A 224245-nucleotide genomic window follows, 5' to 3' on the forward strand; every position below is an offset into this window, starting at 1 on the left:
CCGCCCGGTCACGGAGCTGGCCAGGCCGTGGCCGTCGGCACCGAAGGCCCGGGCAGCGCGTCCCCCGGCGGCAGCGGACGCGGCCTCGCGGGTCTCCGCGAACGCGTCGGCCTCCTGGGCGGCGACTTCAGCGCCGACCACCACGGCACCGGGTTCCTCGTGCACGCCCGGATCCCCACCGGGAACCGGGCGTGACCGCGCGGATCCGGGTCCTCGTCTGCGACGACCAGATGCTGATCCGCACCGGCCTCGTGACGATCATCGGCGCGCAGGCGGACTTCGAGGTGGCGGGCGAGTGCGGGGACGGGAAGGCCGCGGTCGAGCTCGCCGGGCGGGTGCACCCCGACGTCGTCGTGATGGACGTGCGCATGCCGGTGCTCGACGGCATCGAAGCCACCCGCCTGCTGGCCGGGCCCGGCGTCGCGCACCCGGTCAAAGTGCTCGTGCTGACGACGTTCAACCTCGACGAATACGTCTACGAAGCACTGCGCGCGGGTGCGAGCGGGTTCCTGCTCAAGGACGCACCGCCCGAGCACCTGCTGCACGGGATCCGGACCGTCGCCGCCGGTTCGGCGCTGCTCGACCCCGAAGTCACGCGGCGGCTCGTGGGCCGGCACGCCGCCCGGATCCGGCCCACCGGCACCGCGCCCGAGCACCCGCTGACCCCGCGCGAACTCGAGGTGCTCCGGTTGATCGCGGACGGCATGTCGAACGCCGAAATCGCCGCGAAGCTCTTCATCAGCCCGGAAACCGTGAAGACCTTCGTCTCGCGCATCCTGACCAAGCTCGACCTGCGAGACCGCGTCCAGGCGGTCGTCTACGCCTACCGCCACGGCTTGGTCACCTGACGCGCCGAAGCGGGCCCCCCGAAGGCCCGCTTCGGCGCGAAAGGGTCTTACATGTGGACGGCGCCGGGAGCGGCTTCGCCCTTCGGGACGCCCGGGCGCAGCAGCAGCCCGCTGAGCACCGCGCCGACCGCGAAGATCACGGCCGCCCAGGTGAACGCCGTCGTGTAGCTCTCGATCGACGCCTCGGCCGCGAGCTGCGGGGTCGGGACCTTGCCCGCGAGGTAGGCCGTCGCCGCGTTGCCGGCCAGCGTCGACAGCAGCGCCGTGCCGATCGAACCGCCGACCTGCTGCATCGTGTTGACCGCGGCCGACGCGACACCCGCGTCGTGCGCCTCGACGCCGAAGGTCGCGACGCTCATCGCCGGCGCCATCGCCAGGCCGATGCCGAAGCCCATCACCAGCAGCGGGCCCAGCACGCCGGAGGTGTACGTGCTGTCGAGGCCGATGCCGCTCAGCCAGAACAGGCCGACGGCGGCGATCGCCATGCCGGTCGGGACCAGCGGACGCGGGCCGAAGCGGGGCAGCAGCACGGCCGTCGCCGTCGTCGCGGACAGCATCAGCGTGGCGACCATCGGCAGGAAGCCGACACCGCTCTCGATCGGCGTGAACTGCAGGTTCTGCTGCACGTAGAACGTCAGGAACAGGAAGATCGCGAACATGCCGATGGCGAGCAGGAACATCGCCAGGTACGAGCCGCCGCGGTTGCGGTCGAGCAGCACGCGCAGCGGGAGCAGCGGGTGCGAGACGCGCTGCTGCAGCCACACGAACACGCCCAGCAGCACGACACCGGCGGCGAGGAAGCCCCACACCGACACGGCGGACCACGAGTCCGACTCGGCGTTCGCGAAGCCGTAGACGAGGGCGAACAGACCGGCCGACGCCGTGACCGTGCCGGGCAGGTCGAGCTTCGGGCGCGGGCCTTCGGTCTCCTGACTGCGCAGCAGGATCGAGCCGCCGACGAAGGCGACGACGGCGAAGATGATGTTGACGAACATGCACCAGCGCCAGTCGAGGTACTCGGTCAGCACGCCGCCGAGCAGCAGGCCGATCGCGGCACCGCCACCGCCGATGGCCCCGAAGACGCCGAACGCGCGGCCGCGCTCCTTCGGGTCGGTGAACGTCGTGGTCAGCAGCGAAAGCGCGGCGGGCGCGAGCAGCGCGCCGAACACACCCTGCGCGGCGCGCGCGATCAGCAGCATCTCGATGTTGGCGGCCGCGCCCCCGAGCGCGGACACCGCGGCGAAGCCGGCGAGGCCGACCAGGAACGCGTTCTTGCGGCCGAAGACGTCGGCGAGCCGGCCGCCGAGCAGCAGCAGGCTGCCGAACGCGAGCGCGTACGCGGTGACGACCCACTGGCGGGCGTCGTTGGAGAAGCCCAGGTCGACCTGGGCCGACGGCAGGGCGATGTTCACGACGGTCGCGTCGAGCACGACCATCAGCTGCGCGATGCCGATCATCACCAGGATCAGCCACCGCCGGCTGTGGTGGGGGTTCTCGGCGGCGCGCGCGTCCCCCGGCGGCGCGACGGCGAGAGTGGATTCGGACATGGGTGTCCCCTCACTGGGAGTGATCAGGAAGCTATGTGGAGTAGGTATCTCCCCTTACGCGACCCAAGGTACACACAAACCGGAGATGGTGCCTCTACTTTGTGAGCTAGACTGAGGGAATGACACGGGACGCAGGTCCCGCCGCACCGGCGCGGCCGCTGCGGCGCGACGCCGAACTCAACCGCCGCCGCATCCTGGCGTCGGCCCGCGTGGTGTTCGGCCAACGCGGGCTCGAAGCCACGCTGGACGACATCGCCCACCACGCCGGCCTCGGCGTCGGCACGGTCTACCGCCGGTTCCCCAGCAAGGAACACCTGGTCGAGGCGATGTTCGCCGAGCGCATGGAGGAAATCGGCGATCTCGCCGAGGAAGCGCTGAAGGCCGAAGACGCGTGGCAGGCGTTCGTCGACTTCACCTGGAAGTCGATCGAGCTCCACTCGGGCGACCGCGGGCTGCGCGAGATCATGCTGTCCAACAAGTTCGGCCACGAGCACGTCGCCGAGGAGAAGGCCCGCATGGTGCCGTTGATCACACGGCTCGTCGAACGGGCCCAGGAGGCGGGCGGCCTGCGCGCCGACTTCTCCCCGACGGACATCCCGCTGCTGCACATGATGATCGGCTCGGCGATCGAGTTCACGTCGGCGGTGGAGCCGGATCTGTGGCGCCGCTGCCTCGCGATGCTGCTCGACGGGCTGCGCGCCGAGCCGGGCAAGCCGTCGAAGCTGCCGCGGCCGCCGCTCGGGGTGGACGAGGTCGACGAAGCCATGTCCTGCTGGCGCCCCTGAGGGTCAGCAGTTCGGCGCCCGGGCCCCAGTCGCCGTCACTCGGACGGGATGACCGCCCACATGATCAGGTAGGCCACGAACTGCGGCCCGGGCAGCAGGCAGGACAGCACGGCCAGCAACCGGACCGTGCCGGGCTTCATGCCGAACCGCCGCGCCAGGGCCGCGCAGACGCCGCCGATCATGCGGCCGTTGCGGGGGCGGGACAGTCGCTGGGTGACCGGTGCGCTCATCGTCGTTTCCTTTTCCTCGAAGTTCCGATGACTCCACTTCACCACCGGAGTACCCGCTTCCGCATCGCTCGCGGGAAGGATCGCTCCCTTAGGGGACGGCAAAGCCGAAAAACATTCGTGAGTCCGGCGAAATCACTGCCGCCCGGCCCGGATCGGCCTGAACTGCGGGTTTGCCGGTGGACACTCCGAAAATACTGAGAGATGTCCCCGTCAGGGCTGGTTTTCCGGCCCGATGTGGTGATACTTGCTCCCCGTGTACCCGCTTGCGAAAAGCTTGGCCGTCGCGGTGTTCTGCGCCCTGCTCATGGCGGGGTGCGCGACGACTCAGGCCACCCCCGAACCCGACCACTCCGGCCCGTCGCCGCTCACGGCGTCCGCCGCGCTCGGCGACTTCGGCAGCGTCGACTACTGCAGCCTGCTGAACGTGGCCGAGGTCGCGCCGGGCGCGGTCGCCGTGCCGACGTTCGAAACCTGCCAGGCGACCCGCGGCGCGCAGACCATCCAGCTCGGGCCGCTGGCGTTCGACTCCGACCCGAACATCAAGCCCTACGCCTACGCCGGCCCGGTGCCCGACGGCGTGGCGATCCAGCAGTCGGCGTTCAACGACCGCAGCGCGTGCACCCGCGCGATCACCTTCGCCGACGGCAACCGGCTCGACCTGTCGGTCACCGACCCCGGCAGCGACCAGGCCGCGCGCTGCGGCGTCGCGGACGCCGCCGTCGGTTCGGCGCTGGCCGCCGTCACCGCGAACAAGGTCGGCAGGCTGACGTTCCCGGACCGCTCGTGGGGCCGGGTGGCGCCGTGCGTGCTGCTCGACAACCACGACCTCGACGCCGCCGCCGGCCCCGGCAGCAAGCCGACGACCGGGCTGTCCGGGCACAGCTGCATCCGCGGCAAGGTCAGCCTGAAGCTGACGATCGAGACGGCGGAATCCCCCGCGCCGCCGGAAACCCTGGGCGGCCGCCCGGCCCGGGTCCGGATCGCGGGCGCGTTCTGCCTGGTCGACACCACCCAGCCGGCCCCGGGCCCGCCGGGCCGCCGCGAGCTGGCGGAGATCAGCGTGGTGGAGACGGCCGGCACGGCGAACGACGCCACCTGCGCCATGGCCCGCACGGCGGCGACGTCGATCCTCCCGCGCCTGCCGACCGCCTGAACGCCGTGAAGGCCGCCCCGGAACCCCGGGGCGGCCTTCACGGTTTCGTAGCGGCTCAGTCCTCGTACGTCAGGTTCTTGCCGTTCGAGGGGTCGAACAGCTTGATCTTGTCCGCGTCGTACCAGACCTCGAGGTCCGCGTTCTCCGCCGCGGACGACTCGGCCGACAGGCGGGCCACGATCTGGGACTCCGAGCCCGGGACGTCGGACGAACCGCTGTCCGCGGCCAGTTCCGCCAGTTCCTCGGACGTCGCCACGTCGCCCTCCAGCGTGAAGTGGGCGAACTTCTCCGAGCCCATCGACTCGAGCACGTCGATGTGCGCGGTGAACGTGCCGCCGCCCGACTTCTGGCCGGCTTCGACCAGCGCCGCGTCCTCGAAGTGCTCCGGCCGGATGCCGACCAGGACCTCCCGCGGCGCGTTCGCCTTCTCCACCAGCTGCCGGATCCGGTCCGTCAGCGGGGTGGTGCCCAGCGCGCTGCGCAGCTCGTTGTTCTCCAGCGTCGCCGGGACGAAGTTCATCGACGGCGAGCCGATGAACCCGGCCACGAACAGGTTCGCCGGGTTGTCGTAGAGGAACTGCGGAGCGCCGATCTGCTGCACGTACCCACCGCGCAGCACCACGACCCGGTCGCCCAGGGTCATGGCTTCGGTCTGGTCGTGCGTCACGTACAGCGTGGTGGTGCCGAGCTGCTTCTGGATCTTCGACACCGACGTCCGCATCTGGCCGCGCAGCTTGGCGTCCAGGTTGGACAGTGGCTCGTCCATCAGGAACGCCTTGGGGCTGCGGACGATCGCCCGGCCCATCGCGACGCGCTGGCGCTGGCCACCGGAGAGGTTGGCCGGCTTGCGGTCCAGGTGCGCGGTCAGGTCGAGGATCGTCGCCGCCTCTTCGACCTTCGCCCGCACCGTCTTGTCGTCCACCTTGGCCAGCCGCAGCGGGAAGGCCATGTTCTCCCGGACGCTCATGTGCGGGTAGAGCGCGTAGGACTGGAACACCATCGCGATGTCCCGGTCCTTCGGGGCCTTCTCGTTGACGCGCTTGCCGTCGATGCGCAGCTCGCCCGAGGAGATGTCCTCCAGGCCCGCCACCATGTTCAGCGTCGTCGACTTCCCGCAGCCGGACGGGCCGACCAGGATGATGAACTCGCCGTCGGCGATGGTGATGTCCACTTCGGACACGGCGAGGGCGCCGTCGGGGTACTTCTTCGACACCTTGTCGAGCACGATCTCTGCCATAGCGCTACCCCTTCACCGCACCGGACGTCAGCCCCGCCACGATGCGACGCTGGAAGAACAACACGAACACAATGATCGGGATGGTGATCACGACCGCGGCCGCGCTCACCTGGCCCGTCGGGTCCTCGAACTGCGAGGACCCGGTGAAGAACGACAGCGCGGCCGGCACCGTGCGCGACGCCGTGGTCGACGTCAGCGAGATGGCGAACAGGAAGTCGTTCCAGCAGAAGATGAACACCAGGATCGCGGTGGTGAACACGCCCGGCGCGGCCAGCGGCGCGATCACCTTCCGGAAGGCCTGGGCCGGCGTCGCGCCGTCCATCTTGGCCGCTTTTTCCAGCTCCCACGGGATTTCCCGGAAGAACGCCGACAGCGTGTAGATCGACAGCGGCAGCGCGAACGTGATGTAGGGCAGGATCAGCCCCGGCCACGTGTCGAACAGCGCCAGGTTCCGCTCGATGTTGAACAGCGGCGTCACCAGCGACACCTGCGGGAACATCGCGATCAGCAGCGAAAGCCCGACCAGCAGCTGCTTGCCGGGGAACTCCAGCCGCGCGATCGCGTACGCGGCCATCGTACCCAGCACCACCGCGATCACCGTCGAGATGATCGCGATGCCGATGGAGTTGACCAGCGCCAGCAGGAACTCCGACGTCTGGAAGATGTCCGCGTAGTTCTGCCAGGTCCACGACTGCGGGATGAACGACCCGTCGGTCAGCGTGTCCTTGGTCTTGAACGACAGCGAAACCACCCAGAGCACCGGCACCAGCGCGAACACCAGCACGAGGATGTCGACCAGGCCCCACCTGAGCTTGCGGCCCGTCGTGACGGTTCCCATCACCATCAGCGCTTACCCCCGTCGTCCGAACCCGGTGCGGCCGTGCCGAACACCTTGATGAAGATGAAGGCGATGATCGCCACGGTGATGAAGATCAGCACCGCCATCGTCGACCCGATCCCGAGGTTGAGCCCCTTGACCAGGTTGTTGTAGGTCTGCATGGAGACCGACCCGGTGTCCTGCGCGCCCGAGGTGAGCACGTAGATGTTGTCGAAGATGCGGAACGCGTCGAGCGTGCGGAACAGCAGCGCCACCAGGATCGCCGGCTTCATCACCGGCAGCATCACCTTCGTGAAGCGCTGCCACGCGCTCGCGCCGTCCATCGACGCGGCCTTGAGCAGGTCGTCCGGCACCAGGGCCAGGCCCGCCATCAGCAGCAGCGCCATGAACGGCGTGGTCTTCCACACCTCGGCGCCGATGATGATGAACAGCGACGGCCACTGCTCGGTGAGCGGTGCCGCGTCGGCGGCCAGCCAGTTCGCCAGGTAGCCCGTCTTCGGCGTCCACGCGTAGTACCACGAGAACGCCGCGACGACCGTGACGATGCCGTACGGGATCAGCGCGACCGTGCGCACGAGCCCGCGGCCGACGAGCGTCCGGTGCATCACCAGCGCCAGCGCCATGCCGAGGACGAACTCGATCGCCACCGACACGACGGTGAGGAACATCGTGGTGCCGAACGCCGTCCACCAGTACGAATTGGACAGCACGGCCCCGTAGTTGTCGAAGCCGACGAACTCCTGCTGCGCGGGGAACCTGAGGTCGTACCGCTGCAGCGACAGCCAGATCGAGTAGAGGATCGGGTAGCCGGTGACCGCGATCATCACGAAGAACGCGGGCGCGCACAGCCAGAGCCCGAGCCGCCGCTCGGCCCGCTTCCCCTCGGACAGGGCGGGTTTGCCCTTCTTGTGGGACACGGGTTCCTGGGCGGCGGTGGCCCCCGCCGTGGTCGGGTCCTGGACGGTCACGGGATCACTCCCTTCGACTGGAGCGCGTCGTTGAGCTGTTCGCGGAGCTTGTCCGCGGTGACCTTCGGGTCGATTTCCGCGGGCGGGGAAAGGACCTTCGACATCACCGTGGACAGGTTCTGGTAGGCCGGGGTCAGCGGCCGCACCGCGGAGTCCTTGATGGCGGCGATGATCGAGTCGCGCATCGGGTACTTGAGCGCCATGTTCGGGTTGTCGGCGCTCGCCGGCTTCGACGGGTCGAGCGGCGTGTCGTTGCGGTACACCGATTCGATGGTCGGCGGGACGCCGTCGTTGATCGCCGAGAACTTCTGGTTCTCCGCGTTGCGCAGGCACAGCGCCGCTTCGAACGCCTCGGGCTTGTGCGCCGACAGCGAGCTGACGCCGAGGTCGTAGCCACCGATCGTGGTCTTGGCCGGCGTGCCGGCCTTCGCCTCGGGGTAGACGGCCCACTTCATGTGCGAGACGTCCTGCGGCTTGTCCTTGGCGTAGGAGGCGTAGACGAACGGCCAGTTGAGCTCGAACGCGGCGTCACCGCGCTGGAACGCCTGCCGGACGTCGTCCTCCTTCGAGTTGGTCAGCGACGGGTCGGTGATGCCCGACGACGTGACCTCCTTGAGCAGGGCCAGCGCCTGCACGGCGCCGTCGTCCATGACGACGGACTTGCCGTCGTCGGAGATGATGTGCCCGCCCATCGAGTTGACCAGCGTGTTGTAGAAGACGACGAGGCCTTCGTACTGCGCGCCGGTGAAGACGATGCTGTACGGCTTGCCCTGCGCCTTCAGCTCCTTCGACTTCGCGATCATCTCCTGCCACGTCTTCGGCGGCGTCGGCGTGATCCGGTCGTCGTACCAGAGCAGCTGGACGTTGGTGTTCTTCGTGGCCGCGTAGAGCTTCCCGTCGTAGGTCGCTGTTTCCAGCGGCCCCTGCAAAACGCCCTGCGTCGCCTCGGCCTTGTTCCGGCCCGTCCACTCCTCGACCCAGCCGGCTTCGGCGAACTCCGAAACCCAGGTCACGTCGAGGCCGAGGACGTCCATCGCGGTGTCGCCCGCGGCGAGCCGCCGGGCCATCTGCAGGCGCTGGTCGTCGGCGCCCCGCTGCAGTTTGTTGTAGACGATCTCGTAGCGCCCGCCCGCCGCCTGGTTGCAGTTGTCGACGACTTTCTGGAAGCTGTCTTCGGGCGCGTAGTAGACGTTGATCTTCAGCCCACCGCCCGATCCGCAACCGGCCAGCAGACCGGTCACCAATGCCCCTGCCCCCAGCAGGACCGCGGCACGGCCGGGCGAGCGTCCCCGTTCGCCCGCGCCGATCCTCTTCCCCATAAGGCCTCCTCACCCGCGTGCACGCCGGTTACCGCGGTACCCGGTGGGCACCGCGACGCGATGAGGCGAACCGCGCCAGCACCCCGACGTGCTAGTGCTCGGGCCGCCGCGCTGGTTGGGCGAGGCCGCCCGACTGGTGTCGGACAACTTATGCCGGGCGATCACACCCCGCAAGCAGTATCGGTAACGATTCAGCCCACCGCGCGTCGAATCGTGATTTTTCCCTGGTAGGGGCGGAGTTTTTAGGGGTTCGGGTTCAGGGGTTCGGCTTGAGCGCGAGCTTGGCGAGCAGTTCGCGCGCCTGTTCGGCGGACCGCGGCTGGCACAGGACGTCGTACCGGCCGGCGACGAGCTGGCTCGCCGAGGAGAAGTCCCGCCGCCCGCGCGACATGCTGTACCCGATGGCGGCGAACATCAGCCCGGACAGCACGCCGAGCACGAGCCCGGTGAGCACCTGCAACGCGAAGCCCTGGTTGACGAACAACCCGAGCAGCAGCCCGGCGAAGATGCCGAACCAGGCCCCGGACACCCCGCCGGCGGCGAGCACGCGCCCCCAGGTCAGCCGCCCGATGACGCGCTCGACGAGCATCAGGTCGACCCCGACGATGGTGACGTCGGAGACGGCGAACTCGCTCTCCGCGAGGAAGTCGACGGCCTGCTTGGCTTCGCCGTAGGTCGCGTACGACCCGATCGGCCAGCCGGTCGGCGGGGTCGGCAGCCGTGGCAGGTTGCCGGGCGACCGGCTCCCGCCGAAGGGACTACTCACCATCATCACCTGCGCACTCGTGGTCTCGGGCGTCCATCTTGTCAAGAACGCCCGGACCGTGCGAGCCGCTTACCCCGAAAGGCCGGACACTGCCCCATGTCGACAAGTCGCTTCGCACTTTCCCTATGAAAGTGGCGCCGGAGGGCGCCTCCCGCGCAGCTTTCGTAGGGAAAGTGGCGGCCTCAGGAGCGGGACTTGTACTCCCGCAGCAAGCCGCGGCTGATGATGGTCTTCTGGATCTCGCTCGTCCCCTCGCCGATCAGCAGGAACGGGGCCTCGCGCATCAGGCGCTCGATCTCGTACTCCTTCGAGTACCCGTAGCCGCCGTGGATGCGGAACGCGTCCTGCGTGACCTCCGCGCAGTACTCCGAAGCGATCAGCTTCGCCATCCCGGCCTCGACGTCGTTGCGCTCGCCCGAATCCTTGAGCCGCGCCGCGTTCACCATCATCAGGTGGGCCGCTTCGACCTTCGTCGCCATCTCGGCCAGCTTGAACGCGATCGCCTGGTGCTCGGCGATCGCCTTGCCGAACGTCTTGCGCTGCTGGGCGTACTCCACCGCGAGCTCGAACGCGCGGATCGCGATGCCGCACGCCCGCGCCGCGACGTTCACGCGGCCGACCTCGACACCGTCCATCATGTACGCGAACCCGCGCCCCGGCGCCTCGCCGAGCACCATGTCCGCGCCGATCCGGTAGCCGTCGAAGACCGCTTCGGTCGTGTCGACGCCCTTGTAGCCCATCTTGTCGATCTTGCCGGGGATGGTGAGCCCGGGCGCCACCTCGCCGAAGCCTTCCGGCTTCTCCACGAGGAACGTCGTCAGGTTCTGGTGCGCCTTCTCCGCGCCTTCGTCGGTCTTGACCAGCAGCGCGATCAGGTTCGACGAACCGCCGTTGGTCAGCCACATCTTCGAGCCGTCGATGACGTAGCTATCGTCGGTCTTCCTCGCCTTGGTCTTGATCGCGGCGACGTCCGAGCCGAGGTCCGGCTCCGACATCGAGAACGAGCCGCGCACCTCGCCGGTCGCCATCCGCGGGAGGAAGTGCTGCTTCTGCGCTTCCGTGCCGTGGCGGGAGATCATGTGCGCCACGATGAAGTGGGTGTTGATCACACCGGAGACGCTCATCCAGCCCCGCGCGATCTCCTCGACGACCAGCGCGTAGGTCAGCAGCGACTCGCCGAGCCCGCCGTACTCCTCCGGGATGGTGATCCCGAACAGGCCCATCTCCTTCATGCCCTCGACGATGTCCGCCGGGTAGGTGTCGGAGTGTTCGAGCTCCTGGGCGTGCGGGATGACTTCCTTGTCCACGAACTGGCGGATGGTCGCGAGGATCTCCGACTGCACGTCGGTCAGGCCGGCGGTCTGGGCGAGACGGGCCATCACGGCTCCCTTTCCGGAATACGACGCCGCTCCCGGCGCTGGGTTACCGGTGAGTATGACCCGAAACCCGCGACCCTGCTATGAGGGCGCTCACGATTCCCGCCGTAGAGTGCGGCGCGGAGGGGAGCACCATGACTTATCCGCAGGACCCGAACAACCCGTACGGTCAGCAGTACGGCTACCAGCAGCCCGGTTACCCGCAGTACCCCGGCTACCCGGGCGGCTACCAGCCCCCGGTGGAGGGCTCGGGCCTCGCCGTCGGGTCGCTGGTCTGCTCGATCCTCGGGCTCGTCCTGTGCTTCGTCGTCGGCATCGCGGGCATCATCATGGGCCACATCGCCTACGGCAAGGCCAAGCGCGGCGTGGCCGACGGCCAAGGCCTCGCGCTGGCGGGGATCATCATCGGCTACATCTCCATCGCGCTGAACATCGGCCTGCTCGCCCTGTTCATCGGTATCGGCGTGTTCAGCAGCTGGCGCTAACCTTGGCTTCGCGCACGCACCGAGGGGATCCGTCATGACCGACCCGTCCGGGGACAAGGACCGCCCGGCCACCGATCCGACCGTGGCCTACGACCCGCCGCCGGCCACCGAATCGACGTCGTACGAGCCGGAGCGGTACGACCCGCCGGCCGGCGACGCCACGATCGCGGACACCACGATCGCGGACACCACCGCGACCGCCGAGCCGGCCGCTGCCCCGGAGCAGCCCGGCCCGCTGCCGCCCGGCTCGTTCGAGACGCCGGCCGCGCACATCCCCGGCACGCCGTACGCCGCTCCCGGTCAGCCGGTGTACTCGCCGCCGCCCGGGTACCCGCCGCAGCCGTACCCGCAGTCGTACGTCACCCCGCCGCAGTACGGCTCGCCGTATGCGCCTTCGGCCCGCGGGCAGGACAACGCGCTGGCGATCGGCGCCCTGGTCTGCTCGATCCTCGGCTTCTGCTCCGGCATCACGGCGATCGCCGGGGTGGTCATGGCCCACATCGCGCTGAGCAAGACGAACCGCGGCGAAGCGGGCGGCCGCGGCTTGGCCACGGCCGCCCTGATCGTCGGCTACGTCGCCATCGCGCTCTGGGTCGGCTTCTTCACCACCCTGATCGTCCTGAGCGCGAACGGGCAGCTGACCTAGTCCGGCAGCACCGCGTCGCCGGGGCTGCGCGGCGCCGGTGTCGCGTGGCCGTTCACCTCCGGCTTCGTCTCGGCCGGCGGTTCCGGCGGCGGCGCCGCCTTCGGCGTCTGCGCGTCCAGGAACCGCAGCAGTTCCACCGGGAACGGCAGCACCAGCGTCGAGTTCTTCTCCGACGACACCTGCACGACGGTCTCCAGCAGCCGCAGCTGCAGCGCCGCCGGGGTGTCGGCCATCTGCGCGGCCGCCTGCGAGAGCTTGTACGACGCCTGCAGTTCACCGTCGGCGGAGATGACGCGCGCGCGCCGTTCCCGCTCCGCCTCGGCCTGCCGCGACATCGAGCGCTTCATCGCCTCCGGCAGCGCGACGTCCTTGATCTCGACGCGGTCGATGTGGATGCCCCAGTCCAGCGCGGGGCTGTCGATCATCAGCTCCAGGCCCTCGTTGAGGCGCTCGCGGTTGGAGAGCAGGTCGTCGAGCTCGCTCTTGCCGATGATCGAGCGCAGCGACGTCTGCGCGACCTGGCCGACCGCCGACCGGTAGTCCTGGACGTTGACCGCCGCGACGATCGGGTCGATGACCTTGAAGTAGACGACCGCGTCGACCCGGACGGTCACGTTGTCGCGGGTGATGCCGTCCTGGGCGGGGACCGGCATGGTGACGATCTGCATGTTGACCTTCTGGATCCGGTCCGCGAACGGCACGAGCACCGCCAGCCCCGGTTCGCGGACCTTCGCCCGCACCCGGCCGAACCGGAAGACGAGGCCGCGTTCGTACTGCTTCACGACGCGCACACTGGCCGCGAGCCAGGCTCCACCCGCGACGACGACAGCGCTGAGGATCTCCACCACCATGGCTGCTCCCGGGGTTGCGTTTTCCCCTGAAAACCCAGCGTACGCCGGTCGCGGCCCCGACGAAACGCGCTGGACGCGGCCACCAGACTGGGGTGGTGACCGATCTTCGCGTTCCCCCGCTGTTCGCCGCCCGGAGCCCGAAGGTGCTCGGCCCCGGGGCGGTCCCCTGGCTGGCGGAGCTGCCCCGGCTCGCCGCCCGCTACGCGCGTGAGTGGGACTTGACGTTCGAGGGCGAGGCGATGCACGGCTACGTCGGCGTCGTGCAGCCCGCGCGTCTGGCCGACGGCACGCCGGTGGTGCTGAAGCTCGGCTGGCGCGACGAAGAATCGGCCGACGAGCCGCTCGCACTGTCCACATGGGCCGGTCGGGGTGCGGTGCGGCTGCTGGACTCCGCACCGGAGGACGGCGTCCTGCTCCTCGAACGGCTCGACGCCGGCCGCACCCTGGACGACCTCCCGCTGCGCGAAGCGATCCCGCTCATCGGCGGCCTCGCGCGCCGGCTCGCCGTGCCCGCACCGCCGTCGCTGCGGCGGCACCTGCGCACCGAAGCCGGGAGCCTCGCCGAGGAGCTCCCCCGCCGGTGGGCCGAGCTCGGCGAGCCGTTCGAGCGGCGGCTGGTCGACGACGCCGTCGCGATCTGCCGCGAGCTCGGGCCGGGCGCGGGTGACCGGCTGGTGAACGAGGACCTGCACTTCGAGAACGTCCTCGCCGGTACGCGCGAGCCGTGGCTGGTCATCGACCCGAAGCCGCTCGCCGGCGACCTCGAGTGGGGTGTCATCCCGTTGTTCTGGAACCGCTTCACCGAGTCCACACTGGACGAACGGTTCGCGCTGATCGTCGCTTCACTCGAACTGGACGCCGCGAAAGCGCGGGCTTGGACGCTCGTGCGGGCCGTGCAGAACTGGATCTGGATGATCGAGGAGCTCGCCGAGACCGGCGAGGAGAGCGACGACCCGGCCTTCGTCACAGTGCCGGAAATCGCTGTCTGGGCAGCCAGCCGATAGTGTCAGCGCCATGGCCGCGGTCAACAGGGTTTTCGCTGCTCAGCTGTCCGGCTTGTCCGTGTTCGGCCCGGACGGCGAGTCGATCGGCCGGGTCCGCGACCTGGTGGCCGGGCTGCGGCTCGACGCGCAGCCGCCGCGGATCCTCGGGCTGGTCGTCGAGCTGAGCACGCGGCGGCGCGTCTTCGTGCCGATGCTGCGGGTCACCGGGATCGAACCGACCGCCGTGACGCTCGCCACCGGCTCGGTCAACATGCGCCAGTTCGTCCAGCGGCCCAACGAGGTCCTGGTGCTCGGCCAGCTGCTCGACGCGCACGCCGCGCTGACCGCGTCCGGCACGCGGATCACCGTCGTCGACGCCGGGATGGAGCCGACCCGCACCCGCGACTGGGTGCTGGCCAAGCTGGCCATCCGGGAGCGGCGGAGCGGGCTGGGCCGCCGCCGCGCGGCGATGCAGGTGCTGCCGTGGTCGGAGGTCTCCGGGCTGGGCCTGGCCGACCTCGGCGCGCAGCCCCAGGGCGCCGGCCAGCTGCTCATGCTGTTCGACACCATGCGCCCGGCCGACATCGCCGCGACCGTGCGCGACCTGCCGCTCAAGCGGCGCCACGAGGTCGCCGACGCGATGGACGACGAGCGCCTCGCCGACGTCATCGAAGAGCTGCCGGACGACGACCAGAAGGAACTGCTGGCGTACCTGGCCGAGGAGCGCGCCGCCGACGTCCTGGAGGCGATGAACCCCGACGACGCGGCCGACCTGCTGGCCGAGCTCGCCCCGGCCGACCAGAGCCGGCTGCTGGAACTGATGGAGCCGGAGGAGTCCGCGCCGGTCAAGCGGCTGCTGGAGTACTCGTCCGACACCGCGGGCGGCCTGATGACGCCGGAACCGGTGGTGCTCACGCCGGACACGACGATCGCGGAGGCGCTGGCCCACATCCGCAACCCCGAGCTGCCGCCGGCGCTGGCCAGCATGGTGTTCGTCTGCCGGCCGCCGACCGCGACGCCGACCGGGCGCTACGTCGGCGTCGTCCACTTCCAGCGGCTCCTGCGCGAGCCGCCGGCGGAGCTCGTGGCCAGCGCGGTCGACACCGGCCTGCCGCCGCTGAAACCGGGTGCCTCGCTGGCCGAGGTCACGCGGTACTTCGCGGCCTACAACCTGACCTGCGGGCCGGTCATCGACACCGAGGACCACCTGATCGGCGCGGTGACCGTCGACGACGTCCTCGACCACCTGCTGCCCGAGGACTGGCGCGAGACCGGGCTGCACGACACCATGGAGGAACACCGTGCCTGAGCTGACTCCGGGACGGCGGCTCGACCAGCCCCGCGGCCAGAACCGGTTCAGGCTGAACATCGACCCGGACACCTTCGGCCGGCTGTCCGAACGGCTGGCGCGGTTCCTCGGCACCGGCAAGTACCTGTTCTGGCAGACGCTCATCGTGATCATCTGGATCGTGCTGAACCTGGCCGCGGTGTCGTTCCGCTGGGACCCGTACCCGTTCATCCTGCTCAACCTGGCTTTTTCGACACAGGCTGCGTACGCGGCACCGTTGATCCTGCTCGCGCAGAACCGCCAGGACGACCGCGACCGCGTCTCCCTGGAGGAGGACCGGAACCGGGCCCTGCAGACGAAAGCCGACACGGAATACCTGGCCAGGGAGCTGGCGGCGCTGCGGCTGGCGGTCGGCGAGGTGGCGACGCGGGACTACCTGCGCAGCGAGCTGGACCGGCTCCGGGAGGACCTCGCCGTCCAGCCCAGGAAGGCCAAGCCGAGCCGCACTCCTACCGGCTCGTAACATGGACGGGGTGACCAGTACTCAGCAGCTCCCCAGCGTCGACGACGTCCGCAGCGCGCTGAAGAGCGTGCAAGACCCGGAGATCCGGAAACCCATCACGGACCTGGGGATGGTCAAGGACGTGGTCGTCGGCGACGACGGCGTCGTGACGGTCGGGATCTACCTGACGGTCGCGGGCTGCCCGCTGAAGGCGACGCTGACCAACGACACGAAGGAAGCCGTCGCGAAGCTCCCCGGCGTCGTCGACGTGCGCGTCGAGCTGGACGTCATGAGCGACGAGCAGCGCTCCGAGCTGCGGAAGTCGCTGCGCGGCGACGCGGCCGAGCCGGTGATCCCGTTCGCGCAGCCGGGCTCGATGACCCGCGTGTACTGCGTGGCGTCGGGCAAGGGCGGCGTCGGCAAGTCGTCGGTCACGGTGAACCTGGCCGCGTCGATGGCCGCGCGCGGCCTTTCGGTCGGGGTCGTGGACGCCGACATCTACGGCCACTCGATCCCCCGCATGCTCGGCGCGCGCGAGAAGCCGACCAAGGTCGACACGATGATCATGCCGCCGCAGTCCCACGGCGTGAAGGTGATCTCGATCGGCATGTTCACCCCGGGCAACACGCCGGTGGTGTGGCGCGGCCCGATGCTGCACCGCGCGCTGCAGCAGTTCCTGGCCGACGTGTTCTGGGGCGACCTCGACATCCTGCTGCTGGACCTGCCGCCGGGCACCGGCGACATCGCGATCTCGGTGGCTCAGCTGATCCCGAACGCGGAGATCCTGGTGGTCACGACCCCGCAGCAGGCGGCGGCCGAGGTGGCCGAGCGCGCGGGCGCGATCGCGCTGCAGACGCGTCAGCGCGTGGCGGGCGTCATCGAGAACATGTCGTGGCTGGAGCAGCCCGACGGCTCCCGCCTGGAGATCTTCGGCTCCGGCGGCGGCCGGACGGTGGCCGATTCGCTGACGAAGTCGATCGGCTCCGACGTCCCGCTGCTCGGCCAGGTCCCGATGGACCCGCGAGTGGTCGCCCAGGGCGACGCGGGCACGCCGATCGTGCTGTCCGAGCCGGAAGCGCCGGCGTCGGTGGTGCTGAACGACGTGGCGAAGAAGCTCTCGGTCCGCGCCCGCGGCCTGGCCGGGATGATGCTGAACGTGACCCCCGCGGGCCGCTGATTTTCCTGCCGGACGCCACCTGACGCACCGAAGGCCACCCCGCGGGGTGGCCTTCGGTGCGTCAGGTGGCGTCCGGGTCGATCGGGGGGCGTTCCCCCGGCTTCAGCGGCTCCGGCTGGGACTGGGTCTGCCCGACCGTTGTGCCGTTCGAGCCGTTGGTCCCGTTGCTGCCGTTCGTGATGCCCTTCAGGCCCAGCGGGTCCGCGTCGCCGTCGAACAGGTGCTGCGTCACCACGCGTTTGGGGTCGAAGTTGCGCAGCCCGCGGAGGTCTTCGAGGGGCTTGCGGAGCTGGTCGAACTCCGGGCCCATCTCCTCGCGCAGCTGTTCACGGGCACCGGTCGCGAAGTCGCGGACCTTCTTCACGCTCTTCGCCAGCCAGGACGCCGCCTCGGGGAGGCGTTCCGGGCCGAGGATGAAGAGACCGGCGATGATGAGGACGAGGATTTCGCCCCACCCGACGCTGTCGAACACCAGTCAACCTCCGCAGCTGAACCTACCCGCCCAGGGTACCCGCAGCCGGCCGTGCGCCGGCAGGCCGAACGCGGGAACTCAGTCGGAAGCCAGGGTTACGTCCACGACGAAGCTCGCGCCGTCGCGCGCCAGTGACACCGGGACCACTTCGCCGACGTCGTGCGCGCGGACCGCGACCGTCAGTTCCGCGGAGTCGCGGACCAGCCGGCTGCCGATCTTCGTGATCACGTCGCCCTCCTTGATGCCCGCGTTCGCGGCCGGCCCGCCGGGGGCGACGTTCTTGACCTGGGCGCCCATGGTGGACGACCCGGCGACCGTCGATGACGCGTTGATGCCGATGTCCGCGTGCTGGACCTTGCCGTCCTTGATCAGCGCCTTCGCGATCTTGATCGCGTAGTCGCTCGGGATGGCGAAGCCGATGCCGATGCTGCCGCCGTCCGCGCTGGACGAGCGGATCGACGAGTTGATGCCGACCAGCGCACCGGTGGCGTCGACGAGCGCGCCGCCCGAGTTGCCGTGGTTGATCGCGGCGTCGGTCTGGATGGCTTCGTAGGTGACCGGCGGGGCGCCGCTGTCGCCGCCCGCGGTGATCGGGCGGTTCAGCGCGCTGACGATGCCCGCGGTGACGGAGTTCTGCAGCGCCAGCGGCGAGCCGATCGCCATCACGGTGTCGCCGACCTGAAGGTCCGCGGACTTGCCGATCTGCAGCACGGTCGGGTTGGTGACGTTCACCTTCACGACGGCGAGGTCGGTCTTCTGGTCGGCGCCGACGAGCTTGGCCTCGGTGCGGGTGCCGTCGACGAAGATCGCGGTGACCTTGACACCCGGGTCCGCGGCGGCGGAGGCGATGACGTGCTCGTTGGTGAGGATGTAGCCCTGCGGGTCGATCATCACGCCGGAGCCCTGCTCGCCGGACTCGGCGCCGGGCTTGAAGACCTCGAGCGAGACGACGGCGGGCGCGACGCGCTTGGCGATCTCGGCGACCGAACCGGCCGGACGTTCCTTGGCGGCCTCGGCTTCGGAGATCGTGGCGGAGCCGGTGAGCTCGGTGCCGGTGTCGGCGACCCACCAGCCGACGAGGCCGCCGACCGCGCCGACGAGCAGCGCGACGACCCCGAGCAGGGCCAGCGCCTTGGGTTTGACCCGCCGTCCGAAGAGCACCTCGGGCAGGCTGAGCAGCGCTCCCGGCGGGCGCTGGGCGGGCTTTTCCTCGTCCTCGGCCGGCATCGCGGGCCCGGCGAGCACCGCACCGGCGCCCGGATCGCGCCACGGGTCGCTGGTGCTGTTCCACAGCGGCGGATCGGCTTCCTTCGGGTCACCGGTGGCTTCGCGCGGCCGTTCGAGCAGGACGCCTTCGGCCCCAGGCGGCCGCCGGAAGGCTTCGGCGAGCGACTCGGGCGCGGGCGGCGCGAGGTTGACGCCGTTGGCCTTCTGCGGGGAGTAGAGCTTGTCGAACGCCCCATCGACACCCTGCGGCCTGCCGAACACGGCGGCCTGGGCGGGATCGACGGCGGGCCGCGCGAGCGGCCGCGGACCCAGCCGGTCGGCATCACGCGCGCCGGACTGCTCGGGATTCACGTTCGGCTCGGTCATCATTCCCCGGTGCAGAAGAAGATCAGGTGGCTGGGCGTGACGATACCCAAGCCCAGTGCTCCGAGTCTGCCGGTCGGCCGGTGAAGTGGCTGTTTCTTGGCACGGGCGGCTGAGGGGCTGGGTGAGAACGCGGGGTGTGACGTGTTCGGCGACGGGCCGGCGGCAGGCTCTACGGCTCGCGGCGGTCTCAGCACCCCAGCACGTGGGCTGCGGCCGAGCGCCTCGGCAAGCACCGGCGCATCCGCCACCGATATCGGCCCGGCGACGGCCTTGATGGCCGCTGGTAGGCGCACAGCCGCGGCTCGGCACCCCAGCCCGTGAGCTGCGGCCGAGCACCCCGGCAAGCACCGGAGCGTTCGCCGCCGGCAGGCCCGAGGCGGGCGGCAGCAGGCGATGTCCTCGACAAGCCGCTACTCGGCGCCCGGCTGCCGGGCCGAGCGACACGCTCAGTGCCGTTGCGGGCTCAGCGCCGCCCGACCCATCCCGCACACGGCAAAGGCCGCCACGAGGGCTTCCTCGCAGCGGCCTCGATCAAGCCGTTCAGCGGATGCCGACGGGCACCGCGGCAGGCGAAGTGCTCACCGGAATCGACTTCGGTGCGGGCTGTGGCGGCACCGCCAGCTGGGCCGGGAGCAGGTTCGCCGGCTGCGGCGCACCGCCGCCCTGCTCAGGGCCGCCGTCGCCGTCCGCGGACGTCCCGACCAAGGCCAGCGCGCTCAGCACCAGCCCGGACACGACGACCCCCGCGCCCTGCGCGGCGCGGCGCTTGAAGCGGCCGCCGCCGAGGACGTTCGGCGACTGGCCCAGCGGAGCCGACGATCCCAGCGGCGCGACACCGCCCAGCACACCCGCGTCACGCAGGCCGGCGACCCGGTCGGGACGCTGGACCGCGACGAGCTGTCCGTCGGCCGTGATGGCCAGGTTGTCCGGGGTGCCCGGCAGCTCCGTGTGCTGCGGGATCGACTGGAGGCTCGCCAGGAACCCCGCCGACATCGAGGGGGCACCGGCGTGCCGGATCGTGTCGACCGTCTGCCGCTGGGCGCGGACCTCGGCCGCGCACGCCGGGCAGCGGGTGATGTGCGACGCCGCTCGATCGCGCGCGCCGTGCGAAAGTTCGCCGTCGACGAACGCCACCACGGCGTCCGGCAGCAGGTGCGACTCGGGGAGTCCCCAGCCTCGCGGTGCGGTCATACCGACACCTTCGCAGACTCCGGTGCGTGAGCGCGCCGACGCTCGAGCGAAGCGCGCAACGCCTGGCGGCCGCGGTGGATCCGGCTGCGGACGGTGCCGAGCTTGACACCCAGCGTCGCGCCGATCTCTTCGTACGACAGCCCTTCGACGTCGCACAGCACGACCGCGGCGCGGAACTCCGGGGGCAGCTCGTCGAGCGCCGCCTGCAGGTCCGGGTCCAGGTGGGTGTCGGAGTAGACCTGCTCGGGGCTCGGGTCGTCGCCCACGATGCGGTCGGTGTCCTCGGGCAGGCCTTCCATCCGCACGCGCGAGCGGCGGCGGGCCATGTCCAGGAAGAGGTTGGTGGTGATGCGGTGCAGCCAGCCCTCGAACGTCCCCGGCTTGTACGACGCCAGCGAGCGGAAGACCCGGATGAAGGTCTCCTGCGTGAGGTCCTCGGCGTCGTGGGTGTTGCCGGTCAGGCGGTAGGCGAGCCGGTAGACCCGGTCGCCGTGTTCGCGCACGACCTCGTCCCAGGACGGCGGCGTCCAAGCTGCCTCGTCCAGGGTCACCGGCTGAGCCCCGGCGTCGGCAACGGCGTTCTGCATAGCGGGAGCAGGCACCTCCATCTGCGTTTCTCCTGTCTGCTCCACCCAACGCGGGCTGTGGCCACGGTGTTCCCGTGTGTCTGGTTTTCAGTCTGTCGAGGTTCCTTATGGTTCTAGTGAGACTGGACTGAGAGCAGGCTGAGAAGTTCTTCCCGGGTGCTTACCAGGGAGCCTGCGAGGATTTATCGACAACCAACGCTAACCTCCGTGCGTGAACACGCCCACCCCTGCGGCCGCACCGGCCGATTCCGGGTTCGTCGACGGGTACCTGCCCGACGACGAGGTGCTGTCTTCGGCGCGGGCACGGGCCGAAGACCTGGGCTGCGTCCCGCTCAGCGCGGGCGCGGGCGCGACGCTGCGCTTCCTGGCCGCGACCCTGCGCGCGAAGGCGGTGGTCGAGGTCGGCACGGGCGCCGGCGTCAGCGGGCTGAGCCTGCTGCGCGGCATGGCCCCGGACGGCATCCTGACCTCGATCGACGTCGAGCCGGAGTACCAGCGGGCGGCGCGCGCGACGTTCCGCGAGGCCGGCTACGCACCGGGCCGCACCCGGCTGATCATCGGCCGCGCCCTGGACGTTCTGCAGCGGCTCACGCCGGGCGGGTACGACCTGGTGTTCGTCGATTCCGCGCACATCGAGTACCCGGGGTGCTACGAGCTGGGCGTGTCGTTGCTGCGGCGGGGCGGGATCATCGCGTTCCACAACGTGCTGGCCGGCGGCCGGGTGATCGACCCTTCGCACCGGGACCCGGAGACGCTGGCGCTGCGCGAGGTGGCACGGGCGTTCCGCGAGGACGACCGGCTGGTGCCGGCGCTCCTGCCGGTGGGCGGCGGGTTGCTGGTCGCGGCGGCGATCTGAGTCAGCTCGCCACGAGCTCCCGGCGCTCCAGCCGCACCCGCGTCCCGGCACCGACCGCCGCCACCGCCAGCAGGAGCCACACCACCACCAGCGCGATCAGCCACGACCAGCCCTCGTGGCCGTAGACCCACGCGCCCGCCGCACCCCCGACACTGCTGCCCAGGTAGTACGTCGCCGTGTACGTGCCGCCGACCTGGCCGCGGGCGTTCTCCGGGGCGTCGGCCGCCGCCCAGCCGTTCGCGACCGCGTGCGCGGCGAAGAACGCGCAGGTCAGCACCAGGAACCCGGCGATGACCATCGGGAGTGAGTCGGGCAGGGTCAGCGTCGCGCCGGCCGCCGTCAGCAGCAGGGCGCCGATCAGCGCGCGGCGGCGGCCGACCCGGGCGACCAGGCGGCCGGCCGCGGCGGACGACACCGAGCCGCTCGCGTAGGCGAGGAACACCAGCGACGCGATCGCCGGCGAGAGGCCGAGCGGGTCGCCGGTCAGGCGGAAGCCGGCGGCGTTGTACAGCGCGACGAACGAGCCCATCGCGAGCAGCGCGACCGCGTACTGCGCGAGCAGCACCGGCTTGCTCACCGCCGTGACCAGCCCTTGCGCGACCGCGCGGAGCTGGGCGTTCCCGCGCGGGCGCGTCCCCGGCGGCAGCGTCACGACGGTGATCGCCGAGCACACCGCGCCCACCCCCGCGACGACGTACAGCGCGCCGCGCCAGCCGAGCGGGCCCGCGGTGAACCCGCTGGCCAGCCTGCCGAGCATGCCGCCGATGGTGTTGCCGGCGATCATCGCGCCGACCGCGGCCGCGACGCCCGCGCGGCCGAGCCGTTCGGCCAGGTACGCGGCCGCGACGCCGGGGAAGCCGGCGATCGCGATCCCCTGCAGCGCCCGCAGGACGAGCAGCGCCGGGTACGTCGGCATCAGCGGCAGCAGCAGCCCGAACACGACCGACGCGATGACCGACGTGAGGATCACCGGCCGCCGTCCGACCACTTCGGACAGCGCGGCGATCGGCAGGACGGCGATGGCGAGCGCGCCGGTCGCGACGCTGACGGCGAGGGCCGCGCCGCCGGGGTCGAGGTGGTACTGCGCGGCGAGCTGCGGCAGCACCGGCTGCGGCGCGTAGAGCAGGGCGAAGGAGGAGATCCCGGCGGCGGCGACGGCGGTCTTGACTCGGCGCGTGGAAGTCACCATCTGAAAGTAAGCAGAGCTAACCAATACGTCCAATGCGTTCAGCTGGCATGATTCATGCGGTGACGTATGACTCGCTGTCGGCGCAGGTCGCGCCGCACCTGCCGCTGCTGGCCGCCTTGCGGAAGACGAGGAACGTCACACGCGCGGCCGAGCTGCTGGGCATCCCGCAACCGACGGTGAGCCGCCGGCTCGCGGCGCTGGCGAACGCGCTGGGCGCGCCGCTGACGGTGCCGGACGGCCGCGGCATCCGCCTCACCCGCGCGGCCGACCTGCTGGCGGAAGCGGCGGAGCGCGGCCTGGCGGCGCTCGACACCGGGGTCCGGCTGGCGCGGGAAGAGGTGTCCCCGGAGTCGGGACACGTGGTGCTGGGATTCCTGCACCTGCTCGGCCGCTCGCTGGTGCCGTCGCTGCTGCGCGGCCACCGGGCGCGGTACCCGGGGGTGCGGTTCACGCTCGTGCAGGGCTCGCGGCAGGAGATGATCGACCGGCTGGTGGCCGGCGAGCTGGACCTGGCGCTGCTGGCGCCGCTGCCGTCCGTTCCCGGCCTGGCTTCCGCGGGCCTGGTGGACGAGGAGATCCTGCTGTCGGTCCCGGCCGGCCACCCGTTGGCCGGGCGGCGATCGGTGCGGGTTTCGGAGCTGGCGGACGAGGAGTTCGTGCTGCTGGAGCAGGGTTACGGCGTCCGGACGTTGACGGACGAGCTCTGCACGGCGGCGGGGTTCACGCCGCGGATCGCGTTCGAGGGCCAGGAGTCGGACACGGTGCGCGGCCTGGTGGCGGCGGGCCTGGGGGTGGCGCTGCTGCCGCGGTTCGGGCCGGGCAGCCCGGCGGGGGTCGCGGAGGTGCCGCTTTCGCCGCGGCCGTACCGGACCATCGGGTTGGCCTGGCGGGCGGAGGAGCCGATGACCCCGGCGGTGAACGGCTTCCGAGACCACGTGCTGGCCGGGGTTTGAGCCGGCCCACCTACCGCCGCCGTGCCCCCGCCCAACGGCGGTTTCTGGCGGTCGTTGCACCACCACTGCTCGGTCGTGGTGCCGAGCAATCCTGTTCTGCGTTCGGCCGGACTGTCCCAACCCGGCGTCATACGTGGTCGGTCGTTGAGCTCAGCTACGGCACGATCGAGCTCGTCGGCGGTGTGCACCGGCAGATCGGTTGTTCGTGGGTCACGTGCCACTCCGACCGGTCGGGGTGGTCCCGGCGCAGCCGAGCACTGATCTGCTGGGGGGCTGCGCCGCTGATCCAGCCCATCCGGAACGACCGCCCGCAACCCCGGATCTGCGGCCGGCTTGCTCGTTTCCGGTCGCGGTCGGCGGCCACCTCGTGCGCCTGGTGAGGCCGGTAGCTGCCCTCCGGTTGCCGGTCACGCTCCAGCTCCCGGCTGATCGTCGAGACCGGACGCCCCAGCTCGGCGCGGTGGCAGCCTTCGCCGCGGCCCGCCAGTACTTCGCCGTCCGGTAGTCGACCCCGACCCGCCGCGCCGCTTCCCGGCTGCCCCCACCCTGACCCGCCAGCGCGAAGGATGACGAGGTTCGGGGCTTGCCACGCATAGACCGATCCCGGCTCATACGGTTCCTGGAAACCGCCGAAGGGCGGGGCGTCCCACGTCCGGTCTATCGGCACCGCCGGACAAACCCGCCCACGAACAGCAGGTTGTCCACAGCCCCCACGACTTGTGGGCAAACCTCAGCCCAGCGAAGCAGCCAGCTCCACCAGGGTCCGCGCCGCGAAGCCGGTCGCTCCCGGGACCACCTCGTCGTAGTTCTTCTCCGACCGGGCCGGTCCGGCGATGTCCAGGTGCGCCCACGGCAACCCGGACGTGAACTCGCGCAAGAACAACGCCGCCGTGATGCTGCCCGGGCCGCCGGGCGTCTGCCGGACGTCGCCGAACTCGCCGCGGACGTTCTCCGCGTAGTCCTCCACCAGCGGCATGCGCCACCACGCCTCGCCCACCCGGGCGCCCGCCGCGACGACCGCCTCGGCCAGTGCGGAATCCGAGGCGAACAGGCCGCCCGTGCGCAGGCCGAGCGAGACCTTCATCGCGCCCGTCAGCGTCGCCGCGTCGACCACGTAGTCCGGGTCGAACTTGCGGATCCCGTACGCCAGCGCGTCGGCCAGGACCATCCGGCCCTCCGCGTCCGTGTTGGACACCTCGGTCGTCTTGCCGCCGTAGTGGCGGACGATGTCGCCAGGCCGGTACGCCGAGCCCGACACGTGGTTCTCCGCCGCGGGCACCAGGGCCGTCACGCGGATCGGGAGGCCCAGGGCCGCGATCGCGCGGGTGGCCGCGATCACCGCGGCGCCGCCCGCCATGTCCGTGCGCATCAGGTGCATGCCGTCGGCCGGCTTGATGGACAGGCCGCCCGTGTCGAACGTGATGCCCTTGCCGACCAGCAGCAGGTGCCGCGAAGCGCCCGCGGGCTGGTACGCCATCTCGATCAGCCGCGGCGGGCGCGCCGAGCCGCCGCCGACCGCCACGACGCCGCCGAAGCCCTGTGTCGTCAGCCACTTCTCGTCCCGGATCGTCACCTCGACGTCCGGGCCGGCCACCTTCGACGCCGTGTCCGCCAGCCACGCCGGGGTCTTCACGTTCGACGGCGTGTTCGCCAGGTCGCGGGTCAGCGCCGTCGCCGCGGCCAGCGCCGAAGCGCGGGCGACCAGCTCGCCGGCGGCCGGGTCCGCGGTCACCAGCCGCACTGTCCGGACCGATGGCTTGGGGTCTTCGCCCGTCACCTTGAAGCGGTAGCCACCCAGCAGCAGCCCGAGCGCCAGCTCGGTCACGTGCTCGCCGGACGCCTCCTCCGGCAGCGCCACCTGCACCGCGCGGAACGCCTTGGCGCCACTCCCGACGTCGTCCGCCAGCGCCGCGTTCACCGCGCGGACCAGCGCCGCGCCGGTCTTGCGGTACTGCTTCGGTTCGCCGTCGCCGAGGCCCGCGACCCAGCGGGGCCCGTCGCCGGGGACCGTCTGCACGTCGCCCGCCTTGCCGGTGATCCGGACGCCGCCGACCTCGAGCGGCTCGGACTCGACGTCGTCCGCCGGCGCGGTCACGAACCGGGCCGTCGGGGTGCCGCGGCGGAGCTCCGCCGCTACCTCGATGTCGAGCAGGCTGGTCGGAACGGGGGGTAGCGGATTACGCACAGTGAGCAACCTTCGGGCGCAGAGGAACCGCGACCCCGGCCTCCGAAGGGAGACCGGGGTGCGACGGAAGGACGGTTCGAGGGAGGCTTTTTAGCCGGTGACCTCCGCCAGTGCGGCGCCGAGGTCCTTCGCTTCTTCCGCGGAAAGTTCGACGACGAGTCGCCCACCGCCCTCGAGCGGTACGCGCATCACGAGGCCCCGCCCCTCCTTAGTCACTTCGAGGGGACCATCTCCGGTCCGGGGCTTCATGGCCGCCATAGCGTGCTCCCTCCGTCTCAACCGGCGCGCCCGGGTCGCGCTCGCGTGAAAGCCAGCCGGGTCTGGTGTCCATTGTCCCTCATCAGCGGCCGGGCGCATCAGCGGACCGATCTTTTGCCGCCGTATCGGTGCTGGTATGCGGCCCGCGAGGGGTGTGAGACTGTCGGACGACCGATGTTTCCGCGCAAGGAGAAGACGTGACCACATCCGACGTCCTGCTGATCGCCGACGCCGACGGGGTGCGCACCCTCACCCTCAACCGGCCGCAGGCGTACAACTCGCTGACCGTCGAGCTGAAGGAAGCACTGCTCGCGGCGTTGCGCGAGGCGGCGGACGACGAAGCCGTCCGCGCGGTGGTGCTGACCGGCTCGGGCAAGGCGTTCTGCGCCGGCCAGGACCTCAAGGAGCACGTGGGGCTGCTGCAAGCGGGTGACCCCGCCCCGCTACACACCGTGAAAGAGCACTACAACCCGATCGTCAACGCGATCGTCTCGATGGAGAAGCCGGTGATCGCCGCGATCAACGGCACCGCCGCCGGTGCCGGGGCCGCGTTCGCCTACGCCTCCGACCTGCGGATCGCCGCCGAGTCGTCGTCGTTCCTGATGGCCTTCGCCAACGTCGGGCTCGGCCCGGACTCGGGTGCTTCGTGGACGCTGCAGCGGCTGGTCGGCTACGGCCGCGCCGCCGAGCTGATGCTGCTGGCCCGGACCGTCGACGCCGCGGAGGCGCTGCGCCTCGGCCTGGTCGGCGAGGTCGTGCCGGACGAGGAGCTGCCCGCCCGCGCCCAGAAGGTCGCGGCGAAGCTCGCGGCCGGGCCGACGGTGGCCTACGCGAAGATCAAGAGCGTGCTCAACCTGGCCGCGCAGTCGACGTTCGAGGAGGCCCTCGCCGCCGAGGACGCCGCCCAGACCGCACTCGGCGCGACCGCCGACCACACCGAAGCCGTCGAGGCCTTCGTCGGCAAGCGCAAGCCGGCCTTCCAGGGCAAGTGACCTCGTGAGTGTTCGGGGCGGTCAGAACCGCCCTGAACACTCACGAGCCCGCGCGGAAGCAGCCCTGGACGTGGTCGTCGACCATGCCGGTGGCCTGCATCAGCGCGTAGCACGTGGTCGGGCCGAGGAAGACGAAGCCGCGCTTCTTCAGCTCCTTCGCCATCGCCTTCGACTCGTCGGTGATGGCCGGCACGTCGGCCATCGTCTTCGGGCGCCGGTGCGAAGCAGGCGCGAACGACCACAGCAGGTCGTCGAGCGGGGTGTCCAACGCGGCGATCGCCTGCGCGTTCTTGATCGCGGCGAGGATCTTCGCCCGGTTCCGCACGATCGACGCGTCCTGCATCAGCCGCTCGACGTCGGCGTCGCCGAACTTCGCCACCTTCGCCGGCTTGAACCGCTTGAACGCCTTCCGGAAGTTCTCGCGCTTGCGCAGGATCGTGATCCACGAGAGCCCGGACTGGAACGACTCGAGGCACAGCCGCTCGTACAGCTCGTCCTGCCCGTGGAGCGGCACGCCCCACTCTTCGTCGTGGTAGGCCACGTAGTCCGGGGCCGAATTGCCCCAGCTGCACCTCGCGACGCCGTCGGCGCCGGCCAGCTCACTCATCCCCACCCACCGAGTAGTCCTCCGCGAACCGCGCGAACCGCCGCAGCGACTGGCGCACGCCCAGTGCGAACGCCGGGCGCACCACCGGCCAGCCGAGCCGGCCCAGCGGCCCGAACGGCAGCCGCAGGTGCTCGGCCCAGACGAACGTCGAGCGCTGCGCGCCCTTCGGCACCACCTGGAAGACGCCGGTGCCCTGCACGACGCGGCCGAGGTGCCGGACGGCGCACCGCACCGGCGGCTCCCAGCTCGTGATCTCCATCTTGTCCGTGAACCCGATGCCGGCCACGCCGGTGAACGCCGAGAGCCGCGACCCGACGCTGCGGCCGTTGCCCTCGACGACCTCGACCTCGGTGCCGAGCATCCACTCGCCCTGGCGCGTCCAGTCGGTGAGCGCGAGCCAGGTCGTCCCGGCCGGCGCGCGCACGTCGACCGACAGGATCAGATCCGTCACTGGGCGCCTTCGGGCGAACTCTCGCGCTCGCGCTCACGCTGCTCCAGCTCGGCCACGCGCTCGCGCAGCTCGTCGATCTCGACGCCGAGGCGCCGCAGCACCCAGTCCACTTCGGACATCTTGTAGCCGCGCAGCACCAGCTGGAAGCGGACCTCGGTCAGGTCCTCGCCGGTGATGTCCTCGGCGGGCAGCCGCGTCGGCGAGCTGCCCGGCGGCAGCGGGGCGAGCTCCTCACCCCGGCCGAAGACCACGGCGGCCAGCAGGAACACCACGGCGGCCACCAGCAGCATGACTACGAGGTAGATCAGCGCGGTCGTCACGCGACGATCGTGGCATATCCACCCCAGGATCGTCGCGCGAGCACGACGAGCCGCAGCGAAAGCAGCACCCAGACGACCATCAGCACCGCGCACGGGACGCTCAGGACCAGCCTCGACGCGTCGACGAACCCGGTCGTGCCGATCAGCAGCCCGACCGAAGCCAGGTTGACACCGACCGCGAGCGCGATGAGGGTGCCGCAGAACCGCGCGAGCCCGGCGCCGTCCAGGTGCCGGCTCAGCCAGCGGATGCCGAGCAGGGCGAGCACGCCGATCACCGGGACGACGAACACGGCGCCGTGGGTGACGTGCGTGACGACCTTGTACCACTCCGGGGTCGGCGTCGAGATCTTCGTCCACTCGCCGAAGGTGAGGATCCGGGCGTAGTCCCACGAAACCTGCATCACCGGGACGCCGATGACGAGCTTCCACAGCGTCCGGACGCCGCTGAGCATGCCGAGCTCGGCCTGGTAGTCGCGGGCGACGACGGCCGCCGGGCCGAAGTCGGCGACCGCGCGCCGCTCGGCGTCCTCGTCGCTCCAGCCGCCCGCGCGGTAGGCCTCGGCGGCGTCGTGCAGGCCGTCGCGGGCCTCGCCGAGCAGGTCGGCCTTGAACCGGCCGCAGCCGTGCAGCCTGCGGTCCAGGTCCCCCAGGTACTCCTCGATCATGCGCCCAGCACTCCCCCGATGACCGTCGTGAACTCCCGCCACTCGGCACGTTCGGCGGCCAGGGCCTGCTGGCCGGAGCGGGTGAGCCGGTAGGTGCGCCGTTTGCGGCCGGAGACGACGTCCCACTCGCTGGCCAGCCAGCCGGCCCGTTCGAGCCGGCGCAGCGCCGGGTAGACCGTGCCGGTCGGCAGGTCGAGCGCGCCGTCGCTGCGCAGCTGGAGCGCCTCGATGATCGCGTAGCCGTGCAGCTTCCGGCCGTCGAGGACCGCCAGCAGCAACGCGTCGAGGTGCCCGCGCAAGGTGTCCGCCTTCATAGGTACGCAGTCTACGCATCCCACCCCGGAGAGGCTATTGCCCCGGCCACGGGGACGCACCCGGGGATATCCCGGAGATGACCCGGATCTCATGGATTTGACGGCTACATGTAGCCAGCCTACGTATATAGTCGGGCGCCATGGACGCACTCCCGGTCGCGAGACTCCAGTTCGCGACGACGACTTCGATCCACTTCCTGTTCGTGCTGTTCACGCTGGGGTTGGTCACGATGGTGGCCGTGATGCAGACGCGCGCGGCGGTCGGCGGCAAGCCCGAACTGCTGCGGATGACCCGCTACTGGGGCCGCTTGTACGTCATCAACTACGCGCTGGGGATCGTCACCGGAATCGTGATGGAATTCCAGTTCGGGCTGACCTGGACCGGGCTTTCCACATTCGCCGGCGACGTCTTCGGCGCACCGCTGGCCATTGAGACGCTGGTCGCGTTCTTCCTCGAGTCGACCTTCCTCGGCCTGTGGATCTTCGGCTTCGGGCGGATGGGCAGGTGGCTGCACCTGACGCTGATCTGGCTGGTCACGCTGACCGCGTACGCGTCGGCGCTGTTCATCATGCTGGCCAACTCGTTCCTGCAGAACCCGGTCGGCAGCCGGCTCGAGGGCGGCACGCTGCACCTCGACGACTTCGGCGCGCTGTTCTCGAACCCGGCGCTGGCCGCGTCGCTGCCGCACGTCGTCAGCGCCGCGCTGGTGACCGGCGGGTTCTTCGTGGTCGGCGTCAGCGCGTACCACTTCCTCAAGCGCACGACGGAGGTCGAGTTCTTCCGCCGCTCGATGCGGATCGGCGTGGTCGCCGCCCTGATCGGCTCGATCTTCGTGGTCAACCAGGGCTTCGCGCAGTTCGGCCGGCTGAAGGTGTACCAGCCCGACAAGCTTCGCGAAGCCGCGGTGGGCGCGCCCCTCGGCGCGATGATCACCCTCGGGTTCGCCATGTTCCTCTGCGCGCTCCTCGGCACGCTGCTGCTGTTCCGGAACTGGCTCACCCGAGCCCGGTTCCTGCACTACCTGATGGTCGCGGCGATCCCGTTGCCGTTCCTCGCGTCGATCATGGGCTGGCTGGTGCGCGAACTCGGCCGTCAGCCCTGGCTGATCTGGGGGAAGCTGCGCACCGCCGACGCGGTCGCGGACGTCCCGGCCGGTCAGATCCTGTTCTCCTTCATCGCCTTCACACTGCTGTTCGCCGCGCTCGCGGTCGCCGACTGGGTGCTCATGGCGCGGGTCGCCAAGCGCGGCCCGGAGCCGGTCGAGGAGCCCGCCGAACTGCCCGTCCTGAGCGGAGTCTGACCGATGGTGACGATCTGGTGGTGCGTGCTCGGCCTGCTGACCTGCGGGTACTTCGCGCTCGCGGGCTACGACTACGGCGTCGGGATGCTCCTGCCCGCCTTCGAGACCGGCGAACGACGGCGGCGGCAGACGCTCGGCGCGCTCGGCCCGTTCTTCCTGGCCAACGAGGTGTGGCTGGTCGCGGCGGTCGGGCTGCTGTTCGGCGCGTTCCCGCACCTGGAGGGCAAGGTGTTCGCCGGGGCGTACGTCCTGGTCGTGACGCTGCTGCTCGGCCTGGTCACGTTCACGGCGTCGATGCAGCTGCGCAGCCGCCGCCCAGACGCGCGGCGCGGCGCCTGGACCGCGGGCATCGTCGGCGGCGCGGTGGTGACGGCGTTGTCGTGGGGGCTGTTCCTCGGCAACCTCGTGGTCGGGCTGCCACTGACCGCCGACGGCTCGCCGTCCGGGGACGTCCTCGCGCTCTTCAGCCCGTACGCCGTGCTGTGGGGGCTCGGGTTCGTGGCCCTGTTCGCCCTGCAGGGCGCGGCTTTCCTCGCCGTGCGCGCCCCGGCCGAGCTGACCGGGCGGGCGGTGCGGCTGGCCCGCGCGTTCACCGCGCCGGTGCTCGCGTTCCTCGTGATCGCGACGGGGTGGGGGTGCTTCACGCTCGACGGCGTGACCGCGCTCGGCGTGGGTGTGGTCGTGCTGGCCTTCGCCGCCCTCGCCGTCACCTGGCTCGGTCTCTTCGCGAAGCGGTACCGGGTCGCGCTGCTCGGCTCGATGGTCCTGGCCGCGTGCCCGGCCCTGCTCGCCGGCACGCTGCGGTTCCCCGCCGTGCTGGTTTCGCCCGGGTACGCGCTCACGGTCGAGCAGGCGGCGACGGCGCCGGGGACGTTCGCGGTGCTGGCCTGGTTCGCGCCGCCGTCGCTGCTGGTGCTGCTGGTGGTGCAGTGGCTGACCTGGCGCGCCCACCGCCATCCCGTCGACCAGCGCTCGCTGCTGCACTTCTAGGGGGAACGCCGTGCCCGCTCTACCCGGACTCCGGCGCTACCTGGCCGTGCTGGCCGCGCTCGGGGTGCTCACCGCCGCCGCGGTGCTGCTCCAGGCCGAAGGTCTCGCCACGCTGCTCACCGGCGGCGGTGTGTCACCGGTGCTGGTCGTCGCGATCGGCGCGAGAGCAATGCTTTCGTGGGGTCACGGCGTCCTCAGTGGACGGTTCGCGGCTTCGGTGCGCGGCGGCCTGCGCCGCCGGTTGCTCGATTCGCGCGCCGACCGCGCGGGTGTCGTGGCGACGCAGGTGACGCGCGGGGCCGACGCCACGGACAGCTACCTGACCGGGTACCTGCCGTCGCTGGTCGTGTCGGTGGTGGTGCCGGTCGCGGTGATCGTGCGGCTGTTCACGACGGACCTGGTGTCGGCGCTCATCGTCGCGGCGACGCTGCCGCTGATCCCGGTGTTCGCGATCCTGGTCGGCAAGCACACGGCGATGCGCACCGAGCGGCAGTGGTCGCTGCTGACCAAGCTGGGCGGCCACTTCCTCGACGTGGTGCGGGGATTGGGGACGCTCCGGCTGTTCGGCCGGGCGGCGGCGCAGGCGTCGACGGTCCGGTCGATGGCCGCCGCGCACGCCGACGCGACGATGAAGACGTTGCGGATCGCGTTCCTTTCGGCGCTGGTGCTGGAACTCGTGGCGACGATGTCGGTGGCACTGGTCGCGGTGCCGATCGGGTTCCGCCTCCTGGACGGCGGCCTCGACGCGCGGACGGCTCTCCTCGTCCTGCTCCTCGCCCCGGAGGCGTACCTGCCGCTGCGCGCGGCGGGCGCGAAGTTCCACGCGGCGGCGGAGGGGCTGACGGCGTTGCGAGAAGCCCTTGCGGTACCGGTGGTTGCTCGTCGTTCCGCGGCTTCGACTCGGCGGCGGGGTGCGCCTTCGCTGGCGCTGGAGCGGGTTTCGGTGTCTTACGACGGCGTCCCGGCGCTGTCCGAAGTGGACTTGACGGTGCCGGCCGGGTCACGGATCGCGTTGGTGGGGCCGAGCGGGTCCGGGAAGAGCACGGTGCTGGCGGTGCTGCTGGGGTTCGTCACGCCGACGTCGGGGCGGGTGCTCGTCGACGGGGTGGACCTGCGGACGCTGTCCCCGGCGGAGTGGCTCGACGAGGTGGCTTGGGTGCCGCAGCGGCCGACGCTGTTCCGGGGGTCGCTGGCGGAGAACATCGCGCTGGGACTGCCGTCCGCGGACGTGCCGGCCGCCGCCCGGGCCGCGGCGTTGGACTCGGTGGCGGCGGGCTTGCCCGCGGGGTACGCGACGCAGGTGGGCGAGCTGGGCGAGGGCTTGTCGGCGGGCCAGCGGCAGCGGGTGGGACTGGCACGGGCACTCGCGCGGACGTCGTCGGGGCTGGTGCTGCTCGACGAACCGACGACCCGGCTGGATTCGAGGACGGAGGAAACGGTCCTCTCGGCGACCCGGCGGCTGCTGCCGGACCGGACCGCGGTGCTGGTGGCGCACCGGCCGGCGCTGGTGGCGCTGGCGGACCGGGTGGTCGAACTCCGCGACGGCCGGATCCGCACGGAGGTGGCGGCGTGAGGCGCACAGCCCAAGCGCCCCAATGTGGCGTCCGGTGCGTTGGACGCAACCAACGCCACATTGGGGCGCTCTGGGCCGTGTCCACAAGGGACACCCTCCGCCTCGTCCGAGCCGCACTGCTCGGGGCCGGGGCCGAACTCGCCGCCCTCGCGCTCATGGCCACCGCCGCCTGGCTGCTCCTGCGTGCCGCCGAACGGCCGCCGCTCGGGGCGCTCACCGTCGCCATCGTCGGCGTCCGGACCCTCGCCCTGCTGCGCGGTGGCCTTCGCTACGCCGAGCGGCTCGCCGGGCACGAAGTCGTCCTGCGGTGGCTGGGGGCGCTGCGCACCCGCGTCTACCAGGCCCTCGTGTCCAGCTCACGGTTCTCCGGCGGAGACCTCCTCACCCGGCTCGTGTCCGATGTGGACGCTCTGCAGGACGCCGTCCTGCGGTGGCTGCTGCCCGCCGGGGTCGCCGCGCTCGTGGGGTCCACCGCGGTCGTCGTCGTGGCCACCGCTTCCGCCGGTGCCGCCGCCGTGCTCGCCGCCGGGTTGCTCGTCGCGGGTGTACTGCTCCCCTGGCTGGTCATCCGCACCACCGCCCGTGCCGCCCGCGAGAACGCCCCGAAACGCGCCGAACTGGCCGAGCGCGCGGTCGAACTCGTCACCGGGCACCGGGAGCTCGTCGCCGCCGGCGCGCTGGCCGAACACCGCGCACGGGCGACCAGTGTCGTCGACGGGATCGCCGTGAGCGAGCGGGCCACCTCGGGTACGGCCGCGCTGCTCGGCGCCGCCGGGGTGCTCGTCCAGCTGGGCACCGCCGTCGCCGTCGCGCTGCTGGCCGGTGCCTCCGTGCCCTGGACCGCCGCGCTCACGCTGGCCGCCATGACGAGCTTCGAGGTCGTCCTCCCGCTGGTCGGGGCCGCCCGGCGGGTGCCGGAGATCCGCGCGTCGGCCGCCCTCGTGCGGGCCGTCCTGGCCCAGCCGCCCGCTCCCGAAGGCGCCCGGACGCCGGAAAAGGGGCACTTCCGGCTCGAAAGCGCCGGCGTCCGCCACCCGGGCCGGGCCCCCTCGCTCCAGCGGATCGACCTGGACCTGCCGCCCGGCAAGCGCGTCGGGATCCTCGGCCCCAGCGGCGCCGGCAAGACGACGTTGCTCCGCCTCCTCCTGGGCAGCCAGGCACCCACCGAAGGCCGGGTGCTCCTCGACGGCCACCCGCTCGGCGAGTACGCCGACCTGTCGGGAACCATCTCGGGCGCCGAAGCCGACGCGCACGTCTTCCACGCGACCGTCCGCGAGAACCTCCTGCTCGCGAAGCCGGCCGCCACCGACGACGAGCTGCGGGAAGCCTGCGCGGTCGCCGGGTTCGACCTGGACCTCGACCGCGGCACCGGGCCGGACGGCGACGCGCTCTCCGGCGGTCAGCGGCAGCGGCTCGTCCTGGCCCGCGCGGTCCTCGCGGCCCCGCCGGTGCTGGTGCTCGACGAGCCCGTCGAAGGCCTCGACCCCGCGCACGGCGACGCCGTCCTGAAGAACGTCCTCGCGCACGCGAAGGGCACGGTCGTCCTGGTCACCCACCGCCCCGAGCACCTCGACGGCTTCGACGAGGTGCTCACCCTCGAGGACGGGCGAGCACTTCCCGCATCGGCGGCCGGTCGGCGACCCGGACGTCCGTGACGTCCGGCAGCCACTCCTCGTCGACCTGGACGAACTGCGTGAACGGCGCGTCGGCGGCCGGCACGTCGCAGCGCGCCAGCGCCGTGCCCAGGATCTGGCGGGACATCACGCCCAGCTGCGGCAGCGACCGGTTCCGGTGCTTGCGGACACCGAGGTTGACCTGGGCGAGCCCGTCGAGGCCGTAGCGCGCTTCGGCGTCGAGGAGCAGCCCGATCTCGACGCCGTACCCGGCGGCGAACGGCACCGATTCGAGGAACTCGCGGGTGCCCGCGTACTCGCCGCCGAGGGGCTGGACCAGCCCGCCGAGCGCCGGGCGCAGCGCCGAGAGCACCGGCCGGGCCAGCAGCTCGGTGACGCGGCCGCCGCCGCCGCTCTCCAGCCGCAGCGGACGGCGGTAGAACCCCTTGACCAGGTGCACGCCGGGCTCGGTGACCAGCGGCCCGAGCAGCGACGGCACGAACGCCGGGTCCGGGTCGACCAGGTCCGAGTCGAGGAAGACGACGAGGTCACCGCTGGTCGCGGCCAGCGAACGCCACAGCACCTCGCCCTTGCCGGGGACCGGCGGCAGGTCCGGCAGCACGTCCTCGCGGCGGACGACCCGCGCACCCGCGGCTTCGGCGGTTTCGACCGTGGCGTCCGTGGAACCCGAGTCCACGACGACGAGCTCGTCGACGACCGAACCGACCAGGGGGCGGACGGACGCGACGACGGCACCGACCGTCCGCTCTTCGTCGAGGGCCGGTAGCACGACGGAAATCGTCCGGTCACCCTTCGCGGTCACGATGTCCGCGGGCGTCCAACCGGGTTCCTGCCACGTACGCCGCTCGAACCAACTCACGAGTAACGATCGTGCCATGCTGGTGTCACCGCCACCGAGGAGGAGGACCACTTGATCGCGCAGCTTGTCCGCTTCGTGCTGGGGCCGCTGGCCAGGGCGCTGTACCGGCCCGAGGTGCACGGCGTGGAGAACGTGCCCACCACGGGCCCGGTGCTGCTCGCGGCCAACCACCGGGCGGCGCTCGACACCGGCGTGATCACGTTCGCGACCCCGCGGCAGGTGAAGTTCCTCGGCAAGGCGGAGTACTTCACCGGCAAGGGCCTCAAGGGCAAGCTGATGGCCGGCTTCGTCGGCGGCCTCGGCTACATCCCGGTCGAGCGCGGCAACGCCCAGGCCGGGCTCGCCGCGCTGGAAGCGGCCCGCAAGGTCCTCGACGCGGGCGGCGTCTTCGCGATCTACCCCGAGGGCACCCGCTCCCTGGACGGCCGGCTGCACCGCGGCCACACCGGCGTCGCGGCCCTGGCGCTGGCGACCGGCGCGAAGGTGGTGCCGGTCGCGCTGACCGGCACCGAGCACCTCCAGCCGAAGGGCGCGAAGATCCCCCGGCCCGCGAAGATCTCCATCACGTTCGGCAAGCCGCTGGACTTCTCGCGCTACGAGGGCCAGGACTACGCCCCGGCGATCCGCCGGTCGGTCACCGACGAGGTGATGTACGCGATCCTGGAGATCTCGGGCCAGGAGTACGTGGACACCTACCACAAGCGGCCGAGCGAAGGCGTCGCCTGAGCCGTCACTACGGCCTGCCCGCCAGCGAAAATGCGAGCAGTGCCGTGGAGGTGAAGTCGATGGCCGGCTCGTTGCTGGGCCATGAACTCAAGTCGTCGGCGTAGCGGCTTCCCTGCCCGTCGAAGGATTCATACGGACGGGTGCATTCCTTCGCGCCCGCGGGGAACGGCAGGTCGGCGAAGTTGTCGGCGCCGTTGGGGCCGTTGACGACCGCGCCGTAGAGCACCTTCGCCGGGCCGGCGAGGTTCGCGGCCTGGTGGTGCGGGCACCGCGGCGACGTCGTGCCGACGCCGACCACGAGGGAGACGCCCCAGGCGTTGGCCCCGAGGGTGAAGTCCCGTTGTTGCGCGCCGAAGGCGGCGTAGCGGGAGTCGCCAGTGACGCGCTGGTAGAGCCGCGCGGTGGCGGCGAAGCCGAAGCTCTTGCTGGCCGCGTCGAAGTCGGTGACGGCGACCGCCGTCCGGAATGGACTCCGCTTCGCCGCCTCGACGCCGGAGTCGAGCTGGCGCCGCAGGTCCGCGGCGAGGTCGCGCACGCCGAGCGCGGCGCCGGGGACGCCGGTGCGCAGCAGCCCGGCGAGGTCGGCGTGGGCGAGCGCGCTGGTGTCGTAGAGGTTCAACGTGCTCGTGTCGCCGCTGCCGATGTAGGCCTTCGCCCACTTCGCCGCGTCGCGGGCCCAGCCGTTCGCGCGCGGGTCCTTCAACGCCCGCGCCGCCAGCGCGAGCTGCGTCGCGCCCAGCTCCAAGTCGTCCGCCCAGGACGATTCCGGGTAATACGCGTGCGGGAACGCGGTGACGAGCTCGCCGACGTTCGCCGTCTGGGCCTGGGCGAACACCGCCGCGGCCTCGGTCAGGTAGTGACGAGCCAGCCGCGGGTCGCGGTGCGCGTGGACCTGCGCGCCGAGCGCGAACGCGGCGGCGACGCGGCCGGCGAGGTTGGGCGAGAGCGGCGCGCCCGCCGGGGCGGCCGGGAACACCGGGCGGTGCTTGACGAAGTAGGCCGGCTCACCGGGCTTGACGTCGAGGGCGTCGTCGTCCTGCGGGTTGCGCCAGACGTCGTGGTCGCCGAGGAAGCCGAACTCCTCGCTGCCGGTGCCGATGCCGACCTGCGCGTAGAGCGTCTTGGTCCGGCCGTCCCAGACCTTGTCGAGCCAATCGAGACCGAACCGGACCTCCTTCGCCAGCACCGGGTCCGGGTCCTCGCGCAGCACGAAACCCAGCTCCGCCAGCGAATACGCGGTGTTGGACGTGAACTTCACGAAGTCGCCGGCGTCGACCCAGCCGCCTTCGACGTCGACCGGGCCGCCCTGGGGCTTCAGCGGTTCGACGATTTCGTCGCCGCCCTCGCCGGCGAACTCCGGTTCCGCGTAGACGGTCGCGGCCCGGTCGGTCAGGTGCGAAGGCTTGCGGTCGAGCCGGCCGGGCACGACGTCGTGGCCGTCGCGCTGGGCCTGGAAGAACTCGGTGGTGGCGCGCACGTGCGGGCGGAACAGCCGGCGCGCGGTGTCGATCCGGAACGGCGGCGACGTCGCGCCCGCGGCCTTGACCCGGTAGGTGCCCGGACGGTCCAGAGTGGACAGATCGAGGTCGAACACCGCCGGGTAGCGGGCGTTCCAGGCTCCGAGGCTCGCGCCGGTGCGGCCCGTGCGGACGGGGTGCCCGCGCTCGTCGACGACGGTGAACGTCCCCGGCGCGCTCCCGAGCAGGTACGCGTGCTTCGCCTCCCCCAGCGCGTAACCGACTTGGTCCACGCGCACCTCGGCCGGGGTTGCGGCTTCGGCCGGGGCGGCGGCGAGGGGCACGGCGAGGGCGGCGGCCGTGGCGAGGGGAAGCAGGCGCATGATCGGCCTCCGCTTTGTTAGGAAAGTTTCCTATTTAACGCTAGCCTGACGGCGTCCGGGGCGTCAATATGTCCGTTTCCGCGACTTCACGGGCGATGACCTACCGTGGGGAGATGACCGAACCGCTCGGCGCGCGGATCCGGCGGTTGCGCACCGACCGCGGGTGGACCCAGCGCGAGCTCGCCGAGCCCGGCTACGACCGCGGGTTCCTGGCGAAGGTCGAGACCGGCAGCCGTCCCCCCTCGGACGAGATGCTGGCCTACCTGGCCGAACGCTTCGGGCTGACCGTCGACGAGCTGCGGTTCGGCCGTCCCCCGGGCGTCGCGGACGAGTTGCACACGGCGCTCGACGAGGGCTACCGCGACCTGGAGCAGGGCCGCGTCGCCGACGCGGAGACGCGGTTCGCGGCCGTGGCGAAGCAGGCCGCCGGCTACCACCTCGACGACGTCGAGTGCTACGCGCGGTTCTGCCGGGCCGAGGTGAAGTGGCAGCTCTTCGACGTCGAAGGTGCGCAGCAGGAGCTGGAGCACGCGGAGGAACTGGCGGCGGCCGCGCCGCCGTGGCTGCGGGCGATGATCGTGCACCGCTGGTCCGGCTGCCGGTACCTGAGCGGCGACGCGGGCACGGCGATCGCGCGCGTCGAGGCCGAGCTGGCCACCCGGCCGGCCGACCCGGACGCCGAGCTGTGCCTGCTCAGCGCGTTGATCCACCCGCTGATGGAGATGGGCGGCCTGCACCGCGCCCGCCGCGCGGCCGAGGACGGCCGTCGCCTGGCCCGGGCGGCCACCCGGCCGGACTTCGTGGCGCGCTTCCACCGGCAGGCATCGCAGGTGTGGCAGGCGATCGGGCGTGCGGACCAGGCGTTGCAGGACCTGACGGAAGCGTGCCGGCTGTTCACGTCGGTGGGCTTCGACCGCGACGCGGCGCGGTGCCGCTGGGCGCGCGGCTACCTGCTGCGGCGGGTGGGCCGCCTCGACGAGGCCCGCGCGGAGCTCACGGCGGCCCGCGACCAGCTGGCGGCGATCGGGTCCGAGGAGGGTCTCGCCGGCGCGACGGTCGAGCTGGCCGAGGTCCGCCTCCGCCAAGGCGCCCCGGACGAGGCGGCCGCGCTGGTCTCCGAGGTCTGGCCGCTGCTGACCCGGGACGTGGAGGCGCTCGGCGAGGCGACCGGGCTGCGGGGGCAGATCGCGGCGGCCCAGGGCGACCCGGAGACGGCGATCCGCCTCCTGCGCGAGGCGGCGGAGATCCAGCGGGGAGCGTCGCTGCACGGGGCCGCGGTTTCGACGTCGTTGCGGCTCGGCGACGCGCTCCGACAACGTGGTCATCTGACCGAAGCCATCGAGGCCTACCGCCGCGGCCTGGACTCGGCGGCGGGCACCGAAGGCTGATTCGCCGGACCACTGGGCTCAGTGGTCCGGACCAAAACCAAATTTCCTACCAAAGTTGGTGAATTGGTTCAGACCAGTCGCCAACCGGGCCGCTTCCTGCGGTTTCGCCCCGGACACCGTGATCTTGGCGGCACCTCGCTGGGCCATTCGGCCCATTGACCCGCGCACCACCGGAACCTTTACTCGGATGCGTCCGGCGCAATAACAGCAGTTATTCCGGCGGACACACTCCCCACGGTCCCCGGAAAGGTTCCCCCATGAGATCCCCACGAGGGCTGGCGGCGATCGCCGGCCTGGCCCTGAGTTTCGCGGTGCCGGTGATCCCGGCCGCCGCTGCCGCACCTCCCGCCGCCACCCCACCCGAGGCGCTCGCCGCGCGAGCCGCCGACCAGGCCGCCCTCAACGGCGCCGACCGGCTCGCCAAGGGCGCCGGGGAGGCCTTCGTCCGCACCGGGGTCACCCCGGGTGGCGGCGGGCTCTACTTCGCCTCCTACCAGCGCACCTACCACGGCCTGCCGGTCGTCGGCGGGGACGCGGTCGTCGTCGCCGACGGGGCCGGGCGCGTCCGCGGCACCGAAGCAGCGAAAACCGCTCCGATCACCGTCGGCACCCAGGCCACGCTGAACGCCGCGCAGGCGAGCAGGATCGCCGCGGCCAAGGTGTCCACAGTGGACAAGGCCGAGGCGCCGAAGCTGGTCGTGCTGGCCGGGGACGCCCCCAAGCTCGCCTACGAGGTCGTCGTCAGCGGCCGCACCGGCGGCCACCCGACCAAGCTGCACGTCTTCGTCGACAGCGCGACCGGCGCGGTCCTCGACACCCGGGACGACGTCCGCGAAGCGGGCACCGGCAACTCCTACTACGCCGGGACCGTCTCGATCGACACGTCCGGCTCCGGCAGCTCCTACTCGATGACCGACCCGGCCCGCCGCGGCATCGCCTGCGGCCGCGAGGGCGGCTCGATCTTCACCAAGAGCAGCAACACCTGGGGCAACGGCTCCGGCACCGACCTCGAAACCGGCTGCGTCGACACGCTCTACAGCGTCCAGACCGAGTGGAAGATGCTCGGCGACTGGCTCGGCCGCAACGGCATCGACGGCGCCGGCGGCGGCTTCCGCGCGAGCGTCGGCCTCAACGACGTCAACGCCTACTGGGACGGCTCGTCGACGCACTTCGGGCACTCGCAGGACAACCAGCGCCAGGCGACGCCGATGGACGTCGTCGGGCACGAGTTCGGGCACGCCATCTTCCAGACGACTCCGGGCGGCGCCGGTTCGGGCAACGAAAACGGCGGGCTCAACGAGTCCACCGGCGACATCTTCGGCGCGCTGACCGAGTACTACGCCAACAACCCGAAGGACACCCCGGACTTCACCGTCGGCGAGGGCGTCAACCTCGTCGGCCAGGGCCCGATCCGCTACATGTACAACCCGGGCCAAATCGGCGACCCGAACTGCTACTCGTCGTCGATCCCGAGCACCGAGGTGCACGCCGCCGCGGGCCCGCAGAACCACTGGTTCTACCTGCTTTCCCAGGGCAGCAACGGATCCGGCGGGCCGACCAGCCCGACGTGCAACAACTCGAGCGTCACCGGCGTCGGCATCCAGAAGGCGGGCAAGATCTTCTACAACGGCCTGCTGAAGAAGACCTCGTCGTGGAACCACAAGGCCGCCCGCAAGGCCACGCTCGAAGCCGCGATCGCGCTCTTCCCCGGCAGCTGCACGGAATTCAACTCCACCAAGGCCGCCTGGGACGCGGTGAGCGTCGCCGCCGTCAGCGGTGAGCCGACGTGCAGCGGCCAGCCGCCGGCCGGCAACGACTACTCGCTGACGCTGTCGCCGACGTCGGCGTCCGTCCAGCCCGGACAGACGGCGACCACGACCATCACCACCCGGGTCACGTCGGGTAACGCCCAGACCGTCCAGCTGCTGGCCTCCGGCCTGCCCGAGGGCGCGAAGGCGACGATCAGCCCGGCGAGCGTCCAGTCCGGTGGCACCGCCACGCTGACCATCACCACCTCGGCGAGCACGCCGCAGGGCACCAGCCAGGTGACGGTCAGCGGTGACGGCCCCGATGCCGACCACAGCGCGCAGTTCTCGCTGACCGTCGGCACCGGCACCCCGCCGACCGGCTGCGGCGGCCTCACCGAGTGGGACGTGGCGAAGGCGTACGTGCCCAACGACGTCGTCGGCCACAACGGTCACAAGTGGACGTCCCTGTGGTACTCGACCGGTGCCGAGCCCGGCGCGCCCACCTCGTGGGCCGTGTGGAGCGACGGCGGCGCCTGCTGATCCCGGCCGCGCGGTGGCGGGCGACTCCCCCGCCACCGCGCGGCCTACCCTGGAACGTCCACGGCGGAAAGGCACCCGAGTGAGCGAGAGCGTCGGCGAACGCCTGCGTGAGCTGCGTACCGAACGCGGGCTCACGCAACGCCAGCTCGCCGGGCCGCAGTACTCCGCGGCCTACGTGTCGTCGGTCGAAACCGGCGCGCGGACGCCGTCGGGCGACGCGCTGCGGTTCTTCGCCCGGCAGCTCGCCATCGACCCCGACGAGCTGCTCGGCGGCCGCTCCCCGCGCGAGCTGCTCGAACTGGACCTCGACCTGATCGAGACGGCGGAACGGTTCCTGGCCGGCGACGTCCGCCGCGCGGCACCCCGCATGCAGCGGCTCCGCCGGCACGCCGAACGCCTGGACCGGCCGCGGCAGGCCGGGATCGCGCTGCTGTGGCTGGCCGGGTACTCGACGGGCGACGTCCGCACGAAGTACGTCGCCGAAGCCGAAACGGCGTTGTCGGGCGAGCCGCCGCCGGTGCGCGCGATGGTCGTGCCGCTGCGCGCGGCCGTGCTCAGCGGCTGGGGCGAGGCGCAGTATTCCCTGCACCTGCTGGAAACCTGCCACGCGGAGCTGCTGCGCGACGGCTACCCGCAGCCGTCGATGCTGCTGACGCTGCGGGCCTGCCTGGCCGAGCGGCACCTGCGCCAGGGCGATCTGGAGCGGGCTTCGGAGTACGCGGATTCGGCGCTGCGGCTCACCCGGGGCGGCCCCGCGGTGCTGGCCGAGCTGACCCGCAGCCACGTCGAGGTGTGCCGCAGCCACCTCGCGGCGGACCGGTTCGCCGACGCGGCCGCGTCGGTCGCCGCGGCCTACGATCTCATGCAGGAACGGGCCCTGCACCCGGCGATGGCGCACTGCCTGCTGGCCAGGGCCCGGGTCCGCGGCCGCGCGGGTGACGTCGGGGGCGCGCTGGCCGACCTCGGCGCGGCGCGGGAGACGGCGGGGCCGGCCGACGTCCCGGCGATCACCGTCGAGCTCGCCGCCGAATACCTGGCGGCGGGCCGGCTGGAAACGGCGGCCGCGCTGCTCGACCAGGTCCGCCCCTCGGTCGGGTCGGGCACGGCGCTGGCCGCGGAACTGCGGCTGCAGCTGGGTTCGCTGGCCAGGGCCCGCGGCGACGCCCGGCGCGCGGCCGAAGACCTGCGTGCCGCCGTCGAGCTGGCCACCGGCCTGGGCGCACGCGGGGTGCTGGTCCGCGCGCTGCGGCCGTTGAGCGAGCTGCTCGGCGAGACCGGCAGGCGGGCGGAGGCGGCGGACGTGCTGCGCGACGGGCTCATCGCGCTGGGCGCGGAAGCCGACTGAGCAGGCACGACAACGTTTTCCTTTGCAGCACTAACGATTCCCGATGATCGAGATCGTCCGGCGATCGGATGGTGTCGGGGACAATCCCTACGAAAGTCGTTCCGGCACGGAACACGTCGTGAATCCCCTGCTGCGGCGGGCTTTGTACGAATTGATCCGAGAATCCGGAACGCGGCGTTGGTCCGTTCGGCGCATTGACGCCCAGATCCGCTGATCCTTTACTCGGATGCGTCCGGACGCATACCTGCTGTTAGCCCACCGGACACGTCTCCCCTCTTTCCCTTACCGGACCTCGATTCTGCCTTCGTGAAAGGTTGACCTCGATGACCCATCGTGGGTTCAGGACGGGCTTGGCGGCCGCCGCCGGGTTCGCCATGACGCTCGCGCTACCGGTGACCCCGGCGAGCGCGACTCCCCAAGCACAGCCCGCAGCTCCGGACGTGGCCGCGGCCCGCGCGGCCGACCAGGCCGCCGCGACCGGCCTCGACGCGCTCAAGCGCGGCCCGGCCGAGGCGTTCCAGCGCGTCGGCCTGACCGCCGGTGGCGGCGGTCTGTTCTACGGCGCCTACCAGCGGACCTACCAGGGCCTGCGGGTCGTGGGCGGGGACGCGGTCGTCGTCGCCGACGGGGCCGGGCGGGTGCGCGGCACCAGCGCCGCCGAGACCGCTCCGATCGCCGTCGGGACGCAGGCACTCGTCGACGCCGCGAAGGCCGCGGCCACCGCGCGCGCCCAACTGGCCACTGTGGACAGTGTGAGCACGCCGGAGAAGGTCGTGCTGGCCGGGGCGAGCCCGAAGCTCGCGTACGAGGTCGTCGTCGCCGGGCGCACCGCCACGGCACCGAGCAACCTGCACGTGTTCGTCGACGCCGCGACCGGCGCGGTGCTCGACAAGCGGGACGACGTCAAGACGTTCTCCCCGGGCGCCCGGACGCAGGCCCAGCCCGGCACGGTGAACGTCGCCGGCACCGGGAACAGCTACTACGTCGGCAACGTCTCCATCGACACGACGCAGTCCGGCAGCACGTACACCATGCGCGACCCGGGCCGCACCGGCATCAGCTGCGGCCGCGAGGGCGGTTCCGTCTACAGCGGCCCGGACAACGCGTGGGGCAACGGCACCGGCACGGACCTCGAGACCGGCTGCGTCGACGTGCTCTACAGCGTCCAGACCGAGTGGAAGATGCTCGCCGACTGGCTGGGCCGCAACGGCATCAACGGCAGCGGCACCGGCTACCCGGCTTCGGTCGGCCTGGCCGACGTCAACGCCTACTGGAACGGTTCTTCGACCCACTTCGGGCACTCGCAGGACAACCAGCGCCAGGCCACCTCGATGGACGTCGTCGGCCACGAGTTCGGCCACGGCATCTTCCAGTTCACCCCGGGCGGTGCCGGTTCCGGCAACGAGAACGGCGGCATGAACGAGTCGACCGGTGACATCTTCGGCGCGCTGACCGAGGCGTACGCGAACAACGCCAAGGACACCCCTGACTACGAGGTCGGCGAGGGCGTCAACCTGGTCGGCCAGGGCCCGATCCGCTACATGTACCAGCCGTCCAAGGTCGGCGACCCGAACTGCTACTCGTCGTCGATCCCGAGCACCGAGGTGCACGCGGCCGCCGGCCCGCAGAACCACTGGTTCTACCTGCTGGCCGAGGGCTCGAACCCGGGTGGCGGCAAGCCCACCAGCCCGACGTGCAACAGCTCCAGCGTCACCGGTGTCGGCATCCAGAAGGCCGGCAAGATCTTCTACAACGGCCTCCTGAAGAAGACCTCGTCGTGGAACCACAAGGCCGCCCGCAAGGCGACCCTCGAAGCCGCGATCGCGCTCTTCCCGGGCAGCTGCACCGAGTACAACGCCACCAAGGCCGCGTGGGACGCCGTCTCCGTCACCGCCGCGGCCGGTGAGCCGACCTCGTGCAGCGGCGGCGGCGCGGACTACTCGGTCGCGCTGAACCCGGCTTCGGGTTCGGTGCAGCCGGGCGCCTCGGCGACCACCACGCTCAGCACCGCGATCACCTCCGGCGCGGCGCAGTCGATCACGCTGTCGGCGTCGGGTCTCCCGGCCGGCGCGACCGCGTCGTTCAGCCCGGCGACGATCCAGTCCGGCGGCAGCTCGACGCTGACCATCGCGACGACCGCGTCGACCCCGACCGGCAGCTACCCGATCACCGTCACCACCGACGGGGCCACCACCGACCACACGGCGCAGTACACGCTGACCGTCGGGACGACGTCCTCGTGCGCCCCGGTGACCAACTCGACGCGTCTCGACATCCCGGACTACCCGGCGAGCGCGGTCAACAGCTCCAGCACCGTCAGCGGCTGCGCGCGCAACGCGTCCAACGCCACCAAGGTCGAGGTGCACATCACCCACACCTACCGCGGTGACCTGGTCATCGACCTCGTCGCCCCGGACGGCACCGCCTACCGGCTGAAGAACTCCAGCAGCGACTCGACCCCGAACCTCGACACCACCTACACCGTCAACGCTTCTTCGGAAGCCGCGAACGGCGCGTGGCAGCTCCGCATCCGAGACGTCGGCCCCGCCGACACCGGTTACCTGTCCTCCTGGACGTTGACCGTGTAGCAATCCCCACCCCGTGAAGGCCGCACCAGCCCGGTGCGGCCTTCACGGCCGTTCTCCCCAACCCCCATCGAAGGAACTCACCGCCATGAAGTGGAAGAGCAAACTCGGCGCCGGGGTCACCGCCCTGGCCGCCGTGCTGGGTGTCGTGACGGCTCCGGCGGCCACCGCCGCACCGGTCACCGCGCTCGCCGCGCCGGACATCTCGCTGGCCAACATCAAGACCCACCTCAACCAGCTGCAGACCATCGCCAACAACAACGGCGGCACGCGCTCGCCGCGTGGCGCGGGCTACGCGGCCTCGGTGTCCTATGTGGAGAACCTGCTCAAGAACGCGGGCTTCACCACCACGCGCCAGACCTGCACCAGCTGCATCGGCCAGTCGCAGAACCTGATCGCCGAATGGCCGCAGGGCGACGCGAGCCAGGTCATCATGCTCGGCGCGCACCTCGACTCCGTCAGCGCCGGCCCCGGCATCAACGACAACGGCTCCGGCAGCGCGTCGATCCTCGAAACCGCGCTGACGCTGGCCCGCACCAACCCGGCGATGGCCAAGCGCGTCCGCTTCGCCTGGTGGGCCGACGAAGAGTCCGGCCTGGTCGGCTCGAAGTACTACGTCAACAACCTGCCCAGCAGCGAGCGCACGAAGATCAAGACCTACCTCAACTTCGACATGATCGGCTCGAAGAACTGGGGCTACTTCGTCTACGACGACGTCGCTTCGGTCAAGGCGATCTTCGACGAGTACTTCTCCTCCATCGGCATCCAGACCGAGGGCGACAGCGAAGGCGACGGCCGCTCCGACCACGCGTCCTTCAAGAGCGCGGGCATCCCGGTCGGCGGCCTGGCCACCGGTGCCGGCGACATCAAGAGCTCGGCGCAGGCGCAGAAGTGGGGTGGCACCGCGGGTGCGGCGTTCGACAACTGCTACCACCGCGCCTGCGACACGACGTCGAACATCCCGGACGCCCCGCTGGAGAAGAACTCCGACGCGATCGGGTACGCGCTGTGGAAGCTGGCCGTGGCCACCACGCAGGGCAACGACTTCTCCGTCAGCCTGAACCCGACCGCCGGCACCGTCCAACCCGGACAGTCGCTGCAGGTCGCCGTGGGCACCGCGACGACGTCCGGCTCGGCCCAGTCGATCTCGCTGTCCGCCTCCGGCCTGCCCGCGGGCGCGACGGCGTCGTTCAGCCCGGCCACCATCTCCTCGGGCGGCTCGTCGACGCTGACCATCTCGACGTCCTCGACCACCCCGACCGGCACCTTCCCGGTCACGGTGACGGCCGACGGCGCGAACGCCGACCACACGGCGACGTTCTCGCTGGGCGTCGGGACGTCGTCGTGCGCGCCGGTGACCAACGGCTCGCAGCTGACCATCCCGGACTACCCGGGTGCCGCGGTGAGCAGCACGGCGAACGTCGGCGGCTGCGCGCGCAACGCGTCCAACGCCACCAAGGTCGAGGTGCACATCACCCACACCTACCGCGGTGACCTGGTCATCGACCTCGTCGCCCCGGACGGCACGGCGTACCGGCTGAAGAACTCGAGCAGCGACTCGACGCCGAACCTCGACACCACCTACACCGTCAACGCTTCCTCGGAAGCCGCGAACGGCACGTGGAAGCTGCAGATCAAGGACGTCGGCCCGGCCGACACCGGCTACCTGTCCTCCTGGACGCTGACCGTCTGACCCACCCCGGGGGCGGCACTTTCACGTGAAAGTGCCGCCCCCAGGTCCGCACTTTCACGTGAAAGTGCGAGTTGTCTAGACCACCCGTTCGTAGGTAGTCACCGGTTCCCCGTGGCGCTTATCTTGATCGGACACGCCGCGTTCGCCCTCAACGACGATGGGAATCGGTATGTCCGGTCGCAGAACCCGCCTGTTCGGAACCCTTCTGGCAGCGGCGCTGGCCGTCCCGCTGCTCGTGTCGGCCCCCGCGCAGGGGGCGGTGCAGGCCGACACGTGCGCGGTGAAACCGCGGCCCGCGGGCAAGGTCCTCCAAGGCTACTGGGAGAACTGGGACGGCGCCGCGAACGGCGTCCACCCCGGCATGGGCTGGGTCCCGATCACCGACGCCCGCATGGCCCAGCACGGCTACAACGTCATCAACGCCGCGTTCCCGGTGATCCGGTCCGACGGGACCGTGTTGTGGGAGAACGGGATGGACGCCGGCGTCAAGGTGTCGACGCCGACCGAGATGTGCGCGGCCAAGGCCGCGGGCGCGACGCTTCTGATGTCGATCGGCGGCGCGGCCGCTGGTATAGACCTCTCGTCGTCGACGGTGGCCGACAAGTTCGTCGCCACGGTCGTGCCGATCCTGAAGCAGTACAACTTCGACGGGATCGACATCGACATCGAAACGGGGCTGACCGGCAGCGGGAACATCAAGACGCTGTCGGCGTCGCAGTCGAACCTGATCCGCATCATCGACGGCGTGCTCGCGCAGATGCCGGCGGGCTTCGGGCTGACGATGGCGCCCGAGACCGCGTACGTGACCGGCGGCAGCATCACCTACGGCTCGATCTGGGGCGCGTACCTGCCGATCATCAAGAAGTACGCGGACAACGGCCGGCTGTGGTGGCTGAACATGCAGTACTACAACGGATCCATGTACGGCTGCTCCGGGGATTCGTACCAGGCTGGGACCGTGCAGGGCTTCACCGTGCAGACGCAGTGCCTCGACAAGGGCCTCGTGGTGCAGGGCACGACGATCCGCGTCCCGTACGACAAGCAGGTGCCGGGGTTGCCGGCGCAGCCCGGCGCGGGTGGCGGGTACATGTCGCCGAGCCTGGTTTCCCAGGCGTGGCGGTCGGTTCCGGGCCTCAAGGGCCTGATGGACTGGTCGATCAACTGGGACGGCTCGAAGGGCTGGACCTTCGGCGACAACGTCAAGTCCCTGCAGGGCCGGTAAGACCTCGTGAGTGTTCGGGCGGGTTGGAACCCGCCTGAACACTCAGGAGTCGCCGGCGGGAATGGGGTCGTCGTACTCGCCCGGCGGGCCGGCGTACTCGCGGGCGCCGTCCGGGAAGGGCCAGGGGTTCGGGACGCAGCCGTGCAGCCCGAGCGTCTGCTGCTCCATCACCGGCGCCGCCTTGCCGGGGCCGGGGCACAGCTCGTGGCCCTGCCCGAGCCGGTGCCCGGTCTCGTGCGTGACCATGTACTGGCGGTAGACGTCCAGCGGGGCCCCGTAGTTCGGCACGGCGTTGGCCCAGCGGGCGACGTTGAGCACGACGTTGCTGCCGTTGCGGCAGGACGTGTAGCTGTCCGCGGTCCCGCCGCACAGCCTGTCGCGGCTGGCGGGAGTGGCCAGGTAGATCGTGAAGTCGGCGCTGTCGGCCGGCCCGACCTGCTGCAGCCGCCACTGCCCGCCGGCGGTCCAGCCGCGCGGGTCGCCGAGGATGCCGCGGATCTTCTTCGCGAAGTCGGCGGGCCCGACGCCGTCGATGTCGGTCTCGAGCGCGATCCGGTACCGCATCAGCCGGCCCTGGGTGCCGGCGACCTCGTCGCTGCCGGGGGTGAACATCCACTGCCCGGACCCGGTCCGCGGGAAGGTGATGGCGACTTCGACGGGCGCGGCCTGCGTCACGGGCACCGCAGGCTCATCGGGCGGCGGCGGCAACGCGGTGGCCTCCCCGATGGCCATGACCACGGGCCCGGCCGCGGGCGCGGCCACGGGCTGCTGCTCACAGGCGGTGAGCACCCCGGCCACCGCCAAAGCGAGCACAGCGGTAACCGCGGCCCGTCCGGCGGTTTTGGGCATGGATCCTCCCCAGGTGCGGCTTTCACCAGGGAGTACGGGCGGGAAGCCGGAAAAGTTGCGGTGACCTGTGGCGACGGAGCGTCACCGCAGCTCAGCACCCATGGGTGTGACGACAGCCACAAAATCCACGAGAACACGAAAAGCGACAGTTGATCACTTTGAGTAACGCTCACTCGGCCCCTCGCGACTACCCCGTAGTCAAACCGCCCGAGCGAGGAGAGCTTCGACGTGTCAAGTCCGGACTGGTGGGTCACGATCGTGGCCGCGGGCGTACCCGCGGTGGCGGCCGTCAACGCGGCGATCATCGCGAGCCGAGCTTCGAAAGCCGTTCGCCGCACCGAGATCAAGGCGCAGCAGGTACGCGACCTCGAGGAGCGCGTCCACAGCAAGAAGCACGAAATCTACGAGCCCATGCTGACGACGTTCCAAAAGCTCCTGACGGAGTCGCCGCCGGTGGGCGCCGAGGCGGAAGAGGCACTCAAGCGCATCCGCGACTTCTCGACCTGGGTGCTCATCTACGGCTCCGACGAAGCGATCGCCGCTTTCCGCAGGTTCAAGCAGGGTCCCCACAACCCCGGGACCGACATGTGGCAGCTGTACGCGGACTTCATCCTCGCCGCCCGCAAGGACCTGGGGTACCCGGAAACCGGCGTCAGCCACGAACACGTCGTCGGCCTCTACAAAGCCGACGCCTGAAGCTCAGCCCAGGAACTTGCGGAGCACTTCCGTCACCTGGCGGATCTCCGCCGTCCGGACGTTCTCCTGCTTCGTGTGCGCCAGCGTCGGGTTGCCCGGGCCGAAGTTCACCGCCGGCATGCCCAGCGCCGCGAACCGCGCCACGTCCGTCCAGCCCAGCTTCGCCGCCGCGCGGCCGCCCGCTGCCTTCACCAGTTCCGCGGCCGCCGGGGCGGACAAGCCGGGGAGGGCGCCCGGGGAAAGGTCCACAACGGACAGTTCGTAGCCGTCGAAGACCTCGCGCAGGTGGCGTTCCGCGGCTTCCGGCGAACGGTCCGGGGCGAAGCGGTGGTTCACCGTCAGGACCGCCGAATCCGGGACTACGTTGCCCGCCACGCCGCCGGTGATCGCCGTCGCCTGGAGGCCCTCGCGATACGTCAAGCCGTCGATGTCGACGATCCGCGGCTCGTACTCCGCCAGCCGGCGCAGGGGCCCGGCCAGCGCGTGGATCGCGTTCTCCCCCATCCACGCCCGCGCCGTGTGCGCGCGCTTGCCGGAAAACCGCAGTTCGACGCGCATCGTGCCCTGGCAGCCGGCCTCGATGACGCCGTTCGACGGCTCGCCGACGATCGCCAGGTCGCCCGCCAGCCATTCCGGCAGCTCGCGCTCGATCCGGCCCAGGCCGTTCTTGGCCGCCTCGACCTCTTCGTTGTCGTAGAACACGAAGGTGACGTCGTGCCGAGGCGACGGCAGCGTCGCGGCCAAGTGCAGGAAGACGGCGTCGCCGCCTTTCATGTCGACCGTGCCGAGGCCGTGCAGCACCTCGTCGTCGCCGGTGCCTTCGCGCCGCGAAGGGAAGTTGCCGTTCTCCGGCACCGTGTCCAGGTGCCCGGCGAGCACGACCCGCGAACCGCGGCCGAGGTTGGTGCGGGCGAGGACGGCGTCGCCGTTGCGGACGACCTCCAGGTGCGGTGCCTGCTCCCGGAGCGCTTCCTGCACCAGCGTCGCCAGTTCGGCCTCGGACCCGGACACGCTGAAGACGTCCACGAGGGCCGCGGTCAGGTCGACAGGGTCGGCGTGCAGGTCGAGGCTCATGGCCCGCACGCTACCGTGGGGGTGTGCGTAGGTTCGCGGTCGCGGTCGGCGGCTCTCTGCTGGTCCTCGTCCTGTCCGGCTGCGGCAGCGAAGCCGGCCCGACCCCCAAGCAGGGCGGCGAGCCGGGCCCGGACGCGCTCCCGACGAAGCTGACCGCGCTGACCGCCGACCAGTGCTTTGCCAGCCCGCGCACCCAGCTGCCCAAGGGCTGTGAGAAGTACGTCACGGAGGTCGCGAACGTCCCCGGTTCGGCTCGCAAGCGCGCCGACGACCGCGACCCGCAGCTGGTCGCCGAGGCGGACAAGCTCCAGCAGGCGGTCGGCGAGTTCCGCGGCGCCGGCTGCACCACCGTCGCCGACCCGGGCGGCGCGTGCACGCAGGCGCTGGTCGACGTCGCCGCCGCGCTTTCGGGTCTGAAGAAGCAGGTAGACGCCCGGCCCACGAGTGGTTGATCCGCGTCACTCCACTACGGTGGTGGCCGTGAGCGAGCAGAGCCCGAACCCCGAAACGACCGGCGCCAGCGGCGTCGGGCTGGCCACCGTCGCGACCGACGGGACGGTCCTCGACACCTGGTACCCGCAGCCCAAGCTCGTCGAAGGCGGCAGCAGCAAAGGCACCGAGCGCCTGAGCGCGGAGAAGGCCGCCGAACTGCTCGGCGAGGCCGCCGCGGCGCTGCTCGGCCCGGACACCGACCGCGGGGTCGAGGTCGTCGCCGTCCGGACCACGATCGGCAAGCTCGCCGACACCCCGGCCGACACGCACGACCTGTACCTGCGGCTGCACCTGCTCTCGCACCGCCTGGTCCGCCCGCACGGCCAGAACCTCGACGGCATGTTCGGCCTGCTGGCCAACGTCGTGTGGACCAACCACGGCCCGTGCCCGGTCGAAGGCTTCGAGTCGACGCGGCTGCGGCTGCGGGCGCGCGGCCCGGTGACCGTCTACAGCGTGGACAAGTTCCCGCGGATGGTCGACTACGTCCTGCCGTCCGGCGTCCGGATCGGCGACGCGGACCGCGTCCGGCTCGGCGCGCACCTGGCCGCCGGCACCACGGTCATGCACGAGGGCTTCGTCAACTTCAACGCCGGCACGCTCGGCGCGTCCATGGTCGAGGGCCGGATCTCGGCCGGCGTGGTCGTCGGCGACGGCTCGGACGTCGGCGGCGGCGCGTCGATCATGGGCACGCTCTCCGGCGGCGGCAAGGAGACGATCTCGCTGGGCGAGCGCTGCCTGATCGGCGCCAACGGCGGCATCGGCATCTCCCTCGGCGACGACTCGGTCGTCGAGGCCGGCCTGTACGTGACCGCGGGGACGAAGGTCGTCGTCGACGGCAAGGTCGTGAAGGCCCTCGAGCTCAACGGCATTTCCGGCGCGGTGTTCCGCCGCAACTCGAGCACCGGCGCGGTCGAGGTCGTGCCGCGAGCCGGCACCGGCGTCGAGCTGAACGCGATGCTGCACGCCAACGACTGACGCTGCGAATTCACCTACCATTCATGGGGTGACCACCGAATCGTTGCCTCGCACCCCGGCCGAGCTGGGCCTGCCGGACGCACCGGTGGAAGCCGGGCCCGCCGATCCGGCCGCGCACCACGTGCGGGCCAAGCTCGACCGGGAGATCCGCCTCCTGCTCGCGTACGAGGCCGGGACGCGCTCCGGTGCCGATCCCGAGGACCTGCACCAGATGCGCGTCGCGCTGCGGCGGATGCGCAGCGTGCTCAAGCTGTCCGGCGGGCTGGTCGGCGACGGCGCCGAGCCGGTGCGCGCGGAGCTGGGCTGGCTCGGGCAGTCGCTCGGCGAGGTGCGTGACTTCGACGTCCTGATCGGGCACCTGCGCGAGGTCATCGCCGACTTCGAGGTCCGCGACCAGGCCGCCGGGCACCGCCTGGTCGCCCGGTTCGTCACCGAGCGCGCGACCGCGAAGCGGCGGCTGACCAAGGCGCTGACCAGCACCCGCTACTCGACGCTGCTGCGTGAGGTCAGCCTGCTGACCCGCGACCGCGAAGCACCGGCCGCGGCGGCGGCCGAGACGCACGACCTGGTCGCGGGGCTGGCGAAGCCGCACCGCAAGCTCGCCAAGGCCGTCCGCGCGCTGCCCGCCGACCCGCCGGACGACGACCTGCACGCGTTGCGCATCCACGGCAAGAAGCTGCGCTACGCGGCCGAGCTGGCCCAGACGTCGGCGAAGAAGAAGCGGGCGAAGCGGATCAAGGCCCTGATCAAGGCGACGCGCGACTTCCAGACCGTGCTCGGCGACCACCAGGACGCGGTGATCGCGGCCGAGCGGATGCGCTCGGTGCTGGCCTCGGCCGACGGCGAGGTCGGCTTCGTCGCCGGCCGGATCGCCGAGCGCGAGCTGGCCCGCCGCGCCGAGGCCCGCGCGGCCTGGCATGCCTCCTGGACCGCCGTCGACACCGCCGCCCGCGCCCTGCACGCCTGACCGGACGTCATGAACGACCCGTTCATGACATCCGGCGCGGTGAACGACTCGTTCATGACGTTCCGCCAGGCCGGACCGACTGAACGGCTTGCGAAACGCCGCCGGACCGGCGAGCCCGCACACGAGTAAGCGCGAATCCCCAGCCGCGCACGACTACCGAGATGCCATGAACGACCCGTTCATGACATCCGGCGCGGTGAACGACCCGTTCATGACGTTCCACCAGGCCGGACCGACTGAACGGCTTGCGAAACGCCGCCGGACCGGCGAGCCCGCACACGAGTAAGCGCGAATCCCCAGCCGCGCACGACTACCGAGATGCCATGAACGACCCGTTCATGACATCCGGCGCGGTGAACGACTCGTTCATGACGTTCCGCCAGGCCGGACCGACTGAACGGCTTGCGAAACGCCGCCGGACCGGCGAGCCCGCACACGAGTAAGCGCGAATCCCCAGCCGCGCACGACTACCGAGATGCCATGAACGACCCGTTCATGACATCCGGCGCGGTGAACGACTCGTTCATGACGTTCCGCCAGGCCGGACCGACTGAACGGCTTGCGAAACGCCGCCGGACCGGCGAGCCCGCACACGAGTAAGCGCGAATCCCCAGCCGCGCACGACTACCGAGATGCCATGAACGACCCGTTCATGACATCCGGCGCGGTGAACGACCCGTTCATGACGTTCCACCAGGCCGGACCGGCCAGTGAGCAGCACCGCCAGGCCTCCCGAACGGCCTGCCGGACGTCACCGGACCGGCGGGTCCCCATTCGAGTAAGCGCGAATCCCCAGCCGCGCACAGCTACCGAGACGTCATGAACGACCCGTTCATGACGTCCGACGCGGTGAACGACCCGTTCATGGCATTTCGACCGCCCCCGGGACCGGCACCGCAGCCCTAGGCTAGGGCGATGGAGACCGCGCTGACCCTGGCCATCGGCGGCGTCGTCCTGCTCGTCCTGAGCATCCTCACGGCCGGCGTCCTGGCCGGCCGCCGGGTGCGGCGCGGGCGGAAGCGCGGCCGCTACCCCTACCGTGCGAAGCCGAACGGCACCTACGACAACTCCACGCACACCGGGATGTCGTGATCAGGCGATCGACCAGACGTACCCGTCCGGCCGGATGAGCACCCTCCGCCCGGCTGAAGCCTCGTAAGCCGCGTACGCGTGGCCGCCCTCGTCGATCAGCGCGTCCGGGGTGGGGGCGCTGCCCGCCGGCAGGATCCGGTACGCCGGTTCGGCCGACGCCGGCCCGTCCCCGAACACCAGCTCCGTCGCGTGCGGGCCGCGGAACAGCTCGAACAGCCGCACGCGCTTGCCGTTCGCGTCGGACAGCGGTGCGTCCGGGGCGCGGTCGCCCGGGCGCAGCGTGCCGGTCCCCGCCGGGGACAGCGGGCCGCCGCGGTAGTTGACGTCCAGCTGCTGCGTCTCCTCGCCGCGCCGGTGGGCGTCCTCGTCGCCGTCGACGTACTTCCGCATCAGCTCCGACGAGATGCCCAGCACGCGGGCCGCGTTCGCGCGCCGCTCGGGCTCGTAGCTGTCGAGCAGCTCCGGTGATCCGTCGGCGAGCTTCCAGCCCAGGTTGTAGCCGTCCCCGATGCCGGTGTTGAGGCCCTGGCCGCCGGTCGGCGGGTGGACGTGCGCCGCGTCGCCGGCCAGGAAGACGCGGCCGTCGCGGAACCGCGCGGCCAGCCGGACGTTCGGCCGCCACACCGTGGACCAGGCCAGGTCGGACAGCCGGACCGTGCCGCCGCTCAGCGCGTCGAGCCGCGCCTGGACCGCGGGCAGCGCCGTCTCGACGTCGGTCTCGCCGTCGCCGAGCGGGGCGCCGAACTGGAAGTGCGGCGTCCCCGGCAGCGGGCTGAACATCATGCCGCTCATCGGGTCTTCCGGCGTCGCGAACCAGTGGCCGTAGGCCCGGTCGAGGCCCTCGGCGCGGACGTCGCCGAGCAGCATCCGGATCGACTCGTCCGTGCTGCCCTCGAACGCGATCCCCAGCGCCTTGCGCACGAAGCTCTTGCCGCCGTCCGCGCCGACCAGGTAGGCCGCGCGGACGGTCTCGCCCGTGCTCAGCGTGGCCGTGACGCCGTCAGCGTCCTGCTCGAACCCGGTCAGCCCGGTGTTCAGCTCGACGCGCACGCCGAACTCGGCCAGCCGGTCGCGCAGGATGCCCTCGGTCTGCGACTGGCCGAGGAACCAGCCGGTCGGGTACGGCTTCGACGGCGTCGGCTCGACCGGGTCGAACATCATCCGCTCGCCGACCACCTCGCCGCCGAGGTGGATCTTCATCGGCACCGGCGCCGCGCCGGCGGCCAGCACCGTGTCGAGCACGCCGAGGTCCTCGAAGACCTCCAGCGTGCGCGGCTGCATGCCGTCGCCGCGCGAGCCGACGAAGTACGTCTCGGCCTTGTCGACGATCCGCACGGCGACGTCGCGCCGCGCCAGTTCGATGGCCAGGGTCAGCCCGGTCGGTCCGGCTCCCGCGATCAGCACCCGTGTGTCCATGTCATCCTCTCAGTGAATTGCGATTCAGTGAATCTAGATTCAGAATGGCGCTGCTAGCGTCCCGTGTCAAGGGAGGTGCCGATGACGGCGACGAGCCGCAAGGAGAAGGCCGCGGAGACGGAGGGCGCGCTCAAGGCCGCGGCCAAGCGCGTCTTCGCGCGCAAGGGCTACCTGAACACCAAGATCACCGACATCACCACCGAGGCGGGCCGGTCCGCGGGGTCGTTCTACAACCACTTCGCGGGCAAGGAAGAGCTGCTCGAAGCGCTCATGGCCGACATCGCGGCGTCCGGGGACGAGAGCGCCGAGCGCGAAGACCACCTGACCGACTTCAGCGACCCCACGGCGGTGCGCTGGCACGTCAAGCAGTACTGGGAGTTCTACCGGGACAACGCCGCGACCATGCTGGCCCTGCGGCAGGCGGCGATGGTCAGCGAGACGTTCGCGAGCACGCTCGCGCGGTTCGGCGCGTCCCAGGCCGCCGACCTCGACGACCACCTCGCGCACATCACCCGCGCCGGGCTGAAGCTGCCCACGACGCCGGACCGCTGCGGGATGCTGATGTACAACCTCGTCGACGCCTTCGCGGCGACGTGGCTGCACGGCTCACCGCCGGGCTGGACCCCGCCGTCCGACGAAGAGGCCGTCGAGCTGCTGACCCGGTTCGTCTACCGCGGCCTGACCGGCCGGGACTACTGAGTGAGCCGCTCCACGGCGGCGTCGACGCGCTCGTCGGTCGCGGTCAGCGCGACGCGGACGTGCTTGCCGCCCTTCGGGCCGTAGAACGTGCCGGGCGCGACCAGGATGCCGCGTTCGGCCAGCCAGGCCACCGTGACGTCGGCGTCCTCGTCGCGGGTCGACCAGAGGTACAGGCCGGCCTCGGAGTGGTCGACGCGGAACCCGTTGTCCTCCAGCGCCTTCCGCAGGACGAGCCGGCGACGCGCGTAGCGCCCGCGCTGGGCTTCGAGGGCCTCGTCGTCGGTCAGCGCGGCGACCATCGCCTCCTGGACCGGGCGCGGCACGATCATGCCCGCGTGCTTGCGGATGTCGAGCAGCCGCTTGACCAGGCGGGGGTCACCGGTCAGGAACCCGGCGCGGTAGCTGGCCAGGTTCGCCGACTTCGACAGCGAGTGCACCGCGAGCAGCCCGTCGGTCCGGCCACCGGAGACGTCCGGGTGCAGGATCGACAGCGGCTCGGCTTCCCAGCCGAGGGCCAGGTAGCACTCGTCGGAGACCACGACGACGTCCCGCTCGCGCGCCCACTCGACGACCTTGCGCAGGTGCTCCACCGGGAGCACCTGGCCGGTCGGGTTGGACGGCGAGTTCAGCCAGATCATCGCCGGCTTCTGCGGGCCGAGCGCGACCGTGCTGTCGGCGCGCAGGATCGACGCGCCCGCCAGCAGCGCCCCGACCTCGTACGTCGGGTACGCCAGCTCCGGGATGACGACCAGGTCGCCCTCGCCGAAGCCGAGCAGGCGCGGCAGCCAGGCCACGGCCTCCTTGGACCCGATCGTCGGGAGCACGGCGTCCGGCTCGATGCCGGTGACCCCGTGGCGTCGCCCGAGCGCCGCGATGGCGGCCGCGCGCAACGCCGGGATGCCGTGCGTCGTCGGGTACCCGGGGATCTCCGAGACCGACGCCAGCGCGTCGCGGATGCCGGCCGGAACCGGGTCGACCGGGGTGCCGATGGAGAGGTCGACGACCCCGCCGGGATGCGCCTGCGCCGTGGCCTTGACCTCGGCGAGCGAATCCCAGGGGAAGTCGGGTAGCGCGACCGGGCTCATTCGCCCTGCGGGGGCAGGGCCTTGATGAACCCCGGGTCGTGCGCGGTCTTGCCCACCTTGGAGGCGCCACCGGGCGAGCCCAGCTCGTCGAAGAAGTCGACGTTGGCCTTGGTGTAGTCCGACCAGTTGTCCGGGACGTCGTCCTCGTAGTAGATCGCCTCGACCGGGCAGACCGGCTCGCAGGCGCCGCAGTCGACGCACTCGTCGGGGTGGATGTACAGCATCCGCTCGCCCTCGTAGATGCAGTCCACGGGGCACTCGTCGATACACGCCTTGTCGAGCACGTCGACGCAGGGCTCGGCGATCACGTAGGTCACTGCGCACTCCTGCTTTTCTCTGCAAACAGCCAGACCGTGCCGACATTACGCGGCAGCGGCACCCGTTCGGTTGGTGAGGCAAGCCTTAGCCATACCCCGGGTATGGAGCTCACCGCTCGCGGCGGCGCGGGGGCGGGGTCGCCCGGGCGTCGCCGGTGATGACGAAGCGGGGCTTGGGGGCCTCCTCGTCGGCCTTCTTCTCCCCGACGGCTCGGTTGAACCCCTCGGAGATCTCGTCGACGAGCTTCTCGTTGTGCCGCTCGTCCTTGCGCTGGATGCCCACGGCCACCTCCTCAAGAAATCCGCTCCGCGACTTTCACCGCCTCGGTCCACAATCTAGCGGTGAACGCACCCGAGACGCTCGAAATCGCCTGCAGCAGAGCATGGCCGCCGGTGGTCGAGGAGTTCGCCGGCGAGTGGCGCCTGCGCTGGGCGGACGGCTTCACCGGGCGCGCCAACAGCGTCCTCGCCGTCGGCGAGCCCGATCGGCCGGTGCCGGAGGCGCTGCGGACGGCGTGTGACTTCGCCCACGATCGGGGGATCCCGCCGATGGTGCAGGTGATCCGCGACAGCCCGAACGAGCATGCGATCGCCGCGGCGGGCTGGGTCCCGGCCACCGCCCACGGCGCCGGCCACGAGGTCGTCGTCCTGACCGCCCCGCTCGAGAAGCCGCACTTTCACGTGAAAGTGCGGCCCCCAGGTGGGCACTTTCACGTGAAAGTGCGGGATGAGCCCTCGGCGGGCTGGTGGGAGCTGGCGCTGGGGTCGGACGCCGACACCGCGGCCGCGCGCGCCGTCCTGACCGGTGGGAAGGTCGGCTACGGCGTCGCGACCGACGGCGAAGTCACGACGGCCGCGGTCCGGGGGGCGCTGGTGGACGGCTGGCTGCACGTCGGACGGCTCGCCGTGCGCCCGGAGCACCGGCGGCGAGGGCTGGCGTCGGCGCTGATGGCGGCACTGGGAACCTGGGGTGTGGAACAGGGAGCGGACCGCGCGGTGTTGCAGGTGGCGGAGGGGAACACGGGCGCGCTCGCGCTCTACGCGGGGCTCGGCTGCGCCCCGCACCACAGATACCGGTACTGGGTGCCCGCACCCGGCTCGTGCGAGGATTCGACGTCGTGAAGATCGTGGTAGTGGTCGGCGGAGTGGGCGGGGCCCGTTTCCTGCTGGGTGTCAAGGCGGCGCTGGGTATGCCGGCGGAAGGTTCCGGGGACTCGGAGCACGAGGTGACGGCGCTGGTCAACACCGGCGACGACGTCTGGATGCACGGGCTGCGGATCTGTCCCGACCTGGACACCTGCATGTACACCCTGGGCGGCGGGATCGACAAGGAACGCGGCTGGGGGCACTCGGGCGAGACCTGGGTGGTCAAGGAGGAGCTGGCGGCCTACGGCGCCGACCCGGACTGGTTCGGGCTCGGCGACAAGGACATCGCCACCCACCTCATCCGGTCGCGGATGCTGCGGGCGGGCTACCCGCTCTCGGCGGTGACCGAGGCGCTGTGCGACCGCTGGCAGCCCGGCGTCCGGCTGCTGCCGATGTCGGACGACCGCGTCGAGACGCACGTCGTGATCGACGACCCGGAGCAGGACGGCCAGCAGAAGGCCATCCACTTCCAGGAGTGGTGGGTCCGGTACCGCGCCGAGCCGAAGGCGCACTCGATCGTCGCGGTCGGCGCCGACGAGGCCAAGCCCGCGCCCGGCGTGCTGGAAGCCATCAAGGACGCGGACGCGGTGCTGTTCGCGCCGTCGAACCCGGTCGTGTCGGTGGGCACCGTGCTGGGCGTGCCGGGGGTCCGGGACGCGCTGCGCGGCGGCAAGTCCCAGGTCGTCGGGGTGTCGCCGATCATCGGCGGCAAGGCGCTGCGCGGGATGGCCGACGCGTGCCTGACCGCGATCGGCGTCGAGACCTCCGCCGAAGCGGTGGGCCGGCACTACGGCTCGCGCAAGGACGGCGGCGTGCTCGACGGCTGGCTGATCGCCGAGGGCGAGACCGCCGACGTGCCGGGCGTGACCGTCCGCGACGTCCCGCTGCTGATGTCCGATGTGGACGCGACCGCGGCGATGGCCCGCGCGGCGCTCGAACTCGCCGGAGCCCCTGTTGAGTGACCACGCTTCCGCCAAGCTGGAGATCCTGCCCGTTCCCGGGCTCCCGGAGTTCCGGCCCGGCGACGACCTGACCGGCGCGATCGTGGCGGCGGCACCCTGGCTGCGCTCCGGCGACGTCCTGGTCGTGACCAGCAAGATCGTCTCCAAGGTCGAGGGCAGGCTCGTCCGCGTGCCGACCGACCCCGAAGCCCGTGACACCGAGCGCCGGAAGCTCGTCGAGCAGGAAGCCGTCCGGGTGGTCGCGCGGATCGCGCGCACGGTGATCACCGAGAACCCGCTGGGCATCGTGCAGGCCGCGTCCGGGATCGACGCGTCCAACGTCGCCGGCGACGAGGTCGCGCTGCTGCCCGCCGACCCGGACGCCTCCGCGCTGGCCCTGCGCAACGGGCTGCGCGAACGGCTCGGCGTCGAGGTCGCCGTGGTCGTCACCGACACGATGGGCCGCGCCTGGCGCGTCGGGCAGACCGACAACGCGATCGGCGCGTCCGGCCTGCGCGTGCTGCACGCCTACCGCGGGCAGATCGACGGGCAGGGCAACGAGCTGGCCGTCACCGAGGTCGCCGTCGCCGACGAGCTCGCCGCGGCCGCCGACCTGGTCAAGGGCAAGCTCGGCGGGACGCCGGTCGCGGTCGTGCGCGGGCTCGCGATCGAGGACGACGGCTCGACCGCGCGGTCGCTCATCCGGCCCCTGGAAGAGGACCTCTTCCGGCTGGGCACCAACGAAGCCATCGCGCAGGGCCGCCGGGAAGCCGTGCCGGCCCGGCGGTCGGTGCGGCAGTTCGCGGACGAGCCGGTCGACCCTGACGCGCTGCGGCGGGCCGTGGGGTCCGCGCTGACCGCGCCCGCGCCGCACCACACGCACCCGGTGCGGTTCGTCTGGCTGCGCGACGGCGGAACCCGCGAGAAGCTGCTCGACGCGATGCGCGAATCGTGGCGGGCCGACCTCTCCGGCGACGAATTCACCGAGGAACAGATCGCGAAGCGGCTCAGCCGCGGCGACATCCTGTACCGGGCGCCGGAAGTCGTCATCCCGTTCCTGGTGCCGGACGGCGCGCACACCTACCGCGACGAACGCCGCAACGCCTGCGAGAAGACGATGTTCACGGTCGCGGGCGGCGCCGCGGTGCAGGGCCTGCTGGTCGCGCTGGCGGCCGAAGGGCTCGGCTCGTGCTGGATCGGGTCGACGATCTTCGCCGCCGACCTCGTCCGGGACGTCCTGGGCCTCGACGAACGCTGGCAGCCGCTCGGCTCGGTCGCGATCGGCGTCCCGCTGGATTCGCCGCCCCCGCGTGGCGAAGTTTCGCCGGGCGAAGGGTTGCTGGAGCTGTGACGTTGCACGCGGACGCCGTCACGACGCTGGATTCGTGGCGGCCGGCCGATCCTTCGCAGGAGTCGCTGCGGCAGGCGTTCCTCGGCTTCCTGGCCGCGCGGGAGGACAGCTGCCGGCGCTCGTGCGCGGCCGGGCACCTCACGGCGTCGGCGGTGCTGCTGGACCACACCGGCACGAAGGTGCTGCTGACGCTGCACCCGCGCGTCGGCCGCTGGCTGCAGCTCGGCGGGCACTGCGAGCCGTCGGACACGTCGCTGGCCGGGGCCGCGCTGCGGGAGGCCACCGAGGAGTCCGGGATGCCGGGGCTGCGGATCTCCGCGGAACCGGTGCACCTGGACGTCCACCCGATCACCTGCTCGCTCGGCGTCCCGACGCGCCACTTCGACGTCCGGTTCGCGGTGCACGCCCCGCCGGGCGCTTCGCCGGTGCGCAGCAGCGAGTCCGACGACCTGCGGTGGTGGCCCGCGGACGCGCTTCCCGAGGGGTCGGAAGATCTCGCCGATCTGGTGAAAGCGGCCGTTCCTGTCGGTGCCGGGCACTAGCCTGGATCGCGGACAGGGAGGGGACCACATGGCCACGCAGTTCCCCGAGCGGGTGCACTACCACTCCGGCAGCGGTGGGGACACCGGGGTGTTCGGGTACATCGTGCTCGGCTTGATCATCCTGGGCGTCATCGTGTTCATCGTCGCGGTGATCGTCCGGGTGTCGAAGATGCGCCGCGAAGAGGCGATGAAGAACAGCGGGCAGTTCCCGAACTTTCCGCCGCAGCAGGGGTTCGCGCCGCCACCGCAGGGTGCTTCGCCGCCGTCGCAAGGGTTCGCGGCGCCGCAGCCGGGGTTCGCGGCACCGCAGCCCGGGTTCGCGCCCGCGCAGCCGGGGTTCGGTTCGGTGCCGCAGCCGGGGTTCGCACCGGTGGGTGCCGCGCCGCAGCCAGGGTTCGCACCGGGGCAGGCGGGTTCCCCGCCGCCGCAAGGGTTCGCGCCGCCGTCGCAGGGTTTCCCGCAGCAGCCCGGCTACCCGCCTTCGCCGCAGCAAGGGTTCCCGCAGCAGCCGGGGTACCCGCCCGCGCCGCAGCAGTACGCGCCGCCGGGGCCGTCCTTCCCGCCGCAGCAGCAGCTGCCGGGTCCGGGCGCGGGACCGCAGAGCTGGTGATCGTCCCCTTCGACAGCAGCTCGCCGGTGCCGCCGTTCGAGCAGGTCCGGTCCGGCTTCGCGGCGCGGATCAACGACCGGAGCCTGGCCGTCGGCACGAAACTGCCGACGGTCCGGCAGCTCGCGGCCGACCTCGGCATCGCCCCGAACACGGTCGCGCGCGCCTACCGCGAGCTGGAAGAAGCGGGGCTGATCGAAACCCGCGGCCGCGCGGGCAGCTTCGTCGCGGCGTCCGGTGACCAGAGCCGCCGCCGTGCCCAGGAGGCCGCTGCGGAGTACGCGAAGATCGCTCGTAAGCTGGGCCTGGATTCCGGCGAGGCACTGTCGATCGTCCGCGCCGCACTCGACGAGGGGACCGCTTGACGTGAGTGTGCTGATGCTGCTGATCCTCCTGGTGGTGCTGGGGGGCATCGTCGGGGTGGTGCTGCTCGTCGTCAACGCGAGCAAGCCCAAGCAGCCGCCGTACCCGCCGCAGTACCCGGGCTACCAGCAGCCGGGATACCCGCCGCAGCAAGGCTTCCCGGGCCAGCAACCCCCGGGCTACCCGCCCCAGCCGCCCTACCCGCCCCAGCAACCGCCGTACCCGGGCCAGCAACCCCCGTACCCGCCCCCGCCCGGCGGCTACCCGCCGCCGCCCCCGCAGTAGCCGGCGCTCACATGGCGCGGTAGTCGCGCAGCTCGATGCGGGGCCCGAAGCGCGGCCGCGTGTGCCCGGCCGCCGCCAGGTACCGCACCGCCCGCTGGCGGTGCGGGGCGTACGGCGCCAGCAGCTCCGCCATCCCGGCGTCGTCGGTCTTCGTGCCCGCCAGCGCGTGCCCGACCATCGACGGGACGTTGTAGTCGCCGAAGCTCACCGCGTCCGGGTCGCCCCAGGCGCGCTGGGCGATCTCCGCGGCCGTCCAGACGCCGATGCCCGGCACCTGGCGCAGCCAATGCCGTCCCTCGAGCCCGCGCAGCTCCACGGCCCGCTCCAGGTGGGGCGCGACGCGGGCGGCGTTGAGCAGCGCCGTCCGGCGCTTGATGTCGACGCCCGCGCGGTGCCAGTGCCAGTCCGGCAACGAGCGCAGCGCCACCGGCGTCGGCGGCACGCGCAGGCGGTCCGGGCCCGGTCCGGGCGCCGGCGCGCCGAAGCGGCGGCACAGCTCGGCCCACGACCGGATCGCCTCCTTGCCGGCGACCTTCTGCTCCAGCACGGCGAGCACCAGCCAGTCCCACACGACACCCGTGGCGCCGAGCCGCAGGCCGGGGTTCGCCCGCCGGGCCCGCGCGACGACGTCGTGGTGCGCGACGAAGCCGGAATCGTCGTCGTCGGCCCCCAGCAGCGCCGGGACGCCGCTGAGCAGCCGGTCCTTGCCGTCGCCCCAGGCCGCGGCCTCGACGCGCCCGTCCGCGTGCCGGCGCAGCGCGAGCGTGCCGGGGCCGTCGGGGGTGTTCATCGCGAGCCAGGTGATCCCGCGCTCGTCGGTGAGGATGTTCTGCGACCCGCGGCCGCGCTTCAGCGGACTCAGGACCTTGCCCAAGTCGACTTCGAACGCGGGACGCCAGAACATCGGCTACGCGTCGCTCGAGAAGCGGATGGCGCCGTCGGGCAGCACGGTGTCAGGCCAGACGCGGGCGCCGTCGAGCAGCTCGCAGCCGGCGCCGACGGACGCGCCGTCGCCCAGGACCACGCCCCGCAGGACCGCGCCGGCGCCGACGCGCGCGCCGTGCCCGAGCACCGAACGCTCGACGATGGCGCCCTCGGAGACGGCCGCGCCGTCGAACAGGACCGAGCCGTCGATCTTCGCGCCCGGGCCGACCACGGCGGCGACGCCGATGGTCGAACCACCGGAGAGCTGGGCGTCCTCGGCCACCGAAGCGCCGTCGAGGACCAGGAAGTCGCCGGGGCGGCCGGGCAGCGCGGACGTCGGCGCGACGCCCCGCACCAGGTCCGCCGAGCCGCGGACGAACGCTTCCGGCGTGCCGACGTCCAGCCAGTAGGAGGCGTCGATGAAGCCGTGGATGTGCGCGCCCTGCTCCAGCAGCTGCGGGAACGTCTCGCGCTCGACCGACACGCGGCGCCCGGTCGGGATGGCCTCGATCACCGGGCGGCGGAAGACGTAGCAGCCGGCGTTGATCTGGTCGGTCGGCGGGTTCGGCGTCTTCTCGAGGAACGCCTGCACCCGGCCGGTTTCGTCGGTGGGCACCGAGCCGAACCGGCTCGGGTCCGGCACGCGCTGCAGGTGCAGGGTGACGTCGGCCCCGGACTCGCGGTGCACGCGCAGCTGCTCGCCGAGGTCCGAGCCGGAGATGATGTCGCCGTTGAAGACGATCACGTGGTCGGCGCGCAGCTTGTCGTAGACGTTGCGGATGGCGCCGGCGGTGTCGAGCGGTTCCTCCTCGACGACGTACTCGAGGTCCAGACCGATCGACTTGCCGTCGCCGAAGTACTCCTCGAACACCTCCGCCCGGTAGCTCGTCCCCAGCACGACGTGCCGGATGCCGGCCTCGCGGATGCGCGAGAACAGGTGGCTCAGGTAGGGCGTCCCGGCGGTCGGGAGCATCGGCTTCGGCGCCGACAGGGTCAGTGGCCTCAGCCGGGTGCCCTTGCCCCCGACCAGGACGACGGCGTCGACAGCGTCGGTTCGGACCTCGGACGTCACGGAAATCTCCTCCTGTATCACGCACCGCTGAGCGACAAGCCGCGGGAAACCCTGACGGAGGTCGCCCGGAGGGCCTACCCTAGACAGGAAACAGGCGGGCCCCTCCCCAGAGGGCCCCCGGGTCAGTCGGGAGGCCGAGGGGATGGACCCCCGCGATCGGGCGGACGCCCTGCTCGCACGAGCCCAAGCGCGTGGTGTGTTCGTCGTGACACCCGACAGCGCGACGTCACCGATGGACTCGTCGAACACCCAGCAGATCCCGCGCGCGGCGATCGACGGCCTCGACCGGAGCCGGGACCCCGACACGACGACGCAGCTGCCGGCGTCGCTGATCGAGGAGAACGACCACCCGCTGGCCGGCTCGTCCCCGACGCGCCGCCTGGAGGTCCAGGGCGGCCGCCGCCCGCAGCCGACGACGCCGTTGAGCACACCGACGCCGACCACGCCGATGCCCACGCCGCTGTCCCGCCGTCCGCAGGCCGAGCCGATCACGAGCCCGCTGAAGGAGCCCGACCCGGAGGACACCGGACTGGTGCCGACGGTCACGCAGACCAACGGCAAGTCCGACCTGTCCCGCCGGCTCGACGGGATCTAGCGGGTTTCGAGCTTCAGCCGCAGCGCGAGCCCGAGCTTCGTCGCGGCCAGCACGGGCTTCCAGAGCAGCCCCGGGTGCCGGTCGGCGAGGTACTGGTAAGCGCTCGCGTGGTGCGCGGCGAGCATCTTCTTGGACGCCTGCGAGGTCGAGTGCCCGCCGAGGTGCATGACGCCGGCCGAGGGCACGTAGACGTTGAGCCAGCCGGCCTTGCCGAGCCGGTCCCCGAGGTCGACGTCCTCGAAGTACATGAAGTACCGCGAGTCGAAGCCCCCGACGGACTCGAAGGCCTCCCGGCGCAGCAGCAGGCACGACCCGGACAGCCACTCGGCGACGCGCTCGACGGGCGTCCCGGTCTCCTGCCGGTACTGCTTGGTCCAGGGGTTGCCCGGCCAGATCTTCCCGAGCGCGGCGTGCCCGATCCCGCGGCCGAACGAGGGCAGCAGGCGGGCGGAGGGGTAGGTCGTCCCGTCGAGCTCGTGGATCAGCGGCCCGAAGGACCCGCCGCGCGGCCACCGCTTCGCGGCTTCGAGCAGCGTGTCGAGCGACCCGGGCTCCCATTCGAGGTCGGGGTTGGAGATGACGACCCACCCGTACCGGTCGTCCAGCTCGGCGACCCCGCGGTTGCACCCGGTCCCGTACCCGACGTTCTCCCCGATGCTGAGCAGGTGCACGTTCGCCCGCTTCGCGGCCTTCTCGGGAGCCCCGTCGGTGGAGACGGTATCGGCGACGACGACCTGCACGTCGCGATCGGTGGCCTTTTCGAGGGTGTCGAGGAACCGCTCGAGGGTTTCGCCGGAGAAGTACGTCACGGTGACGACGCCGATCTGGTCGCCGTAGCGGGTCTGCTCAGTCACCGGGCCATTGTCCCTTCGTCACGCAGCGCTTCCCCAGCACCCCGGCTCAGGGGCACGCTGAGAGAAATCAGCGGCTGCGCAAGTGCCGTGACCAGGCCTTCCCGTACGCCTCCCGGTGACGCTCCGCCGTCGTGGCCCAGGAAAACTCCTTCGCCCGCTGCTGCGCCGCCGTCGCCAGCTCCGCCCGTCGCCCCGGGTCGGCCAGCAGCTCGCTGATCGCCGACGCCACGTCCCCGGCGCCGACGCCGCAGTACGCCACCGCGTCCCCGCCGACCTCCGGCAACGACAGCCGCCGCGTGGTCAGCACACAGGCGCCGCAAGCCATCGCCTCGAGGACCGGGAGCCCGAACCCCTCCCCCAGCGACGGGTACGCCACCAGCTCGGAACCCCCCAGGAACCCCGCCAGCGTCCCGAACGGCAGGTACCCCGCCCGGATGACCCGCAGCCGGTGCGGCACGGCGTCCAAAGCCCGCTCGACCTGGGTGTCCCACCCCGGCTGCCCGGCCAGCACCAACGCCGGCGCGTCCGGACGCCCCGCCACCGCCCGCGCGAACCCCCGGATCAACGCCGGCACGTTCTTCCGCGGCTCCAACGCCCCCAGAAACGCCACGTACGGCGTCCGCCCCAGCCCGACGGCCGCCCGTGCCGCGGCGATCTCCGCCGGGGACGGTGGGTGGAAGCGTTCCGTGTCGACCCCGTGGTGAATGACTTCCAAAGACGCGTGCCGCACCGGGCCGACGCGGGCCAGCTCCGTCGCCGTCGCCGCCGACGGGACCACGCACAGCGTCGCGCGGCGCAGGGCCGTCGCCGTCCACGCGCGGAAGAAGCGGGCCTTCACCGACGAGTGCAGGACCGCGTCCGTGAAGAACGTCGCGTCGTGCAGCGTGACCACCGAAGCCGCCGACGTCGCGAGCGGCATCGTGTAGTGCGGGGAGTGGACGACGTCCGCGCCGAGGCGGCGGGCCAGCCGCGGGAGGGTCGCCTGTTCCCAGGTCAGGCGCGCCGTGCGGGTGGTCGTCGACGGCGAGGCCGGGACGACGCGTGAGCGCGGTGCCAGCCGATCGTAAAGCTGCAGGTCGCGGGGCTGGCAGACGACCGTGAGCCGCGCGCCGTCCGCGTCCAGGGCGGCGACCAGCGAATCCACGTACCGGCCCACCCCGCCGCGGTCCGCGGGCACCGCGGTCGCGTCGATCAGCACCCGGGGGTCATCGCTCACCCCTGCAGGGTACGGCGGCGACCCTCCGTGCTGGTGGGGAACTGGCAAACCGGGCTAGTCGTGGGCCCGCCGGTGGATCGCCCAGACGGCTTCCGCGGCGCGGCGCCAGGTGAACGCCTTCGCCCGGTCCCGGCCCGCGCGCACCAGCTCCGCCGCGCGCGACGGCGAGCCGAGCACCTCGCGCAGCGCCGCCGCCAACGCCGTGGCGTCGCCGCGCGGCACCGTCACGCCCGCGCCGCCGGCCACCTCGACCAGGGCCGGGACGTCGGTGTGCACCACCGGGACCCCGGCCGCCATCGCCTCCAGCAGCCCCAGCCCGAAGCCCTCGGCGAGGCTCGGGACCGCCAGCACGCTCGCGTGCCGCAACGCGGTCGCCAGCTCCGCGTCCGACACCTTCCCGAGCATCCGCAGCCGCTCCGCCGGGAGGCCGCGCTCGGCGGCCACCGCGACCGGGTCGACGCCGCCCCAGCCCGGCTGCCCGGCGACCACGAGCATCACGCCGTCCAGCGCCGCGACCGCGTCGATCAGCACGTCGATGCCCTTGCGCGGCTCGATCGTGCCGACCGCCAGCACGTACTCGGCGGGCAGCTCCAGGTCCGCTTCCCCGGTGGGCACCCGCACGCCGTGCGGGACCACGCGCACCGGGACGTCGAGGTCGATCAGCACCGCCAGCTCGTCGGCGACCGCCCGCGTCGGCACGACCAGCCCGGACGCCCGCCGCGCCGCGCGGGCGATCATCGACCGGTGCCAGCTGACGCCGCGCGCGGTCAGCGTCTCGGGGTGGGTCCACGGCACGGTGTCGTGCACGGTCACGCTCAGCGTCTTCCCGGCCGGGGCGCGCGGCGGCGCGAACGGCGTCGGCGCGTGCACGGCGTCGCCGCCCGGCCACCAGCGCAGGCCCAGCTGCCACGCGGCGACCAGCCCGCGCGGCGGGATCCGCAGCACCCGCGGGCCCTCGACGCCTTCGAGCTCGGCCGCGGTGACGTCGGCGTGCCGCGCGACGACGCTGGAGACCGACCAGCCCGGCGGCGCGGTCTTCGCGAGCGCGGGCAGCAGCTCGGCCGTGTACCGCCCGGTGCCACCGGGCACGGGCGCGAGGAGCTGCTCGGCGAGCACGACCAGTCTGGGCACGCGGCTATTGTGCGGGACGTGACCGCGAATCCCGCCACCACGGTGGTCGTCGTGACCTGGCGGGGTGCCGGGCACGTCACCGCCTGCCTCGACGCGCTCGCCGCGCAGACGCGTCCACATCGGACGCTCGTGGTGGACAACGCCTCCGACGACGGCACCGCCGCCCTGCTCGAAGCCCATCCTTCGCGTCCGCAAGTAATCCGCCTCCCCCGCAACACGGGGTACGCGGGCGCCCTCGCCGTCGCGCTGAAAAAGGTCGGAACGCCGCTGATCGCGTGGCTGAACGACGACGCCGAACCGGCCCCGGACTGGCTCGCGTCGCTGGAGGACACCCTCGAAAAGGCGCCGCTGGCCGCCGCGGCGACGTCGCTGCTCGTGCGGCCCGACGGCACCACCCAGTCCGCCGGGGTACGGCTGACCGCCGACGGGCACGGCGCCGACCTCACCGAGCCCGCCGGCGAGGTGTTCGCCTTCTGCGGCGGCGCGGCCCTGCTGCGCACGGACGTGCTGAGGAGCGTGCACGGCGTCCCGGCGGCCTTCTTCTGCTACTACGAAGACACCGACACGGCGTGGCGGCTCCGGCTGGCCGGGTGGGACGTCGTCGCGGTGCCCGGCGCCCGCGTCCGGCACGCCCACGGCGTCAGCAGCAAGCCCGGTTCGCCGCTGTTCCACCGCTGGAACGAGCGCAACCGGCTGCTCATGCTGCTGCGCTGCGCGCCCCGCGGCGTCGCGGTGAACCAGCTGCTCAGGTTCGCCGTGGTGACAGCGGTACTGCCGCTGCGGCCCGGGCGGCCGGCCGCGGCGAACTTCCGGTTCGGCCTGCGCTGCCGGGTGCTGGCCGAGGTGGCCGCGCGGCTACCAGCGACGTTGCTCGCGCGGCGCGAGATCGGCCGCGGCGCGGCGCTCGGCCGAGGCGCGGTCTGGGAGGCTTGGGCGGGCCTTTAAGCTGACGCCCATCCGACGAAGGAGCTGCTTTGGCGCAGGGGGAACCGCAACCGCTCGTCTCGGTGATCGTGGTGAACTACCACGGCGCCGACGACACGATCACCTGCCTGCGCGCGCTGGCCGACCACGACTACCCCGAGCTCGAGCTCATCTGCGTCGACAACTCGGACGAAGCCGCGCGCATCCGCGAGGCCGTGCCCCGGGCCCAGGTGATCGAGGCCGGCCGCAACACCGGCTTCGCGGGCGGCTGCAACCTCGGTGCGAAGCACGCGAAGGGCACCGTCCTCGGCTTCCTCAACAACGACGCCCGCCCGGCCCCCGGCTGGGTCTCCGCCGCGGTCGCCGAGCTGCGCGCCCAGCCCCGCGTCGCCGCCGTGGCCAGCAAGGTCCTCGACTGGGACGGCACCGGCACCGACTTCGTCGACGGCGGCCTGACCTGGTTCGGCATGGGCTACAAGCGCCACGCGGGTTCGCCGCTCGCCGACGTCCCGGCCGCGGAGCACGAAGTCGCGAAGGACGTCCTGTTCGGCACCGGCTCGGCGCTGTTCGTCCGCGCTTCGGTGTTCGCCGAGCTCGGCGGCTTCGACGAGCGCTTCTTCATGTTCTACGAGGACGTCGACCTCGGCTGGCGGCTCAACCTGCGCGGCTGGCGCGTCCGGTACGTCCCGGAATCGCAGGCGTTCCACCGCCACCACGGCACGATGGCGGCCGTGGACGCGCCGGAGACCGGCCGCGAGACCTTCCTCCTCGAGCGCAACGCCCTCGCGGCGCTCTACAAGAACCTCTCCGACGAGACCCTGGCCCGCGCGCTGCCCGCGGCGCTCGCCCTGGCCGTCCGCCGGGCCACCGCGCGCGGCGAGCTGGACGCGACCCAGCTCGACCTCGAACAAGGCGTCGGCCCGATCGAATCCGGCGACGTCGCCGTCCCGCGGACCACGCTGGCCGGGCTGCTCGCGATCGACCAGTTCGTCGAGCAGCTGCCCTCCTTGGCGGCGTCCCGCGCGGTCGAGCAGGCCGCCCGCGTCCGCACCGACGCCGACCTGCTTCCGTTGCTGCGCAAGGCGTTGGAGCCCGCCTACCCGCTGCCGCGCTACCTCGCCGCGCACGACATCCTCGTCGAGGCGTTCGGCATCGAAAAGGCGTTCGGGCAGCGGCGCAAGATCCTCGTGCTCACCGGCGACGCGCTCACCGAGCGGATGGCAGGCCCGGCGATCCGCGCCTGGAACATCGCGCTGGCGCTGGCCGCCGAGCACGACGTCCACCTGGTCACCACCAACCCGCTCGCCACGCCGCCGCCGGCGCCGTTCCGCGTCAGCGCCGGCAAGCACCGCGAGCTGGACGCGCCGATCGCCTGGGCCGACGTCGTCGTGCTGCAGGGTCACGTGCTCGAACTGGCGCCGTCGCTGAAGAAGCAGCACAGCGGCAAGATCGTCGTCGCCGACCTCTACGACCCGATGCACCTCGAACTGCTGGAGCAGGGCAAGGGCGTCGCCGACGACCAGCGCACGGCCGACCTCGCGGGCGTCACGAAGGTGCTGGACGCGCAGCTCGAGCGCGGCGACTTCTTCCTCTGCGCGTCCGAGCGGCAGCGGCACTTCTGGCTCGGGCACCTGGCCGCGCTGGGCCGCCTTTCGCCGCGGCTCTACGACGCCGACCCGACGACGCAGTCGCTGCTCGCGGTCGTCCCCTTCGGACTGTCGCCGGAGCCGCCCACGCGGACCGGGCCGGGCCTGCGCTCGTCGCTGGGCATCGGCGGCACCGACCACGTCGTGCTCTGGGCGGGCGGGGTCTACAGCTGGTTCGACCCGCTGACCCTGGTCCGCGCGATCGACGAGCTGCGCCGTCGCCGCGGCGACGTCCGGCTGGTGTTCCTCGGGATGAAGCACCCGAACCCCGAGGTCGCCGAGATGGACATCGGCGCGCGCACGATCCGGCTCGCGGATTCGCTGGGGCTGACCGGGAAGCACGTCTACTTCAACGAGCAGTGGGTGCCCTACCACGAGCGCCAGAACTGGCTGCTCGACGCGAACTGCGGCGTGACGACGCACTACGAGCACGTCGAGACGACGTTCGCGTTCCGCACCCGCGTCCTCGACTACCTGTGGGCCGGGCTGCCGATCGTCACCACCGACGGCGACGCGTTCGCCGACCTGGTGCGGGCGGAGAAGCTCGGTGTCGTCGTGCCGGCCGAGGACGCGTCGGCGCTGGCCGACGCACTGGAGAAGTCGTTGTACGACGAGGATTTCGCGGCCGGCTGCGTGGAGCGGATCGCCGTCGTCGCGCAGCGGTTCGCCTGGCCCGAAGCGCTCAAGCCGCTGGTGGAGTTCTGCCGCGACCCGCGCCCGGCGGCGGACCGGCTGCCCGGCTCGGCCGACCTGGTGACGACGCCGGCGGTGCGCGGGCGAGCGATGCTGCGCCGCGACGCCGACCTGGTGCGGGAGTACCTGGCCGCGGGCGGGGCGGGCGAACTGGCCCGGCGCGTCGGCGGGCGTGCGGTGAAGGTCGCGAAGCAGCGGTTGCGCCGTGGGTAGGTCCCTCAGCGTCCTCCTCGACGGCACCCCGCTCCTCGGCTCGCGGACCGGGATCGGCCGGTACACGTCCGCGCTGATCGAAGAGCTCGTGTCGATCCCCGAAGTGGACACGCGCGCGGTGGCGTTCACGCTGCGCGGCTGGCGCCGGCTGCGGCACGTGCTCCCGTACGGCGCGCGGGCCCGCGGGATGCCGGTGGCGGCGCGGCTGCTGCGGATGGCGTGGGTGCGCTCGGAATTCCCGCCGGTGGAACTGTTCGCCGGCCCGACGGACGTCGTCCACGGCACGAACTTCGTGCTGCCGGCCCGCTTCCGCGCGGCGGGAGTGCTGACGATCCACGATCTGGCCTTTTTGGACAACCCGGCCGAGCTCGCACCGAGCGACCGCGACCTGCCGGAACTGGTCCGCCGCGGCGCCCGCCGGGCCAACGTGATCTGCACTCCCACGGCGGCGGTCGCCGACGCGGTGGCGGAGCGCCTCGACGTCTCCCGCGACAAGATCGTGGTGACCCCGCTGGGCGTCAACCCGGCGTGGTTCACCGCGCGCCCCCCGGACGACGAGCGCCGCGCCCGCCTGGGCCTGCCCGCACGCTACCTGCTGTTCGCGGGCGCGGCGGGCCCGCGCAAGGGCCTGGACTGGCTGACCCGGGCGCACGACGCGGCCCCGGACCTCCCGGACCTGGTGTTCGCCGGCCCGGGCCCGTTCCCCCACGGCCCCCGGCGGTCCCAGACGGGCTATCTGTCCGATGTGGACCTGCGCACGGTGGTCGCGGGCGCGTCCGCGGTGGTGCTGCCCTCTCGTGACGAGGGTTTCGGCCTGCCGGTCCTGGAAGCGATGGCGTCGGACGTCCCGGTGGTCTGCACGGACATCCCGGCCCTGCGCGAAGTGGCGGGCGACTGCGCGAGCCTGGTCCCGTACGGCGACGTCGACGCCCTGGCTTCGGCCCTGCGCACAGCGGTGACCGACCCGCACGCGGTGGCGACGTCGGCGGCGCGCCGCACGCACGCGGCGGGCTTCACGTGGCGCACGTGCGCGGAACTGACGGTGGGCGCGTACCGCCTGGCTTCCGGCCGTCACTGACCTTTGTAGACAGCGAGGACTTCGCCGAGCGGGCCGCTCGCGCGGATCCGGCCTTCGTCCATCCACAACGCGGTCGTGCACAGCTCGTTGAGCAGCTCGTCGGAGTGCGAGGCGAAAACGAGGACCCCGGAGCGGCGGGCGAGGTCGACCAGTCGTTCGCGAGCCTTGGCGAGGAAGGCGGCGTCGATCGCGCCGAGACCTTCGTCGAGGATGAGGATCTCGGGGTCGATGGTGGTGACGACGCCGAGCGCGAGCCGGACGCGCATGCCCGCGGAGTAGGTGCGCAGCGGCAGGTGCAGGTAGTCGCCGAGTTCGGTGAACTCCGCGATGTCGTCGACCCGCTTTTCCATCTGCGCGCGGTTCATGCCGAGGAACAGGCCCCGGATCAGGATGTTCTCGCGCCCGGAGACCTCGGGGTCGAGGCCGACGCCGAGGTCGAACACCGGCGCGATCCGCCCGGCGACGCGGGTGTGGCCCCGGGTCGGCTCGTAGATGCCGGCCAGCAGGCGCAGGAGGGTGGACTTGCCGGCGCCGTTGTGCCCGACCAGCCCGACGCGGTCGCCGTCCTCGAGCGACAGCGTGATGTCCTGCAAAGCCTCGATGACCGGCGTCTTCGCGCCGGTGCCGATCTTCCCGCCGACCTTGCCCAGCACGCGTTTCTTCAGCGACCGGGTCTTGGCGTCGAAGATCGGGAAGTCCACGTAGGCGTTCCGCACCTCGATGCTCACCATGCTGCCACCCCTCCACGGCTCGGATGCGAATGCAAGTTATCATTCGCATTCACGCCATTCCTGGGAGGTATCCGTGCAGCAGGGCTTTCACCCGCCCCAGCAGGCCCGTAGCCGGGCATCGCTGGAGAAAGTGCTGGCCGCGGCCGAACACGTGCTGGCGCACCAGGGGCACGAAGAGTTCACGATCGGTGCGGTCGCCGAGCGCGCCGGGCTGTCGGTCGGCGCGATCTACCGCCGGTTCGACGGCAAGGACCAGCTCTTGTACGCCGTGAAGGACCAGCTGCTCACCCGGCTCGAAACGAACGTCGCCGAAGCACTCGCCGAGTCAGGACCGCACGACGTCGTCGCCGCCTTCACGCGAGCGCTGGCGGAGACGTTCGCCGCCCACGACCGGATCTTCCCCGAGCTGCTCGACGGCCAGCGCGCCGACGGCCGCGACCGCGGACTCCAAGCCCTGGCGGCGATCCAGCGGACCTTCGTCGAGACCGCGGGCGACAGCCCGGCGACGAGAACCGCCGCCCGGACCGTCATCGGCGCCTGCGTGCACCGCGCCGCGACCTGCCGCTACTGGCCGGACGGCCTGGACTGGACCACGTGGGCCGCCGAGACGACCAAGATGACGCTCGCCTACTTGGCGGCCGCGAAGTAGGCGTCCAACGCCTCTTCCCACGGACGCATCGGCGTCAGCCACGCCTCTTTCCACGACGACGGCGACAGCACCGAGTACGCCGGACGCGCTGCCGGGCGCGGGAACTCCGCCGTCGTGCAAGGGTGCACCCGCGCGGGGTCCGCGCCCAGCCGCGTGAAGACCGCGCGGGCGAAGCCGCACCAGCTCACCGAACCGGCGTTCGTGCAGTGCAGGATCCGGGCCTCCGGGCCGTCCCCGCCCGCCACGCGGGACGCCAGCTCCAGCAGCCCCGCGGCCAGGTCGGCCGTCCACGTGGGACCGCCCACCTGATCGTCCACAACGGACAGCGTGTCCCGCGAAGCCTCCAGCGAGGCCATCGTCTTCACGAAGTTCGACCCGGACTTCCCGTACAGCCACCCGGTCCGCACCACCCACGACGACGCCCCGGAACCGAGGACCGCGTCCTCGCCCGCCGCCTTCGTGCGGCCGTACGCCGACCGCGGCCCCAGCTCGTCGGAAGGCTCGTAGGGCACCGAACCGTCGCCCGCGAAGACGTAGTCCGTGGACACGTGGATCAGCGGCACCCGCCGCGCCGCACACGCGGCGGCCAGGACCCGCGGGCCGTCGGCGTTCACCGCGAACGCGCGCTCCTCGTCCTTCTCGGCCGCGTCGACCGCCGTGTACGCCGCCGCGTTGACCACCACCGGCGCCGAACCCGTCTCCCGCGCGCGGTCGGCCAGCGCGCCGACCGCCGCCAGGACCTGGCCCGTGGCCGTCACGTCCAGCTCCGCGGAACCCGGCGCCACCACGTCCACCGAAGAGGACGCCAGCGCGGCGAGATCCCGGCCGAGTTGTCCGGAACCACCGGGCACGAGCACCGTCAGCCGCACAGGAAAGTCCCTTACTTCTTCAGCGCGGCCCGCTCCGCCAGGGGCTCCCACCACGCGCGATTGTCCGTGTACCAGGCCACTGTCGCGGCCAGACCGTCCTCGAAGGACACGCGCGGAGCGTACCCCAGCTCCGCGTTGATCTTCGTGATGTCCACCGAATACCGGCGGTCGTGGCCCTTGCGGTCCTCGACCGGTTCGACGCTGTCCCAGCCGGCCCCGACCGCGGCCAGCAGCTTTTCGGTCAGGGACCGGTTGGTCAGCTCGGTGCCGCCGCCGATGTTGTAGATCTCGCCCGGCCGGCCACCCTCGGCGACCAGCTGGATGCCCTGGCAGTGGTCGTCCACGTGCAGCCAGTCACGGACGTTCAGCCCGTCGCCGTAGAGCGGCACCTTCCGCCCGTCCAGCAGGTTCGTGACGAACAGCGGGATGACCTTCTCCGGGAACTGGTACGGACCGTAGTTGTTGGAACACCGCGTGACGCAGACCGGCAGCCCGTGCGTGCGGAAGAACGACCGCGCCACCAGGTCCGACGACGCCTTCGACGCCGAGTACGGCGAGTTCGGCTCCAGCACGTGGTCTTCGGTCCACGAACCTTCCGCGATCGAGCCGTACACCTCGTCGGTGGACACGTGCACGAACTTGCCGACACCGGCTTCCACGGCCGCCTGCAGCAGGTTCTGGGTGCCGAGCACGTTCGTCAGCACGAAGTCCGCGGAGCCGAGGATCGAGCGGTCCACATGGGACTCGGCGGCGAAGTGCACGACCAGGTCCACGCCCCGCATGACGTCGGTGACCAGCGCGGTGTCGCAGATGTCGCCGCGGACGAAGCGCAGCCGCGGGTCGGCGGCGACCGGGGCCAGGTTGGCCTCGTTGCCGGCGTAGGTGAGCTTGTCCAGCACCACCACTTCGGCGTCACGCAGCGCCGGGTAGGCGCCGGTGAGCACCTGCCGGACGTAGTGCGACCCGATGAAGCCCGCACCACCGGTGACCAGGACCCGCATAACCCCGCCTTTCTCCGCGCCCCGGACGGGGCAATCCGCCCCCAGCCTACGGAGGTCCTACAACACCCTCAGTAGAGTCTCACTGGAGGCACACTGGTGCCCTGGGGGAAGCACGGGGTTCACAGGGGAGGAAGCGCGTGACCGAATGGCCTGCGCCGCCCGTCCCGGCGCGCCGCGGCACCGGTGCCGCGATCTTCGCGCGACGCGGTGGCAAGGTCGTCGTGTCCCTGCTCTCCGTCGCGATCCTGGCCCTGACCTGGTACGGCTGGCACTTCATCGGTGACCCGAACACCGGCCTGACCACGACGAACGTCTTCGCCGACACCGAGGCGCACGCGAAGCCGCTCGACGGCGCGATCGACATCCTCCTGGTCGGCCAGGACAGCCGCACCGACGCGCAGGGCAACCCGCTGCCCCGCGAAGTGCTGGACATGCTGCACGCCGGCGTCTCCGACGGCGAACTGAACACCGACACGATGATCCTCGTGCACATTCCCCAGAACGGGAAGCACGCGATCGCGATCTCGTTCCCCCGCGACTCCTGGGTGGAGCTCGCCGGCGGCTACGGCAAGCACAAGCTCAACAGCGCGTTCGTCTACGCGTACACGGACACTTACAAAACGTTGCAGCGCCAGGGCATGACCGACCTGAAGCAGGCCGACGCGGAGGCGAAGGTCGCCGGGCGCAAGAACCTGATCGCCACGATCGAGAAGTTCATCGGCAAGCCGGGCATGATCGACCGCTACGCCGAGGTCAACCTGGCGAGCTTCTACGAGATCACCAAGTCGATCGGCGGCGTCGAGGTCTGCCTCAACGGGCCGGTCAAGGAAGTGAAGTCCGGCGTGGACCTGCCGGGCGGGCGTCAGACCATCGAAGGCGTGCAGGCACTGGCCTTCGTCCGCCAGCGCTACGGCCTGCCCAACTACGACCTCGACCGGATCGCCCGCCAGCAGGCGTTCCTGTCCGGGCTGGCCCGCAAGGTCATCTCCTCCGACGTGCTGACGAGCCCGGGGAAGATCGCCGATCTGGTTTCGGCGGTGAAGAAGTCGGTCGTGCTCTCGCTGGGCTGGGACCTGACCGAGTTCGCCGAGCAGATGCGCGGCCTGACCGGTGGCAACATCGAGTTCCACACCATCCCGACCCTGGGCAACGCGGTGATCGGCGGCGCGGACGTGCTCCGCGTCGACCAGCCGTCGGTGGCGGCGGAGGTCGCGCGGCTGACGTCGGACGGCGACACCCCGGCGGCCCCGGCGTCGCCCCAGCTGCCGGGCGCGAAGGCCGTCACGGTGGAGCTGTTCGACGGCACGGGTTCCCCGGCGCTGACCGCGCAGACGCACGCGACGCTGCAGGGCAAGGGCTTCACCCTCACCGCGGACCAGAAGCTGAGCACCCGCACCACGACGATCGTCCGGTACAACCCGGCCGACGACGCCGCGCTGGCCCTCGTCAAGCAGGCGCTGGGCGCGGGCCTGCAGGCCGAACCGGACCGGGACGTCACCGCCGGCCACGTGCGCGTGCTGCTCGGCAAGGACTTCCGGAACTCCGCCGCCGCCCCGGGCGGCGCGCCGACGTCCACGGCCGCGAAGCCGCCGGCGTCCAGTGCGACGCCCACCACCCCCGCCGCGCCGCCGATCACGGCGGGCGACGTCCCCTGCGTCAACTAGACTGCGTACGCAGGGTGGTCGGGGGAGGTAGGCCAGGGTGGATGACGAGCAGGAAAAGCCGGACGCGACCGCCGAGCCGGTGACGCAGAGCGACGAGTGGAAGCCGTCGCCGTTTCCGCGGACGGCGCCCGCTCCGGTGCCATCGCGCGCGCGACGGGCCGGCCGGGTGACCCGCCGCGTCGCGCTCGGCCTGGTGTCGCTGCTCGCGCTCGGCGCCAGCGGCTACGCGTACGTGACGAAGGACCAGCTGCAGAGCACGGTCCCGACGACCGACGCGCTGACCCCGCGCGCGGGCGAGCCGGCGCCACCCCCGGCGGACGACGGCGCCGACGACATCCTCCTGGTGGGCAGCGACGCGCGCACGGACGCCCAGGGCAACCCGCTCCCGGCGCGGCTCCTGCGCCAGCTGCGCACGGAAGCCAACAACGGCGCGGTGAACACGGACACGGTGATCGTCCTGCGGGTGCCGAAGAACGGCGGCAAGCCGTCGGCGGTCTCGATCCCGCGTGACACGTGGACCGACGTCCCTGGCCGCGGCAAGGCGAAGATCAACTCGGCGTACGGCATCGCGAAGGCGCACTTCGCGCAGGAGCTGCGCGGTCAGGGCGAGCGCGACCAGGCGAAGATCGAGCGCGATTCGGACACCGAGGGCCGCCGCGTCCTCGTGCAGGCGGTGCAGGACCTGACGCAGGTGCGGATCGACCACTACGCCGAGGTCAACCTGCTGGGCTTCTACCTGCTGACCGAGGCGCTCGGCGGCGTGAAGGTCTGCCTGAACCACGCGACCGAGGACAAGGACTCGGGCGCGAACTTCCGCCGCGGCGAGCAGACGGTGTCCGGCGGCGAGGCGCTGTCGTTCGTCCGCCAGCGCAAGAACCTCCCGCGCGGCGACCTCGACCGGATCGTGCGCCAGCAGGCGTTCCTGTCCTCGGCCCTGCACCAGGTGCTGTCGGCGGGCACGCTCACGAGCCCGGGCACGCTGAACGGCCTGATGGACGCGGTCCACCGCGCGCTGACGATCGACCCGGGACTCGACCTGCTGCAGTTCGCGCAGCAGGCGAAGGGGATCGCGTCGGGCGACCTGGCGTTCGCGACGATCCCGGTGATCACGGCGAACGGGCGGAGCGAAGACGGGCAGAGCATCGTGGAGATCGACCCGAAGGCGGTCCGCGAGTACGTAGCGGGCTTGGCGGGCCGAACGGCGGCCCCGGCCCCATCAGGCGGCGGCTCGGGCAGCGGCACCGCCCCCACCGCGGCACCGCTGCTCCAACCCTCCCCCAGCGTCCCCTGCGTCAACTGACCCGAGCGCACTTTCACGTGAAAGTGCCGCCACCTCACACGGACTTCACGCCACTTTCCCTACGAAAGTGCCGCTACCTCACACCGACTTCACGCCACTTTCCCTACGAAAGTGACGTCATCTCACACCGAACCAACGCCGGGTGGTCGGGTGAAGTCGGCGCGGTGGTCCTCTGCCCACTGCCGGAACGTTCGCGGCGGGCGGCCCGTCACCTCGCGCACCACGTCCGTCACCAGTGACGGCTCCCGCACCGTGCGCGCCCAGGCCCGCAGGATCTCCGGCGGGACCTCGGGCGGCCAGCCCAGCGCCGTCATCCGCCCGGCCGCCTCCTCCGCCGTCAGCTCCTCGACCGGCAGCGGCCGTCCCAGGACGTCCGCGAGGGTCGCCGCCTGCTCGCGGAACGAGATCGGCTCCGGGCCCGTCAACGCGAGCGCTTCCCCGACGTGCGAACCGTCGATCAGGATCCGGGCCGCGACCGCCGCGATGTCGCGCTCGTGGATGGCGCCGATGCGCGAGTCCGGGTACGCCGTGCGGACCACGCCCTCCGCGATGTCCGCACGCCAGCCCAGGGTGTTCGTCGCGAACGCGCCGGGGTTGAGCACCGTCGAGGCGAACGGCGCCGCCGCCAGTGCCTGCTCGACGGCGTGGTGCAGCTGCGCGATCCGGCTCTGCGCGGACTCGGGTTCGAGCGTCGCCGCCGACGACAGCAGCACGACGTGCCCGACGCCGGCCGCGTGCGCCGCCTTCACGAACCCCTCGATCCCCTGCGGCCGCGTGTACAGGAAGACCGCCGACACGCCCGCCACCGCGGCGTCCAGCGTCGAGGGGTCTTCGAGGTCCGCGCTCACCTTCGCGACGCCGTCCGGCACCTCGAGCGCGGTCGCGTCCCGGCTCGCCGCGCGCACGTCCTGACCTGCGGCAACGAGCTCGTCCAGCACCGCTCGCCCGACGTTCCCCCGGGCTCCGGTGACGAGGATGGTCATGGTTGTTCCCCAGTTCCGAAATAGATTTGCTTGCAAAGCAAAGCTACTCAGCTCGGCGATCCGGTGTCAACCGGCGAGGCCCCTGGTCCGCGCTTTAGCCTTGTCCCCATGAGCCTGACCGACGAGCTGCTGCGCCCGCTGCTGGCCTCGCCCGCCCGACCGTTGATCACCCACTACGACGACCAGCTCGGCAGCCGCGTCGAACTCTCCGTGGCGACCACCACCAACTGGGCGGCGAAAACGGCCAACTGGCTGACCGAGGAGTTCGACGTCGAACCGGGCGACGCGGTGGCCGTGCAGCTCCCGGCGCACTGGCAGACCGTGGGGGTGCTGCTCGGGGCGTGGTGGTGCGGGGCGCGCGTGGTGGCCGAGGGCGCCGGCGCGCGGGTGGCGTTCGTCGGGCCGGACGACCCGGAGCCGACCGGCGCGACCGCGACCGCCGTCGTCACGCTCGACCCGATGGGCCGCGGCCTCTCGGAACCGCCCGGCGGCGGCGCGTTCGACTACCTGACGGAGTCCCGGCTGGCGGGCGACCAGTACCGCCCGCTCTTCCCGATCCCGGGCCACACGGCGGCACTCGAAGGCTCCACTGTGGACGAAGTACTGGCCGAAGCCCGCGCCCGCGCGGCGAAACTGGGCCTGTCCGGGGACGACCGCGTGCTGTCCACAAGGGACTGGGACGGTGCGGGGGGCATCCTCGACGGCCTGCTCGTCCCCCTCGCCGCCGGCGCGCACCTGGTGCACATCAGCAACGCGGACCCGGCGAAACTGGGTGCCCGCCGTGATGCGGAGCGCACCACGGCGGACCTCCCCGCTTAAGCGTTCTGCAGTTCCCCGGCTTCGGCGCGGCGGGCGCGCTTGCGGCCCCACAGCAGGTGGTCCAGGGAAAGCCGCCCGCCGTTGAAGCCGAGGGCGAGCCCGGCCAGCGCCAGCACGAGGACGAGCTCGTAGCCGCCCTGCCCGGTCAGGCCGTTGTCGATGTGCACCGACAGCAGCGCGCCGACCGAGATCACGACGTAGCCGATGCCGACCAGCGGCAGCAGGAACCCGGCGATGAACGCGATCGAGCCGAGGATTTCGACGGTCATCGCGAAGACCGCGGCGGCCGTGGGCATCGGGATGCCCGTCATCGAGAAGAACTTCGCCGTGCCGTCGATGCCGTTGTTCCACTTCTGGAGCCCGTGCGCGAGGAAGACGACCGCGACGCCGATCCTCCCCAGCAACAGGGCCACGTCCTTGAATCGTCCGAACATCGGTTTCAGCTCCCCGGTGGGTGAATTTTCAACTGACCCGCCCCAAGTTAGGGCCCCGGAACCCCCCACCGAAGCATCGGAGGGTGATCGACAGGGAACCGACAGGGACCGGAAAAGCGATTGGCGGCGGCCGCCGCGAGCGCTATCTTCGCCCTGACCTGCGCCAACGAACGTGAGGAGACCCCGATGCGCCGACAGACCGATCCGCCCGGCCTGTCACCCGCATCACAAAGGATCCCCCACGACCGTGAAAACCCTGAACATCGGCATCCTGGCCCACATCGACGCCGGGAAGACCAGCCTGACCGAGCGCCTGCTCTTCGAAGCGGGTGTCATCGACCACCTCGGCAGCGTCGACCGCGGCGACACCCAGACCGACACCCTGGAGCTCGAACGCCGCCGCGGCATCACCATCCGCTCGGCGGTGGCCTCCTTCGTGACCGGCGGCACCCGGATCACGCTGATCGACACCCCGGGCCACTCCGACTTCATCGCCGAGGTCGAGCGGGCCCTGCGGGTGCTCGACGGCGCCGTCCTGGTGGTGTCGGCCGTCGAGGGCGTCCAGGCCCAGACCCGCGTGCTGATGCGCACGCTGCGCCGCCTGGCCATCCCGACGCTCGTCTTCGTCAACAAGGCCGACCGGATGGGCGCGCGCGACCAGCTCGCCGACATTCGCGCGAAGCTGGCGCCGCGGGCGTTCGCGCTGAACGCCGCCACCTCCCCCGACGAGCTGGGCGAACTGCTGGCCGACGGCGACGACACCTTCCTGGAGTCCTATGTGGACGACCGGGCCGACGCCGCCGCCTGCCGCGCCGAGCTGGCCCGGCAAGTCGGCGCGGCCACGCTGCACCCGGTGCTGGCCGGCTCGGCGATCACCGGCGACGGCGTCGCGGACCTGGTGACGGCAATGGCCGAACTGCTCCCGGCGACCGAGCGCACCGGCGACGGGCCGCTCGCCGCGACCGTGTTCAAGATCGACCGCGGCCGGGCCGGGGAGAAGATCGCCTACGCCCGGCTGCACTCCGGTTCTCTGGCCGCGCGGCAGCGGATTTCCTTCTACCGCGGCGAAAGCGAGCTCACCGGCCGGGTCTCCGCGGTCGAAGTCGCCGGCGACGACGTGGCGCTCGCCGGGGACGTCGCCCGGGTGCGCGGGCTGCGCGAGGTCCGGATCGGCGACCGGCTCGGCACCCCGGGCACCGCGAGTGACGGCGTGTTCGCGCCGCCGAGCCTGGAGACCGTCGTCCGGCCGGTCCGGCCCGAGCAGGCCGCGGCCCTGTTCACGGCGCTGACCCGGCTGTCCGAAGAGGACCCGCTGATCGACGTCCGCCGGTACGGCCACGACGTTTCGGTGCGGCTGTACGGCGAAGTGCAGAAGGAGGTGCTGCGCTCGATGCTGGCCGACGGCGCCGGCATCGACGTCACCTTCGAGCGGACGCGGACGCTGTACGTCGAGAAGCCGGTCGCCCGCGGCGAGGCCCTCGAAGAGCTGGATCCGGAGCAGCGCCTGTACTTCTTCGCGACGGTCGGGCTGCGGGTCGAGCCCGGCCCCGGCGTCACGTTCGGCCTGTCGGTGGAGCTGGGGTCGCTGCCCCTGGCGTTCCACAAGGCGATCGAGGAGACCGTCCACCACACGCTCGGACAGGGGCTCTACGGCTGGGAGGTGCTGGACGTCGCCGTCACGCTGACGCACACGGCGTTCTTCAGCCCGCTCAGCGCCGCGGGCGACTTCCGGAAGATGACGCCGCTGGTGCTGATGGCGGCGCTGAAGGAGGCCGGCACCCGGGTGCACGAGCCGGTGCACCGCTTCGAGCTGGAAGTCCCGGTGACCGCCGTCAGCGCGGTGCTGCTCAAGCTGGCCGAGCTGCGCGCGGTCCCCGGCGAACCCGGCACCGGGCCCGGTTCCTGCACGCTGCGGGGCACCATCCCGGCGGCACACGTCCACGAGTTCGAGCAGGCGCTGCCGGCGCTCAGCCAGGGCGAAGGCGTCTTCCTCGCCGAGTTCCACGAGTACCGGCCGTACCCGGGGCCGCCGCCGGTCCGTCCCCGGACCGGCGACAACCCCTTGGACCGCAAGGAATACCTGGCGCAGGTGGCCCGGCGTTAGCGCTTGTGGGCCCAGGCCGCGCCGAAGCAGTACGCGCCGAACGCGGCCAAGCCGAGGGCCACCACGACCAGCAGCACCGGGCCGAAGGGCTGGGCGACGAGCGTCTTGAGCGCGGCGTCCAGCCCGCCGGCCTTGCCCGGGTCGGCGTTGAACCCGGCGATGGCGAGGAGGATCGCGACGATCGCGAGGACGACGCCCTTGGCGAGGTAGCCCGTGGTGCCGACCCCGCCGATCCAGCGCTTGGTCTTCCCGGGCAGCTCGTTCGTGTTCAGGTCTTCGAGGAACTTCTTCTTGACGCCCTTCACGCCGGCGGCGATCGCGACACCCAGCACGCAGGCCGCGGCGATGACCACCAGTGCCGGCCCGGCCGGCAGCTGGAGCAGCTTGGCGGTGAACTCCTGCTGGCTCTGGTTGCTCGAGCCGCCGCCCCCGCTGCCGGTGGCGATGCGGATGGCGGTGAAGCCGAGCGCGATCACGACGACGCCGCGCGCCGCGGCCCCGATCCGCTTGCGCGTCCGCTTGCCGCCGCTGACCCATTCGTAGCCGGTGGCGGCCATCAGGAACTGCCACAGGCCGAACAAGATCAGGCCGACGGCGACGATCCAGAGCAGGATCTGGCCGAACGCCGTGGAACCGATCTGCTGAAGTGCACCCTTCTGGTCGGCCTGCTCGCTGTCGCCGAAGGCGACCTGCAAGGCGAGGTAGGCGATGACGAGGTGCACGACGCCGTAGCACGCCATGCCGATGCGCCCGAGCAGTTGCGCGGTGTCGCTCTTCTCGCCTCTGTCGGCGGTGGCCTCTGTCCGGTTCATGACTTCTGGGGTACCCAGTCCGGACCGGCTTGCGCTGGGCTATGCGGCGGAATTCCGTGCGGCGATGGGAGGATCCCGGTATGGACGCGCGACTGATCGGCTACTGGTCGGAGTCGGAAGTGCACCCGGGCTCGACCGAGTACACCGAACTCGGCTTCCGCGCCGACGGGACGGGCTGGCAGTACTGGTCGAGCTGGAGCACGGAGTTCGTCGTCCACCGCTTCACCTGGGACGGCGCCGCGAGCCGCCTCGCGCTCCGGCTCGGCATGGTCCTGGACGGCACCTGGTCGCTCGACGGCGAGCGGACGCGCCACCGCGTCGAACGCCGCGAGCACGTCGACACGCGGCTCACGCTGGGCTGCTCGCTGACCGACGAGCCGAAGCTGGAGCTGGACCGCCCGATCGACGAAATGCTCGGCGGCACGCAGTTCCTCTTCGTCCCCGGCGGCGGCGCCGACCCGACGCTCGCCTAAGCGGGGCGGCGCCGGACCTCGTCGAGCCCCGTCCAGCCGCCGTTGACGGCGAGCAGCGTCAGGACCTGCTCGGCCTGTTCGGCGAACCGGGCGAGGTCGTCGTGCAGCAGGGCGGCGCGTTCCCCGTCGAGCTGGTCGACGTCGTCGAACCAGAGCGAGATCACCGAACCGGCGGTGACGGCGAGCCCCTGCGTCAACCGGAGGAAGCCGTCCGACGGCTCATCGGCGGCCGCGCGGTAAGCGGTTTCGATCTCGTCGCACGCGGCGAGCAGCTCCCGCAGCTGACGAACGGCCCCGGCCGGCGTCCCGTCCCAGGCGGCCGTCGGCCAGGCACGGTCGGACAGCTCGAGCCACAGCCGCCAGCCGGCGACCAGCTCGGCTTCGTCGTGGGGCGTCCAGGACGCCGGAACCGGCCAGTACATGCTTCGAGGGTGACACCGCCGGAGCGGAAATCCGCCCCGGCGGTGGGTTATGTCTCATGTGGCGAAACTCAGCTGATCACGGGTGGCACCGGCACGCAGGGCGGAGTCTTGGCGTGCGCGGGGTCGAGCGCGTTGAGCACCAGCCCCTGCGCGACGGGGTCGTAGGTGATGCCGAGGTGGTCGGTGAAGTCGAGCCCGCAGACGTTCTGCAGCAGGATGTTCTTGACGTTCGGTTTCGCGGGCAGGAACGCGCTCGTGTACGGCGTGACGACGTCGTCGTACCGGGTCTGGATGACGGTGTACTGGATGCCGTCGACGGTCTCGCCCCCGGCGTTCAGGTCGGCGAGGAAGTCCGACCCGACGGCCTGTTCGTTGCACGCCTGGCAGACGGTCCCGAGCGCGGCGGGCACCCCGGGGATCATCTCGAGGGTGCTGAGCAGCCCGAAGAGGTCGGTCCCGTGGTTGGACGGCGACAGCCCGACCAGCCGGCTGATCTTGTCGGCGCCGCCGAGGTACTTGATCCAGTACCGGACGTTCATCCCGCCCTGCGAGTGCCCGACGACGTCGAGCTTCTTCGCACCGGTGGCTCGGAGGACTTTGTCGCCGAAGGCCGCAAGCGCTTTCGTGGTGTCGGCAACGGGCCCGACGGTCTGCAGGAAGGCCCCGGGCGCCCCGCCGAAGTTCCCGGCGAAGACGCAGTACCCGGCGTTGGCGAGCTTCTGCGAGAGGTTGGCCCAGTTTTCGTAGGCGTTGGCGGTGGTCCCGTTGGAGAGCAGCACGGGATTGGGGTGCTGCGCGGAGGGCTTGCAGTTCCAGTCGTTCGCCCCGGGCGGCGCGATGGTGGGCGCCCCCAGCGAGTAGACCGCGGCCGTGAGGATGTTCGGCTGCACGGGCCCGGTGGGTTCCCGTTCGGCAGCCCGGCCGGTCCCCGCCCCCAGCACCAGCACCGCCACCGTGGCCGCGGCCGCCGTAAGCCACCTGCGCGTCGTTGCGCCCATCCGCTTCACCTCTCTGTGAACCGATGGTGATCCGCGTCACCGCAGGTTTAACGCGCGAGTAACTTGTCCGGACACTCCCCCTGGTGAGTGATTTTCTTTCGACGTTCGGGCTGGTAAGAGCCACTACGCAAAACGCCCCCGGCACCAGTGGGTGCCGGGGGCGTCGTTCGCGCGGGCGTCAGCCCTTGAGCAGGGCCCGGGCCATGACGACCTTCTGGATCTGGTTCGTGCCTTCGTAGATCTGCGTGATCTTCGCGTCGCGCATCATGCGCTCCACCGGGAAGTCGCGGGTGTAGCCGGCGCCGCCGAACAGCTGGACCGCGTCCGTCGTCACCTCCATCGCGATGTCCGACGCGTACATCTTCGCCGCCGAGGCCATGAAGCCCGCGCGCTTGTCGCCGCGCTCCGAGGCCGCTGCCGAGGCGTAGACCAGGTGGCGGGCCGCTTCGATCTTGGTGCCCATGTCGGCCAGCATGAACTGGACGCCCTGGAACTCCGCGATCGCCTTGCCGAACTGGCGGCGGTCCTTCACGTACGCCACGGCCGCGTCGAGGGCGCCCTGGGCGATGCCCAGTGCCTGGGCGCCGATCGTCGGGCGGGTGTGGTCGAGGGTGCGCAGGGCCGTCTTCAGGCCGGTGCCCGGCTCGCCGATGATGCGGTCCTCGGGGATCGTGCAGTTCTCGAAGTAGATCTCGCGCGTCGGGGAGCCCTTGATGCCGAGCTTCTTCTCCTTCGGGCCCACCGAGAAGCCCGGGTCGTCCTTGTGCACGACGAACGCCGAGATGCCGTTGGCCTTCTTCTCCGCGTCCGGGTCGGTCACGGCCATCACCGTGTACCAGGACGACTCGCCCGCGTTGGTGATCCAGCACTTGGTGCCGTTGAGCACCCAGTGGTCGCCGTCGAGCCGGGCGCGCGTGCGCATCGACGCGGTGTCCGAGCCCGCTTCGCGCTCCGAAAGCGCGTACGACGCCGAAGCCTCGCCCGACGCGATCGAGGGCAGCACCAGCTTCTTCACGCTCTCCGAGCCGGACAGGATGATCGGCTGCGTGCCGAGCTTGTTCACGGCCGGGATCAGCGACGCCGACGCGTCGACCCGGGCGACCTCCTCGATCACGATGCAGGCGCCGACGGCGTCCGCGCCCTGGCCGTCGTACTCCTCGCCGATGTGGACGGCGTTGAAGCCCGACTTGACCAGCGCGTTGTACGCCTCGATCGGGTAGCGCTCGTTCTCGTCGACCTCGGCCGCGTAGGGCGCGATCTCCTTCTCGGCCAGAGCCCGGACCGCGGCCCGCAGCTCCTCGTGCTCCTCGGCAAGCTGGTACAGGCCGTCGGTCACTTCGGGTCACCTTCTCTGCAACGTCGGAAGAGTTCTGTCGATGTTAGCGCTCGTTCACAGCAGGTGGCGCCCTCGTCCTTGTGTCGTTGACCGCAGAATTCGTATGGTCGAGTGATGCCGCTCACCGCGCCGACGACGCCGCCCGGTTTGCCCGCCTCCCTCGACTACCCCGAAGTCTCCGTCGGTTCGATCCTCGCCGCGGGCGCTGCCCGCTGGGGCGACCGGACCGCCTTCGAGCACGACGGCCGAAGCCTGACCTTCACCGAGACCTACCGCGCGGCCTGCCGGTTCGCGCACGCGCTGCGGGACCGCGGCATCGGCCGCGGCGACGTCGTGGCGCTGCACCTGCCGAACTGCCTCGCCTTCCCGGTCGCCTACTACGGCACGCTGCTGGCCGGGGCCACCTTCAGCCCGGCGAACCCGCTGCTCCCGCCGGCCGACCTCGCGTTCCAGCTCGCCGACTGCGAGGCCGCGGCCGTGGTGACGTTCGGCCCGGTCGCGGGCGCGCTGGCCGCCGTGGCCGACCGGATCCCGGCGCGGCTCACGGTCGTCGTCGCCCCGGCCGGTGACCTGGCCGAGGACGCCGTCGAGTTCGAGGCGTTCCAGGCCGGGCAGCCGGAGACGCGCCCCGACGTGGACACCGACGTCCACGAAGACCTCGCCCACCTCGCCTACACCGGCGGCACGACCGGCCGGTCGAAGGGCGTGCGGCTGACGCACCGCAACGTCGTGGTCAACACCCTCCAGCACGCCTGCTGGGGCTCCGGCTCGGTGCCGGCGCTCGACGAGCGGGGCGACATCACCCTCGACCAGATCGGCAGCGAGGAAGAGTGGGTGACGCGCCTGGGCACCGGCGTCGCGATCAACCTGACGCCGTGGTTCCACGCGATGGGCATCATCGGCGGCCTGAACGCGGCGGTCATCGCGGGCACCAAGATCGTGCTGCACACCCGCTTCGACCCGGCCGCCTACGTCGCCGACGCCGAACGCCTGCGCATCACGGGCATCGGCGGCGCCCCGGCGCTGTTCGCCGCGCTGCTCGCGACGCCGTCGTTCCACACGGCCGACCTGTCGTCGGTCCGCTCGATCGGCTCGGGCGCGGCACCGATGAACCACGCGATGATCAACGCACTGCGCGAGCGCTTCCCGGGCGTCGTCGTCAGCGAGGGCTACGGCCTCACCGAAGCGACGATGGGCGCGGTGATCTCCCCGACGTACCAGTCGGGCACCCGCAAGGTCGGCTCGGTGGGCGTCCCGATCTTCGACACGCAGGTCAAGATCGTCCCGGCCGAAGGCGGCGAAGACCCCCTCCCGGCGGGCGAGAAGGGCGAGGTCTGCCTCCGCGGCCCGCAGATCATGCGGGGCTACCGCAACCGCCCGGAGGAAACGGCGGACGCACTGGTCGACGGCTGGCTCCACACGGGCGACATCGGCATCCTCGACGCCGACGGCTACCTGTCCATCGTGGACCGCAAGAAGGACATGCTGCTGTACAAGGGATACAACGTCTTCCCGCGCGAGCTGGAGGAGCTCCTGGTGACGATGCCGGGCGTGGCGGCGGCCGCGGTGGTCGGCCGCCCGGACGACGAGGTCGGCGAACTGCCGGTCGCGTTCGTGGTGCCGAACGGGCCGTTGGAAGCGGACGAGCTGATGGCCGCGGTCAACGAGAAGGTGCTGCCGTACAAGCGGTTGCGGGAGGTGCACGTGGTCGAGCAGATCCCGGTGTCCGCGGCGGGGAAGGTGCTGAAGCGCGAACTGCGGGAGCAGCTGTCAGGTAACTGACCAATATCGAATACGCATCAGACCGCGGGCGGTGTAACAAAACCCGGACGGACCGCGAAGCGCTTCCGAAGCCGTGGCGAACTGCCTATCATGACGAGAACGACGGCGGCCGGGGGAATTGCATGGACCAGACGTTCACGGCGATCACTCTGCCCGAAGCAGTGCGCTGGCTGTTCGAGACCAACGGCTACGACGTCGCCGGCCCCGTCGAGTTCGACGGGGCCGCGGTCGATCTCGTCGCGACCCAGCTCTCCGGCTTCAGCGAGCAGAACGTCTACATCGAGGCCACCATCCAGCACGTGGACGGCGCGAAATACGAAGAGCTACTCGCCAAGCTGACGCGTTTCCGCACCCGACTGGGCGCGCAGCGAATGATAATTTCCCCGGCGGGGTTCGCGGCGGGTGTCAAGGAAAGCGCCGGCGCCGAGGGGATCCTCACCTTCACCTACAACGAACTGTTCGCGAACTTCGAACGAGTTCAACCGTACCTGTCCTACATCCTCGGCGATTCGCGTCAGGCGAAGACCCTGCAGGCGCTGGACGAGGTCTACGAAGAGCCGAACTTCGACGACAAGTACGGCAACCAGTGGGCGACGAAACACCTCACCGACTGGCTGCACGACGAGGACAAGGACCGGTCCTGGCTGATCATCGTCGGCGAGTACGGCACCGGCAAGACCGCGCTGACCGAGGTGCTGCAGAAGCGGTGGGCGGAGCTGTACCAGAAGGGCGACAGCCCGCGCCTGCCGTTCCGGATCGAACTCCGTGACTTCGCCAAGCAGTTCGACTCCCGCGGGCTGCTGCACCACTTCCTCGACCGGAACGAGCTGGCCCACCTCCCGGTCTCCTTCGTCGAGAGCATGATCTCCAACGGCCGCGTCGTCTTGCTGCTGGACGGCTACGACGAAATGGCCCAGTACCTGAACGTGCGCGAGCGGCGTGCCTGCCTGGAGGCGCTCGCCGACCTGGCCAGCAACGGGGCGAAGGGGATTTTGACGAGCCGCCCCAACTACTTCACCGAAGCCGAAGAGCTGCGGGTGTTCGAAGTCCTGTACCAGAAGCTGGGCTCGCACCGCCAGATCAACGTCCTGGACCGCGCCGTCGTCGAGCAGGAACGCGAGGTCGATTCGCTGCTGGAGCGGTTCGTCCTCAACCGCGTGGAACGCAGCCTGCGCGACCTGACGTACGAGCAGACCATCGAGCTGGTGCGCCGGCGCCTGAAGGACGACCCCGAAGGCGCAAGCGTCGTCACCGGGTTGCTGTCGAAGGTCTTCCGCAACGAAGAGGACCGGAACGTCTCGCTGTCCGGCAAGCCGGTGATCATCACCTACCTCCTCGACGTCGTCGAAGAACTGAAGAAGGACGACGCCGGAGACCCCGAGCAGAAGATGTCCGAGTGGGACATCTACAACCTGATCGTCCACAAGCTCATGCTCCGCGACTGGGCCCGGACGTCGACCCTGTTCCCGACGGAACGGCTGCTCTTCCTCCAGAAGCTCGCCCTGTACACGTCCACGAGCCAGCAGAAGAGCGTCAACGAGTCCAGTTTCCGCGAGGTCATCAGGACGGTCTTCGAATCGAAGATGACCAAGAAGCGGGTCGAAGGCGTCACCGACGCGGAAGACTCCCTCTTCGACGACCTCCGGTCCTCCACCACCCTCACGAGGAGCACCGACAAGGTCACCGCGCAGTGGCAGTTCTCCCACAACTCCCTGCGCGAGTACCTGCTGGCCGGCTACCTCATCGACTGTCTCGTCGACGGTCGGCCGGAGCCGCGGTCCGTCCCGGTGACGGACACCATGATCACCTTCGTCAACTCGATGCCGCAGGACAAGCTGCAAGAGGCCTACACGCAGCTGTCCGCCCTCTGGCCGTCGCGGAAGATGCACAAGGGCATCGACCAGATGCTCATCCTGCTTTGGGGCGCGAAGCGGCACAACGAGCGCAAGAACCGCAGCGTCCCCGAGAGCCTGACCGACCTCGTCGGCGACAGCCTCGACCTCTCGAACTGTACGCTCAGCGGCATCAACTTCAGTGCGGAAGACAACGTCACCCTGCGCGGGCTGAACGCGTCGAGCAGCATCATGACCGACACCGACTTCTCCCGCACGGACCTGACCGGTTCGAACTTCTCGGACTCCGCGATCGACGCGTGCGTGCTCACGAACGCCGACGTGACCGGCGCGGACTTCTCCAACCTCCTGATGCTGGACACCGAGATCACCGGGCTGGTGTGCACCGGAGCGAACTTCACCAACCTCACGAAGGACTCGACGGCGCTGTTGAAGGTCGGCAAGGACCTGCACGTGCTCGACGCGACCAGGCTCCGGGGCTACCTGAAACGGCGAGGTGCGATCACCGACCCCGTCAACCCGTACTTCATGTACTGCCTGGACCAGAACTTCGACATCTGCGAGAAGATCTGCCGCGTCCTCCTGGATGGAGCGTGGCATCAGCGCCTCGGCCTGGAGCAGCGCGGCGCCTCCGAGCGCAACGTCAAGCTGGCCAAGAAGTTCGTGCAGTTCCTGATCTCCATCGGGCACGTCCAGATCAAGAACGGCACCGGCGGCAAGCTCATCGGCACCACGCAGAGCGGCCGCCCGGTCGTAGCGCGGCTGAGCGAGAACGCCCACATCGACGAAACGCTGCTCCCCTTCTTCGAGGAGAACCTGCGCTAGCCGCGGCCTCAGTGACCGGTCTTGGTCCGCAGGGCCGCGTCCTTGTCCAGGACCAGCTTCTCCAGGTCCTGCTGGAACTTCGCCATCTTCGAGCGGAGGGCTTCGTCGGACGCCGCCAGGATGCGGACGGCCAGGAGGCCTGCGTTGCGGGCGCCGCCCACCGAGACCGTGGCCACCGGGACGCCTGCCGGCATCTGGACGATCGACAGGAGGGAGTCCAGGCCGTCCAGGTACTTCAGCGGGACCGGGACGCCGATCACCGGGAGGACCGTTGCCGAGGCGACCATGCCCGGGAGGTGGGCCGCGCCGCCGGCGCCCGCGATGATCACGCGGATGCCGCGGGCCACCGCCGATGTCGCGTAGTCCAGCATGCGCTGCGGGGTGCGGTGCGCCGAGTAGACGCCGACCTCGTACTCGACGCCGAACTCGTCCAGCGCCGCGCCGGCCGCCTCCAGGGTCGGCCAGTCCGAGTCGCTGCCCATGATCACGCCCACCTGCGGCGCCATACCCGTCACTCCCGTCAGTGGATCTCGTAGCCGTCGAGCCAGACGGCGTGGGACAGCCAGTGCGCCGACAGCAGCGCGCGGTTGCGCAGGTCCTCCATGCGCTCGCCGGTGAAGTTGACGTGCCCGAGCTTGCGCCCCGGGCGCTCCTGCTTGCCGTACAGGTGCACGCGGACCTCCGGGTACCGCGCGAACAGGTGGTGCAGCCGCTCGTCCGGACCCATCTCGGGCAGCACCGCGGCACCCAGCACGTTCGCCATCACGCACGCCGGCGCGACCAGGTCCGTGCAGCCCAGCGGGTAGTCCAGGACCGCGCGCAGGTGCTGCTCGAACTGCGACGTGCGCGAGCCGTCCATGGTCCAGTGGCCCGAGTTGTGCGGGCGCATCGCCAGCTCGTTCACCAGCAGCCCGGTGTCGGTCTCGAACAGCTCGACCGCGAGCAGGCCGGTGACGTCCAGCGTCGCGGCGATCCGCAGCGCCAGGTCCTGGGCCTCGTGCACCCGCGAATCGTCGAGCCCCGGCGCCGGGGCCAGCACCTCGGTGTTGATGCCGCCCTCCTGGACGGTCTCGACCACCGGGTACGCCGCGCCCTGGCCGAAGGGCGAGCGGGCGACGAGCGCGGACAGCTCCCGCCGCATCGCCACCTTCTCCTCGACCAGCAGCGCCGTGCCCGCTTCGAGCAGCTCCGGCACGGTCTCGCGGGCGTGCTGCGCGGTGTCCAGCATCCAGACGCCGCGGCCGTCGTACCCGCCGGTCGACGCCTTGAGCACCACCGGCCAGCCGTGGTCGTCGCCGAACGCCACCACGTCGTCCACTGTGGACACCTCGGCGAAGGCCGGGCCCGGCACACCGAGGCCCGCCATCATCTCGCGCATCACCAGCTTGTTCTGCGCGAAGCCCAGCGCCGTCGGCGCCGGCCGGATGACGTAGCCCTCCATCGCCAGCGTCAGCAGGTGCTCGCCCGGCACGTGCTCGTGGTCGAAGGTGAGCACGTCGACCGAGGCCGCGAACTTGCGCAGCGCCTCGAGGTCGGTGTGGTGGCCCAGCGAGACGTCGCCCGCGACGAGACCCGCGGCTTCGTTCTCCCCCGCGGCGAGCACGCGCAGGGACTGGCCGAGGGAGATCGCCGCCTGGTGGGTCATCCGGGCCAGCTGCCCGCCGCCCACCATGCCCACGACGGGCAGACCGGTGTGTTTGTCCATAGCCCGCTCAGCCTACTGCGCCGATTTTTGACAATCCGACCGGCAGCCACGCCGGAACAAGTGCGGTGAGCTGCCAGCTCCGGTGAGTGTCCGCCTGCTTTCGGCCGGATTGTCAAACGGTCACCAGGCCGGCCGACCGCCGGACCAGGCGTAGCTCACGCACCGCCAGCCCGAGGATCCCCGCCGCCGCCGCGAGCACGTAGACGTTGCCGAGGAGCGACCAGCCCAGGCCCCAGCCGAACTCCCGGTCGCCGCCGTTGGGCACCAGCATCACGATCTGCGAGGCGAACAGCACCGCGACCGCCGCCGCGGCCCACCAGCGGGCCTTCACCACGAGCAGCGTGAGCAACGGCACGCACCAGACCCAGTGGTGCGACCACGACACCGGCGACAGCAGCAGGCCGTAGAACGCCGTCACGAGCAACGCGGCCGCGTCCTCGCCACGCCGGTGCAGCCGCACCACCAGCCACACGGCGGGCACGGCCAGCACCGCCGCCACGCCGACCGCCACCGCCAGCGACCACGGGGCCAGCGCCGAAGCCCGGTTCACCAGCCCGTTGAGCGATTGGTTGAAGATCCAGTGCACCGACCCGACCCGGCTCGGGTCGGTCGCCGAATCCCGCCAGAACCGCGCCGCGTCGACCGGGATGACCGCGAACATCACCGCTTCGAGCGCCACGAACGTGCCCACCGCCCGCAGCCCGTCCTTCCACCGGCCCGTGAAGAACAGGTGCGGCACGAAGATCAGCGGGGTCAGCTTGATCGCCGCCGCCACGCCGATCAGCACGCCCGCCCAGCGCGACCCGCGCACCGAGAGCACCAGGACGTCCAGCACCACGAACGCCATCAGTATCAAGTTGATCTGGCCCAGGAACAGCGTTTTCCACACCGGTTCCAGCGCCAGCGCGATGGCCGTTCCCGCCGGCAGCGCCCACCGGCTTCTTCCCAGAAGCGGCGCGTGCCCCGGCGACGACGAAACCACCGTGATCACGACCATAAGACCGACCACCGACAAAACCGCGATCACGCCCCACACCAGGCCCGACGGCACCAGCGCGAGCGGCAGGAACAGCGGCGCCGCGGCGGGCGTGTAGGTGAACGGCAGCCGTACCCAGTCAGGCAGCGCGGTCAGCACGTCCCGCGTGTAGAGCGGGTCGCCGTGCAGCAGCGTCAGCGCACCCGCGCGGTACACGGCGCTGTCCGCGCCCAGGTGCCACCCGGCCAGCCAGCCGACGACCCCCAGTGCCAGGACAGCGAGCGCGAGCACCCCCGCGAGCACCCGGCCGGTGCGCGCCTCAGACGCCGGCTTCGACGTCGACACGCGCGGCCGCCTTCTTCCGCGCCCGCCGCTGCAGGCCCCAGCGCAGGATGAGCGCCACGGCCAGCACCACCGGCATCAGGATGTAGGCGTCCCCCAGGATGTTCTGCCAGACCGTCCAGTGCAGTTCGACGTTGCGCCCGTTCGGCAGGATCAGCAGCACGCAGCTGACGAACACGAACGCCGCGAGGAACGTCCCGACCCAGCGCTTCCACGCCGTCTTCGGGGTGGTCTTCGGCAGCCGCGAGACCAGCAGCACGATCAGCGGGATGACCCACACCCAGTGGTGGGTCCACGAGATCGGCGAGATCAGCAGCGTCCAGAAGGCCGTGACGAGCAGCGCGGCCAGCGCCTGCCCCTTGCGGTGGAACCGCATGAGCAGCCACAGCGCCGGGATCGCGAGCAGGAAGCCGATGCCCATCGCGGCCTTCGACGCCCACGGCGCGAGGTCGGTGGCCCGGTTCATCAGCGCGTTCAGCGACTGGTTGCCCGCCCAGTGCACCGGCCCGATCCGGCCGGTGTCGGGCAGCGTCACGGTCCAGTACTTGGCCGCGTCGTGCGAATTGATCAGGAACATCAGGCCCTGCAGCAGCAGGAACGTCGCGAAGCCGCGGATCGCGTCCATCCGGCGGCCGGTGACGAACAGGTGCCCGAGGAACACCAGCGGCGTGAGCTTGATCGCCGCCGCGACCCCGACGAGCACGCCGCCCCACCGGCTGCCGCGGGCGCCGATGACCAGCATGTCGAGCAGGATCATGGCCATCAGGATCAGGTTGATCTGGCCGAGGAAGATCGTCCGCCACACCGGCTCGAGCCCGAGGAAGACCAGGAAGAACACGATGGTCGAGCGGGCCGGCGAGGCCCACCAGCGCGGCCCGTCGGCGGACGGGCGGGGCAGGGCGCCGATCGCGATCCGGATCGACAGCGCCATCGCGCCCAGCGAGACGGCGGTGATCAGCCCCCACGAAATCTGCGTCGGGAAGGCCGCGAGCGGGACGAAGATCAGCGCCGCCGTCGGCGGGTAGGTGAACGGCAGCAGCGCCCACCACGGTTCGTTGGGCAGGGTGTTCGCGTCGTAGAGCGAGTCGCCGTGCAGCAGCGTCAAAGCGCCCGCCCGGTACACCGCGCTGTCCACGCCGAGCACCCAGTCGTGCTGCCAGCCGTAGATGCCGTAGCCGATCGCGACCAGCGGGATCACCGACAGGATCAGGATCGACCGAGGGCGGACGGACAGGCGGGCGAGTGACTTCCGCAGGGCCAGCCGGTGGTGGGAGCTGGCCGCGACTTCGCCGTCGACGTCGGTGGATACGGTCCTGGTCACCGCACCAGGAAATCATGACCGGCCCGGTCCAGGTCAGCGAGGTCCGGGCGGAAGCGGACTTTTCGGGCGTTCTACGCTCGCGCGAGCTGCGCCAGCAGGTCGCACGCGAGCTCGTGGGTGGCGGGCAGCCGCACCGCGGACACGCGGGGCTGCCCCGCGTCGGCCAGCTGCGCGTCCACCGACAGGCGCTCGTTCAGCGCCCGCCGCAGCGCCACGCCGTGCGAACCGACCCGGTCGTCCTTCGGGACCAGCGCGGCGACGACGGACGGCCCGAGCGAAGCGACGCTCTGCCCGCTGTCGAACACCGCCCGCAGCGCGTCCGCGACCAGGATCATCCCGGTCAGCCGCGGGAACCCGGCGACGGTGCTGAGGTCCAGCGAGACGACCAGGAGCACGTGCTCCTCGGCCGCGGGCCGCTCGCGCGCGGCGGCCGCTTGGTAGACCTCGTAGAGCCGGGTGCGCAGGTACGCGGCCGAGGGCAGGCCGGTCAGCGGGTCGGTGACCTCGGTGTGCACGAGCTGGTCGGTGGCGACGTCGGCCCAGGCCAGCGCGGTGGTCCGGAGCAGCCGCGACGGCGTGGCGTCGACGTCCGGCGAGACGAAGCCGTCGCCGGCGTGGTCGAGGACGGCGTGCAGCGCGGCGAGGTCGGCGAGGGTTTCCGCGAGCCCCGCACCGGCCGCCGCCCGCGCCCTGGCCAGCCCGGCCAGCGCGGTTTCGGCGGCTTCGACGCGTCCCTTGGCCATCACGGCCGCGCAGACGGCGTCGACCTCGGGCAGGGCCCAGTCGCTGGGGAACCGCCAGCCCGCGGCCAGGCTCGCCGTGCGCCAGCGGGCGCGCAACGCGCGCAGGGAGCGATCGCGCTCGGACTGGGCCTGGGGCGGGACGTCACCGGGGCCGGAGCGCGTAGCCGGAACGTCCACTGGCCCCCCATCCCTTTCGTCCGGTGCGTGTGGATCTTGATCGGTGCTTCACGGTGAGGACGTGCCTCGCCGGACCCCGTGACGCGTACTGGCGAGTTTTGTTAAGAAGCTTTTCCACGCCGACACCCGGGGGTGGGTGATTTTGCTGCGCCGTCGGAGTCAACACCCCGACCACCGCGTGACGGCCCGGGGTGGGTCAGTCACACTTGTCTCGCGCCCCGGACCGGCCTGTAATGGCAGGTCCTGGCCCTAGCCGACCGAGGAGTGCCGTGTCCACCGTTCCCGCCGATCTCAGCGGAAAGAGTGACGCCGAGCTGATCGCCGAGGTCCGCTCGGGGAAGATCGCCTCCTACGGCGCCCTCTACGAACGGCACACCGGCGCGGCCCACAACCTGGCCCGTCAGCTGGCCCGCTCGAGCTCCGAAGCGGACGACCTCGTGTCCGAGGCGTTCGCCAAGGTGCTGGACACGCTGCGTGGCGGCAAGGGCCCGGACACCGCCTTCCGGGCGTACCTGCTGACCGCGCTCCGTCACACGGCGTACGACCGCACGCGCAAGGAACGCCGGGTCGACCTCAACGAGGACATGTCCGACGTCGGCGGGGCCGCCGCCGAGGCGCTGACCGTCCCGTTCTCCGACACCGCCGTCGCCGGCCTCGAACGGACGATGGCCGCGAAGGCGTTCGCCCGGCTGCCCGAACGCTGGCAGGCGGTGCTCTGGCACACCGAGATCGAGCAGCAGAGCCCGGCCGAGGTCGCGCCGCTGCTCGGGCTGACCGCGAACGGCGTCTCCGCGCTCGCCTACCGCGCCCGCGAAGGCCTCCGGCAGGCCTACCTCCAGGTCCACCTGCAGGAGAACGCCGAGGAACGCTGCCGCGCCTGCGCCGACCGGCTGGGTGCCTGGACGCGCGACGGGCTGTCCAAGCGCGAACGCAACCAGGTCGAGAACCACCTCGACGAGTGCGAGAACTGCCGGGCGCTGGCCGCCGAGCTCGCCGACGTCAACGGCGGGTTGCGCGCGATCATCGCCCCGATCGTCCTGGGCGGCGCGGCCCTCGGCTACCTCGCCACCATCGGCGCCGCGAAGGCGAGCGCGGCCACGGCGGCGGCAGCCGGTGCGGCCGCCGCCGCGGGTGCGGCCGCCGGGGGCAAGGCCGGTGCGGCCGCGGGCGCCGCCGCGGCCGGACCCCGCCAGTTCGCCGGAGTGGCCGCCTCGGGCGCGGCGGTCGTCGCGGCCGTCGTCGTCGCGCTCACCGCCGGCGGCGGGGCCCAGGAGATCCCGGTCGCGGCCGCCGTGCCGCCCCCGGTCGTCCAGCCCGTCCAGCCACCCGCGCCGAAGCCCCAGCCCCAGCCGGTTCAGCCGCCCGCTCCGCAGCCGCCGCAGCCCCCGGCCCCGCCCGCGCCGCCCCCGGTGGAACCCGCGCAGCCGCCCGTCCAGCCGCCCGCACCCGCGCCGCCGGCACCCCCGGCGCCGTCCGCGCCGGCCCCGCCGTCGATGTCGGCGACGACCCCGCCGGACGGCGTCGAGCTGAGCCCGGGCTCCGCGACGAACCTGCCGATCACCGTCCGCAACGACGGCGGCAGCGTGTCCGAGCCGGTGGCCGTCGCGCTGAAGCTGCCGCCGGGCGTGCACGCCGTCGACGCGGCGGGCGGCGGCGCGCCGATGGCGTTCGCGCAGGGCGGCAGCGCGCCGATCTCGGTGAACTGCCCGGGCGGTGACGGCACGGTCGTCTGCAAGACCGGCAGCGGCCTGCAGCCCGGCCAGAGCGCCACCCTGAACTTCCGCCTGCGGGCCGACGACGACGCCAAGGGCGGCACGGTCACCGGGACGGTCACCGCGGGCGTGCAGGTCAACGTCCGGGTGAGCGTCGAAGTCACCGTGAAGCAGCCGCCGGACGCGGTGGTCCTGGAAGCGCAGGGCGACGGGCTGTCGGCGTTCCCGTGGACCCGCAACCCGCTGGTCTACGTGCGCGTCCGCAACACCGGCGAGACGAACAAGCCGGTCACGGTCACCTTCGACCACCCGCTCTGGCAGTGGTGGAGCTTGCGCGGCTTCCCCTGCGAGCCGTCCGGCGACGGCGCGACCTGCACGACGAAGAGCGCGCTGGCGCCCGGGCAGCACGTCAACCTGTGGGTGCGGCTGAAGGGCCGCCCCGACGACGGGCGCGTGACGATCACGGCGCAGCTCGGCAAGGCGTCCGCGCGGCCGGTGACGGTCGACTTCGGCTGCTGGCACCACTGGTGCGGCGAGGACCCGCTGCCGACGACCACACCGCCGTCGTCGTCGACCACCCCGACGAAGCCGTCGAAGCCGGCTCCGTCGAAGCCTTCCTCGACCCCGCCGACGACGACCGAGACCGAGCCGTCGGCCGAGCCCCCGGCGTCGACGACCACGTCCAGCGCGCCGCCGCGGCCGGGCACGAACCCGGGCCCGAAGCAGCCGACCGTCACCCCCGAAAAGGCTTTCGGCTGGCTCACGGGGTAGCGTCCGCGCGGTGCGCGAGCTGCTGAAAAAGCATCGCGAGCTCCTCCGCTTCGCCGTTGTCGGCGGGATCAGCTTCGTGATCACGATGTCCGTCAACTACGGCTTGAAGTTCACCGTGCTGCGGACCCACCCGGTGACGGCGCTGATCCTGGGCGTCCTGGTCGCGACGATCTTTTCCTACGTCGCCAACCGCGAATGGTCGTTCCGCACCCGCGGCGGCCGCGAGCGGGCGCACGAAGCGGCGTTGTTCTTCCTGTTCAGCGGCATCGCGCTGGGCCTGAACGCGCTGCCGCAGTGGTTCTCGCGGTACGTGCTGGACCTGCAGGCGCCGCGGCTGTCGCCGTTCGGCGTCGAGGTGGCCGACTTCGTCAGCGGCATCGTCATCGGGACGCTGCTGGGGACGGCGTTCCGCTGGTGGTCGTTCAAGAAGTGGGTGTTCCCGGACGAGTCCGGGCGGGTCGCGGCGACCCTTGAGGATCCGGACATTCAGGACCGGAAAGCCGCCTGAACCACAGGTCACCGCGGTGTGCTCCTAGACTGCGTGGTGTGACCGTTGTGGAAACCGTGCTCAAGCGCACGCCGGAACCACTGCGTTCGGTGCTGATCAAGCACCGGGAGCTGCTGAAGTTCGCGATCGTGGGCGGCACGACGTTCCTGGTCGACAACGGGGTCTGGTACGTCCTCAAGCTGACGGTGCTGGAGCCGAAACCGACCACGGCGAAGGCGATCGCGATCATCGTGGCGACGATCGTGTCGTACATCCTCAACCGCGAGTGGTCCTTCCGCACCCGCGGCGGCCGCGAACGCCACCACGAAGCAGCGCTGTTCTTCGTGATCAGCGGGATCGCGGTCGTGGTGAACCTGATCCCGCTGTACGTGTCGAGGTACGTGCTCCACCTGGAGATGCCGCACGTGACGCGGCTGGTGCAGGAGGTCGCGGACTTCGCGAGCGGGTCGATCATCGGCATGTTGCTCGCGATGTTCTTCCGGTTCTGGGGCTTCAAGAAGTGGGTGTTCCCGGACGAGCTGGGCGAGCGGCGCCGGGACAGCGACACGGTGACTCGGCTGCGCTGAGCGCTTGCCCGAGCTGATCCCGCCCGACGTCCGGTGGCACGCCGCCTGGCGGGACGCGCACGCCGAGTGGGGCCCGGGTGCGCACGAAGACGGCTTCGGCCTTCAGGCGGCCGACCGGGTCGGCACCGCCGCGGGCTTCGCGGCCTGGCTGGCGCGGCTGAACACCGAGCCCTGCACCTACCGCTGGATCGTCGAAGGCGAGCGGGTGCTCGGCGGGATCGCCCTGCGGCACGGCTTCGGTGAGTTCGTCCGGCAGTTCGGCCACGTCGGCTACGGCATCCGGCCGTCCGCGCGGGGACGCGGGCTGGCGAGCTGGGCGCTGGGCCGGATCCTGGGCGAAGCGCGCACCCTGGGCATGTCCCGCGTCCTGCTGGTCTGCGCGGCGGACAACGTCGCCTCGGCGAGAACCATCGAGCGCAACGGCGGGGTACTCGAAGCGTCGCCGGATCGCCGGGTCCGCCGGTACTGGATCGAAAACTCCTTGTCTTCCGACATGTAGTTGTCTAGAGTCATCCTCGTCAGTGTTCCTTCGTGAGGACGCCGCCCGGGTTCGGCCGGGCGAGCGGGACGATTCGAGGTGGTTTCCGAGCGCGAAGAGGTCGCACCCGCCCAGCGGGTGACGATGGAGCCTTTTCCCGACTCGACGGGACGCGTTTTTCCGCGCGTCCGCACCTCTCGTCCCTTCTGACGAAAAAAGGACTTCGTCTTGAGCACCATCGCGCCTCAGCGCGCCCGAAAAACGGCTCTCGTGGGCCTGTTCCTGTCCGTTTTCCTCGCGATGCTCGACGCCCAGGCCGTCGCCACCGCGCTTCCCCGGATCTCCGCCGAATTCGACGGGACCGGCGCCTACGCCTGGGTCACCACCGCCTACCTGCTCGCCGGCAGCGTCACCGCTCCCCTGTACGGGAAGCTCGGGGACGTCCACGGCCGCAAACGCGTGCTCCTGGGCGCGCTCGCCCTCTTCCTGCTCGGTTCGCTCGCCTGCGGCCTGGCGCCGTCGGCCGCATGGCTCATCGCCGGGCGGGTGCTGCAGGGCGCCGGTGCCGGCGGTCTCTTCGTCTCCGTCGGCGCTTCGCTCGGCGAGCTCTTCTCGCCCCGCGAAGGTGCGAAGTACTTCGGGTGGTTCTCGGTCTGCTTCGCCGTCGCCTCCCTCGCCGGGCCGGTCGCGGGCGGTTTCCTGACCGGGCTCGCCGGGTGGCGGTCGATCTTCCTCGTCAACCTGCCGCTCGGGCTGCTCGCCGTCGCCCTCCTCACGACCCTCGACCTACCTCGACGGCGGAAAGACGCGCCGTTCGACTTCGCGGGCGTCGTCCTCCTCGGCGTCGCGATCACCGGGTTCACCCTGCTCACGCCGTGGTCGGCCGGGCTCGGGACGGTCGCGGCCCTCGCGTTCGTGGTGGTCGAACGCCGGGCCGAAGCGCCCGTGCTCCCGCTCAGGCTCTTCCGCGACCGGACCTTCACCGTGTCCGTGCTGCTCAGTGTGCTCGCCGGGTTCTCGTTCCTCGGCTCGGTCAACTACATCGCCGGCTACCTGCAGGCCGACGCCGGCCCCGGGGAAGGCGGGCTGCGGCTGGTCCCGATGACCATCGCCGTCGCGCTTTCCTCCGTCGTCGCGAGCAAGGTCATCGCCCGCACCGGCGCCTACCGGTGGGCGCCGCGGCTCAGCATGGCGCTCGGCCTGCTCGCGGTGCTCGGACTGACGACGCTGCACGGGCTCGTCGAAATCCTGGCCTGCCTGGTCGTCTTCGGCCTCGCGGCCGGCCTCAACCTCCAGGTGCTGGCGCTGGCCACGCAGAACACCGCGCCACCGGGCGATCGCGGCGCGGTCGCCGCCGCGGTCAACCTCGCCCGCTCGCTCGGCTCCGCGCTCGGGCCGGTCGCGCTCGGCTTCGCCTACACCGCGGGCGCGCACGGCGTTTTCCTCGCCCTGCTGCCCGTCCTCGCGCTCGCCCTCGTCACGGCGTTCGCGCTCCCCCACGTCCCGCTCCACCGCTAGGAGAACCACGATGATCTTCGTACTCGGCGCCACCGGCAAGGTCGGCCGCGCCCTCGTCCCCGCCCTCCTCGACGCCGGCGCCGCCGTCCGCGCCCTGACCCGCGACCCGGCGAAGGCCCGGATCGACCCGCGCGCCGAAGTCGTCCAGGGCGACCTGGACACCGGGGACCTGCCCGCGCTGCTCGCCGGTTCGGACCGCGTGTTCGTGCTGACCCAGGGGCACAGCGCCGACAGGGAAGCGGCGGTCGCCCGGGCGGCCGCCGAGGCCGGGGCCACCCACCTCGTCAAGCTGTCCACCACCGGTGTCCACTTCGGACAGCCGGACCCGATCACGCGCGCCCACGCCGAAGCCGAGCAAGCGATCCGCGAAGCCGGGCCGTCCTGGACGATCCTGCGACCCGGCGCCTTCATGGACAACCGGTTCGCCTGGCGCGGCTCCATCCGCGGGGAGAACGCCGTGTACGTACCCGAAGGCGATCCGGCTTCCGCGCTGGTGCACGTCCGGGACATCGCCGCGGTCGCGACCCTCGCCCTCACGACGTCGGACCACGAAGGCGCGACCTACGAACTCACCGGCGGCGAAGCCCTCACCACCCGGGAACAGGTCGCGCTCCTTTCCGAAGCTGTCGGTCGCCCGATCGAATACGTCGAAGAACCGCGTAGCGCGGCTCGTGCGCGGATGATGCGCGAGTACGGCTGGCCCGCCCAAGCCGTCGACGGTTTCTTCGCGCTCAAGGAGGCGTCCGCCGGGCACGAACACGTCGTTTTCGACACCGTGGAACGCGTGCTCGGCAGGCCGCCGCTGAACTTCGCGAAATGGGCACGTGAGAACGCGGCCGCATTCCCCTACCCTTACAGGGGGTGACGGCGGGAGGTGACGGGATGGGCCTGCGCGTCCTGGTCGTGGACGACCACCCGCTGTTCCGGTTCGGCGTGGTGACGCTGCTGGGGAACGAACCGGGGATCGAGGTCGTCGGCGAGGCCGCCAGCGGCGCGAACGCGGTCGACGCCGCCGCCGCGCTGCGGCCCGACGTCGTCGTCATGGACCTGCACCTGCCCGACCTCTCCGGGATCCAAGCGGCCCGGCACATCGTGACGGCCAACCCGGACACCGGCGTGCTGATGCTGACGATGGCCGACGAAAGCGAGTCGGTCTTCGCGGCGATGCGCGCCGGTGCCCGGGGCTACCTGCTCAAGGACGCCGAGCCGGACGAGATCCTGCGGGCAGTGCGCTCCGTCGCCCGGCGCGAAGCCATCTTCGGGCCGGACATCGCCAACCGCGTGCTCGGCTTCTTCAGCCAGTCCGCGCCCGCGAGCGAACCGGTGTTCCCGGAGCTGACCACGCGCGAGCGCGAGGTGCTGGAGCTGATCGCGGCCGGGCACAGCAACGGCGTCATCGCGAACACCCTGTGCCTGAGCCCGAAGACCGTCCGGAACCACATTTCCAACGTCTTCGCCAAGCTGCACGTCACCGACCGCGCCGAGGCGATCGTCCGGGCCAGGGACGCGGGCCTCGGCCGGTCCTGACGGGCAGCCAACCGGGCAACATCGGGACGCCGGTCCCATGCGCCCGGGACACCTCTACGGGCACTGTGGTGACGTGGGGGGTGTACCCCTTCGCACCGTTCGAGGGGAATGGGTGACGATGTTCGAATCCGACAGGACGCCGGTGGTGGTCCGCGCCACCGATCCGATCCTGCACAACGGCGTCTGCGTGGCGCTGCGTTCGCGGGACGAAGTCCGGGTGGTGGACGGGGACGCGGCCGGCCCGGCCGTGGTCGCGCTGCTGGTCGCCGACCGGCTCGACGAGACGATGAACCAGCTGCTGTCCGCGTTGCACCACCAGGGCTTCACCCGCATCGTGCTGATCGCGGGCGAAGTCGACGACAACGAGGTCCTGAACGCCGTCGAGCACGGCGTCTGCGCGGTCGCCCGCCGCGCCGACGCCGGACCGGAGGTGCTCGTCCGGCTGATCAAGGCGGCCGCGGCGGGCGAGGGCGCCCTGCCGCCGGACCTGCTCGGCCGGCTGCTGAACCGCGTTTCCCGCCTGCAGCGCCAGGTCCTCCAGCCACGCGGCCTGCAGATGGGTGGCATGAGCAACCGGGAGACGGAGGTGCTCCGGTTGGTGGCGGCCGGGTATTCGACGCAGGAGATCGCCGACCAGCTGTGCTACTCGCAGCGCACGGTGAAGAGCATCCTGCACGACGTGACCAACCGCTTCCAGCTGCGCAACCGGTCGCACGCGGTGGCGTACGCGCTGCGGGAAGGGTTGATCTGAGCCGTGATCGTCCAGGGCTGTTCCGCTTCGCGCTGTGGGAGCAACGTCGCAGGTTGTTCGACGGCCGGGCCGAGCGCCCCAATGTGGCCGTCGGTGCGGCTGACGCACCCAACTCCGCCTTCGGTGCGTCAGCCGCAACCAAGGCCGCATTGGGGCGATAGCTCGTCACCGCACGGTTTGCGGCAAACCCGCGAGCCGCGACCCGCCCCGCGCGTGGCCGCTAGCGCGGGACTCGTTCGGCGGGCCACCGGACTTCCGGGACGTCGCTGGGCCGCGGCACCTTGAGGAAGAGGCTGAAAACGGCCGGGCGGCGGTGGGACAGCTCCAGCCGCCCGCCGTCGGCCTCGACCAGGGCGCGGGCCAGTGCCAGGCCGACGCCCGTGGAGCCGCCGCCGGAGAAGCCGCGTTCGAAGATGTGCGGGGCGAGTTCGTCCGGCACGCCGGGGCCCGTATCGCTCACCTCGATGACCACCGTGCCCTCGGCGTCGCCGCGGCGGGCGGCCAGCGTCACCGTTCCCGAACCGTGGCGCAGCGCGTTGTCGAGCAGCACCCCGATGACCTCGCGGAGCCGGCCGGGCGTGGCTCGCGCCATCAGGCCCTCGGCCACGCGCATCCGCAGGTTGCGGCCCTCCGAGCGAAGCAGCTCTCGCCACTCCTGGGCCATTTCCGGCAGCTGCGTGGGCAGGTCCACCGGTTCCGCGCCGACCTCGCGGGCCGCGCGCGCCGCCGCCAGCAGCTCGTCCAGTGCCTCCGCGAGCCGGTCGGCCTGTTCCTGGGCGGCCTTCGACTCGTCGGCCACCTCTTCGTCCGGGTGCACGGTGAGCGGTTCCAGCCGCAGCTGCAACGCCGTCAGGCGGCTGCGCAGCTGGTGCGAGACGTCGCCGACGAGCTGGCGTTCGCGCTGCACGAGCTGGGCGAGCGCGGTGCCGGACGCGTCCAGCGCCTCGGCGACCATGTCGAGCTCGCCGACGCCGTAGCGGCTCGGGTCGGGCCGGAAGTCGCCGCCGCCGAGGCGGGCCGCGCGTTCGGCGACGTGCCGAAGCGGCTTCGCCAGCCGCCGCGCCGTCGCGATCGCCACCACCGCGCCGGTCCCGATCGACAGCAGCACCAGCAGGACGACGACGAGCGTCACCGTCGTCTGCCGCTCGTGCATCGGCCCGGCGGGGACGGCGATCTCGACCTTGCCGTCGCGGGCGAGGTCGGCCGTCTCGGTGACCGTGTCGCGGCCCGGGTCGCTGCCGTAGCGCTTCTCGATCTGGCCGCTGGCCCGGACGGTGAGCAGCCCGTTCACCGGGACCGCGGCGCGCACCTGGTCGAGGTCGATCTCCTGGCCGTTGGCGATCTCGGTGTCGAGGATCGCCGCGGCCGCACGCGCGTTCTCGGCGAGGGTCTCGCGGTAGCTCGACTCGATCTGCCAGCTCGCCACGATGCCCAGCGGGATGCCGAGGACCGCCGCGGTGACGGCGACCGCGAGCAGGATGGCCAGCAGGATGCGGCGGCGCACGGCTTATTCGGCGTTGAACCGGAAGCCGACGCCGCGGACGGTCGCGATCCGCCGTTCGCCGTCGTGGGCCTTGCTGGTGCGGCCCGCGGCTTCGTCGGCGGCGATGGAGAGCTTCCGCCGCAGCCACGACATGTGCATGTCGAGCGTCTTGGACGTCTTCGACTCGAGGTCGTTCCAGACCTCCGCGAGGATCTCGTCGCGGCTGACGACCTGCCCGGCGCGGCTCATGAGCACGCGCAGCAGCTCGAACTCCTTGTTCGCCAACTGCACCTCGTGCAGGTCGACGGTGACCAGCCGGGCGCCGACGTCCATCCGCACCCCGCCCGCCTCGAGCACCTCGGGCACCCGGCGGCGCAGCAGCGCGCGGATCCGGGCCAGCAGCTCGGCGAGCCGGAACGGCTTGGCGACGTAGTCGTCGGCCCCCGCGTCCAGGCCGACGACGAAGTCGACCTCGTCGGTGCGCGCGGTGAGCATCAGGACGGGCAGCTCGGTGCCGTTGGCGCGCAGCCGCCGGCACACCTCCAGGCCGTCCATCCCCGGCAGGCCGAGGTCCAGCACGAGCAGGTCGACGCGCTGGGCGGCGGTGGCGTTGAGGACCGAAGGACCGTCGGTGACGACGTGGATCTCGTATCCCTCGCGTTCGAGGGCGCGGGAGAGCGGTTCGGCGATGGCCGGATCGTCTTCGGCAAGTAGGACCATGCTCACCTGGTCGACTCTACGACGCCGGGGCGTGAAACCATCGTGACCGTGCCTGGCTACGGAGATGATCTGGCCCTCGCCACCCGGCTGGCTGACGCCGCCGACGCGATCACGACGGCGCGGTTCCGCGCCCTGGACCTGGCGGTCTCGCGCAAACCCGACCGCACCCCGGTGACCGACGCGGACACCGCGGTCGAGGACGCGATCCGCGACCTGCTGGCGGCGGAACGCCCGGCCGACGCGGTGCTCGGCGAAGAGCGCGGCGGCTCGGCGGCGACCGGCCGCGCGTGGGTGCTCGACCCGATCGACGGGACCAAGAACTTCCTCCGCGGCGTACCCGTCTGGGCGACGCTGATCGCGCTCGTCGAAGACGGCGACCCGGTGGTGGGCATGATCAGCGCGCCCCTGCTGGGCCGCCGCTGGTGGGCGGCGACGGGCTCCGGCGCGTTCTCTTCGGACTCCTCGGGGACGCGCCGGCTGGCGGTCTCCGGCGTTTCGTCCCTTTCGGACGCTTATCTGTCCACAACGGACTTGAACTCGTGGGTCGAGTACCACTCGCGCGAGAAGTACCTGGACCTGGTGAACGCGTGCTGGGAATCGCGCGCGTTCGGCGACTTCTGGCAGCACGTCCTCGTCGCCGAAGGCGCGCTCGACGTCGCGGCGGAGTGCATCGTGAACCCGTGGGACGTGGCGGCGGCGCAGGTGATCGTCACCGAGGCGGGCGGGCGGTTCAGCGACCTGGACGGCGGCGGGCGCTACGACAACGGGAGCGCGCTGTCGACCAACGGCCTCGTGCACGACGAAGCGCTGGCGATCCTCAAGCGCTGAATGCCATGAGGGGCACCTTCATGGACTTAAGAGCCATGAAGGTGCCCCTCATGGCACATCACGAACCCGGGAGCAGGCCGACCGCGCCGCGCGCCACCTGGGCCCAGGCCAGCCGGCCGAAGAGGTAGTGGCACGCGACCTGTTCGCTGGTGAACCGCGCCCAGTCGTAGCGGTTGCCCTGCTCCCGCCAGAACACCTCCCACGCCTCGTCCTCGCCCTGCATCAGGCACCAGGCGTTGTCGACCTCGGCGCCGAGCGAAACGACCTCCGGCGGCACGCCCAGCACGCCTAACCAGCGCTGGATCGACTGGGTGTTCATCAATCCTCTTCCCCCTTGGCCTCGGCGAGGTAGCCGAGGGTCACGAGCTCGTCCGCGGCCAGCAGCGCACGGTACCGGGTACCCCCGCCGACCTGGCCGAACCAGTTCGCCGTTTCCGCGCGCCACATCGGCACCGCGCGCACCACGACGTACCGGCGGTACTCGGCGTCCAGCATCCCCGGCGGCAGCGAGCGTTCCGCGAACGGCGTGCCGTCGGCGAAGAACACGCGCCCGTGCGCCGGGCCGAAGCGGTCGAGCACGGTGTTCATCGGGACCATCACCGGCTCGCCGTGGTCGACGCTGCCCTCCGGGTAGTGGTCGCCCGGCGGCCACGCGTATTCGGGCCCGAGGTCGCTGTGCCCGACGACGAACCGGCGGATCCACACCGCCTGCGTCGCGTGGGCGTACGGCACGTACCCGTCGGTCAGGTGCCGCGGCACCGGCCGCGACGGCGCGGTCGGCGACCGGCGGAAACCCGCCGTGACGTTGGTGAGCGCCTGGTCGTCGAAGATCAGCCGGGCGTCCGGGTGGTCGTTCGGGCCGAAGCCCTCCGGGTCGTCCTCCGGCAGGGGCAGCTGCCGCGCCGGCTTGTCCATGGCGACCGGCAGGTGCCCGATCGGGAACATGTGCACCAGGAACAGCGCGACAACGCTTTCCCGCTCGGTGCGCGGCGAACCCAGCGGCGGCAACGGCGTCGGCGAAACCGGCGCGGGTGCGAGCGGCGCCGGCGACACCGGGGGCGGCGGGGCCGCGGGCATCGGCGGTGGCGGGGGCAGCGGGAACGGCGGCAGCAGCGGCGACACGGCGTGCGGCCACGCGGCGGGACTGCCCGAAGGCGGCGTCGGGGCGTCCTCGTACCCGCCGGACCCGGGCAGTCGCACCGGCCCCGTGTCGAGGTCGTCCTCGCCCGCCTCGGAAGGCTCCGTCACCCACATCCTCCGGCTCGGTAGTGCACAGTGGCCCGCGTCAGCTGAGCGCGTTGACCACGCGGGACGGGCTCGGGCGGCCGAGCCGACCCGCCATCCAGGAACTGGCCGCCACCAGCACGTCGAGGTCGACTCCGGTTTCCACGCCGAGGCCGCTCAACATCCACACGAGATCCTCGGTCGCCAGGTTCCCGGTCGCCGACTCGGCGTACGGGCAGCCACCCAGCCCGCCGGCCGAAGAGTCCACAGTCGACACTCCACATCGGAGCGCCGCCAGCGTGTTCGCGAGAGCCTGACCGTAGGTGTCGTGGAAGTGCACGGCCAAAGTACCGACATCGCCGAACAGCCCGATCAGGTTTTCCACCTGGCCCGCGGTCGCGACGCCGATGGTGTCGCCCAGCGACAGCTGCGAGCACCCCATGTCCAGCAGCCGGCGGCCGGCGTCGGCGACCTGCTTCGCCGGCACGACGCCCTCCCACGGGTCGCCGAAGCACATCGAGAGGTACCCGCGCACGTCGACGCCCGCTTCCCGGGCCCGCGTGACGACCGGCTCGAACATCGCGAACTGCTCGTCCAGCGAAGAGTTGAGGTTCTTGCGCGCGAACGTCTCCGTGGCGCTGGCGAAGATCGCGATGTGCTCGACACCGGCCTCGAGGGCCCGGTCCAGACCTTTTTCGTTCGGCACGAGCACCGGGTACCGGACGCCTTCGCGGCGGTCGAGCCCGGCCAGCAGCTGCTCGGCGTCGGCGAGCTGCGGCACCCACTTGGGGTGCACGAAGCTGGTCGCCTCCAGCGTGGTGAGCCCGGCGCCGGCGAGCCGGTCGAGGAACTCCAGCTTGACCTCGACCGGGACGATCGTCTTCTCGTTCTGCAGGCCGTCCCGCGGGCCGACCTCCCAGATCGTGACCCGCTCCGGCAGCTCGCCCGCCGCGGGGGAGCGCTCCGGCAGGCCCAGCTCGCGCGTCCCCATCAGCGGCCTCGCTCGCCGCGCGGCGGGTGCCCGCCACCCTGCGGCGGCAACGGCGTGGTCTGCTGGGCACCCGGCCGGTAGTCGTCGTACGGGTTGTCGTTGACCTCGCGGTAGATGACCGTGTGCACCTTTTCCACGTGCGGGATGTCCTCGAACCGCAGCGGCTCGTCCGACGCGGACTCGATGATCAGCGTGCCGCAGCCGAACACCCGGTCCAGCAGGCCGTGCTCGAACTGGACGCTGTTGATGCGGCCCATCGGGATGTCGATGCCGGTGCGCTTGAGCACGCCCTCGCGGGCGATGAGGCGGTCCGTCGTCACGATGAAGTGGGTGGTCCGCCAGCGCACCAGCGGGGCCAGGAACAGCCACACGATCAGCACCAGCGCGACGACCGCGATGGCGATCAGCCCGACCGTGTTCCACGGCGAGCCGGCGTCCTTCGCGAGGATCGCGAGCCAGATGCCCGCGCCCAGGGTGACCAGGAACGCGAGCGTCGGGAAGATCAGCATCTTGAAGTGGGGGTGACTGTGCACCACGACGTGCTCTTGCTCGCTGAGCAATTCGTCCGGATAAGCCACGGCGGACGCTCCCAAGGTCGGTGCGGCGGTATCGCCTCACCGTACCGGCGAGACGCTCGGCCGGTGAGTGCAACGCCCCGAGAAATCAGGCGCGGCGGACGTGCACCACGTCACCCGCGAACACCGTGTGCCGCTGGCCGCCCGCCATGTCGACCTGAAGCTGCCCGGCGGCGTCGATGTCGGCCGCGCGCCCGGTGAGCGACGTCCCGTCCGGCAACTGGACCTCGACGTCCTGGCCGAGGGTCGCACAGTGCGCCCGGTAGTCGCCGAGCAGCCCGGCCTCGGTGAGGTCGCCGGCGGCCAGCCGCCAGCGCCGTTCCAGGTCGGCGAACCCGCTGAGCAGCGCGACGGCGACGTCGGTGCGGTCGGTGGTGGTGGCGCCCTGCTCCGCGAGCGACGTCGCGGGCAGCCCGCCGGGCCCCGGCGTGACGTCGCCGAGCGGCAGCACGTTGAGGCCGATGCCGAGCACGATCGACGGCTCGGTGCCGGCGACGGCTTCGGCGAGGATCCCGGCGCACTTGGCGCCGCCGATGAGGACGTCGTTCGGCCACTTCAGCGCGGCGTCGACCCCGACGGACGCGGCGGCCGCGCGCACGGCGAGCCCGGCGACGACGGAGAGCGAGCCGAGCGCGGCGAACGGGACGCCCGGCCGGAGCGCGACGCTCAGGTACAGCCCGGCGCCCTTCGGCGAGCTCCACGGCCGGGCGCGGCGGCCCACCCCCGCGGTCTGCTCCTCGGCGAGGAGAACGGTCCGGTCCGCAGCGCCCTCCTCGACCGCTTTCCGCAGGTCGGCGTTGGTGGAGCCGGTGCGCTCGACGACGTCGATCTTCGCGTACCGATCTTGGAGCGCCTCGGCCAACCGGGCAGCGTCGATCTCAGCCATGTGTCCACCATATGGGAGTCCCCCTAACGTGCAAGCTACTCAGTCGTTCAGTAAGAGGTGCGCTCTTCTAAGTTGGACCCCGTGACGACGAAGCCGAGTTCCTGGGCCCGTGGGGCGGCCCTGCGCGGGCTCGTCGCCCTGCCGCTCGTCGCGGGCCTGGCGACGGCGGGCTGGCTGCTGGCCGACCGCTCGCCGGAACCCGCGCCCGCCCCGCTGCCGGTGGCGCGAGACGTGGCTTCGGGTCCGTCGGTCCTCGAGGTCAGCGCACCCGTGAAGGCGCAGGAACCGGGCCAGGGCGCGTCCGGCCAGGGCGGCAAGAGCCCGCTGCAGCAGTGGGCCGAGCAGCTGGCCGGCCCCCTCGACATCCCCGCGAACGCCCTGATCGGCTACGCGAACGGCGAGCTGGCGCTGCGGAAGGAAGACCCGTCCTGCCACCTCTCCTGGGTCACCCTCGCGGGCGTGGGCTCGGCGGCGTCGAACCACGGCCGCAGTGGCGGGAACCTGCTCGGGCTGTCCTCGGCGCAGGCGAAGAAGTACGGCGACGACGCGCCGGTCGCGGCCGGCCGGGCGCTCTGCGCGGGCGGCACCGACCTCGGCGCCGGCACCGGCTGGTGGAAGGCGATCGCCGCCTACCACCCGGGCGGCGACGCCGAACTGTTCCGCCAGCGGGTCCTCGGCACGGCGCAGCTGTACGCGACGCTGTCGCTGGACCCGGCCTCGGCGAGTTCGCCCCGCGTCCAGGCGACCCGCTTCGCGCTGGGCCAGCTGGGCCTCCCCTACGTCTGGGGCGGCAACGGCCCGGACGCGGGCGCGGCGGGCTTCGACTGCTCCGGCCTGACGAAGGCGTCCTACGACAGCGCGGGCGTGAACCTGCCGCGGACGGCCGACAGCCAGTTCCGCGCGCTGCCCCCGGTCCCGGCTTCGGAAGAGCCGCGCCTCGGCGACCTCGTGTTCTACGGCAGCCCGGCGACCCGCATCCACCACGTGGGCCTCTACCTGGGCAACGGATTGATGATCAACGCGCCGACCGAGGGCCAGGCCATCCAGATCCACACGTACCACTCGAAGGGCGACGACTACGCGGGCGCGGGCCGCCCGGCCTGAGGCCCCGGCGGCACGAGACCGGACTCGTAGGCGAACACCACCAGCTGCGCGCGGTCGCGGGCCCGCAGCTTGGCCATGGCCCGGTTGACGTGCGTCTTCGCGGTCAGCGGGCTGATCACCATCCGCGCGGCGATTTCGTCGTTGGACAGGCCCCGCGCGACCAGGGCGACGGCCTCGCGCTCGCGGTTGGTCAGCTCCGCGAGCCCGGCGCCGGGCACGGGCGGCTGGGTGACGTACCGGTCGATCAGCTTGCGGGTGATCGACGGCGCGAGCAGGGCGTCCCCCCGGGCGGCGACGCGGACGGCGTGCAGGAAGTCCTCCGGCCGGATGTCCTTGACGAGGACCCGGCCGCGCCGGCGCGCAGGGCTTCGAAGACGTATTCGTCCAGGCCGTAGTTGGTCAGGATGACGACGTGCACGGCGGCCAGCGCCGGGTCGGCGGCGATGCGGCAGGTCGCTTCGAGGCCGTCCACGCCCGGCATCCGGACGTCGAGGAGCACGATGTCCGGCAGGTGTTCCCGGGCCAGTTCCACGGCTTCGCGGCCGTCGGCGGCTTCGGCGACCACCTCGACGCCGTCCTCGGCGTCCAGGAGGGCCCGGAAGCCGCTGCGGATGAGCGGCTGGTCGTCGGCCAGCAGGACGCGGATCATGCCGGGTGGTCCACGGGCAGTTCGGCCTCGACGCGGAAGCCGCCCTCGGTGCGGGGAGCGGCCTGGAGGCGTCCGCCGAGCGCGGTGACGCGTTCGCGCATCCCGAGCAGGCCGACACCCGGCGCCGGCGCGGTGTCCACAGTGGCCCGGCCGTCGTCGTCGACGCGGATGACGAGCGCGCCGGGCCGGTGGTCGATCCGGACCGACGCGGTGGCCGCGGCGGCGTCCGGGCGACGTTGGTCAGCGCCTCCTGGACGATCCGGTAGGCGGTCCGGCCGACCGCCGCGGGCACGCCGGTGCCGTCGCCTTCGACGGTGAGCCGCGCGTCGAGGCCCGCGGTCCGGGCCTGGCGCACGAGTTCCGGGACGTCGTCGAGGCCGCGCGGCGGGTTCTTTTCGTCGTCGCGCAACGCCTCCAGGGTCGCGCGCAGTTCCCGTGCGGCTTCGCGACCGGCGTCCCGGATCGCCAGCAGGGACTTCGGCACGTCCTCGCCGCGCTTGTGCGCCAGGTGGACGGCGACTTCGGCCTGCACCTTGATGACGGAGATCTGGTGGGTGAGCGAGTCGTGCAGCTCGCGCGCGATGTGCAGACGCTCCTCGTCGGCCCGCCTGCGCGCGGTTTCCTCCCGGGTGCGCTCGGCTTCGTCGGCGCGGCGCTCGGCCTGGCGCAGCGCCTCCCCCGCCGCGCCGGCCGCGATCAGCCACGCCAGCTGGAGGACGTCCCGAGATCGCGTGAAGGCCTGGCTCGCGTCGGGCAGCCCGGACGCCAGGAGCGTGAGCGGGACCGCGGCCAGCATGATCACCGACGCCACCACCGCGGCGACCCGGTGCCCCGCCCGGACCGCGGCGTACACGGCGAAGAGGTAGGCCACGACGGGCACTTCGAACCCGGCGGCCTGGTAGACCAGCGCGCACCCCGCGGTCGCCCCCAGCACGACGACCGGCGCCCGCCGACGCGCGGCCAGCGCCAGCCCGCCCGCGACGAGTGCCGCGTACCCCAGCGGGTCGAGCGCCCCCGGCTGGTGGCCGGTGGACAGCCCGGCGCTCAGCAGGGCCGCCGCCACCCCGGCGGCGATCACCCCGTCCACGATCCGCGCGCGGCTCACCCCCGCACCCTAGCCGCGCGGAACTGCCGCGCAGGGAGCATTTCCCGGCTACCGCGAACGCGGTAGCGCGGTGCCGACGTCCGCACGACGACCGGCGGCGCCCGCGCGGACATGCTCGGAGACGTCCGGTCCGGCAATCGAAGGAGCAGCTCGTGGACGTCCAAGACATCGCCGCCGTCAGCACTTACGCCATGACGCCCGGACGGCTCTGGTCCCTGCTGGGAGCGGCGCTGGGCATCGCCGGCGTGCTCGCGGGCGGCCTGGCCCTCCGTCGCGGCAAGGGAGCGCTCGTCGCACTGGTCACCGGGGTGGCGGGCGGGGTCGTCGGCGGCTGGGTGGTGGCCGCCGCCGAGGGGGGCCCGGGCACCGGCTACGGGATCGTCGGCGGCTACGCGGCACTGGTGATCGGGCTGGTCGCGGTGGCCCTCGGCGGGCTGGCCGTGGCTCGCTCGCGCGGTTTTGTCGGTGGTCGCCGCTAGCGTCGGCGGCATGTACGAAGTCGATTTCACCGAGTTCCCGTCCACCTCGGCCACGGTGTCCGGGCAGTTCTTCGAGCGCGCGTTCGGCTGGAGCGTGACCCCGTACGGCCCGGACTACACCGACGTCCGGGCCCCCGGCCTCACGTTCGGGTTCCAGTCCGACGCGGCGGAGCGGACGAGCGCACCCCTGATCGCGATCCGCACCGGCGACCTGACCGCCGCCCGCGAGGCGGTGGTGTCGGCGGGCGGCGTGGTGACGAAGGAACCGTTCTCCTTCCCTGGCGGCCGGCGGTTCCACTTCCGCGAACCTGGCGGGAGCGAGCTGGCGGTGTGGTGCCAGGAGGAGTAGCCCGACGTCCGATTCCCGCCGGTGGCGCGCCCGCCGGTGCGGCACGGTGGCGGACATGCGCACCGATCCCGTCGCCGTTCTCGAAGGCATGTACGCCGCGGAGGCGGCGTCCTGACCGAGGGCGACTTCGCCGCTCTGGCCCCGTTCTTCGCCCCCGACGTCGTGCTGCACCAGGCCGCCAACCTGCTGTACGGCGGCGACTGGCGCGGCACGAGGCATGGCGGCGTTCTTCGCCGCCATGAGCCGCACCTGGGACGTCTTCGAGCTGGTGGACCAGGCGTTCCTCGCCACGACCTCGCCGCTCGTCGTCCTGACCCACGTGCACGCGCGGGCCCGCGCCACCGGCCGGGAGCTCGACTTCCCGATCCTCCGGACGATCACCGTGACCGGCGGACGCATCACCGAGGTCCGGCCGTTCTACTGGGACACCGCCGCCATCGCCGACGCCTGCGGCTGATCGACGTACCCGGCCGCCCCGCCGCCGTAGTACGTCGCCGGGTCGCCGGGGGCGAGCGGGAGGTCGAGCGCGAACCGCGTCACCAGGTCCGGGTTCGCGACGAAGTGCCGGGCGAACGACACGGCGTCGGCGATCCCCGCGTCGAGCACGGCGTTCCCGGTGTCGCGGCCGAAGCCGTTGTTGACGATCAAGAAACCGTCGAACAGCCGCCGGTAGCGGGCGAAGGCGGCGAAGTCCGGTCCGGTGTCGGGCCCGCGCAGGTGCAGGTAGTCCACGTCGAGCGCGGCGACCAGAGCGTCGTACTCGGTACGCAACTCTTCGTCCACAGTGAACAGTCCGCCGGTCCACCACGGCGACAGCCGGACGCCGACGCGGCCGTGCTCGCCGACCGCGTCGACGACTTCGGTGAGCAGCCGGCGCCGGTTGGCCGCGGACCCGCCGTAGGCGTCGGTGCGGTGGTTGAGCCGCGGGTGCAGGAACTGGCCGAGCAGGTACACGCCGTTGGCCGCGATCTCGACGCCGTCGAACCCGGCGCGGCGCGCGTTCTCCGCCGCCGCGCCGTAGTCCGCGACGGTCGCCCGGATTTCGGCGACGCTCAGCTCGCGCGGCGTCCCCGTCGAACGCCGTCCGGCGGCGGTGTGCACCGGCTCTTCCGGGTTCACCGCCGACGGCCCGGCCGGCCGCGCGCCGAGCAGGTCGGGGTGCGAAACCGCCCCGGTGTGCCACAGCTGCACCACGATCCGCCCGCCGAGCGAGTGCACGACGTCGGTGACCCGCCGCCAGCCCGCGACCTGCGCTTCGGTGTACAGGCCGGGAACGTTCTCGAAGCCGATGGCCCGTTCGCTCACCCAGGTCCCCTCGGCGACGACGAGCCCGGCGCCGGCGCGCTGCGCGTAGTACGCGACCTGGAGGTCGCCGGGTACGCCGCCGGGGACGCGGGCGCGGGTGGTCGGCGCCAGCACAACGCGGTTCGGCAGGCGCCAATCGCCCAGCTCGGCGGGGGTCAGCAAGCTCATTCGGTCACCTCTGCTTGTCGGTGTTCGTCAGCAAGGCGACGGTGGGTGGCGGCGAAAGGTGACCGATGGACGAGCTGGCGGAGTTGTTCGAGGCCGAACGCGGCCGGCTGCGCGGGCTGGCCTACCGGATGCTCGGCTCGGCGGCCGAAGCGGACGACGCCGTCCAAGAAGCGTGGCTGCGGCTCACCCGGACCGGGTCCGTCGACAACCTGGCGGCGTGGCTGACCACGGTCGTTTCCCGCGTCTGCCTCGACGTCCTGCGCTCCCGGAAGGCGCGCGGCGAGGAGCCGTTCGCGGGGGTGCCGGAGCCGGTCGACGACGCCGATCCGGCGGGGGAAGCCGAGCTGGCCGACGCGGTGGGCCGGGCGCTGCTCGTCGTGCTGGACGCGCTGGGGCCGGCCGAGCGGATCGCGTTCGTGCTGCACGACTTGTTCGCGGTGCCGTTCGACCGGATCGCGCCGGTGCTGGACCGCACCCCGGTGGCGGCGAAGAAGCTGGCGAGCCGCGCGCGGCAACGAGTGCGGGGCACGTCCCCGCTGCCGCCTGCCGATCTGGCTCGGCACCGCCAGGTGGTGGACGCGTTCCTGACCGCGGCCCGCGGGGGTGACCTCGGCGCCCTGCTCGATGTGCTGGCACCGGACGTCGTCCGTCGCGCGGACGCGGCCGCCCTGCCGCCTGGGGCGGCGCTGGAGGTGCGTGGCGCGCGGGCGGTGGCGGCGGAAACGCGGGTGTTCGGGAAGCGGGCGCGGTTCGCCGAAGCGGCGTTGATCGACGGCTCGATCGGGGTCGTCGTCGCCCCGCGGGGGCGGCTTTCGCTCGCGCTTCTGGTGGTGGTCGACGGCGATCGGGTGGCGGCGTACGAGGTGATCGCGGCCCCTTCCCGACTCGCGGCGCTGCACATCGCGGTCGACCACTCGAACAGGTGATCGATGGCTCGCAACTTGACGGGCGGCCCGTTCGCGGGCCACGATGAACATATGTTCATGAACGTGTGTTCATGAAGGAGGGGACGCGATGACCGGGATCGTCAACACCGCACAGGCCGCGGCGTGGAACGGCTACGAGGGGGACCATTGGGCGACGAATGCCGACCGCTATGACGCGGTGAACAGCGGTTTCAACGGCTACCTGCTCGATCAGGTGCACCCGGACGACCGGGTGCTCGACATCGGCTGCGGCAACGGCCAGCTGACCCGGCTGGCGGCGGCGCGCGCCCGCTCCGCGACCGGGGTGGACCTGTCCGGGCCGATGCTGGCGACCGCGCGGGCCCGGGCGGCGGAGGTGCCGAACGTGGAGTTCGAGCAGGGTGACGTCCAGGTCCACCCGTTCGCCGAAGGCGGGTTCGACTTGGCGGTCAGCCGGTTCGGCGTCATGTTCTTCGCCGACCCGGTGGCGGCGTTCGCCAACGTCCGGCGAGCGCTGAGCCCCGGCGGGCGCCTGGCGTTCCTGTGCCTGACCGCGCTGTCCGGCACGGACCTCGGCCGCCTGTTCGGCGCGATGGCGGCGTACCTGCCGCAGCCCACCGGCCCGGACGGCAGCGGCCCGACGTCGTTCGCGGACCCGGACCGCACGAAGGCGGTGCTGACCGAAGCCGGCTTTGAAGACGTGGCGTGCACCCACGTCGAGGCGGACCAGGTCTGGGGCCACGACGTCCCGGACGCGGCGGGGTTCATCGCCGGCTGGGGCCCGGTCCGCCACCACCTGGGCCTGGTCGACGGCGCGACGGCGGCCCACGCGACCGACGCACTGACAGCGGCACTGGAACCATTCGCCACGCCGGACGCGGTCCGGCTACGCGGCACGGCGTGGCTGGTCACGGGAAGGAGGTCGTGACGAGGGTCCCCGTACGATGGCGGTGATGTCACCGAGGAAAGCCGCGGCCCAGAAGGACGGGCAGTCCCTGCACGACCTCCTGGTCGAAGCCGCCGAGAAGCTGATCGCCACCCGCGGCACAACGGGGCTGACCGTACGCGAGATAGCGCGAACGGCCGGCGTCGCCGACGGCGTGCTGTACAACCACTTCTCCGACAAGGAGGAGCTGGTGGCCTGGGGCCTGGACCGGCACGTGCGCGCGGCGGAGTCGTTCCTGGGCGAGCTGCCGGTGGCGGGCGAGGGAACGGTGGCGGAAAACCTCCACCGTCACCTGGAGTACGGCCTCGGCCTGCACCGCGTGATCGTCCCGGCGTTCAGCGGCCTTTACGGCAACCCAGAGGTCCTCCAGCGCTTCGCCGACCTCGGCGAGCGCCCGGGCCACTGGCGCGACCGCCTCCTGGCGTACCTGAAGGAGGAGCAAGCCCTCGGCCGGCTCCACCCCGAGTCCGAAGTGGACGCGGCCGCGGCCCTCCTGGTGGGCTACTGCCACGAGACGGTGCTGGGCACGATCTTCCCCCACGCGAGCCGAACCAACCCGCCCGAGCCGGCCGCGGTGATCCGAACCATCCTCAACGGCATCGCCCCGTAGCTGCGCCCCGCGCTCCCTCATCACACCCCCGGGCGGCCGCGGACCCGGCCCGGCTAAACCACCGGGTTCCCGCTCGTCGTCACCTCGGGCACCTCCTGCACCACATCCCAGTGCTCCACGATCCGCCCCTCCCGCACCCGCATCACGTCCGCGATCGCGCTCCCCCGCGAATCCGGCGTCAAGCGCATCAAGCTGTGCGTGCACACCAGATCGTCCTCCGCCACCACCCGCCGGACCTCCAACCGCAACTCCGGAAAACCGGCCACGAACCGCGCCAGGTACCCGGCCGATTCCGACGCACCTCCCGGCGCGTGCGGGTTGTGCTGGACGTACTCCTCCCCCACGTACAACTCGAACGCCTCCACCGGCCGCTTCTCCTCGAACGCCGCCCGGAGGAAACAGAGGACCACTTCCTTGTTCCGCTGCGCTTCCGTCATCACTATCCGTCCTTTGTGGAGTTATCGACACCAACTCCACCATTCGCGAAACAGAAAGGGAAAGACCTGTGGACTCTGCCGCGATACTCTCCCGGTATGGACGATGTCGAGGTCCGTGAGCTGCGGTATTTCCGTGCGGTCGCCGAGGAGCTGAACTTCTCCCGCGCCGCCGAGCGGCTCGGGATGGCGCAGCCTCCCCTCTCCCGGGCGATCCGGTTGCTGGAGCGGCGGCTCGGCGTGCAGCTCTTCGAACGCACCAGCCGGCACGTGGCGCTCACGCCGGCCGGGAACGTCCTGTTCGCCGAGTCGGCGAAGGCGCTGGACGCCGTCACCGCGGCGGTGCGACGGACGCGGCGGGCCGCGCAACGGTTGCCGGCGCTCGTCGTCACCGCCAAGCCCGGGGTCGCGACCGATCTGCTGCGGCGGATCGCCGACGCCCACCCGGATCCGGTGGACATCCGGGTCAGCGGGTTCGGTGAGCAGGCCGACCTGCTGCGGGATGGCCAGGCCGACGTCGCGGTACTCGGGTGCCCGGGTGACCACGACGGGCTGGACGTCGAAGTGCTCGTCAGCGAGCCGCGGGTGGCCGCGCTGCCTTCGGGGCACGAGCTGGCTCGGCGGTCGGTGCTGGCCTGTGCCGACTTCGCCGGGCGGGCGACGCCGCGCTGGCCGGGGTCGTCCGACGCGGAGCGGGCGTACTGGTCGGGGCAGGACGTCACCGGTGGGCCGGTGACGCCGGGGCCGGTGGTGCGGGACAGCTCCCAGCTGCTCGAGGCCGTCGCGCTCGGGCAGGCGATCGCGCTGCTGCCCGCGTCGGTGGCCGATCTGCGGTCGCGGCACGACGTCGTCTACCGGCCGGTGGTGGACGCGACGCCGTACGCGCTCGCGCTCGCCTGGGCGGCCGGCGCGCGAGACCAGCGGATCGCGCGGTTCGTGCGGACCGCCGTCGAGATCAGCGAAGCACTACCTCGACCGGGAGCTGTACCGGCGGGGTGAACGAGCGGATCACCGGCGGCACCCGGACGTCGTCGGCCTCGAACGCCACCCGGAGCTGATCGACGTCGGCGTCGGCCATCAGCTCGGCGAGCTCGTCGGCGCGGGCGAGGGCTGCCGGGACGAGCTCGGGGGCGTCGTCGAGGTCGCCCCAGGCGTCCCACTGGAGCATCTCGTGCTTGTTGAGCGCGGCGAGGTCGAGCACGAGGTTGTGGCGCGCGTACGGGAGGCCGCGCAGGAACGGCGCATCCAGGTCCGGGGAGACGACCAGCCGGGCCGGGTCGAGGTCGCCCGCGCGGGCGGCCGTCCACGCGTCGGCGCCGGTCAGGAAGTGGTCGCGGGGGACGTCGAGGAGGTCGAACCCGACTTCGCCCGGCTCGGCGAAGCCCGGTTCGACCAAGTGCCAGTCGGTGCCGTCGTGGACTTCGGCGACGACGTGGTCGAGGTACCAGCCGGGCATCAGGTAGCCGGCGAAGCCGACGCGGAGCCGCGCCGGGATGCCGTGGTGGCGGGCCATCGAGACGAACAGGAGGGTGTGGTCACGGCAGCAGCCGACGATGCGGTGCAGCGGCGGGCGCGGTCCACCGGGTGGTGCCGGGTCGAGTTCGCGCAGGCGCGCGAACATGTCCGATGCGTAGCGCAAGGTGATCTCTTCGTGGCGCGACGCGGGAAACCCGTGCTGCGTGATGTCGCCGTGGGCCCAGTAATGGAACACCAACTGGAACGCGGCCGCGCGCAGAGCCGCGACGTCGCGGGGTGTCGCGTCGAGCCAGGACGCCTGCGCGCCCGGGTCCGAGAACCGGCTGTGGCTGGCGTAGAAGTCGTCCATGCGCCGACGCTAGCGGGATTTACCCGGCTTGCGCCGCCAGTTCGCCGCGGAACGTCGAGCGGTACGCGCTCGGCGACACCCCGAGCGCGGCCTGGAAGTGCTGGCGCAGGGAGGCCGCCGTGCCGAAGCCGGCTTCCGTGGCGACGCGGTCGACCGGGAGGTCGCTCTCCTCGAGGAGCTGGCGGGCGCGCTCGACGCGTTGCTGCGTCAGCCACTGCAGGGCCGAGATGCCGACCTCTTCGCGGAAGCGGCGGGTGAAGGTACGGGTGCTCATGGCCTCGCGGGCGGCGAGTTCGCGCAAGGTCAGCGGCCGGTGCAGGTTCTCCAGGGCCCACGCGCGGGCTTCCTTCGTCGACGACGTGCGCGGCTCGGGCACCGGGCGGCGGACGAACTGGGCCTGGCCGCCCTCGCGGTGCGGGGAGACGACCGTGCCGCGGGCGACTTCGTTGGCCACGGCGGCGCCGTGGTCACGGCGGATCATGTGCAGCACCAGGTCGATGCCGGCGGCGACGCCCGCCGAGGTCAGGACGTCGCCGTCGTCGGTGTAGAGGACGCAGGGGTCGACGTCGACCTCGGGGAAGCGGTCCTGCAGTTCCTCGGCGGAGCGCCAATGCGTGGTGGCGGGGCGGCCGTCGAGGAGCCCGGCCGCGGCGAGGACGAACGCGCCGGTGCAGATCGACGCGATCCGCGCGTGCTCCGGGATGCGCGCCAGCGCGCCCTTGAGCGGCGGGGTCAGCACGCGGGCCATCGGCTCGTACTCGGCCAGCGACGCCGGCACGAGCACCGTGTCGGCCTCGGCCAGCACCTCCGGGCCGCGGTCGACCGGGATGGTGAAGTCCGAGTCGGTGCGCACCGGGCCGGGCTCGAGCGTGCAGGTCACGACCTCGTACAGCGGCTCGCCCGACGCCGAACGCGCCTGGCCGAACAGCCGGTGGACGATGCCGAGCTCCATCACGAGCATGCCGTGGCGGACGAGCACGGCGACGTGGTGGCGGTCCGGGTGCACGAATGCGGCCATGGCCCGATTCTTGCACAGGTTGGCCATCGGGCCACTCGAATCGGCCCGCGAACCGCGTGACCATCGAGGTCATGAACGTCTTGTGGGTTTTCGCGCACCCCGAGCCGCGCTCGCTGAGCGGGGCCCTCCGCGACGACGGGCTCCGCACGCTGCGGGCGCTCGGGCACGACATGCGGGAGTCGGACCTCTACGCGATGAAGTGGAACCCGGTGGTCGACGCCGCCGACTTCGGGGCCGAGGCCGGGGACGGGCGGCTGGTCGTCGGGGCGACGTCGGCCCGGGCGCACGCGCGGGGCCAGCTGAGCCCGGACATCGTCGCGGAGCAGGAAAAACTGGACTGGGCGGACGCGGTCGTCGTGCAGTTCCCGCTCTGGTGGTACGGCCTGCCGGCGATCCTGAAGGGCTGGTTCGACCGCGTTTTCGTCAAGGGCTTCGGGTACGGCGTCCGCGGCGCGGACGGCCGGACGCTGCGCTACGGCGAGGGCCGGCTCGCGGGCAAGCGCGCGGTGGTGGTGCTCACCGCGGGTGCCCGCGAACCGGCCATGGGGCCGCGCGGGGTGAACGGCGCGCTGGCCGACGTCCTGTTCCCGCTGCACCACGGGACGCTGTTCTACGCCGGGATGTCGGTGCTGCCGCCGGTCGCGGTCCACGGCGCCGACCGGGTGTCCGGCGAGGAGTTCGCCGCCGCCCGCGAGCTACTGCGGACGCGCCTGAGCACGCTGGAAACGGCCGAGCCGATCCCGTTCCGCACCCAGAACGGCGGCGACTACGACGACGACCTCGTCCTGCGCCCCGACCGCGCGCCGGGCGCGGAAGGGCTCGCCGTGCACGTCAAGCGGGCAGGGTGAGGCGCTGGCCGAGACCGCCGTCGACGGGGAGGTCGGCGCCGGTGGTGAACGTCGCCTCGAAGGCCAGGAACAGCACCGCCGCCGCCACTTCCGCCGAAGTCGCGTGGCGCTTCAACGGCGTGATCTCGTCGCCGGCCGTCTTGAACTGCGCCAGCACTTCGGCCGGGACGCCGGTGACGCCCATCGTCGGCGTGTCCGTGTAGCCCGGGCTGACCACGTTGACCCGGATCCCGCGCGGCGCCAGCTCGGCCGCGTACGTGCGCGCGAACGACCGCACCGCCGACTTCGCCGCCGAGTACAGGCCCATCCCGGCGATCCCGGCGCCGGCCGCGACCGACGTCGTGAAGACGAACGAACCACCGGCGCGCACCAGCGGAGCCAGCTTCTGCGCCGTGAAGTACGCGCCCTTGGTGTTGACGTCGAAGGTGCGGTCGTACACCTCGGGCGTCGCCGACTCGTACGGCGTCAGCGTCGAAAAGCCGACGTTGACGAACACCAGGTCCACGTCGCCGAGCGTCGAAGCGGCGACCGCGCCGAGCTCGTCGACGTCGGTCAGGCGGGCCGCGTCCGACGACAGCAGGTGCGCCTTGCCCGGCAGCTTCCCCGCCAGCGGCGAAACGTCGCGGCCGGTCAGCAGCACCTCCGCGCCGCCGTCGAGCAGGGCGCGCACCACCGCGAGGCCCATGCCGTGCGTGCCGCCGGTGACGACGGCCTTCTTGCCCAGGTACTTCACCGGATCTCCTCGATGACGCTCGCGATCGCGTGCGCGCCGTGGCCCGCCGCCACCGCGCGGTCGAACAACGCCCGCAACGCCGCGGGCACCTCCGTGCCGATCCCTTGCGAACGGCTCGTCTCGACGAGCAGGCCGAGACCGGCCGCGTTGATGTCCAGCGCGGACACGTCGGTCTCGTAGTCGCCGCTGGCCACCTGCGCGCCGATGCCGGTCAGGAACCCGCCGACCGACGACAGCCAGTCCAGGGCCATCGGCGTGAACTGCGCCGGCGTGACGCCTTCGGTGCCGACGAGGGCGAGCGCGTGCAGGTAGCCACCCATCGCCGACCACATCACCCCGAGCAGCGCCAGGTCGTACAGCGCCGCCAGCCCGGCGTCCTCGCCGAGGAACACCGGTTCGCCCAGGACTTCCAGCACATCCCGCTGAGCCGCGAACGCCGCTTCCGAGCCGCTGTAGAGGATCCGCGCGCCCGGCGTCCCGATGCCCTGGGGCACCGCCATGATGACGCCGTCCACGTAGTCGATGCCCTCCGACGCCGCCCACTTCGCGACGCCGCGGGCCTGTTCGGGCGTCCCGGACGTCAAGTTCACCAATGTCCGGCCCCGCAACGCGGCCGCGTCGAGCACCGGCTGCTGGGTGTCGTATGTGGACAGACAGCTGACGACGACGTCCGCCGCCGCAGCCTCGGCCGGGGTGGCCGCCAACCGGGCGCCGCGGTCGAGCAACGGCCCCGCCTTGAGCGGCGACCGGTTCCATACCGAGACATCGTGTCCCGCCCCCACGAGCGCGCCGGCGAGGGCGGACCCCATCCGCCCCAGGCCGAGCACGCCCACCTGTTTCTTGCTTTCTCCCATGGGTTCCATGCTGCGGGCAGCGCTTTACACTGGACAAGTACCGACTAATAAGTCAGGTACCCACCAAAACGTAAGGATCCTGCATGCAGGCTCGAACGTACCGCTGCGGACTGGACGCGGCCGTGGACGTGATCGGCGGACGCTGGAAGGCCCTGATCCTGTGGGCGCTGCACGCCGAGCCGCTGCGGTTCGGCGAGCTGAAGCGGAAAGTCAGCGGGATCAGCGAGAAGATGCTCATCCAGGCGCTGCGGGAGCTGGAGGCGGACGAGGTGGTGCACCGCGAGGTGTTCCACGAGATCCCGCCGAAGGTCGAGTACTCGCTGACCGAGCTGGGTCAGCGGCTGAACACCGCGTTGCTGCCGCTGGGCGACTGGGGCGAGGAGAACATGGCCGGCATCGCGAAGCGCCGCGGCGTCACACCGGCGCCCCCGCATACCGCTTCAGCGTGATCGCGTTGCCCGCCTTGAGCGGCAGCTCCTCGATCAGCTTGCGCCACGGCAGGTACGGCAGCAGCCGGTAGTTCAGGTTGCGGAACTTCAGCCACGCGCGCGTCGGCGGGACGAACCACTTCCCGTTGCCCTCGGCCAGTTTCCGGCACGCGTCGATGACCGCCGGGCTCGTCCCCATCCCCGAAAGCGCGCGGGCGCAGCAGGCGGCGGCGCCGACCAGCGCGACTCGCAGCCGGATCTCGACGACGACGGGAGCGACGTGGCCCGGGCCGTCGGCACGGTGCACCAGGCCTGCTCCCAGGCGTGCTGCTCCAGTGGCTGATCGACCCGGACCACGCGCCGCCGGGCGCCGGCGTGATCTGCGGCCCGCACCGGATCACGCAGGCCGTCCTCGGCCGACCAGGAGCGCCCGAAGGACACGTCGGGGCGCTTGAGGCTCAGGCGGTGACCAGGTCCGCGCCGGTGAAGAACGCCGGCGCGGCCGCCATCGCGGCGTCGTCCAGCAGCACGTCGCCGGGGCGACTGCCGTTGCCCAGCAGCACCCCGCCCCAGTTCATGCCCAGGTACTCCGCGCAGAGTTCGAGCGTGCCGATCAGCGGCTGGGCCTCGCGCGCGGTTTCGCTCAGCACGCTGACGCCCCACAACGACTTCCCGCGCATCCGCGGCTTGAACTCCACCGGCAGGCGCATCCAGCCGGACCAGTAGTCGAGGTAGAGCTTCACGCTCGCCGCGACCGAGTACCAGTACACCGGCGACACGACCACGATGTCGGTCGCGGCGAAGGTCGCGTCCATCAGCAGCTGCTCGTTCTCGCCCGGCTCGGGGTGCGAACCGGCGCCGTGGCGGCGGTCTTCGAACGGCGGCAGCGGCACCTCCGGCAGCCGGATCCAGCGTTGCTCGACGTCCGGCGGCAGGGCCTTCGCCGCCCGCCGGGCCAGCATCTCCGTGTTGCCGCCGGCCCGCGCGGCGCCCACCAGGAACAGGAAGCTGCGGTCGCTCATGTCCGAACCCCTCCAGTTATTTGCATGTACATATAAAGACTGCCCATGGACTATCCTGGCGTCAAGAGGAGGGCGGGAAATGACCGTCGACGAACAGTCCTGGGGCCGCATGCTCGTGCTGCACGCCCGGATCGAGCAGGACCTCGCCAAGGCCCTGCAGCGGCGCCACGGACTCGGCCTGTCCGAGTACCGCGCGCTCGGCAAGCTGGTCGCCGGACCGCGCGGCGGCCTGCGGATGCAGGAGCTGGCCGACGCGATCGGGCTCAACCAGAGCTCGGTCAGCCGGATGTGCGCCCGGCTCGAGGACGCCGGCCTGACCATCCGCGATCTGTGCGAGGACGACCGCCGCGGCGTCTACTCGGTGATCACCGACGCCGGCCGCAAGCGCTACTCCGAAACCGAGCCGACGTACTGCGCGGTGCTGCGGACGGCGCTCGACAAGGCCGCGAGCGACCCGGAGCTCGCCGGCGCGGTGGCCGCCGTCCGCGGCGCTTGACCCTTATATGCCTCGGTGGTTATATGCAGGCATGCCCGCGAAACTGCTGACCGACGAGGACCGCCCCGCCCTCCGGCTGGAACGCCGGCTGAAGCACGCGCCCGAGCAGGTCTGGCGCGCCATCACGGACCCGGCCGAACTCGAGCACTGGTTCCCGGCGAAGGTCGACGTCGAACTGCGTGCCGGCGGCGCGATCCGGTTCACCTTCCCCGGCGAGGACACCTCGACGACCGGCCGGGTCGTCACCGCCGACCCGCCGCGCGAGTTCACCTTCGTCTGGAACGACGACACCCTGCGCTGGCTCATCACCCCGGACGGCGACGGCAGCCTCCTGGTGTTCACGCACACCTTCGGCCGCGGCGAACCGGCGATCGCGAAGCTCGCCGCCGGCCGCACCGCCGCCGGCTGGGACAGCTGCCTCGAAGCGCTCGACGCGCGGCTGTCCGGCCGCGAAGCCGGGCAGCCGGCGGACTGGCACGCCCGGATGGCGTCCTATGTGGACGAATTCGGCCTCGGCGACGGCGAAGTCCTCGCCGACGGCACCATCCGCTTCCGCCGCGACCTCGTCTGGAAGCCGGTCGGCGAGGTCCGGGCGCTGCTGCCGGACGAGCCCGGCTGGCACGTGCACCAGGATCCCCTCGACGGCACCCGCGTCGAACTCACCGAGCCACCGGAAGCCGACGTCCCCGCCCAGCTGGCCCGGCGGCACGAGCAGCTCGACAAGCTGTTCGCCGCCACCCACGGCGTCACCCTGCCGGACTGGGCACCTGACCGCGTCGAAGCCGTACGCAAGCACTACGCGGAGCGTCCGACCCAGGGTTGACGCGCCCCACCGGGGTCCGCATTACGTTCGGTGCATGCGCATCCGCGTGGTTATCGACGTGCTGGCGGTCCTCGTCCTGGCGATCGGCGCCGGCGGCAACCTCGCCGCCGGCGCGTGGACGCTGCCGCTGTGGCTGCCCGCCTGGCTCGGCTGGACGATCCTGCTGACGGGCGTCACCCCGATCCTGCTGCGGCGCTGGTGGCCACGGCCCGCGTACATCCTTTCCCTGGTGCTGACCGCGGCGGCGATCCCGATCGGCGGGCCGGTGCTGGCGGTCGCCGTGGTGGCCGCCGGCTGCGCGCTGTACACGTTCGTCGTGCGCCGCGGCAGCCGCGCGTCGCGGGTCGGCTTCGCGGCCGGGCTGCTCGGGATCGGCCTGCTCGGCGTCGTGCTGCCGAACCCGAGCACCGCGACGACGGTGAACTTCGGGGCCTCGGCGCTGATCGTCGGGTTCGCGCTCGGCATCGCCGTCCACGGCCGCCGCGAATACGCCGCGATCGAGCGGGAAAACCACGCGCGGGAAGCGGTTTCCGCGGAACGGCTGCGGATCGCGCGGGAGATGCACGACGTCGTCGCGCACAGCATGAGCCTGATCGCGGTGAAGGCGGCGGTCGGCAACCACGTCGCCCTCGAACAGCCCGACCAGGCGCGGGAAGCGTTGCGCGTCATCGAAGACACGAGCCGCGAGACGCTGGCCGAACTGCGGCGCATGCTGGGCGTGCTGCGCGACGGCACGGGCGTCCCGGCCCTGGCGCCCGCCCCGACGCTCGACGACCTGCGCACGCTCGCCGACCGCGCGCAGCTGACCGGCCTGGCGGTCGACCTGACTGTCCAGGGCCTCGACGAACTGCCGGGCGGCGTCGGCCAGTCGGTGTACCGGATCGTGCAGGAGGCGCTGACCAACGTGGTCAAGCACGCGGCCGCGACGACGTGCCGGATCCGCGTCACGGGCGGCGAGGGCGAAGTCGGCATCGAGGTCCACGACGACGGCCGCGGTGGCGACGTCGTCCCCGGCCACGGCCTGATCGGGATGCGCGAACGCGTCGCGGTCTACGACGGGGAGTTCTCGGCAGCGCCTTCCGACGACGGCTTCCGCGTGTTCGCGCGGCTGCCCTACGAAGCGGCGGTGGGCCGATGACCCGCGTCCTGATCGCCGACGACCAGGCGTTGCTGCGCGGCAGCTTCCGGGTCCTGGTGGAGAGCGCCCCGGGCCTGGAGGTGGTCGGCGAGGCGTCCGACGGCGTCGAGGCGATCGCGCTGACGCGGCGCGAGAAGCCGGACGTCGTGCTGATGGACGTGCGCATGCCGTCGATGGACGGGATCGAGGCCACCCGGCGGATCTGCGCGGAGACCGACGTCCGCGTCCTGATGCTGACGACGTTCGACCTCGACGAGTACGTGTACGCGGCCCTGCGCGCGGGCGCGAGCGGCTTCCTGCTGAAGGACACCCGCCCGGCGGACCTGCTGGCGGCGATCGAGGTGGTGGCGTCCGGGGACGCGCTGCTGGCCCCCTCGGTGACCCGCCGCCTGGTCGCGGAATTCGCGAGGCTGCCGACGGGCCCGGTGACGCGGCTGGACGGCGTGACGGTGCGGGAGCAGGAGGTGCTGACGCTGATCGCGCGCGGGTTGTCGAACGACGAGATCGCGGCGCGCCTGCACCTGGGAATCGCGACGGTGAAGACCCACATCGGGCGGCTGCTGCACAAATTGGCGGCACGGGACCGGGCGCAACTGGTGATCGCGGCTTATGAATCGGGCTTGATCCGGCCGTCGGCGCAGTAACAGTTCAGGCATCAGCGGCGCGTGTACGGTAACCGCGATCGAGCCGCGGGCGACTCACCGGCACACGAGATTTCGAGGTGCCGGTCATGAACAGTCCACCGAACAACGAAAAACTGCGGAACTCCATCACCAAAACCTACCTCGCGCTGCGCTGGGGAATGGTCGGGATCGGCCTCGTCCTGCCCTTTTTCCTGCTGGTCGTCGACCAGTGGGTCACCACCGACCCGCTCCCGGATTCGATCAGCGGCTTCTACCACACCCCCTTGCGAGACGTGTTCGTCGGCGCTCTCGCCACGACCGGGGCTTTCCTGGTCCTCTACAAGATCTTCACCCCGCTCGAAAACTGGTTGCTGAACTTCGCGGGGATCAGCGTCGTCTTGGTGGCCATGCTGCCGTGCGCGGTGCCCGACGGCCTGCCGCCGGCCGACCACACCTTCCCGACCGCGCACAAGATCTGCGCGATCATCACCTTCGCCTGCCTCGGTGCGGTCGCGATGTTCTGCGCGAAAAAGTCGCTGGACGAGAGCATGCTCTCGAAAAAACAACTGACGATCTTCCGCGTGGTCTACCCGACGATCGGCGTGCTGATGGCCGCATTGCCCGGCGTGGTCGCCCTGTTCGACGCGGCAGGAATGGCCGATCTGTTCTGGGTCGAGTCCGCCGGGCTGTGGGTGTTCAGCGCCTACTGGGCCGCGAAAACGATCGAATTCGGGATCACGGGCGCCGAAAAGAAAGCGATCACCGGCTCGGCGCGCCCGCTACCCGACCGCGCGGGTGAAGGGGGCGAAGCGCCGAGTCCGGTCGCCGGGTAACGGGCGCCCGTCCAGCACGAGACGGGGTGCCGGCGGGCCGGGGACCAGCCCGCGCTCCCGCACCCACGCCGTGAGTGCCGGGAACCGGAAGTCCGGGTCCACCCGGACTTCCCCCGGCACCGTCCGCGCCGCGCCGCGGATCAGGGCCTTGGCCTGGTCCTCCGTCTCCGCCACCACCGGGCCGAGCACCGTCACGTGGCCGAGGTCCGTGCCGAACGTGAAACCGCCCTCGACGACGAACGGCGTCCCCAGGCTCTCCAGCAGCACCGTCCGGTCCACTCCGTGAGCCGCCCGGTCGAGCGGCAGCACGTCGGCCAAGGCACCGGGTGCCGCACCCGGTCCGCCGTCATCGACAAATCGACCTACGTGGCCTTGGCAGCCGCCGTCTTCGACGAAGCCCATCGACTCGTACAGCGGGCGGCCGGACGTCGACGCGTGGAGCCACACCACCGCCTCGCCCGCCGCCGCGACCGCGTGCGCCGTGAGCGCGCGGCCCAGTCCCTGCCGCTCGTACCGCGGTGCGACCAGCACCATCGAGATCGACGCCACCGAGCCGAACGTCACCAGCGCCGCGGTCGCCGCCAGGCCGTCGCCGTCCGGGGCGGGCACGCCGAACACGCGCCCGACCTGGTGGAGCAGGGTCCACTTCGGCGGCTCGCGCGGCCACGAGCGGGATTCGGCCAGGTCGGAGCAGGTGGGCAGGTCGGCCGCGGCGAGGGTGCGGATGTCCATGGACGTTGCCTACGCCACACGCGAAGTGACCGGCAAGTAGCTAAGCTCCCGTGGCATGAGCAGTGCGACGGAGCCGCTCGGGACGCCGCCCGAGGATGAACCGGACATCCACACCACGGCCGGCAAGCTGGCCGATCTGTACCGCCGGTACGACGAGGCGGTGCACGCGGGCTCGGCCCGCGCGGTGGAGAAGCAGCACGCCAAGGGCAAGAAAACCGCGCGAGAACGGATCGAGCTGCTGCTCGACGAGAACTCGTTCGTGGAGCTCGACGAGCTGGCCCGGCACCGCTCGACCAACTTCGGCCAGGAGAAGAACCGCCCGTACGGCGACGGCGTCGTCACCGGCTACGGCACGGTCGACGGCCGCCCGGTCTGCGTGTTCAGCCAGGACGTGACAATCTTCGGCGGCAGCCTCGGCGAGGTCTACGGCGAGAAGATCGTCAAGGTCATGGACCTGGCCATCAAGACTGGCCGCCCGATCATCGGCATCAACGAGGGCGGCGGCGCGCGCATCCAGGAAGGCGTCGTCTCGCTCGGCCTGTACGGCGAGATCTTCAACCGCAACGTCAAGGCGTCCGGCGTCATCCCGCAGATCTCGCTGATCATGGGCGCGAACGCGGGCGGGCACGTCTACTCCCCCGCGCTGACCGACTTCGTCGTGATGGTCGACGAGACGTCGCAGATGTTCATCACCGGCCCGGACGTCGTCAAGACGGTCACCGGCGAGGACGTCACCTTCGAGGAGCTCGGCGGCGGCCGCACCCACAACACGAAGTCCGGCGTCGCGCACTACCTCGGTTCCGACGACGAGGACGCCATCGCCTACGTCAAGGAACTGCTCTCCTACCTGCCGCAGAACAACCTGTCGGAAGCGCCGGTCTTCGAACCCTCGGACGCGCCGGCCGGCTTCTTCGACGACGTCACCGACGCCGACCGCGAGCTCGACACGATCATCCCGGATTCGCCGAACACCCCGTACGACATGCACGAGGTCATCAACCGCGTGGTCGACGACGGCGACTTCCTCGAGGTTCACGAGCTGTTCGCGCCGAACATCATCGTCGGCTTCGGCCGGGTGGACGGCCAGAGCGTCGGCGTCGTCGCCAACCAGCCCACGCAGTTCGCCGGCTGCCTCGACATCGACGCGTCCGAGAAGGCCGCGCGGTTCGTGCGCACCTGCGACGCGTTCAACATCCCGGTGCTCACCTTCGTCGACGTCCCGGGCTTCCTGCCGGGCACCGACCAGGAGTGGAACGGCATCATCCGCCGCGGCGCGAAGCTCATCTACGCCTACGCCGAAGCCACGGTCCCGCTGGTCACGATCATCACGCGCAAGGCGTACGGCGGCGCGTACGACGTCATGGGGTCGAAGCACCTCGGCGCCGACATCAACCTGGCGTGGCCGACCGCGCAGGTCGCGGTGATGGGTGCCCAGGGCGCGGCGAACATCGTGCACCGCAAGACCCTCGCGAACGCGGCGAACGAGGGCAAGGACGTCGACGCCCTGCGCGCGGAACTGATCCAGGAGTACGAGGACACGCTGCTCAACCCGTACGCGGCGGCCGAACGCGGCTACGTCGACTCGGTGATCGTGCCGGCGCACACCCGCGGGCACGTCGCGCGGGCGCTGTCGCTGCTGCGCAACAAGCGCGAGTCGCTCCCGCCCAAGAAGCACGGGAACATCCCGCTGTGACCGGCGAAGAGCGTCCCCTGCTGCGGGTGGTCCGCGGGAACCCGAGCGACGCCGAACTGGCGGCGCTGACGGCGGTCGTCGCCGCGGCGTCGTCGGCTTCGCCCGCGGAGAAGCCGAAGCCGCGTACGTCGTGGTGGGGCGATCACGCGGCTTCGCTGCGCAAGCCGCTCCACGCCGGCGAAGGCGCTTGGCGCGCTTCGGGGCTTCCCGGCTTCTAACGCGACAGGGCGTCGAGGAAGACGGTCGGGACCTCGTTTTCCCGGACGACCCGGCCGAGCAGCGCCGCGAGCCGGTCGCGGTCCGGGGCGCCCAGACCCGCGGCCAGCTCGGCGACGCGCCGGCACGTCGCCGCGTAGAAGTCCTCGGCGAGTTCGCGGCCTTCGCCGGTCAGGACGACGTGCACGGCCCGCCGGTCGTCCGGGTCGGGCTCGCGGCGCACGAGCCCGCGCCGGACCGCGCGGTCGACCAGGCCGGTGAGGCTGGACTTCTCCAGGTGCAGTGTCGCGCCGAGCTCGCCCATGCCGTACGGCTGGGCCATCAGCACGCACAGCAGCTGGCCCTGCTGCACGGTGAGCCCGTACTCGCGGGCCGACTCGGCGTAGACGGCGTTCACCAGGAACGACGCCCGCACGAGCCCGGCCACGACACCGAGGTCCTCCCCGCTCTTCCCCATCCCCCCAGCCTACTTCGCGACGGCCTCGCGCACGGCGGGCACGATTTCCCCGGCCCACCGCGCGGCGGCGACGGCGTCGGGCGTGCTGCCGCCGGGCCCGAAGAGCACGAACCCGGCGGCTTCGTGCTCCAGCACGGCACCGGTCAGCTCCTCGATCCACTGCGCCGTCGAGCCCCCGATCCAGCGTCCGTCCTCGGCGCGCGTCTTCGGCAGCGGCGCCGCGGTGATGCGGCCGGGGAAGTTGTAGACGGTGACGATGTCCCCGGGTTCCCGCCCGGCGTCGACGGCGGCCTGGTCGATGACCGGGCGCGAGGTGCGGTACCGCTCGCTGAGCCAGTCGGCGGCGCGCCCGGGCATCCACCCGTCGGCCACGCGTCCGGTGACGGCGAGGGACTTGGGCCCGACCGAGCCGGTCCAGACGGGCGGCAGCTGTTCCCGGGCGGGTTCGAGGTTCGTGACCCGGTGGAACTCGCCGTCGAAGGTCACAGGTTCGCCGCCCCCACCGAGCAGCTTGACGAGCCGGATGCCCTCTTCGAAGGCGCGGACAGCTTGACCGGGCGTCAGCTTGGTGAAGCCGAGGCGCGCGATGTCGTCCCAGAGCCCGCCGACGCCCATCCCGAGCACGATCCGCCCCCCGGTCAGCGCGGACAGGGAGGTGATGGTGCGAGCAAGCATCGCGGCGGGCCGGGTGGGCAGGTTGGTGACGGAGACGAGCCCGGAGATCCGTTCGGTTTTCCCCAGCAGCACACCGAGTTCGGCGTAGGCGTCGAGCCGATCGGCGTAGTACGGGTGATCGGAGACGGTGACGAGGTCGAGCCCGGCGCGGTCGGCCTGGACGGCGAGTTCGAGGGTGTCGGGGATGGCCGCGGTGGCGGTGGAGACGCCGATGCCGAAGTGGGTCATGGTTCCTCCCAGTTTTAGTTCGCACTACGAACTTAACATACAGTTCGTGGTGCGAACTAACTGGCGATCACGGAGGTCCGGTCTTCGAGCCGCACGGCATCAGCCTCCAGGCACCGCCGGAAGGGGTTGTCGTTGATCCGCTCGAGACGGCTTGCCCACATGGCGCAGACCACCGCCACGAGCCCGGCCGGCACGAACGCGGCCACGGTGTACCAGGTCAGCCACAAGCCGAGGGTGATGGTGCCGAAGACCAGCAGGGGCACAGCGATCGCGCCGGCCGCCAGCCCCAGTGCCCCGGCCACGAAATCGTGTTCGGAGAACACGAAGCCGATGAGCACCATGGGGATGAAGAGTTGAAGGACCCAGCTCACCCAGGTCGGCCCCAACGGCCAGGAACCGGTCAGCACCAAGATCGAGCGGACCACCCCCGCCAGCAGCGGGCCACCAACGGCCAACCCCACCCCGACAACCGACGTGACCAACAGAGCCTGCGTGCTCCGACGCGGTTTCCGCACTGTTGGCCAATCTTGGGCGCGGATCGGCGTTTCCTTCCGCCCCGGGATGACGTAGCCGTAGATCACCGCACGCACCGGCCACCTCAGCAGCTCCACCAACCGGCGCTCGTACACCCGCAGTCCGGCCCGGGTGGCGAGGGAATCGATCCTGCTCTCGTCGGCCGCACTCGGTTCCGGCCGTTTGGCGGCTTCCCGGAAGTACTGCTCGAGGTCCAGCCGGGTGCGCAGCAAGTAACGAATCATTGCCCGCTCGGACCACAGCCGGTCGATTGCCCGCAAGGCGAGCGGGATACCCAAGCGGGAGTCGATGACGGCGACGCCCTCGGGAAGGTCGGCGAGGCTCGAACGGTCGAGCCACCAGCCGATCCGATCGGCGATGAGGGTCAGGGGACCGTCCGGCGACTCGCTGAACGGCTGCCAGAACCACCGATCGATTTCGAGACCGTCCTTCGGGACCGGTTGCCGCTTCAGTTCCTCCTCCACGTTGGGGTCGCTGAGTAGCGCGGCGAGCCACCACGCGGCCCGGAGGGCGACCGGGGAGTGGTCCCAGATGAGCTGGGCGAGGGCGGCCGCCGCGGCGGGAGTGCCCACGGTGGCCAGGTCGTCGACCGCCCACAGGTATCCGTCGGCGGCGCGGGCGATGAGGACCGGCAAAGCCAGCTCGCCCATGCCGCGCAACGCCGCCCTGCGATCCTCGTCGGCGCCGTTCCAGGTCGCCAGGGCTTCGGCGGCCTCGACCCGCCCGGATGCCGACAGCGCCAGCATTGCGTCAGCCTTGGCGTCCCCACCGGTGTTGACGATGGTGATCAGCCGCCGCAGGACCTCCTGCCCCCGCGGCCGGCCGTCGGCCGCCACGGTGCCGACCGCGGCGACGATCGCCGGCCGGTCCAGATCCGGCTTGCCCAGGCGGCCCAGGAAGTGGTCGACGACCTGCCGCGCGAACGCGCTGTCGACGCGTTTCACCTCGGCCAGGCACTCCAGGGCGAGGATCTTGTGGTGCGTCTCGGGTGAGCCGAAGATCCGGTGGATCACCTTGGTGCTGTCCTGGTTGCTCGCACCGCACCAAAGCTTCACCGTCTCCCGCCACGCCAGCGGGTCCGCGAGATACCGCCGCAGCAGGCCGTCCGAGTCGTCGGCCAGCTCGGTCGCCGCCAGGTACTCCTGCAGCGTGAGGTGACGGAAGACGAAGTCGGTCCGATTCTTGGTGAGCGACACCAGCAGCTGGCTGCGGTCGACGATCTCGTCGAGTAGGGGCTTGATGTGCGCCTGGTCGAGGTTGAGATCGGGCAGCAGCTCCCGGGTCGTCGTGTCCAGTAGCTTCTTCGTGACGGTCAGGCGGTCGTCGACCTCGGTCGTGCTTTCCATCGTGACCAGGGCGACGCGCTGCAGCACCGCCAGCTTCTCGCCGACTTCGTACACCGTAAGCGAGTCGGCCCGGCCGAGGTCGGTATCCCGACGCAACAGGTGGGTGATCGCTTCCTGGTAGAACGCCGGGCGCGAAGTCGGCAGCCGGCGGCCGGTTTTGGCGAAGACCTCGGTCTGCAGGTACGCGATCATCGTCAGCAGCAGCGGGCTGCGCGCGAGACGCATCAGCGCGGGGTTCTTCTGCAAGCTCGCGAACACCTCGGCCGCCGCCGAAGTCCCGGCGAGCCCCTCCCACTTACCCAGGAACCGGATGATCGCCGCGTCGTCGAACTCCGCCACCCGGACGACGTGGGTGAACCGCGGTCCGAGGGGCTGGCCCTGGTACACGACGTCCCGGCAGGTCACGATCACTTGACACTCCGGGTAGTCCCGCGCGAAGTCGCGCAGCATGCCGAACACGCGGTGCTGCTGGGCGCGGCCGACTTCGTCGAGGCCGTCGAGCAGCAGGGTCAGCCGGCCGTCCCGCAACGCCTGCTCCGCCACCTCCTTGACCGCGTCCCGGTGGCGGGACCGGGCGGGGTACGCCCGAGCCAGTTCGGACACCACGAGGTCGACCAGCGACGCCGAGCCGTCGTTGCACCGGTGCAGCTCGATCAAGACGGGCATCCGCTCCGTCGCGCCCGCCCGGACCCGGCGCACCCACATCAGCATCGAGTTCTTCAGCAGCAGCGACTTGCCTGCGCCGGCGGGACCGATGACGACCGACTGGGGTTGCTCGCGGATCTTCTCGTAGAGGTCCTCCCGGCCGCCCTCCCGCTCGTACTGGAGGGGGACGTAGACGCTGTCGATGTCGATCACTCGGTCGGTCACGAACCCGAGAGCGTGACGCGAATAGTCCCGCGACACGACTTCGGCGTAGCGGCGGATCAACCGCTTCCGCAGCTTCGTTTTCCGGGACAACAGCGCTGTCGACCGGTCGAACGCCTTCGCACCCGACTTTTTGAAGTACTCGCCGAAGAACTGCTTCGACGCCCACACCACCACGACCGCGACGACGAGTACGACGAAGCCGAAGGGCAGCAGGTACCGGGAAAGATCGACTCCACCGACCGTCACAGAACACGGAGTCGACCGGAGGCCACGCGGTGTTACACGAAAGCGATTGACGAGATCGTGAGCTTCCACGCTGTGTACGGACCGTCACAGGAATAGCCGTGGACCGGCGACTACCCCACGTCGTATAGTCCACGTGGAATAACCGACCCGGAGGGACCACCCATGGCCTCGGCCAAGTTGACGCCGCTCGGCATCGCCGTGCTGGAGCTGCTGCACGAGCGGCCGATGCACCCGTACGAGATGGCTCAGCTCATGCGTGAGCGGTACGTCAACACGCGGGTCAACGTCAAAGCCGGGTCGCTCTACCACACCGTGGAACGCCTGAAGCGCGACGGATTCATCGAGGTCGTCGACACGCAGCGTGACGGCAGGCGGCCCGAACGGACCGTCTACGGCATGACCCAAGAAGGGCTCGACGAGTTCAACCAGCGCGGTCGCGAGCTGCTCGGCGACCTCGTGGCCGAGTTCCCCGCTTTCCTTTCCGGGCTCGCCGTGATCGACGAACTGGGGCGCGAAACCTCGTTGATCGAGCTCGAACACCGGGTCACGCGGCTGCGCGCCGCGGTGGCCGCCGACCAGGCCGTGCTGCAGCGGCTGGCCGACGACGAGACGCCGCCGATCTACTGGCTCGACTGGCGCTACCAGTGCGACCACCGGAAGTTCGAGCTCGAGTGGACCGAGCGGCTCCTCGACGACCTCAAGGCCGGGCGGATCCCGTTCCAGGACTGCGAACAACCCAAGCTCACGCTCATCACCAGGGAAGACGACGATGAACGCCAGACAAGCTAACCCGTGGGCCGCGCTCGGCGCGCTGTGCCTCGGTTTCTTCATGATCCTGCTCGACACGACCATCGTGTCGATCGCGATCCCGACCATGCTGAACAAGCTGAACGCCGGATTGAACTCGGTCGTCTGGGTGATCAGCGTCTACCTGCTCACCTACGCCGTGCCGATGCTGTTCACCAGCCGGCTCGGTGACCGCTTCGGGCCGAAGCGGGTGTTCCTCGCCGGGCTCGTCGTGTTCACCGGCGCGTCGCTGTGGTGCGGCCTGTCCGGCAACGTCGAGATGCTGATCGCCGCGCGGGCCGTGCAGGGGCTCGGGGCCGCGCTGATGACGCCGCAGACGCTGGCGTTCATCACGCACCTGTTCCCGCCGGCCAAGCGCGGCCCGGCGATGGGCATGTGGGGCGGTGTCGCCGGCCTGGCGACGATCGCGGGCCCGCTGCTCGGCGGCGTGCTGGTCGACCACCTCGGCTGGGAATGGATCTTCTTCGTCAACGTGCCGATCGGCGTGATCGCCATCGTGCTGACGCTGCTGCTGGTCCCGGACTGGCAGCCGAAGCACTCGCACTCGTTCGACCTGCTGGGGATCTTCCTCTCGAGCGCGGCGCTGCTCTGCATCGTGTTCGGCGTCCAGAACGGCCAGCAGTACGACTGGGGCACGGTCTTCGGCGGCATCACCGTCTTCGAGATCATCGGCGCCGGCGTGCTGCTGCTGGTCGCGTTCCTGACGTGGCAGCGGTACAACAAGCGCGAGCCGCTGCTGCCGCTGCAGGTGTTCTCGAACCGGAACTTCTCCGCGGGGACGCTCACCGCGACCACGGTCGGCTTCGCGATGACCGGCATGTTCCTGCCGCTGGTCATCTACATCCAGTCGGTGCTCGGCCTGACCCCGACCATGGGCGGCCTGCTGACGGCGCCGATGTCGCTGCTGTCCGGGATCGTGGCGCCGTTCGTCGGGCGCGCGTCGGACAAGGTGAACGGCAAGTACCTGGTGGTGTTCGGCCTCGCCGCGCTCGCGGCCGGGCTGGGGATCATCGCGCTGCAGGCGACGCCGACGAGCAGCCCGTGGGCGTTCGTCCCGGCGCTGCTGGTGTGCGGGCTCGGCATCGGCTGCATCTTCTCCCCGATGAGCAACATGACGATGGGGTCGGTCGAGCCGCGGCTGGCCGGGACCGCGTCCGGCATCTTCAACACCGCCCGTCAGGTCGGCGGCGTGCTGGGCAGTGCGGCGATCGGCGTGCTGCTGCAGGCGCGGATCAGCGCGTCCATCGCGGACGAAGCGGCGAAGGCGGCTTCGCAGCTGCCGGAGCAGTACCGGGCGCCGTTCACGGAGGGAATCGCGCACGCCGCGGCCGGCACGGGTGAGTTCGGCTCGGCCGGCGGGCCGTCGCCGATGCCGGGGGTGCCCGCGGAGCTCGCCGCGCAGGCGGGGAAGCTGGCGTCCGAAGCTGTCCACAGTGGACTCACGGACGCGGCCCGCGTGACGATGCTGCTGCCGATGGGCGTGCTGCTGCTGGGGATCCTCGCGGCCCTGCTGCTGCGGAAGGTCAAGCCGCGCTGGGAAGCCCCGGCGCCGGCGCCCGAAGCCGCCGCGGCCTGAAAAACCGTGCGAGCCCCCGGTGTCGGGTGCCGGGGGCTCGCACGGACCGCGGGAGCGGTGGTCTCCGGCCCGGGATCAGCTTCGGCGCCGGGCCGAGCCGGCCCGGCGCGGCGCGCGGCGTCTCGTCCACCACGGCGACCTCGGTACCGGCGTCGATTCCGTCACGCGCACGGTCATGGCACCTCCCGCACCGATCCATATGTTGCGAGCAACAACAAAATAACTCGCCCAGGAAGTGGTGCCGGTCACAATCCGGTCACGACCGGCGGCCGGGTACCTTCGCCGGGTGCAGTTCGTCCTCGCCTCCCAGTCCCCCGCCCGCCTCGCCCTCCTGCGCTCCGCGGGCCTCGATCCGGCCGTGTTCGTCTCCGGCGTCGACGAGGACGCCGTCGCCGCCGCGCTGACCGATCCCTCGCCGTCCGAACTCGTCGCCGCGCTCGCCGCGGCCAAGGCCGAAGCCGTCATCGACAAGGTCGCCGCGGTCCACCCGGACGCCGTCGTCGTCGCCTGCGATTCGATGCTGAACATCGGCGGGCAGATGGTCGGCAAACCGGCCGATCCGGACATCGCGCGGCAGCGCTGGGCCGCGATGGCCGGGACATCCGGTGAACTCCTCACCGGCCACGCGGTCGTCCGGCTCGACGGCGGGGCCCGCTCGAAGGAGACCGCGGGCTGGGAGTCGACCACCGTCCGGTTCGGCACGCCGAGCACGCACGAGATCGACGCCTACGTCGCCAGCGGCGAGCCGCTGCACGTGGCGGGCGGCTTCACGATCGACGGCCGGGGCGGCTGGTTCGTCGAAGGGCTCGACGGCGGCCACACGAGCGTGATCGGGATCAGCCTGCCGCTGACGCGCCGGCTGCTGGCCGAGGTCGGCGTAGGTGTCGTGGATCTCTGGGAACGTCCCGCATCCTGAGAAAGGCGCCACACGAACGGGTGATCCGGAAGAGTGCTCCCTTGCCTGACGTTCTCTTCACGAGGCAAAACGAGAAATTTTCGAGCACCGGAGTCGCCCCGTGTCTTTCGTACGGACATACACCAAACCGCGGGTGTTCGCGGCCGCGGTCCTCGGCTCGCTCGTCGTCGGCGCCGCCCTCGGCGTCGTCGCGCGGCAGACCGAGGCCGGCTGGCTGACCGATCTCCTCGACCAGATCGGCACCATCTTCACCACGCTGCTGCAGATCGCGGTGATCCCGCTGGTCTTCACGGCGATCGTGGTCGGCATCAACAGCCTCCGCGGGCTCGGCGGCGGCCGCACCGCCGCGCGCCTCGGCGGCAAGACGGTGCTGTGGTTCGCGATCACGTCGTTCATCGCGTCCCTGATCGGCATCGCCGTCGGCAAGATCTTCAACCCCGGCGCGGGCGGGCTCGGCGGCGTCGAAGCGACCGCCAAGAACGCCGGCAAGGCCGCGGCCAGCGTCGACCACTGGGGCTCGTGGAGCGCCTTCGTGAACGGCCTGCTGCCGGAGAACTTCGTGAAAGCGTTTGCCGACGGCGAGACGCTGCAGGTGCTCTTCCTCGCGCTGGTCATCGGCGCGGCCGCGTACAGCCTGGGTGACAAGGCCAAGCCGTTCGTGGACTTCACGACGAGCGTCTTCGAGATCATCCAGCGCTACCTCGGCTGGATCGTCCGGCTGGCCCCGATCGGCATCATCGGCCTGATCGGCGCGGCCGTCTCGAACTACGGCGACGCGCTGTTCCGGCCGCTGTTCTCCACCACGCTCGCGGTGTACGTCGGCTGCCTCCTGGTGCTCTTCGTCGTCTACCCGATCCTGCTGCAGTTCGTGGCCAAGGTCAGCCCGCTGAAGTTCTTCGCCAAGGCGGGCACGGCGATCCAGTTCGCGTTCGCGTCGCAGTCCTCGGCCGCGACGCTGCCGCTGACCCGCCAGTCCGCGGTCAACCTCGGCGTCCAGCCGGCGTACGCGGCCTTCGCGACCCCGCTCGGCAGCGCGACCAAGATGGACGGCTGCGCGGCGGTCTTCCCGGCGATCGCGGCGATCTTCGTCGCCAACCTGGCCGGGGTGTCGCTGAACTTCTGGCAGTACGTCGGCATCGTGGTGGTCGCCGTGGTCGGCGCGCTGGCGACGGCCGGCACCACCGGCTGGCTGACGGCGTTCACGCTGACGACGTCGTTCATCGGCCTCGACGCCAAGCAGGTGGCGCTCGGCCTGGCGCTGATCTACTCGGTCAACCCGATCATGGACATGATGCGGACCGCCACGAACGTGGCCGGCCAGATCGCGGTCCCGGTGGTCGTGGCACGCGGCGAGGGTCTCCTCGACGACGACGTCCTCAACGCCCCGACCGACACCCCGCTGCACAGCGACGACGGCACCGAGGCCCGCCACACCGAGCCCGCCCCCGCCTGAACAGAAGCGCACTTTCACGTGAAAGTGTTCCGGAGGTCCGCCCTCCACATCACTTTCACGTGAAAGTGCGGGGCTTCGGGGTCAGGACGTGGGGCAGGGGCGGAGGTCGGCGCGGGTGAGGCGGATGTCGGGCCAGCCGCGCAGGTCCGAAGGCGCGGTGTAGCGGCGGGTGCAGCCGACCGGCTTGCCCGTCAGGTCGTACACCTCGCCCAGCACCGGCGACGCCTCGCACTTCGGGGTGCCGGACGCCGCGCCCGGGCAGTCGTGGCGGACCACGATCACGTCCGCGCGGCCGTCGGCCGTGACGTCGTAGAGCGACAGCGTCCCGGCGTCCGCGTAGTACGGCTTGCCCGGGTCGCGCCACACTCCCCCGCTGCCGACCAGCAGCTCGCCGTACGCGGCCGTGCCGTCGTCGCTGTCGTCGCCGACGTCGCCGCGGACCAGGCACGCCGGGGCCGAGCCGTCGACGCAGCGCAGCGAGTCCTGGTCCAGCCGCACGCCCAGCTGCGCGATCGCCAGCTCGAACACCGTGCCCGGCTCGGGGCCGACGCGCAGCCGCGCCGACCCGCCCGAGGTGTCGGTCAGCAGCACCACCGGCGTACCCCCGACCGTGACCGCCGCGAGCTGGCGGCAGGGGCCGCCGCCGCAGGTCACCGCGGGTGCCACCGGCGCCGCCGCGGGTTCGGCCGCGCCGGCGGGCGCTTCGGGACGCGGGCGCAGCGCGAACACGGCGCCGATCGCGCCCAGCGTCACCACCGCGGCCAGCACCGCCGTGAGCAGCGCCGACCGGGGCGTCCGCGCTGCCGTAGTCCGCATAAGACAGAGCGTAAGCCGGTTCGCGACGGTGTGTGGGCGACGCCCGGGCCGATGTGGCTGAAATCCCCCGGGCGTGCACCCGATCGGTGAGGGCGCGGCTCGCGCAGCGTGTCCGTCTATGTTGTCCCCGTGACCAACCCGAACCTGCCTCCCGCCCTGTACCTGCCGACCGGCCCGGCCAGCGCCGAAACCGAAGGCGCGTCGATCGAGCTGCGCCGGACGCCGGACGGCCGCACCGCGCTCGTCGCCTTCACCGCGCTCGACCGGCTGATCGACTGCTGCGGCGAGCACCAGCCGTGGGTGCTGGTGAACACCGAACACCTGCCCAAGGTCCACGCCGCGAACCCGTACGACGTCATCGTGCTCGACTCGCCGCTGCCCCAGGAGCTGCGTCACCACGTGTGAGCGTGGTTCACCTCTCACTCGACTGACTCGCGACGTCATATCCGTAGACTCCCCCGTACCGCGTGGGCGGTCAGCAATGCAGCTGTCGGGACGCAGGAGGTGCGGGGTGGCCGAGCAGGTCGGCGAATCCACCGGTGGTCCGGTGACCAAGATCCTGGTCGCCAACCGGGGCGAGATCGCGGTACGCGTGATCAGAGCGGCCAAGGACGCCGGTCTGGCCAGCGTCGCGGTGTACGCCGATCCGGACCGGGACGCACCGCACGTCCGTCTCGCGGACGAAGCCTTCGCGCTCGGCGGGACCACGGCCGCCGAGAGCTACCTCAACATCGAAAAACTCCTGGACGCCGCCAAGCGCTCCGGCGCCGACTCGGTGCACCCGGGCTACGGCTTCCTCTCCGAAAACGCGGACTTCGCCCAGGCCGTCCTCGACGCCGGGCTGACCTGGATCGGGCCGGGCCCGCAGGCCATCCGCGACCTCGGCGACAAGGTCACCGCGCGGCACATCGCGATGCGCGCGGGCGCGCCCCTCGTGCCGGGCACCAAGGAGCCGGTGCAGGACGCCGCCGAGATCGTCGCGTTCGCCGACGAGCACGGCCTGCCGGTGGCCATCAAGGCCGCGTTCGGCGGCGGCGGCCGCGGCCTCAAGGTCGCGCGCACCCGCGAAGAGATCCCCGAGCTGTTCGAGTCGGCCACCCGCGAGGCGGTCGCCGCGTTCGGCCGCGGCGAGTGCTTCGTCGAGCGCTACCTGGACAAGCCGCGCCACGTCGAGGCGCAGGTGCTGGCCGACATGCACGGCAACGCGATCGTCGTCGGCACCCGCGACTGCTCGCTGCAGCGCCGCCACCAGAAGCTCGTCGAGGAGGCGCCCGCGCCGTTCCTGAGCGACGACCAGCGCGCCCGCATCCACTCCTCGGCCAAGGCGATCTGCAAGGAAGCCGGGTACTACGGCGCCGGCACGGTCGAGTACCTCGTCGCGACCGACGGCACGATCTCCTTCCTCGAGGTCAACACGCGCCTGCAGGTCGAGCACCCGGTGTCGGAAGAGACGACCGGGCTGGACCTGGTCCGCGAGATGTTCCGCATCGCGCGCGGCGAGAAGCTGCGGATCACCGAAGACCCCGAGCCGCGCGGGCACTCCATCGAGTTCCGCATCAACGGCGAAGACGCCGGGCGCGGCTTCCTGCCCGCGCCGGGCACGGTGACGAAGTTCGTCGCGCCGAGCGGGCCGGGCGTGCGCGTCGACTCCGGCGTCGAGTCCGGCAGCGTCATCGGCGGCCAGTTCGACTCGATGCTGGCGAAGCTGATCGTCACCGGGTCGGACCGGAACAACGCCCTCGAACGCAGCCGCCGCGCGCTGGCCGAGATGGTCGTCGAGGGCATGGCGACGGTGCTGCCGTTCGACCGCGTGATCGTCGACGACCCCGCGTTCATCGGCGACGAGAACGGCTTCAGCGTGCACACCCGCTGGATCGAGACGGAGTTCGACAACAAGATCGAGCCGTTCGTGGCGCCGGACCTCGAGACCGCCGAAGAAGAGCCGCGGCAGAACGTCGTGGTCGAGGTCGGCGGGCGGCGCCTGGAGGTCTCGCTGCCGGGCGGGTTCGCGCTCGAAGGCGGCGGTGGTGGCGGCGCGGCCGTCAAGGCGAAGCCGCGCAAGCGGGCCGGCGGCACCAAGGCCGCGGTCAGCGGCGACGCCGTCACGGCGCCGATGCAGGGCACCATCGTCAAGGTCGCCGTCGAAGAGGGCCAGACGGTCGAAGCCGGTGAGCTGATCGTCGTCCTCGAGGCGATGAAGATGGAGAACCCGGTCACCGCGCACAAGGCGGGCACCGTGACCGGGCTTTCGGTCGAGGTCGGCGCCGCCGTGACGCAGGGCACACAGCTGCTCGAGCTCAAGTAGCGCGGTTCGTTACGGATGTCGTGGTGGGCCGCCCCCGAGGCGGCCTACCATCGACCACGTGACCGAAGTCCCGTCTCCGCAGCTGCGGATCAGCGACCAGAACCGCGAGTCCGCGCTGTCCGCGCTCGGTGAGCACCTGAGCGCGGGGCGGATCGACATCGACGAGTACGGCGAGCGCTCGGCGCGGATCACCGCGGCCAAGACGCGCGGCGAGCTCGGTGAGGTCTTCGCGGACCTGCCCGCGCCGCACCCCCAGTACGAAGAGGTCCAGCAGGCCATCGCGGCGCCGGAGCCGGCCGCCGCACCCGTGCCGGCGCAGCCGGGCACACCCGACAACTGGTCGCCGCCGCAGCGGTTCGTCGCCGCGATCGTGCCGCTGGCCTTCATCGCCGCGATCGCCCTGATCGCCACGGGCACGCTGGCCTGGCCGATCATCTTCGTCCCGATCGGGCTGACCGTGTTCGGCAAGTCGATGTGGGGCCACGACTGGAACCACGACCAGAACCGCCACGACCGGCACTTGCGCGACCGGGAGCGCCGGCGCGAGCTGCGCGACTCGTTCCGCGAGCACCGGCGCGGCCTGGACCGCTGAGCCCGCCGTGAGCGACATGCGCTTGAGCGACGCCGAACGCCAGGACGCCCTCGACGTCCTCGAAGAGCACGTCCGCAGCGGCCGCCTCGACATCGACGAGTACGGCTCCCGCACCGCGAAGGTCACCGCGGCCAAGCGGGTAAGCGAGCTCGTCCCGCTGTTCGACGACCTGCCGTCGCCGCGCCCGAGCGCGTTGCTGAACGGCGCTTCCGCACCGGTGGCGGCACCGGCCGGGGAAACCGCGCTGTCGCAGTTCCTGACGCGCAGCGCGGTGCCGATCGCGATCGTGCTGGCGATCGCGGTGCTGATCCTTTCGCGCGGCAGGCTGCTGATCATCTCGGTCGCGCTGCCGCTCGTGGTGGCGGCGCTCGCACGGGTCCGCCGCCCGCGCTGATCTTCCGTTCCCGGCAACCGAATCCCCGCCCCGGACGTGGAGCAGGTGCAGGTCGGGGACAAGGGAGAGACGATGAAACGCAAGTTCTGGGGGCGGGTCGTGGCGCCCGTCGTGGCCGCGCTTTCCGTGGCGGTGCTGGCACAGCCCGCGGACGCCGCGATCCGCATCGCGTGGCGGCCGACGATCCTGCCGCTGCCGTCCGGCGGTGGCACCGGCGTCCTGACCGGATCGGACGGCAAGGGCGAATACACCGGCACGTTCGACGTGAACGGCGTGCAGACGGTCGTCAGCTGGCGGAACGGGCAGCCGGTGGTGCGGGGCGTGCCGAGCGGGTACGAGGCGGCGCTCGCCGCGGACGAGAACGCCGCCGGCGTGGTGGCCGGCACGGCGCACGACTACGACACCTTCATCAGCCGCGCGTACACACTGGACGCGACCGGGTTCCACATCCGGGACGTCCCGGCGGGCTACGACTACGTCTACGGCGTCGCGATCAACGCCCGCGGCGACCTGCTCGGCCGGGCCACGCAGTTCGGCAGCGGCGGCGCCGAGGCCGCGGTGCTGTGGCGCGCGGACGGCAGCGCGCCGGTGCTCATCCCGAAGACGCCCGACACGTACTACGCGCGCGACATCGACGAGGACGGCACGATCCTGTTCGACGCGGGCAACCGCTCTGCGCTGTGGAAGGACGGCGTTCTCCGGTACCTCTCGCCGGAGCCGTCCCTGCAGGCCTGGGGCTACGCGATCCGGGGCGGCGTCGTGGTCGGGACGGCGATCCGGGGCGGCGTCGAGCAGGCGGTGCGCTGGTCCTCCGCGACGAGCCCGTGGGCCGCGCTGCCGGGCGGTGGGCGCGCGCTGAGCGTCAACAAGGCGGGCCTGACGGCCGGGCTGGTGCCGAACCCGTCGGGGCCGGTCATCGTCGGCAACGCGATCGCGTGGCGCACGACCACACCGGGCGAGGTCCGCGCGCCCAGCGGCTACTCGACGTTCGAGGCGAAGGTCGCCGCGGACGACGGCTCCCTGGCGGGCTTCGGGGCGAACAGCCCGGGGGACTCGTACGGCGTGCCGGTGGTCTGGCGCCTGGCCCCGTGACCGGTTCGGGAGTTTCCTCCGGTTCTTGATCAAGATTGCTCCGTTTGCCGGGCAACGGCCTCCCGACCTGCACCGATGTATCCGGTGCAGGTCGGGGGGAACGGAGATTCGATGAGCAGCAAGTCCTGGGTGCGCGCGCTCGCGCCCGCCGTCGCCGTAATCGCGGCGGTGACGCTGGCGCAGCCCGCCGGCGCACTGGGGATCCGCATCCCGTGGCGGCCCACCGTGCTGCCGCTGCCGGCCGGCGGCGGCAGCGGGTTCCTGACCGGGTCGAACGGGAAGGGCGAGTACACCGGCACGTTCGCGGTGAACGGCGTCCAGCAGGTGGTGAGCTGGCGGGGCGGGCAGCCGGTGGTGCGCGGGCTGCCGGGCGGGTACGAGCGCGCGGACGCGGTGGACGAAAACGCGTCCGGGGTCGTGGTGGGCACCGCCTACGACTACGAGACGAAGGCGAACCGCGTGTTCGTCCTGGACGCGACCGGGTTCCACGTGAAGGAGAACCCACCGACCTGGGAGAACCTGTACGCGGTCGCGGTCAACACCCGCGGCGACGTCCTCGCCAGGGCCAACCGCACCGGCCCGTACGCGGCGACGGTCCTGTGGCCGGCGGATGGCTCCGCACCGACGATCATCCCGTCGGGCAACGACACCTACTACGCCCGCGACCTCGACGACGACGGCACGGTCCTCTTCGACTCGGGAGCGACGTCGGCGCTGTGGAAGAACGGCGTGATCCGGCAGCTGTCCCCGAGCCCGGCGGCGTGGGCGGAGGCACTGGCGATCCGCAACGGGGTCGTCGTCGGCAAGCGGTCCTGGGGCGGCGTCGAGCAGGCGGCCCGGTGGTCGACGCCGGACGCGACGGTCGGCCTGGAGGGCGGCGCGTCGGCGGTCGGCCTCAACCAGGTGGGCTTGACTACGGGGCTGCTGGCCGACGGCACCGCGACCGCGTGGCGAGGGACGGTCCCCGGCGAAGTCAAGCGCCCGGGCACGTACCCGGTGTTCCAGGCGAGCCTCGCCGCGGACGACGGGTCCTTGGCGGGCTTCGCGACGAACGGCTCGGTGAGCGACGGCGGGGTGCCGGTGGTCTGGCACCTGACCCCCTGACCGGGCCCTGATCGCTGGGCCGGGAGCGGCCTGCTCCCGGCCTGGCTAGGCTGGGCGGAGTGGAACCGGTGGAGATCAACGCGGGCACCTACTACCTGCGCCAGCTGCGCGCCGACCGGCACCTGGACGACCGCGCGCTGCTGATGGAGGCGTTCGCCGACCCGACGCACCGCAAGTACGTGCTGAACTACCGCCTGCGCACCCTGGCCGAAGCCACCGAGTACGTGGCGCTGCGCGCGGCCCAGTGGGCGGGCGACGAGCGGTGTTCGTGGGCGATCGCCGAGCCGACGTCCGGGCGCCTGCTCGGCGAGGTGGGCCTGCGCGAGCTGAACCTGGACGCGGCGTACGCGGAGGCGACCGTCTGGGTCCACCCGGCGGAGCGGGGCAAGGGGATCGCCACGACGGCGTTGAGCGCGGCCCTGCGGTTCGGGTTCGGCGGGCTGGGCCTGACCGAGGTGAGCTACCGGTACGAGGAGAGCAACGCGGCTTCGGCGGTCGTCGCCGAGCGGTGCGGGTTCACGCCGCTGGGCCCGGAGGACGAGCGCGCGCCGACCGGCGAACGCCTGATCCGCTGGCACCGGACCGCCTGACCGCCTGCCTGGCTTGTACATCGGTTCCGTGCGTGGGACCCTCGAAAGGTCTCCAAAACGCCACACCGAGCAGCGCCGTTCACGGATTTCTCTGCGGGGAAGCCCGGCTCGCTCCCGAGCCGGGTCCAGGAAATCCCGCTGATCGGCGGATTCGCTCCCCGGGTGGCGACGGGGACCGCAGGCCGCCGTGCGGCCCGTGCGGGCAGCGGACTGCTCGCACGGGCCCCACGCGGCTCAGCTCACCGGCTCCACGATGCCCGCCCGCGCTTCCGGGGCCGCCGACCGCAGGGCGTCCGCCGCTTCGTCGCTCGGCTGGGACTGCGACTCCCGCTCCGCCTCGACCCGCGCGGTGTAGACCTCGATCTCGCGCTGCACGGCTTCGGGCGACCAGCCGAGGACCTCGCCGACCAGTGACGCCACCTGCTCCGCGCAGTCGACCCCGCGGTGGGCGTATTCGATCGAGATGCGCGTGCGGCGGGCCAGGACGTCTTCCAGGTGCAGCGCCCCTTCGTGCGAAGCCGCGTACACGACCTCGACGCCCAGGTAGTCCGGCGCGTGCTCGATCGGCTTCAGCAGCTCCGGGCGCCCGTTCGCCGCGGCCAGCACCTCGTTGACCAGCGAGCCGTAGCGGTCGAGCAGGTGCCGCACGCGGTAGGGGTGCAGGCCGTGCTCGGCGGCCACGTGGTCGGCCTGGTTGACCAGCGCGTGGTAGCCGTCCGCGCCCAGCAGGGGAACCTTGTCCGTGATCGACGGCTGCGAGCGGCCCGGCAGGTCCACCGCGGCCGCGTCGACCGCGTCCGCCGCCATCACCCGGTACGTCGTGTACTTGCCGCCCGCGATCGCCACCAGGCCCGGCGCCACCCGCGCCACCGCGTGCTCGCGCGAAAGCTTCGACGTCTCTTCGCTCTCCCCCGCCAGCAACGGGCGCAGGCCCGCGTAGACGCCTTCGATGTCGTCGTGCGTCAACGGCGTCGCCAGCACGCTGTTGACGTGCTCGAGGAGGTAGTCGATGTCGTGCTTCGTCGCCGCCGGGTGGGCGAGGTCGAGGTTCCAGTCGGTGTCCGTGGTGCCGACGATCCAGTGGTTGCGCCACGGGATCACGAACAGCACCGACTTCTCGGTGCGCAGGATCATCCCCGACTCCGACACGATCCGGTCACGCGGGACGACGATGTGCACGCCCTTGCTGGCGCGCACGCGGAACCGCCCGCGACCGCCGGAAAGGCGCTGCAGCTCGTCGGTCCAGACGCCGGTGCAGTTGATCACCGCGGCCGCCGAAATCTCGGTTTCGCGGCCGTCTTCGACGTCGCGCACGCGCACGCCGGACACCCGGTCCGCCTCGCGCAGGAACCCGACGACCTGCGTCGACGTCCGCACGACCGCGCCGTAGTGCGCTGCCGTCCTGGCCACCGTCATGGTGTGACGGGCGTCGTCCGATTGGGCGTCGTAGTAGCGGATTCCCCCGATCAGGGCGGATCGTTTGAGCGCGGGCACCATCCGCAGCGCACCCGCGCGGGTCAGGTGCTTCTGGCCGGGGACGCTGCGCGCGCCGCCCATCGTGTCGTACATCAGCAGGCCGGCCGCGGTGTACGGGCGCTCCCACACGCGGTGGGTCAGCGGGTAGAGGAAGCTGACCGGTTTCACCAGGTGGGGCGCGATCGTCGTCAGCATCAGCTCACGCTCGCGCAGCGCTTCCCGGACCAGGCCGAACTCGAGCTGTTCCAGGTAGCGCAGGCCACCGTGGAAGAGCTTGCTCGAGCGGCTCGACGTCCCGGATGCGAGGTCCCGCGCTTCGACCAGCGCGACCCGGAGCCCGCGCGTGGCGGCGTCCAGCGCCGTGCCCGCGCCGACGACACCGCCGCCGATCACGACGAGGTCGAACGTCTCCTTGCCGAGGCGCTGCCACGTCTCTTCCCGCTTGACCGGGCCCAGTCGAGCCGGGTTGGTCTCCGCTGCGTGCTGCGCCACGTGACATTCCTCCTCGTGCCGGCGAGGCTTCCAGCATCGCACGACCCGGTGATCATCCGCCTGTCCACGGACGACACGTGTGGCGTAACCCGCCACGATCTTGAAAAGATTGCGCTGGCCGGTGCTTGGAATCCGCTTCCACGCCCCGGTAACGTCCCCTCGACGTGGGTCGGCAACGGTGCCGTGGCACGCCGTGATCGACCCTGCGCAGAGTGTCCAGTGTGGAGGTGCAGCGGTGAGTGCTGGGGCAATAATCGTCTGGGAACTACTGGGAACGGCCGCGCTGATCCTGCTCGGCAACGGTGTGGTCGCGAACCACGTCCTCCGTAAGAACAACGGTCACAACGCAGGGTTCCTCTTCATCAACTTCGGCTGGGCGTTCGCCGTCTTCACCGGCGCCAGCATCGCCGCGCCCAGCGGGGCGCACCTCAACCCGGCGGTGACGCTGGGCCTGGCCATCTCGGGCAAGACCCCGTGGGCCGACGTCCCGCTCTACTTCCTCGGCCAGATGGTCGGCGCGATCGTCGGCGCCGTGCTCTGCTGGGCCGCCTACAAGCTGCAGTTCGACGACCACCCCGAGCCCGAAAACACGCTCGGCATCTTCTCCACCGCACCGCAGATCCCGAACACGGCGTGGAACCTCGTCACCGAGATCATCGGCACCTTCGTGCTGGTCGCGTGGATCCTGCTCAGCCCGGTCTTCGCCGCAGGCGACGGCGGCACGCCGAACTTCGGCAACTCCGCGCTCGGCTACGCGGGCGTCTCGTTCGTCGTCCTCGTGATCGGCACCTCGCTCGGCGGGCCGACGGGCTACGCCATCAACCCGGCCCGCGACCTCGGCCCGCGCATCGCGTACGCGTTCCTGCTCCCGATCAAGAACAAGGCCAACGCCAACTGGGGCTACTCCTGGATCCCGGTCGTCGGCCCGCTGGTCGGTGGTGCGCTGGCCGCGCTGCTCTACCTCGGCGTGCACAACCTGACCTGATCGCCCACCCAAACGAATTCCTGGAGCACACATGACTTCGTACGTAGCCGCGATCGACCAGGGCACGACGTCGACCCGGTGCATGATCTTCAACCACGAAGGCCGCGTCGTGTCGGTGGACCAGCGCGAGCACGAGCAGATCTTCCCGAAGGCCGGCTGGGTCGAGCACAACGCCGAGGAAATCTGGGAGAACACCCGCCGGGTCGCCGCGGGCGCGCTGGCCAAGGCCGACCTGACCGCGAAGGACATCGTCGCCGTCGGCATCACCAACCAGCGCGAGACCGCGCTGGTCTGGGACAAGACGACCGGCAAGCCGGTGTACAACGCGATCGTCTGGCAGGACACCCGCACCGACCGGATCGTCACCGAGCTCGGCAACCTCGGCGGCGGCCAGGAGCGCTACCGCGCCAAGGTCGGCCTCCCGCTCGCGACGTACTTCTCGGGGCCGAAGATCAAGTGGATCCTCGACAACGTCGACGGCGCGCGCGAGAAGGCCGAAGCCGGTGACCTGATCTTCGGCAACATGGACACCTGGGTGCTGTGGAACATGACCGGCGGCGCGGACGGCGGCGTGCACGTCACCGACCCGACGAACGCTTCGCGCACCATGCTGATGGACCTCGACACCCTGCAGTGGGACCCCGAGATCGCCGGCGAGATGGGCATCCCCCTTTCGATGCTGCCGGAGATCCGTTCCTCGTCCGAGGAGTACGGCAAGGTCCGCGAGAAGGGCGCGCTCGCGGGCGTCCCGATCGCGGGCATCCTGGGCGACCAGCAGGCCGCGACGTTCGGCCAGGCCTGCCTTTCGCCCGGTGAAGCCAAGAACACCTACGGCACCGGCAACTTCATGCTGCTCAACACCGGCACCGAAAAGGTGATGTCGCAGAACGGGCTGCTCACCACGGTCTGCTACAAGATCGGCTCGAACGACACGATCTACGCGCTGGAAGGCTCCATCGCGGTGACCGGGTCGCTGGTGCAGTGGCTGCGCGACAACCTCGGCATGCTCTCGACAGCGGCCGAGATCGAAGAGCACGCCCGCAGCGTCGAGGACAACGGCGGCGCGTACTTCGTCCCGGCGTTCTCGGGCCTGTTCGCCCCGTACTGGCGTTCGGACGCCCGCGGCGCGATCGTCGGCCTCACCCGCTTCGTCAACAAGGGCCACCTGGCCCGCGCGGTCCTGGAGGCGACGGCCTTCCAGTCCCGCGAGGTCATCGACGCGATGAACGCCGACTCGGGCGTGCCCCTGAAGTCGCTCAAGGTGGACGGCGGCATGGTCGTCAACGAGCTGCTCATGCAGTTCCAGGCCGACATCCTCGGCGTCCCGGTGATCCGCCCGGTGGTCAACGAGACGACCGCACTGGGCGCCGCGTACGCCGCCGGGCTGGCGGTGGGGTTCTGGAAGTCCGAAGACGACATCCGCACCAACTGGGCCCAGGACAAGCAGTGGGACCCGGCGATGGACGACGCCCGCCGCGACCGCGAGTACCGCAACTGGAAGAAGGCGGTGACGAAGACCTTCGACTGGGTGTCCGACGAGGACTGACTCCCGCTGGGCCGGGGGCGCCGCCGGGCGCCTCCGGCCTGCTGGTGCCACGGCCCGGCGGGGGTGGCTCGGCTGTCGCCCGCCGGGCGCGCGGAGCAGAGCTGCCCGCAGCCGAGTTGCACAGCCGCGCGCACCCAGCTCCGGAGTCCCGCGGCGAAGCAGGCCGCCCGCATCCGCGCCCAACCGCAGGCGCCCGCAGCCAGCTACCCAGCCCAGCCGCCTCGGCACAGCCGCGGGCCGAGCCGGCTTGCCAACCGGCCGCAGCCGCAGCACGACCGCCGCAACCACCTGAGGCGCAACTGCGCGCCAAGCGGCCTCGCCGACCGGCCGCAGCCGAGCCGGCCGCCGCAACCACCTGAGGCGCAATCGCGCGCCAGCTGCCTCGCCGACTGACCGGACCGCCGGCCGGTGCTGCCAGGCCACCGCCTCAGTGCGAGTCGCTCACTCCTCCCAGCCCTCCGGCTTGCCCGACTGCTCGTTCGGTGCGATCACCAGGAACGGCACCCCCTGGTCGTCGGTCACCTGGACCTGCCGGCCGTACGGGGAGTCGAACGGCTTGCCCTGGACCTGGCCGCCCAGCTCCGCGACCTTCGCCGCGCTCGCGTCGGCGTCCGCCACCGAGAAGTACGTCGACCAGTTCGACGGCACCGAAGCCGGGACCGAATCCGGCAACCCGCCCAACCCGCCGACCGGGCGGCCGTCGAGCAGCAACACCGCGTACGTGAAGTCGTCGTTCGACAGGTCCTGGAAACCGAACCCGAAGACCTGCTCGTAGAACGCCTTCGCCGCCGGGTAGTCGCGGCTCATGCACTCGTTCCAGGCCAGCGTGCCCGGGGCCGCCGTGACCTGGGTGCCGATGTGGTTGCCCGCCTCCCAGAGGCCGAAGACCGCGCCCGCCGGGTCGGCCGCCACCGCCATGCGGCCCTCCTTCATGACCTCCATGACCGGCATCAGGACCTGGCCGCCGGCCTCGGTGATCGCCGTGACCGTCTTGTCCACATCGGACACCGACAGGTACGTCGTCCACACCGCCGGCATCTCCTGGCCCGGCGGCGTCTGCCCGATGCCCGCGACCGGGCGCCCGCGCAGCTCCGCCATGCCGTAGAAGCCGGTCTCCTCACCGCCCGTCCGCACGTCCCAACCGAACAGCGCGCTGTAGAACGCCACCGCTTTCGCCTGGTCCGGCACCATCAGGTCCACCCAGCTGGGCGTGCCGTCCGGCCACCGCTCGTCCCGGAACACCATGTCGACTCCCGACCCTCGTGAACGCCGCCTGAGTGACGGCCGACACAGTCTGGCACCCACCACCGACAAAACCAGGGCCGAAGGACTCAGTGCCCGACGAGCTTGGCGTAGACGACGATGTTGTCGACGTAGTTGCGGGCGTTCCGGTCGAAGACGCCGCCGCAGGTGATCAGGCGCAGCTCCGGGCCGGGGGTGTCGTCGTAGACGCCCTCGCCCTCGAAGTCCTTCTTCGGCACCTGGTGCACCTTCGTCACCTCGAACGTCGCCGTGGTGCCGTCCTTGCGGGCGATCGCCACTCGGTCGCCCGCCGCCAGCTCCTTGAGCCGGAAGAAGATGCCCTTCTGGTGGTTGCCGTCGACGTGCCCCAGCACGACGGCCGGGCCGGCCTCCCCCGGCGTCGGCGCGTAGGTGTACCAGCCGGCCTGCAGCGGCGTGGTCACCGGCGGTACCTCGATCGTGTTGTCGGCGTTGAGCCCGAGCGGAACCAGCGACGAATGTGCGCCGAGCTTCGGGATGTCGATCGAGACCGGGTCGGACCTGGGCAACGACGAGACGGCGTCCGCGGCCGCGGGTTCGGGCTGGACGGCGACCGGCCGCGGGGGCGGCGGCTGGGCCGACGGCGGTTCGGACCCCCCGCCGAACACCAGCGCCACGACCACCAGCGCGGCCACCGACGCGAGGACGAGGGCGATCAAGTAGCCCCGTCTGCCCGTGCTCCTCGTCGTCATCTTCTCCCCCGTGCTTCCCTCGCCTGCCGTTCACACGTCCGGGTGGTCTCTTCGGTTGAGTCCCGACGGTACGCCGGGCGGTCAGCGCCGCCGCGCGCGCCGGGCGAGCACGAGACCGCTGCCGCCGAGCGCCAGCGCGCCCATGGCGGCCGCCGCCGCGAGCGGGGTGCCGGAGCCACCTGGGCCGTCGGTGCCGCCGGTCTGCGGCGCGCCCGTGGGCACCTTGACGACCTGCTTCTTCACCGGCAGGACCGCCAGCGTCGCGGACGACGTCTCCGGGCCGCAGTGCAGCGTGACGGCGTACTTGCCGGGCTTGACGTCCTTGACGGTGCCGGTGGCCCACCCGCCCTTGCCGAAGACGAGCGCCGCCGACCGCACGGTGACCTTCTCGGCGGGCTCACGCGTCTGGCAGGCGAAGTCCAGCTTCACCCGCGCGCCCGGCTGCGCCTGGGCCGGGGACACGGTGAGCAGCCGGGTGATCCGGGAGAACGGGCCGTCCGGGTCCACCGGCACCGCGGCCGACGGCGCGGCCGATGGGGACGGCGTGGCGGCCGGCGTCGTCGCCAGCGCGGCGCCCGGCGCGACGACGAGGAATGCGGCGGCGAAACCCGCGACAACGGCAGTCTTCTGCATTCTTTTCTCCCCTGTGGAATGGTGGCGGCTCCCGCTCGCTCACACCCCTCAAGACGTCCCCACCTGCGATCGGTTGCGCACCAAGGTCACAAAAGCGACATGAAAAAACCGCCCGGGAGCGGGGCTCCCGGGCGGTTTCGAAAAAGAAGATTCAGCCGGCCATGCTGCCGTCGCCCGCTTTCGCGGCACCGGACGGCACCTTCGCCACCTGGGCGGCCGGCACCGTGAAGTTCGTGGTGTAGGTCTGGCCGCCGCACGTGACGGTCAGCGGGTACGTGCCCGCGCCCGTGCCGGGCTTGAGTGTGGCGTCCGCGCTGATGTTGGCATCCGCGCCCATGAACGGGCCCGGAGTGTAGTTGGCGAAGTCCAGCGCCGGCGAAGAGAACTTCGGCGAAGCACCCTCGCACTTGGCCAGCGCGACGTTCGGCGCGTCGCGGACGTACTTGTCCACGAGCGACTGGTTGATCGCGGTGTTGACGTTGAGCTGCACGCTGCCGGCGGGCGCGGGCGCCGCCGCGGGACCGCTGCTCTGCGCTGTCGCGGGCGCCGCCGCTGCCGTCGCCCCGATCACCACTGCCGCAACGAAAACCACCGTCTTGCGCACCATCGCACCCTTCGCGTCCTTCAGCCTCACAACCGACAAGACGCGACAGGGCGCGACGGGTTGCCTACGGGTTTCAGTCGAGGTCGTCGTGGCGCATGAGCTGGCGCCCGGCCTCGGTGATCGAGCCCGACAGCGACGGGTACACCGAAAATGTCAGTGCCAGGTGGTCCACTGTGAGCTGGTTCTGGACGGCGAGCGCGATGGGGAGGATGAGCTCGCTCGCCTGCGGCGCCACGACGACACCACCGACGACCACGCCGGTGGCGGGGCGGCAGAACAGCTTCACGAAGCCCCGGCGGAGGCCCTCCATCTTCGCGCGCGCGTTGGTGGCCAGGGGCAGCATGATGGTGCGCGCGGGCACCTCGCCGGAGTCGATCGCCTGCTGGCTGATGCCGACGGTGGCGATCTCCGGGTGGGTGAACACGTTGGCGGCGACGGTCTTGAGCTTGATCGGCGCGACGCCCTCGCCCAGCGCGTGCCACATCGCGATGCGGCCCTGCATGCTCGCCACCGAGGCCAGCATGAGCACGCCGGTGCAGTCGCCGGCGGCGTAGATCCCGGGAACGGAGGTGCGCGAAACGCGGTCGACGGTGATGAACCCGCCGGGGCCGGGCGCGATGCCGACCTTGTCGAGGCCGAGGTCGGCGGTGTTCGGGATGGACCCGACCGTCATCAGCGCGTGGCTGGCTTCGATCACGCGGCCGTCGGCGAGGTGGATCTCGACGCCCTTGTCCGTGCGCTCGACGCGGTCGGCGCGCGCCTGCTTCGCCACGGTCGTGCCGCGCTGGGAGAAGACCTCTTCGAGCACCGCGGCGGCGTCGGCGTCCTCGTGCGGGAGGACGCGGTCGCGGCTGGACACGACGGTGACCTTGACGCCCATCTCGGTGTAGGCGGACGCGAACTCGGCGCCGGTGACGCCCGAGCCGATCACGGCGAGGTGCTCCGGCAGCTCCTGAAGCTCGTAGAGCTGGCGCCAGTCGAGGATGCGCTCGCCGTCCGGCACCGCGCCCGGGAGCACGCGCGGGGTGGCGCCGGTCGCGATCAGGACGACGTCGGCGGGCAGCTTCTCGGTGCCCTCCGCCGTGGTCACCGAGACCTTGTGGGTGGCGAGGCCGGGCTCTTCGTCGCAGAAGCGGGCTTCGCCGATGAGGACGCGGACGCCTTCGCGCTGGACGCGGGCGCGGATGTCGGCGGACTGCGCGAGGGCGAGGCCCTTCACGCGGCCGTGCACGGTCGGGAGGTCGATGCTGGTGTCGGCGAGGTCGGTGTTGATGCCGAGCTCGCTGAGGTCGTGCATCTTCGCCAGCGCGCCCGAGCTCGCGATGAACGTCTTCGAAGGGACGCAGTCGTAGAGGACGCACGCGCCACCCAGGCCGTCCCGCTCGACGATCGTGACGTCGGCCCCGTGCTGGGCTGCGACCAGCGCGGCTTCGTAGCCGGCCGGGCCCCCGCCCATGATCACGATCCTGGTCACCTGGGTCCTCCTCGATGTGCTCGCGTGCGGTGCTCTCACCGTACGCGGCGGAGGTGTCCGGACACTGAAGTGGGCGAACACGGCGAGTGCGTCCACTCGGGTCGGCGATGGGTCGCTACGCTGTCGGCGTGCCGTTGTATGCCGCGTACGGATCGAACATGGAGCCCGCCCAGATGCTGGAGCGCGCGCCGCACTCTCCGATGGCCGGCACCGGCTGGCTGGAGGGGTGGCGCCTGACCTTCGGCGGCGAGGACTTCGGCTGGGAAGGTGCCCTGGCCACCATCGTCGAAGACCCGGGAGCCCGGGTCTTCGTCGTCCTCTACGACGTGACGCCGCTGGACGAGGACGGGCTCGACCGCTGGGAAGGCGGCGAGCTCGGCATCCACTCGAAGATCCGGCTCCGGGTCCAGACCATGGACGGGTCGGTCCTGGCGTGGCTGTACGTCCTGGACGCCTACGAAGGCGGGCTGCCCTCGGCCCGGTACCTCGGCGTGCTCGCCGACGCCGCGGAGGCGGCCGGAGCACCCGTGGACTACGTCGACGACCTGCGCACCCGCCCCTGTTCGGGCATCACCGGCTGACTCCACACCCTGTGGACAACTCGGTGGACTGAGCGCTACCACGAGCCCGCGCGGACCTTCGCGGGCACCCCGTCACGCGGGTCGGCGAGCGTGTGCTCGACGGCTTCGGCCTCGCTCCGGCCAAACGTGAATGTCCTTGCGGTACAAGGAAAACACCAGGCCGCAATGGCCCGCGCGGCGGGCCGCCGACCAGTCTGCCCGCCGGTCCGCGGGCGCGCAAAACGGCCCTTCCCCCGATCGAGGGAAGGGCCGGTTCACGGCCTGTGGACAACTGGGTGAAACTGTGGACAACTCCGCTCAGGCGAGAGCCGTCAAAGCGGTGTGGACCAGGGTGCGGACCCCGCAGAGGAGGGCCCGCTCGTCGAGGACGAACGTCGGGCGGTGGATGTCCGACTGCGGTTCCGGCGGGCCGGACCAGACACCCAGGCGGGCGAACGCGCCCTGGACGTGCTCCAGGTACCAGCCGAAGTCTTCCCCGCCGGAGGACTGCTCGGTGCCGGCCACCGCGCCCTCGCCGAGGGCCGCTTCGACGCCCGCGCGCATCAGCGCGGTCGAATCCGGGTCCGAGACCACCGGCGGGACCCCGCGGCGGTAGTCCAGCGAGAAGCCGACGCCGGTCGGCGCCAGCAGGGACTCCACAGAGGACGCCACCAGCGGCTCCAGCGAAGTCCAGACCTCGTGGTCGGCGGTGCGCAGCGTGCCGCGCAGGACGCCGTCCTGCGGCACCGCGTTGGCCGCCTGTCCCGCGTGGACCGCGCCCCACACCAGGACGGTGCCCGACCGCGGGTCGACGCGGCGCGAGAGCACCGCGGGCAGCGACGTGATCACCGTGCCGAGCGCGTGGACCAGGTCGGCCGTCAGGTGCGGCCGGGACGTGTGGCCGCCGGGCGAGGTCAGGCGCAGCTCGATCAGGTCCGCCGCGGACGTCAGCGCGCCCACGCGCATGCCCACGGAACCCACTTCGAGCCGCGGGTCGACGTGCAGGCCGTAGATCCGCTCGACGCCGTCCAGCGCGCCGGCCGCGATCATGTCCAGCGCGCCGCCGGGCATGACCTCCTCGGCCGGCTGGAAGATCAGCCGCACGCGGCCGGGCAGCTCCGGCGCGCCGGCCAGGGCGCGGGCCGCGCCGAGCAGGATCGCCGTGTGGGCGTCGTGGCCGCACATGTGGGCCGCACCCTCAGTCGTCGACGCGTAGGGCAGCCCGGTCGCCTCGGTGAGCGGCAGCGCGTCCATGTCGGCCCGCAGCGCCACGCACTTCTCACCGCTGCCGATGTCGCAGACGACGCCGGTGCCGCCGGGCAGCACCCACGGCTTGAGCCCGACCGTGCGCAGCAGCGTGACGACCAGTTCGGTGGTCGCGAACTCGTGCCGTGACAGCTCGGGGTGCGCGTGGATGTGCCGTCGCCACGCGAGCAGGTCGGTCGCGTTGGCGCGCAGCCAGTCGTCGAGCCAGAACGGGCCACGCCCCGCACCAAGGTCCTCCACGGGAGCCATGCTTACGCCGGCTTCGGAAATGAGCGCCTCGGGCCCCTCCATAGGGGTCATCATGCGCCCATGGGGGTCGCCTGGAACGTCCGGTCGTGAGTCCAACACCGTCACGCCGCACCTCCTCCCGCAACACGGGTAACCCGCGCAGCGGCTGGGGTCACGCTTCGTGCCGATCGATCTGTTGTACGCATTTGCAGACGATCGTGCACCATGCAGGCGGCAAGCCGCGCCTCGAAAACGGCCGTCCTAGATGGCCGGTAGCGGATCTGCGTTGAACGGCGTGCAGTAGTTCGGTTACGCCGAACGCTTCAGGACTTCTTCGCCTTCTTCGAACGGATCCGCCGTCCCCAGACGACGATGCCGAGCAGAACGACCGCGATCAGGCCGGCGACCAGCTTGTTCTTCGTCTTCTCGGTGTTGGCCTTGTCGGTCTGGGCCGGGTCGAGCACCGGGCCCGGTGGCTGGGTCTGCGCCGGGACCGGCGCCGCCGCGTGCGCCGAAGACACCACGGTCACCGAAACGGCCGCCGTACGCACCGGCTCGGCCAGCGCGGGCGACGCGGTGAACAGCACCGCACCGAGCACTCCGACCAGGACCAGACCCCGCAGCTTCGCCATGTCATCCCTTCGCCACGACCAGGCATTCTGCCCGCGGAACGCCCGCGCGTCAGCCACCACGGGGTGGACCGAACGCGTCGAGGATCCGCTGCGCACCGAGGGTAGCCGTCAGTTCACCGTCGCGCACCGCCCGTTCGACGTCGGGAACGACCGTTCGCACGTCCGGATGCGCCGCCAGGCGACTGAGCAACTGTTCGCGCACCATCGCCCACGTCCAGTCGACCTGCTGCTGCCGGCGGCGCGCTTCCAGCTCGCCGGACGCCGAGAGCGTGTCGCGGTGCTTCTCGATCGCGCCCCAGACCTCGTCCAGGCGCAGGTTGTGCAGGCCGCTGCAGGTGAGCACCGGCGGGGTCCACGCCGCTTCGGGCCCGTAGATCATCCGCAGCGCGCCCGAAAGCTCACGGGCCGCCCGTTTCGCGTCCCGTTCGTGGTCGCCGTCGGCCTTGTTGACGGCGATGACGTCGGCGAGCTCCAGCACGCCCTTCTTGATGCCTTGGAGCTGGTCACCGGTGCGTGCGAGGGTCAGGAACAGGAAGCAGTCGACCATGTTCGCCACGGTCACCTCGGACTGCCCGACGCCGACCGTCTCGACCAGCACGATGTCGTAGCCGGCGGCCTCCATCAGCACGATCGTCTCGCGGGTCGCCCGCGCGACGCCGCCGAGCGTGCCCGACGTCGGCGACGGCCGGATGAACGCCCGTTCGTCGACCGCCAGGCGCGCCATCCGGGTCTTGTCGCCGAGGATCGAGCCGCCGGTCCGCGTGGACGACGGGTCGACGGCGAGCACGGCCACCTTGTGCCCGGCCGCCGTCAGGTCGGTGCCCAGCTGGTCGATGAACGTCGACTTGCCGACCCCGGGGACGCCGGTGATGCCGACGCGCTGGGCCCCGCCGGCCGCGGGCAGCACCTCGATCAGCAGTTCCTGCGCCTGCGCCCGGTGGTCTTCGCGCTGCGATTCGACGAGCGTGATGGCCTTCGACAGCGTCCCGCGGTCCCCCGCGAGGACCCCCTTGGCGTACGCGGTGACGTCGATCTTCCGCGGCAAGGGTCAGGACTCCTGCGCCGTCAGCTGGCCGAGCAGGTCGATGGCCGCGTCCGCGAGCACCGTGCCGGGCCCGAAGATGGCCGCCGCGCCGGCTTCGCGCAGCGCCGGGTAGTCCTGCGGCGGGATGACGCCGCCGACGACCACCATGATGTCCTCGCGGCCCAGCTCGGCGAGCTCGTGGCGCAGCGCCGGCACCAGCGAGAGGTGCCCGGCGGCCAGCGACGAGACGCCGACGACGTGCACGTCCGCCTCGATCGCCTGGCGGGCGACCTCGGCCGGGGTGGAGAACAGCGGGCCGACGTCGACGTCGAAGCCGATGTCGGCGAAGCCGGTGGCGATCACCTTCTGGCCGCGGTCGTGGCCGTCCTGGCCCATCTTCGCGACCAGGATGCGCGGGCGGCGGCCCTCGTCCTCGGCGAACTTCTCGACCAGCTCACGAGCCTGCTCGACGTTCTGCGACTTACCCACCTCTTCGCGGTAGACGCCCGAAATCGTCCGGATCTGCCCGGAGTGGCGGCCCCACAGCTTCTCGAGCGCGTCGGAGATCTCGCCGACGGTCGCCTTCGCGCGGGCCGCGCCGATCGCCAGCTCCAGCAGGTTGCCGCCGTTGCCGGCCCCCTCGGTGAGCCGCCGCAACGCGTCCTCGGTGGCCTGCGGGTCACGCTCTTCGCGCAGCCGCCGCAGCTTCTCCAGCTGCTGGGTGCGGACGCCGGCGTTGTCGACCTTGAGGACTTCGATGTCCTCATCGCCGGTGACCTGGTACTTGTTCACGCCGATGACCGGCTGGCGGCCGGAGTCGATGCGCGCCTGGGTGCGCGCGGCGGCTTCCTCGATGCGCAGCTTGGGGATGCCCGCGTCGATCGCCTTGGCCATGCCGCCGGCCTGCTCGACCTCGCTGATGTGGCCCCACGCCTTGCGCGCGAGGTCGTAGGTCAGCTTCTCGACGAAGGCGCTGCCGCCCCACGGGTCGATCACGCGGGTGGTGCCGGATTCCTGCTGCAGCAGCAGCTGCGTGTTGCGGGCGATCCGCGCGGAGAAGTCCGTCGGCAGCGCGAGCGCCTCGTCGAGGGCGTTCGTGTGCAGCGACTGCGTGTGCCCCTGGGTCGCGGCCATCGCCTCGACGCAGGTGCGCACGACGTTGTTGTAGACGTCCTGCGCGGTCAGCGACCAGCCCGACGTCTGGGAGTGCGTCCGCAGCGAAAGCGACTTCGGCGACTTCGGGTCGAAGCCCTTCACCAGCTTCGCCCACAGGAGGCGCGCCGCGCGCAGCTTCGCGACCTCCATGAAGAAGTTCATGCCGATCGCCCAGAAGAACGACAGCCGCGGCGCGAACTTGTCCACGCCGAGCCCGGCGTCGACGCCGGAGCGGAGGTACTCGACGCCGTCGGCGAGGGTGTAGGCCAGCTCCAGGTCGGCCGTCGCCCCGGCTTCCTGCATGTGGTAGCCGGAAATGGAGATCGAGTTGTACTTCGGCATGTGCTGCGAAGTGAAGGAGAAGATGTCGGAGATGATCCGCATCGAGGGCTGCGGTGGGTAGATGTAGGTGTTGCGGACCATGAACTCCTTGAGGATGTCGTTCTGGATGGTCCCCGCGAGCTGCTCCGGCCGCACCCCCTGTTCCTCGGCCGCGACGACGTAGAGCGCCAGCACCGGCAGCACCGCGCCGTTCATGGTCATCGACACCGACATCTTGTCGAGCGGGATGCCGTCGAAGAGCTGGCGCATGTCGTAGATCGAGTCGATGGCCACGCCCGCCATGCCGACGTCGCCGGAGACGCGCGGGTGGTCGGAGTCGTAGCCGCGGTGGGTGGCCAGGTCGAAGGCGACCGACAGGCCCTTCTGGCCGGCGGCGAGGTTGCGCCGGTAGAAGGCGTTGGACTCCTCGGCGGTGGAGAACCCGGCGTACTGGCGGATGGTCCAGGGCTGGTTGACGTACATCGTCGGGTACGGCCCGCGCAGGAAGGGCGCGATGCCGGGGTAGGTGCCCAGGAAGTCCACATCGGACAGGTCGGCGGCGGTGTAGACCGGCTTGACGCCGATGCCCTCCGGCGTCTCCCAGTCGAGCGCGTCCGGGCCCTTGCCGGTGGCCTCCTGCACGGCCTTGGCCCAGGCCTCGCGGTCGGCGGGCGACGGCGTGCCGAGGTCGAGACCGGCGAAGTTCGGGATGCTCATCGGGTGACTCCCAGCTTGGCGTGCAGGCCGTTGAGGACGTCGAGGGCGTCGCAGCCGGCGAAGACGTTGCCGTCCACGCCGTCGAAGGAGCCCTTGCCCGCCAGCAGTACGTGGTCGGCACCGAGCGACCCGGCGACCTCGGCCGCCTGTGCCGCGTAGGCGTCGTCGGTGCCGCAGAGGCAGGCGATCTTCGCGCCGGACGCGCGGAACGCGCCGGGCAGGTCGTCGGTCGCGCCCGGGTTGACGGCTTCGATCCCGCCGGCCTGGAACAGGTTGGCGGCGAACCCGGCGCGCGCGGTGTGCGCGGCGACCGGGCCGAGGGTGGCGAGGAAGATCTTGGGCCGCTCACCGTGCGAAGCGAGGTACGCGTCCGATGCGTCGCGGAGGGCTTCGAAGCCTTCCGCGTACCGGTGCCGCGGCAGCCCGCCTTCCACTGTGGACCCGGCCGGCTCCCGGGTGACCGGCTTCTCGGCCAGGTTCGGGAACTCGCTGACGCCGGTGAGCGGGTCGCGGCGGGTGGCGATCCGCCGGGACCGCTTCTCCCACGTCTCGGCCAGCTGCGCGGCCAGTGCGCCCGAGGAGAGCTCTTCGACCAGGCCGCCCGCGCCTTCGATGGCGGTGAACTCGGCCCAGGCCGCGTGCGCGAGGTCGTCGGTGAGCTTCTCGACGTACCAGGAGCCGCCCGCGGGGTCGACCACGCCGGCCAGCTTGGACTCCTCCAGCAGCACGGCGTGGGTGTTGCGGGCGATCCGCGCGGCAAACGCGTCCGGCTTGCCGATGGCGGCGTCGAACGGCAGCACGGTGACCGCGTCCGCGCCGCCGACACCGGCGCCGAAGCACGCGACGGTCGTGCGCAGCATGTTCACCCACGGGTCGCGCCGGGTGAGCATCGACGGCGATGTCACGGCGTGCTGGCGCATCGGCGAGGTGAAGCCGCAGACCTCGGCGACGCGGGCCCACAGGCGGCGGGCCGCGCGCAGCTTGGCGATGGTGGAGAACTGGTCGGCGGTCGCGGCGATCCGGAATTCCAGCTGGCCGGCCGCGGTTTCGGCGTCGAGACCGGCGTCGGTCAACGCCCGCAGGTAGGAGACGCCGGCGGCGACCAGCGCGCCCAGTTCCTGCGCGTCCGAGCCGCCCGCTTCGTGGAACGGCAGGCCGTCGGCGACGATCGTGCGCACCTTCGGGTACTTCGCGGCGACACGCGCGGCGAGCGCGGCGGCCGGTCCGAGGCCGGCGGGCGCACCGGACCGGGCCGCCAGCCCGATCGGGTCCGCGCCCAGCACGGCGGTGGCCTCGCTCGCCGGGATCTCGCGTTCGTCGAACAGCGCCAGCAGTTCCGCGGCGGCGGCTTCGAACTCCGCGCCCGCGTCCAGGACCACCGGCGCGAGGTCGAGGTAGACCTCGTTGAGCGCGTCGGCCAGCGCGGCCGGCGGCACGGTCAGCCAGAGCGACGTCACGCCGCCTTCGAGGTCGGCCAGGATCGCCTTGTTGACCGCGCGGCCGTCTTCGCCGGTGAACCGGGCGCGGACGTCCCAGCCGGTGCTGACCTGGCCTTCCGGCCGCGCGCCGCGCACGTAGGGCGGCAGGCCGGGGAAGCCGGTTTCGCCGGGGACGTCGTCCGCGGTGTACAGCGGCTGGATCTCGATCCCGTCGTAGGTCCGCGTGACGAGCTTGCTCTCCGGGGCGCCCGCGAAGTCCTCCGGCAGCTTGCCGCTCTTGCGCAGGACACCCGCCACGAGCTCCTGCCACTGCCCGCGCGTCGCCTGGGGGAACTCGGCCGCCAGGTCGAGTTCGGAGATCGGCACTGACTCCGGACCGGCCACTTCAGTCATACCCAGTGATGGTAGAGGCACTCGCCGCGCTCGCCCTGTGAGTCTGGTCGCGCTAGGGGTGGCGGCCCGGGGAGGTTAGGGGCCGGTGGCGCGGGTACGACACAATTGGCCCGTGCCCCCCTCCAGCGAAGAGACACGAGTGGTCGCCGGTCGCTACCGGCTGCGTTCGGTGCTCGGCTCCGGGTCGATGGGCACCGTCTGGTCGGCCTATGACGAGTTCCTGCACCGCCAGGTGGCCGTCAAGGAGATGAAGGTGCCGCCGGGCATCCCGGCGTCGCAGGCGGACGAGCTGCGGGAGCGCACGCTGCGCGAGGCCCGCGCCATCGCCGTGCTGTCCCACCCGAACGTGATCATCCTGCACGACGTCGCCCGCGAGGACGACCAGCCGTTCGTGGTGATGGAGCTGCTGCCCTCGCGCAGCCTGGCGCACATCCTGCGCGACCACGGGCCGCTGACCGTCGAGCAGGCCGCCGCCGTCGGCATCGCCGTGGCGTCCGCGCTGGAGGCCGCGCACGCCGCCGGGATCACCCACCGCGACGTCAAGCCGGGCAACGTTCTCGTCGCCAGCGACGGCCGGATCAAGCTGACCGACTTCGGCATCGCCCGCAACGTCTCCGAGGCGACCATGACCCGCACCGGGATCATGCTCGGCTCCCCCGCCTACATCGCGCCGGAGGTCGCTTCCGGCGGCGCCGTCATCCCGGCCGCCGACCTGTGGGGCCTCGGCGCGACGCTGTTCGCCGCGGTCGAAGGCGCGCCGCCGTACGACGCCGACGGCGATCCGCTGGAGACCGTCGGCAAGGTCGTCAACGGCAAGGTGCCCAAGCCGAAGGCCGGCCCGCTCGCCGAGGTCATTTCGGCCCTGATGAAGAAGGAGCCCGGCGACCGGATCACCCTGCGCGAGGTCCGCCACCGGCTCTACCCGCTGCAGTCGAAGACGCCGCTGGACCTGTTCGGGGCCGAGCTGTTCCGCACCCCGGACGGCAAGAAGACGTCCGCGCAGCCGGACGCGACCGACACGCAGGTGATCAAGACCGTCCTGCCCGAGAAGGGCGGGGACAAGGCGGAGAAGAAGGCCGAGGGCTCGAGCAGCGAGCTCGCCACCGACCCCGGCCCGCTGCCGTTCCTGCGCCCGCCCGCGCCGGCCCCGGCACCCGAGCCGCCGCCGACGGTGTTCGTCGCCCCGATCCGGCCCGCCCGCCGCGGCGCCCGGGCCACCGCGGTGCTCATCGCGCTGGCGATCCTGCTCTTCCTGGTCGCGGCCGGCGGCGGGTTCGCGCTGGCCAGGACGGTCGGCGGTCAGTCGCTGCTGCCGCCGGCGGCCGAGCCGCGGAACACGTCGAACGGCCTCACCGACGTCCCGCCGCCGTCCCTGGTCCGCCAGTCCGGCGACGCGAGCTACGCGACCGGCGAAGGCGGCCAGTTCGGCCTCGACGTGCCGCAGGGCTGGCAGAAGTTCGTCGCGCCCCACAACACCACGAAGTTCGGGGCGAGCACGGCCGTCCAGTACGTCTCCCCGGACGGCCGCCGCTCGATCCGGGTCGAGCGGCTGGCGAACTACTTCGGCAAGTTCCCGGACGACGCCGAGTACGTCGACTGGCTGAAGCAGACGTACTCCGGCGAAGGGTTCGAGCTGTTCGGCCCGTCCCCGGACGCGGGCGGCAAGGGCACCACGTTCACCTACCGCACGCTGGAGAGCGGCCTGCTCCCGGGCAACGACGATGATGGCCGCGTCACACGGGTGACGTTCATGAACCTGGTCCGGGCGGGCGACAGCCTGTGGGCGTTGTCGGTGACGGCACCGGTCGAGCAGGAGGACGCGACCCGGCGGGACGTCTTCGACCGCGTGGCGCCCACGCTGACCGTCTCGGACTAGCGCGCCCGGCGGCCTAGCACCTCGCGGGAGACGTGCTCCTGGGCGAGGTGGCGCAGGCCGGTGAAGATGCGGTCGCCCAGGACCGTCGCGATCAGGCCGGCCTCGATGATCTTGTCGAACGACGTCAGCCCGGTCACCACCTCGACGTCCAGCTCCGCGACCCGGAGCGCCAGCGCGAAGTACTCGTCGAGGCGATCGGCGAGCTTCTCGTGCCCGAGCTCCTTCGCCGTGGCCAGCGCGGCGATCAGGTTGGCCGTCGCGCGGTCCTCGGCGCCGTGCCACTTCCAGCCGTACCGCCGGGCGAGCTCCTGCAACAGCTCCGCCGCCCACTCCGCGGCCTCCTCGGACACCTTCGGCGGTTCGCCGGCCAGCTCCAGCTGGACGACGCCCATCGTTTCGTGCGGGGTCCGGTCGTCCTCGATCGCGTTCAGCACGGCGCCGACCGAGGCCAGCGGGAGGCCGCCGACGTCGGTGAGCGCCTTGATCAGCCGCAGGCGCTGGACGTGGTCCGGGGAGTACCGCGCCTGATTCGGGCTGGTGCGCTCCCCGGGCGGGAGCAGGCCTTCGCGCAAGTAGTACTTGACGGTCGCGACCGGCACCCCCGACTCGGCGCTCAGTTCGGCCATCCGCATGCGCATCCGCTCCGATCCCAGGGTCCGCCTCGGGGGCAACCCTGAAGACTTCTCAGCATGGAGAGTTTAACTTCCCATAACGGAGAGCTTGACTATCCATTCTGGGAGGGAACCATGACCATCCTTGCCGACGTCCGGAGCAGAACGCGCGGGTGGCACCAGCCGTCCGCGGTCTTCGCCGCCACCCTCGGGGCCATCGCGGTGCTGTGCGTGGCCGCGCTGGTCGTCGACCAGCGGACCCTCGCCGGGGCGCCGATCTGGGCCAAGCCGTTCAAGTTCGCCGTCTCCGGCGCGCTCTACTTCGCCACGTGGAGCTGGCTCGTCTCGCTGCTGCCGCGGTTCCGGCGCACGGCGGGGTGGCTGACGAACTTCCTGGTGGCGATCTTCGCCGCCGAGTACGTCCTGCTGACGTTCCAGGCCGCCCGCGGCCGCGCGAGCCACTTCAACATCGCGACGCCGCAGGACGCGCTGCTCTACGACGTCATGGGCAAGATGATCATCGGGCTGCAGGCCGCCACGCTGGCGCTGACCGTGCTGGTGATGTTCACCAAGCTCGAAGACCGGGCGAGCTTCTGGGCCGTGCGCGCCGGCGCCGTGCTGTCGCTGCTGGGCCTCGGGCTGGGCGTCCTGATGACGAACCCGACCGCGCGGCAGCTCGCGCAGTGGCAGACCGGCGGGCACCCGGACATGGTCGGCGCGCACACCGTCGGGCTCGACGACGGCGGGCCGGGCCTGCCCGTCCTCGGCTGGAGCACGGTGGGCGGCGACCTGCGGATCCCGCACTTCGTCGGGATGCACGCGCTGCAGGCGCTGCCGCTGCTGGCCATCGGGCTCCTGGCCCTGGCTTCGCGCTTCCCGCGGCTGCGCGACGACGTCGTCCGCGCACGGCTCGTCCTGATCGGGGCCGCCGGGTACGCGGGGCTGACCGCGCTGGTGACGTGGCAGGCGCTGCGGGCGCAGTCGATCGTGCACCCGGACGCGGCGACGCTGGGCGCGGCCGCGCTGCTGGCCGGGACGGTCGGGCTGGGTTCGTGGGCCGCGGTGCGCGTCCGATGATCCTCTTCGACCTGGCGTTCCCGCTGGCCGCGCCGTTCTGGGCCCTGCTGATCTTGGCGCCGGACTGGCGGTGGACGGCCCGGATCATGGCGTCGCCGTGGGTGCCGCTGCTGCCGCTGGCCTGCTACTTCGCGCTCGTGCTGCCGCACTTCGGCGAGTGGGGGCAGGCGATGCTCTCCCCCGACCTCGGCGTGCTGCAGGCGCTGCTGGCCACGCCGTGGGGTGCCGGGCTGGTGTGGGCGCACCTCATCGCGTTCGACCTGTTCATCGCGCGGTGGATGTACTTCGAGGGGCGCGCGGTGGGGCTTTCGCCGTGGCTCGTCAGCCCGGTCCTCGCGGTGACGATCTTCCTGTCGCCGTTCGGGCTGGTCGTGTTCCTGCTGGCGAGGAGCGTCCGGTTACGCTCGCGGCATGACTGAACAAGAGGCCGCGAGCGCCATCGCCCAGCGCACCGGCGTCGACGCGCACGACATCGCGGTGGTCCTGGGCTCGGGCTGGCGCCCGGCGGCGGACGTCATCGGGGAGCACGAGACGGAGATCCCGTTCGCCGAACTGCCCGGCTTCACCACGCCCGGCGCGGTGGGGCACGGCGGAACCATCCGCTCGCTGAAGATCGGTGACAAGAACGTCCTGGTCATGCTGGGGCGGACGCACTTCTACGAGGGCAAGGGCATCGACCCGGTGGTGCACAACGTGCGCACCGCCGCGGCGGCCGGCGTCCGGACGGTGCTGCTGACGAACGCGGCGGGCGGCCTGCGTGAAGGGTTCCAGGTCGGGCAGCCGGTGCTGATCGCCGACCACCTGAACCTGACCGCGCGCTCGCCGATCGTCGGCGCGAACTTCGTCGACCTGACGGACCTGTATTCGGCGCGGCTGCGGAAGATCGCGCGCGAGATCGACCCGTCGCTCGAAGAAGGCGTCTACGCGGGCCTGACCGGGCCGCACTTCGAGACGCCGGCGGAGATCCGGATGCTGCGCACGCTGGGCGCGGACCTGGTCGGCATGTCGACGGTCCTGGAAGCCATCGCCGCCCGCGCGGCCGGCGTCGAGGTCTTCGGGCTGTCGCTGGTGACGAACCTGGCCGCGGGCATGACCGGCGAACCGCTGAACCACCAGGAAGTCCTGGAAGCGGGCCGCGCGGCGGCCACGAAGATGGGCTCCCTGCTCCGAGACCTCATCACCCACGCCTGACCCGAGGACGGCACTTTCGGTACGAAAGTGATCCGGAGGCCGGTCCTCCGCCTCACTTTCGTACCGAAAGTGGCGCTTGGGTCAGGCGAAGGTGGGGAGTTGCGCGGCGACGTCGGTGGGGGATGGCATCGCCGCGACTTCGGCCGCCAGGGCCCGGGTCGCGTCGGCGACCGCGGTGTCCGTGAGCAGGTGGCGGGCCTTCGCGGCCACGGCTTCGCCCGTGACCTCGGTGCCGAGCAGGCGGTCGCCGACGCCGGCCGCGACGACCGCGTCCGCGTTGCTGAACTGGTCCGCGCCCTGCGGCAGCAGGAGCTGCGGGAGGCCCGCGCCGAACGCGCCGAGCGTCGTGCCGCTGCCGCCGTGGTGCACCACCAGGTCGACGTGCGGGAGCAGCTCCGACTGCGGGACCCACGACTCGAGCCGGACGTTCTCCGGGACTTCGCCGAGCGCCGCCGGATCGACCGTCGGGCCGGTGGCGACCAGGACGTCGACGTCCAAACCGGACAGACCGGCGATCGCCGCGCCGAGCACGCCCGCGTGGCCCATCGCCGTGCCGAGGGTCAGGTAGACGAGCGGCCGCCGCTTGTCCAGTACGCCCGCGGGCAGCTCGCCCGGCTCGCTCCAGCCGACCGGCCGCAACGGGACGCGGGTGGTGCGCGCCAGGAACCCGGGCTCCTGCACGGACTCCGGGCAGATGTCGATGAACGGGCCCGTGAACGCCAGGTCCTCCCCGACGTCGATCCCCAGCGTGGCACCGTGCGCGCGGATCGCGTCGCGGATCCGCGTCACCATCGGGTCTTCGCTCGACACGCGGCCGAACCCGTGCGCCACCACGGGGATCCCGGCCTTCATCGCGGCGAACGCGCCGCCGGAGTTGCCCGACTCGCTCACCACCAGGTCCGGCCGGAAGTGCTCGAACAGCGGCAGCAGGTCGGCGATGAACCGCTCCGGCATGAACTCGCCGAACACCTTCGCCACGATCGGCCCGAGCACCTCGGGCGGGACCTCGCCGGGCGGGCGCCGGGGGCCGGGCGGCCCGGACTCGGCGAAGGCCGCCCCGAACGCGTCCTTGATCGCGAGCCCGGCGGCGGCCGTCTCGAGCCCGGCTTTCGTCAGCTGCGGCAGGAAGTCTTCCGAGGTGGCGAAGACGACGTCGTGGCCCGCGTCGCGCGCGGCGACCGCCAGTGGGACCAGAGGGAACGTGTGACCGAAGGACCCCAGTGAGGTGAAGAGCAAGCGCACTCACCCGACCCTAGCCCGTAGGCTGGCGCGGTGACAGTGAATTCCACCCTGCGTGACGCCGCCTTCCGCTGGATCGCCGACGACCCGGACGACGGCTCGCGCGCCGAGCTGCAGGACGTCCTCGCGAGGGCGATGGGCGGCGACGCCGCGGCCGAAGCCGACTTGGCCGACCGGATGGCCGGGCCGCTCGAGTTCGGCACCGCCGGCCTGCGCGGGCCGGTGCGCGCCGGGCCGAACGGGATGAACGTCGCCGTCGTCACCCGCACCACGGCCGGGGTGGCCGCCTGGCTGGCCGCGCACGGGCACGCGGGCGCGCTGGTCGTCGTCGGCCGTGACGCGCGGCACGGTTCGGAGGCGTTCGCGACCGCGGCCGCCGAGGTGCTCGCCGCGGCGGGCTTCGACGTCAAGGTGTTCCCGCGCCCGCTGCCGACACCGGTGCTCGCGTTCGCCGTCGGGCGGCTCGGCGCGGTGGCCGGCATCCAGATCACCGCGTCGCACAACCCCCCGGCGGACAACGGGTACAAGCTCTACGACGCCACCGGCGGCCAGATCGTGCCGCCCTCCGACGGCGAGATCGAGCGCGCCATCCAGGCCGCGCCCGCCGCGGTGAGCGTGGAACGCGCCGCCGGCGCCGAGGTCGCCGACCTCGTCGACCGGTACCTCGACGAGGTCGCGACGCTGCCGCTCGGCGCGGGCCGCGCGATCCGGGTGGCCGCGACGGCGTTGCACGGCGTCGGCGCCGAGACGCTGCGCGCGGCATTCGAGCGGGCCGGCTTCACCGACCTGCACCTGGTGACCGCGCAGTCCGCGCCGGACCCGGACTTCCCGACCGTGTCGTTCCCGAACCCCGAAGAGCCGGGCGCGACGGACCTGCTGCTGGCGCTGGCGTCCGATGTGGACGCCGACCTGGCGGTCGCGCTCGACCCGGACGCCGACCGCTGCGCCCTCGGTGTGCGCGGGCGCGACGGGTCGTGGCGGATGCTGCGCGGCGACGAAACCGGCGTCCTGCTCGGCTCGTACGTCCTGTCCACAGTGGACCGCACGCTGCTGCCGGACCCGCTGGTGGCCACGACCATCGTGTCGTCGTCGCTGCTCGGCGAGATCGCCAAAGCCGAGGGCGCCCGCTACGCCGAGACGCTGACCGGGTTCAAGTGGCTGGTGCGCGCCGGCGAGGGGCTCGTGTTCGCCTACGAAGAGGCGCTCGGACTGTGCGTGAACCCGGGTTTCGTGCGCGACAAGGACGGCATCGCCGCCGCGACCCTGGCCGCCGGGCTCGCCGCGCAGCTCAAGGCGCAGGGCCGCACGCCGCTGGACGTGCTCGACGAGCTGGCGCAGCGCCACGGTGTCCACCTGACCGACCAGGTTTCCCTGCGCGTCACCGACCTCGCCGTCCGCGGGCAGCTGATGGCGAAGGTGCGGAAGTCGCCGCCGTCGCGGCTCGGCGGTGCCGAGGTCGGCATCGAGGACCTGCTGCCGGACGCGGATGTCGTGCGCCTGGCCGGCGACGGCGTGCGCGTGGTGATCCGGCCGTCCGGGACCGAGCCGAAGCTGAAGGCGTACCTGCAGGTGGTGGCTCCGGTCACCGGCTCGCTCGACGACGCGCGCGAGGCGGCGCAGCGGCAGCTGGCGGCGGTGCGGGCGGACGTCGAGGAGCTGCTGGCCTGATGCCGCGGCTGCTGATCGTGCACCACACGCCGTCGCCGTCGACGCAGGCGCTGTTCGAAGCCGTGCTCGCGGGCGCGACGCACCCGGACATCGAGGGGGTGGAGGTCGTCCGCCGCGCGGCGCTGGCGGCGACCGTCCCCGACGTCCTCGAGGCGGACGGCTACCTGCTGGGCACGCCGGCGAACCTGGGCAGCATGAGCGGGGCGCTGAAGCACTTCTTCGACACCGTCTACTACCCCTGCCTGGACGCGACGCGGGGTCGCCCGTTCGGGTACTGGATCCACGGCGGCAGCGACACCTCGGGGACGGAACGGCAGCTGCGCTCCATCACCACGGGCCTGGCGTGGACCCAGGCCGCGGAACCGGTGATCAGCACCGGCGAACCGGACAAAAAGACCCTCGAAGCCTGCACGGAACTGGGCGGCACGCTGGCCGCGACCCTGGTGAGCTGAAGGAACGGGGAAATAAGAAGGCCTGTCACCGGAAGCCCTGGGGGTCGACCTCCGGCAACAGGCCGTTACCAAGGGACCCACCCGAAGGCGATCGACCTTGGCCTGTGAAGCGTACTACAGACCGCCGATCATGACGAGCCGGAGGCGCGACAAGCCCCTCGCCTGGACTGTTCCGTACACCCCCAGGGCACGGACCGTCAGGCGAGAGGCGAGCCAACTGTAAACCACTGCATACGATAGCTGTCAACATGTGCGTACAGTGGTTTCCCGGCTAGAATTTTCACGGCGGAAACCTAGGGGGCGGGGATGGCACGGGAACGCACCTTCGCGGAACGGCTGAGTGCCCTGATCGAGGCGGCCCGGCTGGACGGCCGCGCGCCGCACAGCTACCGGGAGATCTCCGCCGCCGTCGAGCGCGCGGGCGGGCCGGCGATGTCGCCCGCCTACCTGCAGCAGCTGGCGACCGGGAAGCGGGTCAACCCGAAGATCCACTACGTCGAAGCGCTGGCGCGGCTGTTCGGCGTGCCGGTGACGTACTTCTTCGACGAGGAGGCGGCCGCGGCCCCGGCGGGCGAGGCCCAGCTGATGGCGATGCGGGCGCAGGAGCTCTCGCCGCAGGGCCGCCGTCAGGTGATGGACCTGCTCGACCTCGTCGAACGCTACGAGCGGGCCGAGCGCGAAGGCCGGAATCCGGAGGACACCGCGCGATGAAGGAGCGGGAACTGCGCCGCCGGTGCCGGAAACTGCTGAAGGACCTCGACATCGGCCCCCCGCTCGACGTCGAGGTGCTGTGCGCGCGGCTCGGCGAGCGGCGCGGCAAGCCGATCCGGCTGATGGCATACCCGCTCGAAGTGCCCGGCCCGTTCGGCTGCTGGATCGCGACGGCGGCCGCGGACTACATCTTCTACCAGGCCGAAACGACGAAATCCCACCAGGACCACATCATCCTGCACGAGCTCGGGCACATGCTGGCGGACCACCACCCGCACGGCGACGCCGAGCCGGCGGACTTCCTGCGCGGCCCGGCGACGGATCTCGACCCGGATGCCGTCCACCGCGCCCTGCGGCGGTCGTCCTACGATGACGCGCACGAGTGGGAAGCCGAAACGGTCGCGACGATCATCCTCGAATGGGCGTCGGTCCTGAACTACACGATCCCCCGGCGCGCCGCGGACCGGGACCTACGCCGGATCCAGGGGGCGCTCGGCGATCACCAAGGGTGGTTGTGAGCACGCTGTTCAGCCCTGTGAACGTTCTTGCGATGGTGCTGTTCGCCGCCGCGCTCGCGTGGCGGATCTACCAGGTGCAGCGCGCACCGACGGTGCCGAACTGGGCCGTGACGGCGTGCGTGGCCGGGTTCGCCGCGGCGTTCCTGCTGCAGCAGACGGCGATCTCCGACGAGGTGGACGCCCTCCTCGGCCGCGGCGCGGCCCGGGTGGCGAACAACGCGCTGCTGGCGTGCGGCCTCTGCGCGCTGGTGGTCTTCTTCCTCGGCTCCGCGCTGGGGCCCCGCCGGTACCGCCGGGTGACGGCCGAGCTGGTGCCGCTGCTGGCGGCGATCGCGCTGATGATCGTCGCGATGGCCGTGACGCCGCCACAGCTGCGCGGCCTGCCGCTGGGGCCGTCGACGGTCCACGACAGCGGGGTTGCGCTGTTCTACCTCGGCGCCGGGCTGTACCTGATCTACGGCCTGATCGCGTGCTCGGCGTGGATCGTGCGGTACCTGCGGGTGGCCGACCGGAACCTGCGGATCGGCCTCAAGCTGAGCGCGATCGGGATGGCCTGCGCGGCGGCGGGCAGCGTCTTCCGCGCGCTGTACATCGTGGTGGCGTGGGCGTTCGGGCCGGTGCTGAAGGTCCTGCTGCTGCTCGGCGTGCCGTTCGTGATCGTCGGCGGGATGCTGTTCCTGGCCGGCATGACCTACCCCGGCGTGCGAGCGCGGCTGTCGGCACTGCGCCGCCGCCGCCAGCACCGGCGCGAGCACCAAGCCCTCGCTCCACTGTGGACATTGCTGGTCCGCGCGTTCCCCAGCATCGTGCTCCGGACGCCCCCGCGCCGCGACCGGTTCTCCCCGCGCGGCGTCCACCGCGTGCACTACCGCCGGGTGATCGAGATCCGGGACGGGCTGGTCCAGCTCTCCCCGTACCTGGCGGCGGACTTCGGCGAGGTCGTGGCCACCGACCCGGGCGCCGCGGCGGCCGCGCTGAAGACGGCGCTGGAGCGGCACGCGGCGGGCGAGGAGAACGACGGCCGCGCGAAGCAGGTCCTGCCCTCCCAAGCGGACGACATCGAATCCGACGTCCGGCCGCTGCTCGCGCTGTCCGCGGCACTGGATTCGTGACGTGGAAACGCTGATCGCGGCGGGCCGCGTCCTGCCCCGGCCGTCCGCTCCGGTGCTGGACGGCGCCGTGCTGGTGCGCGACGGCGTGATCGTGGCGGCGGGCGCGCGGGCGGACGTCGTCGCTCGAGCCGCGCCGGACGCGGTGCGGCACGACTTCCCCACGGGGACCGCGCTGGCCGGGTTGTTCAACGTCCACGTGCACCTGGCTTTCGACGCGTCGCGGGAGATGCTGGCTCACTTTTCCGACGCTTCTTCGCCGCTGGAGGGTGCGCGCGCCCGGCTGACGTCGATGCTGCGCAGCGGCGTGACGACGGTCCGCGACCTCGGCGACCGCGGTCACCTCGCCGCGGCGGTGCGCTCGTCGTTCGCGGGTGCGCCGGCGCCGCGGCTGCTGGTGTCGGGCCCGCCGATCACGGTCCCGGAGGGGCATTGCCACTTCTTCGGCGGCGCGGTCACTTCGGACGCTTCGATCCGCGCGGTGATCGACTCGAACGCGGCAGCGGGCGCGGACGTGATCAAGGTGATGGCCAGCGGCGGCCAGATCACCGAGGGCGGGGCCGACATGTGGGAGTCGCAGTTCGACGCCCGGCAGCTGTCGGTGGTCGTCGCGCACGCGGCTTCGCACGGGTTGCCGGTGGCTGCGCACGCCCACGGCGCGGACGCGATCGAGGCGGCGGTGACGGCCGGGGTGTCGACGGTCGAGCACTGCAGCTTCCTGACCGGCCCCCGGACGTTCGACCGGCGCGACCCGGTGGCCGCGCGGATGGCCGCGTCGGGGATTTCGGCGTGCTCGACGAGCAGCCGCAACTGGCGGGTGATCGTCGAGAAGCTGGGCGAGGCCACGGCGGAGGCCATGTACGGGCGGCTGCCGTGGCTGGAGGAGCACGGGGTCCGGCTGCTGGCCGGGACGGACGCGGGGCTGCCGGGATCGGTGTTCGACGACCCGGTCGGGGCGTTGGAGCTGTACGAGTGGCTCGGCTTCCCCCGGCGGCGGATCTTGGAGATCGCGACGTGCGATTCGGCGGCGGGCCTCGGCCTGTCGTCGGTCACCGGCCGGCTCGAGGCCGGGCTGGCGGCCGACGTGCTCGTGGTCGAGGGCGATCCGCTGGCTTCGCTCTCGGCGTTGCGCAACCCGCTGCTGGTGCTGGCTCGAGGGCAGGCGGCTTAGCGGGCGGGACCTCCCGGCGAGCGCGAACGGACCACTCGCGCCACCGGCCCGCGACGAAAGGACCGTTCGCGCTCCCCGCCGGCGCACGAAAGGACCACTCGCGCCGCACGCCGGGCACGAAAGGCACCACTCACCCGCACAGCCGTCGCGAACGGACCACTCGCGCCACCGGCCCCTCACCCACCCGGCTCGAACCGCCCGCCCCCTCCCGCGCGTCCCCACCCCACTCACCTCACCGCGAGGCAAACTCCGCCTCGGCCCCTCCCCCGACCAGGGAACGCCCAGTTTGGTGACAGCGTTTTAAAACAGTGTTACAGTCACTGCCACCAGACCGGACAAGGAGTCCCCCATGCACGGCCCCACCCAGCTCTTCACGGTGATCGCCCTGGTCTCGCTGCCCACCGTCATGTACGGCGGCTACGCACTCATGGGCGTGCTGCGCGACCGGAAGCTCACCGACCACCAGCGCGCGATGTTCCGGGCCGGCCACGCCCACGCCGGCGTCCTGCTGATCCTCGCCCTGGTCGCCCTGCAAATCCTCAGCCGCACCACCTTCGGCGACACCACGCTCTGGATCACCTGCTTCCTCCTCCTCTTCGGCGTCCTCGCCCAGTCCGGCGGCTTCTTCCTGCACCTGCTCCCGAACAAGAACGAGCTCGGCGGCCGCGTCACCAGCGCCGGTGCCGTGCTCCTCGGAGCCGCCACGCTGCTCACCGCCTATGGGGTCGCCTTCGCCTGACGAAACCGGTCGTTAAGCTTGACGACGTGCCTGAATACCTGCCGACCGCGCCCTACAAGGGGACCCGGGACTTCCTGCCCGCCGAAATGTCCGTGCGGACCCAGGTGTTCGGTCATCTCTACGACGTCCTCGAGCGCCGCGGCTTCCTCCGCTACGACGGGCCGATCCTCGAATCCGCCGAGATCTACGAGCGGAAGTCGGGCCAGGAAATCGCCGACAAGCAGCTCTACACGCTCACCGACAAAGGCGGGCGGCGGCTGGCGCTGCGGCCCGAAATGACGCCGTCGGTCGCGCGGATGATCGCCGGGAGCGCCAAGTCGCTCTCCTTCCCCGTGCGCTGGTACAGCCACCCGAACTGCCACCGGTACGAGGCTCCGCAACGCGGGCGCGTGCGCGAGCACTGGCAGATCAACGCCGATATCTTCGGGTCGGACAGCGCCAACTGCGAGATCGAGATCTTCGAGCTGGTGCACGACCTGATGGCCGCGCTCGGGGCGACGCCGGACATGTTCGTGCTGCGCGTCAACGACCGGAACCTGCTGACGTCGGCGCTCACCGACGTCGCCGGGGTCTCCGAGGACCACCTCTCCCAGGTGTTCGCGCTCGTCGACCGGTGGGAGAAGTACCCGCGCGAGAAGCTCGCCGAGAGCGCCGGTGAGATCGGGTTGTCGGACAAGCAGTTCGAGAAGCTGGCCGAGACGCTCGGGGCGGGCGAGGCGCTGCTCGACGAGCTGCCCGCCGAAGTCCGTGCGCAGTCGAACCTGGTGAAGGTGCTGAACAGCAGCGCCAAGGACCTGGTGAAGTACGAGCCGATGATCGTGCGCGGGCTGGCGTACTACACGTCGACCGTGTTCGAGGTCTTCGACACCTCGCCGGAGAACCGCCGCGCGCTGTTCGGCGGCGGGCGCTATAGCGACCTCGCGTCGATGTTCACGCCGCAGCAGATCCCGGGCATCGGGTTCGGCATGGGCGACGTCACGCTGATCGACTTCCTCGCCACCCACGGCCTGACGCCGGCACCGCGCAGCGAGGTCGACGTCGTGGTCATCCCGGTGACCGAAGACCTCGAAGACCAGGCCCGGACGGTCGCGCGGGCGCTGCGCGCGGCGGGGCTGCGGACGTCGACGCCGATCGAGCACCGCAAGCTGGGCAAGGAACTCACCCGCGCGGACAAGGCGGGCGCGGCCGCGGTCGTGATCGTCGGCCAGGAGGACTGGGCGGCCGGCACCGTGACCGTCCGCAGCCTGGCCACGCGCGAGCAGAACCCGGTCGCGATCGCCGACGCCCCGGCGGCGGTCCAGGCGCTCCTGGCCTGAAACCGGCTCGACACCCCTGCCACGCTGGAGGGGTGTTCGACCTCGATCAGCTCACCACCGGCGACGTGCGGCGCTGGGTGGAGTTCGACGAGTCCGTCCGGCGGACCCGGTGGCCCGCCGGACGGCGCCGGCCGCCGCGGCAGGCGCTGGTCCTCGCCGCGTGCTCCCGTGACGGCTACGTGCGTGAAGCCGCCGTCCGGCGGCTCGCGGTCAGCCCGGACCCCGAGGCGCTGCCGCTGCTGCTGGTCCGCTGCGTCGACTGGGTCCGGCCGGTCCGGGCGGCGGCGCGGGCGGCCGCACTGTCCAAACTGGACGAGTCCGCCCTCCGCGCGGTGCTGCCGCTGATCGGCGTGCTGCGGCGGCGTCAGGTCGACGACTGGATGACCACGCTGTTCCGCGACAACCTGGCGGCCGCGCTCGACGTCGCGCTGGCGCTGGACGACCTCGAAAGCCGCCGCTGGGCGCACGCGGAAGCGCTCGGCCTGCTCCCCCGCGAACGCCTCCTCGGCAGCGCGCGGCGGGACCGCGACCTCGTGGTCCGCACGCTGTGCGGCACGGCGCTGCTCGACCGCGGCGAGTTCGTCGAAGAGCTCCTCGCCGCCGGGTCGCCGAAGGTCCGCACGCGCGCGCTGACGCTCGTCGACCGGGCCACCGTCGAGGCCCACCTGGCGGACCGTTCCTCGGCGGTCCGCTCGATGGCCCAGTTCCTCGTCCGCGAGGCGGGCGGCGACCCCGCCCGGTGCTACCGGGCGCTGCCGGTGTCCCCCGCCGCGATCGCGGGGCTCGGCGAGACCGGCACCGCCGCCGATGCCGCGCGACTGGAACAGGTCCTCACCGACGACCGGCCGCGGATCCGCGCGCTCGCCGTCCGCGGCCTGCGCCGGATCGCGCCGGACTCGGCGGCGGTGCGGCCGCTGCTGACGGACCCGTCGCCCGCGGTGCTCCGCCAGGTGGTGGCGTTCCTGCGCGGCAAGCCGGTCGAGGTGGCGGTGCTGCGGGAGCTGCTCGGCGAGGATCGGCCGCTCCCCACCCGCCGGGCAGCCGCATCGCTCCTGCGTGCCGGGGACACCTGGCTGCGGCTGCACACCGACCTCGCACTGCTGCGGGACGACGACCTGGCCGCCGACGCCCGCCGGGACCTGGCCGCCTGGCTGTCTCAGTCGGCCGGGATCTACACGGCGCCGCCACCGGAACTGGCCGCCGCGATCGAGGGCCTGCTCACCCGGCTGCCCGCGGAAACGGCCCAGCGGATCCGCTTCACACTCCCCCGCTGACGGCGTCGGCGCGCAGCAACGTCAGCGTGAACGTCGCTCCCGCGCCCGGCTGCCCCGCCGCCGCGATGGTGCCGCCGTGGCCGTTCACCACTTCGCGGACCAGGGCCAGGCCCAGGCCGAAGCGGCGGCCGTCGCCGTCGGAACCGCGGGCGAAGCGCTCGAAGATCCGGTCCGCCTCGGCCGCCGGGAAGCCGACGCCGGTGTCGCGGACGCGCAGCTCCACGTGCCGGTCGTCCGGGACGCCCAGCCACACCTCGATCGACCCGCCGGGCGGGGTGTGGCCGAGTGCGTTGTCCAGCAACGCCGAGAGCACCCGCCGCAACGCCGTCGGCACGCCCTGGACGACGTACGGCCGCCGCTCGCGGGTCACCGCGAGGCGGACCTGGCCCTGTCCCGCCCGGTCCGTCTCCGCCGCGACCGCTTCTTCCGCGAGCGATCCCAGGTCGACCAGCTCCAGCGACGTCCGGTCGCCCGCCTGCGCCGACATCAGCAGGTCTTCGACGACTTCGCCGAGCTCCCGGGTGCCGCGGACCAGCTGCTCGAGGTCGTCCGCGTCCCGCCCCGACGCGCGCCGGGCCAGGAGCTGCGCGCGGGTGTGCAGGCGGGTCAGCGGGGCCCGGAGTTCGTGGGAGGCGTCGGCGACGAACGTCCGCTGCCGCCGCAGCGCGTCGGCCAGCGGGCGGATCGCGCGCCCGGCCATGACCCGGCCGCACAGCACCGCCGCGAGCAGCGCGAGCACCTCCGCGACGCCGAGGCCGAACACCAGCGAGGAGCGGTCCTGGATCTGGTAGACCTCTTCGAAGTACGCCTGCGACACGACGCCGCCGCGGTTCTCCACGCGGATCGTGTACGTCATCGCGCCGATCGGCCGCCGTTCCGTGTGGACGTCGCCGGGCGAAGGCACCGTGGCCGCCAGGGAAGCCAGCGGCATCCCGGCCGGCGGCGGTCCCGCGGGCGCGTGCAGCACCGGCGTGAACAGCCAGACGCAGCCGGGCGGGGTTTCCGCCGGGCCGAGCTGGATCGTCCGGGCCAGCACCCGGTCGGCGTCGGCGTGCTGCCCGGCCAGCAGGATCCCGTACGCGATCGCGCCCGCGACCGCGACGAGCAGCGACACCACCACGGAGATCTGCGCGGTGATCGCCCACCGCGCCCGCCGCAGGGCCCGGTCCTCGGGGTCGCCGCGGGGCCTCACACCGCGCCGATCTGGTACCCGAGGCCGTGCACGGTCCGCACGACGTCCCGGCCGAGCTTGCGCCGCAGGTAGTACACGTATGTGTCCACAATGGACTCCCCGGTCGAGTCGGCGAAGACGTTGGTCCGCAGCGACGCCCGCGGGTGGATCGCCTTCGGCCGCTGCGCCAGCGTCCGCAGCAGCTCGAACTCCCGCCCGGACAGCGTGATCCGCTCGCCGCGCGGCAGCACGACCTCGTGCCGCCGCAGGTCGAGGGCCGCCGTGCCGAGCGGGAGGCTCTCCGCGCCTTCGAGGTCACGCCGGCCGAGCGCGCGCAGGCGGGCCAGCAGCTCCTCGGCCTCGAACGGCTTGACGAGGTAGTCGTCGGCGCCGGCGTCGAGCCCGCCCACGCGGTCGGCCAGCTCGCCCAGCGCCGAGAGCACCAGCACCCGCGTGGTGACGGCCCGGGCCCGCAGCTGCCGCACCAGCTCCAGTCCGTCGAGCACCGGGAGGCGGCGATCGATGACCATCACGTCGTACCGCCCGGTGAGACCCAGGTGCAGCCCGCGCTGCCCGTCGTGCGCCGCCTCGGTTTCGTAGCCTTCGTCGGCGAGCAGCTCGGCGAGCATGCCCGCCAGTTCGCGGTCGTCCTCGACCACGAGCACCCGCTGTTTCGTAGCCCCATCGTGCACGAGTCCATACTGGCAGTGATTTTCCAAATTTGAACTATCAACTTTTCCCGGTCACCGGCACCGGCTCGGCCATCAGGAGCACCTCGCTGCTCCCGTTGCGGGCATCACGCCGGTCGAGCCACGAAAGCACCGGTGCGGTCATGATCGTGGTGACCAGCGCGACGAGCACGAGCACCGTGAACAACGCCGGCGAAACGATCCCGGCGGCGAGCCCGACGTTGAGCGCGATCAGCTGCATCAGCCCGCGGGCGTTGATCAGCGTGCCGACGCGCAACGCGATCGGCTGCGGCTCCCCCACCAGCCGCGCCGCTCCCCAGCAGGCACCGAGCTTGCCGACGATCGCGACGACCACGCAGAGCACGGCGAACAGCAGCAGCTTCGGATCGGCGAGCAGCGCGAACCGGGTGTTCAGGCCAGAATAGGTGAAGAACAGCGGGAGGAACACGATCCGCCCGATCGGCATGATCTTCGCGAGCACGACGTCCGCGGCGGGCACGCGGGGGAACACGATGCCGACGCAGAAGGCGCCGAACACCGCGTACAGCCCGATGACGTCGGTGAACCAGGCGGCCGCGAACAGCGTCAGCGCCGTGATCAGCATCTTCTGGTCGGCGGAGATCCGTTCACTGCCCATCGCCTTCGCGAGCAGCCGTCGTCCGACGAGCACCAGCAGCAACGCGAACAGCAGGCCGCCGCCCACGGCCAGCGCGACCGGCCCGGCCGAGTCCGCGTGCATGCCCAGCACCACGGCCAGCAGGACCCACGCCAGGACGTCGTCGAGCGCGCCGCAGGCCAGTGCGAGCGAGCCGAACCGGGTGCCGCCGAGCCCGCGTTCGGTGATGATCCGGGCGAGCATCGGGAACGCGGTGATGGCCAGCGCGACCCCGACGAACGCCGCCGACGTCGCGAGCGAGACGCCGTCCTTGGCGATGCCGGCCCAGCTCGTGCCGAACACGGCGACGCCGACACCGAGCGCGAGCGGCACCACCGTGCCCGCGGCCGAGATCGCGCCGACCGACTTCGCCGAGCCGCGGATGCTGCGGAGGCTGAACTCGTACCCCGCGCCGAACATGTAAATGACCAGGCCGATCTGCCCGCCGACGTAGAGCAGCGGACGGATGCCGTCCGGGAACAACGCCGTCTGCACGTCGGGCAGGACCAGCCCCAGCAGGGACGGGCCGAGCAGCACGCCGGAGATCATCTCGCCGACCACCGGCGGCTGCCCCAGCCGCACCGCGAGCAGGCAGACCAGCCGGCACACGACGAGGATCGCCGCGACGGCGAGGAAGAAGGCCGGTGCCGCTTCGGTGGGGGTCATGACTTGCCTCCGGCGAAGTAGGTGGTGCACAGGGCTTGGCGGCGGGCGTCGAGGACCATGTACGTGCCGAACACGAGCTGGGTGAGGCTGCGCCAGACGTCTTCCCAGCGGTCGCGCACCGCGAGCCAGAGCAGCGGGAAGCGCTTTCGCCGGCTCCCGTGCGGGGTGAGCAGCGCCGGGCCGCGGTTGGGGATCGACCGCGTGTGCCCGGCCGTCGAAGCGAGGCTGAACCGGCGCAGCACCTCGCGCGTCACCACGCGCATGGTCGGCGGCGCCAGCCCGCGGGCCGGGCAGGCGCGGTTCTGCGCGACCCCGAACGGGATGAAGTCGTCCTTCCCGGTCTGCGCCGCGAAGTCCGGGTAGCTGAAGCACAGCACCGTGCCCGCCGGGATGGTCAGGTCCGCCAGCTCGATGTCGGCGGTGGAGATCCGGTGCGCGATGCCGAACAGCGGGTACCGGCGCAGGCCGTCGTCGATGACGCGGTCGAGGTAAGCGTCGTCGTCCGGGTGCTCGGCGAGCCGCCGCTGCGTGTCCGGCGACTTCGCGATGATCATCAGCAGGTGCGCCATCGCCTCGGACATCTGCACGACGGCCGTGTTGAAGAACGTGCCCTGCAGGTAGTACGCCTGCTCCTCGGGGGTCAGCGACGCCGGCAGCGGGTGCGGGACGTCGGCGAGGCGCCGCCGCAGGTACTTCGTCAGCCGGGCCCGGCGGCGCATGTTCCGCGGCCGCACGCACTTCAGCGCCGAGACGACGTCGTCGGCGTGCGCCACGATGAGGTCCCGCGCCTCCGGCGGGCACGGCTCCTCGAAGACCAGCTCGTAGTACAGCTCGGCCCAGATCGGCATCATCTCGTCGCGCAGCCGGACGAGCCCGGGCCCGACGCCGTCGAGGACGTGCGCCGCCACCCGCCGGGCCAGGTCCTCGGAGTCCTTTTTGGACCGGATCAGGATGTGCCGGGTGCACTTGGCGACCTCGTCGTAGCGCGGCCCGGGTTCGAGGTGCTCCTGGTGCACCTCGGGGCCGGGCGCGAGCCAGTACCAGAACAGGTCGGACAGCGCGGCACCGCGGCTGCGGCCGTTCGCCGCCGGATCGGCGTAGACGCGCCGGAAGTCCCCGACACCGACCCGCTCGCCGGGGATGGTCACCGCCTCCTGCCCGTTGACCAGCGAGAAGATCTTGTTCCGCAGCGCCACGACCCGGTCCGGCAGCCAGGCCGGCGCGCTCGCCACCGCGGCCGCCGCCAGCACCTTGCCGATCATCGCCGCACCTGGTCCGGAGTCAGATCGGCCGGGTGCCGCCCGCCGCAGAGGGCGAGCGCCTGGTCGAAGTCCTCCCGTAGCAGCTCCAGCACCTGCGTGACGCCTTCGCGGCCGCCGGCGGCCAGGCCCCACACGATCGGACGCCCGACCGCGACCGCGTCCGCACCCAGCGCCAGCGCCTTGACGACGTCGGTGCCGCGGCGGATCCCGCCGTCCACGAGCACCGGGATGGCCCCGCCGACGGCCGTCGCGATGCCAGGTAGCACGTCGATGGTGGCGGGCGCGGTGTCGAGCTGGCGGCCGCCGTGGTTGGACACGAAGATCCCGGCGATGCCGTGGTGCACGGCCAGCCGCGCGTCCTCGGCGTGCAGCACGCCCTTGATCAGCACCGGGAGCTTGGTCTTGCCGCGCAGCCACGCGATGTGGTCCCAGTTCAGCCCGGCCGACATGACGATGTCGCGGACGTGGCTGGCGTTGCCGCCGCTGCGGTTCTCCCCGATGTTGCGGAGGTTCTCGACCGCGAATCCCGGCGGCAGGTCGTGGAAGTCGTTGCGGTCGTCGCGTTCCCGGCGCCCGAGCACCGGCGAATCGACGGTGACGACGAACGCCTTCACCCCGGCCGCTTCGGCGCGTCGCACGATGGCCTCGGTGAACTCCAGGTCCGGCTGCAGGTAGAGCTGGAACCACAGGCCCGGGTCCGGGGCGACCTCGCGGGCCGCCGCGGCGACGTCCTCGATCGCCGTGGTGGCGGCCATGCTGACGACCATGATCGTGCCCGCCCGCGCCGCCGCCCGGGCCGTGGCGAGTTCGCCGTCGGCGTGCGCGAGCCGGTGGAACGCGGTGGGGGCGATCAGGATCGGCATCGACGACGACGTCCCGAGCAGCTCGACGCTCAGGTCGCGCTTGTCGCTGCCGCGCAGGACCCGCGGGAGCAGCCGCAGCTTCCGGAACGCGGATTCGTTCTCCGCCAGGGTGATCTCGTCCTGCGCGCCGCCCGCGAAGTAGTCGTAGTGCGCCGGGTCGAGGCGTTCACGGGCCGCCGCCTCGAACTCCGCGATCGTCCGCATCACATCTCCCGCGTGAAGAACGCGGTCAGCGGCTCGACGTGCACCTCTTTGTCCCACTCGTTTTCGAGGTTCTCGGTGACGTGGTGGGTGGCGACCAGCTCGCCGCGGCGGTAGTGCCGGACGATCGGGTGCAGGTAATGGCCCTCGCCGTGGTCGTTGGCCTTGTCCTGGGCGGCCCGCGCGACGAAGTCGAACGGGTCGATCTTGTCGTGGTCCGGGCCGTAGTCGAGGGTGACGACGTAGGCGTCCTCCGGCGGGTCGGCCAGCACCCGGTCCACCGGCACCTCTTCGAGGTAGCGTGCGGTGTCGCCGTCGACGACCACGACGTCGCCGAGGAAGCCGAACTGCTGGTACAGCGCGGAAGTCCGGTTGATCCGGGTGATCACGGCATCGGTCAGCGCGTCCGGTTTGGCGGGGAGTTCGGTGTTCGGCCACGGCTTGCCATGGTGGCGCTCGTTCAGCACCTTGGCCAGCGCGCGGGCGCCGTAGCGGAAGCCGTGGATGAACGCGCTGGTGGCCTTCTTGAAGTCGCGGACCTGCGTGATCGTGCCGGCGAAGTACAGGCCGGGCACGTTCACCGACTCCCAGTCCGGCGTCTGCGCGGGGAAGCGGTCGTCGATCGTGAGCTCCGGGCGGCAGTCCTCGTCGAACAGTTCCGCGTCGAAGCGGAAGCCGGTGCAGCCGATCACGCGGTCGTAGCGGATCTCCTTGATCACCTCGTCGGCGCGGGCGAAGGCGAACTTGACGTGGTAGCCGTCGGCGTCCTTGCGGACCTCGCGCACGTCGCCGTCGAGGATCGCGTGCTGCAGTTTCAGCTGGTACATGTCGAGGATGCCCGCGTTGTAGGCGCGCAGGTGCCCGACGAAGTGGGTGCGCCAGGCCAGTTTCACCGGCCGCGGCCCGCCGACGTGCACGACGGCGGCCTGCTCGATGAGGTTGTCGGCGGTCTCGAACGCGGAGTTCCCCTTGCCGAGCACCAGGACCCGCTGGTCGGTGAAGTCGGCCGGGTCGACGCTGACGTCGACGTACTGGTCGATCAGTTCGATGCCGGGGAACTGCGGGATGTAGGGCTTGGTGACGCCGGTGGCCATGATCAGCCTTCGCGCTTTGAACTCCTCGTCACCGGCGGTGAGGACGAAGAGAGCGCTTTCCGTCTCCCGGCGGATGCGCGTCACACGGGTGTCGTAGCGGACGTTGACCTGGTGCTTCGCCGCGTAGTCGGCGATGTAGCGTAGAAAGTCCGGGGCGTCCGGGAAGAGCTTTTCGCTGTAGTCGGTGAACAACACCGGGTCGTCGTCGCCGTCGGCGAGGATCGAGTTCCAGTCCATCCGCATGCGCAGCTCGGGGTCGCTGTACCCGGTGTGCTTCTTGTTGATGGAGATGAGGGTCCGGTGCCGCGGGAAGGTCTCGAAGAAGTGCCCGGGCGCGGACCCGGCCTCCAGCACCAGGTACCGGTGCCCGGCGTGCCCGAGGAACTGCCCCAGCTGCACCCCGGCCGGCCCGGCCCCGACCACCAGATAATCGAGCACTTCCTCCGCCACGACGACCTCCTGAGGCTCGGCACCGACCGCATGATCGGCGCCGAGCCTGCTCCGGAGATCTCAGAAAAGCCTCAGAGCCGCACTTTCACGTGAAAGTGCGGGTTCAGCGGCCGGCGGCGCGGGCGAGGCGTTCGGGGTAACGCTCCCCCGCGATCGCCTCCGCGGGGGCGGCCGCCTCGATCGCGGCCAGGTCGTCCGCCGTCAGGTCCAGGGCCGCCGCCGCCACGTTCTCCTCGAGGTACTTGCGGCGCTTGGTGCCCGGGATCGGCACGACGTCCTCGCCGTGGGACTGCACCCACGCGAGCGCGAGCTGCCCCGCGGTGACGCCCTTCTCCTCGGCCAGCTTCCGCAGCGCGTCGACGATCGCCATGTTGCGCTCGAAGTTGCCCTCGGCGAAACGCGGCAGGCCGCGTCGCATGTCGTCCTCGGGCAGGTCCGCCATCGACGTCACCGCGCCGGTCAGGAAACCCCGGCCCAGCGGCGAGAACGGGACCACGCCGACGCCGAGCTCCCGGCACGTGTCCAGGATTTCGCCCTCGATGCCCCGGGTCCACAGCGACCATTCGCTCTGCAGCGCCGTCACCGGGTGCACGGCGTGGGCCGCGCGGATCGTCGCCGCGCTCGCCTCGGAAATTCCGGCGTACCGGATCTTCCCGGCTTCGACGAGCTCGCCCAGCGCGCCCCAGGTCTCTTCGATCGGGGTGTCCGGGTCGACGCGGTGCTGGTAGTACAGGTCGATGTGGTCGACGCCGAGCCGTCGCAGGGACTCGTCGCAGCTCTGCTTGACGTAGGCCGCGTCGCCGCGGGCGCCCATCGCGCCGTCGGTCCACACGATGCCGAACTTCGTCGCCAGCACGACCTCGTCGCGGCGGCCGGCGATCGCGCGGCCGACCAGCTCTTCGTTGACGCCGTTGGCGTACACGTTCGCGGTGTCCAGCAGCGTCACGCCGAGGTCGAGCGCCCGGTGGATCGTCGCGATCGACTCCTCGTCGTTGTCGCGGACGCCGTACGCCTGGCTCATCCCCATGCAGCCCAGCCCCTGGGCACCCACTTCCAGTCCGCCGAGCTTCCTGGTCTTCACGCGGAGATTTCCTCCCTGCCGGGTTCCACGCCGAGCACGTTGCGCTCGACCTGGGCGTAGTTGTCGATCTTGTAGTCGAGGATGTCGAGGCAGCCCTGCAGCTCGGCGATCCGCTCGGCGACCGACCGCCGCTGCTCCACCAGGAGAGCCTTGCGGCGGCCCGCGCTGGCGACGCCGTGGCGGCGCAGCGACGCGTACTCGCGCATGCTCTTGATGGGCATTCCCGTGGTGCGCAGCTTGGTCAGGAAACCGAGCCAGTTCAGGTCGTCGTCCGAGTAGGCCCGGCGGCCCGCGGTGTCACGGGCGGGCGGGTCGAGCAGTTTGATGCGCTCGTAGTACCGGAGGGTGTCGATGGACAGTCCGCTACGTCGAGCGGCTTCCGCTATCGAGTAGCTCATGACCTCGACACTACGACCTGGAGTGCACTCCAGGTCAACTCCCGACCCTGGTCATCCATAACAGCGTTGCACTACGCTGCGTAGATGGCTCGTCCCCGCACGCACGACGAAGCGCTCCGGCTGAAGCTGCTCGACCGCGCCGGTGAGCTCATCGCCGCCGACGGGCCGAAGGCACTTTCCCTGCGAAAGCTCGCTGCCGACGCGGGCACGTCGACCACCGCCGTGTACTCCCTCTTCGGCAGCAAACCCGATCTGGTGAACGCCCTCTACACCGAGGGCTTCCGCCGCTTCGGCGCCCGGATGGCGGGCACCGAGCTGACCGGCGACGCCGTCGACGACCTCGTCGCGCTCGGCAGCGCCTACCGCGCGAGCGCGCTCGCCGACCCGCACCTGTACGGGATCATGTTCAGCCGGTCGGTCCCCGGGTTCGAACCCAACGAAGACGCCGAAAAACTCGCCCGTAAGACGCTGGAGCCCCTGGAGGCGATCATCCGCCGGGCCATCGCCGACGGCGTCTTCTTCGACGTCCCGCCGGCGACCGTCGCGGTCGGCTGCTGGGCCGTCGTGCACGGCCTGGTGTCCCTGGAGCTGACCGGCAACCTGCCGGAGGAGTTCGACGTGACCGGCTCGTACGAGCGGGCCCTGCGCGCGAACGCCTCCGGCTGGCTGCGGCCTCAGAACAGCGGCAACGACGCGTCGTAGACGAGCCGGCCCGCCGCGTCCCACGCCCGGACGCGCACCTTCGCCTCCGGCGTCAGTGCGATCTTCCGCGGCAGCCAGGCCAGCGCCATGCCGTCGGTGACCACCAGGTCGGCGCCGTTGTCGGCGTCGAATTCGAAGCCCGCCGAGATCGCCGCGGCCGGGAGCACCACGGCGACCGGGGTGCGGGCCGCCCCGGCCGGGGCACCCGACTCGGCGCCGCCGAGCGTGCTCACCCGCAGGATCCGCGCCGGGACTCCCCGGGCCGCCACCAGATCGGGGTACGCCCGGGCCCGCGTCTCCCCCGGCCGCTGGTAGTCCGGCTCCCGCGTGCAGACGATCACGCGGTCGCCGCGGCGACCCATGACCACCTCCTGGCCGGCCTCCCGCAGCAGCGGTCCCGGCCGGTAGGCCGCGGCGTCCGGGATCACCTCTTCGGCGTCGGCCAGGCAGTCACCGAGGGCCCGGCCCGCCGTCGAGGTCCGGTCGGCGGGCTCCGGGCGGTCGGTCACGGCGAGCAACGGCGCCGGGGCGGCCGGGAGGTCCACCTTCCGCGGCTGCCCCGGCCCGCTGTCGATGAGCGCGACCGCCGTCCGGTCCGGCGCGGTACGGGTGTGGGCCACGAACTGGCGGCTGACCGGCGAGAACCCGACGTCGCTCCCGCTCGACCCGCCGGGGGTCGACGTCGCGAGGCTCGCCTTCGGCCACGCCGGGTCCAGCACCCCGCCGACCAGCCCGGTCGCGCTGTGCAGCAGCAGCCCGGACCGGCTGCCCGGGGCGTACGCGGGCGTGGCGCCCGGGTCCGACAGCGTCACAGTGGTCGCGGTCGTCTCGCAGAACATCGGCTTGCCCGCGGCGGTGGCCGCGACGACGGCGTCCCCTTCGAGTTCCTCGGTGAGCAGCGGGACCCACTCCGCGCGCGGCGGCACCCGGTCGGTCTTGCCCGCCGCCTGGACCGCGGCCCAGCACCGGTCGAGCGCCGTCGTCGCGAGCTTGCCGTCGAGCGTCAGGCCACCGGGGACCGCGGGCGGCGCTTCGGCGGGCTGCCGCAGCTGCCGCGTCACGACGACCGCGCCCGCGGCCAGGACGAGCACCGCGGCCGCGGCGGCGTACCAGACGTGCTTGGCGCGCGGGGGTTTCCCGATGCCCGCGCGGACTTCGGCGCGCAGCCGGTCGCGGACGTCGCCGGGCAGCGCGCGCCGGGACGGTAGGCCGAGATCGTCGCTCATTTCCCCTCCAGCAGGGTGCGCAGCCGGGCCCGGGCCCGGGACAGGTGGGCGCGGACGGTGACCTCCGCGACGGCCAGCAACGCGGCCGCGTCGGCGGTGCCGAGGTCGCCGAGCAGGCACAGCTCGACGACCGCGCGCTGCGCCTTCGGCAGCGTCCGCACGGCTTCGACGACTTCGCGCAGCTGCCGCTCGCCGTCGAGCCGCTCGGCGACGGCGTCGGCGTGGTCGGACACCACCGCCGGGTCCGGGATCTTCCGGAGCAGCCGGAGCCGCCGTTTCGCGCCGCGGTACTCGTCGCGGGCGGCGTTGCCGGCCACGGTGTAGAGCCAGGGCAGGGCGCTGTCCCGCACGAGCGTGACGTCGGCCCGGCGGCGCCAGGCGATCAGGAAGGTGTTCGAGGTCAGGTCTTCGGCGGCGGCCCACGAGCCGGTCAGCCGGTAGGCGTGGTTCCAGACGGCTTCAGCGTGCCGCTCGAAGAGCTCGCCGAAAGCCGTTTCGTCGCCCCCGGCCGCCCGGTCCCACAGGACTCGATCACCCACCGGTACCCCCGTCGTATGGCTGGTCACACCCTTCAGTGGCCGGCACCGGGCGGGACGTTGCGCGCTATTCGCCCGGCGGGAACCGTGCGTCCGTCAGGTCGACGTCCTGGTGCTCGCCGCCCTCGAAGTCGGCTTCGCCCTCGAACCGCGCGCGGGTCAACTCGAACCGGCCGCCCGAGCGGACGCGGGTGAACCGGGCGCTCGCGCCGAAGCGCGCCCAGGTGAAGAACGCCCCCTCTTCGAAGACCGACCGGTCGAAGTTGACGGCCGAGGTGAACTCCGCGCCGAAGAAGCCCACCCGGCGGGTGAAGGTCGTGCCGCGGATGTGCACCGCGCCGACGAACCGCGCGCGGCTGAAGTCCGCGGCGGCCAGGGTGCAGCCGCTCAGCCGGAAGTCGACGAGGGTGGCCCGCTGCAGGTCGATCGCCATCCCGGGCCAGAACCCGGGTTCGTCGTGGGTCAGGTGGGTCTTGAGCAGTTCCTGCGCGGCCAGGCGGACCAGCAGCTCCGCCTCGTCGTAGTCGGGCGGATCGAGGTCCGCGGTGCCCTTCAGGCCCGCCTTCGGGCCGTCGAACGGCATCCGCAGGTAGGCGCACAGGACGTTGACGATCGTCTGGCGCTGCTTCGGGTTGTCCTGCCCGAGCCGCTCCAGCGCGTACAGCCCGCCGAGCCGCACGGGCGCCTTGTCGTTGCCGAGCTGTTCGACGGCCTTCGTGTACAGCTCGGTGACCCGCCGCTCCTCGAGGTCCCGTTCGGTCACCCCGGCGACGCGGGTGGTCTCGGCGAGCTGCAGTTCCAGGGTGCGCTGGCGGCGCGTCGCGAGCCACAGCGCGAACACGCCGCCCGCGCCCGCGCCGACGCCGAACGCCGTCTTGACCGCGTCGATGCGCACCGGCGCGGTCGGCTCGCCGGACCAGGCGAGGAACAGCCACAGCAGCCCGGCGGTGACGACCGCGACCGCGACGGCGGTCACGGCGATCCACCGCCACTTCAGGACCGGCAAGGGCTTAGACGGCGCCGTACTGGCGGTCACCGGCGTCGCCGAGACCCGGGACGATGAAGCCCGAGTCGTTGAGGCGCTCGTCGATGCTGGCGGTGACCACGCGGACCGGCAGGCCGGTCTTCTCCAGGTGCGCCAGGCCTTCCGGCGCGGCGAGCGCGCAGATCGCCGTGACGTCGGCGGCACCTCGGTCGGTGAGCAGCCGGATCGTGTACTCCATCGAGCCGCCGGTGGCGAGCATCGGGTCGAGCACCAGCACCGGCCGGTCGGCGAGCGACTCCGGCAGCGATTCGAGGTAGGGCGTCGGCTTGAGCGTCTCCTCGTCGCGCGCGAGGCCGACGAAGCCCATCTGCGCGTCCGGGATCAGCTTGTGCGCCTGGTCGGCCATGCCCAGCCCGGCTCGCAGCACCGGCACGAGCAGCGGCGGCTTCGCCAGCTTGAAGCCGTCGGTGCGGGCGACCGGCGTGTGGATCCGCTCGGTCTTCACCGGGACGTCGCGCGTGGCTTCGTAGACCAGCATGACGGTCAGCTCGTGCAGCGCGGCCCGGAACGCGGCGCTGTCGGTGCGCGCGTCGCGCATCGTGGAGAGCCGGGCCTTCGCGAGGGGGTGGTCGACGACGTGCACATCCATGCGGGTCAATCTAGCCGTTTCGCGAAGCTCTTCACCCAGCCGCGCTGCCAGGGCGTTTCGACGGCGCGTTCGTGGTAGTTCGCCCGCACCCAGGCGACGGCGTCCTCGGCCGGGACGCCGGAGAGGACGGCCAGGCAGGCCATGACGGTGCCGGTGCGGCCCGCGCCGCCGTAGCAGGCGACTTCGACGGTTTCGACCCCGGCGCGCTCGTGGAGGGCCTTGATCTTGGCGATCGCGTCCGTGCGGTCGAGCGGCAGCAGGAAGTCCGGCCAGGTGATCCACTCCTGCGGCCAGGTGATGCCGCCGCCGTGCTTGCGCCGCAACCGGTTCGTGCCCAGGTAGAGCCCGTAGTCCGGCTCGGGTTCGTCGGGTCGCGGGCGGCCCAGCCCGCGGCCGCGGACCTCGACGCCGTCGGGAAATCGCACCATCGGAGCAGTGTCCTCCAGAAGGTGGACACGGAGGGTGGTTTTCGCCGATAGGCTCCCCCGGGTGAGCGAACTGACGCCCGACCAGATGCGGGCCTCCGACGCCGACCGCGAGCGCGTCGCCCAGGTGCTGCACAACGCCCTCGCGGAAGGGCGGATCACGGTGAACGAACTCGAAGAGCGCCTGTCGACGGTCTACGCGGCCAAGACCATCGGCGACCTCAAACCGGTGACGGTGGACCTGCCCACGTCGCCGGGCGTGATCGAGCCGGCGACGTCCCGCGCCCTGGGCTTCCCCGACCAGCGCATCGGCGGCTACGCGGGCTCCCCGGTCTCGATCGGCGTCATGTCGGGCGCGGTCCGCAAGGGCAGCTGGGTCCTGCCCCCGCAGCACACGAGCTTCGCCTTTTGGGGCGGCGCGGAGATCGACCTGCGCCAGGCGAGGTTCGCGGACAAGCACTGCACGATCACGGCCATCGCGATCATGGGCGGCATCCAGATCACGGTCCCGGACGACATCAACGTCGACGTGACGGGCATCGGCTTCATGGGCGGCTTCGTGCTGGAGGACAAGTCGGGAGCGCCCCCGGCTCCCCCGACGGCACCGACGGTGAAGATCAACGGCCTGGGTTTCTGGGGCGGGGTGGTCGTGTACCGGCGGCCGGCCCAGCGGGTGGACCCGCCGCGGATCGAGAAGGGCTGACCTCGGAATTGTGACGCGCTCGGCACCCAGCGTCACACCCGATGGGGGCTCGCACTGTCGTACCCGCCGCCTAGACTCAGGCGCATGACAGCCACGACCAGCACGTCAGCGGCGCCGGCCACCCCGGCGCCACTGGCGGACGCGACTCGCGACGACGCGAGCCTGCGCCGCTTCCTGCTCGGGCTGCCCGGTGTCGACCAGGTCGGCGTCGAGCAGCGCGCGGCGGGCCTCGGCACGCGCAGCATCAAGAAGGACGCCAAGCGGTGGGCCATCGACACCGCCATCTCCATGGTCGACCTGACCACGCTGGAGGGCGCCGACACCCGCGGCAAGGTCCGGGCGCTCGCCGCGAAGGCCGTCCGCCCCGACCCCGAACGCCAGGACACCCCGCGCGTCGCCGCCGTCTGCGTGTACCCGGACATGGTCGAGACCGCCGTCGAGGCGCTGGGCACGAGCGGCGTGCACGTCGCGAGCGTCGCCACCGGCTTCCCCGCCGGCCGCACGAGCCGCGAGATCAAGCTGGCCGACACCAAGATCGCCGTCGACGCGGGCGCGCACGAAGTCGACATGGTGATCGACCGCGGCGCCTTCCTCGAGGGCCGCTACATGGCCGTCTTCGAAGAGATCCAGGCCATCAAGGCCGCCTGCGGCGACGCCCACCTGAAGGTCATCCTCGAGACCGGCGAGCTGGCGACGTACGACAACGTGCGGCGCGCGTCGTGGCTGGCGCTGCTGGCCGGCGGTGACTTCATCAAGACCTCGACCGGCAAGGTCTCCCCGGCCGCGACGCTGCCGGTCACCCACATCATGCTGCAGGCGGTGCACGACTGGCACGTCCAGACCGGCGAGCTGCGCGGGGTCAAGCCCGCCGGCGGCATCCGGACCACGAAGGACGCGATCAAGTACCTCGTCGCCGTGCACGAGGTCGCCGGCGAGCAGTGGCTGGTCCCGGACCTGTTCCGCTTCGGCGCGTCCAGCCTGCTCAACGACTTGCTGCTGCAGCGCCGCACCCAGGTGGACGGCCACTACAGCGGCCCCGACTACGTGACGGTGGACTGATGCCTGTTTTCGAGTACGCACCGGCGCCCGAATCGCGCGCCATCGCGAACCTGAAGGACCACTACAAGCCGTTCGTCAACGGCGAATTCGTCGACGGCTCGGGTGAGCCGCTCAAGACGATCAACCCAGCCACCGAAGAGGTTCTGGCCGAGGTCGGCACCGCGTCGAAGTCCGATGTGGACACCGCGGTCAAGGCCGCGCGCAAGGCGTACACGAGCGTCTGGTCGAAGATGCCGGGCACCGAGCGCGCGAAGTACCTGTTCCGCATCGCGCGGCTGATCCAGGAGCGCTCGCGCGAGCTGGCGGTGCTGGAGAGCCTCGACAACGGCAAGCCGATCAAGGAGTCGCGCGACTCCGACGTCCCGACGGCGGCCGCGCACTTCTTCTACCACGCGGGCTGGGCCGACAAGCTGGAGTACGCGGGCTACGGCCCGAACCCGCGGCCGCTGGGTGTCGCCGGGCAGATCATCCCGTGGAACTTCCCGCTGCTGATGCTGGCCTGGAAGATCGCGCCGGCGCTGGCCACGGGCAACACGGTGGTGCTGAAGCCGGCCGAGACGACGCCGTTGACCGCGCTGGTCTTCGCGGAGATCTGCCAGCAGGCGGAGCTTCCGCCGGGTGTCGTCAACATCCTCCCGGGCGCCGGTGACATCGGTGCGTCCATTGTGGAGCATTCGGACATCAACAAGATCGCCTTCACCGGCTCGACCGAGGTCGGCAAGGCGATCCAGCGCCAGGTCGCGGGGACGCCGAAGAAGCTGACGCTCGAGCTGGGCGGCAAGGCCGCGAACATCGTGTTCGAAGACGCCCCGCTGGACCAGGCGATCGAGGGCATCGTCAACGGCATCTTCTTCAACCAGGGCCACGTCTGCTGCGCGGGCTCGCGCCTGCTGGTGCAGGAGTCCATCGCCGAAGAGGTGCTGGAGAAGCTGCGCTACCGCGTTTCGACGCTGCGCATCGGCGACCCGCTGGACAAGAACACCGACATCGGTGCGATCAACTCGGCCGAGCAGCTGGCGAAGATCCGCGGGCTCGTCGAAGCCGGCGACGCCGAAGGCGCGCAGCGCTGGACCAGCCCGTGCCCGGTGCCGGACCGCGGCTTCTTCTTCGCCCCGACGGTGTTCGCGAACGTCCACCAGTCGATGCGGATCGCGCGCGAGGAGATCTTCGGCCCGGTGCTGTCGGTGCTGACGTTCCGCACGCCGGACGAGGCCGTGGCGAAGGCGAACAACACGCCGTACGGGCTTTCGGCGGGCATCTGGACCGAAAAGGGCTCCCGGATCCTGTGGATGGCGAACCAGCTGCGCGCCGGCGTGGTCTGGGCCAACACCTTCAACCGCTTCGACCCCGCCGCACCGTTCGGCGGCTACCAGGAATCCGGCTTCGGGCGCGAAGGCGGCCGCACCGGGCTGGAGGCTTACCTCGATGTCTGATCGGATTTCCGTCGCGAAGACGTACAAGCTGTACGTGGGCGGCAAGTTCCCGCGTTCGGAGTCCGGCCGGGTGTACCCGGTGACGGACGCGAAGGGCAAGTTCCTGGCGAACGCGGCCCACGCGTCCCGCAAGGACGTCCGCGACGCGGTGGTGGCCGCCCGCAAGGCATTCCCGGGCTGGGCCGCGGCGACGGCGTACAACCGCGGCCAGGTCCTGTACCGGGTGGCCGAGGTGCTGGAGGGCCGCCGAGACCAGTTCATCACCGAGGTGTCGGCATCCGAAGGCCTGGCGGCGAAGAAGGCCGAGTCCATTGTGGACACGGCCATCGACCGCTGGGTCTGGTACGCGGGCTGGACGGACAAGATCGCCACGGTCCTCGGCGCGGCGAACCCGGTGGCGGGCCCGTACTTCTCGTTCACGGTCCCGGAACCGACGGGCGTGGTGGGCATCCTGGCGCCCCAGGGCTCGTCGTTGCTGGGCCTGATCGAGGTCTTGGCCCCGGTCCTGGCCACCGGTTCGACGGCGGTGGTGGTCTCGAGCGCGGAGCGCCCGTTGCCGGCGATCACGCTGTCGGAGGTCCTGGCGACGTCGGACGTCCCGGGCGGCGTGGCGAACATCCTGACCGGCCACGCGTCCGAGCTGGGCTCGTGGCTGGCTTCCCACGGCGACGTCAACGCCCTGGACCCGACAGGAGCCGCCCCGGCGGACCGCCTGGAGCTGGCGCGCGAAGCGGCGAACACGGTGAAGCGCGTCCTGACGGTCCCGGAGGCCGAGCCGGACTGGACGACGGCCCCGGACCTGACCCGCCTGCGCCGCTACCTGGAGGCGAAGACGGTCTGGCATCCACTGGGCGTCTGAGTGCACGAACGGAGGCCACCACCCCGCACCGGGGTGGTGGCCTCCGTCGCGTTCACGGCTTTCGGCTGAAGCTCAGGTCGATCACCGGTACAGTCCCTGCCAGGTACTGAGCGTGACGCATCGGGGAGGGTGCAGGTGCCGGACGACGAAGAATGGGCGTTCGAGGCGGAGATCGACCTCTGGGACGACGGCGAGAGCCCGACGCGCCTGCCTGACGAAGACGCTGAACAGCCCGGCCTCACCGGCCAGGATCCGGATCGGATCGTGACGGTGACCGTGTCCGACGACGGTGAGGTTCGCCGGGTGGAGCTCGCCGCCGACTGGAAGGCCGAGATCGACCCCCGCGTCCTCGGCGCGAGGGTCCTGACCGCGGCCAACGCGGCGACCATCGACTCGGTGGGCCGGCGGGCGCGCGAGGTTCGCGACAGCCCGCCGTCGGCGCCGCCCGCCGACGGGGACGAGACACCCCTCACCGCGCAAGACGTCCTGCGGTTGACCGACGCCGTCGACGCGGAACTCGAAAGCTTCGCCGTCCGGGTGTCCGAAACGACCGCTGCGACGGCTTTCGCCGAGAGCGGCGGTGGTCACGTCGCCGGAACAGCCGAGAACGGTCACTACGTCAGCCTGAACCTGGACACCGCCTGGGCGTCCAGCGCCAGGAACGCCGAGGTCGAGAGTGAGTTGCTGGACGTTCTCACCGCCCTCTGCCGCAAGTCGGCGCCGCCCGGTCCGGTTCCCGAGTCCCCCGGGCGTGCCTACACCGAACTGATGGGCCTGCTGGCCGACCCCGCCCGGCTCCTGCGCCGCGTCGGGCTGACTCCGCCGCCGGGCCTGTCCGCCGGCGCCGAAGGAAGTGATCGCCGATGAGTGACGTCGAAGTCGCCCTCGAAGCTCTCCGTTCGGACGCGAACACCTGGGATCTCGCGGCCGACAACCTCAACCAGGCCCGAGGGATCGTGGCACCTCTCGAACTCACCCCGAAAGACGTCATGAGCTACGCCGCTGCCAGGGGTTTCGACCGGCGGTACAACGACATGCGCGCGAAGCTGGATCGCCTGCTCGCCCAAGGTTCGGCAAACTTCCGCGGAATCGCCGGGAGCCTCCTCGAAGGCGCGGAAATCTACGAACAGGCCGAAGCCGGGCACGCCGGCCGGCTGGGCAAGCTCGACGGAAACTGAGGAGACGGCCATGACCGCACCCGCCGGCACCGCGATCATCGACCGGACCCTCGAAGACCTGCGCGCCATGGAGGAGAAGTTCCGGGAGTTCATGGCCAAGGTCCGTGACCTCCTCGAATGGGTACCCGGCGCCCTGGAGTCCCTGATCCAGCCGATCATCGATCTGGTGAACTACGTCAACGAGAAGTTCGCCCAGTACCAGCAGGCGGCTCAACGGCTCTTCACGGACGTGGGCGATCCCGACAAGCTGAAGCAGGTCGGCCGGCAGTGGATCGAAGAGTTCTCGCACACCGTCGATGACATCGCGGGCACTCTGCACCTGGACAAGCTGAAGGCCAACATCTACTGGCAAGGCCGAGCCGCCGAGACCTACAAGGCGGCCGTTCCCGCTCAGATCGAATACCTGGATTCGATGAAGGACCTGGGCGAGCAGATGCGCGATTCGCTCAACAACCTCGCCAACGGCATCGACTCCTTCTGGCTCGCCATGAAGGTCATCGTCGGTGGCCTGATCGCCGCCATCGTGTCGGCCATCCTCACCGCGGCCACCGTCGTGGGCCTACCGCTGGCTCTCGGGATCATCGCCGGGGCGATTTCCATGGCCGTTCCCGCCATCACCGGCACGGTCATCGCGATCGAGACGCTGCTGGACGTGATCGAAACCGAGCAGAACTCCATCCAGGCCAAGGTCGACGACCTCGGCGACCAGTGGGAGCGAACCGACACCAAAACCATGTCGCATCCCGGTGACTGGCGGGTCAACTGACCGTGCCCGGCCACTCGATCGACTCGCGGGCCTACGTGTGGCTCCCGCCCCGGCTGGTCGCCAAGCTGAAGCGCACGCTGCCCCTGCTCGGCGGGCTGACCACCGCCCTCGCACTGGCCATGGCCATCGCCGTCCCGGTCATGGGCTACCGCCTGCCGACCAGTCACAGCGCCACCAACGGCATCTCCGTCATGCTCGCCATGTTCAGCGCCGTGCTGCTGCTGATGTCCGGCGTCGCGCTGCTCTTCGCGCCCGCCTGGATCGAGGTCGGGCACCACCCGGGCGGAACCGGCCACGTTCTGCGGCTGCGGCCGGCGTCCATCTCGGCCGGTCCGCTCTGCGGCGGGTGCGCGTCGATCGTCGTGCTCCCCCTGTTCTACCTCTTCTACGCGACTCCGCTGACCTGGTCCGATCCCGGTCCGGTCAACCCGCACGGGTACACGCAGATCACCTTCGGCATCTTCGTGTACCTGGTCATGCCGCTGATCGCTTTCGCGCTCGGCGTCGTCGACGCCGTGATCGGCTGGCCACTTCTGCGCCCCTCCCAGCGGACCATCCAGCGCTACGCCCGCTAGCTCATCGACACCGAGAAGTCCGTCAGCGTGAACCGCGCCTTACCCCCGCCCGTCGAGCAGAACTCGATCCCGTACCCGATCTGGTTCACCGTCGGGTTCGCCGGGATCAGCCCCTTCCCGATCGCCCACGCGATCATCGCCTTCAGGTCCACCGTTCCCGAGTACTGCGTCGTCCGCGAAACGAACGCCACGTAGCCTTCGTCCTCCGCCCAGACGTCGTACGTGAAGCCGCCCGCGGTGTACGTCGTCAGTTTGTCGCCCGCCGGGACCTGTTTGCGGTTCTCCGTCCAGACCATCAGCTCGCTGACGCCCTTGCCGTCGCCCACGCCGTTCAGCCAGAGGTCGTACGCCACGTCGTAGACGCCGATGCCCGGGCCGCGGCCGGCGAACGTCGACTTGATCACCGAATAGTCGTTGAACGGCTTCCCGTTCTGGTCGGCGATGTCCTTGTGCACGTTCGGATAGGTTTTCACCGACGTCGAATCCGGCTGGACGGAATCGACGTACCAGTTGTCGTACGCGCAGGCTCGCAGCGTTTCCGGCCCCGCTTCGCCCGCGTTCCACATGTTGTTGTGGACGTAGTAACCGCCGTCCGACCAGCCGCCGTCGGGGTCGCTCGTCGTGAACTCCGGGCTGCCGCAGTTGCGTGCCGGGGTCACCGACGGTGGGGCCGGAGTGGGGGTCGGTGTCGGCGTAATAGCAGGTCGGGACGCCGACGACGGCACCGAAGTCGCAGGCGCGAGCGACGCGCTGGACGTCGTCGGTGGCGGTGGAGCCGTGCCGGCTACCGGCGTGACACCGTCGTGGCCGCAGCCCGCGAGCAGCAGCAAGGGAATGACCAACAACGCGGTTCTTCGTCGCATTTTCCCGCCCCACGGCCAGAATCAGGCAGAACGAGGCGGAACATTAACACGGAAATCCGGAGAATCAGCTGGGTTCCAGGTCACGGGATGTGATCGGACGGCCCGGGAGTTCGGTTCCCGGCTGCGCGCTGAGGCCGTCGATCATGATGCCGACGCAGCGGCGGGCCGCCATTTCGGCGACGTCCGCGGTCTTCGCGCGCATCTGGCGCAGCAGCGTCGCGAACAGGATCGCGATGTCGCCGGCGCCGACGTCGTCGCGGAGCTTGCCCTCGGCCTGCGCGCCGTGCACGAGCCGGTCCACCACCGACAGGATCTCGTCCCGCAGCAGCCGGACCTGCGGATCGTTCTTCAGGATCACCAGCGCCCGGTGCGACACCATCGCCAGCTGGATGCTCAGCTGCAGCTCCACCGACTGCCGCAGCAGCCGCTCGAGCGCGCGCCACGACGACGTCTCCTCGGCTTCGATCCGCTTCGCGTCGATCAGCACCTGCTCGAAGTTGTCCATCGCGACCGCGCGCACCAGCGCGTCCCGGTCCGGGAAGCGCCGGTAGAGCGTGCCCACGCCGACGCCGGCGGCGCGGGCGATCTCCTCCATCGGCACCTCGGGACCGGACACGGCGAAGATGCTCTTCGCGGCGGCCAGGATCTGGTCGCGGTTGCGCCGCGCGTCCGCCCGCAGGGTGGTCTCGGGGTCTGCCGTCATGCCGTTCGCTCCTCGCTGAATCGCGCGGAGTGATTCTCGCACGGTCAGGCGGCCACGCACTGGCTCCGCGACCAGTCACCCGTTAGCTAGTGGACGACTTCCCTCCGCTTCGGTACGTTGGGGCGTAGAACCGGAATGTAATCCTCCGCATACGTTACGTCCGCTTTAGGGGGCCCGAAATGACCGAAGTCGCCGAACCCACCACGAAGGACGAAGTCTTCCCGCTGGAACGCACCTGCCCGTTCGCGCCGCCGGCGGCCTACGGGAAGCTGCGCGCGGCGGGCCCGGTCCAGCGCGTCGAGCTGCAGTCCGGCCAGGAGGCCTGGGCCATCACCCGGCTCGAGGACGTCCGGCAGATGCTCACCGACCCGCGGTTCAGCTCCGACCGGTTCAACCCCGGCTTCCCGTTCCTGACCAAGCAGGGGCGGCCGGTCCGCCGGAGCAACTTCACCGCGTCGCTGATCAACATGGACCCGCCCGAGCACGGGCCGGCCCGCCGCGAGGTCGTGGGCGAATTCACCGTCCGCCGGATGAAGGCGCTCGAGCCGCGCATCCAGCAGATCGTCGACGAGCACATCGACGCGATCCTGGCCGGCCCGAAGCCCGCCGACCTCGTCACCGCGCTCTCGCTGCCGGTGCCGTCGCTGGTCATCTGCGAGCTGCTCGGCGTGCCCTACGGCGACCACGAGTTCTTCCAGGTCCGCAGCTCGACGCTGCTCAACCGGGACGTCGACCAGGAGGTCCGGGTCCAGGCCGTCGACGAGCTGCAGGAGTACCTCGACCAGCTCGTCAGCAAGAAGGAAGCCGACCCGACCGACGACCTGCTCGGCCGCCAGATCCTCAAGCAGCGCGAGGAGCACGGCGACGCCGACCACGACTCGCTGGTCTCGCTGGCGTTCCTGCTGCTCATCGCCGGGCACGAGACGACGGCGAACATGATCTCGCTGGGCACGGTCGCGCTGCTGGAGAACCCGGACCAGCTCGAGATCATCAAGAACGACTCCGGCAAGACGCTCGACGCCGTCGAGGAGCTGCTGCGGTACTTCACGATCGCGGAGTTCGCGACCTCGCGCGTCGCCACCGAGGACGTCGAGATCGGCGGGCAGCTGATCCGCGCCGGCGAAGGCGTGCTCGGCCTCAGCTACTCCGGCAACCGCGACGAAGCCGCGTTCGAGAACGCCGACGAACTCGACCTCGAGCGCGGCGCGCGCCACCACGTCGCCTTCGGCTTCGGCCCGCACCAGTGCCTCGGCCAGAACCTGGCCCGGATGGAGCTGCAGATCGTGTTCGACACGCTCTTCCGCCGCCTCCCGGAGCTGAAGCTGGCCGCGCCGGTCGACCAGCTGCCGTTCAAGCACGACTCGTCCATCTTCGGGCTCTACTGCCTGCCCGTGACCTGGTGAGGACGCCATGACCACCGTCGAAGAGCCCGTCCACGAGTTTCCGATGACCCGCACGTGCCCGTTCGCGCCGCCGCCGGCGTACGAGGAGATCCGCGAGGAGGACGCCGTCTCGCGGGTCCGGCTGCCCGACGGCGGCCAGGCCTGGGTGGTCACCCGGCTCGAGGACGTCCGGACGGTGCTGAACGACCGGCGCTTCAGCGCCGACCGGCAGCACCCGGACTTCCCGCAGCTGGTCAAGGGCGGGTTCCGGCGCCAAGGCGACGAGCGCACCATGATCACCATGGACGCGCCGGAGCACGGGCCGGCCCGCAAGGCCGTGCTGGGCGAGTTCACCGTCCGCCGGATGGAGGCGCTGCGGCCGCGGATCCAGCAGATCGTCGACGAGCGGATCGACGCGCTGCTGGCCGGGCCGAAGCCCGGTGACCTGGTGGAAGGGCTTTCGCTGCCCGTGCCGTCGCTGGTGATCTGCGAGATGCTCGGCGTCCCGTACGGCGACCACGACTTCTTCCAGGAACACACGGCGAAGCTGATCAAGCGCTCGACGTCGCCGGAGGACCGGCGGGCGGCGTTCGACACCATCCGCGGGTACATGGCCGACCTCATCGCGACGAAGGAGGCGAACCCGCCGGACGACCTGCTCGGCCGGCAGATCGTCAAGCTCCGCGAAGACGGCACGTACCGGCGGGAGCAGCTGGCCGCGACCGGGTTCCTGCTGCTGGTGGCCGGGCACGAGACGACGGCGAACATGATTTCGCTGTCCACCGTGGCGTTCCTGCGCAACCCCGGGCAGCTCGCGGTGATCAAGGACGACCCGGGCAAGACGCTCGACGCGGTCGAGGAGATGCTGCGCTACTGGACGATCGTGGACGCGGCCACCGCGCGCCTCTGCGTCGAGGACGTCGAGGTCGGCGGTCAGCTGATCCGGGCGGGCGAGGGCGTGCTGGCGCTGGGCTACTCGGCCAACCGCGACCCGCGCGCGTTCGAGAACGCCGACGAGCTGGACATCGAGCGCGGCGCGCGCCACCACGTCGCCTTCGGCTTCGGGCCGCACCAGTGCCTCGGCCAGAACCTGGCCCGGATGGAACTGCAGATCGTGTTCGACACGCTCTTCCGCCGGATCCCGTCGCTGGCGCTGGGCGCGGACGTCGACGATCTGCCGTTCAAGGACGACGCGAACATCTACGGCCTGTACCGGCTGCCGGTGACCTGGTAGAGATCGACCGGACGGCCCTCCCACCACAGGAGAGAAGAACCATGAAGATCATCGCGGACACCGGCAAGTGCGTCGGCGCCGGTCAGTGCGTGCTCACCGAGCCCGAGCTGTTCGACCAGAGCGAGGACGACGGCACGGTCATCGTGCTGAACGAGACGCCCGAGGGCGAACTGGTCGAGAAGGCCCGCGAAGCGGTGCACGTCTGCCCCAGCCAGGCCCTCTCGCTGCAGGAGTGACGTGGCCCGGTCGTGAGTGTTTAGGGCGGTTCTAGCCGCCCTAAACACTCACGACGGAGTTATCCACCTCGGTCTTGGTCATCCACAGCTTTGCCGCGCGTGGTCGCGCACCGCTCACGCGCCCTGCGGCACACAACGCTCGACGCCACACCGCCCCGGACCCGTGGGCTGGACACCGTCGTCGATCTGGCCGTCTCGCAGGAGGCCCGAGGGCCCGACCAGCACCAGGAACTCGCCGTCCGGCACCGCGAGGTCGAGACCGTCGACGGCGCGAACTACTTCACCGCTCCCATCGAAAGCCCGCGGACGAGGTGGTTCTGCGCGATCCAGCCGACGATCATCACCGGCAGCGAGGCCAGCAGCGCCGCGGCGGAAAGCTGGGCCCAGTACAGGCCCTCACTGGTGATGAACCCGACGAGGAACACCGGCACCGTGCCGGCCCGCGCCGCTGTCAGGTTGACCGCGCAGAAAAATTCAGTCCAGGAGAAGATGACGCAGATCAGCGCGGTCGCCGCGATCCCGGGCGCGACCACCGGCATGATGATCTTTCGCAGCAACGTCGGCAGGTTCGCGCCGTCGATCCGCCCGGCCTCGATCATCTCGTGCGGCACTTCCAGGAAGAACGACCGCATCATCCAGATGGCCAGCGGCAGGTTCATCGACGTGTACAGGATGACCAGCGCCCACACCGTGTCCAGCAGCTCGGTGTTCTGGGAAATGATGTACAGCGGGATGATCGCCGCCACGATCGGCAGCATCTTCGTCGAGAGGAAGAAGCCGAGCGCGTTCGACGTCTTCTTCACCGGCGCCAGCGACAACGCGTACGCCGCCGGGATGCCCAGGAGGAGCACCAGCACCGTCGAAAGCACGGTGACGAACGCGGAGTTCGACACGTAGGGCAGGAACCCGCCCTTCAGCACGTTGGCGATCTGGTCGAACGTCGGGCTGAAGAACAGCTTCGGCGGATCGGTGTAGGCGTCGGACTCCTGCTTGAACGCCGTGAGGATCATCCACAGCAGCGGGAAGACGAACAGGATCGCGATGATCCACGTGACGACGGTGAGCGAACGGGGGCCGGCCTTGCCGCGGGCGAGCGTGGTCACTTGATGCCTCCGTCCACCGAGAACGTGCGGAACATCAAGCGCAGCGCGAAAGTCGCGACGATCATCGTCAGGATCACCACGACCACGCCCATCGCCGACGACTGGCCGACGTCGAAGCCTTCGAACGCGCGCTGGTAGATGTAGTACGGCAGGTTCGTGCTCGCGGTACCCGGACCGCCCTGCGTCATCAGGAAGATCGCGTCGAAGCTGTTCACGATGTAGATCGCGCCCAACAGCGTCGCCAGCTGCAGGAACCGGGACAGGTGCGGCAGCGTGATGGACACGAACGTCCGCCACCGGCTGGCACCGTCCACGGAGGCCGCTTCCAACACCTCTTTGGACTGGCTCTGCAGGCCCGCGAGGATGAGCAGCATCATGAACGGCGTCCACTGCCAGACGATCTGCGCCATCACCGCCGCCAGCGGGAACTCCGAAAGCCAGTCGACGTCGGTGCCGAAGACGAAGTGCAGCAACCCGTAGGTCGGGTCGAACATCGTCGTCTTCCACAGCAGCGCGCCGGCCGCGGGCAGGATCAGGAACGGCGTGATCAGCAACGTCCGGACCACGCCGCGGCCGAAGAACTTCCGGTCGAGCAGGATCGCCAGGCCGAGGCCCAGCAGCAGCGCGACCAGCACGCACACCACCGTCAGCACCACCGTGTTGAGCAGCGCGACCAGGAACGTCGTGTCGCTGAAGACGTCGATGTAGTTGTCGAGACCGACGAAGTGCCGCGAACCCGGGCGGACCAGGTTCCACGACTGGAACGAGTAGAACACGGTGAGCAGGAACGGAAGCTGCGTCACCGCGATGACGAAGACCAGCGCGGGCAGCAGCGGCAGCCGCCGCTTGGCCGCGGTGCTCAGGCCCTTCTTCTCCGCGGCCTTCGCGTGCGTCCGGGGTTGGGGCGTGTCGACCGAAAGCGTGGACATCACTGCACCGCCTTGTAGGAGTCGCCCACGGTCCGGGCGTAGTCCTGGGACTGCTTCAGCGCGTCGTCGACCGACTCGCGCCCGGCGATCGCCGCCGACAGCTGCTGGCTCACCCGGGTGCCCAGGTCCTGGAACTCGGGGATGCCGACGAACTGGATGCCGGGGTAGGGCACCGGGTTCGCCATGGCCTTCTGCTGGTTCGCGTCCGCGATCCCGTCCAATGTGGGCTTCGCGTACGCCGCGGCCGCCTTGGCGTAGTCCGGGATGTCGTAAGTGGACTGACGCACACCCGGCGGGACGCGGTTCCAGCCGTAGGTCGCCCCGACCTTCCGCACGTACGCCTTGTCGGTCATCCAGGCCATGAACTTCCAGGCCGCGTCCTTGTCCTTCGCGACCTTCGGAATGCCGAGCGCCCAGGTGTAGAGCCAGCCGCTGGCCTGGGTCTTGACCACCGGCGCCGGCGCGTACCCGGACTTGCCGACGATCTTGCTGCTCGACGGGTCTTCGTTCGTGCCCGCCATGACCGTGGCGTCGTACCACATCGCGGCCTGGCCCTGCGTGTACCGCGTGCCGCACTCGGAGAACCCGGCGCTGGAGGCGCCGACCTCACCGTGGTCGCGGATCAGGCCGACGTAGAAGTTCGCGGCTTCCGTGAACTCCGGCGACGTCAGCTTGGCGTTCCAGTCCTTGTCGAAGTACTGGGCGCCGAAGGTGTTGGCCACCGTGCTGAACGGCGCGAGGCTCTCGCCCCAGCCGGGCTTGCCGCGCAGGCAGATGCCGGCGACGCCGTCGGCCTTGTCGTCGAGCTTCGCGGCGAAGTCGGCGACCTGCTGCCACGTCGGTTTGGCCGGCATGGTCAGCCCGGCCTTCTCGAAGAGGTCCTTGCGGTAGGCCAAGAACGACGACTCGCCGTAGAACGGCACGGCGTACATCTGGTTCTCATACGACAGCGACTGCTTGATGCTGGGGATGAAGTCGCCTTCGTCGTAGCCCTGGGTGGCCGCCATGTGCGGTTCGAGGTTCTCGAGCCAGCCGTTGGCCGCCCACTGCGGGGCCTCGTAGTTGCTGATCATGACGACGTCGAACTCGCCGCCCTCGGTGGCCGTCGACGCGGTGATCTTGGCGCGGGCCTGGTTTTCCGGCAGCGAAACGAACTTGAGGTTGATGCCCGTCGCCTTCTCGAACTCCGGCGCGAGCGAGATCGCGTCCTTCATCTGCGGGTTCGACACGATCGCGATGACGAGCGTGGCGCCGCCGGTGCCGACCGAGCCGGCACCCGCGCACCCCGTGGCCGCCAGCGTCGTCGCGGCGAGGAGGGTGAGCAGCTTACGCACGGCCACCTCCGGGGAGGACCTGGACCTTGAGGCCCGCGCCGCTGCGCATCTTGGCCAGCGCGTCCGGGTACTGCTCGAGCGGCAGCCGGTCGGTGAGCAGCTCTCCGGTGTCGATCGCGCCGTCCGCGACGAGGTCGAGCGCGGCGCCGTAGCTGTCGAGCACGGCCATCGAGCCGACGATGGTGATCTCGTCGTTGTAGATGCGGAACGGCGAGAGCGCGACGCGGGCTTCGGCCGGTGCGACACCGAAGACGAGCAGCCGGCCACCGCGGCGGGTGGCGTCGAACGCCGCTTCGATGGCGGGCGCGGCGCCGGTGCAGTCGACGGCGACGTCGAACTTCTCGTCGTTCAGCTCGCCGACATCGGCCGCGGTGGCGACGGCGCCGAGCCGGGACGCGCGCGGCAGCCGCTCGGCGTTGCGGTCGACCACCGTGACGTGCGCGCCGGCCCGCTGCAGCAGCTGCTGCATGATCAGGCCCATCGTGCCGGCCCCGACGACGAGGAAGCGCTCTCCGGCTTCGACCCCGACCCGGCGCACGCCGTGCACCGCGCAGGAAACGGGTTCGACCAGCGCGCCCTGTTCCCAGGTCATCGCGTCGGGCATGCGGTAGCAGTTCGCCGACGGGACGGCGACGTACTCGGCGAAGGCGCCGTCGACGGTGTCGCCGGTGGCGTTCCAGTTGGCGCAGAGGTTGCCGTGGCCGGAGCGGCACGGGCCGCAGTAGCCGCAGAACAGCGAGGGGTCGACGGCCACGCGGTCGCCGACCTGCCACCCGCCCGGCACGTCCGAGCCGAGTTCGACGATCTCCCCGGCGAACTCGTGGCCGGGGACGATCGGGTACGGGGTGGGCGGAAAGTGCCCGTCCGCGATGTGCAGGTCGGTCCCGCAGATCCCGCAGGCCCCGACCTTGACGACCACCTCGCGTTCCCGCGGCTTCGGATCGGGCACCTCACCGATCCTGATCTCGCCGGGCCGGTCGATGATGGCGGCACGCATGCCTAGCCCCTTTCCTCGCGCTCATATGAGCGGCATTGACCTCTGGCGTCGAGAACATGTGAAGGCATTACAGGTCTGACGTGTGTGATTCGTCAACCTTTTGCAGGGATTTCTGGCTATAGTGCTCATATGAGCACGTCCAACAAACCGGTGGCCTTGACCGAAGCCATGCTGCTGGCGACCGTCGCCCGGCGCTTCTACGTGCAGGGACGCTCCAAGCTGGAGATCGCCGACGAGTTCGGCGTCAGCCGGTTCAAGGTCGCGCGGATGCTCGACACCGCCAGGGAGTCCGGGCTCGTTCGAGTGGAGTTCTCGCTGCCCGCGCCGGTCGACCTCGCCCTGTCCGACGAGGTGCGCTCGGCGTACGGCCTGCAGCGAGCCCTCGTATTGGAGCGCTCAACCGAGCGAGAACCGCGAGAGGTCGTCCGCGCGAAGATCGGGGCGCTGGCCGCCCGGCTGCTGGAGGAGATCGCCACTCCGTCCGACGTCATCGGGTTGTCGTGGGCGCGCTCGGTCAACGCGATGACCGAAGCGATCCGGAAGCTGCCGCGCTGCCCGGTCGTCCAGCTGTGCGGGGTGCAGGCGGGGGTGGACATGCGCGGCCGCTCGGTGGAGACGGTCAGCCGCGTGACGAGCGTGTCCGGCGGCGACGCCTACCCGATCTTCGGCCCGCTGGTGCTGCCCGACCGGCGCACGACGGAGACGTTGCGGCGCCAGCCCGGGATCGCGGAAACGTTCGGGCAGTTCCGGAACCTCACCAAAGCCGTGGTCAGCATCGGGGCGTGGCAGCCCGGCGAGTCGACGGTGTACGACGCGCTGGACGAGGCCGAGCGCGCGGCGATCGCGGCCCGCGGGGCGACGGCGGAGGTGGCCGCGCGGCTGTTCGACGCGGCCGGGAACGCGTTGTCGACCGGGCTGGCGCACCACGTGCTGGCGATCAGCCACGAGGAGCTGATGGCGGTGCCGGAGGTGATCGCGCTGGGCTACAGCAAGCCGAAAGCGGCGGCGGTGGACGCGGTGCTGCGGTCCGGGATGGCGTCGACGCTGATCACCGACGCGGCCGCCGCGGTCCCCCTGCTGGCGCTCGCGGCCAAGAACCCGGTCGTGAGTGTTCAGGGCGGTTAGAACCGCCCTGAACACTCAGGACAACCTGGGACGTACGGCACTCGCGGCGGCGTACCTCGCCTGGGGTAGGCGCGGCTTCCCCGGCTCCGGGGCGAAACCGGGGTCGCGCCCGATGTGCCGCCGGGCCCGGTCCGGCGAGCCTGGACGGCGTGAAGACCTCTCCCCGCTGGCGCCAGGCCGTCGTCTGGCTGCACGTCGTGTCGTCCGTCGCCTGGATGAGCCAGGCCCTCGCGCTGGTCGTGCTGATGTCGGCGGGCGCGCCCGCGATGGCCGACCGGCTCGACTCCGTCCTGCTCGCGCCGATGGCGAACGTCTCCGCGTTCACCGGCCTCCTGCTCGCCGGCGCGACGGCGTGGGGCTACTTCCGGCACTGGTGGGTGCTCACGAAGTTCGTCCTGACGCTGGTGCAGCTCTACGCCGGGATCTTCCTGCTCTCGCCGGCGCTGCGCGATTCGGCGGACACCGGCACCGTCGTCCGGCCGCAGGTCGCGGGCGCGTCGCTGATGGCGAGCGCGCTGGCGTTCCAGGCGTGGCTTTCGATCGCGAAGCCGGGCCGCAAGACGCCGTGGTCGCCGCCCGCGAAGCCACCGACCGCGCCGGCCTGGGTGTTCGTGGCGGGAGTCGGCGCGCCGGCGTTCGACGTCACCGCCGGACTGCTGCTGGGCTACCCGCTCCCGGCGTTGTCGCTGGTCACGCTGATCGTGCTCGGTTTTGAGCGGCGACGACGGCGTCGCCGTGCTCGGCGGCCCACCGCCCGAAGCCCTCGATCGGCGCCAGGAAGCTCGAGCCCAGCGACGTAAGCGCGTACGCACCTTCGCGGCGCTCGACGAGCCCGTCGGTCTCCAGGCGCCGCACGGCTTCGGTGAGCACCTTGGCGCTGATCCCGCCGATCTCGCGCCGCAGGTCGACGTGCCGGCGCGGGCCGTGGCGCAGCGCCCACAGCACCACCGGGTTCCAGGTGTTGGCGACCAGGTCGAACGCGAGCCGCGTCCGGCAGTCGGCGAGGAAGTCCATGGTTACCGTTCGGTTCCTTCCCGGGTTCCTACCGTCGTGCTGGTACCAGCCAAGCACAAGGAGGACGCATGCGGATCGGGATCTTCGGCACTGGCGGGATGGCGGACGCGCTCGGCACGCAGTGGGCGAGGGCCGGCCACGAGCTTCGGGTGAGCGGCCGGTCCGGCCCCGCCGCGTTGGCGGCGCGACTCGGCGCTTCCCCCGGTTCTTGGCGCGAGACGGCGGAGTTCGCCGACGTGCTGCTCTTGGCGGTGCCGTCGTCCGCGGTCGGCGAGGTCGTCGCGGCGGCGGGTCCCCTGGCCGGGAAGGTGCTGGTGGACTGCACCAACGACCCGGCACTGACCGGGGCACCGGTGGCGGCGCGGATCGCCACGGACGCCCACGTGGTGAAGGCGTTCAACCTCGCCCACGTCGACGTCTGGCGGATGACACCCCCGGTGTTCGGCGGCCGCCCGCTGTCGGTTCCGTTGTGCGGCGACGACCCGGCTGCGCTGGAAGCGGTGAGCACGCTGGTGCGGGACGTCGGCGCGAAGCCGGTGGTCGCGGGTGGTCTGGACCGCGCGGCCCTGCTGGAGGCCACGGCGGCGTTCGCCATCGGGCTGTGGTTCGCGGGCGAAGACGCCCAGGCGATCCTGACCCCGGTGGCGTAGCTCAGCCCACGGCGTCGACGTTCCCCGCGGCCAGGTCCGGTGCCCGCGCCTGCAGCGGCTCCCCGCCGCGGGGTACCAGCGTCACCTCGCCCGAACCGAGGTCCGTCACCACCGTGCTCAACGTCAGCAGCTCGTCGCCGCCGGTCGCGGTGCGGTGGACGTCGTTCGTCAACGTCGAGACCAGCCACTTCGCGTCCGAGGACGTCGGGGCCAGGTGCGCGCACACCTCCGCGCGGTCGAGGCTCTCCTCCCCCGCGACGTCCAGGTGCGGTAGCTGGCGGAAGTGGTTGGTGTGCCAGGAAAGCCCACTGATCACAGTGGACACCGCGGTGTCGTGGCCCGCCTTCTCCACCACCGTCACCGCCGGCGCGCCCAGCCGGCCCATCGTGTACGCGAAGCCGCCCGCCGAAGCGTGGGAACGCAGCAGGGACACCGCTTCCGGCACCGAAGTCGCGCGCTGGGCCGTGCGGGCCACGAAGTGGCGGCCGGCGCACGGCGACGGCGTCACCACGCTCACGCTGTCGATGCCCCACACCAGCCCGTGCGTCGTCAGCGTGAACGTGTTCGACGGCAGGAAACCCGGGTACCACCAGACGCACACGCCGGGCTCGCCGTCGAGCAGCAGCGTCAGCAGGCGGCCGATGCCGTCGAACACCGGGGCGCCGTCCTCGTTGTGACCGAGCAGCGACGGCGAACCCGCCCACGCGAGGTCCGTGCAGCCGGTGCCGTCGCCCGCGCCGAGGTCGCCGCGCAGGTTGGCCAGCAGCAGGTCGTCGAACGGGACGCCCGCGCCCGCGGCCAGCGCCGTCAGCTCGGCGTACGCGTCCGGGTGCTCGACCTGCGACGCCGCTTCGATCGCCCGGAACCGCACCGGCGACCGGCGGGCCCGCGCGGCGACCGGCCACGACGGCAGTCCCGCGAGGACGGTCCGGATGTCGTCGGCGGCGTACGCCCCCAGCTCGCGGAAAGCGGCTTCCCGGGGCCCCCGGACGATCGTCCAGCGCACGTCGCCGATCCGGTGCTCCCGCACTGTCGCCACCATGTGCTCACGATGACTGAGGGGTCGGGAATCCGCAACGGTCGGTGCCATCCGGGGCTTCGCCCCGGGCCGGGGGCTCCGCCACCAGGAACCCCCGAAAGCGTCAGTGGGCGCCGACCGCAATCACCCGGAGCACCGCGGCCCCGGCCTCATCCGACGCGGCCAGGTCCACTTCGGCGCTGATGCCCCAGTCGTGGTCGCCGGCCGGGTCGTCGAAGATCTGCCGCACCTTCCAGACGTCCGGCTGCTGCTCGATCAGCAGCAGGGCCGGGCCGCGCGCGTCCGGGCCGGTGCCGAGCGAGTCGTACTCCTCGAAGTAGTCCTCGATGGCTTCCTGCCACGCGTCGGCGTCCCAGCCCGAAGCCGCGTCCAGCTCGCCGAGCGGGAACCACGCCCGCCGCCCGAACAGCTCGACGCGGCGGAACAGCTCGTTGCGCACCAGGACGCGGAACGCGCGCTCGTTGCGCGTGACGGCCGGGGGTTCGGACGGCGGCCGCGTCGACACCGGGCCCTCTTCGTCCGGGTGCCGCAGGGCTTCCCACTCGTCCAGCAGGCTCGAGTCGACCTGCCGGACCAGCTCACCGAGCCACTCGATGAGGTCCTGCAGCGGCTCGGTCTTCGCCTCGTCCGGAACCGTGTGGCGCAGCGAGTCGTAGACGTCCGTGAGGTAGCGCAGCACCAGGCCTTCGGACCGGGCGAGCTGGTAGAAACCGATGTACTCGACGAAGTTCATCGCGCGCTCGTACATGTCGCGCACCACGGACTTCGGCGAGAGCTCGTAGTCGTCGACCCACGGGTGGCCCTGGCGGTAGCTGTGGAACGCGCCCTGCAGCAGCTCTTCCAGCGGCTTCGGGTAGCTGACGTTCTCGAGCAGCTCCATCCGCTCGTCGTACTCGATGCCCTCGGCCTTCATCGCGTTCACGGCCTCGCCGCGCGCCTTGAACTGCTGCTGCGACAGCACCGGCCGCGGGTTGTCCACAGTGGATTCCACAGTGGACACGACGTCGAGCGGGTAGCTCGGCGAGTCCAGTTCGAACAGGTCGATCGCGGCCAGCGCGAACGGCGAAAGCGGCTGGTTGAGCGCGAAGTCGAACTGCAGGTCGACGGTGAGCCGGATGATCCGGCCCTGCTCGTCCGGCTCGTCCAGCCGTTCGACGACGCCGGCGGCGAGCAGCGCGCGGTAGATCGCGATGGCGCGCAGGATCAGCTTGCGCTGCGACGCGCGGTCCTCGTGGTTGTCCTCCAGGAGGTGCCGCATCGAGTCGAAGGCGTTGCCCGGCCGCGAAATCACGTTGAGCAGCATCGAGTGCGTGACCTTGAAGCTGGACGTCAGCGGCTCGGGCTCGGCCGCGATCAGCCGGTCGAACGTGCTCTCGGTCCAGTTGACGAAGCCCTCCGGCGCCTTCTTCCGGACGATCTTCTTTTTCTTCTTCGGGTCGTCGCCCGCCCTCTCCAGCGCCTTCGCGTTCTCGACGACGTGGTCGGGCGCCTGCACGACGACGTAGCCGTCGGTGTCGTAGCCCGCGCGCCCGGCGCGGCCGGCGATCTGGTGGAACTCGCGCGCCTTGAGGTGGCGCTGGCGGACGCCGTCGTACTTGGTCAGCGCGGAGAAGACCACCGTCCGGATCGGCACGTTGATGCCGACGCCGAGGGTGTCGGTCCCGCAGATCACCTTGAGCAGCCCCGACTGGGCCAAGGTCTCGACCAGCCGGCGGTACTTCGGCAGCATCCCGGCGTGGTGCACGCCGATGCCGTGGCGGACCAGCCGCGAGAGCGTCTTGCCGAAGCCGGCGGCGAACCGGAAGTCGCCGATCAGCTCCGCGATGGCCTCTTTCTCGGCCTTGGTCGTGACGTTGATGCTCATCAGCGTCTGCGCCCGCTCGATGGCCGCGGCCTGCGAGAAGTGCACGACGTAAACCGGCGCCTGACCGCCGTGGAGCAGCTCCGACATGGTCTCGTGCAACGGCGTCAGCGCGTACCGGAAGGTCAGCGGCACCGGGCGCTGGGCCGACGTGACGACGGCCGTCGGCTTGCCGGTGCGGCGGGTGAGGTCCTTTTCGAAGAAGGACACGTCGCCCAACGTCGCCGACATCAGGACGAACTGGGCCTTCGGCAGCTCCAGCAGCGGCACCTGCCACGCCCAGCCGCGGTCGGGCTCGGAGTAGAAGTGGAACTCGTCGGCGACGACCTGCCCGACCGGCGCCTCGGCGCCGAAGCGCAACGCGATGTTCGCCAGGATTTCGGCCGTGCAGCAGATGATCGGGGCGTCGGGGTTGACACTGGAGTCACCCGTCATCATCCCGACGTTGTCGGCGCCGAAGATCTCGATGAGCTGGAAGAACTTCTCCGAGACGAGGGCCTTGATGGGCGCGGTGTAGTAGCTGCGGCGGCCCTGGGCGAGCGCGGTGAAGTGCGCGCCGACGGCGACGAGGCTCTTCCCGGAGCCGGTCGGCGTCGAGAGGATGACGTTCGATCCGGAGACGACCTCCATCACCGCCTCCTCCTGCGCCGGGTACAGCTCGATGCCCCGATCGGCCGTCCAGGTCGTGAACGCTTCGAACAGGGCGTCGGGGTCGGGATCCGCAGGCAGGAGGTCTGTGAGAGTCATCAGGGGTCCATCGTGCCATCCGCTCGTCGCAAAGTCGGCAGGGGCGATCGCATCACGAGTGGTAAACCCGTAGGCTTCGCGTTACCGCGCTTCGACCGGCAGATACGGTGTCGCGCGCACACGGGCGGTACTCCGGAGGGCTTAGGAATGGCACAGGACATCATCCCGATCGAACTCGGGCTGCCACAAGGCGACGTCGTCACCTTGTGGGCCCCGCGCTGGCGGGAAGACGGCGAGGAGTGGGAAGCGTTCCTCGGCGACGAGGACGACCTGTACGCCTTCCCGGACGCCGCGCACCTGGCCGCCTTCGTCCGCACGTCCGAGCGGCACGACCTGCTCGACCACCCGGCGTGGGACGCGGTGCCGTCGCTGAACGTGCCCGAGCTGATCCCGGACGAGGACCACACGTACGACCTCGTCGGCGTGCCCGAGCTCGTCGCCGAGGAGCCGGACGTCTGGCACATCGCCGAGCTGGCCGAGATCGTCGGCATCGTGCGCTCGCTCGCCGACGTCTGCGACCTCGAAGAGGTCCACGAGATCCTCGACTCGACCGAGGGCTTCTCGCTGCTCGACCAGGGCACCCTCCCGTTCACCGGGAGCGTCGGCGTGCAGGTGTGGAACGACCTGTCCGAGACGGTGTCGACGAAGTGGGACACCGTGCTGGACGCGATCGACGGCCTGGTGACGGCGCCGGACGTCGACGAGAAGGTGCTGGAGCAGACCGCCGAGGAGCTGGCGGCGTTCCACGAGGAGTCCGCCGAGGCCGAGGCCGGCGCGGAGGGCGAAGAGGACCTCGAGGCGATCGACGCCGCGGACTCGGACGACGAGGACGACGACGAAGACGAGGAAGAGGGCCCGGTCGGCTTCTGGGCCGAGGTCGGCATCGACCCGATCAAGATCATCACCTCCGGCGCGGAGTACTACACGCTGCGCTGCTACCTCGACGACACCCCGGTCTTCCTCGGCAGCGAGGGCGAGATCGACGTGTTCACGTCCGAGAAGGCGCTGGCGCGGGCCCTGGCCGACGGCAAGGACCTGGCCGACACGGACCTCGCCGACGTGTCCACGTGGGACGAGGTGCTGGCGAAGGCCACGGCCGGCGAGCTCGAGATCGAGGTCGACGCGGAGAACACGTACGTGCTGACCGGCCTCGACGCGGACATCGCGGAGGGCCCGGAGGCGATCGACCCGACGCAGCTGGAGCTGGCGGTCGAGCTGATCACGGACGCGGCCGACTGGGCGGGCGACGAGAGCGTCGAAACGGCGCTGGCGTCGAACGAAAGCCTCGGCTGGCTGGTGTCGTTCGTGCTCCGCCCGGACCCGACGCGCCTCGAGCCGAGCGCGCCGTTCGACGCGGAGCAGAGCGCTTGGCGCAAGCTCGTCGAGACGTTCGAGAACCGCCTGACGGTGGCTTGATCTTTCACTCCGGAGGCCGCTTCCCCGCTGGTTCGGGGAGGCGGCCTTCGTCGTGTCCGGGGTGCACCGGATGTCATGAAAGGGTCGTTCATGTCGTCTGACGTCATGAAAGGGTCGTTCACGACGTCGCCGCCCGGACGCGTAGCAGCGGTCCACAGGCCCAGCCGGTTGTGGACAACCCGGGTCGGCCCGGCCGCGGACGGCCGGTTTTCGTCAGTGGCCGCCGATACGCTGGAGACGGGGGGCGCCCCCGCGGGCGGGTGTCAGGACTCGTGGTGCTCCGCGCGGACCGGGACCATCGCCACCGCCAGGGCCGGGAAGATCGCCGCCACGCAGAAAGCCAGTGCGTAGCGGCTGTCGCCGATCACCAGGCCCAGCAGGGGCGGGGTCAGCGAGGCCGCGATGTTCTGGCCCGTGTTCTGCGTGCCCATCGCGCGGCCAGACCAGGCCAGGCCCGCCAGCTCGGCCGACGCCGTGAAGCCCAGGCCGTTGTCGGCCACCGTGATGATCCCCGCCAGCGCCAGTGCCAGCAGCACCAGCCAGAGCCACGAGACGTCGCCCAGTGCCACCAGCAGCATCACCGCGCAGCTCAGCACCGCCAGCTGCCGCATCGGGCGCAGGCGGCTGCCGACGCGGTCGGACCACCAGCCCGAGCCGAGGCGGCCCAGCGCGCCCAGCACCTGGACCACCGCCAGGTACCAGCCCGCCGACAGCGCGCTCCAGTGCTGCACCGACACCAGGTACACCGGCGCGAACGCCGACACCGCGAACTGCGGGACCACCAGCAGCGCGCTCGCCCCGTGCACCCGCCACAGCGTCGCGTGCCGGTACGGCGAAGGCGGCTTGACCGCGCCGGCCGCCCGAGGGGGCCGGGGCGGGTCCGTCACCAGCCACGCCACCAGCAGCGCGACGACGATCGCGAGCCCCGCCGGGAGCAGCACGGCCGCGCGGAACCCGAAGTGCGCGGCCAGCGGCGGCAGCCCCAGCGCCGCGACGCCGACGCCGAGCGGCTGGGCCGTCTGGCGGATCCCCATCGCGACGCCCCGCTCGGACTTCGCGAACCAGCCCATCACCACGCGGCCGCTCGCCGCGTTCACCGAGGCCGTGCACGCGCCGGCCGCCAGGAACACCCCAAAGAGCAGCCCGACCGAGTGATCACCGACTCCGGCGTACACCAGGAGTAACCCCGAGGCACCCAGTCCGAGAGCCATGATCAGGCGCTCTCCGTAACGGTCCGCAGCCGCGCCCCACACGATCAGGGTGAACAACAGCCCGATGCTCGGGGCCGCGACGACCGTGCCGGCCTCCGCCAGCGTGAGCCCCTCCCCCGCGCGCATCGCGGGGACCAGGAACGGGAGGCCGTAGAGGAACGAGCAGCTCGCGGTCTGCGCGGCGAGGCCGAGCGCGAGGATGAGCCACCGCCGTGAACTCGCCTGCACCCGCTCCACCGAGCCGTCCGCGACCTGCGCCATCTTCGCCACCGTCCCAAATATCGGGAAATAATTCCTACATGGTGAACGATAGTTGGCATGGCTAAGGACCGCAACCACCGTTCGGCGGCCGCGGTCCTCCCGGCGCGCGGGTCAGGCCAGCGCGGCGTACCCGGGCTTGATGACGCCGTCGATCAGCGCGATCCGCGCGTCGAAATCGATGAACGCGGATTTCATCGCGTTGATGGTGAACCAGCGGAAGTCGTCCAGGCCATACCCGAAGGACTCGTGCAGCGCGGCGAATTCGCTGGTCATCGTGCATCCGCTCATCAGCCGGTTGTCCGTGTTCACGGTCACCCGGAAGCGCAGCTTGGCGAGCAGGCCGATCGGGTGCTCGGCGATCGAGCGGACCGTGCCTGTTTGGACGTTCGACGTCGGGCAGATCTCCAGGGGGATGCGGCGGTCGCGGACATACGCGGCCAACCGTCCAAGGTGGACCGTGCCGTCCGCGTCGGTCTTGATGTCCTCGGCGATGCGCACGCCGTGCCCGAGCCGCTCGGCGCCGCAGTGCTGAATCGCCTCCCAAATGGACGGCAAACCGAACGCTTCGCCGGCGTGAATGGTGAAATGCGCATTGTTCTGGCGCAGGTATTCGAACGCGTCGAGATTGCGGGTCGGGGGAAATCCGTCTTCCGGGCCCGCGATGTCGAACCCGGCGACGCCGGCGTCGCGGTAGCGGACGGCGAGGTCGGCGATCTCGAGGGCGCGGGCGTGCTGGCGCATCGCGCAGAGCAACGTCGCGACGCGGATGCTGCCGCCGTTCGCGGCCACGCGGCGAGTGCCCTCCGTGAACCCCGCTTGGACGGCCTCGACCACCGCATCGAGTGACAGACCGCGTTCGACGAACAACTCCGGTGCGTAGCGCACCTCGGCGTAGACGACGCCGTCGGCGGCCAGGTCCTCGACCGCTTCCGCGGCGACCCTGACCAGCGCATCCTCCGTCTGCATCACCCCGCAGGTGTGCGCGAAGGTCTCGAGGTAGGACACGAGCGACCCGGAATCGGCCGCCCGGCGGAACCAGCTGCCCAGCTCGGCCGGGTCGCTGGTGGGCAGTCCGGTATAGCCGGTTCGCTCGGCCAGTTCGGCGACGGTGGCCGGGCGGAGACCGCCGTCCAGGTGGTCGTGCAGCAGCACCTTGGGCGCGCGGCGGAGCGTCTCGCCGGTCAGAACAGGGCTTTCGTCAGGCATCCCCCAACGGTAACCTCGTTGTCATTCCCCTACATGGCCGTAACCCTCAGCCTCGGGCTAACCCTGAGCGTCGAGGATCGGGCAACGAATCGGCCATCCGGGGGCAGCCTCCGCAATAGGCTCTTCACGGGGGCCATACAGACAGCAATTTTTGCAATCGATAAGCTTCGTGGCACGTCCCTCCATTTCCCCGCCGACGAAGGACACAGCAGTGACCACTGACAACCACATTGCCGCGGCCCCGTCCTTCGACCGGATGCGCAACATGCTGGTGCGCGCGGCCGAAGTGCGTGAGAGCGAGCAGCAGCAGATCTTCGACGCGCTCGACGACATCTACGCCCGCCTCGCGCCGGTGGACTCGCTGGGCGCGGTCCGCAAGCGGCTGTCCGAGCTCCCCGACCGCACCGAGGTCGGCGTGCTGGCCGAGCGCCTCGACGAGACGATGTCCCGGCTCGAGGCCCAGGACAACGCCCTCTCGGCGCTGACCCGCGCGGTGGAGAGCATCGTCGACAAGCTGGCCAAGCCGTTCGCGCAGCTCGACGGCAGGCTCGACGGCATGGCGGCGCGCCTCGAAGGCGTCGGCGGCCGGATGGACGGGCTCGAAGACAAGCTCCAGAACATCCACCGCCGGCTCGACGAGCTGGGCGGCCACCTGGACAAGCAGGACGCGAAGCTCGACTCGATCCCGCAGTCGGTCACCGGCCCGGTCCGCGAGCGGATCGAGCAGGCCGAGCACACGCTGCGCGAGCGCGTCGACGGCTCCGACCACGAGCTGCGGGGCAAGGTCGACGAGCTCAGCCGCGTCACGCAGGAGCGCGTCGGCGAGCTGGGCCGCACCACGCACGAGCGGATCGACGCGAACACCGAGGCGCTCAAGGTGGCGCTGACCGAGACCGGCGAGATGATCGACGCCTCGGACCGCCTGGAGAACCTGGGCAACCGCCTCGAGACGGTCACCACCCGCCTCGACGACCTGGCCGGCCGCCTCGACAAGGTGGAGGACGGCTTCCTCTCCGGCATCGGCGACCTCGACGGCGCGCTCAAGGCCGGGCTGTCCAAGGTCGAGGGCACGCTGTCCAAGCAGCCGGACACCGACTCGGTGGACACGCTGGTCCGCAAGAGCAACGACGAGAGCGTCCGCCGCATCGGCGGCCAGCTCGACGAGGCGATGGCGACGTTCGCGGAACTGATGCTCGGCGGCGGCCCGGCCGTCCAGCAGATCGCTCCGCCGCCGCCGGCCCCGCGCCAGCCGCGTCGCACCTCCCGCAACGGCCGCGCCCCGAAGCCGGCCGACGTCAAGGCCAAGACGGGCGAAGGCGCCGAAGAAGCCACGGAGTAACCCCAGCCCCACGAGAAGAGGCCCCCGCCGGTTCACCGGCAGGGGCCTCTTCAACGTTCCGGAGTACCCACTCCGAGCTCGCACTTTCACGTGAAAGTGCGCACCTGGAGGCCGCACTTTCACGTGAAAGTGCGGGCTGGGGGGGGTCACTCGGGTGGGTGATCATCTTCGCGATGATCGTCACACCGTGCCGCGGATCGTCTCCCGCACGATCGGCTCCGGGGCGGACGCGGCCGACGCGACCGCGAAGCAGCCTTCCAGCGCTGACAAGGCCGCCGGGACCGCTTCCGGGGTGTCCGTGTGCAGTTCCAGCAGCGGCTCACCCTCGGTGACCGCGTCGCCGGGCTTGGCCAGGCACAGCACGCCCGCCGCCGCCTGGACCGGATCCTCCTTGCGGGCCCGGCCCGCGCCCAGCCGCCAAGCCGCGACGCCCACCGCGTACGCGTCCAGGGAAGCCAGCACGCCCGAAGCCGGCGCGACCACCGTGTGGACGTGCGACGGCTTCGGCAGCGGCGCCGAAGGGTCGCCGCCCTGGGCGGCGATCATCCGGCACCAGACCTCGTACGCCTCGCCGGACGCCAGCACCGCGGCCGGGTCCGTGGAAATGCCCGCCAGCGCCAGCATCTCCCGGGCCAAGGCGAGCGTCAGCGAAACCACGTCCGCGGGGCCGCCGCCCTTGAGCACGTCGACGGACTCCGCGACCTCGACCGCGTTCCCGACCGCGCGCCCCAGCGGGACGTTCATGTCGGTCAGCAGCGCGGTCGTCGGCACGCCGTGGTCGACGCCGATCGACGTCAGCGTCGAGGCCAGCTCCCGGGCCTGCGAAAGCGTCTTCATGAACGCGCCCGACCCGAACTTCACGTCCAGGACCAGCCCGGACGCGCCTTCCGCGATCTTCTTGCTCATGATCGAGCTGGCGATGAGCGGGATCGACTCCACCGTCGACGTGACGTCCCGCAGCGCGTACAGCTTCTTGTCCGCCGGCGCGAGCCCGGACGTCGCCGCGCAGACCACCGCGCCAACGTCTTCGAGCTGCCGCGCGATCTCCGCGGTGGTCAGCGAAGCCCGCCAGCCGGGGATCGACTCGAGCTTGTCGAGCGTGCCGCCGGTGTGCCCGAGCCCGCGCCCGGACAGCTGCGGCACCGCCGCACCGCAGGCGGCCACGAGCGGCGCCAGCGGCAGCGTGATCTTGTCGCCGACCCCGCCGGTCGAGTGCTTGTCGACCGTCGGCCGGGAAACGTCCAGGGAGAGCCGCTCCCCCGACGAGATCATCGCACCGGTCCACCGCGAGATCTCCCCGGAGTCCATGCCCCGCAGGAAGATCGCCATGGCCAAGGCGGACATCTGCTCCTCGGCCACGAGACCGCGCGTGTACGCGTCGACGACCCAGTCGATCTGTTCGTCCGAAAGCCGGCCGCCGTCGCGCTTGGTGCGGATGACGTCGACCGCGGCGAAGGCGCTCACGGCAGGTCGTCCGGGCCGAAGGCGTCCGGCAGGACGTCGGACATCGGCAGGATCCCGCTCGGCGTGTCCACCAGGCACGTGGACCCGCCGAGCTCGAACAGGATCTGCCGGCAGCGCCCGCA

The 224245-nt window shown here is 71.4% G+C and carries 227 protein-coding genes and 2 pseudogenes (1 of these 229 running past the window's edge); 120 read left to right on the forward strand and 109 right to left on the reverse strand.

Annotation, left to right across the window (positions count from 1 at the left end; translation table 11 throughout):
• The first annotated feature begins 27 nt into the window (after positions 1-27).
• Entirely contained in the window at positions 28-195 is a 168-nt protein-coding gene (locus MUY14_RS31375) for a hypothetical protein (protein ID WP_247014517.1), read from the forward strand.
• Complete coding sequence (locus tag MUY14_RS31380) at positions 192-848, forward strand: response regulator transcription factor (protein WP_247014518.1); 657 nt, start codon at positions 192-194, stop codon at positions 846-848. Before MUY14_RS31375 ends, MUY14_RS31380 begins: the two co-directional genes overlap by 4 nt.
• Positions 849-895: 47 nt before the next feature.
• Here MUY14_RS31380 and MUY14_RS31385 read toward each other — a convergent pair whose 3' ends face one another.
• Entirely contained in the window at positions 896-2395 is a 1500-nt protein-coding gene (locus tag MUY14_RS31385) for an MFS transporter (RefSeq protein WP_247014519.1), read from the reverse strand.
• Between the two features lie 119 nt (positions 2396-2514).
• On the opposite strand from MUY14_RS31385, the gene MUY14_RS31390 reads away from it, so the two are divergent.
• Entirely contained in the window at positions 2515-3180 is a 666-nt protein-coding gene (locus tag MUY14_RS31390) for a TetR/AcrR family transcriptional regulator (protein WP_247014520.1), read from the forward strand.
• A gap of 35 nt (positions 3181-3215) precedes the next feature.
• On the opposite strand, the gene MUY14_RS31395 is transcribed toward MUY14_RS31390, so the two are convergent.
• A complete protein-coding gene (locus MUY14_RS31395) occupies positions 3216-3410 on the reverse strand; it encodes a PspC domain-containing protein (protein WP_247014521.1) in 195 nt (64 codons plus the stop codon).
• Positions 3411-3696: 286 nt separating this feature from the next.
• On the opposite strand from MUY14_RS31395, the gene MUY14_RS31400 reads away from it, so the two are divergent.
• The gene (locus MUY14_RS31400; RefSeq protein WP_247025335.1) at positions 3697-4563 is read left to right on the forward strand and encodes a hypothetical protein; all 867 of its coding nucleotides are present in this window, start codon (positions 3697-3699) and stop codon (positions 4561-4563) included.
• Positions 4564-4618: 55 nt separating this feature from the next.
• On the opposite strand, the gene MUY14_RS31405 is transcribed toward MUY14_RS31400, so the two are convergent.
• From MUY14_RS31405 to MUY14_RS31430, 6 genes are all read right to left on the reverse strand, one after another.
• Entirely contained in the window at positions 4619-5800 is a 1182-nt protein-coding gene (locus tag MUY14_RS31405; protein WP_247014522.1) for an ABC transporter ATP-binding protein, read from the reverse strand.
• 4 nt (positions 5801-5804) lie between these two features.
• Entirely contained in the window at positions 5805-6644 is an 840-nt protein-coding gene (locus MUY14_RS31410) for a carbohydrate ABC transporter permease (RefSeq protein ID WP_155549210.1), read from the reverse strand.
• Positions 6644-7606 carry a carbohydrate ABC transporter permease gene (locus MUY14_RS31415; protein WP_281506199.1) on the reverse strand — a complete coding sequence of 321 codons (963 nt, stop codon included), beginning with the start codon at positions 7604-7606 and terminating at the stop codon, positions 6644-6646. Before MUY14_RS31415 ends, MUY14_RS31410 begins: the two co-directional genes overlap by 1 nt.
• Positions 7603-8925, reverse strand: a complete 1323-nt coding sequence (locus tag MUY14_RS31420; protein WP_247014523.1) for an ABC transporter substrate-binding protein — start codon at positions 8923-8925, stop codon at positions 7603-7605. The genes MUY14_RS31415 and MUY14_RS31420 overlap by 4 nt, the downstream gene beginning before the upstream one ends.
• A 256-nt stretch (positions 8926-9181) precedes the next feature.
• The gene (locus tag MUY14_RS31425) at positions 9182-9697 is read right to left on the reverse strand and encodes a general stress protein (protein ID WP_247025337.1); all 516 of its coding nucleotides are present in this window, start codon (positions 9695-9697) and stop codon (positions 9182-9184) included.
• Between the two features lie 176 nt (positions 9698-9873).
• Positions 9874-11070, reverse strand: a complete 1197-nt coding sequence (locus MUY14_RS31430) for an acyl-CoA dehydrogenase family protein (protein ID WP_247014524.1) — start codon at positions 11068-11070, stop codon at positions 9874-9876.
• Positions 11071-11201: 131 nt separating this feature from the next.
• Here MUY14_RS31430 and MUY14_RS31435 point away from each other — a divergent pair, with 131 nt between their 5' ends.
• A complete protein-coding gene (locus MUY14_RS31435; protein ID WP_247014525.1) occupies positions 11202-11552 on the forward strand; it encodes a DUF4190 domain-containing protein in 351 nt (116 codons plus the stop codon).
• Between the two features lie 34 nt (positions 11553-11586).
• A complete protein-coding gene (locus MUY14_RS31440) occupies positions 11587-12198 on the forward strand; it encodes a DUF4190 domain-containing protein (protein WP_247014526.1) in 612 nt (203 codons plus the stop codon).
• Here the strand turns inward: MUY14_RS31440 and MUY14_RS31445 are convergent.
• Entirely contained in the window at positions 12195-13049 is an 855-nt protein-coding gene (locus MUY14_RS31445; protein ID WP_247014527.1) for an SPFH domain-containing protein, read from the reverse strand. The genes MUY14_RS31440 and MUY14_RS31445 overlap by 4 nt on opposite strands.
• Positions 13050-13141: 92 nt before the next feature.
• On the opposite strand from MUY14_RS31445, the gene MUY14_RS31450 reads away from it, so the two are divergent.
• Genes MUY14_RS31450 through MUY14_RS31465 form a run of 4 tightly spaced genes read left to right on the forward strand, consistent with a single transcriptional unit; the run spans position 13142 to position 16999 of the window.
• Positions 13142-14053 (forward strand): aminoglycoside phosphotransferase family protein, encoded by a 912-nt coding sequence (locus MUY14_RS31450; RefSeq protein ID WP_247014528.1) that lies wholly within the window; start codon positions 13142-13144, stop codon positions 14051-14053.
• Positions 14054-14063: 10 nt separating this feature from the next.
• On the forward strand, positions 14064-15341 hold the full coding sequence (locus MUY14_RS31455; RefSeq protein ID WP_247014529.1) for a magnesium transporter MgtE N-terminal domain-containing protein: 1278 nt from the start codon (positions 14064-14066) through the stop codon (positions 15339-15341).
• Positions 15334-15843 (forward strand): DUF1003 domain-containing protein, encoded by a 510-nt coding sequence (locus MUY14_RS31460; protein ID WP_247014530.1) that lies wholly within the window; start codon positions 15334-15336, stop codon positions 15841-15843. Before MUY14_RS31455 ends, MUY14_RS31460 begins: the two co-directional genes overlap by 8 nt.
• Positions 15844-15853: 10 nt before the next feature.
• Complete coding sequence (locus tag MUY14_RS31465; protein ID WP_247014531.1) at positions 15854-16999, forward strand: Mrp/NBP35 family ATP-binding protein; 1146 nt, start codon at positions 15854-15856, stop codon at positions 16997-16999.
• A 61-nt stretch (positions 17000-17060) separates the two neighbouring features.
• Here the strand turns inward: MUY14_RS31465 and tatB are convergent, their stop codons facing one another.
• From tatB to sigE, 4 genes are all read right to left on the reverse strand, one after another.
• Positions 17061-17471 carry a Sec-independent protein translocase protein TatB gene (tatB, locus tag MUY14_RS31470; protein WP_247014532.1) on the reverse strand — a complete coding sequence of 137 codons (411 nt, stop codon included), beginning with the start codon at positions 17469-17471 and terminating at the stop codon, positions 17061-17063.
• Between the two features lie 78 nt (positions 17472-17549).
• Positions 17550-19067 carry a S1C family serine protease gene (locus MUY14_RS31475; RefSeq protein WP_247014533.1) on the reverse strand — a complete coding sequence of 506 codons (1518 nt, stop codon included), beginning with the start codon at positions 19065-19067 and terminating at the stop codon, positions 17550-17552.
• 537 nt (positions 19068-19604) lie between these two features.
• Complete coding sequence (locus MUY14_RS31480) at positions 19605-20255, reverse strand: anti-sigma factor (protein WP_247014534.1); 651 nt, start codon at positions 20253-20255, stop codon at positions 19605-19607.
• Positions 20252-20863, reverse strand: coding sequence for an RNA polymerase sigma factor SigE (gene sigE, locus MUY14_RS31485; protein WP_247014535.1), 612 nt, complete (start codon positions 20861-20863; stop codon positions 20252-20254). Before sigE ends, MUY14_RS31480 begins: the two co-directional genes overlap by 4 nt.
• Positions 20864-21053: 190 nt before the next feature.
• On the opposite strand from sigE, the gene MUY14_RS31490 reads away from it, so the two are divergent.
• Entirely contained in the window at positions 21054-21698 is a 645-nt protein-coding gene (locus MUY14_RS31490; RefSeq protein WP_086865531.1) for an O-methyltransferase, read from the forward strand.
• A 1-nt stretch (position 21699) separates the two neighbouring features.
• Here the strand turns inward: MUY14_RS31490 and MUY14_RS31495 are convergent, their stop codons facing one another.
• Positions 21700-22887 (reverse strand): MFS transporter, encoded by a 1188-nt coding sequence (locus MUY14_RS31495; RefSeq protein ID WP_247014536.1) that lies wholly within the window; start codon positions 22885-22887, stop codon positions 21700-21702.
• Positions 22888-22934: 47 nt separating this feature from the next.
• Between MUY14_RS31495 and MUY14_RS31500 the strand changes: the two genes are divergently transcribed.
• Positions 22935-23840, forward strand: a complete 906-nt coding sequence (locus MUY14_RS31500; RefSeq protein ID WP_396126603.1) for a LysR family transcriptional regulator — start codon at positions 22935-22937, stop codon at positions 23838-23840.
• 730 nt (positions 23841-24570) lie between these two features.
• Here MUY14_RS31500 and MUY14_RS31505 read toward each other — a convergent pair.
• Both MUY14_RS31505 and MUY14_RS31510 read right to left on the reverse strand, forming a co-directional pair.
• Positions 24571-26025, reverse strand: a complete 1455-nt coding sequence (locus MUY14_RS31505; RefSeq protein ID WP_247014538.1) for a M17 family metallopeptidase — start codon at positions 26023-26025, stop codon at positions 24571-24573.
• A 90-nt stretch (positions 26026-26115) separates the two neighbouring features.
• Positions 26116-26283 carry a DUF3117 domain-containing protein gene (locus tag MUY14_RS31510; RefSeq protein ID WP_013222969.1) on the reverse strand — a complete coding sequence of 56 codons (168 nt, stop codon included), beginning with the start codon at positions 26281-26283 and terminating at the stop codon, positions 26116-26118.
• 197 nt (positions 26284-26480) lie between these two features.
• On the opposite strand from MUY14_RS31510, the gene MUY14_RS31515 reads away from it, so the two are divergent.
• A complete protein-coding gene (locus tag MUY14_RS31515; protein ID WP_247014539.1) occupies positions 26481-27275 on the forward strand; it encodes an enoyl-CoA hydratase-related protein in 795 nt (264 codons plus the stop codon).
• 40 nt (positions 27276-27315) lie between these two features.
• Here MUY14_RS31515 and MUY14_RS31520 read toward each other — a convergent pair whose 3' ends face one another.
• From MUY14_RS31520 to MUY14_RS31540, 5 genes are read right to left on the reverse strand one after another with little or no spacing between them, the layout of a single operon-like run.
• Positions 27316-27882 (reverse strand): DNA-3-methyladenine glycosylase I, encoded by a 567-nt coding sequence (locus MUY14_RS31520; protein WP_247014540.1) that lies wholly within the window; start codon positions 27880-27882, stop codon positions 27316-27318.
• Positions 27875-28333 (reverse strand): SRPBCC family protein, encoded by a 459-nt coding sequence (locus MUY14_RS31525; RefSeq protein ID WP_247014541.1) that lies wholly within the window; start codon positions 28331-28333, stop codon positions 27875-27877. Before MUY14_RS31525 ends, MUY14_RS31520 begins: the two co-directional genes overlap by 8 nt.
• Positions 28330-28653 carry a DivIVA domain-containing protein gene (locus tag MUY14_RS31530; protein WP_247014542.1) on the reverse strand — a complete coding sequence of 108 codons (324 nt, stop codon included), beginning with the start codon at positions 28651-28653 and terminating at the stop codon, positions 28330-28332. The genes MUY14_RS31525 and MUY14_RS31530 overlap by 4 nt, the downstream gene beginning before the upstream one ends.
• Positions 28650-29318, reverse strand: coding sequence for a permease prefix domain 1-containing protein (locus MUY14_RS31535; RefSeq protein WP_247014543.1), 669 nt, complete (start codon positions 29316-29318; stop codon positions 28650-28652). Before MUY14_RS31535 ends, MUY14_RS31530 begins: the two co-directional genes overlap by 4 nt.
• Positions 29315-29632: a helix-turn-helix transcriptional regulator gene (locus MUY14_RS31540; RefSeq protein WP_125307115.1), complete on the reverse strand. Its 318-nt coding sequence runs from the start codon at positions 29630-29632 to the stop codon at positions 29315-29317. Before MUY14_RS31540 ends, MUY14_RS31535 begins: the two co-directional genes overlap by 4 nt.
• A 140-nt stretch (positions 29633-29772) precedes the next feature.
• Between MUY14_RS31540 and MUY14_RS31545 the strand changes: the two genes are divergently transcribed.
• From MUY14_RS31545 to cydC, 4 genes are all read left to right on the forward strand, one after another.
• On the forward strand, positions 29773-30933 hold the full coding sequence (locus MUY14_RS31545; RefSeq protein WP_247014544.1) for a cytochrome ubiquinol oxidase subunit I: 1161 nt from the start codon (positions 29773-29775) through the stop codon (positions 30931-30933).
• A gap of 3 nt (positions 30934-30936) precedes the next feature.
• Complete coding sequence (locus MUY14_RS31550) at positions 30937-31923, forward strand: cytochrome d ubiquinol oxidase subunit II (protein ID WP_247014545.1); 987 nt, start codon at positions 30937-30939, stop codon at positions 31921-31923.
• 10 nt (positions 31924-31933) lie between these two features.
• The gene (gene cydD / locus MUY14_RS31555) at positions 31934-33496 is read left to right on the forward strand and encodes a thiol reductant ABC exporter subunit CydD (RefSeq protein WP_247014546.1); all 1563 of its coding nucleotides are present in this window, start codon (positions 31934-31936) and stop codon (positions 33494-33496) included.
• A 77-nt stretch (positions 33497-33573) separates the two neighbouring features.
• Positions 33574-35151 carry a thiol reductant ABC exporter subunit CydC gene (cydC, locus tag MUY14_RS31560; protein ID WP_247014547.1) on the forward strand — a complete coding sequence of 526 codons (1578 nt, stop codon included), beginning with the start codon at positions 33574-33576 and terminating at the stop codon, positions 35149-35151.
• Here the strand turns inward: cydC and MUY14_RS31565 are convergent.
• A complete protein-coding gene (locus MUY14_RS31565) occupies positions 35087-35989 on the reverse strand; it encodes a glucosyl-3-phosphoglycerate synthase (protein WP_247014548.1) in 903 nt (300 codons plus the stop codon). The two genes, cydC and MUY14_RS31565, sit on opposite strands and share 65 nt — an antisense overlap.
• A 51-nt stretch (positions 35990-36040) precedes the next feature.
• Between MUY14_RS31565 and MUY14_RS31570 the strand changes: the two genes are divergently transcribed.
• A complete protein-coding gene (locus MUY14_RS31570; protein WP_247014549.1) occupies positions 36041-36715 on the forward strand; it encodes a 1-acyl-sn-glycerol-3-phosphate acyltransferase in 675 nt (224 codons plus the stop codon).
• A gap of 7 nt (positions 36716-36722) precedes the next feature.
• Here MUY14_RS31570 and MUY14_RS31575 read toward each other — a convergent pair whose 3' ends face one another.
• The gene (locus tag MUY14_RS31575; protein ID WP_247014550.1) at positions 36723-38555 is read right to left on the reverse strand and encodes a glycoside hydrolase family 9 protein; all 1833 of its coding nucleotides are present in this window, start codon (positions 38553-38555) and stop codon (positions 36723-36725) included.
• A 95-nt stretch (positions 38556-38650) separates the two neighbouring features.
• Here MUY14_RS31575 and MUY14_RS31580 point away from each other — a divergent pair, with 95 nt between their 5' ends.
• The 7 genes from MUY14_RS31580 to MUY14_RS31610 all read left to right on the forward strand — a co-directional run bounded on the left by MUY14_RS31580 (position 38651) and on the right by MUY14_RS31610 (position 49076).
• Positions 38651-39943 (forward strand): helix-turn-helix domain-containing protein, encoded by a 1293-nt coding sequence (locus MUY14_RS31580; RefSeq protein ID WP_396126604.1) that lies wholly within the window; start codon positions 38651-38653, stop codon positions 39941-39943.
• 257 nt (positions 39944-40200) lie between these two features.
• Positions 40201-42231: a M4 family metallopeptidase gene (locus MUY14_RS31585; protein WP_247014552.1), complete on the forward strand. Its 2031-nt coding sequence runs from the start codon at positions 40201-40203 to the stop codon at positions 42229-42231.
• A 79-nt stretch (positions 42232-42310) separates the two neighbouring features.
• Positions 42311-43576, forward strand: coding sequence for a helix-turn-helix transcriptional regulator (locus MUY14_RS31590; protein ID WP_247014553.1), 1266 nt, complete (start codon positions 42311-42313; stop codon positions 43574-43576).
• A 43-nt stretch (positions 43577-43619) separates the two neighbouring features.
• Entirely contained in the window at positions 43620-43790 is a 171-nt protein-coding gene (locus tag MUY14_RS31595; protein ID WP_247014554.1) for a hypothetical protein, read from the forward strand.
• A 109-nt stretch (positions 43791-43899) separates the two neighbouring features.
• Positions 43900-46164, forward strand: coding sequence for a M4 family metallopeptidase (locus MUY14_RS31600; protein WP_247014555.1), 2265 nt, complete (start codon positions 43900-43902; stop codon positions 46162-46164).
• 85 nt (positions 46165-46249) lie between these two features.
• On the forward strand, positions 46250-47854 hold the full coding sequence (locus tag MUY14_RS31605; protein WP_247014556.1) for a M28 family metallopeptidase: 1605 nt from the start codon (positions 46250-46252) through the stop codon (positions 47852-47854).
• 169 nt (positions 47855-48023) lie between these two features.
• Positions 48024-49076: a chitinase gene (locus MUY14_RS31610; RefSeq protein ID WP_247014557.1), complete on the forward strand. Its 1053-nt coding sequence runs from the start codon at positions 48024-48026 to the stop codon at positions 49074-49076.
• A gap of 42 nt (positions 49077-49118) precedes the next feature.
• Here MUY14_RS31610 and MUY14_RS31615 read toward each other — a convergent pair whose 3' ends face one another.
• Complete coding sequence (locus MUY14_RS31615) at positions 49119-49925, reverse strand: DUF3152 domain-containing protein (RefSeq protein WP_247014558.1); 807 nt, start codon at positions 49923-49925, stop codon at positions 49119-49121.
• Between the two features lie 228 nt (positions 49926-50153).
• Between MUY14_RS31615 and MUY14_RS31620 the strand changes: the two genes are divergently transcribed.
• Complete coding sequence (locus MUY14_RS31620; RefSeq protein WP_247014559.1) at positions 50154-50621, forward strand: hypothetical protein; 468 nt, start codon at positions 50154-50156, stop codon at positions 50619-50621.
• A gap of 3 nt (positions 50622-50624) precedes the next feature.
• Here MUY14_RS31620 and dapE read toward each other — a convergent pair whose 3' ends face one another.
• Entirely contained in the window at positions 50625-51695 is a 1071-nt protein-coding gene (gene dapE, locus MUY14_RS31625) for a succinyl-diaminopimelate desuccinylase (protein ID WP_247014560.1), read from the reverse strand.
• A gap of 23 nt (positions 51696-51718) precedes the next feature.
• On the opposite strand from dapE, the gene MUY14_RS31630 reads away from it, so the two are divergent.
• From MUY14_RS31630 to MUY14_RS31645, 4 genes are all read left to right on the forward strand, one after another.
• Positions 51719-52147, forward strand: coding sequence for a hypothetical protein (locus tag MUY14_RS31630; RefSeq protein WP_247014561.1), 429 nt, complete (start codon positions 51719-51721; stop codon positions 52145-52147).
• A 28-nt stretch (positions 52148-52175) separates the two neighbouring features.
• On the forward strand, positions 52176-53162 hold the full coding sequence (gene dapD, locus MUY14_RS31635) for a 2,3,4,5-tetrahydropyridine-2,6-dicarboxylate N-succinyltransferase (protein ID WP_247014562.1): 987 nt from the start codon (positions 52176-52178) through the stop codon (positions 53160-53162).
• A 28-nt stretch (positions 53163-53190) separates the two neighbouring features.
• Positions 53191-54129, forward strand: coding sequence for a CHAD domain-containing protein (locus MUY14_RS31640; protein ID WP_247014563.1), 939 nt, complete (start codon positions 53191-53193; stop codon positions 54127-54129).
• 915 nt (positions 54130-55044) lie between these two features.
• Positions 55045-55221: a hypothetical protein gene (locus MUY14_RS31645; RefSeq protein WP_247014564.1), complete on the forward strand. Its 177-nt coding sequence runs from the start codon at positions 55045-55047 to the stop codon at positions 55219-55221.
• Here the strand turns inward: MUY14_RS31645 and MUY14_RS31650 are convergent, their stop codons facing one another.
• On the reverse strand, positions 55222-56637 hold the full coding sequence (locus MUY14_RS31650; protein WP_247014565.1) for an FAD-dependent monooxygenase: 1416 nt from the start codon (positions 56635-56637) through the stop codon (positions 55222-55224).
• Positions 56638-56718: 81 nt separating this feature from the next.
• Here MUY14_RS31650 and MUY14_RS31655 point away from each other — a divergent pair, with 81 nt between their 5' ends.
• On the forward strand, positions 56719-57336 hold the full coding sequence (locus MUY14_RS31655; RefSeq protein ID WP_247014566.1) for a TetR/AcrR family transcriptional regulator: 618 nt from the start codon (positions 56719-56721) through the stop codon (positions 57334-57336).
• Here MUY14_RS31655 and dapC read toward each other — a convergent pair.
• The 3 genes from dapC to MUY14_RS31670 form a co-directional block, all read right to left on the reverse strand.
• Entirely contained in the window at positions 57330-58421 is a 1092-nt protein-coding gene (gene dapC, locus MUY14_RS31660; protein ID WP_247014567.1) for a succinyldiaminopimelate transaminase, read from the reverse strand. The two genes, MUY14_RS31655 and dapC, sit on opposite strands and share 7 nt — an antisense overlap.
• On the reverse strand, positions 58418-58738 hold the full coding sequence (fdxA, locus tag MUY14_RS31665) for a ferredoxin (protein ID WP_086680320.1): 321 nt from the start codon (positions 58736-58738) through the stop codon (positions 58418-58420). The genes dapC and fdxA overlap by 4 nt, the downstream gene beginning before the upstream one ends.
• A 109-nt stretch (positions 58739-58847) precedes the next feature.
• Positions 58848-59021, reverse strand: coding sequence for a hypothetical protein (locus MUY14_RS31670; RefSeq protein WP_247014568.1), 174 nt, complete (start codon positions 59019-59021; stop codon positions 58848-58850).
• A gap of 59 nt (positions 59022-59080) precedes the next feature.
• Between MUY14_RS31670 and MUY14_RS31675 the strand changes: the two genes are divergently transcribed.
• Genes MUY14_RS31675 through MUY14_RS31705 form a run of 7 tightly spaced genes read left to right on the forward strand, consistent with a single transcriptional unit; the run spans position 59081 to position 63973 of the window.
• Complete coding sequence (locus tag MUY14_RS31675; RefSeq protein WP_247014569.1) at positions 59081-59860, forward strand: GNAT family N-acetyltransferase; 780 nt, start codon at positions 59081-59083, stop codon at positions 59858-59860.
• Positions 59857-60846, forward strand: coding sequence for a 2-phospho-L-lactate transferase (cofD, locus tag MUY14_RS31680; protein WP_247014570.1), 990 nt, complete (start codon positions 59857-59859; stop codon positions 60844-60846). The genes MUY14_RS31675 and cofD overlap by 4 nt, the downstream gene beginning before the upstream one ends.
• Positions 60782-62176, forward strand: a complete 1395-nt coding sequence (locus MUY14_RS31685) for a coenzyme F420-0:L-glutamate ligase (protein WP_247014571.1) — start codon at positions 60782-60784, stop codon at positions 62174-62176. The genes cofD and MUY14_RS31685 overlap by 65 nt, the downstream gene beginning before the upstream one ends.
• A complete protein-coding gene (locus tag MUY14_RS31690) occupies positions 62173-62718 on the forward strand; it encodes an NUDIX hydrolase (RefSeq protein ID WP_247014572.1) in 546 nt (181 codons plus the stop codon). The genes MUY14_RS31685 and MUY14_RS31690 overlap by 4 nt, the downstream gene beginning before the upstream one ends.
• A gap of 28 nt (positions 62719-62746) precedes the next feature.
• Complete coding sequence (locus MUY14_RS31695; RefSeq protein ID WP_247014573.1) at positions 62747-63328, forward strand: hypothetical protein; 582 nt, start codon at positions 62747-62749, stop codon at positions 63326-63328.
• Positions 63325-63690: a GntR family transcriptional regulator gene (locus MUY14_RS31700; protein WP_247014574.1), complete on the forward strand. Its 366-nt coding sequence runs from the start codon at positions 63325-63327 to the stop codon at positions 63688-63690. The genes MUY14_RS31695 and MUY14_RS31700 overlap by 4 nt, the downstream gene beginning before the upstream one ends.
• 1 nt (position 63691) lies before the next feature.
• Positions 63692-63973 (forward strand): hypothetical protein, encoded by a 282-nt coding sequence (locus MUY14_RS31705; protein WP_247014575.1) that lies wholly within the window; start codon positions 63692-63694, stop codon positions 63971-63973.
• 7 nt (positions 63974-63980) lie between these two features.
• On the opposite strand, the gene MUY14_RS31710 is transcribed toward MUY14_RS31705, so the two are convergent.
• Positions 63981-64877: a DNA-3-methyladenine glycosylase gene (locus MUY14_RS31710; protein WP_247014576.1), complete on the reverse strand. Its 897-nt coding sequence runs from the start codon at positions 64875-64877 to the stop codon at positions 63981-63983.
• 3 nt (positions 64878-64880) lie between these two features.
• Positions 64881-65969 (reverse strand): sugar phosphate nucleotidyltransferase, encoded by a 1089-nt coding sequence (locus MUY14_RS31715; protein ID WP_247014577.1) that lies wholly within the window; start codon positions 65967-65969, stop codon positions 64881-64883.
• A gap of 142 nt (positions 65970-66111) precedes the next feature.
• On the opposite strand from MUY14_RS31715, the gene MUY14_RS31720 reads away from it, so the two are divergent.
• A complete protein-coding gene (locus tag MUY14_RS31720; RefSeq protein ID WP_247014578.1) occupies positions 66112-66564 on the forward strand; it encodes a hypothetical protein in 453 nt (150 codons plus the stop codon).
• Here the strand turns inward: MUY14_RS31720 and MUY14_RS31725 are convergent.
• From MUY14_RS31725 to MUY14_RS31735, 3 genes are all read right to left on the reverse strand, one after another.
• Positions 66561-67418, reverse strand: a complete 858-nt coding sequence (locus tag MUY14_RS31725) for a glycosyltransferase family 2 protein (RefSeq protein ID WP_247014579.1) — start codon at positions 67416-67418, stop codon at positions 66561-66563. The two genes, MUY14_RS31720 and MUY14_RS31725, sit on opposite strands and share 4 nt — an antisense overlap.
• A 67-nt stretch (positions 67419-67485) precedes the next feature.
• The gene (locus tag MUY14_RS31730) at positions 67486-68616 is read right to left on the reverse strand and encodes a glycosyltransferase family 1 protein (protein ID WP_247025338.1); all 1131 of its coding nucleotides are present in this window, start codon (positions 68614-68616) and stop codon (positions 67486-67488) included.
• 72 nt (positions 68617-68688) lie between these two features.
• Positions 68689-69765, reverse strand: coding sequence for a glycosyltransferase family 1 protein (locus tag MUY14_RS31735; protein ID WP_247014580.1), 1077 nt, complete (start codon positions 69763-69765; stop codon positions 68689-68691).
• A 9-nt stretch (positions 69766-69774) separates the two neighbouring features.
• Here MUY14_RS31735 and MUY14_RS31740 point away from each other — a divergent pair, with 9 nt between their 5' ends.
• The 3 genes from MUY14_RS31740 to MUY14_RS31750 are packed head-to-tail and all read left to right on the forward strand — an operon-like array spanning position 69775 to position 74319.
• The gene (locus tag MUY14_RS31740; protein ID WP_247014581.1) at positions 69775-70710 is read left to right on the forward strand and encodes a glycosyltransferase family 2 protein; all 936 of its coding nucleotides are present in this window, start codon (positions 69775-69777) and stop codon (positions 70708-70710) included.
• A 29-nt stretch (positions 70711-70739) separates the two neighbouring features.
• On the forward strand, positions 70740-73241 hold the full coding sequence (locus MUY14_RS31745; RefSeq protein ID WP_247014582.1) for a glycosyltransferase: 2502 nt from the start codon (positions 70740-70742) through the stop codon (positions 73239-73241).
• Positions 73234-74319 (forward strand): glycosyltransferase family 1 protein, encoded by a 1086-nt coding sequence (locus tag MUY14_RS31750; RefSeq protein WP_247014583.1) that lies wholly within the window; start codon positions 73234-73236, stop codon positions 74317-74319. Before MUY14_RS31745 ends, MUY14_RS31750 begins: the two co-directional genes overlap by 8 nt.
• Here the strand turns inward: MUY14_RS31750 and MUY14_RS31755 are convergent.
• A complete protein-coding gene (locus tag MUY14_RS31755; RefSeq protein WP_247014584.1) occupies positions 74313-75050 on the reverse strand; it encodes an ABC transporter ATP-binding protein in 738 nt (245 codons plus the stop codon). The two genes, MUY14_RS31750 and MUY14_RS31755, sit on opposite strands and share 7 nt — an antisense overlap.
• A 73-nt stretch (positions 75051-75123) precedes the next feature.
• Here MUY14_RS31755 and MUY14_RS31760 point away from each other — a divergent pair, with 73 nt between their 5' ends.
• Entirely contained in the window at positions 75124-75699 is a 576-nt protein-coding gene (locus MUY14_RS31760; protein WP_247014585.1) for a TetR/AcrR family transcriptional regulator, read from the forward strand.
• On the opposite strand, the gene rfbD is transcribed toward MUY14_RS31760, so the two are convergent.
• Together rfbD and rfbB are read right to left on the reverse strand one after the other, a co-directional pair.
• A complete protein-coding gene (gene rfbD / locus MUY14_RS31765; RefSeq protein WP_247014586.1) occupies positions 75678-76568 on the reverse strand; it encodes a dTDP-4-dehydrorhamnose reductase in 891 nt (296 codons plus the stop codon). The two genes, MUY14_RS31760 and rfbD, sit on opposite strands and share 22 nt — an antisense overlap.
• 11 nt (positions 76569-76579) lie before the next feature.
• A complete protein-coding gene (rfbB, locus tag MUY14_RS31770; protein WP_247014587.1) occupies positions 76580-77569 on the reverse strand; it encodes a dTDP-glucose 4,6-dehydratase in 990 nt (329 codons plus the stop codon).
• Positions 77570-77706: 137 nt separating this feature from the next.
• Here rfbB and MUY14_RS31775 point away from each other — a divergent pair, with 137 nt between their 5' ends.
• Together MUY14_RS31775 and MUY14_RS31780 are read left to right on the forward strand one after the other, a co-directional pair.
• A complete protein-coding gene (locus MUY14_RS31775) occupies positions 77707-79233 on the forward strand; it encodes an LCP family protein (RefSeq protein WP_247014588.1) in 1527 nt (508 codons plus the stop codon).
• Positions 79234-79270: 37 nt separating this feature from the next.
• Positions 79271-80533, forward strand: coding sequence for an LCP family protein (locus tag MUY14_RS31780; RefSeq protein WP_247014589.1), 1263 nt, complete (start codon positions 79271-79273; stop codon positions 80531-80533).
• Positions 80534-80655: 122 nt separating this feature from the next.
• Here MUY14_RS31780 and MUY14_RS31785 read toward each other — a convergent pair whose 3' ends face one another.
• Positions 80656-81516, reverse strand: coding sequence for an NAD(P)H-binding protein (locus MUY14_RS31785; RefSeq protein WP_247014590.1), 861 nt, complete (start codon positions 81514-81516; stop codon positions 80656-80658).
• Between the two features lie 108 nt (positions 81517-81624).
• Here MUY14_RS31785 and MUY14_RS31790 point away from each other — a divergent pair, with 108 nt between their 5' ends.
• Positions 81625-82335 (forward strand): TIGR03089 family protein, encoded by a 711-nt coding sequence (locus tag MUY14_RS31790; RefSeq protein ID WP_247014591.1) that lies wholly within the window; start codon positions 81625-81627, stop codon positions 82333-82335.
• Here the strand turns inward: MUY14_RS31790 and MUY14_RS31795 are convergent.
• A complete protein-coding gene (locus MUY14_RS31795) occupies positions 82332-82769 on the reverse strand; it encodes a DoxX family protein (RefSeq protein WP_247014592.1) in 438 nt (145 codons plus the stop codon). The genes MUY14_RS31790 and MUY14_RS31795 overlap by 4 nt on opposite strands.
• A 247-nt stretch (positions 82770-83016) precedes the next feature.
• On the opposite strand from MUY14_RS31795, the gene MUY14_RS31800 reads away from it, so the two are divergent.
• Positions 83017-84873 carry a translation factor GTPase family protein gene (locus MUY14_RS31800; RefSeq protein ID WP_247014593.1) on the forward strand — a complete coding sequence of 619 codons (1857 nt, stop codon included), beginning with the start codon at positions 83017-83019 and terminating at the stop codon, positions 84871-84873.
• Here MUY14_RS31800 and MUY14_RS31805 read toward each other — a convergent pair.
• Positions 84870-85685, reverse strand: coding sequence for a DUF1206 domain-containing protein (locus MUY14_RS31805; RefSeq protein WP_247014594.1), 816 nt, complete (start codon positions 85683-85685; stop codon positions 84870-84872). The genes MUY14_RS31800 and MUY14_RS31805 overlap by 4 nt on opposite strands.
• 80 nt (positions 85686-85765) lie before the next feature.
• Between MUY14_RS31805 and MUY14_RS31810 the strand changes: the two genes are divergently transcribed.
• Positions 85766-86158 carry a hypothetical protein gene (locus MUY14_RS31810; RefSeq protein ID WP_247014595.1) on the forward strand — a complete coding sequence of 131 codons (393 nt, stop codon included), beginning with the start codon at positions 85766-85768 and terminating at the stop codon, positions 86156-86158.
• On the opposite strand, the gene MUY14_RS31815 is transcribed toward MUY14_RS31810, so the two are convergent.
• The 3 genes from MUY14_RS31815 to MUY14_RS31825 all read right to left on the reverse strand — a co-directional run bounded on the left by MUY14_RS31815 (position 86155) and on the right by MUY14_RS31825 (position 88914).
• Positions 86155-86580 carry a hypothetical protein gene (locus MUY14_RS31815; RefSeq protein WP_247014596.1) on the reverse strand — a complete coding sequence of 142 codons (426 nt, stop codon included), beginning with the start codon at positions 86578-86580 and terminating at the stop codon, positions 86155-86157. The genes MUY14_RS31810 and MUY14_RS31815 overlap by 4 nt on opposite strands.
• Before the next feature lie 68 nt (positions 86581-86648).
• Complete coding sequence (locus MUY14_RS31820; RefSeq protein ID WP_247014597.1) at positions 86649-87578, reverse strand: triacylglycerol lipase; 930 nt, start codon at positions 87576-87578, stop codon at positions 86649-86651.
• Positions 87579-87756: 178 nt separating this feature from the next.
• Positions 87757-88914, reverse strand: a complete 1158-nt coding sequence (locus MUY14_RS31825) for an acyl-CoA dehydrogenase family protein (RefSeq protein WP_247014598.1) — start codon at positions 88912-88914, stop codon at positions 87757-87759.
• Between the two features lie 114 nt (positions 88915-89028).
• Between MUY14_RS31825 and MUY14_RS31830 the strand changes: the two genes are divergently transcribed.
• Together MUY14_RS31830 and MUY14_RS31835 are read left to right on the forward strand one after the other, a co-directional pair.
• The gene (locus MUY14_RS31830) at positions 89029-90696 is read left to right on the forward strand and encodes a class I adenylate-forming enzyme family protein (RefSeq protein ID WP_247014599.1); all 1668 of its coding nucleotides are present in this window, start codon (positions 89029-89031) and stop codon (positions 90694-90696) included.
• A 122-nt stretch (positions 90697-90818) separates the two neighbouring features.
• Positions 90819-93374 carry a pentapeptide repeat-containing protein gene (locus MUY14_RS31835; RefSeq protein ID WP_247014600.1) on the forward strand — a complete coding sequence of 852 codons (2556 nt, stop codon included), beginning with the start codon at positions 90819-90821 and terminating at the stop codon, positions 93372-93374.
• A gap of 8 nt (positions 93375-93382) precedes the next feature.
• Here the strand turns inward: MUY14_RS31835 and purE are convergent, their stop codons facing one another.
• The 5 genes from purE to MUY14_RS31860 all read right to left on the reverse strand — a co-directional run bounded on the left by purE (position 93383) and on the right by MUY14_RS31860 (position 98638).
• Positions 93383-93880: a 5-(carboxyamino)imidazole ribonucleotide mutase gene (gene purE, locus MUY14_RS31840; RefSeq protein ID WP_247014601.1), complete on the reverse strand. Its 498-nt coding sequence runs from the start codon at positions 93878-93880 to the stop codon at positions 93383-93385.
• A gap of 14 nt (positions 93881-93894) precedes the next feature.
• Entirely contained in the window at positions 93895-95079 is a 1185-nt protein-coding gene (locus MUY14_RS31845; protein ID WP_247014602.1) for a 5-(carboxyamino)imidazole ribonucleotide synthase, read from the reverse strand.
• A 112-nt stretch (positions 95080-95191) separates the two neighbouring features.
• Positions 95192-96400, reverse strand: coding sequence for a glycosyltransferase 87 family protein (locus tag MUY14_RS31850; RefSeq protein WP_247014603.1), 1209 nt, complete (start codon positions 96398-96400; stop codon positions 95192-95194).
• A complete protein-coding gene (locus tag MUY14_RS31855; protein ID WP_247014604.1) occupies positions 96375-97718 on the reverse strand; it encodes a glycosyltransferase 87 family protein in 1344 nt (447 codons plus the stop codon). Before MUY14_RS31855 ends, MUY14_RS31850 begins: the two co-directional genes overlap by 26 nt.
• Before the next feature lie 71 nt (positions 97719-97789).
• On the reverse strand, positions 97790-98638 hold the full coding sequence (locus MUY14_RS31860; RefSeq protein ID WP_247014605.1) for a GGDEF domain-containing protein: 849 nt from the start codon (positions 98636-98638) through the stop codon (positions 97790-97792).
• Between the two features lie 269 nt (positions 98639-98907).
• Between MUY14_RS31860 and MUY14_RS31865 the strand changes: the two genes are divergently transcribed.
• The 8 genes from MUY14_RS31865 (at position 98908) to MUY14_RS31900 (ending at position 106469) form a co-directional block, all read left to right on the forward strand.
• Positions 98908-101121, forward strand: coding sequence for a sigma-70 family RNA polymerase sigma factor (locus tag MUY14_RS31865; RefSeq protein ID WP_247014606.1), 2214 nt, complete (start codon positions 98908-98910; stop codon positions 101119-101121).
• A gap of 10 nt (positions 101122-101131) precedes the next feature.
• Entirely contained in the window at positions 101132-101629 is a 498-nt protein-coding gene (locus tag MUY14_RS31870) for a GtrA family protein (RefSeq protein ID WP_247014607.1), read from the forward strand.
• Positions 101630-101667: 38 nt separating this feature from the next.
• Positions 101668-102195 carry a GtrA family protein gene (locus MUY14_RS31875; protein WP_247014608.1) on the forward strand — a complete coding sequence of 176 codons (528 nt, stop codon included), beginning with the start codon at positions 101668-101670 and terminating at the stop codon, positions 102193-102195.
• A gap of 4 nt (positions 102196-102199) precedes the next feature.
• Positions 102200-102694 (forward strand): GNAT family N-acetyltransferase, encoded by a 495-nt coding sequence (locus tag MUY14_RS31880; RefSeq protein WP_247014609.1) that lies wholly within the window; start codon positions 102200-102202, stop codon positions 102692-102694.
• A gap of 207 nt (positions 102695-102901) precedes the next feature.
• The gene (locus MUY14_RS31885; RefSeq protein WP_247014610.1) at positions 102902-104191 is read left to right on the forward strand and encodes an MFS transporter; all 1290 of its coding nucleotides are present in this window, start codon (positions 102902-102904) and stop codon (positions 104189-104191) included.
• A 10-nt stretch (positions 104192-104201) separates the two neighbouring features.
• Complete coding sequence (locus MUY14_RS31890; RefSeq protein ID WP_247014611.1) at positions 104202-105056, forward strand: NAD(P)H-binding protein; 855 nt, start codon at positions 104202-104204, stop codon at positions 105054-105056.
• 17 nt (positions 105057-105073) lie between these two features.
• Entirely contained in the window at positions 105074-105718 is a 645-nt protein-coding gene (locus MUY14_RS31895; protein WP_247025340.1) for a response regulator transcription factor, read from the forward strand.
• 118 nt (positions 105719-105836) lie between these two features.
• On the forward strand, positions 105837-106469 hold the full coding sequence (locus MUY14_RS31900; protein WP_247025342.1) for a response regulator transcription factor: 633 nt from the start codon (positions 105837-105839) through the stop codon (positions 106467-106469).
• Positions 106470-106689: 220 nt separating this feature from the next.
• Here the strand turns inward: MUY14_RS31900 and MUY14_RS31905 are convergent, their stop codons facing one another.
• Together MUY14_RS31905 and MUY14_RS31910 are read right to left on the reverse strand one after the other, a co-directional pair.
• A complete protein-coding gene (locus tag MUY14_RS31905; RefSeq protein ID WP_247014612.1) occupies positions 106690-107973 on the reverse strand; it encodes an ATP-binding protein in 1284 nt (427 codons plus the stop codon).
• A 3-nt stretch (positions 107974-107976) separates the two neighbouring features.
• The gene (locus MUY14_RS31910) at positions 107977-108672 is read right to left on the reverse strand and encodes a response regulator transcription factor (RefSeq protein WP_247025344.1); all 696 of its coding nucleotides are present in this window, start codon (positions 108670-108672) and stop codon (positions 107977-107979) included.
• Between the two features lie 42 nt (positions 108673-108714).
• Here MUY14_RS31910 and hisN point away from each other — a divergent pair, with 42 nt between their 5' ends.
• Positions 108715-109500: a histidinol-phosphatase gene (gene hisN / locus MUY14_RS31915; protein WP_247014613.1), complete on the forward strand. Its 786-nt coding sequence runs from the start codon at positions 108715-108717 to the stop codon at positions 109498-109500.
• Between the two features lie 58 nt (positions 109501-109558).
• Here hisN and MUY14_RS31920 read toward each other — a convergent pair whose 3' ends face one another.
• From MUY14_RS31920 to MUY14_RS31940, 5 genes are all read right to left on the reverse strand, one after another.
• Entirely contained in the window at positions 109559-109819 is a 261-nt protein-coding gene (locus tag MUY14_RS31920) for a hypothetical protein (RefSeq protein ID WP_003105220.1), read from the reverse strand.
• Entirely contained in the window at positions 109819-110748 is a 930-nt protein-coding gene (locus MUY14_RS31925; protein ID WP_247014614.1) for a TNT domain-containing protein, read from the reverse strand. The genes MUY14_RS31920 and MUY14_RS31925 overlap by 1 nt, the downstream gene beginning before the upstream one ends.
• Before the next feature lie 37 nt (positions 110749-110785).
• Positions 110786-111715, reverse strand: a complete 930-nt coding sequence (locus tag MUY14_RS31930; protein WP_247014615.1) for a hydroxymethylglutaryl-CoA lyase — start codon at positions 111713-111715, stop codon at positions 110786-110788.
• Positions 111715-112293, reverse strand: coding sequence for a PH domain-containing protein (locus tag MUY14_RS31935; protein WP_247014616.1), 579 nt, complete (start codon positions 112291-112293; stop codon positions 111715-111717). The genes MUY14_RS31930 and MUY14_RS31935 overlap by 1 nt, the downstream gene beginning before the upstream one ends.
• A gap of 85 nt (positions 112294-112378) precedes the next feature.
• Positions 112379-113176, reverse strand: a complete 798-nt coding sequence (locus MUY14_RS31940) for a biotin--[acetyl-CoA-carboxylase] ligase (RefSeq protein ID WP_247014617.1) — start codon at positions 113174-113176, stop codon at positions 112379-112381.
• A gap of 81 nt (positions 113177-113257) precedes the next feature.
• Between MUY14_RS31940 and MUY14_RS31945 the strand changes: the two genes are divergently transcribed.
• Positions 113258-114280 (forward strand): C40 family peptidase, encoded by a 1023-nt coding sequence (locus tag MUY14_RS31945; protein ID WP_247014619.1) that lies wholly within the window; start codon positions 113258-113260, stop codon positions 114278-114280.
• Here MUY14_RS31945 and MUY14_RS31950 read toward each other — a convergent pair.
• Together MUY14_RS31950 and MUY14_RS31955 are read right to left on the reverse strand one after the other, a co-directional pair.
• Positions 114253-114929: pseudogene (locus MUY14_RS31950) on the reverse strand (response regulator). The gene MUY14_RS31945 and the pseudogene MUY14_RS31950 overlap by 28 nt on opposite strands.
• Positions 114926-116034, reverse strand: a pseudogene (locus tag MUY14_RS31955) (sensor histidine kinase). Before MUY14_RS31955 ends, MUY14_RS31950 begins: the two co-directional pseudogenes overlap by 4 nt.
• Positions 116035-116225: 191 nt before the next feature.
• On the opposite strand from MUY14_RS31955, the gene MUY14_RS31960 reads away from it, so the two are divergent.
• The 3 genes from MUY14_RS31960 to MUY14_RS31970 all read left to right on the forward strand — a co-directional run bounded on the left by MUY14_RS31960 (position 116226) and on the right by MUY14_RS31970 (position 117319).
• Positions 116226-116513 (forward strand): DUF6223 family protein, encoded by a 288-nt coding sequence (locus MUY14_RS31960; protein WP_247025345.1) that lies wholly within the window; start codon positions 116226-116228, stop codon positions 116511-116513.
• A gap of 10 nt (positions 116514-116523) precedes the next feature.
• Positions 116524-116862, forward strand: a complete 339-nt coding sequence (locus MUY14_RS31965; protein ID WP_247014621.1) for a VOC family protein — start codon at positions 116524-116526, stop codon at positions 116860-116862.
• 217 nt (positions 116863-117079) lie between these two features.
• Positions 117080-117319 (forward strand): nuclear transport factor 2 family protein, encoded by a 240-nt coding sequence (locus tag MUY14_RS31970; RefSeq protein ID WP_247014623.1) that lies wholly within the window; start codon positions 117080-117082, stop codon positions 117317-117319.
• Here the strand turns inward: MUY14_RS31970 and MUY14_RS31975 are convergent.
• On the reverse strand, positions 117280-118335 hold the full coding sequence (locus MUY14_RS31975) for an alkene reductase (RefSeq protein ID WP_247014625.1): 1056 nt from the start codon (positions 118333-118335) through the stop codon (positions 117280-117282). The genes MUY14_RS31970 and MUY14_RS31975 overlap by 40 nt on opposite strands.
• Positions 118336-118400: 65 nt before the next feature.
• Here MUY14_RS31975 and MUY14_RS31980 point away from each other — a divergent pair, with 65 nt between their 5' ends.
• The 3 genes from MUY14_RS31980 to MUY14_RS31990 all read left to right on the forward strand — a co-directional run bounded on the left by MUY14_RS31980 (position 118401) and on the right by MUY14_RS31990 (position 120796).
• The gene (locus tag MUY14_RS31980; protein ID WP_247014627.1) at positions 118401-119261 is read left to right on the forward strand and encodes a sigma-70 family RNA polymerase sigma factor; all 861 of its coding nucleotides are present in this window, start codon (positions 118401-118403) and stop codon (positions 119259-119261) included.
• 88 nt (positions 119262-119349) lie between these two features.
• Positions 119350-120168: a class I SAM-dependent methyltransferase gene (locus MUY14_RS31985; protein ID WP_247014629.1), complete on the forward strand. Its 819-nt coding sequence runs from the start codon at positions 119350-119352 to the stop codon at positions 120166-120168.
• A 25-nt stretch (positions 120169-120193) separates the two neighbouring features.
• Entirely contained in the window at positions 120194-120796 is a 603-nt protein-coding gene (locus MUY14_RS31990) for a TetR/AcrR family transcriptional regulator (RefSeq protein ID WP_247014631.1), read from the forward strand.
• Positions 120797-120849: 53 nt separating this feature from the next.
• Here the strand turns inward: MUY14_RS31990 and MUY14_RS31995 are convergent, their stop codons facing one another.
• On the reverse strand, positions 120850-121233 hold the full coding sequence (locus tag MUY14_RS31995) for an ester cyclase (RefSeq protein ID WP_247014633.1): 384 nt from the start codon (positions 121231-121233) through the stop codon (positions 120850-120852).
• Between the two features lie 96 nt (positions 121234-121329).
• Between MUY14_RS31995 and MUY14_RS32000 the strand changes: the two genes are divergently transcribed.
• On the forward strand, positions 121330-122229 hold the full coding sequence (locus tag MUY14_RS32000; RefSeq protein ID WP_247014635.1) for a LysR family transcriptional regulator: 900 nt from the start codon (positions 121330-121332) through the stop codon (positions 122227-122229).
• Here the strand turns inward: MUY14_RS32000 and MUY14_RS32005 are convergent.
• Positions 122186-123055 carry a transglutaminase-like domain-containing protein gene (locus MUY14_RS32005; protein WP_247014637.1) on the reverse strand — a complete coding sequence of 290 codons (870 nt, stop codon included), beginning with the start codon at positions 123053-123055 and terminating at the stop codon, positions 122186-122188. The two genes, MUY14_RS32000 and MUY14_RS32005, sit on opposite strands and share 44 nt — an antisense overlap.
• 19 nt (positions 123056-123074) lie before the next feature.
• Positions 123075-124073 (reverse strand): GlxA family transcriptional regulator, encoded by a 999-nt coding sequence (locus MUY14_RS32010; RefSeq protein WP_247014639.1) that lies wholly within the window; start codon positions 124071-124073, stop codon positions 123075-123077.
• Between the two features lie 71 nt (positions 124074-124144).
• Between MUY14_RS32010 and MUY14_RS32015 the strand changes: the two genes are divergently transcribed.
• A complete protein-coding gene (locus tag MUY14_RS32015) occupies positions 124145-124921 on the forward strand; it encodes an NAD(P)H-dependent oxidoreductase (protein ID WP_247014641.1) in 777 nt (258 codons plus the stop codon).
• Here the strand turns inward: MUY14_RS32015 and MUY14_RS32020 are convergent.
• Together MUY14_RS32020 and MUY14_RS32025 are read right to left on the reverse strand one after the other, a co-directional pair.
• The gene (locus tag MUY14_RS32020; RefSeq protein WP_247014643.1) at positions 124905-125654 is read right to left on the reverse strand and encodes an SDR family NAD(P)-dependent oxidoreductase; all 750 of its coding nucleotides are present in this window, start codon (positions 125652-125654) and stop codon (positions 124905-124907) included. The two genes, MUY14_RS32015 and MUY14_RS32020, sit on opposite strands and share 17 nt — an antisense overlap.
• Positions 125651-126508, reverse strand: a complete 858-nt coding sequence (locus MUY14_RS32025) for an NAD(P)-dependent oxidoreductase (RefSeq protein WP_247014645.1) — start codon at positions 126506-126508, stop codon at positions 125651-125653. The genes MUY14_RS32020 and MUY14_RS32025 overlap by 4 nt, the downstream gene beginning before the upstream one ends.
• A gap of 83 nt (positions 126509-126591) precedes the next feature.
• On the opposite strand from MUY14_RS32025, the gene MUY14_RS32030 reads away from it, so the two are divergent.
• Positions 126592-126957, forward strand: coding sequence for a helix-turn-helix domain-containing protein (locus MUY14_RS32030; RefSeq protein ID WP_247014647.1), 366 nt, complete (start codon positions 126592-126594; stop codon positions 126955-126957).
• On the opposite strand, the gene MUY14_RS32035 is transcribed toward MUY14_RS32030, so the two are convergent.
• On the reverse strand, positions 126923-127243 hold the full coding sequence (locus MUY14_RS32035; protein ID WP_247014649.1) for a hypothetical protein: 321 nt from the start codon (positions 127241-127243) through the stop codon (positions 126923-126925). The two genes, MUY14_RS32030 and MUY14_RS32035, sit on opposite strands and share 35 nt — an antisense overlap.
• A gap of 151 nt (positions 127244-127394) precedes the next feature.
• Positions 127395-127958: a flavodoxin family protein gene (locus MUY14_RS32040; RefSeq protein WP_247014651.1), complete on the reverse strand. Its 564-nt coding sequence runs from the start codon at positions 127956-127958 to the stop codon at positions 127395-127397.
• A gap of 79 nt (positions 127959-128037) precedes the next feature.
• On the opposite strand from MUY14_RS32040, the gene MUY14_RS32045 reads away from it, so the two are divergent.
• The 5 genes from MUY14_RS32045 to MUY14_RS32065 all read left to right on the forward strand — a co-directional run bounded on the left by MUY14_RS32045 (position 128038) and on the right by MUY14_RS32065 (position 131871).
• Entirely contained in the window at positions 128038-128454 is a 417-nt protein-coding gene (locus MUY14_RS32045; RefSeq protein WP_247014653.1) for a MarR family winged helix-turn-helix transcriptional regulator, read from the forward strand.
• A gap of 31 nt (positions 128455-128485) precedes the next feature.
• Positions 128486-129277: an SRPBCC family protein gene (locus MUY14_RS32050; protein ID WP_247014655.1), complete on the forward strand. Its 792-nt coding sequence runs from the start codon at positions 128486-128488 to the stop codon at positions 129275-129277.
• Between the two features lie 34 nt (positions 129278-129311).
• Positions 129312-130415, forward strand: a complete 1104-nt coding sequence (locus MUY14_RS32055; RefSeq protein ID WP_247014657.1) for a sensor histidine kinase — start codon at positions 129312-129314, stop codon at positions 130413-130415.
• Positions 130412-131059 (forward strand): response regulator transcription factor, encoded by a 648-nt coding sequence (locus MUY14_RS32060; RefSeq protein ID WP_247014659.1) that lies wholly within the window; start codon positions 130412-130414, stop codon positions 131057-131059. Before MUY14_RS32055 ends, MUY14_RS32060 begins: the two co-directional genes overlap by 4 nt.
• 86 nt (positions 131060-131145) lie before the next feature.
• Positions 131146-131871, forward strand: a complete 726-nt coding sequence (locus tag MUY14_RS32065; protein ID WP_247014661.1) for a hypothetical protein — start codon at positions 131146-131148, stop codon at positions 131869-131871.
• On the opposite strand, the gene MUY14_RS32070 is transcribed toward MUY14_RS32065, so the two are convergent.
• Positions 131818-132603 carry a GNAT family N-acetyltransferase gene (locus MUY14_RS32070; protein WP_247014663.1) on the reverse strand — a complete coding sequence of 262 codons (786 nt, stop codon included), beginning with the start codon at positions 132601-132603 and terminating at the stop codon, positions 131818-131820. The two genes, MUY14_RS32065 and MUY14_RS32070, sit on opposite strands and share 54 nt — an antisense overlap.
• Positions 132604-132658: 55 nt before the next feature.
• On the opposite strand from MUY14_RS32070, the gene MUY14_RS32075 reads away from it, so the two are divergent.
• Both MUY14_RS32075 and MUY14_RS32080 read left to right on the forward strand, forming a co-directional pair.
• Positions 132659-134296, forward strand: a complete 1638-nt coding sequence (locus tag MUY14_RS32075; RefSeq protein ID WP_247014665.1) for an acyl-CoA carboxylase subunit beta — start codon at positions 132659-132661, stop codon at positions 134294-134296.
• Positions 134293-134514, forward strand: coding sequence for an acyl-CoA carboxylase subunit epsilon (locus MUY14_RS32080; protein WP_247014667.1), 222 nt, complete (start codon positions 134293-134295; stop codon positions 134512-134514). The genes MUY14_RS32075 and MUY14_RS32080 overlap by 4 nt, the downstream gene beginning before the upstream one ends.
• On the opposite strand, the gene MUY14_RS32085 is transcribed toward MUY14_RS32080, so the two are convergent.
• The 3 genes from MUY14_RS32085 to MUY14_RS32095 are packed head-to-tail and all read right to left on the reverse strand — an operon-like array spanning position 134511 to position 138868.
• Entirely contained in the window at positions 134511-134969 is a 459-nt protein-coding gene (locus MUY14_RS32085; RefSeq protein ID WP_247014669.1) for a MarR family winged helix-turn-helix transcriptional regulator, read from the reverse strand. The genes MUY14_RS32080 and MUY14_RS32085 overlap by 4 nt on opposite strands.
• Positions 134970-134978: 9 nt before the next feature.
• On the reverse strand, positions 134979-135872 hold the full coding sequence (locus MUY14_RS32090) for an LLM class flavin-dependent oxidoreductase (RefSeq protein WP_247014672.1): 894 nt from the start codon (positions 135870-135872) through the stop codon (positions 134979-134981).
• A gap of 56 nt (positions 135873-135928) precedes the next feature.
• Positions 135929-138868, reverse strand: coding sequence for an NACHT domain-containing NTPase (locus MUY14_RS32095; RefSeq protein ID WP_247014674.1), 2940 nt, complete (start codon positions 138866-138868; stop codon positions 135929-135931).
• Positions 138869-139030: 162 nt separating this feature from the next.
• On the opposite strand from MUY14_RS32095, the gene MUY14_RS32100 reads away from it, so the two are divergent.
• From MUY14_RS32100 to MUY14_RS32115, 4 genes are all read left to right on the forward strand, one after another.
• On the forward strand, positions 139031-139657 hold the full coding sequence (locus tag MUY14_RS32100; protein WP_247014676.1) for a PadR family transcriptional regulator: 627 nt from the start codon (positions 139031-139033) through the stop codon (positions 139655-139657).
• On the forward strand, positions 139638-141251 hold the full coding sequence (locus MUY14_RS32105; protein ID WP_247014678.1) for a DHA2 family efflux MFS transporter permease subunit: 1614 nt from the start codon (positions 139638-139640) through the stop codon (positions 141249-141251). The genes MUY14_RS32100 and MUY14_RS32105 overlap by 20 nt, the downstream gene beginning before the upstream one ends.
• A 286-nt stretch (positions 141252-141537) precedes the next feature.
• Positions 141538-142167, forward strand: a complete 630-nt coding sequence (locus MUY14_RS32110; RefSeq protein WP_247014680.1) for a nucleoside triphosphate pyrophosphatase — start codon at positions 141538-141540, stop codon at positions 142165-142167.
• A 100-nt stretch (positions 142168-142267) separates the two neighbouring features.
• Positions 142268-143620 carry a dicarboxylate/amino acid:cation symporter gene (locus MUY14_RS32115; protein WP_247014683.1) on the forward strand — a complete coding sequence of 451 codons (1353 nt, stop codon included), beginning with the start codon at positions 142268-142270 and terminating at the stop codon, positions 143618-143620.
• Between the two features lie 81 nt (positions 143621-143701).
• On the opposite strand, the gene MUY14_RS32120 is transcribed toward MUY14_RS32115, so the two are convergent.
• Positions 143702-144436, reverse strand: a complete 735-nt coding sequence (locus tag MUY14_RS32120) for a hypothetical protein (RefSeq protein ID WP_247014685.1) — start codon at positions 144434-144436, stop codon at positions 143702-143704.
• A 129-nt stretch (positions 144437-144565) separates the two neighbouring features.
• Between MUY14_RS32120 and MUY14_RS32125 the strand changes: the two genes are divergently transcribed.
• The 7 genes from MUY14_RS32125 (at position 144566) to MUY14_RS32155 (ending at position 150513) form a co-directional block, all read left to right on the forward strand.
• The gene (locus MUY14_RS32125; protein WP_086673790.1) at positions 144566-144841 is read left to right on the forward strand and encodes an SAV_915 family protein; all 276 of its coding nucleotides are present in this window, start codon (positions 144566-144568) and stop codon (positions 144839-144841) included.
• 106 nt (positions 144842-144947) lie between these two features.
• Positions 144948-146741 (forward strand): acetyl/propionyl/methylcrotonyl-CoA carboxylase subunit alpha, encoded by a 1794-nt coding sequence (locus MUY14_RS32130; RefSeq protein ID WP_247014687.1) that lies wholly within the window; start codon positions 144948-144950, stop codon positions 146739-146741.
• A gap of 58 nt (positions 146742-146799) precedes the next feature.
• Positions 146800-147333 carry a DUF1707 domain-containing protein gene (locus tag MUY14_RS32135; protein ID WP_247014690.1) on the forward strand — a complete coding sequence of 178 codons (534 nt, stop codon included), beginning with the start codon at positions 146800-146802 and terminating at the stop codon, positions 147331-147333.
• Positions 147334-147340: 7 nt separating this feature from the next.
• Positions 147341-147727 (forward strand): DUF1707 domain-containing protein, encoded by a 387-nt coding sequence (locus MUY14_RS32140; protein ID WP_247014693.1) that lies wholly within the window; start codon positions 147341-147343, stop codon positions 147725-147727.
• 72 nt (positions 147728-147799) lie between these two features.
• A complete protein-coding gene (locus MUY14_RS32145) occupies positions 147800-148819 on the forward strand; it encodes a hypothetical protein (protein WP_247014695.1) in 1020 nt (339 codons plus the stop codon).
• Between the two features lie 111 nt (positions 148820-148930).
• Positions 148931-149923, forward strand: coding sequence for a hypothetical protein (locus MUY14_RS32150; RefSeq protein ID WP_247014697.1), 993 nt, complete (start codon positions 148931-148933; stop codon positions 149921-149923).
• A 59-nt stretch (positions 149924-149982) separates the two neighbouring features.
• The gene (locus tag MUY14_RS32155) at positions 149983-150513 is read left to right on the forward strand and encodes a GNAT family N-acetyltransferase (RefSeq protein WP_247014699.1); all 531 of its coding nucleotides are present in this window, start codon (positions 149983-149985) and stop codon (positions 150511-150513) included.
• A gap of 234 nt (positions 150514-150747) precedes the next feature.
• Here MUY14_RS32155 and MUY14_RS32160 read toward each other — a convergent pair whose 3' ends face one another.
• A complete protein-coding gene (locus MUY14_RS32160; protein ID WP_247014701.1) occupies positions 150748-152481 on the reverse strand; it encodes a glycerol-3-phosphate dehydrogenase/oxidase in 1734 nt (577 codons plus the stop codon).
• A 235-nt stretch (positions 152482-152716) separates the two neighbouring features.
• On the opposite strand from MUY14_RS32160, the gene MUY14_RS32165 reads away from it, so the two are divergent.
• Together MUY14_RS32165 and glpK are read left to right on the forward strand one after the other, a co-directional pair.
• Complete coding sequence (locus tag MUY14_RS32165; protein WP_247014703.1) at positions 152717-153466, forward strand: MIP/aquaporin family protein; 750 nt, start codon at positions 152717-152719, stop codon at positions 153464-153466.
• Between the two features lie 31 nt (positions 153467-153497).
• Entirely contained in the window at positions 153498-155012 is a 1515-nt protein-coding gene (gene glpK / locus MUY14_RS32170) for a glycerol kinase GlpK (protein WP_247014705.1), read from the forward strand.
• A 441-nt stretch (positions 155013-155453) separates the two neighbouring features.
• Here the strand turns inward: glpK and MUY14_RS32175 are convergent, their stop codons facing one another.
• The 5 genes from MUY14_RS32175 to MUY14_RS32195 all read right to left on the reverse strand — a co-directional run bounded on the left by MUY14_RS32175 (position 155454) and on the right by MUY14_RS32195 (position 159696).
• Entirely contained in the window at positions 155454-156257 is an 804-nt protein-coding gene (locus tag MUY14_RS32175) for a VOC family protein (RefSeq protein WP_247014707.1), read from the reverse strand.
• 86 nt (positions 156258-156343) lie between these two features.
• Positions 156344-156985, reverse strand: coding sequence for a class F sortase (locus MUY14_RS32180; protein WP_247014709.1), 642 nt, complete (start codon positions 156983-156985; stop codon positions 156344-156346).
• An 81-nt stretch (positions 156986-157066) separates the two neighbouring features.
• On the reverse strand, positions 157067-157618 hold the full coding sequence (locus MUY14_RS32185) for a hypothetical protein (RefSeq protein WP_247014711.1): 552 nt from the start codon (positions 157616-157618) through the stop codon (positions 157067-157069).
• A 151-nt stretch (positions 157619-157769) separates the two neighbouring features.
• Positions 157770-158222: a hypothetical protein gene (locus MUY14_RS32190; protein ID WP_247025348.1), complete on the reverse strand. Its 453-nt coding sequence runs from the start codon at positions 158220-158222 to the stop codon at positions 157770-157772.
• 73 nt (positions 158223-158295) lie between these two features.
• Positions 158296-159696 (reverse strand): NAD(P)H-quinone dehydrogenase, encoded by a 1401-nt coding sequence (locus MUY14_RS32195; RefSeq protein ID WP_247014713.1) that lies wholly within the window; start codon positions 159694-159696, stop codon positions 158296-158298.
• Between the two features lie 128 nt (positions 159697-159824).
• On the opposite strand from MUY14_RS32195, the gene MUY14_RS32200 reads away from it, so the two are divergent.
• The gene (locus tag MUY14_RS32200; RefSeq protein ID WP_247014715.1) at positions 159825-160277 is read left to right on the forward strand and encodes a gamma-glutamylcyclotransferase; all 453 of its coding nucleotides are present in this window, start codon (positions 159825-159827) and stop codon (positions 160275-160277) included.
• 297 nt (positions 160278-160574) lie between these two features.
• Here MUY14_RS32200 and MUY14_RS32205 read toward each other — a convergent pair whose 3' ends face one another.
• The 5 genes from MUY14_RS32205 to MUY14_RS32225 all read right to left on the reverse strand — a co-directional run bounded on the left by MUY14_RS32205 (position 160575) and on the right by MUY14_RS32225 (position 167431).
• Entirely contained in the window at positions 160575-161876 is a 1302-nt protein-coding gene (locus MUY14_RS32205) for an amidohydrolase (RefSeq protein ID WP_247014717.1), read from the reverse strand.
• A gap of 197 nt (positions 161877-162073) precedes the next feature.
• Complete coding sequence (locus MUY14_RS32210) at positions 162074-162382, reverse strand: hypothetical protein (protein ID WP_247014718.1); 309 nt, start codon at positions 162380-162382, stop codon at positions 162074-162076.
• 49 nt (positions 162383-162431) lie between these two features.
• Entirely contained in the window at positions 162432-163427 is a 996-nt protein-coding gene (gene meaB / locus MUY14_RS32215) for a methylmalonyl Co-A mutase-associated GTPase MeaB (protein ID WP_247014719.1), read from the reverse strand.
• A 3-nt stretch (positions 163428-163430) separates the two neighbouring features.
• Positions 163431-165599, reverse strand: coding sequence for a methylmalonyl-CoA mutase (gene scpA, locus MUY14_RS32220; protein WP_247014720.1), 2169 nt, complete (start codon positions 165597-165599; stop codon positions 163431-163433).
• Positions 165596-167431 (reverse strand): methylmalonyl-CoA mutase family protein, encoded by a 1836-nt coding sequence (locus MUY14_RS32225; RefSeq protein ID WP_247014721.1) that lies wholly within the window; start codon positions 167429-167431, stop codon positions 165596-165598. Before MUY14_RS32225 ends, scpA begins: the two co-directional genes overlap by 4 nt.
• Positions 167432-167570: 139 nt before the next feature.
• On the opposite strand from MUY14_RS32225, the gene MUY14_RS32230 reads away from it, so the two are divergent.
• On the forward strand, positions 167571-169307 hold the full coding sequence (locus MUY14_RS32230; RefSeq protein ID WP_281506339.1) for a serine/threonine-protein kinase: 1737 nt from the start codon (positions 167571-167573) through the stop codon (positions 169305-169307).
• Here the strand turns inward: MUY14_RS32230 and MUY14_RS32235 are convergent.
• Positions 169304-169945 (reverse strand): MerR family transcriptional regulator, encoded by a 642-nt coding sequence (locus MUY14_RS32235; protein WP_247014722.1) that lies wholly within the window; start codon positions 169943-169945, stop codon positions 169304-169306. The genes MUY14_RS32230 and MUY14_RS32235 overlap by 4 nt on opposite strands.
• Before the next feature lie 108 nt (positions 169946-170053).
• Between MUY14_RS32235 and MUY14_RS32240 the strand changes: the two genes are divergently transcribed.
• The 3 genes from MUY14_RS32240 to MUY14_RS32250 are packed head-to-tail and all read left to right on the forward strand — an operon-like array spanning position 170054 to position 172186.
• Entirely contained in the window at positions 170054-170995 is a 942-nt protein-coding gene (locus MUY14_RS32240; protein WP_247014723.1) for a hypothetical protein, read from the forward strand.
• A complete protein-coding gene (locus MUY14_RS32245) occupies positions 170992-171414 on the forward strand; it encodes an ABA4-like family protein (protein WP_247014724.1) in 423 nt (140 codons plus the stop codon). The genes MUY14_RS32240 and MUY14_RS32245 overlap by 4 nt, the downstream gene beginning before the upstream one ends.
• Positions 171407-172186, forward strand: a complete 780-nt coding sequence (locus MUY14_RS32250; protein ID WP_247014725.1) for a purine-nucleoside phosphorylase — start codon at positions 171407-171409, stop codon at positions 172184-172186. The genes MUY14_RS32245 and MUY14_RS32250 overlap by 8 nt, the downstream gene beginning before the upstream one ends.
• Before the next feature lie 81 nt (positions 172187-172267).
• Here the strand turns inward: MUY14_RS32250 and MUY14_RS32255 are convergent, their stop codons facing one another.
• Positions 172268-173428, reverse strand: a complete 1161-nt coding sequence (locus MUY14_RS32255; protein WP_247014726.1) for a glycosyltransferase — start codon at positions 173426-173428, stop codon at positions 172268-172270.
• 30 nt (positions 173429-173458) lie between these two features.
• Here MUY14_RS32255 and MUY14_RS32260 point away from each other — a divergent pair, with 30 nt between their 5' ends.
• The 9 genes from MUY14_RS32260 (at position 173459) to MUY14_RS32300 (ending at position 182383) form a co-directional block, all read left to right on the forward strand.
• Positions 173459-175093 carry a phospho-sugar mutase gene (locus tag MUY14_RS32260; RefSeq protein WP_247014727.1) on the forward strand — a complete coding sequence of 545 codons (1635 nt, stop codon included), beginning with the start codon at positions 173459-173461 and terminating at the stop codon, positions 175091-175093.
• The gene (locus MUY14_RS32265) at positions 175093-175545 is read left to right on the forward strand and encodes a flavodoxin family protein (protein WP_247014728.1); all 453 of its coding nucleotides are present in this window, start codon (positions 175093-175095) and stop codon (positions 175543-175545) included. Before MUY14_RS32260 ends, MUY14_RS32265 begins: the two co-directional genes overlap by 1 nt.
• A gap of 306 nt (positions 175546-175851) precedes the next feature.
• Positions 175852-176256 (forward strand): helix-turn-helix transcriptional regulator, encoded by a 405-nt coding sequence (locus MUY14_RS32270; protein ID WP_247014729.1) that lies wholly within the window; start codon positions 175852-175854, stop codon positions 176254-176256.
• Entirely contained in the window at positions 176253-176774 is a 522-nt protein-coding gene (locus tag MUY14_RS32275; RefSeq protein ID WP_247014731.1) for a hypothetical protein, read from the forward strand. Before MUY14_RS32270 ends, MUY14_RS32275 begins: the two co-directional genes overlap by 4 nt.
• Positions 176771-177886, forward strand: coding sequence for an MAB_1171c family putative transporter (locus tag MUY14_RS32280; protein WP_247014733.1), 1116 nt, complete (start codon positions 176771-176773; stop codon positions 177884-177886). The genes MUY14_RS32275 and MUY14_RS32280 overlap by 4 nt, the downstream gene beginning before the upstream one ends.
• Before the next feature lies 1 nt (position 177887).
• Positions 177888-179054, forward strand: a complete 1167-nt coding sequence (locus MUY14_RS32285; RefSeq protein WP_247014735.1) for an amidohydrolase family protein — start codon at positions 177888-177890, stop codon at positions 179052-179054.
• 349 nt (positions 179055-179403) lie between these two features.
• Positions 179404-179793 carry a hypothetical protein gene (locus MUY14_RS32290; protein ID WP_247014738.1) on the forward strand — a complete coding sequence of 130 codons (390 nt, stop codon included), beginning with the start codon at positions 179404-179406 and terminating at the stop codon, positions 179791-179793.
• Positions 179794-179819: 26 nt separating this feature from the next.
• Complete coding sequence (gene hisS / locus MUY14_RS32295) at positions 179820-181109, forward strand: histidine--tRNA ligase (protein ID WP_247014740.1); 1290 nt, start codon at positions 179820-179822, stop codon at positions 181107-181109.
• Positions 181110-181141: 32 nt separating this feature from the next.
• Entirely contained in the window at positions 181142-182383 is a 1242-nt protein-coding gene (locus MUY14_RS32300; RefSeq protein ID WP_247014741.1) for a HEAT repeat domain-containing protein, read from the forward strand.
• Here MUY14_RS32300 and MUY14_RS32305 read toward each other — a convergent pair.
• The 8 genes from MUY14_RS32305 to MUY14_RS32340 form a co-directional block, all read right to left on the reverse strand.
• Positions 182367-183575: a sensor histidine kinase KdpD gene (locus MUY14_RS32305; protein WP_247014743.1), complete on the reverse strand. Its 1209-nt coding sequence runs from the start codon at positions 183573-183575 to the stop codon at positions 182367-182369. The genes MUY14_RS32300 and MUY14_RS32305 overlap by 17 nt on opposite strands.
• Positions 183572-184219, reverse strand: a complete 648-nt coding sequence (locus MUY14_RS32310; protein ID WP_247025352.1) for a response regulator transcription factor — start codon at positions 184217-184219, stop codon at positions 183572-183574. Before MUY14_RS32310 ends, MUY14_RS32305 begins: the two co-directional genes overlap by 4 nt.
• Before the next feature lie 64 nt (positions 184220-184283).
• Positions 184284-185564, reverse strand: coding sequence for a cation:proton antiporter (locus MUY14_RS32315; RefSeq protein WP_247014745.1), 1281 nt, complete (start codon positions 185562-185564; stop codon positions 184284-184286).
• Positions 185561-186826, reverse strand: a complete 1266-nt coding sequence (locus MUY14_RS32320) for a cytochrome P450 (RefSeq protein WP_247014747.1) — start codon at positions 186824-186826, stop codon at positions 185561-185563. Before MUY14_RS32320 ends, MUY14_RS32315 begins: the two co-directional genes overlap by 4 nt.
• The gene (locus MUY14_RS32325; protein ID WP_247014749.1) at positions 186823-187893 is read right to left on the reverse strand and encodes an alpha-hydroxy acid oxidase; all 1071 of its coding nucleotides are present in this window, start codon (positions 187891-187893) and stop codon (positions 186823-186825) included. Before MUY14_RS32325 ends, MUY14_RS32320 begins: the two co-directional genes overlap by 4 nt.
• Positions 187893-189434 carry an NAD(P)-binding domain-containing protein gene (locus tag MUY14_RS32330; RefSeq protein WP_247014751.1) on the reverse strand — a complete coding sequence of 514 codons (1542 nt, stop codon included), beginning with the start codon at positions 189432-189434 and terminating at the stop codon, positions 187893-187895. Before MUY14_RS32330 ends, MUY14_RS32325 begins: the two co-directional genes overlap by 1 nt.
• 103 nt (positions 189435-189537) lie before the next feature.
• Entirely contained in the window at positions 189538-190461 is a 924-nt protein-coding gene (locus MUY14_RS32335) for an aldo/keto reductase (protein WP_247025353.1), read from the reverse strand.
• Positions 190462-190511: 50 nt separating this feature from the next.
• The gene (locus MUY14_RS32340; protein ID WP_086673859.1) at positions 190512-190913 is read right to left on the reverse strand and encodes a MerR family transcriptional regulator; all 402 of its coding nucleotides are present in this window, start codon (positions 190911-190913) and stop codon (positions 190512-190514) included.
• A gap of 84 nt (positions 190914-190997) precedes the next feature.
• Here MUY14_RS32340 and MUY14_RS32345 point away from each other — a divergent pair, with 84 nt between their 5' ends.
• Positions 190998-191615 carry a TetR/AcrR family transcriptional regulator gene (locus MUY14_RS32345; RefSeq protein ID WP_247014753.1) on the forward strand — a complete coding sequence of 206 codons (618 nt, stop codon included), beginning with the start codon at positions 190998-191000 and terminating at the stop codon, positions 191613-191615.
• On the opposite strand, the gene MUY14_RS32350 is transcribed toward MUY14_RS32345, so the two are convergent.
• The 5 genes from MUY14_RS32350 to MUY14_RS32370 are packed head-to-tail and all read right to left on the reverse strand — an operon-like array spanning position 191588 to position 195439.
• Positions 191588-192841 carry a hypothetical protein gene (locus MUY14_RS32350; RefSeq protein WP_247014755.1) on the reverse strand — a complete coding sequence of 418 codons (1254 nt, stop codon included), beginning with the start codon at positions 192839-192841 and terminating at the stop codon, positions 191588-191590. The genes MUY14_RS32345 and MUY14_RS32350 overlap by 28 nt on opposite strands.
• Complete coding sequence (locus MUY14_RS32355) at positions 192838-193407, reverse strand: RNA polymerase sigma factor (RefSeq protein ID WP_247014757.1); 570 nt, start codon at positions 193405-193407, stop codon at positions 192838-192840. Before MUY14_RS32355 ends, MUY14_RS32350 begins: the two co-directional genes overlap by 4 nt.
• A gap of 37 nt (positions 193408-193444) precedes the next feature.
• Entirely contained in the window at positions 193445-194353 is a 909-nt protein-coding gene (locus tag MUY14_RS32360; protein WP_247014759.1) for a pentapeptide repeat-containing protein, read from the reverse strand.
• 34 nt (positions 194354-194387) lie between these two features.
• Positions 194388-195011: a uracil phosphoribosyltransferase gene (gene upp, locus MUY14_RS32365; RefSeq protein WP_247014761.1), complete on the reverse strand. Its 624-nt coding sequence runs from the start codon at positions 195009-195011 to the stop codon at positions 194388-194390.
• Positions 195012-195016: 5 nt separating this feature from the next.
• A complete protein-coding gene (locus tag MUY14_RS32370; RefSeq protein ID WP_247014763.1) occupies positions 195017-195439 on the reverse strand; it encodes a protein-tyrosine phosphatase family protein in 423 nt (140 codons plus the stop codon).
• Positions 195440-195524: 85 nt separating this feature from the next.
• Here MUY14_RS32370 and MUY14_RS32375 point away from each other — a divergent pair, with 85 nt between their 5' ends.
• The 8 genes from MUY14_RS32375 to MUY14_RS32410 all read left to right on the forward strand — a co-directional run bounded on the left by MUY14_RS32375 (position 195525) and on the right by MUY14_RS32410 (position 202009).
• Positions 195525-196139, forward strand: coding sequence for a DUF1707 domain-containing protein (locus MUY14_RS32375; protein WP_247025355.1), 615 nt, complete (start codon positions 195525-195527; stop codon positions 196137-196139).
• Positions 196140-196223: 84 nt separating this feature from the next.
• Positions 196224-197198, forward strand: coding sequence for a deoxyribose-phosphate aldolase (gene deoC, locus MUY14_RS32380; protein WP_247014765.1), 975 nt, complete (start codon positions 196224-196226; stop codon positions 197196-197198).
• Entirely contained in the window at positions 197198-198631 is a 1434-nt protein-coding gene (locus MUY14_RS32385; protein WP_247014767.1) for an aldehyde dehydrogenase family protein, read from the forward strand. Before deoC ends, MUY14_RS32385 begins: the two co-directional genes overlap by 1 nt.
• Positions 198624-199490 carry an aldehyde dehydrogenase family protein gene (locus tag MUY14_RS32390; RefSeq protein WP_247014769.1) on the forward strand — a complete coding sequence of 289 codons (867 nt, stop codon included), beginning with the start codon at positions 198624-198626 and terminating at the stop codon, positions 199488-199490. The genes MUY14_RS32385 and MUY14_RS32390 overlap by 8 nt, the downstream gene beginning before the upstream one ends.
• Positions 199491-199625: 135 nt before the next feature.
• Entirely contained in the window at positions 199626-200357 is a 732-nt protein-coding gene (locus MUY14_RS32395; RefSeq protein ID WP_247014771.1) for a YbaB/EbfC family nucleoid-associated protein, read from the forward strand.
• Positions 200354-200668 carry a hypothetical protein gene (locus tag MUY14_RS32400; RefSeq protein ID WP_247014772.1) on the forward strand — a complete coding sequence of 105 codons (315 nt, stop codon included), beginning with the start codon at positions 200354-200356 and terminating at the stop codon, positions 200666-200668. The genes MUY14_RS32395 and MUY14_RS32400 overlap by 4 nt, the downstream gene beginning before the upstream one ends.
• 10 nt (positions 200669-200678) lie before the next feature.
• A complete protein-coding gene (locus MUY14_RS32405; protein WP_247014774.1) occupies positions 200679-201434 on the forward strand; it encodes a hypothetical protein in 756 nt (251 codons plus the stop codon).
• Positions 201435-201436: 2 nt separating this feature from the next.
• Positions 201437-202009 carry a hypothetical protein gene (locus MUY14_RS32410; RefSeq protein ID WP_247014776.1) on the forward strand — a complete coding sequence of 191 codons (573 nt, stop codon included), beginning with the start codon at positions 201437-201439 and terminating at the stop codon, positions 202007-202009.
• On the opposite strand, the gene MUY14_RS32415 is transcribed toward MUY14_RS32410, so the two are convergent.
• Together MUY14_RS32415 and MUY14_RS32420 are read right to left on the reverse strand one after the other, a co-directional pair.
• A complete protein-coding gene (locus tag MUY14_RS32415) occupies positions 202006-202668 on the reverse strand; it encodes a GH12 family glycosyl hydrolase domain-containing protein (protein WP_247014778.1) in 663 nt (220 codons plus the stop codon). The genes MUY14_RS32410 and MUY14_RS32415 overlap by 4 nt on opposite strands.
• A 268-nt stretch (positions 202669-202936) precedes the next feature.
• Positions 202937-203575 carry a TetR/AcrR family transcriptional regulator gene (locus tag MUY14_RS32420; RefSeq protein ID WP_247014780.1) on the reverse strand — a complete coding sequence of 213 codons (639 nt, stop codon included), beginning with the start codon at positions 203573-203575 and terminating at the stop codon, positions 202937-202939.
• A 179-nt stretch (positions 203576-203754) separates the two neighbouring features.
• On the opposite strand from MUY14_RS32420, the gene MUY14_RS32425 reads away from it, so the two are divergent.
• Genes MUY14_RS32425 through MUY14_RS32435 form a run of 3 tightly spaced genes read left to right on the forward strand, consistent with a single transcriptional unit; the run spans position 203755 to position 206427 of the window.
• On the forward strand, positions 203755-204978 hold the full coding sequence (locus MUY14_RS32425; protein WP_247014782.1) for a cytochrome P450: 1224 nt from the start codon (positions 203755-203757) through the stop codon (positions 204976-204978).
• Between the two features lie 7 nt (positions 204979-204985).
• Positions 204986-206191 carry a cytochrome P450 gene (locus tag MUY14_RS32430; protein ID WP_247014785.1) on the forward strand — a complete coding sequence of 402 codons (1206 nt, stop codon included), beginning with the start codon at positions 204986-204988 and terminating at the stop codon, positions 206189-206191.
• Positions 206192-206232: 41 nt separating this feature from the next.
• The gene (locus MUY14_RS32435) at positions 206233-206427 is read left to right on the forward strand and encodes a ferredoxin (RefSeq protein ID WP_086858280.1); all 195 of its coding nucleotides are present in this window, start codon (positions 206233-206235) and stop codon (positions 206425-206427) included.
• A 275-nt stretch (positions 206428-206702) separates the two neighbouring features.
• Here MUY14_RS32435 and MUY14_RS32440 read toward each other — a convergent pair whose 3' ends face one another.
• From MUY14_RS32440 to MUY14_RS32455, 4 genes are read right to left on the reverse strand one after another with little or no spacing between them, the layout of a single operon-like run.
• Entirely contained in the window at positions 206703-207530 is an 828-nt protein-coding gene (locus tag MUY14_RS32440) for a carbohydrate ABC transporter permease (protein WP_247014787.1), read from the reverse strand.
• Positions 207527-208459, reverse strand: coding sequence for a carbohydrate ABC transporter permease (locus MUY14_RS32445; protein ID WP_247014789.1), 933 nt, complete (start codon positions 208457-208459; stop codon positions 207527-207529). The genes MUY14_RS32440 and MUY14_RS32445 overlap by 4 nt, the downstream gene beginning before the upstream one ends.
• Positions 208459-209799 carry a sugar ABC transporter substrate-binding protein gene (locus MUY14_RS32450; RefSeq protein ID WP_247014791.1) on the reverse strand — a complete coding sequence of 447 codons (1341 nt, stop codon included), beginning with the start codon at positions 209797-209799 and terminating at the stop codon, positions 208459-208461. Before MUY14_RS32450 ends, MUY14_RS32445 begins: the two co-directional genes overlap by 1 nt.
• Positions 209786-210790: a zinc-dependent alcohol dehydrogenase family protein gene (locus tag MUY14_RS32455; RefSeq protein WP_247014793.1), complete on the reverse strand. Its 1005-nt coding sequence runs from the start codon at positions 210788-210790 to the stop codon at positions 209786-209788. Before MUY14_RS32455 ends, MUY14_RS32450 begins: the two co-directional genes overlap by 14 nt.
• A gap of 129 nt (positions 210791-210919) precedes the next feature.
• On the opposite strand from MUY14_RS32455, the gene MUY14_RS32460 reads away from it, so the two are divergent.
• A complete protein-coding gene (locus tag MUY14_RS32460; RefSeq protein WP_247014795.1) occupies positions 210920-211915 on the forward strand; it encodes a sugar-binding transcriptional regulator in 996 nt (331 codons plus the stop codon).
• A gap of 149 nt (positions 211916-212064) precedes the next feature.
• Entirely contained in the window at positions 212065-212715 is a 651-nt protein-coding gene (locus MUY14_RS32465; RefSeq protein WP_247014796.1) for a hypothetical protein, read from the forward strand.
• Here the strand turns inward: MUY14_RS32465 and MUY14_RS32470 are convergent.
• Entirely contained in the window at positions 212606-212929 is a 324-nt protein-coding gene (locus MUY14_RS32470; protein ID WP_247014798.1) for a helix-turn-helix domain-containing protein, read from the reverse strand. The genes MUY14_RS32465 and MUY14_RS32470 overlap by 110 nt on opposite strands.
• A gap of 68 nt (positions 212930-212997) precedes the next feature.
• On the opposite strand from MUY14_RS32470, the gene MUY14_RS32475 reads away from it, so the two are divergent.
• On the forward strand, positions 212998-213579 hold the full coding sequence (locus MUY14_RS32475; protein ID WP_247014800.1) for an NADPH-dependent F420 reductase: 582 nt from the start codon (positions 212998-213000) through the stop codon (positions 213577-213579).
• Between the two features lies 1 nt (position 213580).
• Here the strand turns inward: MUY14_RS32475 and MUY14_RS32480 are convergent, their stop codons facing one another.
• Together MUY14_RS32480 and MUY14_RS32485 are read right to left on the reverse strand one after the other, a co-directional pair.
• Positions 213581-214621: a C45 family peptidase gene (locus MUY14_RS32480; protein WP_247014802.1), complete on the reverse strand. Its 1041-nt coding sequence runs from the start codon at positions 214619-214621 to the stop codon at positions 213581-213583.
• A gap of 100 nt (positions 214622-214721) precedes the next feature.
• On the reverse strand, positions 214722-217226 hold the full coding sequence (locus MUY14_RS32485; RefSeq protein ID WP_247014803.1) for an RNA helicase: 2505 nt from the start codon (positions 217224-217226) through the stop codon (positions 214722-214724).
• A gap of 147 nt (positions 217227-217373) precedes the next feature.
• Here MUY14_RS32485 and MUY14_RS32490 point away from each other — a divergent pair, with 147 nt between their 5' ends.
• Positions 217374-218642, forward strand: a complete 1269-nt coding sequence (locus MUY14_RS32490; protein ID WP_247014805.1) for a primosomal protein — start codon at positions 217374-217376, stop codon at positions 218640-218642.
• 263 nt (positions 218643-218905) lie between these two features.
• On the opposite strand, the gene MUY14_RS32495 is transcribed toward MUY14_RS32490, so the two are convergent.
• Positions 218906-220114: an MFS transporter gene (locus tag MUY14_RS32495; RefSeq protein ID WP_247014807.1), complete on the reverse strand. Its 1209-nt coding sequence runs from the start codon at positions 220112-220114 to the stop codon at positions 218906-218908.
• Positions 220115-220225: 111 nt separating this feature from the next.
• Entirely contained in the window at positions 220226-221320 is a 1095-nt protein-coding gene (locus MUY14_RS32500; protein WP_247014809.1) for an adenosine deaminase, read from the reverse strand.
• A 211-nt stretch (positions 221321-221531) separates the two neighbouring features.
• On the opposite strand from MUY14_RS32500, the gene MUY14_RS32505 reads away from it, so the two are divergent.
• Positions 221532-222659: a PA containing protein gene (locus MUY14_RS32505; RefSeq protein WP_247014811.1), complete on the forward strand. Its 1128-nt coding sequence runs from the start codon at positions 221532-221534 to the stop codon at positions 222657-222659.
• Positions 222660-222839: 180 nt separating this feature from the next.
• Here MUY14_RS32505 and MUY14_RS32510 read toward each other — a convergent pair whose 3' ends face one another.
• The gene (locus MUY14_RS32510; RefSeq protein ID WP_247014813.1) at positions 222840-224123 is read right to left on the reverse strand and encodes a thymidine phosphorylase; all 1284 of its coding nucleotides are present in this window, start codon (positions 224121-224123) and stop codon (positions 222840-222842) included.
• A protein-coding gene (locus MUY14_RS32515; protein ID WP_247014815.1) for a cytidine deaminase crosses the window boundary here: on the reverse strand, positions 224120-224245 show its 3' end. The gene runs 267 nt beyond the window's last position; only the last 126 of its 393 coding nucleotides appear in the window; the start codon falls outside the window, past its right edge; it ends in the stop codon at positions 224120-224122. Before MUY14_RS32515 ends, MUY14_RS32510 begins: the two co-directional genes overlap by 4 nt.

The sequence above is a fragment of the Amycolatopsis sp. FBCC-B4732 genome (assembly GCF_023008405.1).
Classification (GTDB): Bacteria; Actinomycetota; Actinomycetes; order Mycobacteriales; family Pseudonocardiaceae; genus Amycolatopsis; species Amycolatopsis pretoriensis_A.

Coding starts and splice junctions, on each gene's coding strand:
- MUY14_RS31385 (WP_247014519.1), bottom strand. CDS start 2,395: ATGTCCGAATCCACTCTCGCCGTCGCGCCGCCGGGGGACGCGCGCGCC.
- MUY14_RS31390 (WP_247014520.1), top strand. CDS start 2,515: ATGACACGGGACGCAGGTCCCGCCGCACCGGCGCGGCCGCTGCGGCGC.
- MUY14_RS31395 (WP_247014521.1), bottom strand. CDS start 3,410: ATGAGCGCACCGGTCACCCAGCGACTGTCCCGCCCCCGCAACGGCCGC.
- MUY14_RS31405 (WP_247014522.1), bottom strand. CDS start 5,800: ATGGCAGAGATCGTGCTCGACAAGGTGTCGAAGAAGTACCCCGACGGC.
- MUY14_RS31410 (WP_155549210.1), bottom strand. CDS start 6,644: ATGGTGATGGGAACCGTCACGACGGGCCGCAAGCTCAGGTGGGGCCTG.
- MUY14_RS31420 (WP_247014523.1), bottom strand. CDS start 8,925: ATGGGGAAGAGGATCGGCGCGGGCGAACGGGGACGCTCGCCCGGCCGT.
- MUY14_RS31425 (WP_247025337.1), bottom strand. CDS start 9,697: ATGATGGTGAGTAGTCCCTTCGGCGGGAGCCGGTCGCCCGGCAACCTG.
- MUY14_RS31430 (WP_247014524.1), bottom strand. CDS start 11,070: ATGGCCCGTCTCGCCCAGACCGCCGGCCTGACCGACGTGCAGTCGGAG.
- MUY14_RS31435 (WP_247014525.1), top strand. CDS start 11,202: ATGACTTATCCGCAGGACCCGAACAACCCGTACGGTCAGCAGTACGGC.
- MUY14_RS31440 (WP_247014526.1), top strand. CDS start 11,587: ATGACCGACCCGTCCGGGGACAAGGACCGCCCGGCCACCGATCCGACC.
- MUY14_RS31445 (WP_247014527.1), bottom strand. CDS start 13,049: ATGGTGGTGGAGATCCTCAGCGCTGTCGTCGTCGCGGGTGGAGCCTGG.
- MUY14_RS31455 (WP_247014529.1), top strand. CDS start 14,064: ATGGCCGCGGTCAACAGGGTTTTCGCTGCTCAGCTGTCCGGCTTGTCC.
- MUY14_RS31475 (WP_247014533.1), bottom strand. CDS start 19,067: ATGATGACCGAGCCGAACGTGAATCCCGAGCAGTCCGGCGCGCGTGAT.
- MUY14_RS31480 (WP_247014534.1), bottom strand. CDS start 20,255: ATGACCGCACCGCGAGGCTGGGGACTCCCCGAGTCGCACCTGCTGCCG.
- sigE (WP_247014535.1), bottom strand. CDS start 20,863: ATGGAGGTGCCTGCTCCCGCTATGCAGAACGCCGTTGCCGACGCCGGG.
- MUY14_RS31495 (WP_247014536.1), bottom strand. CDS start 22,887: ATGGTGACTTCCACGCGCCGAGTCAAGACCGCCGTCGCCGCCGCCGGG.
- MUY14_RS31500 (WP_396126603.1), top strand. CDS start 22,935: ATGATTCATGCGGTGACGTATGACTCGCTGTCGGCGCAGGTCGCGCCG.
- MUY14_RS31510 (WP_013222969.1), bottom strand. CDS start 26,283: ATGGCGGCCATGAAGCCCCGGACCGGAGATGGTCCCCTCGAAGTGACT.
- MUY14_RS31520 (WP_247014540.1), bottom strand. CDS start 27,882: ATGAGTGAGCTGGCCGGCGCCGACGGCGTCGCGAGGTGCAGCTGGGGC.
- MUY14_RS31535 (WP_247014543.1), bottom strand. CDS start 29,318: ATGATCGAGGAGTACCTGGGGGACCTGGACCGCAGGCTGCACGGCTGC.
- MUY14_RS31540 (WP_125307115.1), bottom strand. CDS start 29,632: ATGAAGGCGGACACCTTGCGCGGGCACCTCGACGCGTTGCTGCTGGCG.
- MUY14_RS31545 (WP_247014544.1), top strand. CDS start 29,773: ATGGACGCACTCCCGGTCGCGAGACTCCAGTTCGCGACGACGACTTCG.
- MUY14_RS31550 (WP_247014545.1), top strand. CDS start 30,937: ATGGTGACGATCTGGTGGTGCGTGCTCGGCCTGCTGACCTGCGGGTAC.
- MUY14_RS31575 (WP_247014550.1), bottom strand. CDS start 38,555: ATGCGCCTGCTTCCCCTCGCCACGGCCGCCGCCCTCGCCGTGCCCCTC.
- MUY14_RS31580 (WP_396126604.1), top strand. CDS start 38,651: ATGACCTACCGTGGGGAGATGACCGAACCGCTCGGCGCGCGGATCCGG.
- MUY14_RS31585 (WP_247014552.1), top strand. CDS start 40,201: ATGAGATCCCCACGAGGGCTGGCGGCGATCGCCGGCCTGGCCCTGAGT.
- MUY14_RS31595 (WP_247014554.1), top strand. CDS start 43,620: ATGATCGAGATCGTCCGGCGATCGGATGGTGTCGGGGACAATCCCTAC.
- MUY14_RS31600 (WP_247014555.1), top strand. CDS start 43,900: ATGACCCATCGTGGGTTCAGGACGGGCTTGGCGGCCGCCGCCGGGTTC.
- MUY14_RS31605 (WP_247014556.1), top strand. CDS start 46,250: ATGAAGTGGAAGAGCAAACTCGGCGCCGGGGTCACCGCCCTGGCCGCC.
- MUY14_RS31610 (WP_247014557.1), top strand. CDS start 48,024: ATGTCCGGTCGCAGAACCCGCCTGTTCGGAACCCTTCTGGCAGCGGCG.
- MUY14_RS31615 (WP_247014558.1), bottom strand. CDS start 49,925: ATGCCCAAAACCGCCGGACGGGCCGCGGTTACCGCTGTGCTCGCTTTG.
- dapE (WP_247014560.1), bottom strand. CDS start 51,695: ATGAGCCTCGACCTGCACGCCGACCCTGTCGACCTGACCGCGGCCCTC.
- MUY14_RS31645 (WP_247014564.1), top strand. CDS start 55,045: ATGGAGACCGCGCTGACCCTGGCCATCGGCGGCGTCGTCCTGCTCGTC.
- MUY14_RS31650 (WP_247014565.1), bottom strand. CDS start 56,637: ATGGACACACGGGTGCTGATCGCGGGAGCCGGACCGACCGGGCTGACC.
- MUY14_RS31655 (WP_247014566.1), top strand. CDS start 56,719: ATGACGGCGACGAGCCGCAAGGAGAAGGCCGCGGAGACGGAGGGCGCG.
- dapC (WP_247014567.1), bottom strand. CDS start 58,421: ATGAGCCCGGTCGCGCTACCCGACTTCCCCTGGGATTCGCTCGCCGAG.
- MUY14_RS31685 (WP_247014571.1), top strand. CDS start 60,782: ATGTGGACGCGACCGCGGCGATGGCCCGCGCGGCGCTCGAACTCGCCG.
- MUY14_RS31695 (WP_247014573.1), top strand. CDS start 62,747: ATGGCCACGCAGTTCCCCGAGCGGGTGCACTACCACTCCGGCAGCGGT.
- MUY14_RS31710 (WP_247014576.1), bottom strand. CDS start 64,877: ATGTTCTGGCGTCCCGCGTTCGAAGTCGACTTGGGCAAGGTCCTGAGT.
- MUY14_RS31720 (WP_247014578.1), top strand. CDS start 66,112: ATGGACCCCCGCGATCGGGCGGACGCCCTGCTCGCACGAGCCCAAGCG.
- MUY14_RS31755 (WP_247014584.1), bottom strand. CDS start 75,050: ATGGTGAGCATCGAGGTGCGGAACGCCTACGTGGACTTCCCGATCTTC.
- rfbB (WP_247014587.1), bottom strand. CDS start 77,569: ATGCGGGTCCTGGTCACCGGTGGTGCGGGCTTCATCGGGTCGCACTAC.
- MUY14_RS31785 (WP_247014590.1), bottom strand. CDS start 81,516: ATGACCATCCTCGTCACCGGAGCCCGGGGGAACGTCGGGCGAGCGGTG.
- MUY14_RS31790 (WP_247014591.1), top strand. CDS start 81,625: ATGAGCCTGACCGACGAGCTGCTGCGCCCGCTGCTGGCCTCGCCCGCC.
- MUY14_RS31795 (WP_247014592.1), bottom strand. CDS start 82,769: ATGTTCGGACGATTCAAGGACGTGGCCCTGTTGCTGGGGAGGATCGGC.
- MUY14_RS31805 (WP_247014594.1), bottom strand. CDS start 85,685: ATGAACCGGACAGAGGCCACCGCCGACAGAGGCGAGAAGAGCGACACC.
- MUY14_RS31810 (WP_247014595.1), top strand. CDS start 85,766: ATGGACGCGCGACTGATCGGCTACTGGTCGGAGTCGGAAGTGCACCCG.
- MUY14_RS31815 (WP_247014596.1), bottom strand. CDS start 86,580: ATGTACTGGCCGGTTCCGGCGTCCTGGACGCCCCACGACGAAGCCGAG.
- MUY14_RS31820 (WP_247014597.1), bottom strand. CDS start 87,578: ATGGGCGCAACGACGCGCAGGTGGCTTACGGCGGCCGCGGCCACGGTG.
- MUY14_RS31830 (WP_247014599.1), top strand. CDS start 89,029: ATGCCGCTCACCGCGCCGACGACGCCGCCCGGTTTGCCCGCCTCCCTC.
- MUY14_RS31835 (WP_247014600.1), top strand. CDS start 90,819: ATGGACCAGACGTTCACGGCGATCACTCTGCCCGAAGCAGTGCGCTGG.
- purE (WP_247014601.1), bottom strand. CDS start 93,880: ATGGCGCCGCAGGTGGGCGTGATCATGGGCAGCGACTCGGACTGGCCG.
- MUY14_RS31845 (WP_247014602.1), bottom strand. CDS start 95,079: ATGGACAAACACACCGGTCTGCCCGTCGTGGGCATGGTGGGCGGCGGG.
- MUY14_RS31890 (WP_247014611.1), top strand. CDS start 104,202: ATGATCTTCGTACTCGGCGCCACCGGCAAGGTCGGCCGCGCCCTCGTC.
- MUY14_RS31895 (WP_247025340.1), top strand. CDS start 105,074: ATGGGCCTGCGCGTCCTGGTCGTGGACGACCACCCGCTGTTCCGGTTC.
- MUY14_RS31900 (WP_247025342.1), top strand. CDS start 105,837: ATGTTCGAATCCGACAGGACGCCGGTGGTGGTCCGCGCCACCGATCCG.
- MUY14_RS31910 (WP_247025344.1), bottom strand. CDS start 108,672: ATGGTCCTACTTGCCGAAGACGATCCGGCCATCGCCGAACCGCTCTCC.
- MUY14_RS31920 (WP_003105220.1), bottom strand. CDS start 109,819: ATGAACACCCAGTCGATCCAGCGCTGGTTAGGCGTGCTGGGCGTGCCG.
- MUY14_RS31930 (WP_247014615.1), bottom strand. CDS start 111,715: ATGGGGACGCGCGAGCTGGGCCTGCCGGAGCGCTCCCCCGCGGCGGGC.
- MUY14_RS31940 (WP_247014617.1), bottom strand. CDS start 113,176: ATGGCTGAGATCGACGCTGCCCGGTTGGCCGAGGCGCTCCAAGATCGG.
- MUY14_RS31960 (WP_247025345.1), top strand. CDS start 116,226: ATGACGCCCGGACGGCTCTGGTCCCTGCTGGGAGCGGCGCTGGGCATC.
- MUY14_RS31965 (WP_247014621.1), top strand. CDS start 116,524: ATGTACGAAGTCGATTTCACCGAGTTCCCGTCCACCTCGGCCACGGTG.
- MUY14_RS31970 (WP_247014623.1), top strand. CDS start 117,080: ATGGCGGCGTTCTTCGCCGCCATGAGCCGCACCTGGGACGTCTTCGAG.
- MUY14_RS31975 (WP_247014625.1), bottom strand. CDS start 118,335: ATGAGCTTGCTGACCCCCGCCGAGCTGGGCGATTGGCGCCTGCCGAAC.
- MUY14_RS31980 (WP_247014627.1), top strand. CDS start 118,401: ATGGACGAGCTGGCGGAGTTGTTCGAGGCCGAACGCGGCCGGCTGCGC.
- MUY14_RS31985 (WP_247014629.1), top strand. CDS start 119,350: ATGACCGGGATCGTCAACACCGCACAGGCCGCGGCGTGGAACGGCTAC.
- MUY14_RS31990 (WP_247014631.1), top strand. CDS start 120,194: ATGTCACCGAGGAAAGCCGCGGCCCAGAAGGACGGGCAGTCCCTGCAC.
- MUY14_RS31995 (WP_247014633.1), bottom strand. CDS start 121,233: ATGACGGAAGCGCAGCGGAACAAGGAAGTGGTCCTCTGTTTCCTCCGG.
- MUY14_RS32000 (WP_247014635.1), top strand. CDS start 121,330: ATGGACGATGTCGAGGTCCGTGAGCTGCGGTATTTCCGTGCGGTCGCC.
- MUY14_RS32005 (WP_247014637.1), bottom strand. CDS start 123,055: ATGGACGACTTCTACGCCAGCCACAGCCGGTTCTCGGACCCGGGCGCG.
- MUY14_RS32010 (WP_247014639.1), bottom strand. CDS start 124,073: ATGGCCGCATTCGTGCACCCGGACCGCCACCACGTCGCCGTGCTCGTC.
- MUY14_RS32015 (WP_247014641.1), top strand. CDS start 124,145: ATGAACGTCTTGTGGGTTTTCGCGCACCCCGAGCCGCGCTCGCTGAGC.
- MUY14_RS32025 (WP_247014645.1), bottom strand. CDS start 126,508: ATGGGAGAAAGCAAGAAACAGGTGGGCGTGCTCGGCCTGGGGCGGATG.
- MUY14_RS32030 (WP_247014647.1), top strand. CDS start 126,592: ATGCAGGCTCGAACGTACCGCTGCGGACTGGACGCGGCCGTGGACGTG.
- MUY14_RS32040 (WP_247014651.1), bottom strand. CDS start 127,958: ATGAGCGACCGCAGCTTCCTGTTCCTGGTGGGCGCCGCGCGGGCCGGC.
- MUY14_RS32045 (WP_247014653.1), top strand. CDS start 128,038: ATGACCGTCGACGAACAGTCCTGGGGCCGCATGCTCGTGCTGCACGCC.
- MUY14_RS32050 (WP_247014655.1), top strand. CDS start 128,486: ATGCCCGCGAAACTGCTGACCGACGAGGACCGCCCCGCCCTCCGGCTG.
- MUY14_RS32055 (WP_247014657.1), top strand. CDS start 129,312: ATGCGCATCCGCGTGGTTATCGACGTGCTGGCGGTCCTCGTCCTGGCG.
- MUY14_RS32060 (WP_247014659.1), top strand. CDS start 130,412: ATGACCCGCGTCCTGATCGCCGACGACCAGGCGTTGCTGCGCGGCAGC.
- MUY14_RS32065 (WP_247014661.1), top strand. CDS start 131,146: ATGAACAGTCCACCGAACAACGAAAAACTGCGGAACTCCATCACCAAA.
- MUY14_RS32070 (WP_247014663.1), bottom strand. CDS start 132,603: ATGGACATCCGCACCCTCGCCGCGGCCGACCTGCCCACCTGCTCCGAC.
- MUY14_RS32075 (WP_247014665.1), top strand. CDS start 132,659: ATGAGCAGTGCGACGGAGCCGCTCGGGACGCCGCCCGAGGATGAACCG.
- MUY14_RS32085 (WP_247014669.1), bottom strand. CDS start 134,969: ATGGGGAAGAGCGGGGAGGACCTCGGTGTCGTGGCCGGGCTCGTGCGG.
- MUY14_RS32090 (WP_247014672.1), bottom strand. CDS start 135,872: ATGACCCACTTCGGCATCGGCGTCTCCACCGCCACCGCGGCCATCCCC.
- MUY14_RS32100 (WP_247014676.1), top strand. CDS start 139,031: ATGGCCTCGGCCAAGTTGACGCCGCTCGGCATCGCCGTGCTGGAGCTG.
- MUY14_RS32105 (WP_247014678.1), top strand. CDS start 139,638: ATGAACGCCAGACAAGCTAACCCGTGGGCCGCGCTCGGCGCGCTGTGC.
- MUY14_RS32120 (WP_247014685.1), bottom strand. CDS start 144,436: ATGCGGACTACGGCAGCGCGGACGCCCCGGTCGGCGCTGCTCACGGCG.
- MUY14_RS32145 (WP_247014695.1), top strand. CDS start 147,800: ATGAAACGCAAGTTCTGGGGGCGGGTCGTGGCGCCCGTCGTGGCCGCG.
- MUY14_RS32150 (WP_247014697.1), top strand. CDS start 148,931: ATGAGCAGCAAGTCCTGGGTGCGCGCGCTCGCGCCCGCCGTCGCCGTA.
- glpK (WP_247014705.1), top strand. CDS start 153,498: ATGACTTCGTACGTAGCCGCGATCGACCAGGGCACGACGTCGACCCGG.
- MUY14_RS32175 (WP_247014707.1), bottom strand. CDS start 156,257: ATGGTGTTCCGGGACGAGCGGTGGCCGGACGGCACGCCCAGCTGGGTG.
- MUY14_RS32180 (WP_247014709.1), bottom strand. CDS start 156,985: ATGACGACGAGGAGCACGGGCAGACGGGGCTACTTGATCGCCCTCGTC.
- MUY14_RS32185 (WP_247014711.1), bottom strand. CDS start 157,618: ATGCAGAAGACTGCCGTTGTCGCGGGTTTCGCCGCCGCATTCCTCGTC.
- MUY14_RS32210 (WP_247014718.1), bottom strand. CDS start 162,382: ATGGCGAAGCTGCGGGGTCTGGTCCTGGTCGGAGTGCTCGGTGCGGTG.
- scpA (WP_247014720.1), bottom strand. CDS start 165,599: ATGAGCATCCCGAACTTCGCCGGTCTCGACCTCGGCACGCCGTCGCCC.
- MUY14_RS32225 (WP_247014721.1), bottom strand. CDS start 167,431: ATGACTGAAGTGGCCGGTCCGGAGTCAGTGCCGATCTCCGAACTCGAC.
- MUY14_RS32235 (WP_247014722.1), bottom strand. CDS start 169,945: ATGCGCATGCGGATGGCCGAACTGAGCGCCGAGTCGGGGGTGCCGGTC.
- MUY14_RS32240 (WP_247014723.1), top strand. CDS start 170,054: ATGACCATCCTTGCCGACGTCCGGAGCAGAACGCGCGGGTGGCACCAG.
- MUY14_RS32245 (WP_247014724.1), top strand. CDS start 170,992: ATGATCCTCTTCGACCTGGCGTTCCCGCTGGCCGCGCCGTTCTGGGCC.
- MUY14_RS32250 (WP_247014725.1), top strand. CDS start 171,407: ATGACTGAACAAGAGGCCGCGAGCGCCATCGCCCAGCGCACCGGCGTC.
- MUY14_RS32265 (WP_247014728.1), top strand. CDS start 175,093: ATGCCGCGGCTGCTGATCGTGCACCACACGCCGTCGCCGTCGACGCAG.
- MUY14_RS32270 (WP_247014729.1), top strand. CDS start 175,852: ATGGCACGGGAACGCACCTTCGCGGAACGGCTGAGTGCCCTGATCGAG.
- MUY14_RS32275 (WP_247014731.1), top strand. CDS start 176,253: ATGAAGGAGCGGGAACTGCGCCGCCGGTGCCGGAAACTGCTGAAGGAC.
- MUY14_RS32290 (WP_247014738.1), top strand. CDS start 179,404: ATGCACGGCCCCACCCAGCTCTTCACGGTGATCGCCCTGGTCTCGCTG.
- MUY14_RS32315 (WP_247014745.1), bottom strand. CDS start 185,564: ATGACCCCCACCGAAGCGGCACCGGCCTTCTTCCTCGCCGTCGCGGCG.
- MUY14_RS32320 (WP_247014747.1), bottom strand. CDS start 186,826: ATGATCGGCAAGGTGCTGGCGGCGGCCGCGGTGGCGAGCGCGCCGGCC.
- MUY14_RS32325 (WP_247014749.1), bottom strand. CDS start 187,893: ATGCGGACGATCGCGGAGTTCGAGGCGGCGGCCCGTGAACGCCTCGAC.
- MUY14_RS32335 (WP_247025353.1), bottom strand. CDS start 190,461: ATGGGGATGAGCCAGGCGTACGGCGTCCGCGACAACGACGAGGAGTCG.
- MUY14_RS32340 (WP_086673859.1), bottom strand. CDS start 190,913: ATGAGCTACTCGATAGCGGAAGCCGCTCGACGTAGCGGACTGTCCATC.
- MUY14_RS32345 (WP_247014753.1), top strand. CDS start 190,998: ATGGCTCGTCCCCGCACGCACGACGAAGCGCTCCGGCTGAAGCTGCTC.
- MUY14_RS32350 (WP_247014755.1), bottom strand. CDS start 192,841: ATGAGCGACGATCTCGGCCTACCGTCCCGGCGCGCGCTGCCCGGCGAC.
- upp (WP_247014761.1), bottom strand. CDS start 195,011: ATGGATGTGCACGTCGTCGACCACCCCCTCGCGAAGGCCCGGCTCTCC.
- MUY14_RS32370 (WP_247014763.1), bottom strand. CDS start 195,439: ATGGTGCGATTTCCCGACGGCGTCGAGGTCCGCGGCCGCGGGCTGGGC.
- MUY14_RS32375 (WP_247025355.1), top strand. CDS start 195,525: ATGCGGGCCTCCGACGCCGACCGCGAGCGCGTCGCCCAGGTGCTGCAC.
- deoC (WP_247014765.1), top strand. CDS start 196,224: ATGACAGCCACGACCAGCACGTCAGCGGCGCCGGCCACCCCGGCGCCA.
- MUY14_RS32385 (WP_247014767.1), top strand. CDS start 197,198: ATGCCTGTTTTCGAGTACGCACCGGCGCCCGAATCGCGCGCCATCGCG.
- MUY14_RS32390 (WP_247014769.1), top strand. CDS start 198,624: ATGTCTGATCGGATTTCCGTCGCGAAGACGTACAAGCTGTACGTGGGC.
- MUY14_RS32400 (WP_247014772.1), top strand. CDS start 200,354: ATGAGTGACGTCGAAGTCGCCCTCGAAGCTCTCCGTTCGGACGCGAAC.
- MUY14_RS32405 (WP_247014774.1), top strand. CDS start 200,679: ATGACCGCACCCGCCGGCACCGCGATCATCGACCGGACCCTCGAAGAC.
- MUY14_RS32420 (WP_247014780.1), bottom strand. CDS start 203,575: ATGACGGCAGACCCCGAGACCACCCTGCGGGCGGACGCGCGGCGCAAC.
- MUY14_RS32425 (WP_247014782.1), top strand. CDS start 203,755: ATGACCGAAGTCGCCGAACCCACCACGAAGGACGAAGTCTTCCCGCTG.
- MUY14_RS32430 (WP_247014785.1), top strand. CDS start 204,986: ATGACCACCGTCGAAGAGCCCGTCCACGAGTTTCCGATGACCCGCACG.
- MUY14_RS32435 (WP_086858280.1), top strand. CDS start 206,233: ATGAAGATCATCGCGGACACCGGCAAGTGCGTCGGCGCCGGTCAGTGC.
- MUY14_RS32445 (WP_247014789.1), bottom strand. CDS start 208,459: ATGTCCACGCTTTCGGTCGACACGCCCCAACCCCGGACGCACGCGAAG.
- MUY14_RS32455 (WP_247014793.1), bottom strand. CDS start 210,790: ATGCGTGCCGCCATCATCGACCGGCCCGGCGAGATCAGGATCGGTGAG.
- MUY14_RS32460 (WP_247014795.1), top strand. CDS start 210,920: ATGAGCACGTCCAACAAACCGGTGGCCTTGACCGAAGCCATGCTGCTG.
- MUY14_RS32470 (WP_247014798.1), bottom strand. CDS start 212,929: ATGGACTTCCTCGCCGACTGCCGGACGCGGCTCGCGTTCGACCTGGTC.
- MUY14_RS32475 (WP_247014800.1), top strand. CDS start 212,998: ATGCGGATCGGGATCTTCGGCACTGGCGGGATGGCGGACGCGCTCGGC.
- MUY14_RS32480 (WP_247014802.1), bottom strand. CDS start 214,621: ATGGTGGCGACAGTGCGGGAGCACCGGATCGGCGACGTGCGCTGGACG.
- MUY14_RS32485 (WP_247014803.1), bottom strand. CDS start 217,226: ATGACTCTCACAGACCTCCTGCCTGCGGATCCCGACCCCGACGCCCTG.
- MUY14_RS32490 (WP_247014805.1), top strand. CDS start 217,374: ATGGCACAGGACATCATCCCGATCGAACTCGGGCTGCCACAAGGCGAC.
- MUY14_RS32495 (WP_247014807.1), bottom strand. CDS start 220,114: ATGGCGCAGGTCGCGGACGGCTCGGTGGAGCGGGTGCAGGCGAGTTCA.
- MUY14_RS32500 (WP_247014809.1), bottom strand. CDS start 221,320: ATGCCTGACGAAAGCCCTGTTCTGACCGGCGAGACGCTCCGCCGCGCG.